At 40.4% G+C, this 219,460-nt stretch carries 232 protein-coding genes, 1 tRNA gene and 1 other annotated feature (1 of these 234 only partly in view); of the genes, 33 read left to right on the forward strand and 200 right to left on the reverse strand.

Annotated features, from left to right (window positions below; translation table 11 throughout):
- The 40 genes from hslU to AC1Q59_RS07455 all read right to left on the reverse strand — a co-directional run.
- A protein-coding gene (hslU, locus tag AC1Q59_RS07260) for an ATP-dependent protease ATPase subunit HslU (RefSeq protein WP_492365367.1) crosses the window boundary here: on the reverse strand, positions 1-131 show its beginning. It extends 1,276 nt beyond the left edge of the window; only the first 131 of its 1,407 coding nucleotides appear in the window; its start codon is at positions 129-131; its stop codon lies beyond the left edge, outside the window.
- Positions 132-149: 18 nt separating this feature from the next.
- Entirely contained in the window at positions 150-692 is a 543-nt protein-coding gene (hslV, locus tag AC1Q59_RS07265) for an ATP-dependent protease subunit HslV (RefSeq protein WP_492365127.1), read from the reverse strand.
- Between the two features lie 59 nt (positions 693-751).
- Positions 752-1,657 (reverse strand): tyrosine recombinase XerC, encoded by a 906-nt coding sequence (gene xerC, locus AC1Q59_RS07270; protein WP_492365128.1) that lies wholly within the window; start codon positions 1,655-1,657, stop codon positions 752-754.
- A gap of 57 nt (positions 1,658-1,714) precedes the next feature.
- The gene (trmFO, locus tag AC1Q59_RS07275) at positions 1,715-3,028 is read right to left on the reverse strand and encodes an FADH(2)-oxidizing methylenetetrahydrofolate--tRNA-(uracil(54)-C(5))-methyltransferase TrmFO (protein ID WP_492365129.1); all 1,314 of its coding nucleotides are present in this window, start codon (positions 3,026-3,028) and stop codon (positions 1,715-1,717) included.
- Positions 3,029-3,214: 186 nt separating this feature from the next.
- A complete protein-coding gene (topA, locus tag AC1Q59_RS07280) occupies positions 3,215-5,290 on the reverse strand; it encodes a type I DNA topoisomerase (RefSeq protein ID WP_492365130.1) in 2,076 nt (691 codons plus the stop codon).
- Between the two features lie 306 nt (positions 5,291-5,596).
- Positions 5,597-6,469: a DNA-processing protein DprA gene (gene dprA / locus AC1Q59_RS07285; RefSeq protein ID WP_492365131.1), complete on the reverse strand. Its 873-nt coding sequence runs from the start codon at positions 6,467-6,469 to the stop codon at positions 5,597-5,599.
- A gap of 80 nt (positions 6,470-6,549) precedes the next feature.
- Positions 6,550-7,452 (reverse strand): succinate--CoA ligase subunit alpha, encoded by a 903-nt coding sequence (gene sucD, locus AC1Q59_RS07290; protein ID WP_492365132.1) that lies wholly within the window; start codon positions 7,450-7,452, stop codon positions 6,550-6,552.
- A gap of 20 nt (positions 7,453-7,472) precedes the next feature.
- Positions 7,473-8,633 (reverse strand): ADP-forming succinate--CoA ligase subunit beta, encoded by a 1,161-nt coding sequence (gene sucC / locus AC1Q59_RS07295; RefSeq protein ID WP_492365133.1) that lies wholly within the window; start codon positions 8,631-8,633, stop codon positions 7,473-7,475.
- 164 nt (positions 8,634-8,797) lie between these two features.
- Complete coding sequence (locus AC1Q59_RS07300; RefSeq protein ID WP_492365134.1) at positions 8,798-9,082, reverse strand: EscU/YscU/HrcU family type III secretion system export apparatus switch protein; 285 nt, start codon at positions 9,080-9,082, stop codon at positions 8,798-8,800.
- A complete protein-coding gene (locus AC1Q59_RS07305; RefSeq protein ID WP_492365135.1) occupies positions 9,079-10,362 on the reverse strand; it encodes a TP0910 N-terminal domain-containing protein in 1,284 nt (427 codons plus the stop codon). The genes AC1Q59_RS07300 and AC1Q59_RS07305 overlap by 4 nt, the downstream gene beginning before the upstream one ends.
- Positions 10,363-10,435: 73 nt before the next feature.
- Entirely contained in the window at positions 10,436-11,206 is a 771-nt protein-coding gene (rnhB, locus tag AC1Q59_RS07310) for a ribonuclease HII (RefSeq protein WP_492365136.1), read from the reverse strand.
- A gap of 89 nt (positions 11,207-11,295) precedes the next feature.
- A complete protein-coding gene (gene ylqF / locus AC1Q59_RS07315) occupies positions 11,296-12,159 on the reverse strand; it encodes a ribosome biogenesis GTPase YlqF (protein ID WP_492365137.1) in 864 nt (287 codons plus the stop codon).
- Between the two features lie 20 nt (positions 12,160-12,179).
- Positions 12,180-12,734 (reverse strand): signal peptidase I, encoded by a 555-nt coding sequence (gene lepB, locus AC1Q59_RS07320; protein ID WP_492365138.1) that lies wholly within the window; start codon positions 12,732-12,734, stop codon positions 12,180-12,182.
- Between the two features lie 316 nt (positions 12,735-13,050).
- Entirely contained in the window at positions 13,051-13,395 is a 345-nt protein-coding gene (gene rplS, locus AC1Q59_RS07325) for a 50S ribosomal protein L19 (protein WP_492365139.1), read from the reverse strand.
- A gap of 140 nt (positions 13,396-13,535) precedes the next feature.
- Positions 13,536-14,273, reverse strand: a complete 738-nt coding sequence (gene trmD / locus AC1Q59_RS07330; RefSeq protein WP_492365368.1) for a tRNA (guanosine(37)-N1)-methyltransferase TrmD — start codon at positions 14,271-14,273, stop codon at positions 13,536-13,538.
- Positions 14,273-14,791: a ribosome maturation factor RimM gene (gene rimM / locus AC1Q59_RS07335; protein WP_492365140.1), complete on the reverse strand. Its 519-nt coding sequence runs from the start codon at positions 14,789-14,791 to the stop codon at positions 14,273-14,275. Before rimM ends, trmD begins: the two co-directional genes overlap by 1 nt.
- 14 nt (positions 14,792-14,805) lie before the next feature.
- The gene (locus tag AC1Q59_RS07340) at positions 14,806-15,192 is read right to left on the reverse strand and encodes a YlqD family protein (RefSeq protein ID WP_492365141.1); all 387 of its coding nucleotides are present in this window, start codon (positions 15,190-15,192) and stop codon (positions 14,806-14,808) included.
- A 141-nt stretch (positions 15,193-15,333) separates the two neighbouring features.
- Positions 15,334-15,564 (reverse strand): KH domain-containing protein, encoded by a 231-nt coding sequence (locus AC1Q59_RS07345; RefSeq protein WP_492365142.1) that lies wholly within the window; start codon positions 15,562-15,564, stop codon positions 15,334-15,336.
- Between the two features lie 12 nt (positions 15,565-15,576).
- Positions 15,577-15,849 (reverse strand): 30S ribosomal protein S16, encoded by a 273-nt coding sequence (rpsP, locus tag AC1Q59_RS07350; RefSeq protein WP_492365143.1) that lies wholly within the window; start codon positions 15,847-15,849, stop codon positions 15,577-15,579.
- Between the two features lie 279 nt (positions 15,850-16,128).
- The gene (ffh, locus tag AC1Q59_RS07355) at positions 16,129-17,481 is read right to left on the reverse strand and encodes a signal recognition particle protein (protein ID WP_492365144.1); all 1,353 of its coding nucleotides are present in this window, start codon (positions 17,479-17,481) and stop codon (positions 16,129-16,131) included.
- An 11-nt stretch (positions 17,482-17,492) separates the two neighbouring features.
- Positions 17,493-17,825, reverse strand: coding sequence for a putative DNA-binding protein (locus AC1Q59_RS07360; protein WP_492365145.1), 333 nt, complete (start codon positions 17,823-17,825; stop codon positions 17,493-17,495).
- Between the two features lie 184 nt (positions 17,826-18,009).
- Positions 18,010-20,790, reverse strand: a complete 2,781-nt coding sequence (locus AC1Q59_RS07365; protein WP_492365146.1) for a VWA domain-containing protein — start codon at positions 20,788-20,790, stop codon at positions 18,010-18,012.
- The gene (locus AC1Q59_RS07370; RefSeq protein ID WP_492365147.1) at positions 20,774-22,543 is read right to left on the reverse strand and encodes a vWA domain-containing protein; all 1,770 of its coding nucleotides are present in this window, start codon (positions 22,541-22,543) and stop codon (positions 20,774-20,776) included. Before AC1Q59_RS07370 ends, AC1Q59_RS07365 begins: the two co-directional genes overlap by 17 nt.
- A gap of 9 nt (positions 22,544-22,552) precedes the next feature.
- A complete protein-coding gene (locus AC1Q59_RS07375) occupies positions 22,553-23,419 on the reverse strand; it encodes a DUF58 domain-containing protein (protein WP_492365148.1) in 867 nt (288 codons plus the stop codon).
- Positions 23,416-24,423, reverse strand: coding sequence for an AAA family ATPase (locus AC1Q59_RS07380; protein ID WP_492365149.1), 1,008 nt, complete (start codon positions 24,421-24,423; stop codon positions 23,416-23,418). The genes AC1Q59_RS07375 and AC1Q59_RS07380 overlap by 4 nt, the downstream gene beginning before the upstream one ends.
- Positions 24,424-24,429: 6 nt before the next feature.
- A complete protein-coding gene (locus AC1Q59_RS07385) occupies positions 24,430-25,998 on the reverse strand; it encodes a DUF8809 domain-containing protein (protein ID WP_492365150.1) in 1,569 nt (522 codons plus the stop codon).
- Positions 25,999-26,011: 13 nt separating this feature from the next.
- Entirely contained in the window at positions 26,012-26,857 is an 846-nt protein-coding gene (locus tag AC1Q59_RS07390; protein ID WP_492365151.1) for an ABC transporter permease, read from the reverse strand.
- Positions 26,854-27,783, reverse strand: coding sequence for an ABC transporter ATP-binding protein (locus tag AC1Q59_RS07395; protein WP_492365152.1), 930 nt, complete (start codon positions 27,781-27,783; stop codon positions 26,854-26,856). Before AC1Q59_RS07395 ends, AC1Q59_RS07390 begins: the two co-directional genes overlap by 4 nt.
- Positions 27,780-30,170, reverse strand: coding sequence for a DUF8725 domain-containing protein (locus AC1Q59_RS07400; protein ID WP_492365153.1), 2,391 nt, complete (start codon positions 30,168-30,170; stop codon positions 27,780-27,782). Before AC1Q59_RS07400 ends, AC1Q59_RS07395 begins: the two co-directional genes overlap by 4 nt.
- Positions 30,171-30,270: 100 nt before the next feature.
- The gene (gene ftsY / locus AC1Q59_RS07405; protein WP_492365154.1) at positions 30,271-31,281 is read right to left on the reverse strand and encodes a signal recognition particle-docking protein FtsY; all 1,011 of its coding nucleotides are present in this window, start codon (positions 31,279-31,281) and stop codon (positions 30,271-30,273) included.
- Between the two features lie 249 nt (positions 31,282-31,530).
- Positions 31,531-35,097 carry a chromosome segregation protein SMC gene (gene smc / locus AC1Q59_RS07410; RefSeq protein ID WP_492365155.1) on the reverse strand — a complete coding sequence of 1,189 codons (3,567 nt, stop codon included), beginning with the start codon at positions 35,095-35,097 and terminating at the stop codon, positions 31,531-31,533.
- A gap of 33 nt (positions 35,098-35,130) precedes the next feature.
- Positions 35,131-35,871 (reverse strand): ribonuclease III, encoded by a 741-nt coding sequence (rnc, locus tag AC1Q59_RS07415; RefSeq protein WP_492365156.1) that lies wholly within the window; start codon positions 35,869-35,871, stop codon positions 35,131-35,133.
- 269 nt (positions 35,872-36,140) lie between these two features.
- Positions 36,141-36,374, reverse strand: coding sequence for an acyl carrier protein (locus tag AC1Q59_RS07420; protein ID WP_492365369.1), 234 nt, complete (start codon positions 36,372-36,374; stop codon positions 36,141-36,143).
- 106 nt (positions 36,375-36,480) lie between these two features.
- Positions 36,481-37,224: a 3-oxoacyl-[acyl-carrier-protein] reductase gene (gene fabG / locus AC1Q59_RS07425; protein WP_492365157.1), complete on the reverse strand. Its 744-nt coding sequence runs from the start codon at positions 37,222-37,224 to the stop codon at positions 36,481-36,483.
- Complete coding sequence (fabD, locus tag AC1Q59_RS07430; RefSeq protein WP_492365158.1) at positions 37,221-38,168, reverse strand: ACP S-malonyltransferase; 948 nt, start codon at positions 38,166-38,168, stop codon at positions 37,221-37,223. Before fabD ends, fabG begins: the two co-directional genes overlap by 4 nt.
- Positions 38,169-38,184: 16 nt before the next feature.
- Positions 38,185-39,168: a phosphate acyltransferase PlsX gene (gene plsX, locus AC1Q59_RS07435; protein ID WP_492365159.1), complete on the reverse strand. Its 984-nt coding sequence runs from the start codon at positions 39,166-39,168 to the stop codon at positions 38,185-38,187.
- Positions 39,169-39,172: 4 nt separating this feature from the next.
- Entirely contained in the window at positions 39,173-39,754 is a 582-nt protein-coding gene (gene fapR, locus AC1Q59_RS07440) for a transcription factor FapR (RefSeq protein ID WP_492365160.1), read from the reverse strand.
- 239 nt (positions 39,755-39,993) lie between these two features.
- Positions 39,994-42,048 (reverse strand): ATP-dependent DNA helicase RecG, encoded by a 2,055-nt coding sequence (recG, locus tag AC1Q59_RS07445; protein WP_492365161.1) that lies wholly within the window; start codon positions 42,046-42,048, stop codon positions 39,994-39,996.
- Positions 42,049-42,130: 82 nt separating this feature from the next.
- The gene (locus AC1Q59_RS07450; protein ID WP_492365162.1) at positions 42,131-43,813 is read right to left on the reverse strand and encodes a DAK2 domain-containing protein; all 1,683 of its coding nucleotides are present in this window, start codon (positions 43,811-43,813) and stop codon (positions 42,131-42,133) included.
- Between the two features lie 16 nt (positions 43,814-43,829).
- Positions 43,830-44,195, reverse strand: coding sequence for an Asp23/Gls24 family envelope stress response protein (locus AC1Q59_RS07455; RefSeq protein WP_492365163.1), 366 nt, complete (start codon positions 44,193-44,195; stop codon positions 43,830-43,832).
- Between the two features lie 300 nt (positions 44,196-44,495).
- On the opposite strand from AC1Q59_RS07455, the gene rpmB reads away from it, so the two are divergent.
- On the forward strand, positions 44,496-44,684 hold the full coding sequence (gene rpmB, locus AC1Q59_RS07460) for a 50S ribosomal protein L28 (RefSeq protein ID WP_053475625.1): 189 nt from the start codon (positions 44,496-44,498) through the stop codon (positions 44,682-44,684).
- Positions 44,685-44,825: 141 nt separating this feature from the next.
- On the opposite strand, the gene spoVM is transcribed toward rpmB, so the two are convergent.
- From spoVM to AC1Q59_RS07545, 17 genes are all read right to left on the reverse strand, one after another.
- Positions 44,826-44,906, reverse strand: coding sequence for a stage V sporulation protein SpoVM (spoVM, locus tag AC1Q59_RS07465; RefSeq protein ID WP_492365370.1), 81 nt, complete (start codon positions 44,904-44,906; stop codon positions 44,826-44,828).
- A gap of 96 nt (positions 44,907-45,002) precedes the next feature.
- Entirely contained in the window at positions 45,003-45,650 is a 648-nt protein-coding gene (locus AC1Q59_RS07470; RefSeq protein WP_492365164.1) for a thiamine diphosphokinase, read from the reverse strand.
- An 86-nt stretch (positions 45,651-45,736) separates the two neighbouring features.
- Positions 45,737-46,390 (reverse strand): ribulose-phosphate 3-epimerase, encoded by a 654-nt coding sequence (gene rpe / locus AC1Q59_RS07475; RefSeq protein ID WP_492365165.1) that lies wholly within the window; start codon positions 46,388-46,390, stop codon positions 45,737-45,739.
- Between the two features lie 2 nt (positions 46,391-46,392).
- Positions 46,393-47,274 carry a ribosome small subunit-dependent GTPase A gene (gene rsgA, locus AC1Q59_RS07480; protein WP_492365166.1) on the reverse strand — a complete coding sequence of 294 codons (882 nt, stop codon included), beginning with the start codon at positions 47,272-47,274 and terminating at the stop codon, positions 46,393-46,395.
- Between the two features lie 17 nt (positions 47,275-47,291).
- Entirely contained in the window at positions 47,292-49,274 is a 1,983-nt protein-coding gene (gene pknB, locus AC1Q59_RS07485; RefSeq protein WP_492365167.1) for a Stk1 family PASTA domain-containing Ser/Thr kinase, read from the reverse strand.
- The gene (locus AC1Q59_RS07490; RefSeq protein WP_492365168.1) at positions 49,271-50,029 is read right to left on the reverse strand and encodes a Stp1/IreP family PP2C-type Ser/Thr phosphatase; all 759 of its coding nucleotides are present in this window, start codon (positions 50,027-50,029) and stop codon (positions 49,271-49,273) included. Before AC1Q59_RS07490 ends, pknB begins: the two co-directional genes overlap by 4 nt.
- Before the next feature lie 4 nt (positions 50,030-50,033).
- Positions 50,034-51,119 (reverse strand): dual-specificity RNA methyltransferase RlmN, encoded by a 1,086-nt coding sequence (rlmN, locus tag AC1Q59_RS07495; RefSeq protein ID WP_492365169.1) that lies wholly within the window; start codon positions 51,117-51,119, stop codon positions 50,034-50,036.
- Positions 51,120-51,122: 3 nt separating this feature from the next.
- The gene (rsmB, locus tag AC1Q59_RS07500) at positions 51,123-52,475 is read right to left on the reverse strand and encodes a 16S rRNA (cytosine(967)-C(5))-methyltransferase RsmB (RefSeq protein WP_492365170.1); all 1,353 of its coding nucleotides are present in this window, start codon (positions 52,473-52,475) and stop codon (positions 51,123-51,125) included.
- Complete coding sequence (gene fmt / locus AC1Q59_RS07505; RefSeq protein ID WP_492365171.1) at positions 52,472-53,422, reverse strand: methionyl-tRNA formyltransferase; 951 nt, start codon at positions 53,420-53,422, stop codon at positions 52,472-52,474. Before fmt ends, rsmB begins: the two co-directional genes overlap by 4 nt.
- Complete coding sequence (def, locus tag AC1Q59_RS07510; RefSeq protein ID WP_492365172.1) at positions 53,419-53,904, reverse strand: peptide deformylase; 486 nt, start codon at positions 53,902-53,904, stop codon at positions 53,419-53,421. The genes fmt and def (AC1Q59_RS07510) overlap by 4 nt, the downstream gene beginning before the upstream one ends.
- Positions 53,905-54,288: 384 nt before the next feature.
- Positions 54,289-56,700, reverse strand: a complete 2,412-nt coding sequence (priA, locus tag AC1Q59_RS07515; RefSeq protein ID WP_492365173.1) for a primosomal protein N' — start codon at positions 56,698-56,700, stop codon at positions 54,289-54,291.
- A complete protein-coding gene (coaBC, locus tag AC1Q59_RS07520; RefSeq protein WP_492365174.1) occupies positions 56,697-57,905 on the reverse strand; it encodes a bifunctional phosphopantothenoylcysteine decarboxylase/phosphopantothenate--cysteine ligase CoaBC in 1,209 nt (402 codons plus the stop codon). Before coaBC ends, priA begins: the two co-directional genes overlap by 4 nt.
- Positions 57,906-58,025: 120 nt before the next feature.
- Positions 58,026-58,247, reverse strand: coding sequence for a DNA-directed RNA polymerase subunit omega (gene rpoZ, locus AC1Q59_RS07525; protein WP_492365175.1), 222 nt, complete (start codon positions 58,245-58,247; stop codon positions 58,026-58,028).
- Positions 58,248-58,249: 2 nt separating this feature from the next.
- Positions 58,250-58,864 (reverse strand): guanylate kinase, encoded by a 615-nt coding sequence (gmk, locus tag AC1Q59_RS07530; RefSeq protein WP_492365176.1) that lies wholly within the window; start codon positions 58,862-58,864, stop codon positions 58,250-58,252.
- A 10-nt stretch (positions 58,865-58,874) separates the two neighbouring features.
- Positions 58,875-59,138: an extracellular matrix/biofilm regulator RemA gene (gene remA, locus AC1Q59_RS07535; protein ID WP_492365177.1), complete on the reverse strand. Its 264-nt coding sequence runs from the start codon at positions 59,136-59,138 to the stop codon at positions 58,875-58,877.
- A 58-nt stretch (positions 59,139-59,196) separates the two neighbouring features.
- Positions 59,197-60,069, reverse strand: coding sequence for a YicC/YloC family endoribonuclease (locus AC1Q59_RS07540; protein WP_492365178.1), 873 nt, complete (start codon positions 60,067-60,069; stop codon positions 59,197-59,199).
- Between the two features lie 165 nt (positions 60,070-60,234).
- Positions 60,235-62,913, reverse strand: a complete 2,679-nt coding sequence (locus AC1Q59_RS07545) for a calcium-translocating P-type ATPase, SERCA-type (protein WP_492365179.1) — start codon at positions 62,911-62,913, stop codon at positions 60,235-60,237.
- A 381-nt stretch (positions 62,914-63,294) separates the two neighbouring features.
- Between AC1Q59_RS07545 and AC1Q59_RS07550 the strand changes: the two genes are divergently transcribed.
- Positions 63,295-65,007: an Rqc2 family fibronectin-binding protein gene (locus tag AC1Q59_RS07550; RefSeq protein WP_492365180.1), complete on the forward strand. Its 1,713-nt coding sequence runs from the start codon at positions 63,295-63,297 to the stop codon at positions 65,005-65,007.
- A 35-nt stretch (positions 65,008-65,042) separates the two neighbouring features.
- Here the strand turns inward: AC1Q59_RS07550 and pyrE are convergent, their stop codons facing one another.
- The 24 genes from pyrE to spoIIGA all read right to left on the reverse strand — a co-directional run bounded on the left by pyrE (position 65,043) and on the right by spoIIGA (position 89,056).
- Positions 65,043-65,675 carry an orotate phosphoribosyltransferase gene (gene pyrE, locus AC1Q59_RS07555; RefSeq protein ID WP_492365181.1) on the reverse strand — a complete coding sequence of 211 codons (633 nt, stop codon included), beginning with the start codon at positions 65,673-65,675 and terminating at the stop codon, positions 65,043-65,045.
- Complete coding sequence (gene pyrF / locus AC1Q59_RS07560) at positions 65,672-66,388, reverse strand: orotidine-5'-phosphate decarboxylase (protein WP_492365182.1); 717 nt, start codon at positions 66,386-66,388, stop codon at positions 65,672-65,674. The genes pyrE and pyrF overlap by 4 nt, the downstream gene beginning before the upstream one ends.
- Entirely contained in the window at positions 66,385-67,302 is a 918-nt protein-coding gene (locus AC1Q59_RS07565; protein ID WP_492365183.1) for a dihydroorotate dehydrogenase, read from the reverse strand. Before AC1Q59_RS07565 ends, pyrF begins: the two co-directional genes overlap by 4 nt.
- On the reverse strand, positions 67,299-68,075 hold the full coding sequence (locus AC1Q59_RS07570; RefSeq protein WP_492365371.1) for a dihydroorotate dehydrogenase electron transfer subunit: 777 nt from the start codon (positions 68,073-68,075) through the stop codon (positions 67,299-67,301). Before AC1Q59_RS07570 ends, AC1Q59_RS07565 begins: the two co-directional genes overlap by 4 nt.
- Entirely contained in the window at positions 68,075-71,287 is a 3,213-nt protein-coding gene (carB, locus tag AC1Q59_RS07575) for a carbamoyl-phosphate synthase large subunit (RefSeq protein ID WP_492365184.1), read from the reverse strand. The genes AC1Q59_RS07570 and carB overlap by 1 nt, the downstream gene beginning before the upstream one ends.
- The gene (locus AC1Q59_RS07580) at positions 71,266-72,372 is read right to left on the reverse strand and encodes a carbamoyl phosphate synthase small subunit (protein WP_492365185.1); all 1,107 of its coding nucleotides are present in this window, start codon (positions 72,370-72,372) and stop codon (positions 71,266-71,268) included. Before AC1Q59_RS07580 ends, carB begins: the two co-directional genes overlap by 22 nt.
- The gene (gene pyrC / locus AC1Q59_RS07585; RefSeq protein WP_492365186.1) at positions 72,369-73,655 is read right to left on the reverse strand and encodes a dihydroorotase; all 1,287 of its coding nucleotides are present in this window, start codon (positions 73,653-73,655) and stop codon (positions 72,369-72,371) included. The genes AC1Q59_RS07580 and pyrC overlap by 4 nt, the downstream gene beginning before the upstream one ends.
- The gene (locus AC1Q59_RS07590) at positions 73,618-74,556 is read right to left on the reverse strand and encodes an aspartate carbamoyltransferase catalytic subunit (protein ID WP_492365187.1); all 939 of its coding nucleotides are present in this window, start codon (positions 74,554-74,556) and stop codon (positions 73,618-73,620) included. Before AC1Q59_RS07590 ends, pyrC begins: the two co-directional genes overlap by 38 nt.
- Before the next feature lie 172 nt (positions 74,557-74,728).
- Positions 74,729-76,009, reverse strand: coding sequence for a uracil-xanthine permease family protein (locus AC1Q59_RS07595; protein ID WP_492365188.1), 1,281 nt, complete (start codon positions 76,007-76,009; stop codon positions 74,729-74,731).
- A 55-nt stretch (positions 76,010-76,064) separates the two neighbouring features.
- The gene (gene pyrR / locus AC1Q59_RS07600) at positions 76,065-76,607 is read right to left on the reverse strand and encodes a bifunctional pyr operon transcriptional regulator/uracil phosphoribosyltransferase PyrR (RefSeq protein WP_492365189.1); all 543 of its coding nucleotides are present in this window, start codon (positions 76,605-76,607) and stop codon (positions 76,065-76,067) included.
- Between the two features lie 186 nt (positions 76,608-76,793).
- Entirely contained in the window at positions 76,794-77,705 is a 912-nt protein-coding gene (locus tag AC1Q59_RS07605) for an RluA family pseudouridine synthase (RefSeq protein ID WP_492365190.1), read from the reverse strand.
- Complete coding sequence (lspA, locus tag AC1Q59_RS07610) at positions 77,677-78,195, reverse strand: signal peptidase II (RefSeq protein WP_492365372.1); 519 nt, start codon at positions 78,193-78,195, stop codon at positions 77,677-77,679. The genes AC1Q59_RS07605 and lspA overlap by 29 nt, the downstream gene beginning before the upstream one ends.
- Positions 78,196-78,250: 55 nt before the next feature.
- Complete coding sequence (locus tag AC1Q59_RS07615; protein WP_492365191.1) at positions 78,251-78,535, reverse strand: hypothetical protein; 285 nt, start codon at positions 78,533-78,535, stop codon at positions 78,251-78,253.
- 299 nt (positions 78,536-78,834) lie between these two features.
- On the reverse strand, positions 78,835-81,606 hold the full coding sequence (gene ileS, locus AC1Q59_RS07620) for an isoleucine--tRNA ligase (protein ID WP_492365192.1): 2,772 nt from the start codon (positions 81,604-81,606) through the stop codon (positions 78,835-78,837).
- Positions 81,607-81,694: 88 nt separating this feature from the next.
- Positions 81,695-81,935: a binding site (T-box leader), on the reverse strand.
- Between the two features lie 48 nt (positions 81,936-81,983).
- The gene (locus AC1Q59_RS07625; RefSeq protein ID WP_492365193.1) at positions 81,984-82,499 is read right to left on the reverse strand and encodes a DivIVA domain-containing protein; all 516 of its coding nucleotides are present in this window, start codon (positions 82,497-82,499) and stop codon (positions 81,984-81,986) included.
- Positions 82,500-82,660: 161 nt separating this feature from the next.
- Positions 82,661-83,434, reverse strand: coding sequence for a YlmH family RNA-binding protein (locus AC1Q59_RS07630; RefSeq protein WP_492365194.1), 774 nt, complete (start codon positions 83,432-83,434; stop codon positions 82,661-82,663).
- 70 nt (positions 83,435-83,504) lie between these two features.
- On the reverse strand, positions 83,505-83,768 hold the full coding sequence (locus AC1Q59_RS07635; protein WP_492365195.1) for a YggT family protein: 264 nt from the start codon (positions 83,766-83,768) through the stop codon (positions 83,505-83,507).
- A 6-nt stretch (positions 83,769-83,774) separates the two neighbouring features.
- The gene (locus AC1Q59_RS07640; RefSeq protein ID WP_492365196.1) at positions 83,775-84,230 is read right to left on the reverse strand and encodes a cell division protein SepF; all 456 of its coding nucleotides are present in this window, start codon (positions 84,228-84,230) and stop codon (positions 83,775-83,777) included.
- A gap of 1 nt (position 84,231) precedes the next feature.
- Positions 84,232-84,921: a YggS family pyridoxal phosphate-dependent enzyme gene (locus AC1Q59_RS07645; RefSeq protein WP_492365197.1), complete on the reverse strand. Its 690-nt coding sequence runs from the start codon at positions 84,919-84,921 to the stop codon at positions 84,232-84,234.
- 1 nt (position 84,922) lies between these two features.
- The gene (gene pgeF, locus AC1Q59_RS07650; RefSeq protein WP_492365198.1) at positions 84,923-85,750 is read right to left on the reverse strand and encodes a peptidoglycan editing factor PgeF; all 828 of its coding nucleotides are present in this window, start codon (positions 85,748-85,750) and stop codon (positions 84,923-84,925) included.
- Positions 85,751-85,850: 100 nt separating this feature from the next.
- Entirely contained in the window at positions 85,851-86,120 is a 270-nt protein-coding gene (locus AC1Q59_RS07655) for a YlmC/YmxH family sporulation protein (RefSeq protein WP_492365199.1), read from the reverse strand.
- 101 nt (positions 86,121-86,221) lie between these two features.
- Positions 86,222-87,001 (reverse strand): RNA polymerase sporulation sigma factor SigG, encoded by a 780-nt coding sequence (gene sigG / locus AC1Q59_RS07660; protein ID WP_492365200.1) that lies wholly within the window; start codon positions 86,999-87,001, stop codon positions 86,222-86,224.
- A 201-nt stretch (positions 87,002-87,202) separates the two neighbouring features.
- Positions 87,203-87,922, reverse strand: a complete 720-nt coding sequence (gene sigE, locus AC1Q59_RS07665) for an RNA polymerase sporulation sigma factor SigE (protein ID WP_492365201.1) — start codon at positions 87,920-87,922, stop codon at positions 87,203-87,205.
- Between the two features lie 189 nt (positions 87,923-88,111).
- Positions 88,112-89,056, reverse strand: a complete 945-nt coding sequence (spoIIGA, locus tag AC1Q59_RS07670) for a sigma-E processing peptidase SpoIIGA (protein WP_492365202.1) — start codon at positions 89,054-89,056, stop codon at positions 88,112-88,114.
- A gap of 329 nt (positions 89,057-89,385) precedes the next feature.
- Between spoIIGA and hmpA the strand changes: the two genes are divergently transcribed.
- Entirely contained in the window at positions 89,386-90,615 is a 1,230-nt protein-coding gene (hmpA, locus tag AC1Q59_RS07675) for an NO-inducible flavohemoprotein (protein ID WP_492365203.1), read from the forward strand.
- A 134-nt stretch (positions 90,616-90,749) separates the two neighbouring features.
- On the opposite strand, the gene ftsZ is transcribed toward hmpA, so the two are convergent.
- The 24 genes from ftsZ to AC1Q59_RS07795 form a co-directional block, all read right to left on the reverse strand.
- A complete protein-coding gene (gene ftsZ / locus AC1Q59_RS07680) occupies positions 90,750-91,904 on the reverse strand; it encodes a cell division protein FtsZ (protein WP_492365204.1) in 1,155 nt (384 codons plus the stop codon).
- Between the two features lie 11 nt (positions 91,905-91,915).
- Positions 91,916-93,208, reverse strand: a complete 1,293-nt coding sequence (ftsA, locus tag AC1Q59_RS07685; protein ID WP_492365205.1) for a cell division protein FtsA — start codon at positions 93,206-93,208, stop codon at positions 91,916-91,918.
- A 111-nt stretch (positions 93,209-93,319) separates the two neighbouring features.
- Positions 93,320-93,682 (reverse strand): small basic family protein, encoded by a 363-nt coding sequence (locus AC1Q59_RS07690; protein ID WP_492365206.1) that lies wholly within the window; start codon positions 93,680-93,682, stop codon positions 93,320-93,322.
- Positions 93,682-94,410 carry a DUF881 domain-containing protein gene (locus AC1Q59_RS07695; protein ID WP_492365207.1) on the reverse strand — a complete coding sequence of 243 codons (729 nt, stop codon included), beginning with the start codon at positions 94,408-94,410 and terminating at the stop codon, positions 93,682-93,684. The genes AC1Q59_RS07690 and AC1Q59_RS07695 overlap by 1 nt, the downstream gene beginning before the upstream one ends.
- A gap of 43 nt (positions 94,411-94,453) precedes the next feature.
- Positions 94,454-95,161, reverse strand: coding sequence for a DUF881 domain-containing protein (locus AC1Q59_RS07700; protein WP_492365208.1), 708 nt, complete (start codon positions 95,159-95,161; stop codon positions 94,454-94,456).
- A complete protein-coding gene (locus AC1Q59_RS07705) occupies positions 95,133-95,924 on the reverse strand; it encodes a cell division protein FtsQ/DivIB (RefSeq protein WP_492365209.1) in 792 nt (263 codons plus the stop codon). The genes AC1Q59_RS07700 and AC1Q59_RS07705 overlap by 29 nt, the downstream gene beginning before the upstream one ends.
- Before the next feature lie 198 nt (positions 95,925-96,122).
- Entirely contained in the window at positions 96,123-97,031 is a 909-nt protein-coding gene (murB, locus tag AC1Q59_RS07710) for a UDP-N-acetylmuramate dehydrogenase (protein WP_492365210.1), read from the reverse strand.
- A 56-nt stretch (positions 97,032-97,087) separates the two neighbouring features.
- Complete coding sequence (gene murG, locus AC1Q59_RS07715) at positions 97,088-98,191, reverse strand: undecaprenyldiphospho-muramoylpentapeptide beta-N-acetylglucosaminyltransferase (protein ID WP_492365373.1); 1,104 nt, start codon at positions 98,189-98,191, stop codon at positions 97,088-97,090.
- A gap of 311 nt (positions 98,192-98,502) precedes the next feature.
- Complete coding sequence (spoVE, locus tag AC1Q59_RS07720; protein ID WP_492365211.1) at positions 98,503-99,603, reverse strand: stage V sporulation protein E; 1,101 nt, start codon at positions 99,601-99,603, stop codon at positions 98,503-98,505.
- Positions 99,604-99,700: 97 nt separating this feature from the next.
- Complete coding sequence (gene murD, locus AC1Q59_RS07725) at positions 99,701-101,053, reverse strand: UDP-N-acetylmuramoyl-L-alanine--D-glutamate ligase (protein ID WP_492365212.1); 1,353 nt, start codon at positions 101,051-101,053, stop codon at positions 99,701-99,703.
- A 1-nt stretch (position 101,054) separates the two neighbouring features.
- Complete coding sequence (gene mraY, locus AC1Q59_RS07730) at positions 101,055-102,026, reverse strand: phospho-N-acetylmuramoyl-pentapeptide-transferase (protein WP_492365374.1); 972 nt, start codon at positions 102,024-102,026, stop codon at positions 101,055-101,057.
- Complete coding sequence (locus AC1Q59_RS07735) at positions 102,026-102,487, reverse strand: hypothetical protein (RefSeq protein ID WP_492365213.1); 462 nt, start codon at positions 102,485-102,487, stop codon at positions 102,026-102,028. Before AC1Q59_RS07735 ends, mraY begins: the two co-directional genes overlap by 1 nt.
- A 1-nt stretch (position 102,488) precedes the next feature.
- Positions 102,489-103,949: a UDP-N-acetylmuramoyl-L-alanyl-D-glutamate--2,6-diaminopimelate ligase gene (locus tag AC1Q59_RS07740; protein ID WP_492365214.1), complete on the reverse strand. Its 1,461-nt coding sequence runs from the start codon at positions 103,947-103,949 to the stop codon at positions 102,489-102,491.
- 156 nt (positions 103,950-104,105) lie between these two features.
- Positions 104,106-106,022, reverse strand: coding sequence for a stage V sporulation protein D (locus tag AC1Q59_RS07745; RefSeq protein ID WP_492365215.1), 1,917 nt, complete (start codon positions 106,020-106,022; stop codon positions 104,106-104,108).
- A gap of 126 nt (positions 106,023-106,148) precedes the next feature.
- Entirely contained in the window at positions 106,149-108,389 is a 2,241-nt protein-coding gene (locus AC1Q59_RS07750; RefSeq protein ID WP_492365216.1) for a penicillin-binding protein, read from the reverse strand.
- The gene (ftsL, locus tag AC1Q59_RS07755; RefSeq protein WP_492365217.1) at positions 108,389-108,754 is read right to left on the reverse strand and encodes a cell division protein FtsL; all 366 of its coding nucleotides are present in this window, start codon (positions 108,752-108,754) and stop codon (positions 108,389-108,391) included. Before ftsL ends, AC1Q59_RS07750 begins: the two co-directional genes overlap by 1 nt.
- 30 nt (positions 108,755-108,784) lie before the next feature.
- Positions 108,785-109,717: a 16S rRNA (cytosine(1402)-N(4))-methyltransferase RsmH gene (gene rsmH, locus AC1Q59_RS07760; protein ID WP_492365218.1), complete on the reverse strand. Its 933-nt coding sequence runs from the start codon at positions 109,715-109,717 to the stop codon at positions 108,785-108,787.
- A 51-nt stretch (positions 109,718-109,768) separates the two neighbouring features.
- Positions 109,769-110,200 carry a division/cell wall cluster transcriptional repressor MraZ gene (gene mraZ, locus AC1Q59_RS07765; protein ID WP_492365219.1) on the reverse strand — a complete coding sequence of 144 codons (432 nt, stop codon included), beginning with the start codon at positions 110,198-110,200 and terminating at the stop codon, positions 109,769-109,771.
- Between the two features lie 404 nt (positions 110,201-110,604).
- Positions 110,605-112,239 carry a bacillithiol biosynthesis cysteine-adding enzyme BshC gene (gene bshC, locus AC1Q59_RS07770; RefSeq protein WP_492365220.1) on the reverse strand — a complete coding sequence of 545 codons (1,635 nt, stop codon included), beginning with the start codon at positions 112,237-112,239 and terminating at the stop codon, positions 110,605-110,607.
- A gap of 133 nt (positions 112,240-112,372) precedes the next feature.
- Positions 112,373-112,762, reverse strand: a complete 390-nt coding sequence (locus AC1Q59_RS07775; protein WP_492365221.1) for a DUF3397 domain-containing protein — start codon at positions 112,760-112,762, stop codon at positions 112,373-112,375.
- 1 nt (position 112,763) lies between these two features.
- Complete coding sequence (locus AC1Q59_RS07780) at positions 112,764-113,666, reverse strand: 2-dehydropantoate 2-reductase (protein ID WP_492365222.1); 903 nt, start codon at positions 113,664-113,666, stop codon at positions 112,764-112,766.
- Positions 113,667-113,825: 159 nt separating this feature from the next.
- Complete coding sequence (locus AC1Q59_RS07785) at positions 113,826-115,367, reverse strand: acyl-CoA carboxylase subunit beta (RefSeq protein ID WP_492365223.1); 1,542 nt, start codon at positions 115,365-115,367, stop codon at positions 113,826-113,828.
- 34 nt (positions 115,368-115,401) lie between these two features.
- The gene (locus AC1Q59_RS07790; RefSeq protein WP_492365224.1) at positions 115,402-115,614 is read right to left on the reverse strand and encodes a biotin/lipoyl-containing protein; all 213 of its coding nucleotides are present in this window, start codon (positions 115,612-115,614) and stop codon (positions 115,402-115,404) included.
- Between the two features lie 11 nt (positions 115,615-115,625).
- The gene (locus tag AC1Q59_RS07795) at positions 115,626-116,969 is read right to left on the reverse strand and encodes an acetyl-CoA carboxylase biotin carboxylase subunit (protein WP_492365225.1); all 1,344 of its coding nucleotides are present in this window, start codon (positions 116,967-116,969) and stop codon (positions 115,626-115,628) included.
- Positions 116,970-117,287: 318 nt separating this feature from the next.
- Between AC1Q59_RS07795 and AC1Q59_RS07800 the strand changes: the two genes are divergently transcribed.
- On the forward strand, positions 117,288-117,776 hold the full coding sequence (locus AC1Q59_RS07800) for an N-acetyltransferase (RefSeq protein ID WP_492365226.1): 489 nt from the start codon (positions 117,288-117,290) through the stop codon (positions 117,774-117,776).
- 41 nt (positions 117,777-117,817) lie between these two features.
- Here AC1Q59_RS07800 and AC1Q59_RS07805 read toward each other — a convergent pair whose 3' ends face one another.
- From AC1Q59_RS07805 to AC1Q59_RS07820, 4 genes are all read right to left on the reverse strand, one after another.
- Complete coding sequence (locus AC1Q59_RS07805) at positions 117,818-118,411, reverse strand: RsfA family transcriptional regulator (RefSeq protein ID WP_492365227.1); 594 nt, start codon at positions 118,409-118,411, stop codon at positions 117,818-117,820.
- A gap of 116 nt (positions 118,412-118,527) precedes the next feature.
- Positions 118,528-119,283: an enoyl-CoA hydratase/isomerase family protein gene (locus AC1Q59_RS07810; RefSeq protein WP_492365228.1), complete on the reverse strand. Its 756-nt coding sequence runs from the start codon at positions 119,281-119,283 to the stop codon at positions 118,528-118,530.
- 83 nt (positions 119,284-119,366) lie between these two features.
- Complete coding sequence (rpmF, locus tag AC1Q59_RS07815) at positions 119,367-119,540, reverse strand: 50S ribosomal protein L32 (protein WP_492365229.1); 174 nt, start codon at positions 119,538-119,540, stop codon at positions 119,367-119,369.
- 75 nt (positions 119,541-119,615) lie between these two features.
- Positions 119,616-120,140: a YceD family protein gene (locus tag AC1Q59_RS07820; RefSeq protein WP_492365230.1), complete on the reverse strand. Its 525-nt coding sequence runs from the start codon at positions 120,138-120,140 to the stop codon at positions 119,616-119,618.
- Positions 120,141-120,405: 265 nt separating this feature from the next.
- Here AC1Q59_RS07820 and AC1Q59_RS07825 point away from each other — a divergent pair, with 265 nt between their 5' ends.
- Positions 120,406-121,635, forward strand: coding sequence for a nucleotidyltransferase (locus tag AC1Q59_RS07825; RefSeq protein WP_492365231.1), 1,230 nt, complete (start codon positions 120,406-120,408; stop codon positions 121,633-121,635).
- A gap of 19 nt (positions 121,636-121,654) precedes the next feature.
- Here the strand turns inward: AC1Q59_RS07825 and AC1Q59_RS07830 are convergent, their stop codons facing one another.
- Positions 121,655-122,671 carry a SepM family pheromone-processing serine protease gene (locus tag AC1Q59_RS07830; RefSeq protein WP_492365232.1) on the reverse strand — a complete coding sequence of 339 codons (1,017 nt, stop codon included), beginning with the start codon at positions 122,669-122,671 and terminating at the stop codon, positions 121,655-121,657.
- 4 nt (positions 122,672-122,675) lie between these two features.
- Positions 122,676-123,461 (reverse strand): patatin-like phospholipase family protein, encoded by a 786-nt coding sequence (locus AC1Q59_RS07835; RefSeq protein ID WP_492365233.1) that lies wholly within the window; start codon positions 123,459-123,461, stop codon positions 122,676-122,678.
- A gap of 264 nt (positions 123,462-123,725) precedes the next feature.
- Between AC1Q59_RS07835 and ylbJ the strand changes: the two genes are divergently transcribed.
- Entirely contained in the window at positions 123,726-124,937 is a 1,212-nt protein-coding gene (gene ylbJ, locus AC1Q59_RS07840) for a sporulation integral membrane protein YlbJ (protein WP_492365234.1), read from the forward strand.
- Between the two features lie 42 nt (positions 124,938-124,979).
- On the opposite strand, the gene coaD is transcribed toward ylbJ, so the two are convergent.
- From coaD to AC1Q59_RS07880, 8 genes are all read right to left on the reverse strand, one after another.
- Positions 124,980-125,465, reverse strand: a complete 486-nt coding sequence (gene coaD, locus AC1Q59_RS07845) for a pantetheine-phosphate adenylyltransferase (protein ID WP_492365235.1) — start codon at positions 125,463-125,465, stop codon at positions 124,980-124,982.
- Between the two features lie 33 nt (positions 125,466-125,498).
- Positions 125,499-126,059 carry a 16S rRNA (guanine(966)-N(2))-methyltransferase RsmD gene (gene rsmD / locus AC1Q59_RS07850; RefSeq protein WP_492365236.1) on the reverse strand — a complete coding sequence of 187 codons (561 nt, stop codon included), beginning with the start codon at positions 126,057-126,059 and terminating at the stop codon, positions 125,499-125,501.
- A 315-nt stretch (positions 126,060-126,374) separates the two neighbouring features.
- Entirely contained in the window at positions 126,375-127,775 is a 1,401-nt protein-coding gene (locus tag AC1Q59_RS07855; RefSeq protein ID WP_492365237.1) for a stalk domain-containing protein, read from the reverse strand.
- A gap of 84 nt (positions 127,776-127,859) precedes the next feature.
- The gene (locus tag AC1Q59_RS07860; RefSeq protein ID WP_492365238.1) at positions 127,860-128,135 is read right to left on the reverse strand and encodes a YlbG family protein; all 276 of its coding nucleotides are present in this window, start codon (positions 128,133-128,135) and stop codon (positions 127,860-127,862) included.
- Positions 128,136-128,268: 133 nt separating this feature from the next.
- Entirely contained in the window at positions 128,269-128,709 is a 441-nt protein-coding gene (locus AC1Q59_RS07865; protein WP_492365239.1) for a YlbF/YmcA family competence regulator, read from the reverse strand.
- A gap of 51 nt (positions 128,710-128,760) precedes the next feature.
- Positions 128,761-129,183, reverse strand: coding sequence for a hypothetical protein (locus AC1Q59_RS07870; RefSeq protein WP_492365240.1), 423 nt, complete (start codon positions 129,181-129,183; stop codon positions 128,761-128,763).
- A 128-nt stretch (positions 129,184-129,311) separates the two neighbouring features.
- Positions 129,312-129,554 (reverse strand): YlbE-like family protein, encoded by a 243-nt coding sequence (locus AC1Q59_RS07875; RefSeq protein WP_492365241.1) that lies wholly within the window; start codon positions 129,552-129,554, stop codon positions 129,312-129,314.
- Positions 129,555-129,565: 11 nt separating this feature from the next.
- A complete protein-coding gene (locus AC1Q59_RS07880; RefSeq protein WP_492365242.1) occupies positions 129,566-129,970 on the reverse strand; it encodes a YlbD family protein in 405 nt (134 codons plus the stop codon).
- Between the two features lie 94 nt (positions 129,971-130,064).
- On the opposite strand from AC1Q59_RS07880, the gene AC1Q59_RS07885 reads away from it, so the two are divergent.
- Positions 130,065-130,550 (forward strand): PaaI family thioesterase, encoded by a 486-nt coding sequence (locus tag AC1Q59_RS07885; RefSeq protein ID WP_492365243.1) that lies wholly within the window; start codon positions 130,065-130,067, stop codon positions 130,548-130,550.
- 30 nt (positions 130,551-130,580) lie between these two features.
- Here AC1Q59_RS07885 and AC1Q59_RS07890 read toward each other — a convergent pair whose 3' ends face one another.
- Entirely contained in the window at positions 130,581-131,666 is a 1,086-nt protein-coding gene (locus AC1Q59_RS07890) for a CAP domain-containing protein (protein WP_492365244.1), read from the reverse strand.
- A gap of 127 nt (positions 131,667-131,793) precedes the next feature.
- Positions 131,794-132,426 (reverse strand): CAP domain-containing protein, encoded by a 633-nt coding sequence (locus AC1Q59_RS07895; protein WP_492365245.1) that lies wholly within the window; start codon positions 132,424-132,426, stop codon positions 131,794-131,796.
- Between the two features lie 162 nt (positions 132,427-132,588).
- Between AC1Q59_RS07895 and AC1Q59_RS07900 the strand changes: the two genes are divergently transcribed.
- Positions 132,589-132,948, forward strand: a complete 360-nt coding sequence (locus AC1Q59_RS07900) for a YugN family protein (RefSeq protein ID WP_492365246.1) — start codon at positions 132,589-132,591, stop codon at positions 132,946-132,948.
- A 47-nt stretch (positions 132,949-132,995) separates the two neighbouring features.
- Here AC1Q59_RS07900 and AC1Q59_RS07905 read toward each other — a convergent pair whose 3' ends face one another.
- The 7 genes from AC1Q59_RS07905 to cyoE all read right to left on the reverse strand — a co-directional run bounded on the left by AC1Q59_RS07905 (position 132,996) and on the right by cyoE (position 139,761).
- Positions 132,996-133,454: a DUF420 domain-containing protein gene (locus tag AC1Q59_RS07905; RefSeq protein WP_492365247.1), complete on the reverse strand. Its 459-nt coding sequence runs from the start codon at positions 133,452-133,454 to the stop codon at positions 132,996-132,998.
- Positions 133,455-133,584: 130 nt separating this feature from the next.
- Entirely contained in the window at positions 133,585-134,484 is a 900-nt protein-coding gene (ctaG, locus tag AC1Q59_RS07910) for a cytochrome c oxidase assembly factor CtaG (protein ID WP_492365248.1), read from the reverse strand.
- Positions 134,485-134,654: 170 nt separating this feature from the next.
- Entirely contained in the window at positions 134,655-134,990 is a 336-nt protein-coding gene (gene ctaF / locus AC1Q59_RS07915; protein WP_492365249.1) for a cytochrome c oxidase subunit IVB, read from the reverse strand.
- 4 nt (positions 134,991-134,994) lie between these two features.
- Positions 134,995-135,624 carry a cytochrome (ubi)quinol oxidase subunit III gene (locus AC1Q59_RS07920; RefSeq protein WP_492365250.1) on the reverse strand — a complete coding sequence of 210 codons (630 nt, stop codon included), beginning with the start codon at positions 135,622-135,624 and terminating at the stop codon, positions 134,995-134,997.
- Positions 135,624-137,498 (reverse strand): cytochrome c oxidase subunit I, encoded by a 1,875-nt coding sequence (ctaD, locus tag AC1Q59_RS07925; protein ID WP_492365251.1) that lies wholly within the window; start codon positions 137,496-137,498, stop codon positions 135,624-135,626. The genes AC1Q59_RS07920 and ctaD overlap by 1 nt, the downstream gene beginning before the upstream one ends.
- A 25-nt stretch (positions 137,499-137,523) precedes the next feature.
- Positions 137,524-138,600, reverse strand: coding sequence for a cytochrome c oxidase subunit II (gene coxB, locus AC1Q59_RS07930; RefSeq protein WP_492365252.1), 1,077 nt, complete (start codon positions 138,598-138,600; stop codon positions 137,524-137,526).
- A gap of 222 nt (positions 138,601-138,822) precedes the next feature.
- Positions 138,823-139,761 carry a heme o synthase gene (gene cyoE, locus AC1Q59_RS07935; protein ID WP_492365253.1) on the reverse strand — a complete coding sequence of 313 codons (939 nt, stop codon included), beginning with the start codon at positions 139,759-139,761 and terminating at the stop codon, positions 138,823-138,825.
- Between the two features lie 590 nt (positions 139,762-140,351).
- On the opposite strand from cyoE, the gene AC1Q59_RS07940 reads away from it, so the two are divergent.
- Positions 140,352-141,329, forward strand: a complete 978-nt coding sequence (locus AC1Q59_RS07940; protein WP_492365254.1) for a COX15/CtaA family protein — start codon at positions 140,352-140,354, stop codon at positions 141,327-141,329.
- A gap of 119 nt (positions 141,330-141,448) precedes the next feature.
- Here AC1Q59_RS07940 and pyc read toward each other — a convergent pair whose 3' ends face one another.
- From pyc to AC1Q59_RS07955, 3 genes are all read right to left on the reverse strand, one after another.
- Positions 141,449-144,889 carry a pyruvate carboxylase gene (pyc, locus tag AC1Q59_RS07945; protein WP_492365255.1) on the reverse strand — a complete coding sequence of 1,147 codons (3,441 nt, stop codon included), beginning with the start codon at positions 144,887-144,889 and terminating at the stop codon, positions 141,449-141,451.
- A 160-nt stretch (positions 144,890-145,049) separates the two neighbouring features.
- Complete coding sequence (locus AC1Q59_RS07950) at positions 145,050-146,246, reverse strand: FtsW/RodA/SpoVE family cell cycle protein (RefSeq protein ID WP_492365256.1); 1,197 nt, start codon at positions 146,244-146,246, stop codon at positions 145,050-145,052.
- A gap of 314 nt (positions 146,247-146,560) precedes the next feature.
- Positions 146,561-146,842 carry an Fpa/YlaN family protein gene (locus tag AC1Q59_RS07955; protein WP_492365257.1) on the reverse strand — a complete coding sequence of 94 codons (282 nt, stop codon included), beginning with the start codon at positions 146,840-146,842 and terminating at the stop codon, positions 146,561-146,563.
- A gap of 204 nt (positions 146,843-147,046) precedes the next feature.
- Here AC1Q59_RS07955 and AC1Q59_RS07960 point away from each other — a divergent pair, with 204 nt between their 5' ends.
- The gene (locus tag AC1Q59_RS07960; RefSeq protein ID WP_492365258.1) at positions 147,047-147,544 is read left to right on the forward strand and encodes a peptidyl-prolyl cis-trans isomerase; all 498 of its coding nucleotides are present in this window, start codon (positions 147,047-147,049) and stop codon (positions 147,542-147,544) included.
- 45 nt (positions 147,545-147,589) lie between these two features.
- Here the strand turns inward: AC1Q59_RS07960 and AC1Q59_RS07965 are convergent, their stop codons facing one another.
- Positions 147,590-148,918: a PhoH family protein gene (locus AC1Q59_RS07965; protein ID WP_492365259.1), complete on the reverse strand. Its 1,329-nt coding sequence runs from the start codon at positions 148,916-148,918 to the stop codon at positions 147,590-147,592.
- A gap of 188 nt (positions 148,919-149,106) precedes the next feature.
- On the opposite strand from AC1Q59_RS07965, the gene AC1Q59_RS07970 reads away from it, so the two are divergent.
- Both AC1Q59_RS07970 and AC1Q59_RS07975 read left to right on the forward strand, forming a co-directional pair.
- On the forward strand, positions 149,107-149,712 hold the full coding sequence (locus AC1Q59_RS07970) for a YhcN/YlaJ family sporulation lipoprotein (protein WP_492365260.1): 606 nt from the start codon (positions 149,107-149,109) through the stop codon (positions 149,710-149,712).
- Between the two features lie 150 nt (positions 149,713-149,862).
- Complete coding sequence (locus AC1Q59_RS07975; protein WP_492365261.1) at positions 149,863-150,063, forward strand: YlaI family protein; 201 nt, start codon at positions 149,863-149,865, stop codon at positions 150,061-150,063.
- 108 nt (positions 150,064-150,171) lie between these two features.
- On the opposite strand, the gene AC1Q59_RS07980 is transcribed toward AC1Q59_RS07975, so the two are convergent.
- The 3 genes from AC1Q59_RS07980 to typA form a co-directional block, all read right to left on the reverse strand.
- Complete coding sequence (locus AC1Q59_RS07980; protein WP_492365262.1) at positions 150,172-150,459, reverse strand: hypothetical protein; 288 nt, start codon at positions 150,457-150,459, stop codon at positions 150,172-150,174.
- A gap of 41 nt (positions 150,460-150,500) precedes the next feature.
- The gene (locus AC1Q59_RS07985; protein WP_492365375.1) at positions 150,501-150,818 is read right to left on the reverse strand and encodes a YlaH-like family protein; all 318 of its coding nucleotides are present in this window, start codon (positions 150,816-150,818) and stop codon (positions 150,501-150,503) included.
- A 72-nt stretch (positions 150,819-150,890) separates the two neighbouring features.
- Positions 150,891-152,729: a translational GTPase TypA gene (gene typA, locus AC1Q59_RS07990; RefSeq protein WP_492365263.1), complete on the reverse strand. Its 1,839-nt coding sequence runs from the start codon at positions 152,727-152,729 to the stop codon at positions 150,891-150,893.
- A 164-nt stretch (positions 152,730-152,893) separates the two neighbouring features.
- Here typA and AC1Q59_RS07995 point away from each other — a divergent pair, with 164 nt between their 5' ends.
- Positions 152,894-153,079 (forward strand): YlaF family protein, encoded by a 186-nt coding sequence (locus AC1Q59_RS07995; protein WP_492365376.1) that lies wholly within the window; start codon positions 152,894-152,896, stop codon positions 153,077-153,079.
- A 99-nt stretch (positions 153,080-153,178) separates the two neighbouring features.
- Here AC1Q59_RS07995 and AC1Q59_RS08000 read toward each other — a convergent pair whose 3' ends face one another.
- Together AC1Q59_RS08000 and AC1Q59_RS08005 are read right to left on the reverse strand one after the other, a co-directional pair.
- On the reverse strand, positions 153,179-153,979 hold the full coding sequence (locus AC1Q59_RS08000; RefSeq protein WP_492365264.1) for an inositol monophosphatase family protein: 801 nt from the start codon (positions 153,977-153,979) through the stop codon (positions 153,179-153,181).
- 254 nt (positions 153,980-154,233) lie between these two features.
- A complete protein-coding gene (locus AC1Q59_RS08005) occupies positions 154,234-154,428 on the reverse strand; it encodes a YkzI domain-containing protein (protein WP_492365265.1) in 195 nt (64 codons plus the stop codon).
- A gap of 200 nt (positions 154,429-154,628) precedes the next feature.
- On the opposite strand from AC1Q59_RS08005, the gene AC1Q59_RS08010 reads away from it, so the two are divergent.
- Entirely contained in the window at positions 154,629-155,270 is a 642-nt protein-coding gene (locus tag AC1Q59_RS08010) for a YktB family protein (RefSeq protein ID WP_492365266.1), read from the forward strand.
- 17 nt (positions 155,271-155,287) lie between these two features.
- Here the strand turns inward: AC1Q59_RS08010 and AC1Q59_RS08015 are convergent, their stop codons facing one another.
- Both AC1Q59_RS08015 and AC1Q59_RS08020 read right to left on the reverse strand, forming a co-directional pair.
- On the reverse strand, positions 155,288-155,566 hold the full coding sequence (locus AC1Q59_RS08015) for a UPF0223 family protein (protein ID WP_492365267.1): 279 nt from the start codon (positions 155,564-155,566) through the stop codon (positions 155,288-155,290).
- A gap of 90 nt (positions 155,567-155,656) precedes the next feature.
- Complete coding sequence (locus AC1Q59_RS08020; RefSeq protein WP_492365268.1) at positions 155,657-156,616, reverse strand: NAD(P)H-dependent flavin oxidoreductase; 960 nt, start codon at positions 156,614-156,616, stop codon at positions 155,657-155,659.
- Positions 156,617-156,822: 206 nt separating this feature from the next.
- Here AC1Q59_RS08020 and AC1Q59_RS08025 point away from each other — a divergent pair, with 206 nt between their 5' ends.
- The gene (locus AC1Q59_RS08025) at positions 156,823-158,292 is read left to right on the forward strand and encodes an aminotransferase class I/II-fold pyridoxal phosphate-dependent enzyme (protein ID WP_492365269.1); all 1,470 of its coding nucleotides are present in this window, start codon (positions 156,823-156,825) and stop codon (positions 158,290-158,292) included.
- Positions 158,293-158,341: 49 nt separating this feature from the next.
- Here AC1Q59_RS08025 and AC1Q59_RS08030 read toward each other — a convergent pair whose 3' ends face one another.
- Both AC1Q59_RS08030 and AC1Q59_RS08035 read right to left on the reverse strand, forming a co-directional pair.
- Entirely contained in the window at positions 158,342-158,464 is a 123-nt protein-coding gene (locus AC1Q59_RS08030; protein WP_492365270.1) for a GapA-binding peptide SR1P, read from the reverse strand.
- Between the two features lie 211 nt (positions 158,465-158,675).
- Entirely contained in the window at positions 158,676-158,975 is a 300-nt protein-coding gene (locus AC1Q59_RS08035; RefSeq protein WP_492365271.1) for a DUF3055 domain-containing protein, read from the reverse strand.
- A gap of 154 nt (positions 158,976-159,129) precedes the next feature.
- Here AC1Q59_RS08035 and AC1Q59_RS08040 point away from each other — a divergent pair, with 154 nt between their 5' ends.
- The 3 genes from AC1Q59_RS08040 (at position 159,130) to AC1Q59_RS08050 (ending at position 161,622) form a co-directional block, all read left to right on the forward strand.
- Positions 159,130-159,570: a DUF1885 family protein gene (locus AC1Q59_RS08040; RefSeq protein WP_492365272.1), complete on the forward strand. Its 441-nt coding sequence runs from the start codon at positions 159,130-159,132 to the stop codon at positions 159,568-159,570.
- Positions 159,571-159,633: 63 nt separating this feature from the next.
- Positions 159,634-159,972, forward strand: coding sequence for a hypothetical protein (locus tag AC1Q59_RS08045; protein ID WP_492365273.1), 339 nt, complete (start codon positions 159,634-159,636; stop codon positions 159,970-159,972).
- A gap of 111 nt (positions 159,973-160,083) precedes the next feature.
- A complete protein-coding gene (locus AC1Q59_RS08050) occupies positions 160,084-161,622 on the forward strand; it encodes a glycine betaine uptake BCCT transporter (protein WP_492365274.1) in 1,539 nt (512 codons plus the stop codon).
- Positions 161,623-161,651: 29 nt separating this feature from the next.
- Here the strand turns inward: AC1Q59_RS08050 and AC1Q59_RS08055 are convergent, their stop codons facing one another.
- The 6 genes from AC1Q59_RS08055 to AC1Q59_RS08080 form a co-directional block, all read right to left on the reverse strand.
- A complete protein-coding gene (locus AC1Q59_RS08055; RefSeq protein ID WP_492365275.1) occupies positions 161,652-161,894 on the reverse strand; it encodes a hypothetical protein in 243 nt (80 codons plus the stop codon).
- Between the two features lie 194 nt (positions 161,895-162,088).
- Positions 162,089-163,498 (reverse strand): dihydrolipoyl dehydrogenase, encoded by a 1,410-nt coding sequence (gene lpdA / locus AC1Q59_RS08060; RefSeq protein ID WP_492365276.1) that lies wholly within the window; start codon positions 163,496-163,498, stop codon positions 162,089-162,091.
- 3 nt (positions 163,499-163,501) lie between these two features.
- Positions 163,502-164,830 carry a dihydrolipoamide acetyltransferase family protein gene (locus AC1Q59_RS08065; protein ID WP_492365277.1) on the reverse strand — a complete coding sequence of 443 codons (1,329 nt, stop codon included), beginning with the start codon at positions 164,828-164,830 and terminating at the stop codon, positions 163,502-163,504.
- An 84-nt stretch (positions 164,831-164,914) separates the two neighbouring features.
- Complete coding sequence (locus tag AC1Q59_RS08070; RefSeq protein ID WP_492365278.1) at positions 164,915-165,892, reverse strand: alpha-ketoacid dehydrogenase subunit beta; 978 nt, start codon at positions 165,890-165,892, stop codon at positions 164,915-164,917.
- Positions 165,893-165,895: 3 nt separating this feature from the next.
- Positions 165,896-167,011: a pyruvate dehydrogenase (acetyl-transferring) E1 component subunit alpha gene (gene pdhA / locus AC1Q59_RS08075; protein ID WP_492365279.1), complete on the reverse strand. Its 1,116-nt coding sequence runs from the start codon at positions 167,009-167,011 to the stop codon at positions 165,896-165,898.
- Positions 167,012-167,597: 586 nt separating this feature from the next.
- Complete coding sequence (locus AC1Q59_RS08080) at positions 167,598-168,260, reverse strand: YkyA family protein (RefSeq protein ID WP_492365280.1); 663 nt, start codon at positions 168,258-168,260, stop codon at positions 167,598-167,600.
- A gap of 230 nt (positions 168,261-168,490) precedes the next feature.
- Here AC1Q59_RS08080 and AC1Q59_RS08085 point away from each other — a divergent pair, with 230 nt between their 5' ends.
- Together AC1Q59_RS08085 and def (AC1Q59_RS08090) are read left to right on the forward strand one after the other, a co-directional pair.
- The gene (locus tag AC1Q59_RS08085; RefSeq protein WP_492365281.1) at positions 168,491-168,631 is read left to right on the forward strand and encodes a YjcZ family sporulation protein; all 141 of its coding nucleotides are present in this window, start codon (positions 168,491-168,493) and stop codon (positions 168,629-168,631) included.
- A 164-nt stretch (positions 168,632-168,795) separates the two neighbouring features.
- Complete coding sequence (gene def, locus AC1Q59_RS08090) at positions 168,796-169,350, forward strand: peptide deformylase (protein ID WP_492365282.1); 555 nt, start codon at positions 168,796-168,798, stop codon at positions 169,348-169,350.
- Positions 169,351-169,420: 70 nt separating this feature from the next.
- On the opposite strand, the gene AC1Q59_RS08095 is transcribed toward def (AC1Q59_RS08090), so the two are convergent.
- Positions 169,421-170,191 (reverse strand): Cof-type HAD-IIB family hydrolase, encoded by a 771-nt coding sequence (locus tag AC1Q59_RS08095; RefSeq protein ID WP_492365283.1) that lies wholly within the window; start codon positions 170,189-170,191, stop codon positions 169,421-169,423.
- A gap of 428 nt (positions 170,192-170,619) precedes the next feature.
- Here AC1Q59_RS08095 and AC1Q59_RS08100 point away from each other — a divergent pair, with 428 nt between their 5' ends.
- Positions 170,620-170,832 carry a DNA-dependent RNA polymerase subunit epsilon gene (locus AC1Q59_RS08100; protein WP_492365284.1) on the forward strand — a complete coding sequence of 71 codons (213 nt, stop codon included), beginning with the start codon at positions 170,620-170,622 and terminating at the stop codon, positions 170,830-170,832.
- A 3-nt stretch (positions 170,833-170,835) separates the two neighbouring features.
- Positions 170,836-172,503 (forward strand): ribonuclease J1, encoded by a 1,668-nt coding sequence (gene rnjA / locus AC1Q59_RS08105; protein ID WP_492365377.1) that lies wholly within the window; start codon positions 170,836-170,838, stop codon positions 172,501-172,503.
- A gap of 53 nt (positions 172,504-172,556) precedes the next feature.
- On the opposite strand, the gene AC1Q59_RS08110 is transcribed toward rnjA, so the two are convergent.
- From AC1Q59_RS08110 to fadH, 10 genes are all read right to left on the reverse strand, one after another.
- The gene (locus tag AC1Q59_RS08110; RefSeq protein ID WP_492365285.1) at positions 172,557-173,216 is read right to left on the reverse strand and encodes a potassium channel family protein; all 660 of its coding nucleotides are present in this window, start codon (positions 173,214-173,216) and stop codon (positions 172,557-172,559) included.
- 134 nt (positions 173,217-173,350) lie between these two features.
- Positions 173,351-173,815 (reverse strand): TlpA family protein disulfide reductase, encoded by a 465-nt coding sequence (locus tag AC1Q59_RS08115; RefSeq protein WP_492365286.1) that lies wholly within the window; start codon positions 173,813-173,815, stop codon positions 173,351-173,353.
- A gap of 264 nt (positions 173,816-174,079) precedes the next feature.
- The gene (locus tag AC1Q59_RS08120) at positions 174,080-174,628 is read right to left on the reverse strand and encodes a peroxiredoxin (protein WP_492365287.1); all 549 of its coding nucleotides are present in this window, start codon (positions 174,626-174,628) and stop codon (positions 174,080-174,082) included.
- A 404-nt stretch (positions 174,629-175,032) separates the two neighbouring features.
- The gene (gene ccpC, locus AC1Q59_RS08125) at positions 175,033-175,923 is read right to left on the reverse strand and encodes a transcriptional regulator CcpC (protein WP_492365288.1); all 891 of its coding nucleotides are present in this window, start codon (positions 175,921-175,923) and stop codon (positions 175,033-175,035) included.
- Between the two features lie 4 nt (positions 175,924-175,927).
- The gene (locus tag AC1Q59_RS08130) at positions 175,928-177,421 is read right to left on the reverse strand and encodes an MDR family MFS transporter (protein ID WP_492365378.1); all 1,494 of its coding nucleotides are present in this window, start codon (positions 177,419-177,421) and stop codon (positions 175,928-175,930) included.
- A 78-nt stretch (positions 177,422-177,499) separates the two neighbouring features.
- Positions 177,500-177,946: a cyclic-di-AMP-binding protein CbpB gene (cbpB, locus tag AC1Q59_RS08135; protein ID WP_492365289.1), complete on the reverse strand. Its 447-nt coding sequence runs from the start codon at positions 177,944-177,946 to the stop codon at positions 177,500-177,502.
- A gap of 328 nt (positions 177,947-178,274) precedes the next feature.
- Entirely contained in the window at positions 178,275-178,511 is a 237-nt protein-coding gene (locus AC1Q59_RS08140) for a YkuJ family protein (RefSeq protein ID WP_492365290.1), read from the reverse strand.
- A 178-nt stretch (positions 178,512-178,689) separates the two neighbouring features.
- On the reverse strand, positions 178,690-179,268 hold the full coding sequence (locus AC1Q59_RS08145) for a DUF3993 domain-containing protein (protein WP_492365291.1): 579 nt from the start codon (positions 179,266-179,268) through the stop codon (positions 178,690-178,692).
- A gap of 356 nt (positions 179,269-179,624) precedes the next feature.
- Positions 179,625-180,842, reverse strand: a complete 1,218-nt coding sequence (locus AC1Q59_RS08150; protein WP_492365292.1) for an EAL domain-containing protein — start codon at positions 180,840-180,842, stop codon at positions 179,625-179,627.
- A gap of 102 nt (positions 180,843-180,944) precedes the next feature.
- Positions 180,945-181,709 carry a 2,4-dienoyl-CoA reductase gene (gene fadH / locus AC1Q59_RS08155; RefSeq protein WP_492365293.1) on the reverse strand — a complete coding sequence of 255 codons (765 nt, stop codon included), beginning with the start codon at positions 181,707-181,709 and terminating at the stop codon, positions 180,945-180,947.
- 202 nt (positions 181,710-181,911) lie between these two features.
- On the opposite strand from fadH, the gene AC1Q59_RS08160 reads away from it, so the two are divergent.
- Positions 181,912-182,799, forward strand: coding sequence for a metallophosphoesterase (locus tag AC1Q59_RS08160; protein ID WP_492365294.1), 888 nt, complete (start codon positions 181,912-181,914; stop codon positions 182,797-182,799).
- Positions 182,800-182,888: 89 nt separating this feature from the next.
- The gene (locus tag AC1Q59_RS08165) at positions 182,889-183,359 is read left to right on the forward strand and encodes a YkyB family protein (protein WP_492365295.1); all 471 of its coding nucleotides are present in this window, start codon (positions 182,889-182,891) and stop codon (positions 183,357-183,359) included.
- Between the two features lie 231 nt (positions 183,360-183,590).
- On the opposite strand, the gene AC1Q59_RS08170 is transcribed toward AC1Q59_RS08165, so the two are convergent.
- Entirely contained in the window at positions 183,591-184,496 is a 906-nt protein-coding gene (locus AC1Q59_RS08170; protein WP_492365296.1) for a chemotaxis protein, read from the reverse strand.
- A gap of 231 nt (positions 184,497-184,727) precedes the next feature.
- On the opposite strand from AC1Q59_RS08170, the gene AC1Q59_RS08175 reads away from it, so the two are divergent.
- A complete protein-coding gene (locus AC1Q59_RS08175) occupies positions 184,728-184,931 on the forward strand; it encodes a hypothetical protein (RefSeq protein WP_492365297.1) in 204 nt (67 codons plus the stop codon).
- Between the two features lie 63 nt (positions 184,932-184,994).
- Here AC1Q59_RS08175 and AC1Q59_RS08180 read toward each other — a convergent pair whose 3' ends face one another.
- The 6 genes from AC1Q59_RS08180 to AC1Q59_RS08205 form a co-directional block, all read right to left on the reverse strand.
- Positions 184,995-185,177, reverse strand: a complete 183-nt coding sequence (locus AC1Q59_RS08180) for a hypothetical protein (RefSeq protein ID WP_492365298.1) — start codon at positions 185,175-185,177, stop codon at positions 184,995-184,997.
- A gap of 59 nt (positions 185,178-185,236) precedes the next feature.
- Positions 185,237-186,115: an NAD(P)-dependent oxidoreductase gene (locus AC1Q59_RS08185; RefSeq protein ID WP_492365299.1), complete on the reverse strand. Its 879-nt coding sequence runs from the start codon at positions 186,113-186,115 to the stop codon at positions 185,237-185,239.
- A 92-nt stretch (positions 186,116-186,207) separates the two neighbouring features.
- Entirely contained in the window at positions 186,208-186,669 is a 462-nt protein-coding gene (locus tag AC1Q59_RS08190; protein ID WP_492365300.1) for a hypothetical protein, read from the reverse strand.
- Positions 186,670-186,872: 203 nt separating this feature from the next.
- Positions 186,873-188,585 carry a phosphoenolpyruvate--protein phosphotransferase gene (ptsP, locus tag AC1Q59_RS08195; RefSeq protein ID WP_492365301.1) on the reverse strand — a complete coding sequence of 571 codons (1,713 nt, stop codon included), beginning with the start codon at positions 188,583-188,585 and terminating at the stop codon, positions 186,873-186,875.
- A gap of 2 nt (positions 188,586-188,587) precedes the next feature.
- Complete coding sequence (locus tag AC1Q59_RS08200) at positions 188,588-188,851, reverse strand: phosphocarrier protein HPr (protein WP_492365302.1); 264 nt, start codon at positions 188,849-188,851, stop codon at positions 188,588-188,590.
- Between the two features lie 193 nt (positions 188,852-189,044).
- Positions 189,045-189,413 carry a cytochrome-c oxidase gene (locus AC1Q59_RS08205; RefSeq protein ID WP_492365303.1) on the reverse strand — a complete coding sequence of 123 codons (369 nt, stop codon included), beginning with the start codon at positions 189,411-189,413 and terminating at the stop codon, positions 189,045-189,047.
- Between the two features lie 223 nt (positions 189,414-189,636).
- On the opposite strand from AC1Q59_RS08205, the gene AC1Q59_RS08210 reads away from it, so the two are divergent.
- A complete protein-coding gene (locus AC1Q59_RS08210) occupies positions 189,637-189,825 on the forward strand; it encodes a YkvS family protein (RefSeq protein ID WP_492365304.1) in 189 nt (62 codons plus the stop codon).
- 36 nt (positions 189,826-189,861) lie between these two features.
- Here AC1Q59_RS08210 and AC1Q59_RS08215 read toward each other — a convergent pair whose 3' ends face one another.
- On the reverse strand, positions 189,862-189,972 hold the full coding sequence (locus tag AC1Q59_RS08215) for a DUF6254 family protein (protein ID WP_492365305.1): 111 nt from the start codon (positions 189,970-189,972) through the stop codon (positions 189,862-189,864).
- A 227-nt stretch (positions 189,973-190,199) separates the two neighbouring features.
- On the opposite strand from AC1Q59_RS08215, the gene AC1Q59_RS08220 reads away from it, so the two are divergent.
- Complete coding sequence (locus AC1Q59_RS08220) at positions 190,200-190,892, forward strand: DUF8580 domain-containing lipoprotein (RefSeq protein WP_492365306.1); 693 nt, start codon at positions 190,200-190,202, stop codon at positions 190,890-190,892.
- A gap of 38 nt (positions 190,893-190,930) precedes the next feature.
- Here AC1Q59_RS08220 and AC1Q59_RS08225 read toward each other — a convergent pair whose 3' ends face one another.
- Positions 190,931-191,977, reverse strand: coding sequence for a YkvI family membrane protein (locus AC1Q59_RS08225; RefSeq protein WP_492365307.1), 1,047 nt, complete (start codon positions 191,975-191,977; stop codon positions 190,931-190,933).
- A gap of 236 nt (positions 191,978-192,213) precedes the next feature.
- Here AC1Q59_RS08225 and AC1Q59_RS08230 point away from each other — a divergent pair, with 236 nt between their 5' ends.
- Positions 192,214-194,370, forward strand: a complete 2,157-nt coding sequence (locus tag AC1Q59_RS08230; RefSeq protein WP_492365308.1) for an ATP-dependent Clp protease ATP-binding subunit — start codon at positions 192,214-192,216, stop codon at positions 194,368-194,370.
- A 43-nt stretch (positions 194,371-194,413) separates the two neighbouring features.
- Here AC1Q59_RS08230 and AC1Q59_RS08235 read toward each other — a convergent pair whose 3' ends face one another.
- Together AC1Q59_RS08235 and AC1Q59_RS08240 are read right to left on the reverse strand one after the other, a co-directional pair.
- Positions 194,414-196,108, reverse strand: a complete 1,695-nt coding sequence (locus AC1Q59_RS08235) for a M3 family oligoendopeptidase (protein WP_492365309.1) — start codon at positions 196,106-196,108, stop codon at positions 194,414-194,416.
- A 157-nt stretch (positions 196,109-196,265) separates the two neighbouring features.
- Complete coding sequence (locus AC1Q59_RS08240; RefSeq protein WP_492365310.1) at positions 196,266-196,703, reverse strand: MarR family winged helix-turn-helix transcriptional regulator; 438 nt, start codon at positions 196,701-196,703, stop codon at positions 196,266-196,268.
- A gap of 164 nt (positions 196,704-196,867) precedes the next feature.
- Here AC1Q59_RS08240 and AC1Q59_RS08245 point away from each other — a divergent pair, with 164 nt between their 5' ends.
- Together AC1Q59_RS08245 and AC1Q59_RS08250 are read left to right on the forward strand one after the other, a co-directional pair.
- Entirely contained in the window at positions 196,868-198,361 is a 1,494-nt protein-coding gene (locus AC1Q59_RS08245; protein WP_492365311.1) for an ATP-binding protein, read from the forward strand.
- Between the two features lie 92 nt (positions 198,362-198,453).
- Positions 198,454-199,686 carry an MFS transporter gene (locus tag AC1Q59_RS08250; RefSeq protein ID WP_492365312.1) on the forward strand — a complete coding sequence of 411 codons (1,233 nt, stop codon included), beginning with the start codon at positions 198,454-198,456 and terminating at the stop codon, positions 199,684-199,686.
- A gap of 85 nt (positions 199,687-199,771) precedes the next feature.
- Here the strand turns inward: AC1Q59_RS08250 and AC1Q59_RS08255 are convergent, their stop codons facing one another.
- The 3 genes from AC1Q59_RS08255 to AC1Q59_RS08265 all read right to left on the reverse strand — a co-directional run bounded on the left by AC1Q59_RS08255 (position 199,772) and on the right by AC1Q59_RS08265 (position 202,160).
- On the reverse strand, positions 199,772-200,017 hold the full coding sequence (locus AC1Q59_RS08255) for a Spo0E family sporulation regulatory protein-aspartic acid phosphatase (protein ID WP_492365313.1): 246 nt from the start codon (positions 200,015-200,017) through the stop codon (positions 199,772-199,774).
- Positions 200,018-200,178: 161 nt separating this feature from the next.
- Positions 200,179-200,688: a methylated-DNA--[protein]-cysteine S-methyltransferase gene (locus AC1Q59_RS08260; RefSeq protein ID WP_492365314.1), complete on the reverse strand. Its 510-nt coding sequence runs from the start codon at positions 200,686-200,688 to the stop codon at positions 200,179-200,181.
- Positions 200,685-202,160: a PAS domain-containing sensor histidine kinase gene (locus AC1Q59_RS08265; protein ID WP_492365315.1), complete on the reverse strand. Its 1,476-nt coding sequence runs from the start codon at positions 202,158-202,160 to the stop codon at positions 200,685-200,687. The genes AC1Q59_RS08260 and AC1Q59_RS08265 overlap by 4 nt, the downstream gene beginning before the upstream one ends.
- Before the next feature lie 285 nt (positions 202,161-202,445).
- Between AC1Q59_RS08265 and AC1Q59_RS08270 the strand changes: the two genes are divergently transcribed.
- Positions 202,446-203,453 carry an acyltransferase family protein gene (locus AC1Q59_RS08270; RefSeq protein WP_492365316.1) on the forward strand — a complete coding sequence of 336 codons (1,008 nt, stop codon included), beginning with the start codon at positions 202,446-202,448 and terminating at the stop codon, positions 203,451-203,453.
- A gap of 73 nt (positions 203,454-203,526) precedes the next feature.
- Here the strand turns inward: AC1Q59_RS08270 and AC1Q59_RS08275 are convergent, their stop codons facing one another.
- From AC1Q59_RS08275 to AC1Q59_RS08380, 22 genes are all read right to left on the reverse strand, one after another.
- Positions 203,527-204,297 carry a sulfite exporter TauE/SafE family protein gene (locus AC1Q59_RS08275; RefSeq protein WP_492365317.1) on the reverse strand — a complete coding sequence of 257 codons (771 nt, stop codon included), beginning with the start codon at positions 204,295-204,297 and terminating at the stop codon, positions 203,527-203,529.
- A gap of 525 nt (positions 204,298-204,822) precedes the next feature.
- Positions 204,823-205,170, reverse strand: coding sequence for a DUF2577 family protein (locus AC1Q59_RS08280; RefSeq protein ID WP_492365318.1), 348 nt, complete (start codon positions 205,168-205,170; stop codon positions 204,823-204,825).
- Positions 205,170-206,762 (reverse strand): hypothetical protein, encoded by a 1,593-nt coding sequence (locus AC1Q59_RS08285; RefSeq protein ID WP_492365319.1) that lies wholly within the window; start codon positions 206,760-206,762, stop codon positions 205,170-205,172. The genes AC1Q59_RS08280 and AC1Q59_RS08285 overlap by 1 nt, the downstream gene beginning before the upstream one ends.
- Positions 206,752-207,072 (reverse strand): hypothetical protein, encoded by a 321-nt coding sequence (locus AC1Q59_RS08290; protein ID WP_492365320.1) that lies wholly within the window; start codon positions 207,070-207,072, stop codon positions 206,752-206,754. Before AC1Q59_RS08290 ends, AC1Q59_RS08285 begins: the two co-directional genes overlap by 11 nt.
- Complete coding sequence (locus AC1Q59_RS08295) at positions 207,069-207,467, reverse strand: phBC6A51 family helix-turn-helix protein (RefSeq protein ID WP_492365321.1); 399 nt, start codon at positions 207,465-207,467, stop codon at positions 207,069-207,071. The genes AC1Q59_RS08290 and AC1Q59_RS08295 overlap by 4 nt, the downstream gene beginning before the upstream one ends.
- A gap of 137 nt (positions 207,468-207,604) precedes the next feature.
- Positions 207,605-207,775 carry a hypothetical protein gene (locus AC1Q59_RS08300; RefSeq protein ID WP_492365322.1) on the reverse strand — a complete coding sequence of 57 codons (171 nt, stop codon included), beginning with the start codon at positions 207,773-207,775 and terminating at the stop codon, positions 207,605-207,607.
- Entirely contained in the window at positions 207,776-208,468 is a 693-nt protein-coding gene (locus tag AC1Q59_RS08305; protein WP_492365323.1) for a hypothetical protein, read from the reverse strand.
- Positions 208,468-208,719: a hypothetical protein gene (locus AC1Q59_RS08310; protein WP_492365324.1), complete on the reverse strand. Its 252-nt coding sequence runs from the start codon at positions 208,717-208,719 to the stop codon at positions 208,468-208,470. Before AC1Q59_RS08310 ends, AC1Q59_RS08305 begins: the two co-directional genes overlap by 1 nt.
- Positions 208,720-208,731: 12 nt before the next feature.
- On the reverse strand, positions 208,732-208,884 hold the full coding sequence (locus tag AC1Q59_RS08315; protein WP_492365325.1) for a hypothetical protein: 153 nt from the start codon (positions 208,882-208,884) through the stop codon (positions 208,732-208,734).
- A 12-nt stretch (positions 208,885-208,896) separates the two neighbouring features.
- On the reverse strand, positions 208,897-209,307 hold the full coding sequence (locus AC1Q59_RS08320) for a hypothetical protein (protein ID WP_492365326.1): 411 nt from the start codon (positions 209,305-209,307) through the stop codon (positions 208,897-208,899).
- Positions 209,307-209,690, reverse strand: a complete 384-nt coding sequence (locus tag AC1Q59_RS08325; RefSeq protein WP_492365327.1) for a hypothetical protein — start codon at positions 209,688-209,690, stop codon at positions 209,307-209,309. The genes AC1Q59_RS08320 and AC1Q59_RS08325 overlap by 1 nt, the downstream gene beginning before the upstream one ends.
- Positions 209,691-209,885, reverse strand: a complete 195-nt coding sequence (locus AC1Q59_RS08330) for a hypothetical protein (RefSeq protein ID WP_492365328.1) — start codon at positions 209,883-209,885, stop codon at positions 209,691-209,693.
- A gap of 113 nt (positions 209,886-209,998) precedes the next feature.
- Positions 209,999-210,226, reverse strand: a complete 228-nt coding sequence (locus tag AC1Q59_RS08335) for a hypothetical protein (protein WP_492365329.1) — start codon at positions 210,224-210,226, stop codon at positions 209,999-210,001.
- Positions 210,223-210,819, reverse strand: coding sequence for an HNH endonuclease (locus tag AC1Q59_RS08340; protein WP_492365330.1), 597 nt, complete (start codon positions 210,817-210,819; stop codon positions 210,223-210,225). Before AC1Q59_RS08340 ends, AC1Q59_RS08335 begins: the two co-directional genes overlap by 4 nt.
- A complete protein-coding gene (locus AC1Q59_RS08345; RefSeq protein ID WP_492365331.1) occupies positions 210,809-210,961 on the reverse strand; it encodes a hypothetical protein in 153 nt (50 codons plus the stop codon). Before AC1Q59_RS08345 ends, AC1Q59_RS08340 begins: the two co-directional genes overlap by 11 nt.
- Positions 210,962-211,014: 53 nt before the next feature.
- Complete coding sequence (locus tag AC1Q59_RS08350) at positions 211,015-211,230, reverse strand: helix-turn-helix domain-containing protein (RefSeq protein ID WP_492365332.1); 216 nt, start codon at positions 211,228-211,230, stop codon at positions 211,015-211,017.
- Positions 211,231-211,315: 85 nt separating this feature from the next.
- A complete protein-coding gene (locus AC1Q59_RS08355) occupies positions 211,316-211,996 on the reverse strand; it encodes a hypothetical protein (RefSeq protein WP_492365333.1) in 681 nt (226 codons plus the stop codon).
- A gap of 225 nt (positions 211,997-212,221) precedes the next feature.
- Positions 212,222-212,668 carry a hypothetical protein gene (locus AC1Q59_RS08360; RefSeq protein ID WP_492365334.1) on the reverse strand — a complete coding sequence of 149 codons (447 nt, stop codon included), beginning with the start codon at positions 212,666-212,668 and terminating at the stop codon, positions 212,222-212,224.
- A 57-nt stretch (positions 212,669-212,725) separates the two neighbouring features.
- A complete protein-coding gene (locus tag AC1Q59_RS08365) occupies positions 212,726-213,199 on the reverse strand; it encodes a hypothetical protein (protein WP_492365335.1) in 474 nt (157 codons plus the stop codon).
- A 318-nt stretch (positions 213,200-213,517) separates the two neighbouring features.
- Positions 213,518-213,769, reverse strand: a complete 252-nt coding sequence (locus AC1Q59_RS08370) for a hypothetical protein (protein ID WP_492365336.1) — start codon at positions 213,767-213,769, stop codon at positions 213,518-213,520.
- A gap of 1 nt (position 213,770) precedes the next feature.
- Positions 213,771-214,037, reverse strand: a complete 267-nt coding sequence (locus tag AC1Q59_RS08375; protein WP_492365337.1) for a hypothetical protein — start codon at positions 214,035-214,037, stop codon at positions 213,771-213,773.
- Complete coding sequence (locus AC1Q59_RS08380) at positions 214,034-214,192, reverse strand: hypothetical protein (protein WP_492365338.1); 159 nt, start codon at positions 214,190-214,192, stop codon at positions 214,034-214,036. The genes AC1Q59_RS08375 and AC1Q59_RS08380 overlap by 4 nt, the downstream gene beginning before the upstream one ends.
- A gap of 206 nt (positions 214,193-214,398) precedes the next feature.
- On the opposite strand from AC1Q59_RS08380, the gene AC1Q59_RS08385 reads away from it, so the two are divergent.
- The gene (locus AC1Q59_RS08385; RefSeq protein ID WP_492365339.1) at positions 214,399-214,692 is read left to right on the forward strand and encodes a helix-turn-helix domain-containing protein; all 294 of its coding nucleotides are present in this window, start codon (positions 214,399-214,401) and stop codon (positions 214,690-214,692) included.
- 13 nt (positions 214,693-214,705) lie between these two features.
- Here the strand turns inward: AC1Q59_RS08385 and AC1Q59_RS08390 are convergent, their stop codons facing one another.
- From AC1Q59_RS08390 to AC1Q59_RS08405, 4 genes are all read right to left on the reverse strand, one after another.
- Positions 214,706-215,350, reverse strand: a complete 645-nt coding sequence (locus tag AC1Q59_RS08390; RefSeq protein WP_492365340.1) for a replication-relaxation family protein — start codon at positions 215,348-215,350, stop codon at positions 214,706-214,708.
- Positions 215,337-216,476, reverse strand: a complete 1,140-nt coding sequence (locus AC1Q59_RS08395; protein WP_492365341.1) for an FtsK/SpoIIIE domain-containing protein — start codon at positions 216,474-216,476, stop codon at positions 215,337-215,339. Before AC1Q59_RS08395 ends, AC1Q59_RS08390 begins: the two co-directional genes overlap by 14 nt.
- Positions 216,473-216,661 (reverse strand): hypothetical protein, encoded by a 189-nt coding sequence (locus AC1Q59_RS08400; RefSeq protein WP_492365342.1) that lies wholly within the window; start codon positions 216,659-216,661, stop codon positions 216,473-216,475. The genes AC1Q59_RS08395 and AC1Q59_RS08400 overlap by 4 nt, the downstream gene beginning before the upstream one ends.
- Positions 216,662-216,882: 221 nt before the next feature.
- Positions 216,883-217,095 carry a helix-turn-helix transcriptional regulator gene (locus tag AC1Q59_RS08405; RefSeq protein ID WP_492365343.1) on the reverse strand — a complete coding sequence of 71 codons (213 nt, stop codon included), beginning with the start codon at positions 217,093-217,095 and terminating at the stop codon, positions 216,883-216,885.
- Positions 217,096-217,143: 48 nt separating this feature from the next.
- Here AC1Q59_RS08405 and AC1Q59_RS08410 point away from each other — a divergent pair, with 48 nt between their 5' ends.
- Positions 217,144-217,554 carry an endonuclease domain-containing protein gene (locus AC1Q59_RS08410; protein ID WP_492365344.1) on the forward strand — a complete coding sequence of 137 codons (411 nt, stop codon included), beginning with the start codon at positions 217,144-217,146 and terminating at the stop codon, positions 217,552-217,554.
- A gap of 546 nt (positions 217,555-218,100) precedes the next feature.
- On the opposite strand, the gene AC1Q59_RS08415 is transcribed toward AC1Q59_RS08410, so the two are convergent.
- Together AC1Q59_RS08415 and AC1Q59_RS08420 are read right to left on the reverse strand one after the other, a co-directional pair.
- A complete protein-coding gene (locus tag AC1Q59_RS08415) occupies positions 218,101-219,138 on the reverse strand; it encodes a tyrosine-type recombinase/integrase (protein WP_492365345.1) in 1,038 nt (345 codons plus the stop codon).
- Between the two features lie 152 nt (positions 219,139-219,290).
- A tRNA-Arg gene (locus AC1Q59_RS08420) sits at positions 219,291-219,364 on the reverse strand.
- Positions 219,365-219,460: the final 96 nt, after the last annotated feature.

Below are 219,460 nucleotides of genomic sequence, written 5' to 3' on the forward strand. Positions count from 1 at the left end.
TTAAGCAGCCCGCGGCGATAACGGTTTCGCAAAGCAACAGCTACCGCTTTTTTGGCATCTTTCTGCCCAATAATAAATTGATCCAGCTTTTCTACAATTTGCCTGGGAGTTAAGTTTGTTCCTTTAGCCATCATATCGCTCACCTTCCCTTAAAGTTCTTCCACGATAATATTGTGATTAGTATACACACAAATTTCAGCTGCCATTTCAAGGGAGGCTTTTGCAATTTCTTTGGCAGATAGATGCTCCCCTGCGTACCTTTTAAGGGATCTTCCTGCAGCTAAAGCATAGTTTCCTCCTGAGCCTATAGCCAAAATCCCATCATCAGGTTCGATAACCTCACCAGTTCCTGATATCAAAAGCAGACCTTCTTCATTCATAACAATTAGCATTGCTTCAAGTTTTCTAAGAATCTTGTCGCTTCGCCATTGTTTTGCAAGCTCCACAGCAGCACGCTGCAAATTCCCATTATACTCTTCCAGCTTCCCTTCAAACATTTCAAATAGCGTAAATGCATCAGCAACAGAACCGGCAAATCCAGCTATTACCTTTCCATTAAACAGTTTCCGGACCTTCTTGGCTGTGTGCTTCATCACTACTGCATTCCCAAAGGTTACCTGTCCGTCACCGGCCATTGCGGATTTACCATTATGCTGGATAGCAAAAATAGTTGTTGCATGGAATTGAGACATGTTTAATCCTCCTTATACTGTTGCAGGGATACCTGCACGTAAACCGTCATTTTTGTCAATTATGCCCTTGGGTGAGCTGACATATATGTTTTTCGCAAATATTCATTTGTTACGTGTGTATATACTTGGGTCGAGGACAAAAAAGCATGCCCCAAAAGCTCCTGAACTGTTCTCATATCTGCCCCATTCGCTAACAGATGCGTTGCAAATGAATGTCTAAGCATATGGGGGTGGATCTTCCCCGATAGCGCAGACTGGTCAATGATTTTATTAAGGATTAGTCTAATTCCCCTTGAAGTCAGCCCTCCGCCCCTGGCATTTAAAAATAAAATGTCATTTGATGCAGAGTTTTTTTCAAGCAGCCAATTCCTGCCATTTTGTATGTAATACTGTAATGCATCACTGGCAAAACTTCCAAATGGAATATAGCGTTCTTTATTTCCTTTGCCGTGAACCAGAACAGTTCCAAGGTGAAAATCAAGATCCTTCAGCCTGATTTGACTGCACTCGCCAACCCGCATTCCAGTGGCATACAGAAGCTCTAATATTGCTTTATTTCTTTGGCCTAGAGCCGTCTCGGACTCACAGGCTGCAAAAAGCTGCTGCATTTCCTCTTCATAAAAGAACTCCGGAAGCTTTTTTTCTGTTTTTGGAATCGATGCTAGTGCAAAAGGATTTTCTTTTACGATATTTTCTCTGACCAAAAATTTAAAAAAGCTGCGCAGGCAAGAGATTTTTCGTGCTACTGATTTTCTTGCAAGTTTATTGTTAAATAGCTTGGTTAAGTAAATTCGGACATCGGAATATTGGACGTCATTGATTCCATTAATGGATTGTTCAGTCATGAACATGAAGAACTCCTCAATATCGTGCTCATAATGCCCAATTGTATATTGTGAATAATGTTTCTCTATTTGTAAATATTCAATAAACAATTTTAACGAATTGTTCACAATTTCACTCATTATTTTTTCACCTCACAAGGGCTTCTAAAGCTTAACATATTTTAGAAGCCCTTGCAATTAAATTGCCTTACTTTTCATAAAGTTCTGAATTGTTTCCAATGCTCGGTTTGCATGCTGCTCATTTCGTTCTTTTTTGCCTCTAATCTTTTCAGGAAGGTCAGGAAGAAGGCCGAAATTCGCATTCATCGGCTGGAAGTTTTTTTGATTTGCTGAAGTAATATATCTTGCCATGCTTCCGATTACAGTTTCATGCGGGAATTCAAGCAATTCTTCCCCCTTAACCAGACGTGCGGCGTTAATTCCGGCAATCAGTCCGCTCGCAGCTGATTCAACATAGCCTTCTACACCAGTCATTTGGCCGGCGAAGAATAAATCTTTTCTCTGTTTAAATTGGTAGGTTGGGAGCAATACAACCGGCGAATTAATAAAGGTATTCCTGTGCATAACTCCGTAGCGGACTATTTCCGCGTTCTCTAAGCCCGGAATTAATTGGATGACTTCTTTTTGCGGCCCCCATTTTAGATGAGTCTGGAACCCAACAATATTATATAAAGTTCCGGCAGCATCATCCTGACGAAGCTGGACAACCGCAAATGGCCTTTTCCCTGTTTTCGGATCCTCTAAACCTACAGGCTTTAATGGACCGAAAAGCATAGTTTTTTTTCCTCTGCTTGCCATTACTTCTATTGGCATACATCCTTCGAAATAAACTTCTTTTTCGAATTCTTTTAGCGGAGCTGTTTCTGCACTGACCAGGGCATCATAAAACCGATTAAATTCCTCTTCAGTCATTGGGCAGTTCAAATAGGCAGCTTCCCCTTTATCATAGCGGGATTTCAAGTAAACTTTATCCATATCAATAGATTCTTTTTCAAGGATTGGTGCAGCAGCATCATAGAAGTATAAATAATCTTCTCCTGACAGCTCCTTCAGTTTTGCTGAAAGCGACTCGCTTGTCAGAGGACCTGTGGCAATGATCGTCGGTCCTTCAGGAATTTCTGTAACTTCTTCATTAATGACGGTAACATTTGGGTGGTGTTTCACCATTTCCGTTACTCTTCCGGCAAAATCATGACGATCAACAGCAAGCGCTCCTCCAGCGGGTACTGCACTGCGATCAGCAGAATCAATAATAATAGAATTCAGTTTTCTCATTTCTTCTTTCAGAACACCTACTGCGTTTGTCAGGGTGTTAGCCCGCAAAGAGTTGCTGCAGACAAGCTCTGCAAATTTATCTGTATGATGGGCAGGCGTTTGCTTGACCGGCCTCATCTCATAAAGCCGAACATGGATGCCTCTTGTCGCTAGCTGCCAGGCCGCTTCACTTCCCGCCAGACCGGCACCGATAACATTTACGGCTGATTCATTCATTTTTCGTTACCTCCAACTATGTAAAACTGATTTAGTAGCATTGTTAACAAATAAAAGGGAGTTTATAAAGCGTCATTATTAATTTGCCCTAATATAAACAACCATATTGCATTGTACAATACGAAACAGAATAAGAAAAGTTTCAAGCTCCCATAAAAAAGAAGGGGAGCTTTTCGCCCACCCTTACTAGCTTTGCTTTTCTTCCTTATAATCACACTCAATACACTGAACCTGTACACCTTTTTTAAGCTTTTTCTCGACCAAAAGGTTTTCACATTTTGGACAGCTTCTTGCCAAAGGCTTATCCCAGGAAATAAAATCACATTCCGGATAACGGTCGCAGCCATAGAAAATTCGGCGCTTCTTACTTTTTCTCTCTATTATATTTCCTTCTTTACACTTAGGACATTTAACCCCGATGTCTTTGACGATCGGCTTTGTATTCCGGCAATCCGGGAAATTGCTGCATGCCATGAACTTGCCATACCGGCCCATTTTAAATACCATTGGGCTTCCGCACTGTTCACAGTCAACACCTGCAGGCTCATCTTTGATTTCAACTTCCTGCATTTCCTCTTCAGCCTTTTCGAGCTGCTTTTCAAATCCTTGATAAAACTCATCGATGACCTGAACCCACTTTATCTTACCTTCTTCTACATAGTCAAGTCCTTTTTCCATTTTGGCGGTGAATTCAACATCAAGAATTTCAGGGAAAAATTCTAGCATTAGCTCAGTAATAATTTCTCCTAGCTCTGTTGGGATAAATCTTTTATTGTCTAAAGCAACATATCCACGTTTCTGAATGGTATCTAATGTTGGAGCAAATGTTGATGGACGGCCGATTCCCAGCTCTTCAAGCGTCTTCACCAGCCGTGCTTCTGTATATCTTGGCGGCGGCTGAGTGAAATGCTGTTTTGGATCAATATCCTTTTTAAAACATTCGTCTCCTTCCTTCAAGTCAGGAAGCATTTTTTCATTATCCTCAACAAGATCATCGGTTCCTTCGACATAAACCTTCATGAAGCCGGGGAATTTCACCTTTGACCCAGAAGCTTTAAAGATGACCTCACCATTGACTAAGTCAACACTCATGGTATCCATGACAGCCGGGGACATTTGGCTGGCAGTAAACCGCTCCCATATAAGCCTGTAAAGCCGCAGCTGGTCTCTCGATAGATATTCCTTAAGGCTTGCTGGTTCCTTCGAAATACTTGTCGGACGGATGGCCTCGTGGGCATCCTGAGTATTTGCTTTCTTTTTTTCTTTTTTCTTTTCAGAAGAAAGATATTCTTTCCCATATGTTTTTTCAATATATTCTGCTGCCTCAGCCTGTGCAACTTCAGAGATCCGGGTGGAATCCGTTCTCATGTAAGTAATTAGACCCACGGTTCCTTCTTTTCCAAGATCAATCCCCTCATACAACTGCTGGGCAAGCATCATCGTCTTTTTCGCACGGAAATTTAATTTCCTTGCTGCCTCCTGCTGCAGTGAAGAGGTTGTAAATGGAGCGGCTGGATTTCTCTTACGTTCTTTTTTTGTCACAGAAGATACTTGGAAAGTATTTCCCTTTAATTGACTTAACACCTGTTTAACGTCATTTTCAGATGTCAGCTCCATCTTTTTCGAGCCGATTCCGTAGAAGGATGCGGAGAAAGCATCCTTTCCCTTTAAAAACTCCCCATCAATAGACCAGTATTCTTCAGGCTGAAAATCCTTGATTTCCTTTTCTCTATCGATAATCAGGCGAACCGCAACAGATTGTACCCGTCCTGCACTTAGTCCCTTTTTGACTTTCTTCCATAATAACGGGCTAATATTGTAACCAACTAACCTGTCCAAAAATCTTCTTGCCTGCTGTGCGTCAACAAGATCCATGTTAATTGGTCTTGGATGTTTAAATGATTCCTTGATGGCATCCTTTGTAATTTCATTAAATACAACCCTGCAGTCTGAATGAATATCCATATTCAGGCTGTGTGCGAGGTGCCAGGCAATTGCCTCCCCTTCACGATCGGGGTCAGCCGCGAGATATATTTTTTTTGCTTTCTTTGCCGCTGTTTTTAATTCTTTTAATACAGGACCTTTGCCGCGAATGGTTATATACTTTGGTTCGTAATTATTTTCTACGTCAATACCCATTTGGCTTTTTGGCAAGTCGCGGATATGGCCCATAGAGGCTTTAACTTTATATTTTTTCCCTAAATACCGCTCAATCGTCTTTGCTTTTGCAGGCGACTCAACGATGACTAAAAACTCTGACATATAATAATCCTCCTTAAGAGGTTAATTTATAGTAACAATTAAAATTTTTATGATTGAAATATCCCCTATTATTGTATATCCTTTTAAACTTTGTCAAATTTATTTTTTCTGCGCGCTGTAATAAAGCGCTTTCAAAGGGTATATTTTTAGTTCTTAATTCGAAACGTCTGTTGGACAATGTATAACAGATTGCATGGAATTTCAACCTTTTTGATAAAAATAATATAAAAATATAGTTTTCCCCTGTAAAGCAGTGAAGAAATTATAGTTTCTAAAATTATACAGTAAATCATAGAAAAAAGTACATTAATAAATAAATTCCTCCAAAATATCCTCCGGTGTGCTTACAAGCTTGGCCCCCTGCTGGATTAATTCATTTGTCCCTGAAGAATACGGACTGAAAATATTTCCAGGAAGTGCAAAGACTTCCCTTCCTTCTTGAACAGCAAAATTTGCTGTTATAAGGGAACCGCTTTTCTTTTTCGCCTGAACAATCAGAGTTCCCTTGCTTATTCCGCTTATAATGCGGTTTCTCATGGGAAATTGCCACCTTGTTGGTTTTGTATCAGGAGGATATTCAGAGAGCAGCAAATGACTTTTCATCATCTCGCAGGCGAGATTTTTGTTTGTATGAGGATATATATGATAAAATCCCCCCGCTATTACTCCAATTGTTTTTCCGCCGCACTTTATCGCTGCATGATGTGCAGCCGTATCAATACCTGCTGCAAGTCCGCTGACAATCACGATTCCCTTTTCAATGAGTGGGGGAAATAGATAATTTATCGCATTTTCGCCATAATCACTGTGCTGTCTTGAGCCTACAACAGCAAGCAGCTCCTTGTTTTGCAGCAAAGATAAATCACCTTTTGCATAAATGACCCACGGCGGCTGATAGGTTTCTTTTAATAAAGCTGGGTATTCCTTATCAAAAATAGTTATGGTTTTAATTCCGTTGAGGGAGTATTGGCGAATTTGCTCATATATGGATTCTGGATGAAGAGTATCTTTGAGGTTGACTGCCTGCGGGGATTTTACGAATGGAGAACTTAGTTCTTTCAGAGTGCTGCAGTTTACGTTTTTAAGATTAGGATCCTCATTTAGCATCTTGCAGATGGTTTTCCAGCCTATACCCGAAATGGATGTTAACTGTATAAGTTTTAATTTAAATTCATCCATAATAGCCTCCTAATTGATTTTTTAGTAAATGCGAAATAGTCCCCCTTGCACAGGGGGACCAGACATTTTTAAATGTTTAATTAGTGTGTTTTACACTTTTCATAAAGTCCTTTTTCTTTAAGAACTTTAATTAATGTTTCACCCATGACAGAAGGAGTATCAGCAACCTCAATGCCGCACTCATTCATCACGCGGATCTTTTCATCTGCTGTACCCTTGCCGCCTGAAATAATGGCGCCAGCATGGCCCATACGCTTTCCAGGAGGTGCTGTGCGTCCGCCAATGAAGCCGACAACAGGCTTAGTCATATTTGCCTTCACCCATTCAGCCGCTTCTTCTTCAGCTGTTCCGCCAATTTCACCAATCATGATGACTGCGTATGTGTCAGGATCTTCATTGAATGCTTTTAATACATCAACGAAGTTTGTTCCGTTCACCGGGTCTCCGCCGATACCGACAGCTGTTGTCTGACCGATTCCAGCCTGTGTTAATTGATGTACAGCTTCGTACGTAAGTGTTCCAGAACGAGATACTACACCAACGTGGCCTTTTGTATGAATATAGCCTGGCATGATGCCGATCTTACATTCATCTGCTGTGATGACACCTGGGCAGTTTGGTCCAACAAGACGAGTCTTCTTGCCTTCCATGTAGCGCTTCACTTTAACCATATCTAATACAGGAATGTGCTCTGTAATACAGATGGCTAGATCTAATTCAGCGTCAACAGCTTCTAAAATAGCATCTGCTGCAAATGGAGCAGGTACATAGATAACAGAAGCATTAGCGCCTGTTGCATCAACAGCTTCTTTCACTGTATTAAAAACAGGAACGCCTTCAACTTCAGTGCCGCCTTTTCCAGGTGTGACACCGCCGACAATTTTTGTACCATATTCAAGCATTTGTTTTGTATGGAAAAGGGCTGTAGAACCTGTTATGCCCTGTACAATAACTTTTGTATCTTTATTTACAAATACACTCACGATTATTTCTCCTTTCTTTGTTACCCAACTAATGAAACGATTTTTTGTGCACCATCAGCCATAGAATCAGCTGCAATAATTTCAACATCAGACTCTGCAAGAATTTTCTTGCCTAAGTCAACATTTGTACCTTCCAGACGAACTACTAAAGGCACACTTAAGCCAACTTGCTTTGCAGCCTCAACTACACCAGTTGCAATAACATCACATTTCATTATTCCGCCAAAGATATTAACGAAAATACCTTTTACGTTTTTGTCAGAAAGGATGATTTTAAATGCTTCTGTTACTTTCTCTGCAGTGGCACCGCCCCCAACATCAAGGAAGTTAGCCGGATCTCCGCCATAGTGCTTAATGATGTCCATTGTAGACATGGCAAGACCTGCACCGTTAACCATACAGCCAATATTTCCGTCTAAAGCAACATAGCTTAAATCATATTTAGAGGCTTCGATTTCTTTTGGATCCTCTTCTTCTAAATCGCGGAACTCTAAAATATCTTTACGACGGTATAGTGCATTAGAGTCAAAGTTTAATTTTGCGTCCAAAGCCATAACATTGCCGTCGCCAGTAACTACTAGAGGGTTGATTTCAGCGATGGAGCAATCTTTTTCGATATAAGCATTATATAAGCCCATCATGAATTTAACAGCTTTGTTAACAAGCTCTTTTGGAATATTGATGTTAAAGGCAATTCTGCGTGCTTGGAAACCTGTTAATCCAACAACAGGATCGATTTCTTCTTTGAAAATCTTTTCAGGTGTATTTGCAGCTACTTCTTCAATTTCTGTGCCGCCTTCTTCAGAAGCCATTAGCACAACACGGGAAGTCGCACGGTCTAATACTAGACCAACATAGTATTCTTTCTTGATATCGCAGCCTTCTTCAATTAGCAGGCGCTTAACTTCTTTTCCTTCGGGACCTGTTTGGTGTGTTACAAGAGTTTTCCCGAGGATTTCCTCTGCATATGTACGAACTTCGTCTAGGTTTTTCGCTACCTTAACACCGCCGGCTTTACCGCGGCCACCAGCATGAATTTGTGCTTTTACCACACAAACTTGTGTACCTAATTCTTTTGCAGCTTCTACTGCTTCTTCAACCGTAAAAGCAACTTTTCCGTTAGGAACGGCTACCCCATATTGTCTGAGGACCTCTTTGCCTTGGTACTCATGTATATTCATTTCCATCCTCCTATCAAACTCTTTACAAAAATACACTGCGTTTTCATTTTATTAAATGAAAGATACCTTGTCCACCTTAAAAAGCAAATATTGACTCTCTTTTAGCATTTTTCTTAAATTAAAAGAAATATAATCTAGTATTTATAAGTCTTCCTCCTATTTATTTACATTCTCCTTTCCAGCTCTTTTTCAGCCTTATAAATAAAAGCAAAAACTTCAGCAACCGCCTGATATAGGTCTTCAGGTATTTGCTCATTAATGTTTAGTTTCCCTAGAAGCTCAACTAAAGATGCATCTTCTTGAATAGGTATTCCATTTTCCTTTGCTTTTTCAAGAATATGATCGGCAACCAGTCCCTTTCCCTTTGCAGCAACACGCGGGGCATCTAAATGGGCTTGGTCATAGGATAAGGCAACCGCCTCTTTTTTTGGTCTAAGATCCTTATTCATACACGAACATCCACCTTATTGTACTGGTTTGGGATGATAGAGGGCATGCTTTTTTGACTAGATTTTTCAAAAGGTTTGGTAAACTTCACTGATAGAAGAGTGAAATTTATTTTCTCAAGCCCTGACTTCAATTCATCCATAAACGGAGCAGCCAGCCTAGACAATGGGAGCGCTTCTCCTTCTAAGTCATTTGCAATATGAATGGTCACCATCCTATTCTGTACACGAAAATCGACAATAACCTCTTTTAGGAAATCCAGACTTAAATAAAAAAGCACTCGGCAGTAGTCCGAATCAATGCTGCCGTCCGCTTTGCTTCTCCCGCTCCATTGCATCGTGACATTTGTTTTACGGTCAAAAAGAGTGAAGGGGAGCTGGCAGACAAATTGCTGGATCGGACCATCCTCTTTTGAAATCACTTGCTGGCCAGTAATTTTGTTTAGCACCTTTTCGGCTGCCTCTTTAACGGCTTCAGGCGGGTTCTCATGAAGAAGACGGATCACCTGCTCCTTAAGGGTCTTCTCGGGGTTTAGAGTCTCATCACGGCCTAGAAGAGCATGAATAACTTCATTTTCATAGGAATAGCCGATTATTTTTACAAGATTCTTTAATTGGTCTGCCATATATTGAGCCGGCTGCTGGCTAGCGGGTTTTTCAGCTGAATGAATGTCGTTGAGCATGCTGGTTACCTTTGACGCTGCAGGTCCATTTTCTTTTCCCGAGAGCAAGGCTTGCAATCTTTCCATCAGGACTGGCAGCGGCTCATCTTTGTAGAGTGAGCTTACCCCATCATAGACAGTTTGTGTGAATGGAAGACCCTTCGATAGGATCACTTTGATTGCCTGCAGCCCATCTTTTAGTGAGGGGCGATCTGTAAGCCATTGCGAAGCTTTTGTCAGTGTTTCCTTTGTGATGGGCAGCTGTTCATTAATAAAAAATTTTAATAGCTGGATATTCTTTTTTGAGACAGGCAGGGAAAACTGCTTTAATAGACTTTCCTCCGAAGCTTTCGGTTCGATTTTATCTGCACCCTGCAAAACCTTTAAATGGATTTTCCCTTCACCCGGCTGAACCTGAAACCAATAACGGTTATTGGCTGATATTGGTGTTTCTAATTGAGCAATCACTCTTTGACCGCCAAGCTTTACCTCTGCAAATTGATTCGGAAAAAGCTTTAACACTTCCCCGCTGATGATTTGCCCCGGACGAAAGGAAACAGGCTTCTCAGCTGTCTGCAAATTTTGCAAAAGGAGCGATTGGACAATATTAATGGGATTCATCTACTCACCCGCCTTATAAAAAAGTACACTAGCCTCTTATGCCATACTAATTCTTGAATTAAGTAGTTCACACCTAGCCCAATGCTTCCTTAATCGGTCCAAAGCTCTTTCTGTGGTATGATGTGATGCCGTATTCTTCAATAGCCTTCATGTGTTCTTTCGTTCCATATCCCATATGCCGGGAAAATCCATATTGCGGATATTCTTCACCGATTTGCTTCATGATCCGGTCTCTGGTTACTTTGGCAATAATGGATGCTGCGGCGATGGAAATGCTTTTGCTGTCCCCTTTTATGATTGATTCCTGCGGGTATGGAGCATTTAGTTTTAATGCATCGATCAGCAAAAAGTCAGGTTTGATCGTTAACCCCACCAGCGCAGTCAACATCGCTTTTTTAGCTGCTTCAAATATATTGATTGTGTCAATTTCCTCAGCCTGAATAATGCCAACACCAACATCTAGTGCCTCAGTCTGAATTGCCGCAAAATATTGCTCTCTCTTGTTTTCGGTAAGCTTTTTTGAATCATCAAGCCCTGGGAGATAAAAGTCAGGGGGCAAAATGACAGCAGCAGCAACAACAGGACCCGCCAGCGGGCCGCGGCCTGCTTCATCTATCCCGGCAATATGCTGGTACCCCTGTGTCCAATATTTTTTTTCATAATTGGACATTTCGATAAATTTTTCGTATGTATTCTTTTCGGCTATTTTCTGATTATGCCATTTTTTTAAAAGCTGCTGAACACCTTTGCGTTCATCATTTTTTAATAAATCAATGAAGCTTGTGTCTGTTTGGCTATCATTGAACAGCATTTCCTCGATCTCACGAATCTTAAGCTTTTCCATGCAGTTTTTCCCCTTTTGTGCTTGCTAAAATAAATAAATGCCTTCTTTGGAAGAAGGCACTGTGTTAATAGTCAAACGCAGATGCGTTATCATTGTTCAGATAATAGTATAGCAGGGCTGTCCAATGTAATAGGTCCAAACTTTTCGGAGCGAAGATCTCTTATGACAAGATCTGTTACTTTATCATAATCAATTTCTCCGCCGCCCATTAAACATCCGCGCAATTTTCCAATCGCATCAAATAAATCAACAATGTCTTCTGGAATCTCTTCTAAATTATAACGCTCTTTTAGTCTTCCTGGGTATTCTTTTTCAAGAAATTTTAATGCGTAGACCGCGACATCCTGGAGATTTAAGATGGTATCCTTAATCGCACCTGTCAAGGCAAGCTTTAAGCCGACCTCCTGATCCTCAAACTTCGGCCAGAGGATTCCAGGTGTATCAAGAAGCTCCAGCTCCTTACCTACCTTTATCCACTGCTGGGCTTTTGTAACCCCAGGGGTATTTCCCGTTTTGGCAATATTCTTTTTCGCCAGTCTATTGATAAGGGTTGATTTACCCGCGTTTGGGATGCCAACGATCATAGCACGGATAGCTCTAGGCTTTACCCCTTTAGCTCTCATACGATCAAACTTTTCTCTTAGTACATCCTGAGAAGCAGAGACAATATTCTTCATTCCTTCTCCTGCCTGCGAGTTAATGGAAATAGCTCTAATCCCCTGATCTTGAAAATAGCTGATCCATTGTTTTGTCATCTCTCTATCTGCCATGTCAGCTTTATTTAATAAAAGCAGCCTTGGCTTATGCTGGATAATCTCATCAATCATCGGATTTCTGGAAGAGAAGGGAATTCTTGCATCCACAAGCTCATATACGATATCAACTAGTTTTAGTTTCTCTGTTACCTGTCTGCGGGCTTTAGCCATATGGCCCGGAAACCACTGGATCGTCAATGGTGCACCTCCTAGCTTGCTTACTTAACGATTCGCATATCTTCAATCGGCCAGTAAATGACACCCGTGTTGCCCAAAACTTTTTCCATTGGCACTGTTCCGATATGCCTGCTGTCTTTGCTGTAGCGGCGATTATCGCCCATAACAAAAAGATGGCCTTCAGGAACCGTATCACGGCCGATTTTTTCTTTGAGTGTAAATGGTTCTGTTAATGGTCCATCAATCACTCTTTGTTTGTATTCATCCAGGTATGGCTCTTCATAGGCTTTGCCGTTCACATATAAGACATCATCCTTATATTCGATTGTATCTCCCGGCAAGCCGATCACTCTTTTTATGTAATCTTTATTTTCTGGGGCGTGAAAAACAATGATATCAAAGCGGTCTGGTTTACCAAGCTTGTAGCTTAATTTATTTACAATCATCCGATCCTGGTCATGAAGGGTCGGCATCATGGATAAACCATCTACCACAATGGGAGCAAAAAGGAAATATCTGATAACTGCAGCTAATAAAACGGCTATAATGAGTGCCTTTGTCCATTCAAATAGTTCATTTTTCTTCTTTTTCGCCATATACTTCCCCCCAATACTTCTATATCCTTGTTATATTATAAGGTATTTCTAAAAATATTATTTAACCTTTTGACATTGGCCGTTGATTTTGCGTTCCAGGCACTTCGCTTTGGGGGGGGCATTTTGTGAGCCTCCTCGTCTCTTCATTCCTGCTCACGTCTCACTTCAACGCTGATCCCCCAGGAGTCTACGTGCCTTCCACTCCAATCAACTAATATGTAAAATCAACTAGTTTTGTTCCAAATAATCTTATTTAATTGCTAAGAAAAAGGAGCTTGATAACCAAGCTCCTTTTTTGCTTACTCTTTTTTCTTTATTAACGAAGTTCTTTAATACGAGCTTTTTTACCGCGAAGGTTACGCAAGTAGTAAAGCTTCGCACGGCGTACTTTACCGCGGCGAATAACTTCAAGCTTCGCAATCTTTGGTGTGTGTACAGGGAATGTACGCTCTACGCCTACACCATAAGAAATCTTACGAACTGTGAAAGTTTCGCTGATTCCACCACCACGACGCTTAATCACAACTCCTTCATACACCTGGATACGCTCACGAGTACCCTCGACAATACTTACGTGTACACGGACAGTATCACCAGGACGGAACGCAGGAAGGTCAGCACGAAGCTGTTCTTTTGTGATTTCTTCGATTAATTTATGCATCGTTTTCAACTCCTTCCAGCAGATGCTCTTGCATAAACATTTCTTATCATTGCAGCGGAACATCTTTATCAGACATCAAACTAAGTTCTTAGTTCAAGTCACAAAATGTATTTTAACATAATTAAATTATTACTTCAATGCTATTTTAGCTCTTTTTTTAGTTCGTCCAGCCATTTTTTCTGGGAATCCGTCAACTCCATAGAGTCAAGCAGATCCGGCCTTCTTACTAGCGTGCGCCTTAATGATTCCTTTTCACGCCATTCATCAATCAAGCGGTGATTGCCTGACATTAGAACATCAGGCACCCTCATTCCCCTAAAATCAGCAGGACGGGTATAATGCGGATGTTCTAAAAGGCCTGTACTAAATGAATCTTTGCGGTGAGACTCTTCATTTCCAAGAACGTCAGGGAGCAGTCTGACAACACTATCAATAATCACCATGGCCCCTAGCTCCCCGCCCGTTAAAACAAAGTCGCCAATGGATATTTCATCTGTAACAACATGCTCGCGTATCCGTTCATCATAGCCTTCATAATGTCCGCAAATAAAAATTAAGTGATCTTCATTCGCCAGTTCTTCCGCTTTTTTTTGCGTATACGTCTCCCCCTGTGGACAAAGAAGGATCACCCGCGGAGTTGATTCCGCCTTTTCCTTTAGGTCAGCGACTGCATCAAAGATCGGCTGCGGCTTTAGCACCATTCCTGCCCCGCCGCCATATGGGTAATCATCAACGGTCTGATGCTTGTTATCCGAGTAATCCCTGAAATTAACAACATTGTAGACTGCCGCATTTGCATCAGCAGCTTTTTTTAATATCGAATGTCCGAAAACACCGGAAAACATTTCAGGAAAGAGGGTAAGCACATCAATCTTCATCATGAAAGCAGCCCTTCCATCGGATCGATGAGAACTAGCTTTTCTTTTACGTTTACTTCTTTCACAACATCCTCAATATAAGGAATAAGAATTTCTTTTCCCTTTTCCCCTTTGATCACCCACACATCATTTGCTCCTGGAGAAAGAATTTCTTTAATTTTCCCTACTTCTTCTCCATTAAGCGTCTTTACCGTACAGCCGATGATTTCATGATAGTAAAATTCATCCTCTTCCAGCTGACCAAGCTGATCCTCTGTAATTTTCAAAAGACCGCCTTTCATCTTCTCTACGGTGTTTATGTTTTCGTATCCTTCAAAGGTTAATAAATCAAACGATTTATGTGTGCGATGGGATTTCACGGTAAGTTCCTGGGATTCATTTGAATCAGGGTAAAACAACGTCAGCTTATTGCCCTTTTTATAGCGTTCGTCTGGAAAGTCCGTCTTTGATACTACTCTTACCTCACCTTTAATCCCGTGAGTGTTTACGATTTTTCCTACATTAAACCATTTTTCCATCTGGATGTTCACCTCTAGCGAATTTCATCGACAATTCCGTCTTTAATAATAATGGTTTTCTCGCTTTGAATATCTTCCCACCGGTCGCCTTCGTTTATTTCAATAATGGCTTTAATTTCTTTTTCTTTTAGTTCGCTTCCTAGCGGGAGCATATGTAATTGTTCCATTTGGAAATCCAGAAGCTTGATTTTTTCTTTTCTTGCCTGGATTTCTTTTTCAAAATGTTTTTTTAAACTGAGAGAAGGGATCTTTTTCGTTTTTTCTAGCTTTTTCATTTCAAATTTGAGCTGATCACTTTCTTTTTGAAGCTGCAGCTTTTTTGCTTCATAATTCCCAAGGAGTTCATTTTTGCTTTTTTCAGTCAATACTTGCTTTACAATTACATTCTGCAATATTTTCATCCGCATCCTCCTAGCCGTCGGTTTCCACTCCAACTAAATAATAAAGTCAACAAGGCTCATTAACAAAGAGAATTTGAAAAAAGGAGGGGAACTCTTCCCCTCCTTTTTGTATGACTAAGATGAATGTGTACTTATTTTACATCACTCACAAATTTCTAAGAAGATTTTCTTATGCTGTGATGATCCTGCTGCGTATACTACAGTCCGTATGGCCTTCGCAACGCGCCCTTGTTTGCCGATGACCTTGCCCATGTCATTTTTGTTGACAGAAAGCTGATAGGTCACTCGGTTTTCCTCTTCCTGGACAGTTACCTGAACCTCTTCAGGAAAATCTACAAGGGGCTTAACAATCGTTTCGATAAGCTCTTTCATCTTATTATAAGATTACTTGCCGTTTTTTACATTATGGAATTTTTCCATGATGCCTTGTTTAGAGAAAATGTTACGAACTGTATCAGATGGTTTTGCACCATCAGAAAGCCATTTAAGAGCTAGCTCTTCGTTAATGTCAACGATAGCTGGTTCTGCAACTGGGTTGTAAGTTCCAACTGTTTCAATGAAACGTCCATCACGAGGAGAACGTGAGTCAGCTACTACAATACGATAGAAAGGAGATTTCTTAGCTCCCATACGCTTTAAACGAATTTTTACTGCCATAATTAAAAGCACCTCCGAATAGTTTCACACAAGATAGAATAATAACAGATTGATAAATAGTTTGTAAAGTGTTTTTTCTTTACAGGTGAATTTTTTAAAGATTAAGCCGTTGATCTCCGCTCCAGGCACTTCGCTTTCCGGGGGGCGTTTTGTGAGCCTCCTCGTCGCTTGCGCTCCTGCTCACGTCTCACTTCAACGCTGATCCCCCAGGAGTCTACGTGCCTTCCGCTACAATCAACTGGATTGTAAAGCTAATTGGCTTTATACAAAGCCAACCTTTTAGAAAGGATTAAACGGAAATTTGAATCCGCCTTTTTTCTTTCCCTTTTGCTGCATGCCTGACATTTGCTTCATCATTTTTTTCATTTCTTCAAATTGCTTCAGCAAGCGATTGACTTCTGGAACGGTTGTGCCGCTTCCTTTGGCAATCCGCTTGCGGCGGCTTGAATTGATGATTTCAGGGTTTGCTTTTTCCGTTTTGGTCATCGAACGGATAATGGCTTCCACTTGGTTAATCTGTTTATCATCAATTTGAAGATTGTTCAGGCCCTTTATTTTGTTTGCACCTGGAAGCATTTTCAGAAGCTCATCAAGCGGTCCCATATTTCGGACCTGCCCCAGCTGATCCAGGAAGTCATCAAAGGTCAGGGAAGCTGTCCGCATTTTCTGCTGGATTTCCTTCGCCTTTTCCTCATCTACATTAGCCTGGGCTTTTTCAATGAGAGTAAGAACGTCACCCATTCCCAAAATCCTTGAAGCCATGCGCTCTGGATGGAATGCCTCAAGTGCATCAAGCTTTTCGCCAAGACCGACAAACTTGATTGGCGTATCTGTTACAGAGCGGATAGATAATGCCGCACCGCCACGGGTATCACCATCAAGCTTGGTTAAAACGACACCTGTCAAGCCCAGCAAATCATTAAAGCTCTGTGCCACATTTACAGCGTCCTGACCAGTCATCGCATCAACGACAAGAAAAATCTCATCCGGTTTGGTGATTTCTTTGATTTGCTTCAGCTCGTCCATTAATGCTTCATCGACATGCAAGCGGCCGGCTGTATCAATAAGAACATAGTCATTATGATCTTCTTTAGCCTTTGCAATCGCCTGTCTGGCAATTTCCACAGGGCTTACCTGATCTCCAAGGGAAAATACAGGCATACTCAGCTGCTTGCCTAATGTTTCAAGCTGCTTTATGGCAGCCGGGCGGTAAATATCCGCCGCTACAAGCATGGGGCTTCGGTTATATTTTTTCCGAAGCAGATTAGCAAGCTTACCAGTGGTTGTTGTTTTACCGGCCCCCTGCAAGCCTACCATCATAATCACGGTCGGCGGACGATTAGAGACAGCAATTTTGCTTTGCTCCCCGCCCATCAGCTCGGTCAATTCTTCTTTAACAACCTTAATAACCTGCTGTCCTGGAGTTAAGCTTTTTAAGACTTCTTGGCCGACAGCTCGTTCACTTACTTTTTTAACAAACTCTTTGACGACCTTAAAGTTAACGTCCGCTTCTAATAGTGCTAGACGAACCTCACGCATCATTTCTTTGACATCCGCTTCGTTGATTTTCCCCTTGCCGCGGATCTTCTGGATCGTATTCTGCAGTCGGTCGGCTAATCCTTCAAACGCCATCTTGCCGCCTCCTAATCTAATTTCTCAAGCTCATTTATCGCCTTAATAATAGCCTGGTTTTGCCCGGCATTCTCATTAAGAAGGTTTTTAATTTCTGCTATCAGTTTGCTTCGCTCTTGAAATTTTTGAAATAATAACAGCTTTTCCTCATATTCCTCAAGCATTGCCTCAGTGCGCTTAATATTGTCATATACCGCTTGGCGGCTGACTTCATACTCCTCGGCAATCTCCCCTAGAGAATAATCATCCAGGTAATAGAGGGACATATAGCTGCTCTGTTTCGGAGTCAGCAGTGATTGGTAGAAATCATAGAGAAAATTCATTCTCGTCGTCTTTTCTAGCATCTCTACTCCCCCTTGTTAAGTGAAAACCCTTTACAAAACATAGTTTACCTAGAACTATAAGACATGTCAAGAAAACATCTTGACAATATTCTGAATAGCCCCGATGAAGGACATTTTACACGAAAAATCGTATCATTTTGTCCTTCATGGGCCCAACCAGGTCTTTGCTCCACCAGTTTAATGACTAGTTCTTTCGCTTCTTTGCATCAAGCAGCCGCTTCATTCTTTCCGCACGTTCTTCTGCAGTGATAGGGGTATCCTTTGGCTTGTATGTTTTTTTTCGCTTTTTATCTTTGTTTTCTTCCGTTTGCTTCACCGTCTCTGTCTGATCCTGAGTGACTTCTTTCTTTGGAACAGCAGCTTTCGGCTTGGAGGAGTTTGCTTTTTCAATTGTCCTCGTTTCCGTCTTTTCTTTGGACTTTTTCCGGAGCTTCGGTCCCATTTTTGAACGGAACATCGATAGAAGATTAAAGCGCCTAATCGCTATTTCGGCAAAGAAGAGCAAGAATGCTGCCATGAGAAGCCACTGGCTGATAGGCTGTTTTGTATAGGCTCTGCTGCTTAATGGCCGAAAAGCGTCTTTTTCATCGGACAGCTGACCCTTTCCTCCGGTCATTTTCGAAAGCTCTTTAAGCAGTTCTTCATTTTGTCCGCTTAATAAATACTCATCGGAATATGGAATGGTAAAGCCCGACTGATAAGTCCGGACGCTCCCATCCCCGCCGGTTTGCTTGACACTTAGGAAAAACATCCCCGAGCGGTTTGGCAGGCTTATCTCATATTTTCCAGGTGCAGTAAGCCTTGTGTTTGTGCTGATCTCTTCGCCATTTTCGGAAACAAGAACGGCTTCCATTGGAAGTGATTTATTGGCAATCGATTCCAAAGTTAATACGGGATTGCCCTTTTCCTTACGTAAAGACATTCGATATGGTTCACTTTCATACTGAGGAAGCGTCTTTGTAATAAGCTGATTAATAAAATTTGGCCATTGATTCCAGCGGGCCCAATCGCCTGACCATTTCCCTGAAAGATCAGATGTGAAAGCAATCGTATGCCCCATTCCATATTGCCACTCTGCTAGAACGGGATCATCTTTTTCGCTTAAAATCGGCACATTTGCCCGTGTCTTTGGCGTTACAGCAATATAGGCATTCATTTGCGGAACCCCCTTAGAAAAAAACGAAGACCAATCAGGATCATTGGCAATTCGCGGATAAAACGGGGAATCCTCAATATATGTTCTTGTAGCCATGACCGTTTCACGTGAAAGGATACTTGGAATGACGGATGAATCTGTCACATCATAAAAACGGCCTGTTCCCATTGCCGCGAGGTCCTCTAAAAGCGCACGGTCCGCGTCACTGCCGAGTGCAACCGTTGATAAAGTAATATTTTTTTCCTTTCCGGATTCAATAAGCCCTTCATAATCACCGCCAGGGGCCTGCCCATCGGTGAGCAGAATAATATGCTTTCTCTGCAGCTTCAAATCCTCCAGCTCTTGATAAGCTAGCTCCAGCGATGAGTAGATTTCCGTCCCTCCGCCAGGGGCAACAGAGCGGATATTATCGGCAGCTTCTTTTTTATCTTTTAATGGAGCTGTTTCAACAATGACCCAAGGCCTGTCATCAAATGCGATAAACCCAAGTGTATCTTCTTCCCGCAATAATTCTACAGACCTTGCCGCAGCTTCTTTTGCCAGCTCAAGCTTGCTGCCTGCCATACTGCCCGAGCGGTCCATTACAATCACAAGGCCAAGCGATGGCAGTTCCTTTTTCCCTTTAATATCCATATCAACAGGTAGCAATTTTTCTATTGGCGTTTTGAAATAGCCTCCAAGTCCGAAGCTTTCATCTCCACCTGTCATAACAAATCCTGTACCAAATTCCTTCACCGCTTTTTCAATCATATTCATTTGGTTTTCTGACACAACGGTAGCTGGTACATTATTAAAAACGATGGACTGATATTGGATAAAACTCGATAGAGCGGTTGGCAGCTTATCAGGGGAAATCGTTTCTATTTCAACTCCTGTATCTTCTATTATCGAAGAAAGATTTCCTCCATCCGCTCCTTGAACAATCAAGACTTTCGGAGTGCCCAATACATTCACAATCGAGTGCAAAATATTGTTTTCTATAAAGGCATCATTTTCCGCGGCTATCTCAGCCTTGTAGACAGAGAGGCCAGATTCACGCGCTTGATGTGCAAAGGTATAAACATTTTTTCCTTCTTTCACATGGACCGTTTCTTTCAGGATCTCAAGGTTATTAACAGATAGTCTAACAACGGCCTGTTTCTCTGAATTACTGGCAATCGTAATCGTTACAGGTGCCTCTTCTCCCTCATAAAGCGTTGAGGGCACTTTTAATTCTTCGATCGACAGATCCTCTCGCCGATCGTTTTTTAATAAAACATAATCAAGATCAATTTTCCTATTTTTTAATAGACCAGCTGCAGCACGCGCCTCGCCAAGCGTTTCATTTCCGTCAGACATAAGAACGATTCGGCCGCTTGAATGATTCGGGATTAACGAAGAGGCAAATTGAATGCCGCCTTCAAGGCTTGTCTCTGAATTGCTTATATTAGAGATAAATTGGGTAATCGGATTTTTTCCATTTGTGATAGGCTGCTCTAATGCAGCGTTTTCTCCAAAAGCAGCAATAGCATATTGATCATCTGCGCCTTTGCCCGAAACACTATTCTCAATCCATTCTAATGCTGCATCATCGAGATTTTCTACGCTGGCTGAACGGTCAACAAGAAAGACCACGGTTTCACCGTTGACAGGCAGCAGCATTTGCGGAATCATTAAGGCAAAAATGATGAGTGCAAAAATGGCCATCCTTATTCCAGCCAGCCACCAGGAATCCTGGATTTTTTTTGCCTGCTTTAAAAATAGATAGATCAAAAATAGCGCCGGAATAAATAATAATGCGAGAATGGGATACTTAAATTCTATGCCCACGACGAAAAACCTCCCATTCCATGGCAATAATTGCTAAAGCAATAAGCGCTAAGATAAACCAGAGCTTATCATTTGGCGTTTGAATGCGGCCGCTTTCTCCAGATTGCCCGCTGTTTATTTTAAAAGCCTGCTGAACATTCGCCTGTTTCTCACGATCATCCAATTGGACCGAAAAATAGACGATTTCGTTCTCAGAAACTGCTTGATAAATGCCAGGCTTTAACGGTGCCCTAAAGCTTTCCTTTGTTAAATCAAGAGTATACAAATTTTGATCATTTCGATTGAAAATTTCCCATCTGCCATTACCCTGGCCAATATTCAGCCACTTCTCTTCTCCAGGCGCAAAATAGCCCAGGAAATCAGCGGATTGAGACAGCCATTGAAAAGAATTATAGAGGAATATAGGAAATCCCGGCTGAAGCGGCCAATCTGAATCTGCTAAAGAAAAGTTTAGAATAATGATAGGTTTTCCATTCCACGTTCCCTTTTGGATGAGAGGAATATTCCCGCTTGAGAGCAGCGTGTCCCAATCCCCTTCTATTTCCTTAGATGCCGATTGGATAAAAACCTTCTCAAAATTAACATACTGCAGCAATGGATCGTCCTTAGCCTGCAGCTTTTCTGTCAGCTGAATCTTTTCTTCTGAATGATTAAATACAAGCAGCGCAGTTTTTGGCAATTCAGTTAAAGGGATATTTTCAGCGACAACAACCCCATCCAAGTCCTGTACGGATGCCCCTGCTTCTGTCTGCAGCATTTCAACCCCAGCATTTTGTAATCCGCGTACAGCAAAAGTATTTATATTTCCAAGTGAGTACACGGGCGGGTTGGCATTTGTAAAAATCGAACTTAATGTATTGTCTGCTTTATACCCATCCTCGACTGCAATTTCCGCTTCATAATAGGGTTTTTCCGGCAGTGAAGGAATTTGCAGGACATACTGCTCCCCACTTGCGATAGAGATTGTCTTCTTAAACAGAATTTCATTTTCACTGCTAATTCTAATCTCTGCATCTTGTTTTGTTTTTCCTTGATTTTCAACGACTGCAATACCTGCTATACTCCCATCCACAGGTGCAGTTCCAAATGTAAGAAGAGAAAGATTTTCGAGTTCCTCTCCAATATTATGAACCTCCACATACTGTTCCTTAAAATTTTCTTTTACCTGCTTTTCGGTTACAGTATCAGAAAAAATATAAACAGCCGCTTCCTTGCCTGCAGAAAGAGAGGATGCCAAATTCAGCGCATCGTTCATTTCTTCATGTTTATACGATAAAGAAACCTCTTCAAGTGCACGTTTGATTGTTTGTGGATCGCTTTCCCGGCTGGAGAGAATTTCTGGTTTTTCTCCTGTCTTGATCAAAGTAACCTCCTGGCCGCCAAGTTTATCCGCAAGCTCGAGTGCTTCCTTCTTTGCCTCAGCAAACCGGGTTGAATTCTCATATGCGGCCGACATCGTGGCGGAAGAATCGATAATCATAATAATGTGCTCTCCCTTAAGAACATCCTCAACCCAAAATGGGCGTACAAGGGCCAGCATTAACAGCAGGAGCGCAATCAGCTGCAGCCAAAACAGAAGATTTTGCTGAAGCTTCTTTAAGCAAGGGGATGCCTGCCATTCATTTAAGGCTTGTTCCCATAAAAAATTGGCAGAGACAATTTTCTCCTCATATTGCTTTCGGAAAAAGTAGAATAAGATAAAAACAGCGATAAAAATGCTTAACAGAAAATAAAATGGATGTAAAAACTGCATTGCCTCACCTCAATTGGTTAACCGGTGCTTTGGAAAATCATGAAAAATAATTGACTGCACATCACGGGCATCACTGACGAGCAAATATTGCCCGCCGACTTTTCGGCATATGTCCTTAAGCTTCCGGTTATGTTCTGTTAAACGAAATTTGTAGTCTGCAATAAGCTTTGGATTCATGCTGACATTAACAGCCGTGTCTGTTTCACTGTCAACAAGCTTCACATCACCAGAATAAGAGGGGGAAAGTTCGTCCTCGCTCAGAACCTGAATCAGCCAGATCTCCCGGCGAAAGGCAGCTATCTTTTTAAACAGACTCTCTATTTCTTCTAATCTTTCTAATCCATCGGTTACAATAATCGAAAGCTGGGCACCTTTACGAATGACGCCGCTTAGGCTTTTCATGAATTCACCTGTTTTTGCTTCCTGATTAAGATTGATAATCTCCATAAATGTCCTTTTTCCATATACGGATCCTTTTCTTTTGACAGGATAAACCCCTGATGAGGAAACAGAAAAGAAATGCAGCCGATCCTCATTATTCAGGACAATATAGCTTAAGGAGGCAGCAATGAGCTTAGCAAGCTCCCATTTTGCCGGACTCTTTCGCATAGATGAACTGCCATCAAGATAGATCGAAATGGACAGCTCCCGCTCATCCAAGAATCGTTTAATATAATGCTTTTGTGTCCTTCCATAAACATTCCAATCGATTTGCCTGATATCATCACCGGGCTGATAGATTCGATAATCGGAAAATTCCAGGGATGAGCCAATACGCTTCGATTGCCGTGACCCTTTCTGCATCCCAGTATTTCTTGCCTTCACTAGTAATTTCTTTTTCTGCAATTTGCTTAAGAGTGCTTGGTGGCTGCTCATTCGTTCCGAACTCCTGCCCCTGTGCCGTTCAACAGCCCATCAATAATTGAATCGGCTGTCATTCCGTTTGCCTCAGCTTCAAAGTTTAAAATCAGGCGATGTCTTAAAACGGGCTTTGCCACTCGTTTAAGATCGCCTATTGATATATGATATCTTCCCAGGCTCAGGGCCCTTGCTTTTGCCAAGCTGATTAAGCTTTGCAGTCCGCGCGGACCGCTTCCATATTGGACATAATTCTTCACAATCTCTGGTGCATCCTCAGATTCAGGGTGTGTAGAAGCAATTAAATTAATGGCAAAATCAAGCATGTCTTCTGAGACAAGAATTTCCTTAGCAAGTTTTTGATAAGCAAGCACTTGGGCAAGTTCAGCTGATTTTTGCAATTCGATTGTTTTTGCGCCTGTTGTTCTAAGGACAATTTCTTTTAATTCTTCTTTAGATGGATATTCAACAAGAACTTTGCAAACAAAGCGGTCTGTCTGCGCTTCCGGAAGCGGATAGGTCCCTTCCATATCAATGGGGTTTTGTGTGGCAAGCACAAAGAAAGGCTTTGCCATTTCTTTTGTTTCTCCCATTATTGTTACGGTTTTTTCCCCCATCGCTTCGAGCAGGGCACTTTGTGTCTTTGGTGTTGCCCGGTTAATCTCATCTGCCAGCACAATATTGGCAAACAGAGGTCCTTTATGAAAAACAAACTTCTGTCTTCCCGATTCATCCGGCTGCAGAAGCATCGTTCCTGTTATATCGGAGGGCATTAAATCCGGAGTAAATTGAATTCTTGAGAACTCTAGATCCAGACATTCAGATATCGTTTTAATAAGCATCGTTTTTCCCAAGCCTGGCAAACCTTCCAGCAGGACATGCCCTCCGGCTAAAATACTCCAGAGCACTTGGTCAATCACTTCATCCTGGCCGACAATAAAGGTTTGGATTTCTCTTTTTATCCTTTCTATTGCTTCTGCTGCTTCTTGGAATTCGCGTTCCTTTTCTGCAGTTGCTGACATCTGTCTTCACTCCTCATTGGGATCAATATTTGTAAAGTAATTTTTAACGATTTCCTCAAGATCAGCCGGCAGCTGATAACGTTCCGTCCCCTGCCTATAAGCCTTTTCATATTCTTGATACACTTCGCTGTACGGTCTAATGTTTCCTCTTAAAATGGGGCCATTTCCATCCGACTGCTGAATCGATCCGCCTTCACCAAGGCTTCCGTTATCATTTTCAATATTCTCCTGCCCCTGCATATGCTCTGGTATGGTCAATAGTTCTCTTGATCCTTGGCCAGTTCCCGCTCCTAAACCGCCAGTTCCAGATCCTGAACCTGATCCAGAACCCATTCCGCTGCCTGAGCCGGAGCCGCTGCCTGAGCCAGAACCGCTGCCCGAACCATTTCCTGAACCAGATCCATTCCCGGGCTTGCCCTGGCCATTTTGGCTGCCAGTATTATTGCCCGATGATGGAGACCCATTCCCCTGCTGTCCATTACTATTTGAACCGGAAGAAGGCGATTGTCCTGGCGGTGCAAATGCAATCTGTCCCGGTGGCATCCCATTAGATGCCATTTGATTTTGCATGGCTAATCCAGCATTTTGCAAGGCTTGCTGTGCCGCTGCCAGCTGCTGCAGAAACTCCTCTGACTTTAATGCCTCTTCAATTTTTGCAAGAAGCTGTTCCATCTCTTCTTCTGAAAGCTGGCTATCGTTTTCTGAGAATTGAGCTAACGCTTTCTTTTGCTCCTCGCTTAATTCATTCCATTGATTATTTAACTTTTCGAGCTCCTCCTGTATTGCTGCTAAATCTTTTTTATCCAATAATTGTTCAAGAGCATTCAAGCCGCTCTTGTTTAACCCTGATTGCCAACTCTTCAGTGCTGTTTGCTTTTCTTTTTCCTTTAATGCTTTTAATTCAAGTTCCTTCTTTTGCTTAGCCAGTTCCTTTAAAGCTTCTTCAGCAGATTTTCTATCAGCCATTTTTTCCTTTGCTTCTTCTAACGCCTTTTTCGCTTCAGGTTCCTTTTCTTTCTTGATTTGCTTCTCGATTTCTTTCTCGGTATCTTTAACGATTTTTATCTCCTTTTCACGCTGCTTAGCCTGTTCCATTGTTTCATTAGGCACGTTAAATAAGACAGCAAGCGCAGCTGCACAAGCGATGAAGGACAGCAAATATTTAGGATAAACCAATCGCTTTTTCCTCTTATACACTTTGTCCCTTACTTGTTTCATATGCGTTAACGCATCGGCCAGCTGCAGGGCGCTAAGCGGCTCCTTGGAATCTAAAAAACGGTAAGCTGTTGTCACCCGGTCATCCGGAACATATGAATTGTAGACAGAAACCGCCTCAAGCATCTTCGGACGTTTCATCCCTATGCGATAAACAAAAAATAGGGCGATTAGCACAAATTGGCTGACTATATAATTGGTTAGAAACGGAATCACAATAAAACGGGCTGTCAGCGTGAAAAGAAAGGCTGCAGCTCCTGCTACAACAAGCAGAAGCTGGAGCTCACTTATCATATGCTGAATAAAAAGCTGCCTTTGTACAGGCTTTAGCAATTTCACAAATTGTTGTCGATCGTTCATGCCATTCATTCCCTTACCCTTTTTTCATATTTGGGCGAAGCTTTTTAATACTTAAGAGAATAGCTCCAATAAAGATGACAGAATAGGAAATAAGGTAGGAAGCCCATAGCGGAAATTCAATGCCTGTTCTATTTGTTATTTCATTTGTCGCCTCAGGTTCAAACATGCTTAATAGTATGATTACCGGATTCAGCATCGCCGTAAAATAGGGAAACGGACTTGTCGGCGGATTTGGCGTTTGATGAAATTGATAGGACAGCTGCAGCAAAATCAACGTTAAAAAGGCTGTTCCTCCTGCTAAGAATAGTGTGACCCCATAGGTTGTTACCATCGAAACGATCGTCTTCCTGATCAATGCTGAAAAAAGCACCCCAAGACTCCCAAAAACGATCATCGTAAAAATATAAAATCCCATTGTCGTCAGAACCTGTCCCGGCGAGATTCCCCCGAATAAAAATACAAAGCTGTACAGCGGCAGGCTGGCAATGATTAATAAGAGCAAATAGGAAAGAGATGAAATTAATTTGCTCAAGATGATGCTTGCTGAGCTTTGTGTCGTTGTCAGCATCATATTTAATGTCTGCCTTTCACGCTCGCTGCTGATGACCCCCGCTGTCAGTCCAGGGGTTATAAATAGAATTAAAGCCAGCTGCAGGAAGGAAAGAACAATAAACACCTGTCTGCTTTGATCCGGCTTAAAAAATCCCTGCATATTGGACAAGGATTCAATAAATATGAACCCTACGATTATTAAGCCAACAGCAAGCAAATAAAAGAGAAGGCCGAGGAAGCTTTTAAAAGAACGGAAGCGAAGTTTAAATTCCTTATTTAAAACCGGATTTATGATAAAATTCTTCATTGCAGCTCCACTCCTTTCGTAATTTCCATAAAGACATCCTCAAGATCGCTTTCTTCTTCAGCAAAGCTTTTAATCGGCAAGCCCTTTAATATAGCCTTTTTCAATAATTCCATTTGTTCCTGGTCAGTGCCTTTATAGATAAATGTCAGCGAGTCTTTTGCAATGGTTAATTTAGAAACATTATGATCATCCTCGAAAAAGGCTGCTGCCGCTGCTGCTTCATCATTTGTTTTGACAATGATAAGCCTTTCACCGCGCAATTGTGCCTGGATATCTGAAACAGACCCCTGGGCAACAAGTTTTCCCTGATCGATAATGCCGATAATATCGCACATTTCCGCAAGCTCTGGCAGGATATGTGAAGAGATCAGAATGGTTTTGCCCATTTCCTTAAGTTCCTTTAAAATTTCTCGCATCTCCACCCTTGCTCTTGGATCAAGCCCTGACGCAGGTTCGTCAAGGATCAAGACTTCAGGGTCATGAATGAGACATCTTGCTAAGCACAGACGCTGCTTCATTCCCCTTGAAAGCAGATCAACATAGGAATCTTTCTTGTGTGATAAGTTAACAAGATCGAGCAATTGGGGAATCAGCTGCTCCCTTTCATGGAAAGGAATCCCATAGCTCGCTCCGTAAAAATGAAGATATTCACTTGTTTTGAGCTGGTCATATACACCAAAAAAGTCTGGCATATAGCCAAGCTGTTTTCTGACCATTTTCGGCTCTTTCTGGATATTATAGCCATTTATATATGCCGTTCCGGAAGTTGGAGCCAATAGTGTAGCCAGGATGGAAAATGTCGTTGACTTTCCTGCGCCATTTTGCCCGACAAATCCAAAAACGGTACCCTTATCAATTTGCAGACTAAGGGAATCAAGAGCTGTGAAATGTCCGTAGCGTTTTGTTAAATCTATGATTTCAATCATGGTGACACCTCTCCTTTGATCGTGATTGCCGGCAGCTGAACCTGCGGATTTCCTTGCGCATTTTTCACCAGTTTGATAAGAAGCTCTCCTTCTTTTGATATAAATGGTTTAATAGAATCACTGCTGGTCAGCCCATAGCTCTTTTGATCAATGGACTCCCACTGTTTTGTCTCATAATTAAACAAGGAATACTGAATAAATGACTGGCTATTTGTCCGTATAGAAAGCTCATTGAGTGTATAATCCCGGGAAGCCAGCTGTTTTGGCAATTTGACGCTATACTCATACTCCCCATCATCAAGTGCCATTTCACGAACAGATCCATTTATCCCCTTTTCATAAATATTTCCCGTAATGACTTTCACATCCGAATCAAGCATCTCATTTTTCAGCGTGAAGGAACCTGATAATTCATGTTTGGCAGTAAAAGGTGCAAGGATGAGATTTGTGTTATGCTGTTTAGCTTCTTGCTCTGCCATTTTCACGTCAATGACCGAATCCTTGGTGAACCCAGCAATGAGCGGCCCGCGATCTATTCCATTACCATTCAATAAATACATGGATGAGGCATAGACAAGCCGGTCCTTGCGCATCTCTTCTAAATCTGCGTTTTGCCCATTAGGCATATATCCAAAGCCTGATTGAACGGGACTGGTAAGAAAAATCTGTTTCATTGTTTTATCCACATTAATTTTTTCGCCTTTATTCAATGGTCCTATTTTCACTTTTTCATTGCCTGACCAAATAAAGATTTCCTCAAAATCATAGTTGAAATTATTTATAATGGTCCCTGACAGCTGATTATTCTTTAGAGTCAAGTCTGCTGCAAAGCCGCCCTCAGTCATCTTACCCGCTTTCCCATAGATGGTCTTTGATGCCCAGTAGCCAACATCAGGAAAGACGATTTCGGCTGATTTTCTTTTATCTGTATAAACTGATCCCCTTTGCGGATCAGTTGCTGGACGATTCTGTGAGCTTGTCACTGCAGTAAATTGGTCATTTGGCACTGACAGCGTATACTCGCCGCTTTTATTTGACAACAGAGTTGTCGCATGCAGTCCTGTTAATTGGTTCTGATTTAGCGTATAGACACCCATTTGGTTCAGCTGCGGATTAGAAATTCTGTCCTTAGCACCAATGCCAAACACAATGGCTGCCATGATAATGGAAAGGGATGGGATGATCCACCAGGAATGTTCCCTTTTATCCAGTTTCCTTAGTACCAGATAGAGCACAGGAACGATAATAATGATGTAGCCTGCTAATAGCCCAATTAATCCGCCAACAGAAAAATTGCTGGCTGGAAAATATTCATTGGTTTCAACGAATTCCCAATACATGGAGCCATAGAAATCTGGCCCATAATTTCCTGTATCCATTACTAAAGGCTTTGCTTGATCAATGAATCTTGAAAACCAATAGCTGTAACCATTCCATGATGACAGCGGTTCATCGCCAAGGGAAAAGCCTGTTTGCAGGATAACGCCATTCCCGTAATTTTTCATGACCGCTGCAGATGTATCTCCGCTCTTTTCTAGAACTTTGCTGCCTTTTTCGATGTCACCAGTAAATAATTGAATGTTTTTGAAATCTGGCTTTGCTTGATTGATGCCAAGCAAAAAGTCTGATGTCCCCAGTGACTCTTGATCCATTTTCATCGGCAGCAAAGAGTAGAGTGAGTCATATCCCTGAGATCCATTAGGCGATCCTCCCGCAATAAGCACCCCGCCATTTTTTATCCAGGCTATTAACGCCTGCTGCTGGTCTTCGTCTAATTGAGAAACCCCATACTCATCAATAATGATATAATCGAGCATTTCCAGCCCAAGTGATTGTTTTGGCATTTCTTCCTTTTTCAATTCAATCATTTGTGCAGGCATGGATGGGAGTACTCTCAGCTCGCGGAGGCGGTCATATTTTTCACTGAGGACGCCAATAATCTTTTCATTGAAATCAATAAATTTCGGTTTCAGCCGGTTTTCACCAGAAAACTCTACACTCTTATTGTCCCGCCAATCTCCTTTATAAAGAAAAATCGATGGTTCATTTTGATAGGCTGAAGGATTATCGTCAGTTAGCCCAGGCATAGCAATCTGATATGTTTTCGTGCTGCCTGCAGGCAATTCAATATTTATCGCCAAAGTTCCGCCCGAATTCCATGATGGATTAAAATTGACCAGCAAGCTCCCGCTGAAATCTTCGCCATTATTTTTCATCTTTACAAATAACGGGAACCCTTTCCCCATCTTTATTTTTCCATTGAAACCTTCTTCGATTGTTACGTCTATCTGTTTTTCCTGAGCCTGAACCGTCTTAAACCCTGTGAATGCCATAAAAAGCAAACAGACGAGAATGGCCAGGTAAAACTTTCTATTTCTTCTATGCATGTGTCTCTCCCCCAATAATTGGTTCTTACTAATAAGACGAAAAATATCGAAAAAAGGTTCTGTCATAAAAAAAACAGCTGGAGAAAATCTCCAGCTGTTTTTATTGCTCATCATTCTCTTCTTCTGCTGCTTCCATCTCTACAATATCAGCGAATAGCCCATAGACATATTGTTCAGCATTGAATGCCTGCAGATCATCCATTTTTTCGCCAAGGCCAACAAATTTGACCGGAATATCCAATTCCTTTTTGATGGCCAGAACAATTCCGCCTTTTGCGGTCCCGTCCAGTTTTGTCAGAACGATTCCGCTTACGTCTGTAGCCTCTTTGAATGTCTTAGCCTGGATCATGGCATTTTGTCCAGTTGTGGCATCAAGCACTAATAATACCTCATGCGGCGCACCCGGAACCTCACGTTCGATAACCCTTTTAACCTTTTCTAATTCCTTCATAAGATTCACTTTATTCTGCAGACGGCCTGCAGTATCACAGATAAGAATTTCTGTTTTTCTGGATTTTGCTGCCTGAATAGCATCATACATAACAGCAGCAGGATCGGAGCCTGCTCCCTGTTTAATTACTTCGACGCCGACTCGTTCTCCCCACACTTCAAGCTGTTCAATGGCTCCAGCACGGAACGTATCCCCCGCAGCCAGCAGAACCTGTTTTCCTTCACTCTTAAACTTATGGGCAAGCTTGCCGATTGTTGTTGTTTTTCCAACGCCATTAACACCAACAAAAAGAATCACAGTTAATGAGTCTGGCTGAATGTTCAGCTCAGCAGATGAATCTTCGCCTTGCTGATAAATTTCTACAAGCTTTTCAGAGATTACGCTTTGGACATCACGCGGGTCCTGAATATTCTTGCGCTTGACTTCCATTCTTAATTCTTCTACAAGCTCCATTACTGTATCAAACCCGACGTCTGCCTGAATTAAAATTTCCTCGAGCTCTTCAAAAAACTCCTCGTCCACTTTGCGGTATCTTGCAACAAGATCGTTCACTTTGCTTGAAAAGTTATCGCGGGTTTTTGAGAGGCCTGTTTTAAATTTTTCAGTAACGGTGTCGGTTTGCTTTGTTATTTTTTCCTTTAACTTTTTAAAAAAGCTCATGATTTCACTTCCTTGCTAATAGGTCATATGTATATAGCCCAGGCCAAACATGGCCCAAGCGATTTTACTGTGCAGTTACGCGGCCAGTTGATTTCCACTCCAGGCACTTCGCGCACCTAGGGCATTTTGTGAGCCTCCTCGTCGCATTCGCTCCTGCGGGGTCTGACTTCAACGCTGATCCCCCAGGAGTCTACGTGCCTGCAGCGAAGATCAACTTATAGTTAAGTTTACTTTAACTTTTAACGCAGCCTATTGTGTAATTAATTCCTTTGTTTCTTCGAGACGGACGGAAACGAGTTTGGATACGCCTGATTCTTGCATGGTTACTCCATATAGCACATCGGCTTCTTCCATTGTGCCTTTTCGGTGTGTGATGACAATAAATTGTGTTTCAGCGCTGAATCTCTTTAAGTATTGGCTGAAGCGTGATACATTCGCTTCGTCAAGTGCTGCTTCAACCTCATCTAAAATACAGAATGGAACCGGACGGACTTTTAATATGGAAAATAAGAGGGCTATCGCTGTTAATGCCCGCTCCCCGCCTGATAACAAACCGAGGTTCTGCAGTTTTTTGCCCGGCGGCTGTGCAACAATCTCGACTCCTGTATTTAATAAATCTTCCGGATTCGTTAGCTTTAGATCTGCTTTTCCCCCGCCAAATAGAGAGCGGAAAACAGCTTCAAAATGAAAGCGAATACCTTCAAAAGTTTCTTCGAATCTCCGCTTCATTTCTGTATCCATTTCATCAATGACCTGGAATAACGTATCCTTGGCTTCCAATAAATCGTTTTTTTGTTCAAGAAGGAACTCATATCGTTCAGATACCCGTTCATATTCATCAATAGCTCCAAGATTGACCGTGCCCAGCTCATCAATAGATAGCTTGATAAGTTTGACCTTCCTCCTCGCTTCCTCTGGAGGAATGGTTAATGGGTATGCTTCTTTAGCTGCTTCGAACGAAAGGAGATATTCCTCCCTTAGGCGGTTTAAGCGATTTTCCAGCTCAACATCCAGCCGGTTAATCTTCACCTCTAAGTCCTTTAAACCCTCTGTCATCCCTTTATGAAGCCGTTTCATCTCTTTGGCTTCAAGCTCTAAATCCTCTAGAGCTGTCTGCAGCTTCATACGCTCATCTCTTCTTGAAGAAATAAGGCTGACTGTTTCCTGTTTATCTTCAAGCTTTCTGCGGGCAGCTTCCTCTAACTGCATTTCGCCTGAATCGCTGCTGACCATTTCTGAAGAAAGCAGAGAAAGGTCTTCTTCAATCAGTTCCAGCTTTTCTTTGTTTGCCTGCAAGTCCTCCAGAGTTGTTTCAAGCTTATCATTGGCATGATTATATTGTTCACTTTTTGAAGCATAGCGGACTTTCAGCTCATTTATCTCTGAAAAAAGTGCGTCCTTAGATGTTTGATTAAGATTTTTTCTTTCGGTCATTTGTGAGATCTCAAGATCAAGGCTGGCAATTTTCTCTTTAAAGTTTTCGAGCATCGATTGAAGCTCCAGATTTTTTGCATTTAATCTTTCGCGGTCTTCAGAGAATTGCTCTTTCTCAGCATCATACAAAGACAGTCTGTCATTTAAGCCCTTCTCCTCAAATTCAACCTCACGAAGGTCCCCCTTGATCGATTGCTCTTTAAGGCGAAGTTCCTCACCTGTTTTTCTAAGGTTTTCAAGGTTCTTTTCCATGGACTGGATATCAGCTTTTAGTGATCTCACCTGGGCTTCCATGGCATATGTCTTTTTGTCCATATCAGAAATTCTTGTCTTCAATTCTTCCAGCTCGCTTTTTCGGCTTAAGATTGAAGACATTTTTTGCTTGACTGTGCCACCAGTCATTGAACCGCCTGGATTGACAATATCCCCTTCAAGGGTCACAAGCTTGACGCGATATTGCAAAACCTTGGCCATTTCGTTTGCCCCTTTTAAATCGCGGGCAATAATAACCGTACCAAGCAGATTGCTCATTGTCGCATGGTACTTATTATGAAATTGAATGATATTCACTGCCGCATCAATAAAAGATGGGTGACCCTTAATAGCTTGCAGCTGGCTTGAACTTAGACTTTTTCCTTTTATAACAGACAGCGGCAAAAACGTCGCGCGTCCAAAAGAGTTTTTCTTTAAATAGCTTATAGCGTTTCTTCCATCCTCTTCTGTCTGCACAATGATATGCTGCATGGCACCGCCAAGGGCTGTTTCAATCGCTGTTTCATACTCTTTCGGAACATTAATTAGTTCTGCAACTGCCCCTTCAATCCCCTGCAGTTTTGCTCCGCGTGCTTTTAAGACTTCTTTAACCCCCTGGAAAAAGCCAGAGTAATCGTCTTCCAGTTCCTCAAGCATTTCCTGGCGCGACTTTGCCTTTTGCACGTATTGGTAGGCTTGATAAAGTGTTGTTTCCTGTTTTTGATAATTTTCTTTTGTGCTTTCCAGACGTCTCTGCTCTTCTCTGTATGTGTGAATATGCTTGTCTAATTCCACCTGTACAGCCTGAAGGAGACCAGCAATGGATTGCTTCTTCTCCTCAATTGCTTTTCTTTCATTGAGATAACTGACATTTTCCTGTTCAATTTTAGCACTTCTATATTCCAGGGTTTTTAGCTGCTGCTCAATATTTTGCCACTCATTTTTAGCTGCTGCCTGCTGGTTAAGAATTTCAATATATTCACTTTTCAAAGATTCAAGCTTTTCTTCGCTGTTTTCATTTAACAGCGTTAATTGCTTTTGTTTTTCTGCAAGCTGTTTTTTTAGATCATTTGCTTCATTTTCCAATTTATCTTTTAACGCTTGCTGTTCTTCTTTTGCAGAATGAAGGGTCTCATTTCTTATTGCATGTTCCTCAAGGCTTTTTTGCAGCTGTTCCTTATTTTTGGAAGCATGCTTTTTTCTTTCTTTTAGAACTTCTTTTCTGCCTTCAAGCTTCTCAAGCTCCTCGCTGGCGCGCAGCAAGACATCCTGTAAATCGCTGATAGATTCATCAAGTGCTGCTGCATGGTCTCTCATTTGCTCGATTTTAGCTTCTTTGTTCTGCAGTTGTGCAGAATGTTTGATTTCATTTTCTTTTTGTTTTTCCAGGTCTTTGGACAGCTGCTCCCAGTGCGCGTGTAAATCCTCTATTTCATACACTGTTAATGCTACTTCGATTTTTTCAAGCTCTTCTTTCTGTGCTAAATAATCCTTGGCAATTGATGCCTGAATTTTCAAAGGCTCAACCTGACTTTCAAGCTCATGAACGATATCACTGACCCGATTCAGATTTTCCTGGGTTTCAAACAGCTTTCCCTCTGCCTTTTTTTTCCTCGTTTTATATTTTAATACACCTGCAGCTTCTTCAAAAATCGTTCTGCGCTCTTCAGCCTTGCTATTAAGGATTTCCTCTACCCTTCCCTGGCTTATAATGGAGAATGCCTCTCTGCCCAGGCCAGAGTCCATAAACAAATCAATAATATCTTTCAATCGGCAGGCCTGCTTATTTATTAAAAAGTCACTTTCTCCAGATCGAAAAACCCTTCTTGTCACACTGATTTCATTATATTCAATTGGCAGTCTCTGGTCCTCATTATCTAAAGTCAACGTGACTTCAGCAAAGTTCAGCGGCTTTCTGGATTCGCTTCCAGAAAAGATGATATCTTCCATTTTTGCTCCTCGCAAAGACTTGGCTGACTGTTCTCCCAATACCCAGCGGATGGCATCGGTTATATTGCTTTTTCCGCTTCCATTCGGACCTACTACAGCAGTAACGCCTTGAACAAAATCAACGGTGATTCGCTCAGCAAACGATTTAAATCCAACAACATCCAACCGTTTTAAATACACTGCTGGTCCCCCTCTTCATGCTTTTCATGCTGTTTACATTTGCCCCTTTAAATATTCTAGAGCCATTTGGGCGGCATGCTGTTCTGCTTCTTTCTTCGATCGTCCAGTTCCTGTGCCTAACTCCCGGCCATTCATGGAAACCCTGGAAACAAATTCCCGATTATGGGCAGGGCCTTTTTCCAGTAATATTTTATATTCAATCAGCCCAGATCCATCACGCTGAACCAATTCCTGCAGCTGGCTTTTAAAATCCATCAGATGTGAAAAAGCTCCTGCATCTATTTTTGGAAACACCACTTTTTCGAGGAACCTTATTACCGTTTCAAGTCCCTGGTCTAAGTATAAGGCGCCAATGAATGCCTCAAACACATCTGCAAGAAGAGCTGGTCTTTCTCTTCCCCCAGTCATTTCTTCTCCCTTTCCAAGGAGGACTATCCCTCCAAAGGACAACTCATTGGCAAACGAAACGAGTGATGGTTCACAAACAATGGCTGCTCTTAATTTTGTCAGTTCCCCCTCACTCATCATAGGGTATTTTAAGTAGAGAAATTTAGATACGGTTAATTCAAGAACTGCATCACCGAGAAACTCAAGCCTTTCATTATCTTCGCTTGGCTTTCTCCGATGTTCGTTTACATACGAGGAATGAGTAAATGCTTGTTTAAGCAGCTTTTCATTGCTGAATTCGATTCCAATCTTCTTTTGAAATTCTTTAAAGTTTTTATCAATCAGACGATTTGTTTTCCGGTCCTTTTCTTTTCCACTCATGTACATGCTTGTCTCACCTTTATTGTATAGATCTTTTAGATACTAAGATTTTAAATTCTTTATTAAAGTTCCCTAAAGCATGAAGATTTAGCGATTTGTTTACATTCGTCCTCACACAAGAAAGCCCCGTTTTAAAACGGAGCTTTTTGGTGTTGTACTTTCTGTCCGTAACCACCTGACAAATATGTCAGGTAATAACGGACAAAAAATACCTTGGAGATTCAAATACAGTGAGGGTAAAAACCCCCACTGAAAAAGATTATGGTTCTCTTTAATTATTGCTTCGCCTTTATGTAATTTACAGCATCACCAACAGTAGCGATTTTTTCAGCATCATCATCAGAGATTTCCAAATCAAACTCATCTTCTAATTCCATTACTAATTCTACTACATCAAGGGAATCAGCGCCAAGATCATCTTTAAATGAAGCCTCTAAAGTTACTTCAGATTCTTCAACACCTAAACGGTCAACGATAATCTTTGTTACGCGTTCTAATACTTCTGCCAATCTTTTCACCTCCCCTCAAGACATTATAGAGTATTTATAGCAAATAATAAATGCTCTTTTTAACTAAATTGGCAAATCCTTTTAAAGATTTCCGAATCTAGTTTCTTTACATAACCATGCCGCCATCAACATGAAGGGTCTGGCCGGTCATATAGCGGCTTTCCTCAGATGCTAGGAATACAACTACCTTTGCAATATCTGAAGGCTCGCCGAAGTGTGCTAATGGAATTTGTTTCAGCATTAGGTCCTTCGTTTCTTCATTTAGTTTATCTGTCATATCTGTTGTGATAAACCCTGGAGCAATCGCATTGACTGTAATTCCTCGGGAAGCAAGCTCTTTGGCTGCTGTTTTAGTTAATCCGATAACACCAGATTTAGCTGCTACATAATTTGCCTGTCCCGCGTTGCCGCTGACTCCAACGATTGAAGCAATATTAATGATTCTTCCGCTTCTTTGCTTCATCATTTGTCTGGTTACTGCTTTTGTGCACAGGAATACACCTTTTAGGTTGATATTAATTACATCATCCCATTCATTTTCTTTCATTCTCATTAATAGATTATCTTTTGTAATTCCCGCATTATTCACAAGAATATCGAGCTTGCCAAGTGCTTCAGTCGTTTCTTTTACCATATTGGCAACTGAATCACTATTGGACACGTCGCATTGAATAGCAATGGCGTTTCTTCCCATTTCCTTTATTTCAGCCACAACGCTGTTGGCTCTTTCTTCACTGCCGGAATAGTTTACAGCAATATCTGCTCCCTGTCTGGCTAACTCAAGGGCGATTTCTCTTCCAATGCCGCGGGACGCTCCTGTTACAAGGGCTGCCTTACCAACAAGTCTCATTGAATTTCCTCCTTTAAGGATTCCATCACTTCCAAACAAGTCTCCTTGTCTGAAACCGAATAGGTCTTTACTTTTCTATCGATTTTTTTCACTAAGCCTGAAAGCACTTTTCCAGGTCCGATTTCAACAAATATGTCCACGCCAAGTTCAATCATTCTGCGGACAGAATCCTCCCATAAAACAGGGGAATAAAGCTGTTCAATTAACTTTTGTTTAATTTCTTCAGCAGAGGAAATTTCACTGGCTGATACATTGGCAATGACTGGGACTCCTGAATCCTTTACTTCAATATCGTTAAGAACAGCGCTAAATTTATCAGCAGCAGGCTTCATAAGCTCTGAATGGAATGGACCGCTGACAACTAATGGCAATACACGCTTTGCTCCTGCTTCCTTTGCTCTTTCCGAAGCCAATTCCACGCCTTTTACAGTTCCAGAGATAACAATTTGTCCAGGGCAATTTAAATTGGCTAACTGGACAGAATGCCCTTCAGCTGTTACTTCATCTGTAACACTGCGAAGTTTGTCGCGGTCAAGACCTAAAACAGCGGCCATCGTCCCTTCGCCATTTGGCACGGCAGCCTCCATATACTCGCCTCTTTTTCTTACTGCGTAAACCCCATCTTCAAATGAAAAGGCGCCTGCAGCAACTAGAGCGGTATATTCGCCAAGACTATGTCCTGCAACGTAATCAGGATTTATCCCTGATTGCTTAAAAAACTCTAGAATCGCCAGGCTAGTCGTCAGCAAAGCAGGCTGGGCGTTATAGGTTTGGGTCAATTCCTCCTGCGGTCCTTCAAAAATAATGTTAGAAAGAGATAAGCCTAATCTTTCATCCGCCCTATTAAATAAAGCCATTACTGATTCTTCCGCATCTGCAAGTGATTTGCCCATGCCAACAGTCTGCGACCCTTGTCCAGGAAAGATAAATGCGATTTTCCCCATATCAAATCCCCCTTCGCTAATTTTTCTCAATGGTTTCCTTTATTGTTTGTGAAACTTGATGTTCTACCATGTTCCTCGTTTGTTTAACCGCACTGAAAATGGCATTCGCATCAGAAGATCCGTGCGCTTTAATGACTGGTGCCTTCAATCCAAATAATCCAGCACCGCCATATTCGGAATAATCCATTTTATTTTTAAGCTCCATTAATTTTGGCTTAAGCACAGCGGCTGCGAGCTTGCTTTTCAAATCGCTCATTAATGCAGATTTCAGCATTTTCATGACAGACATAGCAGTACCTTCGACTGTTTTCAAGACCATATTTCCAGTAAAACCATCTGTTACAACAACGTCAGCTGCCCCATCAAGCAAATCACGCGCTTCAACATTACCAACGAAATTCAAGTTAGCTTTGCTCAGCAATTCAAATGAATGCTTAGTCAGTTCATTTCCCTTTTTTTCTTCTGTGCCAATATTAAGAAGGCCCACACTCGGATTTGCAATGCCGCGAACCTTTTCGGCATAAATGGCCCCCATGATGGCGTACTGCAGAATATGTTCTGGCTTTGCATCGGCATTTGCACCAACGTCAAGCAGCACAAAGCCCTTGCCGTCAATAGTTGGCAAAGTTGGAGATAGAGCTGGACGTTCAATCCCCTCTATCCGTCCAACAACAAAAAGACCTGAAGCCATTAAAGCACCTGTGTTGCCTGCTGAAATACAGGCATCTGCCTTCTGGTCTGCCACACTTTGTGCAGCTAGAACCATAGAGGAATTCTTTTTCCTCCTGACTGCTCTTACTGGCTCATCTGTTGGCAGAATGACTTCATCTGTATGTAAAATATCAATGCGATCATGCGGTGTTAAATATTCCTTTATTTTTGCCTCATCACCTACAAGGGTTATATGAATATCGCTAAACGCTTCAGCCGATTTCATTGCGCCAAGAACAATTTCCTTCGGAGCATTGTCGCCCCCCATGGCATCTATAGCTATTTTCATGCACTTATACATCCTTCTTTGCAATATTTTGTGAACGGTACATGTCAAATTCGCCTTTGAAGACAAGTTCATTATTGACAAAACTATTCACTTCAACGATGGTTCTACCTTTTTCTGATTCAAATCTGGCAACTCTTGCCTTGGCAATGACTCTTTCATTTTGCCTGACTGAGCGGGTAAACTGAATATTTGCTTTTGCGGTTAATGCCAGCTCATCATTAATTAAAGCAACGGCTAGTGAATTTGCCTGGGCAAACAGATGGTGGCCTCTGGCGATTTGATTTCTCTTAAACACATGCTCTTCTTTAATATCAAGAATAGAAATGGCTGTTTTATCTAATTCTATATCAATAATTTCTCCAATAATTTCATCAATAGGTAGAGCCCTGACCTCATCCTCGAATCTCTTTTCTGCGACATTTTTGATTCGTTCACGCAGTTCTGGAATGGATAGTTCCAGCCTGTCGAGGCGGATGGTTTGGACGCTGACTGAAAATTTCTCGGCAAGTTCTTCATCTGTGATAAACGGATTTTCTTTGATGGTGGCTGTTAGAAGTTCCTGCCGTTCTTTTTTGCTTCTTCTCAATTTAAATCACACCGTTCGAGATATTAAGACTAGGTACTAATAGTAGTATATAATTTAGAAAACGAGATTGCAAGCTGAATACTTGCACTTGGTACCAGTTGATTTCCGTTCCAGAGGGCTTCGCTTTCCGGGGGGCGTTTTACGGCCTCCTCAGAGCACACGCTCCTGCGGGGTCTCGCTTCAACGCTGATCCCCCAGGAGTCTACGCCCCCCTCCACTCCAATCAACTTTCTGTGCAATCAGTCAAGTTTTTCTCCTTCTAACACCCCAGATTGCTGTAAATAATATCTCATATGGCGGTATTCATCCGCTTCCCAGAATTCCCGTGATTGGATGAGGCTGGCTGCGTCGCTTCTGGCTGTTTCGAGGGTGCGGTAGTCGTGGACCATGTCCGCGATTTTAAATTCCGGAAGGCCGCTTTGCTTTTTGCCAAAGAAGTCTCCTGGCCCCCTGAGTTCAAGGTCTTTTTCGCTTAGGACAAAGCCGTCATTCGTGTCTGTCATTATCTTCATCCGCTCTTTGCCGACGTCTGATTTTGGATCGGCTAACAAGATACAAAATGACTGGGCACTTCCCCGTCCGACCCGGCCTCTAAGCTGATGAAGCTGGGCAAGGCCAAATCTTTCCGCATCATATATGACCATCATAGTTGCGTTAGGAACATTGACACCTACTTCTACGACTGTCGTCGAAACTAGGACCTGGTTTTTATTCTCGCTAAAGGCTTTCATGACCGTATCCTTTTCCTCGGATGACAGCCTTCCATGCATGAGGCCGACATGATAGCGCCCATTAAAATAATGGGTTAGCTGGGCATGAACATCAATGGCATTCTGTACATCCAGCTTGTCGGATTCTTCAATCAGCGGACAAATAACATAAGCCTGATGTCCTTTAACTAATTCCTTTTCCATAAAACCCAGGACCCGGTCAAGCATATTCGGTTTCGCCCAGTAGGTTTCAATGGCTTTTCTCCCAGCTGGCATTTCATCAATAATAGACATGTCCATTTCCCCAAAAACCGTGATGGAAAGCGTGCGCGGAATCGGCGTTGCCGTCATGAAAAGAACATCAGGGCTTTCCCCTTTTTCCCTAAGGACCCTGCGCTGTTCAACCCCAAATCTGTGCTGCTCATCTGTGATGACCAGGCCTAGCTGCTTAAATTCGACTTCGTCCTGTATCAGCGCATGTGTTCCTATCAGCACATGGATATCTCCCTCTTTTAAAGCTAGTAAAAGCTCCCTGCGGCGTTTACCCTTGACAGAGCTTGTTAATAGTTCACAGCGGATCCCAAAGGGTTCAAGCAGTTCTTTCAGTGATTCAGCATGCTGTTCAGCAAGAATTTCGGTTGGGACCATCAATGCACCCTGGAAGCCTGCGGTAAAACTAGCGAAAAGGGCAATGGCAGCAACAGCCGTTTTTCCGGAGCCGACATCCCCTTGCAGAAGCCGATTCATTCTAAAGGGTGATTTCATATCAGATAAAATCTCATTGACCACACGTTTTTGCGCATTTGTTAATGGAAATGGCAATGAAGCTATAAATCTTTTTACCTCTGTATTGTTATAGGCCTGAGAGCCCCCTTGTGACTGCTCTCTGACAATCTTTCTTAATGCCTGCATCTTTAGCTGAAAATATAAGAATTCTTCATAAACAAGTCTTCTTCGTGCTTGTTTAAGCATTTGCTGATTTTCGGGAAAATGCATATTTCTTATAGCCTCTTTACGGCTTAAGAGTTTGTACGAGGCAATGTATCTCTGAGGAAGTGTTTCATCAACGAATTCACCAAATTGGTTAAAGGCAAGCTGTATAAATCTTCTTATGCCTTTAACGGTTATTTTCCCTTTCACACCATATACGGGCTCGAAGTCTTTTTCTTTCGTACAGGAGCCTGCACGGATTTCACTTGCCGTGATGGTTTGCCTGTGCTGGTCCCATTTTCCTGTAACACATACTGTATCATTGATGGATATTTTATTTTTTATATAGGGCTGATTAAATGCAACCACTTGAACGAGATATCGATCAACTAAAACCCTGATTGTCAGTCTTGACCGTTTTCGGCCATAGTAGGCAAGCTGTGGCTCGCTATGGACCTTTCCCTCTACTGTTACCCTCTCCTCATGCTGTACTTCAGCTAAGTCCTTCATCCGATAATCTTCATACCGAAAAGGGAAATGCTCAAGCAGGTCGCAAACCGTATGAATATTCATTTCAACGAGCGCTTCGGCTGTTTCTTCGCCAATCCCTTTTAGCACGGTGACTGGCTGTTGTATGTCTTGTCTTACTTTCATGGTTCATTAACTCCCAAAAGTTGGATTTAATTAGCCAAAAAAGAAGGGGCTCTTGCTCCCTTCTTTTTTAATGCTGTACATTTTATTCTACTGCAAATATGAAGGCATACAGCGGCTGTTTTCCATCATGAACTTCAACTTCAACATCTGCAAATTGGTTTTGTGCATATTCTATTAAAGCTTCTGTCTCTTCATCTGTGGCATCCTCACCCTTTAAAATGGTCAGGATTTCAGAATCCTCATCGAGCATATTAGATAACAGGTCTTTTGCCAGCTGTACCTTATCTTTATTTTTTACAACGATTTTTCCGTCAGCAATCCCCATAAAATCGCCTTTTTCAATTTCAAGGCCATCGATGCTTGTATCCCTTACCGCATAGGTTACCTGGCCAGTTTTAACAGAGCTTAGGGCTTCTGTCATCGATGTTTCATTTTGAGCCAAATCGGCACCAGGATTAAAGGCAAGCAAGGCAGACATGCCTTGCGGAACCGTTTTAGACGGAATGACCGCCACTTCTAGTTCCGACACTTCAGCAGCCTGGTTAGCAGCCATAATAATATTCTTGTTATTCGGCAGAATCAAAACTTTCTTCGCATTGACTTCCTGAATCGCTTTAACAATATCCTCCGTGCTTGGATTCATTGTCTGTCCGCCTTCAATCACTGCATGAGCACCAATGCTGCGGAATAATTCAGCAATCCCGCTTCCCATTGAAACAGTAACAATGCCATATTCCTTTAATTCTTGAGCAGGGGGCTGTTTTTCAGAAACTAAAGGGGTATCGATGTCACCGACAAGTTTTGAATGCTGCTGACGCATATTCTCGATTTTCATATTGATCAGACTGCCATATCGCTGCCCATAGGTTAAACAATCGCCAGGCTGTTCTGAATGAATATGTACTTTGACAAGCTCTTCATCTGAAATAACCAGCAAGGAATCGCCAAACCTGCTCAAATCGTTCCGGAAGCGATCTTCAGTGAACGGATTTTTTGCCAGTTTATCCTTTTCAAATTTAACCATAAACTCTGTGCAATAGCCGTACTGAATATCTTCTGTATTCATAAAGCTGTGAACATTTTTATGATGCTCAGCACTTACAAGCTCATCCATTTTCGGCATTGCAGCAGGTGTATCAGGAAGCTTTTCTCCCTTTAGGACAGCAAGGAAGCCTTCATAGACAAAAACAAGCCCTTGTCCGCCGCTGTCCACGACACCTACTTCTTTTAAGACAGGCAGAAGATCTGGCGTACGTGCTAAAGAAGCCTTTGCTTCTGCTAAAACTTCCTCCATAATTTTTACGATATCATCTTCCGCTGCTGCAGCCTGGACTCCCTTTTTAGCTGAATCCTTTGCCACAGTTAGGATTGTACCCTCAACAGGTTTCATTACCGCCTTGTAAGCGGTTTCCATCCCGCTGTTAAATGCGGCGGCAAATTCCTTTGCCGTAATATCTTCTTTATTTTCAATCGCCTTTGAAAACCCGCGGAATAGCTGGGACAGGATAACCCCTGAATTTCCCCGCGCACCCATCAATAATCCCTTGGAAAGCGCCATTGATACGTTTCCAATATGGCTTTGCACATTATTTTTAACTTCTTTTGCACCCGAAGTCATAGATAAATTCATATTCGTACCTGTATCACCATCAGGTACTGGGAAAACGTTCAGTGAGTCTACGTATTTTGCATTTGCAGATAGGTGATTCGCACCTTGAATAACCATTTCTGCAAAACGTTTTCCATCTAAAACTTTAATCGACACAAGACTTCCTCCTCATTTACAGGTTCGTAACACGAACTCCCTGGACGTAAATATTAACCGAATCAACGGCAAGTCCGACGGTTTGATCCAGTGTGTATTTCACCTTTGATTGCACATTATGGGCAACCTCAGAAATTTTTGTTCCGTAACTTACAATTATATACATATCAATATGTAGTTCTTCTTCATTTTCTTGACGGACAATAACACCACGAGTAAAGTTTTCTTTTCGCAAAATTTCAGTCAGACCATCTCTGATTTGATTTTTTGAAGCCATTCCGACAATCCCGTAGCAATCAACAGCAGCACCGCCAGCAATAGTAGCAATAACTTCATTTGAAATATCAATCTGGCCGAATTTCGTTTTTAATTCGATGGACATTAAATCTTCCCCCTCTTTGGAAATACTTTCTCCTTGGCTAAAAACATTTTACTATATAGAATTAAATATTAAAAGTCATACTTCTCCATGTATATTATCTGTATTCCTCCAGATAGTATGTCAAGGAAAAATTCTTGAAACACATCTTGCAATAAAAAGGGTTGTATGATAAATTATTAAAGTATCTTTTAATGTCTATAAAAGGGTTATTCAGTGATAATCTCATACAGAATAACTGTCTAATGGCAAATGAAAAGCGTAATAAGCTAGTTAGCTTTTGGCCGTAAGGAGGGAAATGGAATGCCACGTAAATGTGTTGTCACAGGTAGAAAAACAACTACAGGTAATGCACGTTCTCATGCGATGAACGCTAACAAGCGTACATGGGGTGCTAACCTTCAAAAAGTACGTATTCTTGTTGACGGAAAGCCGAAGCGTGTTTGGGTTTCTGCAAGAGCGCTTAGATCAGGCAAGGTAGAACGCGTATAATAAAAGAATCAAAAAGGACATCCTTTGCAGGATGTCCTTTTTATCTATCGGTTATGTTAAACGGGCAAGATTGAAACAACGGCTAAGTATAAAGAGTAAAAAATTAAGCACCTAAAAATCAGGTGCTCAAGTACCAGGATTTCAATCCTTTTTAAAGGTTCCTAACATTGCGCGTACAATGCCTCCAAGAAACTTAGGCAGTTTGATTGTATAAAATCTCATTATACGTGTCCCTCCTCACGATCATGCACTTCCATCTAACATTTTGTCATTATCATCTTATTCAAATAAAAAAGATAAGTACTAATATCAACTAACTTAATCATTGCTTCTTACAACCATTAATATGCCTTTAGAAAATGAAAAATTCCCATTATCGTTAATAAGTTCATTACTAATGCATTGGGTCGATCCTGCTTGTAAATAGAAGTTTTCAAGCGGATACTTAAATCCTTTTAGCGAAAGGCCGTGTATTTCCATTGATACTGGAATAAATGAGATATATTTATATGCTTCATGCTTTGAGATTGGATGATGCCCAGGACGCTTTAAAAAGATGAGATTATTTTTATCCATTATCTCTATTGGTGTGTCATGTTCACTTAAGAGTGAATGAATAAGCAGCTGAATATTTCCAAAAAAATGGTCAAGACGCCCGCCTGTAGCCCCGAATATTCGGATTCTCTCCGGGGTTTGCTTAAGCGCCCATTGTATGGCCAATTCCATATCTGTTTCATCTTTTTCTGCGGAGTACTTCATTATTTCTTTACTGCGCTTTTCAATTAGCTCTGCTTCCTTTGTTGTCACAGAATCAAAGTCCCCCAGAGCCAGATTTGGCGTGATGCCTTCCGAAATAAGGGTTAAAGCCCCTCTATCTACACCAGCCCATACATCCTCTTTCGTTTGATATTCGCTTAAATCAGGCAAATGGTCTTTTGGACCGCCAGCAAGGATATTAATAATCAACGCGTTCACCCTTTCATCTGAAATGCGTCAAACATCTTATACTTTGTTTTAAAAAGGGGCCTGACATTTGTCAGACCCCCATCATATTAATTGGAATTCCCTTTGATTGCAGCTATTGCCCCAGCACGGTCTTCTTTATTAAATACAGCAGAACCCGCTACTAAAACGTTGGCCCCAGCTTCCATGCAAAGCTTCGCCGTTTCCTCATTCACGCCGCCATCTACTTCAATTTCAATGGAAAGCCCCTTGGCTTCAGCCATTTCCTTGACAGCAGCAATTTTCGGGAGCACAGAATGAATAAACTTCTGCCCGCCAAAGCCTGGATTAACAGTCATAAGCAGAACCATATCAACATCTTCAATAATATGTTCTATCGCACTTACAGGAGTGGCAGGGTTAAGGACCACCCCTGCTTTGACTCCAAAGGATTTAATATAATGGATCGTCCTGTGCAGATGCCTGTCAGCTTCTACATGTACCGTGATATAATCGGCTCCTGCTTTTGCAAATGCTTCCACATAATTTTGCGGGTTTTCAATCATCAGATGGACATCTAATGGCAGCTTTGTCACAGGACGGATGGCCTCGACAATTAAAGGTCCAATGGTAATATTCGGAACAAAATGCCCATCCATAACATCTACATGGATATAATCAGCCCCGCCTTTTTCAACATCCAATATTTCTTCCCCAAGTCTGGCAAAATCTGCAGATAATATTGATGGGGCAATTTTAACCATAATTAGTACCTCGGCTTTCTATCCTTAATTTCCTGTAAAAACATTTTATAGTTCTCATATCTGTAATCTGGAATTTCACCAGCTTCTGCAGCCGTTTTAACGGCACATTTCGGCTCTGACACATGCAGACAGCCGCGGAATTTACAATTCTCGCTTTTTTCCTGAATTTCTGGAAAACAATAATTGAGATCCTCCGCTTCAATATCAATAAATTCCAGAGAGCTAAATCCTGGCGTGTCCGCTACTAGCCCCTCTCCGACCGAAATTAACTCAACATGTCTAGTTGTATGCTTGCCCCTGCCAAGATGGGACGATATATCGTTTGTTTTCAAATCAAGATCAGGATTCAAGGCATTGAGCAGCGAAGATTTTCCGACGCCTGATTGGCCGGCAAATACAGAAATTTCTCCTTTTAAAAAAGGAAATAAATCCTTAATTCCTTCATCTGTTCTAGAGGATGTCAAAAGAACATCATAGCCCGCCTTCCGGTAATCATTGGCATAGGTTTGAATTTTCTTATATTCATCCTCATTCGTCAGATCCATTTTTGTCAGACAAATTATCGGTTTAATTTGGTTAAACTCAACCAATACAAGAAACCTATCGAGAAGACTTGAGCTGAAATCAGGCTCAATAGCTGAGAAAACAAGAATGGCTTGATCAACATTTGCGATTGGCGGACGCACAAGCTCATTCTTCCGATCCTTTACCTCTAAAATATAGCCTTCATTTTCATTCTCAATTTGAAATACAACTTCATCTCCCACAAGAGGAGTCACTTTATTTTTACGAAAAACGCCTCTTCCCCGGCATTGGTAGGTTTCATCACCGCTAAATACATAATAAAACCCGCTTAAAGCCTTTATAATCTTGCCCTCAGGCATAGCAACACTCCTAGCATCTAGTTTTCCGGAAATGGTACAACCTTGTCATGAATAGAAGATCCGTCTCTCAAAATTTTATAATACGCCTTTTGACCAGGCGGAATGGTAAGTTCAATGCGAATCTTCTGATTTTCAGTAATATAAATGGTATCATATGGGTCATCTAACTTATTATACATATCTTCAACAAAAATCTGAACCTCTTGAGGCTGTCCATTCATTTGAGGATCATATGGAATAAGCACCTCTTCAACAACCGTCTTAGGAGGAATATCCTCTTTTCCTTTTGATAAAACGACTGTCACCTTGCTGCCCCTGGTCAATTCCGTACCGGCAGCCGGTTTTTGCGAGATCACTTGCCCAACTGGCACCTCATCTGAATATTCTTCTTTTTCAACCTCAATAACTAAGCCTGTCGATCCCTCGTATTCCTGGAGCCCCTTCATATTATAATCTTTAAGATTTTTTAATGTGATAGGAGCAGGCCCCTTACTTACAGTAAACTCTAATTCTATTTCCTCAGGGACAACGAGTTCACCTTCTGAAAAATTCTGGTCGATGATTGTTCCAGGTGAGACACTGTCATCGTTGACTTCATTCTTCTTAATATCTTTAAAGTTTTCACCTTCCAAAATTCGGTATACTTCATCAAAGGAGCGGCCGACATAATCGGAAAGTTCAAACTTTTCCTTCCCCTTGCTTTCATAAATATTAATGGATGCCCCTTCTTTGACGATCTTTCCCGCTTTCGGATCGGTTTTGATGACCAAACCTTCTTCAAAGTTATCATCGTGAACTTCGATTGTCTTGCCATACACTAGACCGGATGCCTCCAGCTCAGCAATGGCAGATTCAATTTCTTTTCCAGAAACATCAGGGACCGTAATATCCTTTGGCGAAAAAAACTCGGGAAGCACGGTAATGGCAAGCACTCCAAGAAGGATTAATCCAAAAAATACTGACACAAGTACAATTGGCCATTTCTTCTTCTTTTTCTTTGTGTTTTTCTTATCAGTGGCTTTCTTAGGTTCAGGGGCTTTAGCTTCCTCCCCTTTTTCCTCTTTGCCAAGGACAACCGTTTCCTCCGTGATTGGAAAACTATGTTCATCTGTTATAATCGGGATTGCAATGGTTGCATCATCATCAACAGGAACAATAAATCTTTCCTCATTCATACGTTCTGGATCCAATGCTGTCCTTAGATCATCCTCCATTTCTTCGACACTATCATAACGGTGAAATGGATCTTTCGCTGTTGCCTTAAAAACGATATTTTCCACACTTTGCGGAATAGAAGGGTTCCATCTCCTTAGCGAAGGCGTCTCTGATTGGAGATGCTTGAGTGCAATAGAGACAGCGGATTCCCCAGAAAATGGAAGTCTCCCCGTCAGAAGTTCAAACATAACAATCCCCAGTGAATAGATATCTGACTTCCGGTTCGCCATCCCGCCACGTGCCTGTTCAGGAGAAAGATAGTGTACCGATCCAAGTACAGAGTTGGTTTGTGTGATGCTTGTTGCGCTCATAGCCATAGCTATGCCGAAATCTGTGATTTTTACGTTGCCTTGTCTGTCTATTAAAATATTATGTGGCTTAATATCCCGATGAATAATATGATTCTGATGGGCATGTGCGATAGCAGAAGTCAGCTGCTTCATAATATCTATGACTTCCTCTACCTTTAGCGGACTGTTTTGCTGTATGTATTGTTTTAATGTCTGTCCTTCCACATATTCCATCACAATATAATAAATCGTATCTTCTTCCCCAACATCATAGATGCTTACAATATTCGGATGGGCCAAGCTTGTCGCTGATTGTGCTTCACGGTGAAAGCGGCGAATAAATTCGTCATCATTGGCAAAATCCAGCCTTAGAATTTTCACTGCCACATCGCGGTCAAGAATCATATCGTGTGCTAAATATACATTTGCCATGCCGCCGCCGCCGATTATCTCAAGAACCTTATAACGGCCGCTGATTCTTTTTCCGATCATCATGTACTCTCACCTTGTGGAAAATCGGATAGGTATTGAACAATAACGATGGTTATATTGTCTTCTCCTCCATTATTGTTGGCAAGTTCCACTAGGGCCTCAGCTTTTTCCTCTAATTCCCGATTACTTTTCAAAATAGTTGTCATCTCTTTTTCGGATACTTTATTTGATAAACCGTCAGAGCATAAGAGCAGCATATCCTCTTCCTCAAAGATAATCGTTTTAATATCCATATTTACCTTTTCTTCAGTTCCTAAAGCCCTTAGAACTACATTTTTCATTGGATGATGCTCAGCATCTTCTTTTGAAATTTGCCCAGTTCGGACTAGCTCATTTACAAGGGAATGGTCGTCTGTTAATTGCTGGAATCCGCTCTCATTTAAAATATAGCAGCGGCTGTCCCCAATATTTGCAATGGTTATAAATTGATCAGTTATAATCGCTGCGACAACAGTGGTTCCCATTCCCTCACATTCAGAGACATTTAAGGAATGCTCATATATAGCCTTGTTGCCCTTTTCGATGTTGGTTTTCAGCCATTCCTCGGCCTCATCAGCAGACTTTATTTCTTTTGTTTCATTCCATAATACCTGCAAATTGGTTAAGGCCATTTCACTCGCCACATCACCGGCACGGTGGCCGCCCATGCCATCGGCTACAATGGCAAGGCGCTGGCCGCTCAAGTTCAAAAACACTCCGCCGTTATCTTCATTATGCTGACGAATTCTGCCGCGATCTGTCTTAAAAACAGCTTTCATCTTGTCACCTCGTCTCCTCTTTTCTCTCCTTTGCACGAAGTTGTCCACATGCTGCATCAATATCATGGCCTTGTTCTCTGCGGATCGTTACATTGACTCCACGCTCTTTCAAGGCTTTTTCAAACTTGAAGATTTGTTCTCTCGGTGTCCTTACATAGTCCCTTTCCGGAACATAGTTGACAGGAATTAAATTAATATGACATTTCAGGCCTTTAACTAGATCTGCTAATTCTTCTGCGTGCTCGACCTGATCATTCACACCGCCGAATAACCCATATTCAAAGCTGACTCTTCTTCCTGTTTTATCTACGTAATAGCGGACCGCTTCCATTAAGTCAGGCAATTTATATGCGCGGTTAATCGGCATGAGCCGGCTTCTGAGCTCTGAATTTGGAGCGTGGAGAGAAACAGCGAAATTGATCTGCATATTCTCATCAGCAAACTTATAGATTTTCGGGATAATTCCGCTCGTTGACACTGTAATATGCCTAGCCCCAATATTTAGCCCCTTGTCATGATTAACGATTTTTAGAAACGACAGCATTTGATCATAATTATCAAATGGCTCGCCAATTCCCATAATGACGATGGAGCTGACACGCTCATCTGTTTCGTCTAATGCCTGCTGTACTTTGACTACCTGAGCAACGATTTCCCCTGCTTCCAGATGTCTTTTTAAACCGCCTAAAGTGGAAGCACAAAAAGTACAGCCGATTCGGCAGCCAACCTGTGTCGTTACACAGACTGAATTGCCATATTCATGCCTCATAAGCACTGTTTCAATGGAATACCCATCATGGAGCTCAAATAAAAATTTAATCGTTCCGTCCGATGATTGCTGCTGGATCAGTGTATTCAAGGTAGTTAATGTAAAATTCTCTGCTAATATTTCTCTTAATCCTTTAGATAGGTTTGACATATCTTCAAAGGAAGTCACCCTTTTTTGATAAAGCCAATCAAAAATTTGCTCTGCGCGAAATGCCTTTTCATTATTTTCCTTAAGCCAATCCTTTAACTCATTTAGCTGTAAAGAATAAATGGACGGTTTTTGATCTGTGACGGTTTGGTTTTTTCTTGCTGTCTGTTCCATTCATTACACCTTCTTTCTTAAACAGGCTATATAAAAGCCATCAGAACCAATATCCTGCGGAAATAGCTGGAGGCTAAACCCATTCATTAATGGGCGAATGGCCTCTGGCATCCGATCTCTAACAGAAAGATCGCCTTGGAAATTAGTATTTTCATTCAAAAATGCTGTTGTAATTTTTTCATTTTCTTCTTTATCGACTGTACAAGTACTATAAACTAGAATGCCGTCCTTTTTCAATAAAGGGGCAACGGCCTCAAGCAATTTTTTTTGAATCGCAGAAAGCTGACTGATGTCTTCTTCATTTTTTGTATATTTCATATCAGGTTTTCTTCGCATGACACCCAAACCTGAACAAGGTGCGTCAAGCAAAATTCGATCGAAGGATTCCTTTTCAAAATGCTCCTGCACGTTTCTGCTGTCCAAGGTTTTCGTCTCAATATTTGCCAGATTCAGCCTTTGGGCATTTTCATTAATCAGCTTGACCTTATGCTCATGAAGGTCCAATGAAACCACTTTTCCAGTATTATTGAGCTTTTCTGCAATATGTGTCGTTTTCCCGCCAGGAGCTGCACAGGCATCAAGAATTCTTTCGTCCTCAGTAACACCAAGTGCGTACGCAGCAAGCATGGAGCTTTCATCCTGAATGGTCAACAGGCCATTTTTAAATGCCTTCGAATTTGCTAAATTCCCCTGGAGGCATTTAATAGCTTCCGGAATAACCGGGCTTGGTTCAGCTTGAAACCCTTCTTCAGCCAGCAAATTCAAACATTCTTGCCTAGTTGTTTTTGTCAGATTAACTCTGGCTGTCTGCATTGGCGCAATAAGGTTTAATTCGCACATTTCCGCAGTTTTTTCCAAGCCAAACTGCTCAGTCCACCTTTTTACAAGCCAAACAGGATGGCTTGATCTTATTGCTAATCTTTCAATAGGATCGGTAATTTCCTCCATTGAGGGCAGACCTTGTCTCTGGATATTTCTGAGCACTCCGTTAACCATACCGGATATTCCTTTATGGCCGCGCTTTTTTGCTATTTCAACCGCTTCAAAAATCGCTGCCCGGTCTGGGATCTTATCTAAATAGACCATCTGATAAAGCGTTAGCCGCAGAAGCTGTTTCACCCATGGTTCAATTTTTTTATTTGCCTTTAAAAATGGCTGCAAATAGAAATCCAGACTCATTTTTCTTTGCAGTGTTCCATAAGTTAATTCTGTTAACAAGCCGATATCCTTTGCATTAATACTATTATTCCGGATCGCATTATTAAGCAAAAGATTGCTGTAGGATTGGTTTTTCTCAATCGTTTCTAATAGCTGCAATGCGGTCTCGCGTACGTTTTTCTTTTTGCCTTTGTTCATGGCGTCTCTCCAAAATGATCTCCAGCAGCAAGCTTAGACCCAGCCCCCCGCAAATATTCCTCTGCTGCCATTCTTTTTTTGCCCGAAGGCTGCAGCTCGAGGATTTTAATAGCCGTTTCATTGCCCGTTGCGATCACAAGCTCATGGTCCTTTGTACTGATCACTGTCCCTGGAGATTCATTTTTTGTTTGGTTCACTTTTTCCGCTTTCCATACCTTCACAACAGCCCCATCTAAGGTTGTATAGGCAACCGGCCATGGATTTAGCCCGCGGATCTGGTTAAAGATAGCTTCACCAGGCATGGTCCAATCAATTTTTTCCTGCTCTCTTTTGATATTAGGCGCATAGGTTGCTTTTTCTTCATCCTGCACGATTGGCGTCAGCTCATTGTTTAATAGCTTTGGCAATGTTTCCGATAATAGCTTTGCACCAGCATCACTCAGCTTATCATGCAGCGTGCCGACCGTATCATCTTCTGTGATTTGCACCTCTACTTGTGTCAATATATCTCCCGCATCCAACTTTTCTGCCATATACATGATGGTAATCCCTGTCTTGTCTTTTCCTTGAAGAATTGAATAATGGATGGGAGCCCCGCCCCTGAGCTCTGGAAGAAGAGAGGCATGAACATTGATGCAGCCATACTCAGGTGCGTCAAGCAGCTGTTTTGGAAGAATTTGTCCAAAAGCTGCTGTAACAATCAAATCCGGATTAAGGGCAAGTATTTTTTCAAGCTCCTGCGGCTCACGGATCTTTTCCGGCTGATACACTGGAATGCCCTGTTTTTCGGCTTCCACCTTTACCGGCGGCGGGGTTAATACCCTTTTTCTTCCTACCGGCCGGTCTGGCTGTGTCACAACACCAATCACCTCATAGCCGTCTTTAATGATTTGCTGCAAAACAGGGACTGAAAAATCTGGTGTCCCCATAAAAACGATTCTGGTCATTCCTCTTCCAACCCTTCCAACTCTTCATCTGTTAAATATCTTGTTACTTTTGACGTAAACAGCACTCCATGCAGATGATCAATCTCATGTAAAATAGCGCGGGCTAAAAACCCTTTTGCTTCGAAAAAGTAAAACTTTCCTTTCCGGTCCTGTGCTTTAATTTTTACATAATCTGGCCTATTTACCTCGCCATAAAGGTCGGGAAAGCTCAGACACCCCTCAGGGCCAAGCTGTTCTCCCTTTGTTTCGAGGATTTCGGGATTCACCATTTCAATTGTTCCATTTTCATCGTCAATATCCACAATCGCAGCCTGCATATCGAGGCCGATCTGTGGGGCTGCAAGTCCGACGCCATCAAATTCTATCATGGTGTCGTACATATCATTTAAAATTTTGGTGAGTTTTTTATCGAATACTGTAACTGGCTTGCATTCTGTTTCTAATATTTCTGCGGGATAGGTGATAATTTTTCTGACTGACAATCTAGTTCCTCCCATAAATGTTCTTTATTTAAAGGCTCTGAATACTAGGCCGTTGATTTCCCCCCAGGAGTCTACGTGCCTTCCGCTACAATCATCTGAGATATAAATAAAACTGTAGAATTAATAGGCTTTTTGCGCTTTTTTATATTCTCAACCAATCGTGCTTGGTTTTATAACTATTATTCATAGATTCTTTTATTGGCATTTTCAACGTAGCCGTTGATTTCCACTCCAGACGCTTCGCGCACCTTAGGGCGGTTCGGGAGCCTCCTCGTCGCTCCGCTCCTGCGGGGTCTCCCCTGAACACGCTCTCCCGCAGGAGTCTACGCGCCTTCCGTTCCAATCAACTAAGTAAATGAATCTGCATTAACGTCTAACAAAGCCTTACATTAAAATAAACGGATTGACATCGATAGAAATTTGCAGGCCTTTGGATGCTATTTCCTGCTGATATTGGTCCATGACAAATTTCAGGGTTTTGTTAAGTCCTGGTTCCCGTTTGTATTTTATCAGACATTGATATCTATATCTATTATTGATTCTGGGTATTGGCGATGCGACTGGGCCTAAGCATATGGCCTCGCTTGATAGCCTGGATCTGATAAAAGCAGTAATCTTCTCTGTCACTGAAACAGTTTTCATGACATTCTCATGGCTGACAGTGACAAGGGTGATGTAATAAAAAGGAGGGTACCTGTGAAGTTTTCGTACCATCATTTCTCTCTCATAAAATTTGTCATAATCCTGCTGGCCGGCCAATTCCACACTATAGTGCTCAGGGCTGTACGTCTGAATGATGACCTCGCCGGCGAGCTCATGCCTGCCCGCCCGGCCGCTGACCTGTGTTAATAATTGGAACGTCTTTTCAGAAGATCGGAAATCCGGCAGGTTTAACATCGTATCTGCCGATAAAACGCCGACCAAAGTAATATTCGGAAAATCCAGACCCTTGGCAATCATTTGCGTGCCGAGAAGAATATCAGCATGGCCATCCTGAAATTGATCCAATAGCCTTTCATGCGACCCTTTTCTGCTAGTTGTATCTACATCCATTCGGATTACCTTTGCTTCCGGAATTACTTTAGCGAGTTCTTCTTCTACCTTTTGTGTACCCGTGCCAAAATAGCGGATATGGCCGCTTCCACATTCAGGACAGGTATTGGGCACTTGCGTTTCGTATCCGCAATAATGGCATTTCATATGCTGATCAAACCGGTGATACGTTAGAGAAATATCACAATTAGGACAGTTCACGACATAACCGCAATCCCTGCACATGACAAAAGAAGAATGGCCGCGTTTATTCAAAAATAGAACGATTTGTTCCTTCTTCTCCAGCCGGTCTTTGATTTTTTCAAGTAGGGCCTGTGAGAACATGGAACGGTTTCCATTGCGAAGTTCTTCTCTCATATCAACAATCTCAACTGACGGCAGTGCCTGGTTATTCATTCTGTTGGGCAATGACAGCAGCTTGTATACCCCTTTTTGTGCGCGGGCGAATGATTCTAGTGACGGTGTGGCGCTGCCAAGAATCACCGGACATTGATGGTAACGGGCTCTTTCAATTGCCACATCCCGTGCATGATAGCGGGGATTATCCTCTTGTTTGTAGCTTGTCTCGTGTTCCTCGTCAATGATAATGATCCCAAGATTCTCAAAAGGGGCAAAGATGGCTGATCGTGCGCCTACAACCACCTTCACTTCCTTTCTTAGGATCTTTCTCCATTCATCGTATTTCTCCCCTGCTGAAAGACCGCTATGCATGACAGCGACCTGTTCGCCAAATCGGCCCTTAAATCTCTTCACCATTTGCGGAGTCAGGGAGATCTCTGGAACTAGCACGATGGCTTCCTTGCCTTCTTGGAGCACACGCTGGATGGACTGCAAATACACTTCTGTTTTTCCGCTTCCCGTTACCCCATACAGCAAAAAATCTTCATGACGCTTTTCCTCAATCGCCGCCAGAATAGGTGCGATTGCTTTTTCTTGATCAGCCGATAATGGAAGCGGCTCTGTTTTTTTAAAGGATCTATTTTCATATGGATCCCGATAGACCTCAATATCCTTTTGCTTAATAATTCCCTTCTTTACTAACCCGCTGATCACAGACGCTGTTACCCCAAGGGCAGATTGGAGCTCCCTCTGTTCAATGGCGCCTGCTTTATCTTGAAGAAAATAATCAATTACCATCAGCTGCCTTACCGCGTTGGCCGGTGTGTCTGCTTTTGCAGCCAGCAACTCTTCCTTGCTTAATTCACAGTAAATATGTTTGACCTTTTTCTTTTTGACCCGCTCTTTTACCTCATAAACAATCTCTATGCCCGCATGGCCCGCTTCCTTTTGCAGAGCGGAAAAACAGCTTAATGACAGAGCTTCATCCCAATCGATAGAATCTCTGTTAGCAAACACCTTTTGAATATCCTCCGGCAGCTGCTCCAGTGGCTTTAACCGTTTTAGCTTTTTCCCGTATTTTGCTTTCAGAGCTGCAGGAAGCATGACCTGGCAGGCTGATATTTTATAGCAAAGCGTATGTTCTGCCAGCCAATCTGATAGCTTGAGCAATTCTTCATTTAAAGCTGGGGATAGATCCATCGGTTCAGCCAGTTCTTTTAGCTGGCTAAACTCTGATTCGTCTTTCACATCCATGACGAATGCCTGCACCTTCCGCGGACCAAATGGTACCACGACGCGCATCCCAGGCTTAATAATCTCCTGCAGCCGGTCGGGAATTAAATAATCGAACGGTCTGTCAGTTTGTTTTGCAGGTACATCAACAATACAGCTGGCAATTCTCATTTGTGACCGACCTTCATTAATGTCCCTGCATGTTCAAGAATTTTTTTGGCCACTTCCCTTTTTGACATGAGAGGCAGCTCCTCAAGCGTCCCGTCATGTTTTACAAACGTAACAATATTGGTTTCTGAACCAAAGCCAGCACCTTGCTGCTTCACGTTATTGGCAACAATCATGTCAGCATTTTTCTTTTCAAGCTTGCCCTTTGCATATTCAACGACACGATCGGTTTCTGCTGCAAAGCCAATTAATATTTGATTTTTCTTTCGCTTGCCCAGTTCAAATAAAATATCCTTTGTTCTCTCTAATTCCAGTACTTCGTCGCCGGGCTTTTTCTTCATTTTATGATCATGAGCATGCTTTGGCCGGTAATCCGCCACGGCTGCTGTCTTAATCACAACATCAGCCGTATCATATTCCTTCAAAACAGCCTGGTACATCTCTTCAGCACTTTCCACTCGAATGACTCGGACCCCTTTTGGCGGATCAATGGACACAGGTCCGGAAACTAACACGGTTTCAGCACCAGTCTTTGCCGCTTCTTCAGCGATGGCATAGCCCATTTTTCCTGTGGAATGATTTGTAATATAACGGACAGGGTCAATTTTTTCCCTGGTCGGCCCAGCTGTAATGACAATTTTCTTCTCTGAAAAATCTAGCTGGCTTGATTGAAAATACTTTATGATGTTTTCCGTTATTTTTTCAGGTTCTTCCAGTCTTCCTTTACCTACATACCCGCACGCTAGATAGCCTTCGCCAGGCTTTATAAACCTGTATCCGAAACGATAAAGGGTTTCAATATTCTTCTGTACAGCCGGATGCTCATACATATGAACATTCATAGCAGGTGCAACCCAAACAGGAGACGCAGCCGCTAAAAGTGTGGTCGTGATCATATTATCGGCAATTCCGTTTGCGAGCTTCCCGATGACATTAGCAGTTGCAGGCGCAACCAGAATTAAGTCAGCCCAATCTGCTAGATTTATATGGGCGATGACTTTTGAGTCTTTCTCATCAAATGTATCTGTATAGACATCATTTCGCGATAACGCTTGAAAGGTTAGTGGTGTGACAAATTGACAGGCAGATTCGCTTAAGATCACTCTGACGTCCGCTCCTGCCTGGGTCAGCTTGCTTGTCAAAGCAGCAGCTTTATAAACAGCAATTCCTCCAGTCACACATAATAAAATCTTTTTTCCGTGCAGCATAGTTTGCCCTCCAGTCAAAACGACATATTACTCTTATTATGCTAGAAGTTGCTTAATCTGTGTAGTATAAATGGCTTCAAACAAAAATAACAACCATAGGCGGTTGTTATTTTCAATCAATTATTCGTATGCTTCGTCCTTTTGCTTAGGTGCAATGCGGTAATGAAGAAGATCAGCATTGATTTCCTCTAACGCCTTGCCGACATTTTTATGGGAAACATATTTATCAAGCATTGGCTTTGCGTTTTCTTGCATCTTTCTTGCGCGTTTGGCAGCTACTGAAACAAGCGAGTATTTAGAGTCAATTTTTGTCATTAATACATCAATAGATGGATAAAGCATATTTATTCTACCTCCAGCATTTTAATATACCGCGGCTGAACACGCTCTCTTCGGCAATGTTCCGCTACTACTATTGCTTTAATACGATCACAGGCCAACTGAATATGATCATTTTCTACCACATAATCATATAAATGCATCATTTCTATTTCTTCTTTTGCTACAGTCATCCGGTTGTTTATAATTTCTTCGGATTCCGTCCCTCTTGTTACAATTCTGTTTTTTAATTCTGACAAGCTTGGAGGAACAAGAAAAATAAATAACCCGTCCGGAAACTTTTCTCTAACTTGACGTGCACCCTGAACCTCAATTTCAAGGAACACATCCTTTCCCTTTTCAAGCGTTTCTCTTACATAATCAACAGGGGTTCCGTAATAGTTCCCTACGAACTCAGCATATTCGAGAAGCTTTCCTTGTTCAATTAATTCTTCAAATTCCTCGCGGGATTTAAAGAAATAATCAACTCCATCGACTTCTCCTTCCCGGGGAGCCCTTGTTGTCATGGAAATGGAATATTCAAATTTAGTATCAGGCTGGGAGAAAATTTCCTTCCTGACTGTCCCCTTGCCAACGCCGGAGGGACCGGATAAAACAATTAATAAGCCTTTTTCAGTCATTATATCCATCCTACCCTTCATCAATTATTTCGTCACGGTCATCTAAACGATGGGCAACTGTTTCCGGCTGAACAGCAGAAAGAATAACATGGTCACTATCCATGACAATGACTGCTCTTGTACGTCTGCCATATGTGGCATCAATTAATGAACCGCGGTCCCGGGCGTCCTGAATGATTCTTTTTATCGGTGCAGATTCCGGGCTGACTATTGAGATGATTCTGTTGGCAGAGACAATATTGCCAAAGCCGATATTTATTAATTTGATTGACATCTGCGTCCTCCAAACATCAGTAGTATATTTTGGACCCGAGAGCTTCTATTTAAACAAGCTATTCAATGTTCTGAACTTGTTCTTTCATCTTCTCCAATAAACTTTTCATATCCACCACAGCTGCGGCAATCAATGAATCATTTGCTTTAGAGCCGATGGTATTAACTTCCCGATTCATTTCCTGAAGCAAAAAGTCTAGCTTTCTTCCAATTGGCCCATATGTATGTAAAAATTTCCTGAATTGACTAATGTGGCTGTCAAGCCGAATAAGTTCTTCATTAATATCAGCTTTGTCAGCAAATATCGCTGCCTCTGTTAAAATTCTAGTCTCATCGGCTTTCCCATTAAGCCATTCTGTCATACGCTGGGCCAGCCGCTCATGATAGAACTGCGCTACCTTTGGGGCATATTCCTTTAAAGAGGATACTCGCTCATTTAAGTGACTTAGCTGATTAAGCAAATCTTTCTCCAGCACAAGTCCTTCATTTTCGCGCATTTCCTGCAGCTGATTACACGCCTCTTCAACAGCAGCAAGAACGATTTTTTCAATTTCTTCATTTCCCGCTTCCTTTTCGACGATGGAAATGATTTCATCATTAATTAAATCCTTAACAGATAAGCCGCTTTCTAATCCATAGCGTTCCTTCATTTGTATTAGAGACTGATAGTACTGATCCAGTAATGTCCAATCAACCTGAACCTTTCGCTCAATGGTTCCTTCGCCATCAAGCAAAATAAATACCTCGGCCCGGCCTCGGCGGATATAATCCCCCATTTTCTTCTTAATTTTTTCTTCCAAATGAAGAAGCTGCCTTGGCATCCTAATCTGAAACTCAGAAAAGCGATGATTCACGGTCTTGACTTCAACGGTTACTGAAAAGGATTTCTCAGTTGTTTGGCTTCTTCCATAGCCCGTCATGCTAACAGCCATAATATACACATCCTAATCCTGATGGAAGCTTTTTGCACGAATGATTTTATAGGTATTCTATCATAAAAATACGAATTCGTATAACCAGATACAGAAAAAAGGCAATAGGGTCCCCTGCCGCTTATTCCGGGAGGGCCCCTACTACCTTCTGGATTATATCATACTTTATTTTCTTTTTCTTGCCAAAAATGATCCGGCAAGCAAAAATGTTGGTACTGACGCCAAACCTATTACCATCGGCCAATCATGCCCATCAACCGGGACAGTATGGAATATTGGCTGAAGCGGCGGATAATAGATAACCACAAACAGCAGCAGCAGTGATGAAATAACTGCCCAAACCAGATACATGTTGCCAAAAGGATTTCTTGCAAATATGGATCTTTCACTTCGGCAATCAAACACATGAATAAGCTGGGCAAGGACTAAAGTTGCAAAAGCAATTGTCTGTGCGTATTCAAGCTGATCGGGGTGGCTTCTGTATGCAATGATGAAAGCGATCAGCGTCACGGCACCAATTAAAAATCCCCTTGACACCACTTTCCATCCTAAACCGCGGGCAAATACCCCTTCCCGAGGATTTCTTGGGTTTCGTTTCATCACATCGCCCTCAGGCTGATCCAAGCCAAGTGCCATAGCTGGAAGCCCGTCCGTTACAAGGTTCACCCAAAGAATCTGAATCGGAACGAGAGGGAGCGGATATCCTAGCAGCATAGCAAATAACATGACAAGAATTTCACCGACATTGGATGCGAGCAGGTATCGGATGAACTTTCTTATATTCTCGTAGATGTTTCTGCCCTCTTTAATAGCCGCTTTAATGGTTGCAAAGTTATCGTCAAGGAGCACAAGTGCCGACGCTTCTTTGGCAACATCTGTTCCTGTAATGCCCATGGCAACGCCAATATCAGCGGCTTTAATCGCTGGAGCATCATTGACTCCATCCCCGGTCATTGCAACAATATGTCCTTTATTTTGAAAGGCCTTAACAATTTTTAATTTGTGCTCCGGTGATACACGGGCAAATACCGATACATCCTCAACAACATCCTCAAGCTCATCGACTGACATTTTCGAAAGTGCTTGGCCATCTAATACTTTCGATTTATTTGATAAAATGCCAAGCTGAGTGGCGATGGCTTTGGCTGTTATGACATGGTCTCCAGTAATCATAACTGTTTTAATGCCGGCATCCTTACACTCCTTAACAGCCTGTTTTACCTCTGGACGCGGAGGATCAATCATTCCTTGAAGCCCAATAAAAACAAGATCCTTTTCTGCTTCTCTTTCATGCATAATAATGGTTCTTTCTGAAATTTCCTTATATCCAATCGCAATCGTTCTTAATGCCTGAGAAGCTAAACCTTCGATCGCATGCTGAATTTTCCCAGCACCTTCACCTGACATAATTTGTCTTCTTCCATCCCAAAGAATGCTGGAACAATTGCCTAATAAAACATCAGGAGCCCCTTTTGTAACAATAAATTGTTTACCCTGATGATCTTTTACAACAACACTCATCATCTTTCTTGCAGAGTCAAATGGGAATTCCTTAACAATCTGATACTGGTTTAATAGCTGGCTTCGGTTAAACCCTGCTTTCATGGAAGCCACTAATAATGCGCCCTCTGTCGGGTCCCCATCTATGACATATTCATCATCTTTTTGCTTTACTTCCGCATGGTTACAGAGCATGCCAAACATTAATAATTGCTGAAGGGCCTTTTCGTTTGCCGGTACAATTTGCTGATCCCCTTTATAAAAACTTCCCATCGGCTCATAGCCAGTGCCATCAACACGCCACTGGGAACCACCGCTCCATAAGTGGGTCACGGTCATTTTATTTTGCGTCATCGTTCCTGTCTTGTCGGAACAAATAACAGAAGCACATCCAAGCGTCTCGACAGCTGGGAGCTTTCTTACGATGGCCTTCTGCTTAATCATCCGCTGCACGCCAAGAGACAGAGCAACCGTCACAATGGCAGGCAAGCCCTCAGGAATTGCCGCAACGGCTAAAGAAACACCGGCTAAAAACATTGTATATATATCATGGCCTCGAGCAACACCCGCGATTACGACCAAAACAGTTAATAATAGCGCAACGGTGATCAGGATTTTTCCTAACTGTTCAAGTCTTCGCTGCAGCGGAGTTGTCATGGATTCTGCTTTTTGCAGCAGGTCTGCAATTTGTCCCATTGCAGTCTTCATGCCTATGGCAACCACAATTCCAATACCGCTGCCGCGGGTTACTAGCGTACCCATAAATGCCATATTTTCCATATCGCCAATGCCCACGTCTTCTCCCCGAATTTCACCAGTGGATTTTGACACAGGGAGCGATTCGCCAGTTAATGCTGACTCCTCAATTTCCAAACTATTAGACTCTATTATTCTTATATCTGCACCAATTCGGTCCCCGCTGGAAAATCTAATAATATCTCCAACAACAACCTCCTTTGAGGCAATTTTCACCCATTCGCCATTTCTTAATACACTGACTTGGGGTGCTGATAGCTCCTTTAAAGCTGCAAGGGACTTTTCTGCCTTCCGTTCCTGAAAGAAGCCAAGCAGTCCATTGATGATGACAATGGCAATGATGGCAATGGCATCCATGTATTCTCCAAGCAATCCGGAAATAAGGGTTGCCCCTAGCAGAACTAGAACCATAAAATCTTTAAACTGGCTGAAAAATAAGAGTAATGCCGATTGTTTTTCTCCTTCATCCAGTTCATTAAAGCCAAATTGCTTTCTACGCTGTTTTACTTCATCCTCTGTTAATCCTGTCTCAATATTTGTATTGAGCACACTTTCGACTCTTGCTTCATTCATTTCATGGAATTTCATCCAGACATCACGCTTCCTCCTTTGGCTAGTTAACGCGCTTGCTCGTACACATTTTGAGTTGCGCAGCAGCATACTAGGCATTACATCTAAAAACAGCTTATTCAGCCTCGTCCAAAAAAATGCTATTATTATTAAGAAAGCTTTGTTTAAGCTTAAGGTTGATTAATGACTAAGTTGATCTTCGCTGCAGGCGCGAAGACTCCTGGGGGATCAGCGTTGAAGCGAGACCCCACAGGAACGGATCGTTCCGAGGAGGCTCGCAAAACGCCCCCCGGAAAGCGCAGCGCCTAAGAGCGGAAATCAACTTCTACTCTTAACCTAGCGCTGACATACTGAAAAACCTATTTGCCTACATAAATATAATGTAAAGGGAGTGTCGCCATGTCATTCGATGGATTATTTACTAGAGCGATGACCGAAGAGCTTTCGAAAAAATTAAAGGGCGGCCGAATTAATAAAATTCATCAGCCATATAAAAATGAAATCATCATGATTATCAGGGCAAATGGTAAAAATCATAAGCTCCTGCTATCTGCACATCCAAGCTATTCAAGGGTGCAGCTGACAAATGAAAGCCATGATAATCCTTCTGAGCCTCCAATGTTTTGCATGCTTCTTAGAAAACACCTGGAAGGATTCCTTCTTGAGGATATTCATCAGATTGAAATGGACCGAATCATTATTTTTGAAATAAAGGGCAGGAATGAAATCGGGGATATCTCTAATAAGCAATTGATTGTAGAAATTATGGGAAGGCACAGCAATATCACCTTGGTGGATAAAACGAAAAATATGATTCTTGACAGCATTAAACATATTTCGTTTGCAGTCAATAGCCATCGTGCCATATTGCCTGGCCATGAATATATTCTGCCGCCTGCGCAGAACAAATTTAATCCGTTTGAAGCTGACGAAACAGAGATATTAAAGCGGATCGATTTTAATAGCGGCAAGCTTGATAAACAAATTGTTGCCGCCTTTTCTGGAATTTCCCCGCTGTTTGCCAGGGAAATTCTTCATCACGCCGGGCTTGCCAATCGTACAACACTGCCAAAAGCGTTTTTACAGATGATTGATGCCCTAAGAGATCACAGAATTCAGCCAGCCATCACTGGCAGCGGCACAAAGGAAAACTATTATCTCCTGCCATTGGAACATTTAAACGGGGACTATAGACATTTCGATACATTAAGCGAAATGCTTGACCGCTTCTATTTTGGAAAGGCCCAAAGGGATCGTGTTCACCAGCAGGCTAATGATTTAGAACATTTTATTATTAATGAAAAAGAGAAAAATGAGAAGAAAATCGATAAGCTGCTAGCCACCTTAAAGGAAGCGGAAAATGCGGATATTCATAAGCTTTTTGGCGAGCTGATCACAGCAAATATGTATACTATCCAAAAAGGAATGAAGGAAGTTGAAGTCATCAATTATTACTCTGAGGACGGCTCATTAGTCAAGATTCCTTTGGACGTGCAAAAAACACCATCAGAAAATGCACAGAAGTATTTCTCAAGATACCAAAAGGCAAAAAATGCCGTAAACATCGTAAAGGAACAGATTGAAAAAGCAAAGGACGAACTAACCTATTTTGACTCATTGCTTCAGCAGGTTGAGACAGCTTCACCAAAGGACATTGAAGAAATACGCGAGGAACTCGTTGAGGGCAGATATCTTAAGGAAAAACAGAAACGGCATAAGAAAAAGAATCTGAACTCAAAGCCTGTCCTTGATCGTTATACAGCAACGGATGGGACAGAAATATTAGTTGGAAAAAATAATAAACAAAATGATTATTTAACCAACAAACTGGCGGCAAGAGATGAAATTTGGCTCCATACCAAGGATATTCCCGGCTCGCATGTAGTAATCCGAAGCAAAGAGCCATCAGAGAAAACGATTTTGGAAGCCGCATCACTTGCTGCGTATTTTAGCAAAGCCAGAGCATCAAGTGCAGTGCCTGTTGATTTTACCCGGGTCCGTCATGTAAAAAAACCTAGCGGAGCAAAGCCAGGCTTTGTCATTTATGACAATCAGCAAACAGTATATGTAACCCCAGATGAAGAAATGGTTCTCTCCTTGAGGCAAGAATAAAGACAGGCGATATTCGCCTGCCTTTTTTCTATCTTTTAGTGTGAGCTGCCCCATTCTACAGGGTCTTTTCTCCATTCAGCCAGCTTTTGCATATCTTCTGCCTGGATATATCCCTTTTCCTTTGCAACCTCTGATAGTGTTCCAAAGTCTGTCAGCGTGTAAGCTGTAATTCCGGCATCTGCTAATAATTGTTTGCCCTTTTCTAGCTGATAGGTGAAAATTGCAACAACCCCTAATACTTCACAGCCTGCATTTCTTAAAGCTTCAACAGCTGTAATGACACTGCCGCCAGTTGAGATTAAATCTTCAACAACAACAACCTTTTGTCCCTGTTCAGCTTTGCCTTCAATCTGATTGCCCTGTCCATGGCCTTTTGGCTTTGAACGGACATAGCACATCGGAAGATCCATTAATTCACTTACCCATGCCGCATGAGGAATTCCTGCGGTAGCTGTTCCTGCAATTAGATCAGCACCTGGAAACTTCTCATTGATTAATTCCTGTAAGCCTGCAGCAATTTCCCTGCGGACTGCCGGGTAGGATAATGTGAGGCGATTATCGCAGTAGATCGGTGCACGTAAACCAGAAGACCATGTAAATGGTTCATTAGGCTTTAATGTTACAGCATTTATGTCAAGTAATTTCTCCGCTATCAATTTTTGTTTCATTCCAAGATGCCCTCCCAAGCTTTTTTCACCAATAAATATTTTTCAAACGGATTTTCTGCCCTTGTGATGGACCGGCCTACGACAATGGCTGATACCCCCTGGGATTTAGCAAATTCAGGAGTGGCCACACGTTTTTGATCCTGTACAGCATCCGTTTTTAAACGGATCCCCGGGGCAACCGTTAAAAATCCATCGCCAAGTTTTTCATGAATAGACTTGGATTCATAGGTTGAACAAACAACGCCATCCAAGCCCGCACTATTCGCTAATCCGGCATAATGAAGGACGGATTCCTCCAGGGAAGCAGTTATAAGCTGATCCTGCTGCATTTGCTGTTCGGAGGTGCTTGTTAATTGAGTAACAGCAATACAAGCTGGACGTGTTTTTCCCGCAATACTTCCTGCCTCTAATCCCTCAAGTGCCGCCTCCATCATTTCCTTTCCTCCGGCAGCATGCACATTGACAAGGTCTGTGCCTAATTTAGCAAGTCCTTTCATGGCACTTTTAACCGTGTTTGGAATATCATGCAGCTTTAAATCAAGAAATAAATCATGGCCCTTTTCCTTCAATTCATATATGATGCTGGGACCTTCCTGATAAAAAAGCTCCATACCAACTTTAAGAAATAATTTTTCCTTGCCAAAGCCCTCTAAAAATTGCAAAACTTCTTGTTTTCCGGCAAAATCAAGAGCGATTATAAGTGAGTTGTTCATTTCTGCTTCCAGCTCCTCCCGGTACATTCCGATATATGTTCAAAGCCGAGTTCATTTAACAGTACTGGCAGCTCCTCGATGATAGATGGACAGACGAAAGGATCAACAAAATTAGCTGTTCCAACCGCTACTGCACTGGCACCTGCATAAAAGAATTCAATCACATCTTCTGCGGATTGGATGCCGCCCATGCCAATAATAGGGAGAGAGACATTTTGGCTGACTTCATAAATCATGCGAATCGCAACTGGCTTGACAGCTGGGCCCGATAGCCCGCCTGTTTTATTAGCTAATACCGGTTTGCCAGTCTTCAAGTCCAGTCTCATGCCAACTAAGGTATTAATCATGGTAAGCCCGTCAGCACCGCCGTCCTCAGCTGCTTTTGCCATTTCAACAATATTTGTCACATTGGGCGATAGCTTGACATAGACAGGTACCTCTGAAACCTCTTTCACCTTTTTTGTCAGATCTTTTGCTACTTCAGGAATTGTACCAAAAGCAATTCCGCCTGTTTTTACATTTGGGCAGGAAATATTTAATTCCAACGCATGAACATTCGGTGCTTTTGAGATTTCCCTGGCAACCGCCACATAGTCTTCTTCCTGTGAACCAGCCACATTTGCAATGATCGGCACATCGAACTGTTCAAGCCATTTTAGTTCTTCATTGATTACTTTTTCCAATCCGGGATTTTGTAATCCAATGGCATTAAGCATTCCTCCAGGAGTTTCTGCTACACGCGGTGTCGGGTTGCCAAATCGTACTTCTTGTGTAGTCGCTTTAATCATAATGGCACCGAGCCCGCTTAAATCATAAAGCTTGCTGAATTCTCTACCAAAGCCAAAACAGCCGGAAGCTGGCATGACAGGATTTTTTAAATCTAAACCGGGTAATTTGATTTGTAATGAACTCATAATACGACCTCCCCAGCTTTAAACACAGGCCCATCTGAACAAACCTTTTTATAGGAAGTTCCCTCTGGGTCGTCTCCCGTATGGCAGACACAGGCAAAACAAGCGCCAATGCCGCAGCCCATTCTTTCCTCAAGCGATAAGTAGGCTCTTTTGTCTTTATGTCCCTGTTCAAGTGCTTTCAGCATAGGTGTTGGCCCGCATGAGTACAGAATATCAAATTGAAGGTTTTCATCACTTATGACATCTGTAACAAATCCCTTCGCGCCAAAGCTGCCGTCAGCTGTTGCCACATAAGTCTCACCAAGCTCTGCAAACGCCTTGTCATAAAAGACAGCATTTGCTGACTGGAACCCGAGCACGTGGATAACTTTAACCCCATTACTTACAAGCTGCTTTGATAGTTCATATAAAGGGGGAACACCGATTCCGCCGCCGACCAGCAGGGCTGTTTCTCCCGTATTGGCTTCATCAACAGGAAATCCATGTCCTAAAGGGCCTAAAACATCAAGAAATTCTCCCGGCTGTTTCTTGGAAAGCAGGTTTGTTCCCTTTCCGCCAGCACGATAAATCATTTTAAATTGATTTTCATTTTTATTTATTTCAGCAATGCTGATGGGTCTTCTTAAAAGCGGATCCAATTGGTCAGATACTTTGATATGAACAAATTGTCCAGGTTCATTCATTTCGCGAACAAGCTCACCTTGAAGGGTGAGCTCATAGATATGTTCGGCTATTTCTGCTTGTGCAACAATCTTGCATAATTCCTTTTTTATCATATTAAAACTGCCTCCTGGGCTGCAGCCTGTACTTCCATCGCATCGACTGAGAAGTTCATTGATTCGATAACCTGCAGAATGGCCCCCGCAGTATCGAGTGATGTCAGACATGGAACTCCATTTTCTACCGCTTCACGGCGAATGCGGAATCCGTCTCTTTCCGGCTGCTTTCCTTTTGTCAGGGTATTAATGATGATTTGTGCTTTTCCGTTCTTAATCACATCGAGTAAATTTGGTCCTTCTGAGCCGATCTTGCCGACAGTCGTCACATGGATGCCATTCTCTTTTAGGAAATTAGCTGTGCCGCATGTCGCCATTAATCGATAACCGATGGCAGCAAAACGCTTAGCAAGTGCTAAGGCTTCCTCTTTATCCTTATCAGCAATCGTCATAAGGACTGAGCCAAAAGCATGGATATTCATACCTGAAGCTACTAACCCTTTATATAGCGCTTTTTCTAATGTGACATCTTTACCCATTACCTCGCCGGTTGATTTCATTTCCGGCCCTAATGTTGTATCTACACGTCTTAATTTGGCAAAGGAGAATACCGGAACTTTCACGTACACTCCTTTTTTCTCTGGTACAAGTCCTGTCTCAAAGCCTAATTCCTTCAGGGAATGGCCAAGAATGACCTTTGTTGCAATTTTAGCCATTGGCACGTTTGTTATTTTGCTCAAGAAAGGCACTGTACGGCTAGATCGCGGATTTACTTCAATGACAAATACTTCTTCGTCTGCAACAATGTATTGAATATTCAGCAGACCGATAATGCCCAGGCCTTTTGCAAGTTTCTCAGTGTATTCCACCAGCTGCGTTTTTACGGCCTCTGATATGTTTTGCGGCGGATATACCGCGATTGAATCCCCGGAGTGTACACCAGAACGTTCAATATGCTCCATGATTCCAGGAATCAGTACGCTTTCACCATCGCAAATCGCATCCACTTCAATTTCTTTACCTGTTAAGTAACGGTCAATAAGCACTGGATGTTCAGGATTGATTTTCACTGCATTTTTCATGTAATGGAGAAGCTCTTCTTCCTTATAGACAATTTCCATTGCCCTCCCGCCAAGGACATAGGATGGGCGTACAAGAACTGGATAGCCAATGTCGCTTGCAATCGCCATGGCCTCTTCAACAGATAAGGCTGTTTTTCCTTTTGGCATTGGGATGTTTAGTTCTGAAAGTGCTTGTTCAAATTTATCTCTGTCTTCTGAACGGTCAAGATTTTCAAGTGATGTGCCAAGAATTTTCACGCCTCTTTCCACAAGGCCAGCTGCTAGGTTAATGGCTGTCTGGCCGCCGAATTGCACGACAACGCCTTCTGGTTTTTCAAGGTCGATAATATGCATGACGTCTTCTAAAGTAAGCGGCTCAAAATAAAGCTTGTCTGAAATACTGAAATCTGTTGAAACTGTTTCTGGGTTGTTGTTAATGATGATTGCCTCATAGCCGGCTTCTTTAATTGCCCATACGGAATGGACAGTTGCGTAGTCAAATTCAACTCCCTGGCCAATTCTGATTGGTCCTGAACCTAGTACAACGACACTTTTTCTGTCAGTTACGATGGATTCATTTTCTTCTTCATATGTTCCGTAATAGTAAGGTGTTTCTGATTCAAACTCTGCTGCACAAGTATCAACAGTTTTATAGACAGGAATGATGCCTTCTTTTCCACGCCATTGATACACTTCTAATTCTGTCGTATTCCACAGCTTGGCGATGGTCATATCAGCAAATCCCATTTCTTTCGCTTTTTTTGCTATTTCAAGATCAAATGGATTTGCGGCAACTTTATCTTCAAAAGCAACGATTTTTTGCATTTTGTTCAGGAAGAATAAATCAATTTTACTCCATTCATGGATGGTTTCGATGGTGACCCCTCTTCTTAGGGCTTCGCCAATATAGAAGAGACGCTCATCTCCCGCTTTGCGGATCCGTTTTTCTATTAGACTATCATCGATATCTGACGTGTCATTTAAAGCCAAATGATAGACATTAGCTTCCAGTGAGCGTACTGCCTTTAGTAAGGATTCTTCAAATGTCCGGCCGATTGCCATTACTTCTCCGGTCGCCTTCATTTGTGTTCCTAAAGAGCGGTTGGCCAACTCGAATTTATCAAATGGCCAGCGAGGGATTTTACTGACGATATAGTCTAGCGCAGGTTCAAAGCAAGCATATGTTTTCCCTGTTACAGGATTAATCATTTCGTCCAAAGTAAGGCCGACAGCGATTTTAGCTGCTAGCTTCGCAATCGGGTAACCTGTTGCCTTTGAAGCTAGTGCTGAAGAACGGCTTACCCTTGGGTTTACCTCGATAATGAAGTAATTGAAGCTGTTCGGGTCAAGTGCTAGCTGAACGTTACAGCCCCCTTCAATTTCTAGGGCGCGTATAATTTTTAATGAAGCATTTCTTAAAAGCTGGTATTCACGGTCGCTAAGTGTCTGGCTAGGTGCAACAACAATGGAGTCACCTGTATGAACGCCCACAGGATCGAAATTCTCCATGTTACAAACCACAATAGCATTGTCGTTAGCGTCTCTCATCACTTCATACTCGATTTCTTTAAATCCAGCGATGCTTTTTTCTAGCAGACATTGGTGAACAGGACTGTTCTTTAAACCGCTCGATACGATTTCGATCAATTCTTCCTCGTCAGAGCAGATACCGCCGCCAGTTCCGCCCAGTGTAAATGCCGGACGAACAATGATTGGGTAGCCGATTTCTTCTACAAACGCATAGGCTTCCTCTAATGAATGGATAATAGCACTTTCCGGCACTGGTTCGCCAAGCTCGTTCATTAGCGTTCTAAACAGGTCACGGTCTTCTGCTTTTTCGATCGCTGAAAGTCTTGTGCCTAGGATTTCAACTCCGCATTCTTCTAATACTCCAGATTTGGCAAGCTCTACAGCCATATTTAGACCTGTCTGGCCGCCAAGTGTTGGCACTAATGCATCTGGACGCTCTTTTCTAATAATTCTGCTGACAAACTCCAGCGTAAGCGGTTCGATATAAACGGCATCCGCAATTTCTGTATCTGTCATAATGGTGGCAGGGTTTGAGTTGATAAGGATGACTCGATACCCTTCTTCTTTAAGGGCGATACAAGCCTGTGTTCCTGCGTAGTCAAATTCAGCTGCTTGACCGATGACAATAGGTCCTGATCCGATAACTAAAATACTGTTTATATCTGTACGCTTTGGCATGTGTTTGCACCTTCCTGTTTTTCAGATTCGATCATTTGCAAGAATTGTTCAAATAAACCGTTGGCATCCTCAGGTCCAGGCGAAGCTTCCGGATGGTATTGCACTGTAAAGGCAGAAACATCTTTATGCTTTAAGCCTTCAACCGTTCCGTCATTTAACGCAACATGCGTGACTTCAAGCCGTGTTCCGGCAATGGAATCCTGATTGACTGTATATCCGTGATTTTGTGATGTAAGTGCTACCTTTCCAGTGTTCAGATCTTTTACTGGATGATTGGAGCCGCGATGGCCAAATTTCATCTTTTCCGTATTTGCTCCGCACGCAAGGGCAAATAGCTGATGCCCTAGGCAAATGCCAAACACAGGAACCTTTCCTAACAATCCCTTGATCATTTCGATGGCTTCTGGAACGTCTTTTGGGTCTCCAGGTCCGTTTGAAAGCATGACCCCATCAGGGCTTAAATTTAAAATTTCCTGAGCAGATGTATTGTAAGGAACAACAATCACATCACAATCGCGTTTATTTAATTCTCTTAAAATCCCGTGCTTCATCCCGAAGTCAACAAGAACCACACGTCTGCCCCTGCCAGGGCTTGGATATGGTGTTTTTGTGGAAACCTGCTTCACCTGATCATTTCGGAGTTTTACCGCCCGCAATTTTTCAATGACAGATTCCGCATTTTCCTCCATGCTGCAAATGGCACCCTTTAAAGTTCCATACTTTCTGATAATTCTTGTCAGTTTTCTCGTATCAATTCCTGCGATACCTGGAATATTTTTAATTTGGAAGAATTCATTCAATGATTTTTCGCTGCGCCAATTTGATGGAAACTCTGCGGCTTCTTTTACGATAAATCCATGGATGGCAGGGTTGATAGATTCGAAGTCATCCCGGTTAATTCCATAGTTTCCGATCAGCGGATAAGTCAAAGTGACAATTTGACCGCAATAGGATGGATCAGAGAGAACTTCCTGGTATCCTGTCATACCTGTGTTAAAGACAACCTCACCGATTGTGCCTGTTTCACTGCCAAAGCCTTCCCCGATAAAAACTGTGCCATCTTCTAGAATGAGCTGTCTTTTCATGCTGTTACACTCCCTTTATTCCATGCAATTTTCCCATTAACCATTGTCAAAACAGGCCAGCCTTTACATTCCCAGCCGGCAAAAGGCGTATTTTTGCCTTTGGATAAAAAGTTTTCCGGATTAATTTCTTCGGCCCGGTTTAAATCAATTAATACGATATCTGCCGCTGCCCCTTCTTCTAGCTTTCCAGAAGAGAGCTTAAAGCTTTGAGCAGGCTTGATTGTCAAGAAATCGATAAGCTGCTTTAGCGTCAAGATTCCTTTTTCAACAAAGTATGTGTATAGAAGAGGAAATGCGGTTTCGAGTCCAACAATTCCAAATGGTGCAAGCTTCATGCCTTCAGCCTTTTCCTCAGCCGTATGCGGTGCATGGTCTGTTGCAATGAAATCGATTGTTCCATCTAAAAGACCTTCGATTAAAGCTTTCTTGTCCTCTGCACTGCGTAATGGCGGATTCATTTTGTAATTAGCGTCAAGACCAGGAATGTCATCTTCACACAACAAAAGATGATGCGGTGTTACCTCAGCTGTTACCTTGATTCCTGCTCTTTTTGCATCACGGACGGTTCTGACAGATTCCTTTGTGCTTATATGACAAACATGGTAATGACAATCTGCCGCTTCGGCTAAAAGTACGTCCCTTGCGATATGTACTGATTCGCAAACAGAGGGAATGCCATTGATTCCGTGCTCTTTAGAGAATTTGCCTTCATGAACGGAACCCTTATTTATTAGGGTGTCTTCCTCACAGTGTGCAACAATTGGCATATCGATTGCTGCAGCTCGCTTCATTGCTTCAAGCATCATCGCTGCTGATTGAATGCCAACCCCATCATCTGTGAAGGCAAATGCTCCAGCATCTTTAAGTGCTTGGAAATCTGTCAGTTCTTCACCAAGTTCGCGGATTGTAATAGAAGCGTAGGGAAGAACGCGGACAGATGCCTTTTCTTCAATTCTTTTATTTAGATTTTCTAATTGTTCCTTTGAATCTGGTACAGGTCTGGTATTCGGCATGGCAGCAACTGTTGTGAATCCGCCTCTTGCAGCTGCCATTGTTCCGGTCTCAATCGTTTCCTTCTTTTCGCCGCCGGGCTCTCGCAAATGGATGTGAACATCAATAAACCCAGGAGCAATAAGAAGTCCGCCAGCATCAATAGTTTCAAGTGCTTCTTTAGTTATTTCCGAACCTATTTCCTTAATAATTCCCTCTTGGATGTAGATATCTGCTTTAACTAGCTCACCTTCATTAGTTAGCAACTGGCCATTTTTTATCAGTGTTGACATGTTTACCGCTCCTCTCAGATTGTTCAATGGATCTTTTCAAAACTGCCATTCTTATATAAACACCATTTTGCATTTGCTTAAAGATTCTAGAACGCTCACATTCTACTAAACTATCAGCGATTTCAACATCCCGATTAACTGGAGCAGGATGCATGATAATACTTCCCGGCTTCATTTTTCTTTCTCTTTCTTCCGTTAAGCCATAATCGCGATGATATTCTTCAGCTGTTCTATTTTCTTTTTCTTTATGGCGTTCGTGCTGAATTCTTAGAAGCATAACAACATCAGACGTTTCAACCGCCGTGTCAATGTCCTCATAATGGCCATTTTTAATCATTTCCTCATCAAACCATTCTTTCGGTCCAGAGAAAACAACTTTTGCCCCTAGACGGACTAAGGTATCTGCATTTGATCTTGCCACCCTGCTATGGCTGATATCTCCTATTATTGCAACCTTGAGCCCTTTAAAAGTGCCAAATTCCTGCTGTATCGTTAACAGATCAAGAAGTGACTGTGTTGGATGGTGTCCGCATCCATCGCCTGCATTAATGATAGAAACTTTATTTGTACCCATTAATTCGTCAAAATACCTGTCTTGATTATGCCGGATTACTACAGCATTCACCCCGATGGCTTCAAGGGTTTTCACTGTGTCATACAGTGTTTCGCCTTTAGATACGCTTGAGGTGCTTACCTCAAAGGGGATGATATCTAACCCAAGCCGTCTCTCTGCAACCTCAAAGCTGCATTTTGTCCGTGTACTATTTTCAAAAAAGAGATTTGCCACAAACACTTTTTCTTTTGGCCTCCAAGTATGGCCGTCTATAAAGCTCTGAGCATCAGAAAGAATACTGTGAATTTCGTCAATCTTCAGATCCGTTGTCGTTAGCAAATGTTTCATTTGCGGTCGCCTCCCTTAGTTTTAAGTGTACATCCTGGGCGAAAAAAAACACCCTGACATCGTGACAGGGTGTTGAACATTTGAAAAAGTTTGACAACTGGCCTGCTTAGACCTGTCATTTACTTTTTCAACACCCTTCCAAGTCTCACTGGACTTTATTAAAAGGTATTACTTATGAAGTTGCTTCTTCGTCATCCACAACAACTTCTCTTCCTGGCAGAATGAGGTTTAAAATGACCCCCACGATGGCTGCCAGTGCCATTCCTTCAATGGCAAAGCTTTCTGTAAACCTTAATGCAGCTCCGCCAATGCCTACTACTAATATAACTGAAGAGATTACAAGGTTTCGATTATTGCCGAAATCTATATTATTTTCAACAAGCATCCTTAAACCGCTTGATGCGATGATACCGAACAGCAGAATAGATATTCCGCCTAGAACAGCAACTGGAATGGTTTGTATTAACGCCATCGCTTTACCTAAAAACGAGAACAGGATGGCTATGACTGCAGCTCCAAAGATAACATAGACTGAATAGACTCGTGTAATTGCTAGTACACCAATATTTTCGCCGTAAGTAGTTTTTGGCGGTCCGCCGATAAACGAACTGACAAATGTACCTAAGCCATCTGCAAGGATGGAACGGTGTAACCCTGGATCTTTAATATAGTTGCGGTTGACTACCTTTCCAAGCACTAACTGATGCCCGATATGCTCAGATATTGTAACTAATACAATAGGTACCATAGCCAGTAAAATTGACGACGTTATATTAAATTCATAGTGGATGCCTGGTACTAAGAAGTCAGGCATGGCAAACCACTTTGCTTCTTTCACCGCCGTGTAATCAATAATTCCAATGAGTGCTGAATAAACATACCCTATGATTAAGCCAAGCAAAATCGGCATGGCACTTAAAATGTTTTTGAAGTATACATTAAAAACAATGGCTGAAAACAAGGTAACAAGTGCCGCTGTAAAGTGTAAGAAACTATATTCCCCATTGACATTCATCGCCATGTCTACCGCTGTTCCTGATAAACCGAGCCCGATAACCATGATGACTGGAGCAACGACGATCGGCGGCAGAAGACGCATTAACCACTTATAACCCGATTTCCAGATAATTAGTGAAACAATGCCATAGGTGATTCCAACAGCCATTGCCCCCATCATCGCATTTCCAGGATTCTCACCATTATTGCTCGCAATCATGATAGGAGCGATAAAAGCGAATGAGGAGCCTAAGTAGGCGGGAACTTTAAATTGGGTAATGAATAAAAAGATAATGGTCGCAATCCCGCTCGTTAAGAGCGCAATTGCCGGACTTAGTCCAACTAATTTCGGAACTAGTATCGTTGCCCCAAACATGGCAAACATATGCTGAAAACTTAATGTTACAAGCTGCGTTTTACTTGGAAAATCATTTATATCTAGTACTGGCTTATTCACTGATAATTTCTCCTATTCCTTTTTAGCCTCTCGGGACTATTATTTAAAGGGTTTCCTAATTCTCATAAATACTTACATGTTCATGTTCATCGACTTCTTTTAATTCGACGACAATTTTTTCTGAGCTTGATGTAGGTATGTTCTTCCCAACATAATCCGCTCTAATCGGCAGTTCACGATGACCTCGATCTACTAAGACAGCCAGCTGTACAGAGGATGGTCTGCCAATGTCAACGAGTGCATCCAGTGCTGCCCGGACCGTTCTGCCTGTATAAAGAACGTCGTCAATTAATATGACTTTTTGATTTGTTATATCGATGGGAATTTCCGAACCTTTTACTAAAGGCTCTTCATTGACTGTTATCTTGCTTAGGTCATCGCGATAAAGCGTGATGTCCAGCTCTCCAACGGGAATGCTTGCTCCCTCAATCTGCTGAATTCGTTCAGCTAATCGCTTTGCCAAATAAATTCCTCTTGTTTTAATCCCAACAAGGACACAGCCTTCGATCCCTTTATTTCTTTCGATAATTTCATGGGCAATCCTTGTTAAGGCTCTGCGGATTGCTTGTTCATCCAGAACAATGGCTTTTTGTGACATATGATCACCTCGAAGATTGTTTTAAAATAATACAAAACCCTCTCACCGGTTGGCGAGAGGGTAAACGTGTACATTCAAATAGGGTATACCTATCCCTATTATTTATCCGTTTCCTTCTCAGCCTCACGGGGCTGATTTAAAGGACTTATTTAACTGTTTTTAGTTTAGATCTAAATTCCGCAGTTGTCAATAATTTATTTTCAATTGCTCCAGCAGCTGCTGGTAATATTCAGGCAGCGGGGCCTCAAACTCCAGATATTCTTTTGAACGAGGATGAATAAACCCTAATACCCCTGCATGCAGGGCTTGTCCGCCAATATCTAATGTTTTCCTCGGCCCATACTTCGGGTCGCCTGCCAACGGGTAGCCAATGTACTTCATATGCACCCGAATCTGATGAGTTCTACCAGTTTCTAATTGGCACTCAATAAATGTGTAATCATTAAAGCGGTCAAGCACCTTAAAGTGTGTGACTGCTTTTTTTCCATTGTCGATGACCGCCATACTCTGCCTTTCTTTTGGATCTCGGGCAATTGGCGCATCAATTGTTCCATGGTCATGCGGGATTACACCATGAACAATTGCTTTATATTTTCTTGTAACCGTTTTTTCCACAAGCTGATTGACTAAGCTTTCATGGGCAAGGTCATTTTTTGCCACCATTAATAAGCCTGAGGTGTCCTTATCAATGCGGTGAACAATTCCTGGCCGCATGACACCATTAATCCCTGATAAGTCCTTGCAATGGGCCATTAAACCATTTACAAGCGTTCCTGTCAGATGCCCTGGTGCAGGATGCACCACCATTCCTTTTGGCTTATTTACAACGAGCACATCCTGATCTTCAAAGTAAATATCCAAAGGCATTTCTTCAGGAATAACATCCAATTCCTCTGGTTCTGGTATTTCAATGACGATTTCGTCGTCTTGTGTGCATTTATAGTTTGTTTTTATCTTTTGGCCATTAACAAGGACATGTCCCTCTTTGATCCATTGCTGAACCTGAGTTCTTGACCACTCTTCATTTAGGCCTGCAAGAATTTTGTCTATTCTTTCTCCTGATTGTTCCTCAGGAATGATGTGTTCCATTTTCTCCATGAGACTCGGACTCCTTCTCCTTTTTTACCGCTCTTTCTTCCATCAGCATATGCAGCATAAGCAGCCCAACCCCAACGACAAGGCTTGAGTCCGCAACATTAAAGATTGGGAAATCATATCCGAATATATAGGTATTGACGAAATCAACGACTTCTTTTCTGAACAGCCGGTCTAGAAAGTTACCTATGGCTCCGCCTAGCATTAAGCCCAATGAGATGCCCAAAAGCACTTTTCCTTTTGCCTGTTTTTGGATATAATACACGATTCCGATAATGACAGCGATCGTGATCAGGTAAAAAAACCACATTTGTCCCTGCAGAATCCCCCATGCTGCACCTTTATTCCGGTGGGAAGTAATGTACAGAAAGTTGCTGATCACTTCTATGCTTTCACCGATTTCCATATTTTTTACAATCATCCATTTAGTTAACTGGTCTAGCGCAATAATAATTAGGGCGAGTATGTAAAAAAACACAAAGGCAACCTCCATAATTTTCATATGTTCCCTTTGCATTTTAGCACATTCTTAAGCGAAATACACAGTATTAATAAATAGCCTTCCGATAAAAGCGGTCCATTTTATTACAATCCTCCATTGTTTTGATTGTGGGTATCATAGATAATAGTTCTTCTGGGATAAATTCACCTGAGATTTCACATTTGCCAAACATGCCTAGTTCCATTTTATTTAAGGTGTCTTCAATGTCTGCAAGTTCTTCTTGAATAAATGGCCGTACAAGAGGGGAACCGTTCTTATCATTTAATTTATCAATTAATTCTTGTCTGGTTTTACGGAGTTCCGAATAAAGGGTTTCTACTTTTGAATCCATTTACGCTCCTCCGTTCTTTATTGGTTTCTTTGTATTATTCCCGCTCATTTTAAGAAAAGACGGTGCAAGATTTTACAATTCGTACAGCTTTTGACGGTAGTGCGCACTGATTTCCGCTCCGGGCGCTTCGCTTTTCAGGGGGGCATTTTGTGAGCCTCCTCGTCGCTCGTGCTCCTGCGCACGTTTCACTTCAACGCTGATCCCCCAGGAGTCTACGTACCTTCCACTCCAATCAATAAGTTTTCACTCAACAAAAAAGACCTGTCTCAATATTTCGAGACAGGTCTTTTTTTAAAATCTTATACTAAATGGCTGTAATTATCTTTGACAACTTCTGCACAGCGAGGGCAAAGGGTTTCGAATTCTTCAACCTTTCCAACCTCAGGTGTTACTACCCAGCAGCGTTCACATGTTTCGCCTTCTGCTTTGGTAACGACGATAGCAGTGTTTTCGAATTTGACGGCATTTTCCGGTGCATCCTCTAATCTGCCGGCAACTTCAAATGCTGACACGATGAATAGCTGTTTTAGATCCTCATCAATAGAATCTAATAATGCTTTCGCTTTATCGTTTACGTACATTGTTACTTTTGCTGTTAGTGATTTACCGATTACCTTTTCATTTCGGGCTTCTTCCAATGCTTTAAGAACATCGTCGCGAAGCTTCATGAAGGAATTCCACTTGCTTTCAATTTCCTTAGCGTTTGGAAGTTCTTTATACTCTGGCATATCTGTCAGCTGTACGCTTTCTTCTTCGACATGAGGAATGTAAGTCCAAACCTCGTCTGCGGTATGAGCTAAAATTGGAGAAACCAATTTCGTTAAAGATAAAAGACTTTCATAAAGCACTGTTTGGATAGCACGGCGATCTGGGTGATCGCTGCCTTCGATATAAAGGATATCTTTTGCAAAATCAAGATAAAAGGCACTAAGATCTAATGTGCAGAAATTATTTACTGCGTGATAAATATCTGAGTAAGCATACTTATCATATGCTTCTAGCACCTGTTTAGTTAAATTGTTTAATTTAACTAAGATAAATTGATCAACCTCACGCAGATTCTCATAAGCCACCGCATCCGTTTTCGGATTAAAATCAGCAAGATTGCCTAGCAAGAAGCGGAATGTATTGCGGATCTTGCGGTAAACCTCTGAGACCTGCTTTAAAATAGCATCTGATACACGCACATCCGCCTGATAGTCAACTGATGAAACCCACAGTCTTAAAATGTCGGCACCAAGCTGATTCATAACCTTTGCAGGGACTACAACATTCCCTAGTGATTTACTCATCTTTCTTCCTTCGCCGTCCAATGCAAAGCCATGGCTTAAAATGCCCTTGTATGGTGCTTTGCCAGTTACTGCGACTGCTGTTGACAAGGAAGAGTTAAACCATCCGCGATATTGGTCAGATCCCTCAAGGTAAAGATCTGCAGGTCTTTGCAAGTCGTCACGCTCAAGCAGGACAGCCTGGTGTGAAGAACCAGAATCAAACCATACATCCATAATATCGTTTTCTTTTGTAAATTTTCCATTCGGGCTTCCCGGATGTGTAAAGCCTTCTGGAAGAAGCTCCTTCGCTTCTCTTTCAAACCACACATTTGAGCCATTTTCACGGAATAAATTAGAGATATGATCAATAGTTTCATCTGTGATAATCGGCTCGCCATTTTCAGCATAGAAAACTGGAATTGGAACACCCCATGCACGCTGGCGGGAAATACACCAGTCGCCGCGGTCGCGCACCATATTATACAGGCGGGTCTCACCCCAGGCTGGAGTAAATTTCGTTTCATTGATTGCCGTTAACAAGTCTTGGCGGAATGCGTCAATTGATGCAAACCACTGAGCGGTTGCCCGGAAAATAACCGGCTTCTTTGTTCTCCAGTCATGCGGGTAGGAGTGAGTAATAAATGTAAGCTTAAGCAGAGCACCTGCTTCTTGAAGTTTTTCAGTGATTGGCTTATTGGCCGCATCATAGAACAAGCCTTCAAAGCCTGGTGCTTCATTTGTCATATGACCGCGGTCATCAACAGGGCTTAAAACATCCAGCTTATATTTTTGACCGACAATGAAGTCATCTTCCCCGTGTCCAGGAGCTGTATGAACACAGCCAGTACCCGCATCTGTTGTTACGTGCTCGCCCAGCATGACCAAAGAATCTCTTCCATATAATGGGTGTTCAGCGATAATATACTCAAGCTCGCTTCCCTTAACGGTTTTAACCACTTCAGGATTTTCCCATTCAACCTCTTGGGTTACAGATTCAAGCAAATCTTTAGCCACAACATATTTTTGGCCCTTTTCTTCCACAACAGCATAAGTAAGCTCTGGATGGACGGAGATTCCAAGGTTTGCCGGAATGGTCCAAGGCGTCGTTGTCCAAATGACAATTTTTGTATCATGATCAAGAACACCTTTGCCATCTTTTACTTTAAAAGCAACATAAATAGATGGAGATTTCTTGTCTTTATATTCGATTTCAGCTTCAGCTAATGCAGACTCTGATGACGGAGACCAATAGACTGGCTTTAAGCCTTTGTAAATATAGCCTTTTTTCGCCATTTCTCCGAAAACCTTAATTTGTTGTGCTTCATATGCAGGTTTGAGTGTAATGTAAGGGTTTTTCCAATCTCCTCTTACACCGAGACGCTTGAATTGGCTGCGCTGACTGTCAATTTGCTCATATGCATATTCTTCACAAAGCTTGCGGAATTCTGCAACTGTCATTTCTTTGCGGTTAACACCTTTATTTGTTAATGCCTGTTCAATCGGCAATCCATGTGTATCCCATCCAGGAACATATGGTGCATTGAATCCGCTCATAGACTTATGGCGAACAATGATATCTTTTAAAATCTTATTTAAAGCATGACCAATATGGATGTCTCCGTTGGCATATGGAGGGCCATCATGAAGAACGAACATTGGCCGTCCTTTTGTATGCTCCTGTACTTTTTTGTAGATATCGTTTTCGTCCCATTTTTCCTGAATTTCTGGTTCGCGCTTTGGAAGATTTCCGCGCATTGGAAATTCTGTTTTTGGCATTAATAAAGTATCTTTGAAATCCATTTCTATTCCTCCTATTTTGCTCCTAGCATCATGATTGCCACTAAAAGAATTAACATTCGAGAAAATACAAAAAAACCTTCTCATCCCAAAAAGGGACGAGAAGGTTTATTCCCGCGGTACCACCCTTGTAGACAGAAAACATGCGTTTTCTATCCGCTCAAAACATTCTTAACGTGAATGAAACGCCTTAATCTAATAATCCAAAAGGATGTTCAATCAGGAACTCGAGGGTGATCTTCCAAATTCAGCTTAGTATTCGGGCTCCCACCATCCCCGATTCGCTATACCTAAACAATGTAAATTTGTACTGTCCCTCTCATAGTTCATTTTTCATAATATACTTTGTTTTAAAATTATATTCATAAAAAAGGGTTTCGTCAAGCTAAGGAATCCTCTTCTTGAACAGATTTTAGTTCAGTCGCATCCAGCTGATATTCCAGCAGATGATCCCAGTCATCATTATTCAGCAAGTCAAGCTGAGCCTCAATCAGCATTTTAAATCGGGTTCTGAAAACCTTGGATTGCTTTTTAAGCTCTTCGATTTCTAAAGCTATTTTTCTCGCCTTTGATAAAGATTCATTGACAATGCGGTCAGCATTCTTTTCCGCCTCTTTGATAATAAGCTTTGCTTCCTTTTGCGCATGTCTTCTCACTTCTTCAGCAGCTTCCTGGGCAACAACGATTGATTTGTTTAATGTTTCTTCAATATTTGTAAAATGACCAATCCGATCACTTTGCTCGTTTAATTTTTCTTCTAATTCCTTTTTTTCGCGAAGAAGGATTTCATAATCCTTGATCACTTGATCAAGAAACTCGTTTACTTCGTCTTCATCATAGCCGCGAAATCCTTTGCTGAATTCCTTGTTATGAATATCTAACGGTGTTAATGGCATGCTGCCACCTCCCAATGATCGTGTTCAATAAGATTATATAATATAAGTTCTAACAGATAATTCGACAGCGTGCATCAAAATCCTGCAAATTTTATAAATTATTTTTTTCTGCAGCTTATTTCTGCTTTTGGATCTTCGCTCAAATCCTAGTAATAATGCAGTTATTTTTGTTTCCCAGCAATAATCTTATATTTATCTTTCTTTGTTTTCCCCTCGATTTCGATTATCTTTGATCTCCCATAGCCTCGAACAGAAATAACATCTTTTTCACCGCATTCGAATGCAGGGTTGTCCACAGACGTCCAATTTACCTTCACAAGGCCTTGATGGATAAGATCCTGGGACTTTTGCCTGGAAATATTATTAAGAGAAGACACTACTGTATCTAGCCGCATAGAAGAAACAATAGCAATGGTTTCGTGCCAATGCTCGTTTGTACGCATAGCCTGATTAAGATCCTGTTTTTTTAGGGTAATCGACGCCCGGCCAATTGCTGTTAGATTTAGCTCAACATAGCTTTCGACATCAGCAGCCACGAAAAACTGAATCCTGTCGTCTTGAAAGATGATATCACCAAATTTCCCTCTCTTTAAACCAAGCGACATGATGCTTCCAAGGACTTGCCTGTGCTCAAGGGTGATGAACTTTTTTGGATAGTCAATTTCAAATAAAGTAATTTTGAAATCTTCATCCTGAACCTGATAATATTCCGGATAGATAATGGCCCGTTGCCTTTCAGTGTCCGGGGAGCCGCCAAAAAGCTTTACCTTGGCATCCTGATTGCTGCCGATGATTTTATTTAAGATATCCTGTTCCCGGGGATCAAGAAAATCAGTCAGTCTTGGAGCATATGTATCCTCGACAGAACGCCGCCAATTTAGCACCTGATCGATAAATTCCTTTTCTTCTGGGCGAAAATGCTGGTAGATTGTCATAAGTACCCCTATTCTCCTTACCAAATGTAACTCTTGTAATGTAAAAAAGGGCTAAATATTTAGCCCATTTTTACATCATCCAAATAAACAGCTGCCGCAAGCCGTCCGTTGCAAAGCGAAGGACTAGAATGGCAACAATTGGTGAAATATCAATCATCCCAAGCGGAGGAATGATTTTACGGAATGGCTCTAAATACGGTTCACATATGCGGGCTAAAAATTGGCCAATTCCGGATTCTCTGGCATTTGGAAACCATGATAAAAGAATATAGATGATTAACGCCCAGGAATAAATATTAATAAGCGACGCAATGATACTAAAGAGAGTTACCATTAAATTTTACCACCTCGAATTTTCAAAATCGTTTTCGCTCATAATTTGCGAGATATTGCCCGAGACTTCAATGTTATCTGGCGTACATAAGAAAATATCCGCACCAATTTTTTGAATATCTCCGCCAATGGCATAGACCGTGCCGCTTAAAAAGTCGACAATTCTTTTTGCCTGATCCCTTTCAATCCTCTGCAAATTGACTACAACTGCCCGGCGATTTTTTAAATGATCAGCAATATCCTGCGCCTCTGCATAGACACGCGGCTCAACAAGAATAACTTTGGATGATTTTTGCACACTTTGCAAGCTTACAATATTGTTCTTTTGGGCATGCTGCTGCTTTGCTGCATGTGACGTCGATTGTTTAACAGGCTCTGTTTCCTCCTGTTCCATCTCTTCCTCATCATAAGCATATTCATCATCTAGAAAGAAAAATGTTTTGAACTTGGATTTAAGACTCATCTTATTTATCCCCCTGCTCCTCATTTCCAACTAATGCTGTACCAATCCGGACCATTGTAGCTCCTTCCTGTACAGCAATTTCATAATCATTCGACATTCCCATTGACAATTCATTGCATGGAGCATAATCAAGATTCATATTTTGAATCTCCATGCCCAAGGATTTTAAATTTCTAAAACAGGAGCGCAGCACGTTCTTATCTGAAGTAAATGGAGCCATTGTCATCAGCCCAGCAACTTGAATGGCAGGGAAACCTCTGAGTTCTATAATAAAATCGCGGACTTCTTCCGGATTTAAACCCTGCTTAGACTCTTCACCCGAAACATTCACCTGAACTAGACATTTAATCTGCTTTTCGGCACGCTTATTAATTTCTTTTGCAAGTGATATTCTGTCCAACGAATGGATATAGTCAACCTTATCAATAATATTTTTCACTTTTCTGGTTTGCAGAGAGCCAATAAAATGCCATGCGGGCTTGTCCTTGATGACCTCCCATTTTGCAAGCAGGCCTTCATCCCGGTTTTCTCCAAGATTAGTTATTCCAGCATCAATAGCTTCTAAGGCACGCTCCGTTGAGACATATTTTGTTACTGCAATTATTTTAACCTCTTCAGGATTTCGGCCTGATTTCTCACAGGCCTCGTGAATTTTTTGCTTAATTTGAACTAAGTTATCTGAAACCTTCATGTTATTTCTTTAAATCCTCCTTCCAGCCGATAAAACTCATCATTCTTCCAGTTTTCCCGTTATCTCTGCGATGGGAGAAAAAATATTGAGAGTCACAGCTGGTACACCATTTCGTTACCTGGATGTTTTCCTCTAAAACTCCTGCTTTTATAAGAATATCTTTATTTAGCTGTTTTAAATCAAGTAAATATTGATGATCTTCAATTTGTCTATAAGGCTTGTCATTTTCATCCTTTGTCCAACCTTTAACAAATTCAATCACTCGGTCATCAACTTGATAACAGTTGCCGCAAATAGCAGGACCAATGACTGTCTTGATGTCTTTTTCAGGTATGCCCTCTTTTTGAAACAAACTAACCATTCCCCTTGCTATCCCATGAACCGTTCCTTTCCAGCCTGCATGGGCAATTCCAATTGAACCTGTCTCTTTATGAAGAAAAAATAAAGGGACACAATCCGCATAACATAAAGTCAGTAAAAGACCCTGATCTCTTGTAAAGAATCCATCCGTACCTTTAAAAGATTCTTCATAGTCAAGGGAGCCGCGTCCAGCGCTGGCAAACGTGACTTTTTCTATATGGGTATGGTGTGTTTGTTCTGCACCTACCCATTTCTTTGCAGGAAACTGCAAAATGTCAGCAATTTTGTTTCTGTTGGCTCTGACAGAATCAGTGGAATCATTGACATGCAGTCCTGCATTCAGTGATGAAAAGGGTTCCTTGCTGCAGCCTCCATTTTTGCTTGTAAACCCTGCAATCAATTCAGGGCATTCGTCCATCCATTCTTTAATGACAAAAATTTCATTTTTCTCTAAAAGAAATGGTTCCATTTATATACCTCATCTTTTGTTTTCCATCTTAGATATCAAATAGTAAACTTTTCTATAGTTTACCATATAGTCTTAGCTTTTTCCCACCTAAAAAGAACAATTACTCCTTTTCATCGACATCATTCTGCACAATTGTTTCCTTCATTCGAACTAAAATGACATCTTCGCCAATTTTTAATATATTGGTCCATGGAATGATAATTTCTTCATCACGTCCAAAAAAGCCGAGTACCTTCCCATTCCCTACAATAATAATGGCATTTATTTTTCCATTTTGAACATTAATATCTATATCTCCAATATTGCCAAGTTTCTTGCCGTTTGCTACATTAATGACATCTTTTTGCTGGAATTCAGATATTTTTATCACATCTCTCACCCCTATAGAATCATCCCATACTGATATATATGAATGGTTCTACTAAATTATCTTCTAAAAATAAAAAACAAAAGCTGCCTTTTTGGCAGCTTTTAGCTTTGGATATTTTTATTCATTTGTTTGATGGCTGCTTTTTCAAGCCGGGATACCTGCGCCTGAGATATGCCAATTTCCTCAGCTACCTCCATTTGCGTTTTTCCCTGAAAAAACCTCTTTCTCAAAATGAGCTTTTCTCGCTCGTTTAACCTTCTCATTCCTTCTTTTAGCGCAATTTCCTCAATCCATTGAATATCCTTATTTTTCTCATCACTTAATTGATCCATTACATAGATTGGGTCCCCGCCATCATTATAAATCGGTTCAAATAATGAAACCGGATCCTGAATGGCATCTAAGGCAAAAACAATCTCTTCATGCGGAACATCAAGTTCCTTCGCAATTTCTGCGGCTGTAGGCTCCTTGGACGTTTTGCTCATCAATCGCTCCCTAACCTGTAAAGCCTTATAGGCAATGTCCCTTAAGGAACGAGACACACGTATCGGATTATTATCCCGCAAATACCTTCTAATTTCGCCTATTATCATAGGAACAGCATAGGTGGAAAATTTAACGTTCTGACCTAAATCAAAATTATCAATAGATTTCATTAAACCGATACAGCCGACCTGGAATAGGTCATCAACAAATTCACCCCTGTTATTAAATCGCTGAATCACACTCAACACAAGACGCAAATTCCCGTTGACGAGTTTTTCCCGTGCGGTTATATCCCCCTTATGCATTTGCTTGAAGAGTTCTCTCATTTCCTCGTTTTTTAACACTGGAAGCTTTGATGTGTCAACACCGCAAATTTCTACCTTATTACGTGTCAATTCTTTTCCCTCCTCACAGGAGCTGCTGTACAAAAAACAGTATCTCCTGGAGCAGGAAAAATATGCACATAACGATTGACAGCGAAACTGCCAAAATTGGTAAAAACACAATTATTGTAAGGATTTGACAGCCATTTTATTTTAAAAAAATAATTTTATTTTTACTTTTGTACAATAATAAATCATGTGTTAAAAATTAGGTTAAACCATTTTATTAAACTCTTTTTTAAGGCGTTTAATAATTCTTTTCTCCAGCCTGGAAATATAGGATTGGGAAATCCCAAGCATGTCTGCCACATCTTTCTGTGTCTTTTCCTCGCCCGTTCCAAGGCCAAAGCGAAGTTCCATGATCTGTTTTTCCCGATCAGATAACTGGTGCAATGCTTTGGAAAGAAGCTTTTTATCTACATTAGCTTCAAGGTCTTTTGTAATGATATCTTCATCCGTCCCCAAGACATCCGATAACAGAAGCTCATTGCCATCCCAGTCAATGTTTAATGGTTCGTCAAATGATACCTCTGAACGAATTTTATTATTGCGTCTTAAATACATGAGAATTTCATTTTCAATACAGCGTGAGGCATATGTAGCCAATTTAATTTTTTTCTCGGGATTAAAGGTATTCACAGCCTTAATTAAACCAATCGTTCCGATACTTATTAAATCTTCTATATTTATTCCGGTATTTTCAAATTTTCTTGCTATATAGACGACTAATCTCAGGTTTCTCTCGATGAGGATGGATCGTGCTGCCTTGTCGCCGTTTGGCAGTTTTTCGAGTAATACTTCCTCTTCTTCCTTGCTAAGGGGAGGAGGCAGTGCTTCGCTTCCACCGATATAGTATACTTCATCCGATTTTAAGCCTAGTTTCATTAATAATTTATACCAATAATATGTTAAGCGAAGTTTGATTTTTTTCATGAATGTCCTCCTCCTTGAAAAGTTTCTCCTTTATAACTTGGCCGTTGATTTCCGCTCCGGGGGCTTCGCTTTCCGGGAGGCATTTTGTGAGCCTCCTCGCAGCGACCGCTCCTGCGGGGTCTCACTTCAATGCTGATCCCCCAGGAGTCTTCGTGCCTTCCACTCCAACCAACTGAGCATTGGAAACGATTATGCATGTTTTACATGAATTTCCTGTGAGGTTTTTCTCCCGGAAGTCAACATTTTTGGATGGACAATGCATTCGAAAGCGTTGTCGGCTGATAGCTGCTGCATGGAAAATGAGATTAGGCCCTTGTTGAAAAGATAACATTCATCTTCTTTTTCGATTAGTATCTGATCAGGCTTGACTGCGGCGATCAGCTGAAATTCTTGTCCAACAACTTTGCATGGCATAATCCTAATACGATTCTCCCATTCAGCGGGGATGGGTTCTTCGCCCATAATCATGGCTTCCGGGTTTTGTGCGATTTTTACAATAGTTTCGGGAAAACTGTCCAATCTGTTTTTTATTGAGACAAACATGACTGGCATTTTGGAAATGGGATCCTGAAGCTGATTTCCGCTATCAACTAATCCTTTAAACGAATAAGAAATTCCATTTAATGTAATCACTACCTTAACAATGGACTCATATTGAATTTTAGTCATTTCAATGTTTTCAATATTCTTTCTGGAAAAATGCCAGGCAACTGGAAAACCGATAAGGACAAATAACCAGCTGATTGGGTCTCCAAACCCTTTTACGCTTGCCAGCATGACATTTGACGTCAGCTGGAAATCGAATGAGATAAAGTAGTGTACCCCGATCAATCCGCCTCCAATTAAAAAGGTTAATAAATAAAATGTCATTAGCCCTTTTAAAAAAAAACGGAATCGTTTGAATCCAAATACGGTTAAAACCATCAATATAGAAAAAAGCATTTTTGTAAATGGATGGCCAATAAAAGCATGTAAAGATGTGATTGATAATAAAATTATTACTGAACCGATCAGGCCTCCTGTTAAGATTCTCCATAATTTTACTTCTCTTTTTAATATAATGGCTGTTAAATAAAGGAGGAGGCTATCAAATAAAAAATTTAATGCCCAAATAATATCTAAATAAACCTCCAAGTAAGCTTCCTCCCCAAAATTAATTTACGAGAGTCATTTCTATTTAGAGCCTATTAATCTAATAAAAAAAGTATAGCGTACTTCCATCGCTGAAGTGTGTCACATTCTGTAGCTGAAATAGCAGAAATTTCCTCTATTCCCTTCGGATTTTGTCATCTTTTCGCAAATTCACATATCTTTCACATTTCCCCTAAAAAGGTGTGATATAAATCACATTCACTGATTCGCATACTCAATATAATGAGTTTGTGAATGTGATTCATATCACTAATTCAGAATAAAAAAAACCTATAGCCACGGTAAAAATACTCACAAAGGGGTTTTACACCATGTTAGATCAAAAAACCATTGATATTGTAAAAAGCACTGTTCCAGTCTTAGAAGAACATGGAGAAAACATTACAAAAAGGTTCTATCAATTAATGTTTGGAAATCATCCAGAGTTATTAAATATTTTTAATCATGCAAACCAAAAACAAGGACGTCAGCAAAGAGCACTAGCCAGTGCTGTATATGCTGCAGCAAAATATATTGACAATCTAGAAGCCATTCTTCCAGTTGTTTCTCAAATTGCTCAAAAACACCGTTCACTTGGAATCAAACCAGAACATTATCCAATCGTAGGCAAACATTTATTACTTGCCATTAAAGATGTATTAGGCGATGCAGCAACAGATGACATTATGACTGCTTGGGAAAAAGCGTATGGGGTTATTGCAGATGCCTTTATTAACCTTGAAAAAGGCCTGTATGATAAAGCTGGAACTCAAGATGGCGGATGGGAAGACTTCAGGGAATTTAAAGTGGATAAAATTGTTCAGGAAAGTGATGTAATTAAATCATTCTACTTTGTTCCAGCCGATGGAGGTAAAATAGCAAGCTTTATTCCGGGGCAATATATCAGCATTAGACTAAAGGACATCCCAGGAGAACAGTATAGCCATATTCGCCAATATAGCTTATCCCAGTGTAAAGATGATAGCTACTATCGTATCTCCGTTAAAAGAGAGGATTCTATTAACGATCGTCCAGCTGGAAAAGTTTCAAGCTTCTTGCATACTCATGTAAAAGAAGGCGACATTGTTGAGCTTAGTGCACCTGCTGGTGAATTTATTTTAGAAGATCAATCTGAAAAACCAACTGTTTTATTAAGCGGTGGTGTCGGCATAACTCCAATGTTCTGCATGCTGCAAAAATTAGCTGATCAAGAGCAAAAAACAACCTTCATTCAGGCAGCAATCAATGGAAATATCCATGCTTTCCGCGATGCAGTGAAAGAAATTGAAGAAAATAATGAATCTATTGATGCCTATTTCTGTTATGAAAAACCAACCGAACTAGATAGAAGCGAAAAACACTTTGATAAAGAAGGCTATATTACAGCCGATTGGCTAAATCAGTTAATTTCCGATAAAGAAGCTATTGTTTATATGTGCGGACCTGTACCATTTATGCAGGCAATGTACGAAGCTTTATTGGAAATTGGAATCAAAAAGGATCATATCCGATATGAGTTCTTTGGACCATCAATGCAACTAAAAGAACCTCAAACAGTTTAATCAAAAAATAGCATGCCTTTTACCAGGCATGCTTCCTTTTTGTTCTAACTTGTCATTGATTTCTTCTCCAAGCGCTAGGCAGCTGATTCCAATCATATATAAAAAGCTCAAGCCAAAGTGGCTTGAGCTTTTTTTTATCGTCTGCGGTTACGGTTTCGCAGGAATGTTGGAATATCTAATGTTTCTTCTGGCTGCTGAATATGGTTTGTTCTAACAGGCTCATGGACTGGTTCTTCTCTTTTTGATTCCCGCTTCACAGGAGATACTGCAGGCTTCGCTTGCTGTCCATAGGCTGGTCTTCCCGCCTGAGGCTGTGGCTTAGGAGAGTGTGCAGCTTCTTCATTAAAGCCTGTTGCAATAACTGTTACAACGATTTCATCATTAAGATTCTCATTAATGACAGAACCAAAAATCATATTTACCTCTTGGTCAGATGCAGACGCAACGATGTCAGCTGCTTCCTGTACTTCATAAAGGCTTAAATTTGTACCGCCTGTAATATTCATCAGCACCCCTTGAGCCCCATCAATGGACGTTTCAAGCAATGGTGAGGAAATGGCTTTTTTTGCAGCTTCTGCTGCACGGTTTTCCCCTGAAGCAACCCCGATTCCCATTAGGGCTGATCCTTTGCTGGACATGATTGTTTTCACATCAGCAAAGTCCAGATTGATTAAACCAGGGACAGCAATTAAATCTGAAATGCCCTGAACACCTTGGCGCAGAACATTATCAGCTTCACGGAATGCTTCAAGCATTGGTGTACTCTTGTCCACTATTTCTAAAAGACGGTCGTTAGGGATAACGATAAGCGTATCAACGGACTCTTTCATTGCCGAAATTCCGCCTGCCGCCTGTGTTGCACGTTTACGTCCTTCAAATGTAAATGGACGTGTAACAACACCAACTGTTAATGCACCTAGATTACGGGCAATCTGAGCAATAACCGGGGCAGCTCCTGTTCCTGTTCCGCCACCCATACCCGCGGTTACGAACACCATGTCTGCTCCTCTTAAAGCTTCTTCAATCTGCTCTTTGCTTTCTTCAGCAGCCTTTTTTCCTACCTCAGGATTGGCACCAGCTCCTAGACCGCGAGTCAGCTTGCTGCCAATTTGCATTTTAACTTCGGCTTTTGAAAGATTTAGTGCTTGCGCGTCAGTGTTAACCGCGATAAATTCAACACCCTGTACACCGTGTTCAATCATTCGGTTAACCGCGTTATTACCGCCGCCGCCAACGCCGATGACTTTTATCGTTGCTAATGAATCTATATTTGTTTCAAATTCCAACATGACTAATCCTCCTATTCAAAAAAGTATCCGAGGAACTTTTTCACTCTTGATGTAATTTTTTCCTCCGGTTGTTTTTCCGGCTTTGTTTTTGGTTGCGGTTGTTTTGAAACGCGCTTTTCCTTTGTTTCTTGATTCGCTGCAGGAACTCCAATTCCTGTCATTTTTCTTCCCTGAACTTTAGCATTTTTGTAGGCGAATTTGATTAACCCAACAGCTGTCGTAAACTGCGGTTCCCGAACACCAATATAATCCGGTATCGCTATACGAACCCTGTTTTGGAAAATATCCTGTGCTAATTCAAGAATCCCTTGTGTATTAGCAACACCGCCTGAAATGACTACTCCCCCCGGAAGATCATGGGCCCCTAACCTTCTTACCTCAGTTTGAATGAGTTCAAAGATTTCCTCCATCCGGGCTTCAATAATGTCAGATATCTCAAGCTGATTAAACTGCTGGTGCTGATCACTTCCGATAATTGGAACACTAAAGACTTCATCTTCAGAAGCATGATCATAAAAAGCATAGCCATATTTTATTTTAATCTTTTCAGCGTCCTCAGTTGAAGTCCGAAGACCTATCGAAATATCCTTTGTTATATGGTCTCCGCCAACTGGAAGAACACTAGTCGCTTTTAAAACTCCCTGTTCAAATAGTGCTATTGTTGTGGAGCCGCCGCCAATATCGACAAGTGCAACCCCTAGGTTCTTCTCATCCTTTGATAAAGCAAATGCTCCTGCAGCTAATGGCTGCAAAGTAATATCGAGAATTTCCAAACCTGCTCTTTCCACACAGCGCAAAGTGTTATGTAAGATGGTCTTCGAACCGGTAATGATGGTGCCCTCTAGTTCTAGGCGAACGCCAATCATGCCGCGGGGGTCATTAATTTCATCTAATCCGTCCACAATAAATTGTTTAGGTATTACATCAATGATTTCCCTTTCAGGCGGAATGGAAACTACCTGTGCCGCATCTATTACTCTTGCAACATCCTCATCGGAAATTTCTCTATTCTCGCTGGAAACGGCAACTACACCGTGGCACGGCTGAAGCATAACATGGTTACCCGTGATCCCCACGATAACTTTATTAATTTCCATTCCTATCATTCTTTCAGCCTGTTCAATTGCCTTCCTAATTGAATGAACGGTTTCATCTATATCAACAATGGAGCCTTTGCGCAAACCTTCAGACTTCACACTGCCAACACCAATTATATTCAAAGAGTCATTGACCATTTCACCAATGATTACTTTTACACTGGATGTACCGATGTCAAGACTTACGTATATATCACTGTTGTTCATTCTTTGGCACCTCCTTTTACTCATCATTATATAGAACAACAAATAAATTAAATATTAACTTTATTAATATGATAATTATTCGTCACAACTAATCGTTTCCCTTTTAAAAAATCAATTTTTTTCAGTTTTTTCCACGTTTTTTGTCCATCTTGTCAATAAAATTCTTCTAATAACCGCAATATTTTGAAACAGTCTAACACCAAATGCGAACACCGCGGCTAAATATAAGTCTACACCAAGATGTACACCGAGAAAAGCCAAACTTGCCGCAAGCATAATATTAAAAAAGAATCCGGATACAAAAACTTTTTCGTCATAAATATTTTGCAGCTGTGCCCGGATTCCACCAAAAAGTGTATCAAGCGCTGCCAAAACTGCGATCGATAAATAATTGGAATACTCTTCAGGCACTTTTATTTCTGTTAATAAGCCAAGAACAACCCCGACAATTAATCCCAGTACAGGAAGCCACATTATGAACTTCCTCCTTTTTCAGGCTTCACAGGCTCCATATTTCTAATTCTGATTGGATCATCATACGCTAATATGGTAATCATATTCTCTGGCATTTTCACCTTTACCCTCAAGTTATCGATAAAGAAATCATCGGCAGACTGCGAAACCTGCATCCGGTTATAAAGCTTTTCGGCAACTTTTTTATTTTCTGCGATGACTTTCACTTCAATCGGCAGCGTTTTAAGAGGGTGCCCGTCAATTTTCGTTTCACCATTAATATCCCTAATAACGGTTGTATTAATCACCCTGTGGCCATCAATGGATATATGCATGGCTTCGTACATATTTAACTCGTTAATAAGGCGTTTTAAGAGATCCGGAGAAACAGTCTCTGCTTTCTTGCCTAAAAGAAGTTCCTCAAAGGCTGGTTCAATTGACAAAACAATTCCATACCCCTTAACATCAGTCAGGCCTGCTTCTTGTTTAAGTTCGTCCAGTGTCTCTCTTAGAACTTGCTCCTTGCTCTGTTTACGCTGTGTTTCATATTTGGCGATTTTCTCCTCGTTTGACCGAACTTCACGCATTAATTTTAATTGCAGTTCATTTTGCCTCAGCAAATCTTCCCTTAGCTCCCATGTATCCCGTGTATCACGGACAATGGGCTCTTTGAGTGTTTGGAATTGGATAGCAATCATAAATCCAATGACTGCCGTAATTACGGTAAAGCTTAATTTTTTTTTGTCCACGTTTTCCACCTAACCTTTATCAAAAGTGGACGCATTTAACTTGTTAGCTCCCTAATAAGGGATCCATGATCACTTCATTTTTCTGTTCAATCGATACGGTAATATTTTCGTTTACGAGGGAATCTTTTACTCCACCCGTTAAATTCAGCGCAGAAGCCAGCACTTCAGAATCCCCAATTGCTGTAATGACAAATGGTGCAGGATGCTGATATCCATCAATTTCAATGACGGGACCATTGCATAAAATATACGAATTATGTGACAGTCTTTGCCCATTGATCGCGATACTGGACGCGCCTGATATATATAATTCATTAATGACCTTAAATACATGGTGTTCATGAACAATATAATTATTAATATTTTCTTCATTTGGATTATAGTCACCATCGGAAAGGACGACCTCAACTCCAGGTCCTTTAACCTTCACCTTTCCTAGATACATCCGATATTTTTCAGCGTCTTCAGCTAGATTGAAGTAGATTTGTGCTTCTTGAGACATATCTTTTTCAATCTCACGGACTCTTTCCTGTTTTTCATTTAACTCATTTTGCAAAGCAAGATTTTTTTCTTCCAGCTCTACTAATTGCTTGCGCAGCGCCATGTCTCTTTCCCATTGCTTGTCTGTGATTTCTGCTTGTCTATTTTCTTGTTGTGTCAAATGATAAGAAAATGCCATGATATAACCCAAAACAAGAAATACTAGTGAAAGGATGACATGATTACCCTTCACTTTCAGCTTCTTCTTCATTTTCATCAGCTCCTTTTTGCTCAAATGCTTTAAAATAAGAGCCGACTTCGAAATCAATGACGCCTTTCTTGTCTGGATCCAGCTGGCTGACAATAGAAGGATAATGCTGCATTTTTTCCGAGAAACCTTGTGTTGTTGCGCTAACCTCAAAACCATCATTCATAAAAAGGGTAATATGAAAGGAATCAGTCTTTTTTGGGGTATGGTGAATTTCCGAAATGGAATTTACAACTTCGGCAGGAAGTTTTTCAAGTTCTTCAATCATACCATTCAGTTCTTTTCCTTCTGAAAAACCGAAAAGGATCGGAGCATTAGCGGGAATTCTTTCCGTTTTGTTCTCTTTAATAATTTCCCCATTTTCAAGCACAGGAAGGTAACTTTTTTCCTTCATAATATAAGCGATTCGTTTAAACTCATCGACCGTAATTATTACCCGATTAGGCATATTTACTTTAACCTTGACAGATTTAATTTCAGGTAAGCCGGCAAGTTTTTCCTCGATGGCTTTTTCATTAACCCTCCAAATATTTGTATCGGCTGTGAGTTTCGTCAATGGGATAATCTCTTCATCACTATAGACATAATTTCCTTCTATTTCAATTGTTTTTACATGACTTAATGGCGATTGGAAATATATAACAAGCACTATGAGAGTAAAGAACAAAAGCAGCAGTAATATTAATTTCTTATTTGCTTTTTTCCTTCGCTGCTGTTTAAGCTTTGGTATGCGATCCTCAATCGAGACAACCTTACTCGTTTCCATTTCCGTTCACCTCATTCAACCGCGTTCATCGTCCAATTTTGGCCTTTCTTAAATCCTTTGGCCTGTCCCATCTCCCGGTTCAAATCCGTAATAACGGATTTGATTTATTGAAACAACGGCAAAGAATGCCGTTATTATAGTCTTCTCTAGGGTATAATTATATCACAATAAATGGAATAAGTAAGAGATTATTTCCCGTTATTTTCTGCCGATTATTTCTACCTCAGTTTCCATTTTAATATGATAAATTTCATAGATTTTCCCCTTAATATATTCAATTAAATCCATCACATCGGAGGATTTTGCTGATCCGGTATTGACAATGAAATTCCCATGCATTTCCGAAATTTGTGCACCGCCAATACAATGTCCCTTCAGACCGGCTTCCTCAATGAGCTTTCCTGCATAGTTTGGGAGAGGGTTTCTGAAAATACTTCCTGCACAAGGCATATGATAAGGCTGAGTAACCTTTCGATAATCCTTATTTTTTTGCATTTGCCCAAAGATGGCATCTCGGTCGCCCTCTTTTGTCTCAAAAACAGCTTCAAGAACAATGCCAGGACGATTTTTCTGCAGGACAGAGGTCCGATAGGAAAACTCCATCTGCTCGTTTGTCAGCCATTCCATTTGTCCATTTTCAAATAAAATATGGGCTTTTTTTAGCACTTTAGAAATATCTGATCCGTGCGCCCCTGCATTCATATAGACGGCGCCGCCTACCGACCCGGGAATACCGCTTGCAAATTCCAGACCAGATAACCCTTTTCGGCTAATTTGCGTTGAAAGGCTGACAAGGGAATAGCCACCGCCGGCTCGAATCTCGGTCCCGTTTAATTCCATATCTGAAATGCCTTTCCCCAGTTTGATTACGGCACCAGCAATTCCGTCATCAGAAATCAGGAGATTAGAACCTCTGCCAATGGCCGTCCATTCAATATTATTTTCCATAAGCAAATCCATTACTTTTTTAAGGCTTTCAATCGAAGAAGGTTCTATAAACAAATCGGCAGGTCCGCCAACTTTCATGGTTGTATGTTTAGCCAAAGGTTCATGTTCCTTTACCTGGCCAATGTCCAGCCTTTTTAATTTTTCAATAAGCTCGTTCATTTAAACCTCCCTTTCTTTAAGCAGTCTTAATATCTTATGCAAGCTTCAAATAAGGGCTACTGCCCTCTTTCCTTTATCAGATTCTGCATTAATTTGAAAAGCCGTCCGGCTGCGTCTGGAATGCCTAATTTCTTTGCTGCCTGTTTCATTTCTTTCAGCTTTTTATCATCTATTAATATTTGATCCATCGAATCAATCAGCTTTTGGCTTGTTAAATCTTTTTCCAGTAAAATCTGCGCTGCGCCATGATCGCTTAATGCCCTTGCGTTTTTTTCCTGATGGTTATTGGTCACATAAGGACTTGGAATAAGAATACTTGGGATCCCAAGTGAGGTTAATTCAGCCAATGTTGTTGCGCCTGCTCGTGCAATCGTTAAATCTGTCCCCGCAAGTACCTCGGGCATGTTATGAATAAATGGTTTAATGACAACATTCTCAGGATTTCCGACCAATTCAACTTCCTTTTTTACATCCTCATAATGGGCATCCCCCGTTACATACAGAACTTGGTATGGCTTTTCGCGAAGCTGGGCAAAAGATTTTACCACTGCTTCATTGATTGGCCTGGCTCCTCTGCTGCCTCCAAAAATTAAAACTAACGGATCATTTATTTTCAGGCCTGCGGAAAGCCTGCCCTTGATTCCATCTTTTCCGAGCACTTCTGATGCACGCGGATTTCCGGTGAGCACAACCTTTTCCTGTGGGAAATAGTTTTTTGCCTCTTCAAAACAAACGGCAACCTTATCAACATATTTACTTAAGAATTTATTAGTCAGACCAGGCACGCTATTTTGCTCATGAATAATGGTTGGAATTCCAAGCTTTGCCGCAGCATAAACAACAGGTCCGCATACATATCCGCCTGTTCCGATAACGATATCTGCTTTAAATTCCTTAAGTATTTTTTTGCTGTCGCTGACGCCTTTTAAAAAGCGAAAAATGGTTTTTATGTTTTCAAAAGAAAGTTTTCTTTTAAAACCTGTTATATGTATGGATTTAAATGGGATATCTTCTCTAGGAACAAGATTGCTTTCAAGGCCTTTTTTTGTACCGATATATAAGAACTCAGCATCTTTTGTTTTCTTTTGTATTTCCCGGATTAGGGCAAGAGCTGGGTAGATATGCCCCCCTGTCCCGCCGCCGCTTACAACAATTCTCATCATTTCACCTCATAAAAGAGTGGTTTTCATCAAAATATCACACTTTACCCTATTCTACTATATAAAAACAAATGAATAAAAACAGTAATCAGATTGAAATATAATTTTAATAAAGCATGGATCTGGCAATTCTAAAGTTGATCTTCGCTGCAGGCACGTAGACTCCTGGGGGATCAGCGTTGAAGTGAGACCCCGCAGGAGCGAATGCGACGAGGAGGCTCACAAAACGCCCCCCGGAAAGCGAAGTACCTCTCGCTGCAATCAACTCTTTTACCTAGACAAAAACAAAAAAGAACCCTGTTAGAACAGGGTTAATACCTAGAATATCTGCTGACATTTAGCAATACACCGATGGCCATAAGCATGAGGGTCAGCGAGGATCCTCCGTAGCTTAAGAATGGCAGTGTAATACCGGTTACAGGCATAAGTCCCGTAACAACTCCGATATTGATCATGACCTGAATGGCGATCATAGCCACAATCCCTACAGCAAGGAAGCTCCCGTACAAATCAGGGGCACCTAGTGCAATCCGAATCCCTCTCCATAATAAAAGAGCGAATAACAGGATGACAAAAGACCCTCCAATGAATCCAAGCTCCTCAGAAAGAATCGCAAAAATAAAATCTGTCTGCGGTTCTGGAAGGTAAAAGAATTTCTGCCTGCTCTGCCCGAGTCCTAAACCAAATAACCCGCCCGGCCCAATGGCATATAGAGACTGGATAATTTGAAACCCGCTCCCAAGAGGATCTTCCCATGGATCTAAAAACGAGGTAATCCGTTTGATTCGATAGGGAGCTGATAGAACAAGGGCAACAAAGCCTGCTACTCCTAAAAGTCCAAGGAAAACAAAATGGCGAATTCTTGCGCCTGAAATAAAAATCATGACAACACAAGTCCCGACCATGACGGTTCCTGTCCCTAAATCCGGCTGAAGCATTATTAAACCAAAGGCTAAAAAAACTAATCCCAAAGAAGGTACAAGACCTTTTGTAAAAGATGTGATTAATTTTTGCCGTTCAGATAAATACTTGGCAAGAAAAGCAATCATAGCAAGCTTCATAAATTCGGAAGGCTGTACAGAAAAAGCACCGACACCAATCCAGCTTCTCGATCCATTTCTAACGTTTCCAACGCCTGGGATAAGCACTAAAAGCAATAACACAAAGCATATGATGATAATCACCTTTGCCCATGTCCGCCATGTCCAATAATCAACATTCATAATAAAAAACATGGCCGCAATCCCAACACCCGCAAAGAGCATTTGCCGCTTAGCGAAAAAAAAGGAATCATCGAATTTATACTCTGCCCAAATGGCACTGGCACTGTAAACCATTGTCAGCCCCACTGCCAGCAAAGATAATGTGACAATAATTAATATTAGGTCGGGAGTCGTTCTTTTTGTTGGCAAAGTAAAACACCTCGAATGCAAGTTTTAGGGCTTTACCAAGATAGCGATTTCAGATGACTCCCATAGATGCAAACTCTTTTCCCTCGCGTACAAGCCCTCACTTAAGCATATGCACCGCTTCTATAAAAATGTCTCCCCTTACCTCAAAAGTTTTATATTGATCCCAGCTTGCACAAGCAGGTGATAACAATATAACATCGCCTGGGTCAGACATTTGATAGGCAGCAGGCACGGCTTTGCCCACATTATCGACATGCTTGATTGATTTTATTCCAGCACTAATAGCGGCTTTTTCAATTTTTCCAGCTGTTTGACCAAAGAGGATGACCCCTTTGACGTTAGTCAGATAAGGAATTAGCTCATCAAATTCATTCCCGCGGTCTAATCCGCCGGCAAGCAGAATAATCGGTTCATTAAAAGCTTTAAGCGCAGTCTGTGTAGCCAAAATATTCGTCGCCTTTGAATCATTATAGAATTTTCTGCCCTTGAACTCACTGACAAACTGCAATCTGTGCTTCACTCCTGTAAAGGTGTTCAGCACCTGGAAAATCGATTGGTTGTCTACACCAGATAGCTTCGCTGCGGCAACAGCACAGAGAATATTTTCAAGATTATGTGTACCAGGAAGGACAATATCCTTTATCTCAATAATTTTTTCAGAATGAAAGTATACGGCTCCATCTTTAATGCAAGCACCTTTTTCAAGCTCTATCTTTGTTGAAAAAGGAATGATCTCCGCTTTTGACTGAGCAGCAATTTCCATCGCGTCTTCCTGATCAGCGTTGACAATGAAAAAATCGTCCTTTGTCTGGTTTTTTGTAATATTTGCTTTTGCTTTAACGTATTCTTTTCTTGTCCCATGATAATCAAGATGAGCTTCATAAAGATTAGTTAACACAGCAATTTTCGGGTTAAACTCGTTAATCCCCATTAATTGAAATGAGGATAATTCAGTCACAATGGTATTGTTTTCTGTAGCTTTCTGCGCTACATCAGATGCAACTGTTCCGATGTTTCCAGCAATAAGAGGCAGTTTATTGCCTTTATTTAAAATTTCGTAAATAAGCGTTGTAGTCGTTGTTTTGCCATTCGTCCCAGTAATAGCAATAAAAGGGGCTTCAGAAATCTGATAAGCAAGTTCAACTTCAGTAATAACAGGAATTCCCTTTTCAAAGGCTTTTACAACCATCGGATTAGAATAGGGAATTCCAGGGTTTTTAACAATTAATTCAAATCCTTCCTCTAGAAGATCAATAGGATGTTCCCCGCAAATAACGGTAATTCCCTGCTCAAGAAGACCCTGTGCCTCAAGATTTTCCGATAAAGGTTTATAATCGTTGACTGTGACAAAAGCACCCAATTTATGTAAGAGAGCAGCCGCACTTACTCCGCTTTTTGCCAAACCTAATACTAATATTTTCTTATGAAGATAGCGATTAATCTGTTTCAACTTACATCCACACCTCTATATAAATTCCAAGAATGGCAAATAACAAGCCAACCGTCCAAAAAGTGACAACAACTCTCCATTCACTCCAGCCCAGTAATTCATAATGATGGTGCAGCGGGCTCATGCGGAAAATCCTTTTCCCAGTTGTTTTGAACGAAATCACTTGTAAAATAACTGACAGTGTCTCTATAACAAACACACCGCCAATAATAATTAAAATAATTTCAAGTTTTGTTAGTATGGCAATACCTGCGATGGCTCCGCCCAATGCAAGAGAACCTGTATCCCCCATAAACACCTTTGCTGGATGGGCATTAAAAACAAGAAATCCAAGTACAGCTCCAGCCACAGCAACCGAGAAAATAGAAATTTCAAATTGAGATAAGTTCCATGCCAGTACGGCGAACGCGCCAAAAGCAATGGCTGCTGTACCGGAAACAAGCCCATCAAGGCCATCTGTTAGGTTTACAGCATTTGAAAATCCAACGAGCCAAAAAATAATAAAAAGTGCATATGTCCAGCCCAAATCTATTGAATAATCAATAAAGGGGATGGAAATTTCCGTAGAGAAATTATTCTGTACTAATACAAAGTAAAAAACAATAGAGATAATAATCTGGCCTAAAAGCTTTTGCAGGGACGTTAGCCCTAAATTTCGCTTTAAAACGACTTTGATGAAATCATCCAAAAAGCCCAAAAGCCCAAAGCCAAGGGTTACAAGTAACAGCATATAAGTTTTTACTGTGGGTTCGCCAAACTTGCTGGTCATTACTAAAGTGGTAATCGTAATGGAGAGAAGAATCATAACTCCGCCCATTGTTGGAGTTCCAGACTTCTTTTGATGTGACTGGGGCCCTTCTTCCCGGATACTCTGACCAAATTTGAGTCTTCTTAAAAAGGGAATAAAAATGGGAGAAAGCAATACAGTAATAAGAAAACCAGCTAGGATCGTAAATAGAACTACTTTTTCCATCACTTTTTATCCCCCTCCCTTTCGTTGCTTTTTCTTTGAATGTTATTGAGTTTATGAGCCTTTATTGCAATATCATATGATATATCATGATCATTCAGACGTAATTCATCTGAAAAGAGGAATTTGGTCACTCCCCCGCCAGTTGTATGATCCTGATTTCTTTTTTCCAAATATAGTTCCATTATGTCCTCTATGCCTTTCAATAAATCTTCTGTCAAAAAAATAGGAAAGTGATTTGGTGTATATCCAGGGATATCTTTATCTTTTTCCCACAGGGCTGCAATGGCCCCATTGCTGATCGCATCCTTAAGTTCCCCTGTTGACTTTTCAAATGGTATGTAAAGCCCGCGAAACATAGGAACATCAGAAAGGGATGAAACCGTGTGAAAGTTCATCTCAGTGATCTTGATACCCTTCCTATCAGGAAACAGATAGGCCATATCACTAAACGTTAAAAACATTCTATCGCTCCTCTATCGCCTCTTTTGCAATTAGCCGGTCATCAAAATCATAAATTTGATCACCGATAATCTGATATGTTTCATGACCTTTGCCAGCAATCAGTATAACATCTCCCTCATCCGCTTCATTTACAGCAGCACGTATCGCTGTTTTCCGGTCGGGAATAGTGATAAATGTTTGTCCTTTAACTCCGTTTTCCATGTCTTTCAATATTTGCAGCGGATCCTCGCTCCTCGGATTATCGGAAGTAAAGATTGGGTTTGTGCTGAACTCGCAGGCAATTTTGGCCATGATGGGACGTTTTGAACGGTCCCTGTCACCCCCGCATCCAACAATGACAAATATTCGTTTTTGTGCAAATTGCCTAACCGTTTTCAGCGCATTCTCCAAGCTGTCTGGCGTATGGGCGTAATCAACAATAACAGAAAAGTTCTGACCAGCATCAACCGTTTCAAACCGCCCAGGAACCCCCTGCACGCTTTCAACAGAGGCAATGATTGAGTCTATGTCCTGGCCTAAAGCGATTCCCGCTCCTATCGCAGCAAGGACATTATAGATGCTGAATTTGCCGACAAGTCTAAGTGAGACCTTATGCCGGCCAAGGGGACTTTCCATTTCAAAGGATGTGCCTGCAGCAGTCATTTGGATATTTTGTGCATTTAGATCTGCCTTCTGATCGATCCCATACGTTAAAATATGAGCGGCCGTGGCCTTTATGTATGCGTTAGTGGCAGCATCATCTGCATTTAGAATCGCGTATTTAGGCGGATTATGGCGAAAGGCACTCCCGAGCTGTGCAAATAATAACCCTTTGGCCCTTTTATACTCATCCATTGTTTTGTGATAGTCCAAGTGGTCCTGGGTTAAGTTAGTGAAGACAGCAATATCAAAATCACAGCCATGAGTTCTGCCTTCATCCAGCGCATGGGAGGAAACCTCCATCACCGCTGATTTCACCCCATAGTCAGCCATTTTTTTAAATAACCGCTGGAGTGTAAGGCTGTCCGGGGTGGTATTTTTCACCTCGAATTTTTCATCACCTATCTTTGAATACATCGTTCCTATTAATCCTGTTTTAAGCCCCGAATCAGCAAGAATCTTTTCAATTAAATGACTGGTTGTTGTTTTTCCATTTGTACCCGTTATACCGATCAATTGAAACCTTTTGCTTGGCTGCTTATAAAAGGCATCTGCTAAAATGGCCATAGCCCTTTTTGTGTTTTGAACAACAATCACCGGGACAGAGAGGTTTAATTCCTTTTCTGAAATGACCGCTGCGGCCCCATTTTTCTCGGCTGCTTGGGCATAGTCGTGCCCGTCTACGGTAAAGCCCTTAATGCAGATAAAAAGGCTGCCCTTTTGGACGCTCCGGCTATCTTGCTCAATGGAAGTGATTCTTGGGTTAGCTCCCGAATATGCAATGTATGGCTGCAGAAAATTCAAAAGCGTATGTAGCTTCATAATCGTCCATCCCCTTTATGGGAAAACAAATCAAAGTTGTTTTCCGTATACTAAAAAAATGGATAATAGCCAAAAATCATCGCGATTTACATTTTACATGAAAACGTGATATTTAGCTATTTCTTTATTGAAAAATAAAGGGCGCAATATCGCCCTTTATTCTTCACCAAAGTAAAGCCTAATGGTAGAACCCTCTTTTAATTTTATTCCCGGTTCAGGAGTTTGTTTGATCACTTTATTGCCGCTTCCGCTTGCATCGATCCTTAAGTTGACAAACATTTCTCCTAGCTCTGTTTTGGTGATGCCAACTAAGTCTGGCACTTCAATCATCGGGGAATCCGGCCAGTTGATCTCTTTTTCAATTTGATCCTTTCTTGGCTTTACGCCCATTGCCCGTAAGCTGTCTTCCATTATATTTCCTACGATTGGAGCTGCGACCACACCTCCAAACTGCACAGTTCCTTTAGGATTATCAACAGCAACATAGACAACAAGCTCAGGATCATCCGCTGGGGCAAAACCAATAAAAGAAACGATATGGTTGTTTTCAAGATATCTTCCGCCCTGCGCCTTTTGTGCGGTACCCGTTTTTCCTCCTACTCTGTATCCTTCAATGAAGGCTTTGCCGCCCGTTCCTTGGGCAACTACACTTTCCAGTGCATATCTAATCTGATCTGATGTTTCCTTTGATATGACTTCTCTTTTCGCAACGGGAGTTTTTCTCATTACTACTTCGCCTGTCCTTGGATCGATTAGTTCCTTTGCTACATATGGGGTATAAAGCGTGCCTCCATTGACTGCTGCAGATAGAGCAGTTACCTGCTGAATCGGCGTTACTGAGACGCCCTGTCCAAAAGCAGTAGTTGCCAGTTCTACAGGGCCAACTCTATCAAGATTAAAAAGAATCCCTTTACCCTCACCTTGGAGATCAATGCCTGTCTTTTCTCCAAATCCGAAATCCCGGATATATTTAAACAATGTTTCTTTTCCCAGGCGCTCTCCTAATTCAACAAAGCCTGGGTTACAAGAATTTTGCACCACTTCCAGATAGGTCTGGCTTCCATGTCCGCCCTTTTTCCAGCATCTAAGCCTTGCTCCCCCAACTTTTACAAATCCCGGATCATGGAAATGCTCCTTTTCTAAATCAACCTTGCCTTCTTCTAAGGCCGCAGCAAGCGTAATAATCTTAAAGGTTGATCCAGGTTCATAGGTGCTCCAGATTGGAAGATTTCGATTATAGACTTCTGGCGATACGTCTTGAAATTTGGCAGGATCAAAAGTTGGGCGGCTCGACATTCCAAGAATTTCACCATTATTAGGATTCATTGCTATTGCAATTATTCCATCAGGGTTATAGGCCGTCTGAGCAATATCGAGCTCCCGTTCGATAATCGTCTGGACCTTTGAGTCGATTGTAAGCTTCAAATCCAAACCATCCTCAGGCGGGTCATAATCATCCGCCATATCGTTCATTCGTTCTCCCTTTGCATTGGCATAGAACTTAACGGAACCCCTTTTCCCTTTCAGCTCTTTATCATAGGTTAACTCAAGACCCATCAGCCCCTGGTTATCAATGCCTGTAAAGCCCAGAACATGGGATAAATAGCTGCCGAATGGATAGTGGCGCTTTGAATCCTCGCCAATATAGACACCATCTAACCCAAGGGCCCTTACTTCTTTTGCCTTTTCATGGCTGATTTTTCTGCCGCTTTTTAATCTGACATCCTTTTCCTTGGATGTAATTTCTTTAAGGATTTCTTCTTTTGATGCCTTTAATACGCTAGCCAGTTTTTCAGCTGTCCCTTCAGGCTCTTTCACCTGCCGGGGCACCACATAGACAGTGGGGGCACTGACATTTGTCGCCAGAGCAACACCATTACGGTCAACAATTTCACCGCGTTCTGGTTCAAAGGGGATATCCCTGCTCCATAATTCCTTAGCCCCATCCGTTAACATATTGCCTAAGAAAAATTGGACATAGCCCAGCCGCAAATCAATAATAAAGAAAATTAGAATACCAACAATTAAAGCAACCGTTAGCCGCTTCCTGACAGTGACATTTGAAACACGCATGCAAGCACGAACCTCCTTAGATTTTGGCTCGTTTCAATATATGCTTGTACCCATTCGAATAGCACTAAAAGCGTGTCCATTGCCATTGAAAAAAAGAAGCACCTAAGCGGTGCTTCCCTTGCAGCATCAATCCTGGACTTCCAATACTTCTTCTTGTTCTTCACTGGCTTCATCTGTTTCTTCCTCAGGTGCTTTGAACTGTTCAATCGGGGGCTCCAGTTCAACAATCAAAAACTCACCTTCTTTAAAGACACCACCAGGCTTCAGATTCTGCTTGCTTACATACCCTTTGCCTACAGTATTCAGCTTTAAATCCGCTATCTTAGCAACTTTCATGACATCTCTAAGCGACCAGCCCGTCAGATCGGGGCTTGTTAAATCACCATCTGTCTTAATAATGACTTTTTCCCCTATCAGCTGCTTTGAGTCCTCAATCGGCAGCTGAGCAGTTATCTTAGTGCCATTTCCGACAACAACAGGTTCAAAGCCTTTTTCATTAAGTACCTCCATCGCCTGTTCAGTTGACATCTCAGAAACCTTTGGAACTACATCAGATAATTTTTCCTTTTTTTCAACAGGATCAATGTTTAAATATTGCAGACTGCTTTTCATAACCGGATTGAAAATTTCAGCCACGGGTTCAGATCCGCTTGTATGAATATCTATTTTCGGCTGCTGAACAGCTACATAAACAATTAGTTCCGGATCATCCGCAGGTGCCATCCCTAAAATTGAAAAGACATAGTTTTGCCTTCCGGTTAAATAACCGCCTTTTGGGTCCGGAATTTGCGCTGTTCCTGTTTTCCCGGCTACGTTATATCCTTCAATATTATAATAATTAAACCCAGTTCCTTTTGGATTTGATATTACGGTCTCTAATATAGAGAGCACTTTTTGTGCTGTATCTGCGGAAATCGGATTCCCGGCCGTTTCTGGCTTTCTTTCCTGAACCACCTCATGGTTATTTGGGTCTTCAATTTTACTGATGACATGCGGTTTCATCATCTGCCCTTTATTAGCAATGGCTGTTACAGCCTGAATTTGCTGAATCGGTGTAATGGCTGTCCCTTGTCCAAAACCCGTTGTTATTTTTTCAAGTGGCCATTGATATGCAAGCTTTCCGCCTGTTTCCTTTGGAAGTTCAATGCCTGTTTTTTGATCAAGACCAAATCTAGTAATATATTCTCTAAATTTATCAAATCCAAGTGCTTGTACAATATTTACGAAGGCAACGTTTGAAGAGCGCTGAACCCCCTCAAGGTAAGAAATCGTTCCCCAGCCTTGTCCATTGTTCCAATCCCGAACTCTCGCCCCTGATTTAAACGTGTACTGACCTGAATGAAAAGTGTTGTTCGGATTGAAGACACCTTCTTCCACAGCTGCAGCCAGTGTGAAAATTTTCATTGTTGAGCCTGGCTCAAATGAATTTTCGATGGCTTCATTATGCCAGCTTTCTGTTATGCCCTCTTTTGTTTTTGGATGGAAAGAGGGCCTTTGTCCCATGGCGAGGATGTCCCCTGTCTTTGGGTCTGCCACAATAGCAATAATCTTTTCCGGATCATAGGTTTCTTGTACTTTATTCATTGAATCCTCAAGGAAGGTTTGTATCTTCTTATCAATCGTTAAATAAATATCCTTGCCATTAACAGCAGGTGTTACCTTTTCCTCGCTGCCCGGAAGGAGATACCCCCATATATCACTCTCATAAGTGATTTTCCCATTTTTTCCAGTAAGAATATCATTATAGCTTTCCTCAATTCCCATCATTCCAACAGTGGCCGTTTTATCTTCTGTTTCTTTTTTCTCGGTATAGCCAATTAAATGGGAGGCAAAAACACCATTGGGATAAAACCTCTTTGTATCTTTACTAAAGGTAATTCCAGGCAGCTTCAGCTTTTCGATTTCCGCCTTCTGCTGATTGGTTAAATCACGTCCAGCTTTGCCAAACTCCACCTGAAAGGGCTTTTCATTTGTTTTTGGGTTTACTTTAGTTAGGATTCTGTAAATCTCTGATTCTTTCATGTCGATAACCTTTGCCAGTTCTCTTGCCGTCTTTTGCGGATCCTTTACATGGCGCGGCTTCTCGTCATTTGTTGTCATTTTTTCATCCAAAATGGCAATCAGTTTATAAGAATTAGTATCTGTTGCAATCACTTCGCCATTGCGGTCATAGATGGTACCCCTTCTGGCCTCTATCACTCTTTCCTTATCATACTTTTGCTGGGCTTTAGCTGCCAATGCATGACCGGCTGCTTCACCAGAGGCCTGAACGGATATAAAACGGAATAACAATACAAAAAAGAGCAGGGAAAATATTACAAATAATATCGCTGCTCCAAAATTAATATTCGGCTGTTTTTTTATCATTAATCCTGCACAACCTTAACATTGTTTTCATTTAATTTTAGGCCTAGCTCTTTTGCTTTTTCCCATATGCGCTCATATGTACTAAGCTCGCCTATTTGCATTTCAAGGTCCCCATTAACTTTAGTCTGTTCCTGGATTGCAACTTTTGTGTCCTGAATCTCCTTATTCATTTCATAAATGGCTGCTTGGTTAGAAACAATATGAACAGCACCAAAACAAATAATACCTGTAAAAGCTAAACCTAGCAGCTTCTCACCAGGTGTAAGCCACTTTTTTCTTATCTTTTTTGGTTTGGGTGCTTGAACCATCCCTTTCTGCTGTTCACCATGCTGTTCCTGCTGAAGCTTCCGTGCTAAGTTCCCCATATTGTCCCTCCTGTTTTACTCATTTTTAGTCTATAGTTTTTCGGCAATTCTTAGCTTCGCTGATCTAGCCCGATTGTTTGATTCTAGCTCCTCTTCAGAAGGAATGATTGGTTTTCTTGTAATGATTTTAATTTCCGGTTTATATTCATCAGGTATCACAGGCAAGCCTGGAGGCAGATTAGGTGTCTCTCCTGCCTTCTTAAAAGCAGCCTTGCATATCCTGTCTTCAAGCGAATGAAAGGTAATTACACTGATTCGCCCGCCGGGATTTAATAAATCAATAGCTTGCTGAAGAGAACGCTCAAAAACGCCCAATTCATCATTCACAGCTATTCTTATGGCCTGAAAGACTCTTTTTGCCGGATGTCCGCCCTTTCTTCTTGCCGGTGCGGGAATAGCATCTTTGATGAGCTCAACAAGCTCACCAGTTGTTTTAATCGGGGAACTCTCTCTAGCAGCTTCTATCTTTCTTGCTATTTGCTTTGAGAATTTTTCTTCACCATATTTAAAAAATATTTTAACAAGATCACTGTAGCTCCAATGATTGACAACATCGTAGGCCGAGAAACTCGAAGATGTATCCATTCTCATATCCAGGGGAGCGTCATTGTGGTAGCTAAATCCCCGTTCAGGGGTATCAAGCTGGGGGGAGGAAACGCCTAAATCATATAAAACTCCATCCACTTTTTGTATACCAATATTATTTAGTTCATTTTGCAAGAATTCAAAATTGCTCTTTATGATTGTAATTCGGTCACCATAGTTTTCAAGCTTTTTTTTTGCATGCATAATCGCTGTCTCATCCTGGTCAAAAGCATAAAGTTTTCCTTCATCAGAAAGCTTTGAAAGAATGAGCTCACTATGTCCGGCGCCGCCGAGAGTACAATCTACATAAATCCCGTCTGGTTTAATATTTAAACCGTCGACAGTTTCCTTGAGCAGCACAGTTGTATGATCAAACATCGTTGTTAACCCCCATCTGGTAAGCGCTAGATTCGATAATTCTGTGTTAAATTAAATATCGAATCCAATCATATTCTCTGCAATTTCTGCAAAAGAATCCTCGGAATCAGAGAAATACTCTTCCCAAATGCTTTTGCACCAAATTTCAATTCGATTCGAAACGCCTAATACCACACACTCTTTTTCTAATTTTGCATAGGACTGAAGAGGTGAGGCAATATTTATTCTTCCTTGTTTATCAATTTCACATTCTGTTGCACCTGAAAAGAAAAAACGGGTAAAGGCCCGTGCGTCCTTTTTTGTAAGAGGCAAGCCTTTTAGTTTTTCTTCAATTAATGTCCATTCGCTGAGCGGGTAGCCAAATAAACATTGATCAAGTCCTCGAGTCAGTATAAAGGTTTCCCCCAGATCATCGCGGAACTTAGCTGGCACGGTTAACCGGCCTTTATTATCAATGTTATGATGGTACTCACCCATGAACATGTCCCGCTACCCCACTTTCTTACTCAAATGTACCACAATCCCCCACTTTCCTCCACATATTTTTTTATATTCTAGTTTTTGATTTAAAATCCTCCCTTTCCGCTTTTGATGCGGAATTTTTTCGTTCGTTCTTTCTCAACAAATGACCGCATAATGTATGGCTCATCTCTTTTGTTCAACAAAAAAGAGACTCAATCCTTAATGGATTAAGTCTCTTTTTGTAGATATGTGAATGAAAAATATTTCCCTATGAAATTTCAGATATCCGTTCCAAGCACTTCGCTTTCCTAGGGGCGTTTTGTGAGCCTCCTCGTCGTTTACGCTTCTGCGGGGTCTCACTTCAACGCTGATCCCTAAGGAGTCTACGTGCCTTCCGCTCCAATCAATTAACACTATTTTTAAATCTAAATCTTAATGACCTTATGCGTTCCATCAAAGTTAAAGGTTTCGTCGAGAAGATCTTTGAAGAAATCTTTTCCGTAATGATTGGCATAGTATAGGCCATTAAGCATTCTTTCCTGCGGGGACCCTGCTGGCCAGAGGGCGTTTTCCACTCTCTCAAATTTATTAATAACCACTTCATGTTTCAGCTGGGCTGCTTTGTCTAATTTTTGCTCCATGAACATTAATTGTTTGATGAGGATATCCTCGTTCTTTTTAATCAATGGCAGTAAGCCTATGTCAGTCTGCTCAAGGTATTCTTTAATCTCACCGTAATTTTTTAGGAGATCCCTTTTTGCGCCATCAAAAAGGTTTTCAAGCTTTTCATCCTTTAACGATTTAATGAATTCCCTTTTTCGCTTTTCCGTCCCCACTGTTAAGGTTTCATATAAATCAAGTCCAAGCTCATTTAAATCTGTTTCAACAGAACGCTCCAATAATGTGATATTGAGACGAGGCATAATAGGCGGCATTTTAAGCCCGAATAATTCAAAGGCGGCTTTAAGCTCTGCCCAATAGGCAATCTCACCTGGTCCAGCAATGAATGCTAATGTCGGGAAAAGCCATTCTTGCATCATAGGTCTTGTAACAACATTGTTGCTCAGCTTTTCAGGATATTCGCTTGCAATCTCAATCATTTCTTCGACAGTAAATTCGAGGCTGCCATCTTTACCGATAAACACGTTCTTTTCTTTATCAAATTCGAGAAGTATTCTTTCAAAGTTCTCTTTATCATAGTAAAAAAGATTTGCAGCCTGACTGCTTATCTCAATGGCATTCATAAAGCCTTTGTTCTTCAAATCAGCCTGCTGGCCAATAACAAGTTTGGTTATTTCCTGGGCGTGCTGTATTTGCTTAATAAAAAATTCTTTTTCCAGTTTACGTACCTTTTCATCACCTGAATCAATCAGTAAAAGACCGGTGTCTTCGAAAAAATACATGATTAAATGGGCAAAAAAATCAACAAAGCTTGCGGATTTGCCGATGATCTCTTCCATTTTTCCCAGCAGTTCATTGGTGAATGCTGTTTCTCCGAAGGTTTCGATGACGTCATTGGCCCATTTTAGGCATATTTCTTTATTTATCCCTATATCAGAAACCATTCTTTTATCATGTACTTTTTCCGGATAAGTCATTTTTTCAATAGTATTGCCTCTTTGTGCATACACATGATTGACTTCCTGATAATCATGGTCTTCCCCAGCGATCCAGAAAACAGGGACCACTGGTGAATTCAATTCTTTTTCCTTTTCCTTGGCAAGGGCAATAATTGAAATCACCTTATGTATGGAATATAACGGACCCGTCAGCAAACCTGCCTGCTGACCTCCGATAACGACTGTACTATTACTGAGTCTTAGCTTTTCAATGGATGCCTTCACTGCTTCTGATTTTGTAAATGGCTCCATATAATGCTCAATATGGTTCGCCAATTCATTTCTCAAAAACGTGCGGTTCATCAATTCCTTCAATCTTTCCTTATATTCATCAATACCGTTATAACGGTAATGAAAGGATGACAGTATATCAGATGATTGTTTCAGATATTCTGTTGCAAACCGGTTTGTTGCCGGCAAGGAGAGATTAACAATCTCCATTTAAGTACTTCCTTTCTTTTTAAGCATTTTTTCTTTTCACTTTGTCATTGGTTTATAGAATATAAATAATCCATTCCACCATATGAGTATAGCATTGTCTTGAATGAAAAGAAAAAAACTTGCTCTTGTCTGATCATGCAATGAACTGATTGACGCTTTGAATTAACCCAATAATGGTTAGAACAAGATAGGCAGTAAAAAACAATAAAAAGTTAAACCGCCAGTAGCCGCGGAATACACGTGAAATATTGATTTCATGCTTTACTTTCCAGTGGATAAGAATAAAAATCATCGCTAGAATCAGCATAGATAAAATGATAATCCATAGGAAGGATTGGTCCCATATCGTCAAAATTAAATAATGAACAGATATGACACATAGTAATGTTGTTACATCTAAAGCCAAATGGACAGACTTTTTGTGCTGCTTAGTAATCTGCTTACTGACAATAAAGACTAGCAGATACCCTAGAATAGGTATGGTTACAAATGTTGCAATGATAAAAGATATGATGGAACTCAACTTATTCTTCTCCCCCCTTATACTCCTTTCCCTTTATCAGCTGATAAAAACCCGCAGTCAATGGAGCATCTTTCTTGTTTTCCTTTGCCTTTTCAAGGACAAATCCCAAAATAGCATCTATTTCGGTTTGCCTGTTCTCTTCTATATCCTTAAGCATGGATGAACGGTTTTCCGCTGTTTTTTTGCACACTTCTTCAACATTAGCAAAGGATTTTTCCTTATTTCTCAAATCCAAACACGCACTGATCTCAGAAAAATAGTCCTTCATAAACGAATGATAAAATGGATTCGCCAGGAGTTCGCCATTAGGAATTCTCAATATGGCTGTTAAGGGGTTAACAACCGAATTAACTACAAGCTTATTCAGTAGCATTTCATAATAATCATCTTCGAAGGAAAAAGGGAAATGAGTCAGAGGTTTAGCCATTTCCATTGCAGCAGATAAGCTGCTTCCTTTAAATAAAGCTAGCTTTGTTTTTCCCAATCCAGTTTGTCTAACAATATTGGCATCCGTCCTATAGGCTCCATGTTCGACAGAGCCCACATAAACATTATCAGCTTTTAGCTGATTTAGCCATTGCAAATGACCCATGCCATTTTGCAAAAATATGAATGAGCCTGAATACTCAGGAGCGTTATTTTTAAGTATGTTTATTACTGCAGGCATATGATACTGTTTAACAGCCACAATAGATAAATCTTCATCCCCGCTCCACTCAGGAAGGATATAGGCCTTTGCCTGAATAACTTCCATCTCTTTTCCTTTTTGCAAAAAAAGGCCGGAATTCATGATTTTTTCTGCTTGTTCGTGTGTGCGGACATAGAAATTCACATTGTGAAATTCACTTAAATAATAGCCGAATAGTAGACCAATAGATCCTCCGCCAATCATTGCAATATTCATATTTACCTCTTTTATCCAGCTTTAGCGCCACCCCAAGGCGCTTACGCTTTTATTTTTTAGTCATATTTTAACAGAAAAATGAGAATAATTGTTAAGAAAGTCTCATTTAAGGAAAAAACTCCCTTCCTCATATTCGAAGAAGGGAGTCTGCTGATGCTTTTATACAGGATAAACTGGGTGTTTACGGACGCTAAAGGTCATTTCCTTTGTTTCATAGAGATCATACCTTTGAATGAGAGCATCTCTTAAATCATTTGGTGAAACAATATCGTCTACAATCATCTCTGATGCAAGTTTATAAATATCGATATGTTCGCTGTATTCTTTTTGTTTCTCCTGTACAAAAGCGATTCTTTCCTTTGGATCATCTATTTCATTAATTTTATTAGAATACACAGCATTAACAGCCGCTTCCGGGCCCATTACAGCAATTTGTGCTGTTGGCAGAGCAATGCAGCAATCCGGTTCAAACGCCGGGCCAGCCATAGCATAAAGCCCAGCTCCATATGCTTTTCTGACAACCACTGAGATTTTCGGAACGGTGGCAGAGCTCATGGCTGCTATTAATTTTGCACCATGCCTAATAATTCCTGCTCTTTCAACTTTCGTTCCTATCATAAAGCCTGGTACATCGGCAAGAAATAATAAAGGAATGTGGAAGGCATCGCAAAGCTGAATGAACTTTGCCCCCTTGTCGGCCGAATCTACAAATAAAACGCCGCCTTTTACTCTCGGCTGATTGGCAATAATTCCGATGGTTCTTCCACCAATTCGGGCAAGTCCGGTAATTAATTCCCCGGCAAATAACTTCTTAATCTCAAAGAAGCTTCCCTCATCAATGATGGAGTCGATACATTCATACATATCAAACGGTGCATTCTGATTCTTAGGAATAATTTCTTCCAAAGCACGGCCTGCTTTAGGAGCAATCTGTTCATATTTTTTCGGTAATTCCTTAAAGCTTTGCGGAAAATATGTAAGATATTGTTTAGCCGACTCTATGGCTTCCTCTTCGCTAAAAGCAAGAATATCTCCGCAGCCGCTAATCGTGCAGTGCATCCGTGCTCCGCCCATTTCTTCAAGCGTTACCTTTTCACCAATTACTTTTTCAGCCATTCGCGGTGAGCCTAGATACATAGAAGCGTTTTTGTCAACCATGATAACGATATCGCAAAACGCAGGAATATAGGCACCTCCGGCAGCAGATGGACCGAACAGCAGGCAGATTTGCGGAATCATCCCTGATAGCTTCACCTGGTTATAAAAAATCCTCCCAGCTCCGCGTCTGTTTGGAAACATCTCCAGCTGATCTGTAATTCTGGCTCCTGCAGAATCAACTAAATATAATAGAGGAACTTTTAGCTTTTCAGCGGTTTCCTGAATGCGGATGATTTTCTCAACTGTTCTGGCTCCCCATGAACCCGCTTTAACCGTTGAATCATTGGCCATCACACATACAGTCTGGCCATTTACCTTTCCAATCGCAGTGACAACTCCATCTGCAGGAAGATCCTTTTGAGCACAATTGGCAAATTTTCCGTCTTCTTCATAGACTCCCTGATCAAACAGAAGTTCAAGCCGTTTTCTGACGAATAGTTTATTTTGGCTTTCTAGCTTCTCATGGTATTTCGGGTGCCCGCCAGCTTCAATTTCAAGGTGTTTTTCCTTCAATTTTTCAACTAAGGTATGAACAGTTGTCATTCTTCTCCCCCTAACAAATAGTTAGTCCCTTGGCCTATTCCAGAACGATCAGCACATCTCCCTCATTGACGAAATCCCCAATACTTACTTTTATTTCAGCAGCTTTTCCTTCATGCGGGCTTTCAACAGGAATTTCCATTTTCATTGATTCCAATATGCAGACTTCTTGTCCTGCAGTGATTTCATCACCAGAAGCAACCAAAACATTTAAAACTGTCCCAGCCATTGTTGATGTAATTTCCTTCATCGAAATTCCTCCTAATTTAGCGTAAACGTCTTTTTATTTAGAAAATTGGTTGAATAATCGCCTCTATGAAAATCTTCATCCTTTAGTATTTCTTGAAATAGAGGGGCATTTGTTTTAATGCCGCCAAGCTTAAGTTCATTAAAGAATACACCGGCCCTCGTTAAGGCTTCTTCTCTTGTTTGTCCATGGATAATGCACTTTGCAATCATCGGATCATAGTAAGGGGTGACATTTGTATTTGATTCATATCCTGAGTCAACCCGAACCCCTTGAAAGCTATTCCATGTAAATTCTTCAATTTTACCCGGTGAAGGCAAAAAGCTCTTTGGATCTTCAGCATATAAACGAAATTCAATCGCATGTCCAGAGCGCAAAATACTATTCTGCAGCAGCGGAAGTTTCTCGCCTCGGGCAACATGGATTTGCCATTTAACAAGATCGAGACCGGTAATCTGTTCAGTAACCGGATGCTCAACCTGAAGTCTTGTGTTCATTTCAAGGAAATAAAAATTTTCTTGTTCATCAACAATGAATTCAATGGTGCCGGCATTCTTGTAATTGACGGCACAGGCTGCCTTAATAGCAGTTTCAAACATTTTATCCTTTGCTTCTTCAGATAAAAATGGTGAAGGAGACTCTTCCACTACTTTTTGGTGTCTGCGCTGAATGGAACAGTCACGTTCGAATAAGTGGACAATGTTTCCATGATGATCGCCAAACACCTGCACTTCTATATGTCTTGCATTTTCAATAAATTTTTCAACAAATACTTCCTCTGAACCAAAGTAGGCTTTGGCACGGGCTTTGGTTGAAGCAAATGATTTGGCGAGCGCTTGCTCATCTTCGCATCGAACCATTCCAATTCCCCCGCCGCCTCCGCTTGCTTTTAGCATAACGGGATAGCCCATGGCCTTTGCCATGCGGCTTGCTTCCTCAAGTGTTGAAGTCCCCGCTTCACTTCCGGGCACAACAGGTACACCTGCATTAATCATGGTTTTTCTGGAGACAATTTTATCGCCCATTAATTCAATCGTATCTGGGTCAGGGCCAATGAAGGTAATGCCTGCATCCTTTACAGCCCTTGCAAAATTTGCATTTTCTGAAAGAAAACCATAGCCAGGATGAATGCCATCAACATCTTCTCTCTTTGCTATTTCAATGATTACTTCGATATTTAAATAGGATTTATTGACAGGAGCCTCTCCGATATTAAAGGCGTATGTTGCTTTTTTAACAAAAGGCATATCTTTATCTGCATCAGAGTAAACTGCAACGGTTTCTATACCCATTTCGTGGCACGACCTTATAATTCTTAATGCAATTTCTCCCCTATTTGCAATTAATATTTTTCGCACTCCCAAACCTCCCTATAGACTCGCTGAGCAAGCAAAGAGCCATCTGGATTTCAATCCAACAGCTCCCTTTAGCATATATATTTCTACAATCTTCTGTTTATTTCCTTTAAAAAAATTAACCGCTTTCAACTTTTTATTTTGCATTGATCTTTCGCTTGATGATCGCAAAACAATCTTGGATCCTTCAGTAATAATGTTTTTCTTTTTAATCCACAATTTTTTGTTTTTTTATTATATAATTAAGGATAAATATAGTCTCAAAAAGTTTTGTAATAAATATAATTCAAATTATTCTAAGCAATGAAAAGGAGGATTACCATGTCTTATAAAGTTGAAAAACTAGTAATAAACTATAAAACTTTAGAGGAATTCAAAAAGTTTAAAGAGTATGGATTACAAGAATTATCTATGCTTGAAGACTTAGAAGCAAATATCATTGAAAACGATATTAAATCTCCGTTCTACGGAATTTATTTTGGAGACAAGCTAGTAGCTAGAATGAGTCTATACCGTGTAGAAAAGAAATTCGACAGATATTTTCAGCCGCCACAGGATTATTTAGAACTTTGGAAGCTTGAGGTTATCCCTGAATATCAAAATAAAGGGTATGGATCCGCTCTTGTAAACTACGCAAAGACATATGGACTTCCTATTAAAACAAACCCTAGAGTGAAGTCACAGGATTTTTGGATTAAAATGGGCTTTACCCCTGTTCAATATGACATGGAAAGGGATTTAGGAACCAATCCTTTAGTTTGGACTCCAGGATCTCCTGAAGAACAAACTATCGAAGAACCATCTGCTTAAATAAGATTCATACATGATAAATACTAACGAAAAGCGGACAATTATTGTCCGCTTTTCACCTTTTGATCACCTTCGCTGTCTTTTAATCCCACCATTTTCCTTGCTCTTTCCATGATTTCTATCAGTGATTTATAATCCTTTTCTATTGCATTTAATTCATTCACTAATTTTTCATTTTCCGCAGCCAGATAGTACAGCTGCTTTTCAAGGGTTTGGATTTTTTCTTCATAAGTTTTTATATCTTCACTTTGCACGCCAGACTTTTCTGCTTTATCATAAAGGGTTTTTAAAATCTGGACCATTTCATCAAATTCTATTTCTTGCCTTTCCTGTACCGCTTCTGCGGAAGGACTTTCACTTGCATGAAGCTCTTCATTTGGCAAATCCTCATCCTGCTGCTGGCCAAGCTTTCTATTTTTCCGCTGTTTTTTTGCAAGCTCAATGCCTTGCTTATATTGTTTTCTTACATAGGAATTCCAGCGAAAACCGCAAGCAGCTGCTGTCCTTGATAGCTGCTTTCCTACTATTTCGAATGCCTGCAGCTGTGTGCCTCCTTCTCTAATTTGGCGAAGCACAATTTCTGCAAGAAGCAAATCTTCCTCATGAGTCCAAGCATCCTGTCGGGTAGAAGACATCAGACTATCCCTCCTAGTGTTTTTATTTATACATATGCGTCTGCTAGAAAAGATAGACTGATATCCTCATTATTTACTTAATATTGGCAATAAACTTTATCAAAGAAAGATTGAATTTATTTTTTTAAGAACTTTTCCACTTGTTTGTGATGAGCTTCATCCTCCCATAATACAGCACAGCGCCGGATTTCCTCTTCTGCTCTCTTTTCGAGGCCTGAATGAACCCACTTTTGGATCAGAATCTTTTTATACGCCTTTAGAACATTTGCCTCAATATTCAGTGCATGTCTTAAAAATTCCTGGCACCCCTGAAGAGGACTCCCATCAAAAATAGCATCAATAAATCCGAGTTCTTTTAATTGATCAGCATTAAACAGTGATGCTTCCATTAGCATTTTCATTGCAGCTGAGGGTAATATTTTTTCCGAGATCAATGTTCCTCCGCCCCAGCCAGTCGTTATGGCCAATGTACCCTGTATAAACCCGGCCCTTGCATGAGGGGCTGCAATTCTATAATCACAGGCTGATGCAAGCTCGCATCCTCCTCCAACCGCAGCACCGTTCAAGACCGCTATCGTCGGAATCGGAAGGAAATTCAATTTCATTAATAATTTATACATCCTTTGCAGCATCTGTAAGGCTTCTTCTTCTGTCTTTAAGCCATGGAAGGCTGTTAAATCCCCACCAGAACAAAATGCTTTATCTCCAGTTCCAGTAATAGCCAAAACCTTTATATGCTCTTGCAAGGCTAATTCCAATGCCTTCTCTAAGCCCTCCATGACCTCATAATTAACAGCATTTCTTTTATCCTCTCTGTTAATCCTAAAAAGCAATACTCCATTTTCATGTTCTTCCATTATGTAAGGTTTCATTATTTCCTCCGGTAAACTATCCATTTCTTTATATACGACAAAAGCACAAGAACATTGTTCTTGTGCTTTAATCGTGTAAGTAATTAGTTATTTACAACTTCTTTCCCTTTGTATGTTCCGCAAGCCTTACATACGCGGTGTGCAAGTTTCATTTCACCACAATTTGGGCATTCTACCATACCAGGAACCTGTAATTTATAATGGGTACGACGCTTTCTTTTCGCAGTTTTAGAAGTTCTTCTAAAAGGTACAGCCATGTCAAACACCTCCTTAAAAAGAATGAAGAAAGAGAAGGCCTAAAAAATAGGATACTTCCACTTGTTTCCTCTGAGTTATGAATCGGAAGATGACTGATCTTGATCAAAGAAGCGGGCAAGTCCAGCAAGACGAGGATCAATCCTTTCCTTGCGGTCTTCTTCTTGAATAACCTCCCAATCCTTTCCAGATTGAGGAGCACCTTCTTCATCGCTGTCTTCACAAAATACCTGCATTGGAATCTCCAGGAGCAGAATTTCATTAATGACTGGCATAAGATCAATGACATCACCAATTACTTGATGAACTTCCTCATCGGTTTCATAATCTAACCCTTTTATGAGGAAAGTTTCTGTTGTTTCAACATCAATTGGGTATTTTACGTCAACTAAAGTTCGAGAACAAGGAAGAATTAAATAGCCCTGAATTTTAAGATGAAAGGTTACCTGAGTAGAGTTGATATCAGCATATCCGGTTATCTTCATTGGAGAGACATCCCTGATAGTCTGATCAATCTGTTTTATTTCATCAGGCTGAACAATTTCATCGATCAGCAATTCCTTGCTTCGATTTTTTTGCAACTGACTTAACGTCCATTTCATACGAATCACCCCAAGGCAACAAAGGTAATTATAGCTTTCCTATAATTATTTGTCAATAAAATTTCTTTACAGTATAATGTTGTCATTATAACACTTATTTCGTATATTCAAGCAATATTTTCACTCCATCTTAGTCTTCACACCTATGCCCTCTTTTAAACTTTTCTCAGGTTTAAGGTTGATTTCCTTTGCAAGTACTTCGCTGCAACTAGTCATATATCATTTAATCGACCTATTACTTAAATCTTACAAGGAGTTATCACATATGAATTCTGTTGGAGTAGTTGTTGAATACAATCCTTTTCACAACGGACATGCGTTTCATTTGGCTTCGGCTAAGGAGGTTGCAGGTGCTGATGTTGCTATTGCCGTTATGAGCGGTAATTTCCTTCAGCGCGGAGAACCAGCCCTAGTATCAAAGTGGACACGTACAGAAATGGCTTTGAAGGCTGGTGTGGACATTGTTTTTGAACTTCCTTATGCCTTTGCTGTTCAGCAGGCTGATACCTTTGCCCGAGGTGCCGTTTCCATCCTTGATGCTGCTGGATGCACGAGTCTTTGTTTCGGCAGCGAATCTGGAAATATTGATGATTTTCTTCATACCCTTGTCTTTTTGCAAGAACATAAGCCTCGATATCAAGAAAGGCTAAAGCTGCATCTAACTAACGGAAATAGTTATCCGAAGGCTTCTTCTTTAGCGTTTCTCGATCTCTCCCCTAATAGAGAATTAGTGGATTTATCGATGCCAAACAATATTTTAGGATATCAGTATGTAAAAGCAGCCAAAGAGCTAAAGTCCAAGATGGAGCTTTATACAATAACAAGAAAAAACGCCGGCTATCATGACAAATATTTTACATCTGAATCAATCGCAAGCGCAACTAGTATCAGAAAAGCTTTATTTTCAGATAATGGAAGTGTCAATTCAATTAAAGATTATATGCCCCAAACAACCTTTGATGGTTTGCTTAAATATAAGGATACATACGGAAACTTTCACAGATGGGAAAACTACTGGCCATTTTTAAAGTTTCGCTTGCTTCAAACGGCTCCAGACGAATTGAAAATGATTTACGAAATGGAGGAAGGCCTCGAAAACCGTTTCCTGTCAGCTGCCAATCAATCTGACAGCTTTGAAGAGTTTATGAATAGAGTGAAAACTAAGCGCTATACATGGACAAGACTTCAACGGGCATGCGCACATATTTTAACTAATACAACAAAAGATGAGATGTATACTAATCAGGAAGAAGCTTCCTACCTGCGGCTATTAGGAATGACGGAAAAAGGAAGGGAATATTTAAGTCAAAATAAAAACTGCCTTGGGCTCCCTTTGCTGTCAAGGACGGCTGGAAACAGCTTTCCGCAGCTCTTGCAAGATATTAGAGCATCAAGGATCTATGCGTTGGGATTAAAAGATAAAGGTCAAAAAGATCTTCTTAAAATGGAATTCACCCAGCCTCCAATTATGTTAAAAACTTCAGAGCTTAAATAAAAAATAGCGGATTGGTCCGCTATTTTTTTTCTAAGCTGTGTAAGTATTTGATTGCATCATCAAAGGTATTAACAGGAACAATTTTCATTTTAGATTTAATATCTTTAGCTGTCTTAACGGCGTCCTGATAATTGGAATCTGCCGCCCCGCCTTCATTTGGTGCAAAAAAGATTTCTGCACCTGCTTTGTCTGCCGCAACAATTTTCTGTTCAATCCCGCCAATTCGTCCGACAATGCCATTTGAATCAATTGTGCCAGTACCTGCAATTTCGTACCCCTTGGTTAAGTCTTCCTCGACCAATTGATTGTAAATTTCAAGTGAAAACATTAAACCTGCTGAAGGTCCGCCAATTTCCTGGCTGTCAATAGAAACAGCTGGCTGAACCTCAATTTCCTTATCATCAACAAGCCCAATGCCGATTCCAGGTTTTCCTGTCTCAGGCAAAATTTCTATCGGAATTTCAACATCGCTAATCTTGTTCTCTCTTTCAATGGTAAAGGTAATTTTGCTTCCCGCTTTTTTTCCTGACACATATTGAATAAATTGTTCCGATGACTCAAATTCATTCTGGTCTGCCTTAAAGATTCGGTCTCCAGGCAGAAGCTTTCCATCTGCAGGCATTTCAGGCAAAACATTTAGCACAAATACACCATTGTATCGGTAATGGATCGGGATATTTGCTTTTTTATAGGCTGTTTCGATCGCATTAAGCTTTGATCCTGCCATTAAATGAAGCTGACGGACATTATATTCCTCATCTGTTTCATTCTCTCTGCGAATCGCTTCAATTGGATGAATTTCTTGATATTTGCTCATCTTTGCTAATGCATAGGTATAAATATTTGCCCTTCCCATCCTAATCGTTGTCAGCATAAAAGATCCCTTTTCATCATAGCCGTCTTCCACTTGGATAATTGGCTCCAGCTCTTTAGCTAGACCAGGCTTTGAGACGTAAAAAGGTAAAAGATAGAACGAACTTATAATAAAAAAAATAACTGCAATAACAAAGGAGCGAAGAAAATATTTTCTTTTCATTATACTAAAAAGGCTCCTTCCACTGTTCCAATGCACTTTTAATTTTTGGTATATGCTTTTTTGTTTCTTCTTCACCAATGCGGATAATTTCTTCATTATTAGTAAAAGCTTTTGAACTAAACATTTCCACACTTGGTTTAATCATAAAATCAGAGGCAATTTCACGATAGGCAACCAGCTCCATCTGCATGATATCTAAACTTTGAATAATAACATCATAAATCGATGTTACTTCATTGCTTGTTTTGACCTGCGAGACATCAACAGCAATAACTATATCTGCACCCATCTCTTTTACAACAGATACTGGGACTCGGTCTACTACTCCACCATCCACTAACAGCCGGCCATTAACCTTTTCGGGTACAAAGATGCCAGGGATTGAAATACTTGCCCGTACTGCATCTGAAATGGGGCCATTTTTAAACACAACTTTTTCCCCTGTCATAAGATCGGTAGCGACAACACCAACTGGAATATTCAGCTGTTCTAAATTCTTGCCATGTGTAAAAATTTTAATCATTTGTTTAATACGATTTCCAGCAATAAACCCCATTTTCGGTACGGTAAAATCTAAATAATACTTCCTTTTAAATACCCTAGAAATTTTGTAAAGATAATTGATATCAAGGCCAGCCGCATAAAAACAGCCAATCAATGCACCCATGCTGCTGCCGGCAATCAAATCAATCGGGATCCCTTCCTCTTTCAGCACCTTAATAGCGCCCAAATGAGCAAAGCCCCTTGCTCCGCCTGAACCTAGTGCTAACCCAACTGTCGGCCGATGCAAATACATTTCCCCTTTCCATTAGAAACGCGCTAGCGCTGGACAATTTTTCAAAGTCGAACAATGATTCCTTATTGCTGAAATAAAGGGAGCTGCAAAAGATCAGGTGCTTATGCATCCTATGTTCAATCTTATGGTCTATTTTTTCGTTCTATACGTATATTGATTTAGAGAGGACAAGTCAGTTAGCTTCTTTTTCCATTTTATCACTTTCATTCCTATTAATCATCTTGGAGATAGTCTAAGCTTTTGGGGGAGGCTTTGCCCGTGTTTCGTTCAAAATTAAAAACAGTTGTTCTTGCAATATCCGTAACGATGATGGCTGCAGCATTAATTTCATTTCCGCAGGAATCGGTAGATGCCTCAATTAGAGGACTGAATATGTGGTGGGAAATTGTCTTCCCGTCCTTGCTGCCCTTTTTTATTGTTGCAGAAATGCTCATTGGATTTGGAGTTGTTAAATTTATCGGAGTCCTTCTTGAGCCTTTGATGAGGCCTTTATTTAGAGTTCCAGGTGTCGGCGGTTTTGTTTGGGCAATGGGGATGGCATCTGGTTTCCCTGCAGGCGCAAAATTCACGGCAAGACTCAGAGAGGAAGGGCAAATCACAAAAACCGAAGCTGAAAGACTTGTTACCTTTACGAATTGCTCAAATCCTTTATTTATATTTGGTGCCGTCTCTGTAGGATTTTTCAATAATGCAAAGCTGGGCATCATCCTTGCACTTGCCCATTATCTTGGAAATATTACTGTTGGCCTTATGATGAGATTTTATGGTGTAAAAGAAGAGAAATCTCAAAAGAAGGGTAAGAGAAAACCTTCATTACGGCTGGCATTTTCCACCCTACACCAAACACGGATCAATGATAATCGGCCGTTAGGCAAGCTGCTGGGAGACGCAGTTATGTCCTCAATACGCACGCTTTTAATGATTGGCGGATTTATCATTCTTTTTTCAGTTGTTAATAAACTCCTCTTCCACCTAGGGATCACGGCCGTACTGGCAAAAGCTGTAGCTTTCATCCTGACCTTATTTGGCCTGCCCGGGGAACTGAGCATCCCATTTATCGCTGGAATGTTTGAATTGACGCTGGGAAGCCAGATGACAAGCCAAGTACAAGAAGCCACGATTATGCAGCAGGCTATCATTACCAGCTTCATATTAGGTTTTAGCGGGCTTAGTGTACAAGCACAGGTGGCAAGCATTCTTGCCCAGACCGATATTAACTTTAAACCTTTTTTCATCGCAAGAATCTTTCACGGCTTTTTTGCTGCCTTATATGCTGGCATCCTTTGGAATACTGTGTATGAAAAATTCTATAACACTGAAGAACCTTCCAATGCAATTCCAGTTTCTTTCTTCGGAGAAGGTTCATGGATCCATGATTGGTATATAACCATGACGCAAATTGGGCCATTGATAACGATATTTGCTCTGGCTCTCTATACCCTTATACTGGCACGAAGAATAGCTAAATAAAAAGAGCAAAGGGACATTAAGATCCCTTTGCTTCTTCGTTATTTATTGATTACGGAATTTATCCTTTAAGGCCGCTTCAACAAGAGGCGGAACAAGCTCGGAAACATTTCCATCGTATTTAGCCACGTCCTTGACAATACTGGAGCTTAAAAAGGAATATTGGTTTTTTGTCATGACAAAAAAGGTTTCAATCTTATCATCCAGCACTCTATTCATGGATGTCATTTGCATTTCATATTCAAAATCAGAAACGGCTCGAAGACCGCGAATAATAGCACTTGCCTTCACACTTTCAGCATAATTAACAAGAAGCCCTTGGAATGAATCCACCTTTACATTCGGGATGTCCTTTGTTACATCGCGAATTAATTGTATTCTTTCTTCAACTGAAAAAAGAGGTTTCTTTGACGAATTGTTTAATACTGCAACGTATACCTGATTAAAAACCTTTGCACCCCTTGTAATAATATCAAGATGCCCATAAGTAATCGGATCAAAGCTTCCAGGGCAAACCGCAATTCCTCCCATTTTCATCCCCCTTTTGCAAAATTTTATGTATTGTTAATGTTTATCTGCTGTCTCATAGATAGTTATGCCTATAATACCGTATTTCTCATATTTGCGTATCACCAGATTTCCAATTTCATCGGGAAGCTCAAGCTCTGAGCCATGTTCACAAACAATGGTCCCGCTGGATGTAAGCAAATGATGCTCATCAATAAACGCCAGCAACTTAACAAGCTGCTGTTTTTTGTAAGGAGGATCTAAAAAAATAAAGTGAAAAGAAAGCTCTCTTTTTAATACAGCCTTTAAAGCCTTTTCAGCATCATTTCGATAAATCTCGGACCGATCTTCGAGATCACATATTTTCACATTATCCCGAATAGTCTGAATCGCCTTTGCATCCTTGTCCACAAAAATAACTTTCTCAAGTCCCCTGCTTAAAGCTTCGATACCAAGACCTCCGCTTCCAGCGAATAAATCCAGTCCTAGACCGCCGTCAAAATAAGGACCTACTATATTAAAAATGGCTTCCTTTACCTTATCCGTTGTCGGTCTTGTTGAATTTCCGGGTACTGCCTTTAAAAATTTTCCTTTTTTCTTTCCTGAAACAACTCGCATGTAATCACCACTGTTTTTTTTACGGTATTATCATTTTTCCCTCCTATCCTATCATAATTCATTACATGTCGCCACCCAAATGTTGGTATACCTGCCCCTTAGAAAAAATAATCCGATTTGGTGTATAACCATTAATAATATGGAAATAATGTAAGTAACAGCATCTATTCGAGGATGTTGTTGCCAACCGCGGAGAAGACTTACGTTTCCCCATAAGTTCTTCCTCCGGTTTCTCCTCTCCCTTTGCCTTCTATCCTAATATTAGGATATAGAAGGACCCTGCAGGAAACTGCAGGGTTTTTTCTTTTTTAAGGATTAGATCGAAAGCGTCACTGTTTTTTCACCTTCATCAACAGAAAGATGAAAGAGTGATTTAATCCATTTTTCCTCCATATAGATTTTTCCGTTAAACAAGACTAATGGCCTTTCTATTAGACCATAATCCTCTTCATTATAGATAAAGATATTTCGATCCAAGAAGAACCGGTAGCTGCTTTTCCCTTTTTTTACGAGAAGCGACTCCTGATCCGAAAGCTTTTCAATACTATATCCTAGACCCTTCATGGTCTCTATAAACGGATAAAGCCTTTTCCCATTTTCTATCATGAGCTCAATTTGATCATGTTCCTTTCCATCAAGCACTAATTTGCGGTGGTCAAAGAAATATAGTGGAACATGGTCAGCGTTTTCACTATTTAAGGAAAAAAACCTGGTCAAAAAGCCGGCAGTTTCGCTTAAGGAGTTGTCCAGCTTGCCTGCAGTAATATTTTCCATCGTTTTTACACGCTCGGTTAGAGCAGCAATTTGATCTTCTGTTAATCTGCTTTTTAAATCCTGAACCATCGCTATTGCTTTCTCGCTTTGGGCTGGAAGATTCATTATCAGTGAGGTAAACACCTCAGCGAAAATTTTTTTCCCTTCATGAAGGCTTTTAAACTTGTTCATAAAGAAACTTCTCACTACTTTTTGCTTATATTCTATGTCTGTAAGACCATTAGGGACTATAAGAATTCCTTCCCCCTCAGCCTCTTTATGCAAATCAGTCATTATCAATGCAGCAAATGGAAGCTCCTGATTGTCTAATTCTTCGGGAAGTGAAACCTTTGTTTCCTTATTTGAATAGACCATTACGCCATTATAGATTGAACTAGACAACGGGGATGACTGCCAATAAAGCGAAGGTGTGCCCCCTGTTGCTGTAAAGTAATAATAATCAATGATATTCATTTCTTCAAAACCATCCAAAGCCGCTCCAGCTGCCCATATCCCCTCTCTCCTTGCTTCATCAATAATTTCAATAGAAGATGAGGAAAACCTTATGTCAGGAAGTGTAACGGTCCAATCATTTAGCAAGAAAGAATCTTCATCACCAGACACGGGTATCTTATATACAAAGATCAGCTCATTATTTTCAGGACTGAAGGTATTGGGATGACTTTTATCAGCAGCACACAGGCTGCCATCAGCTTTGACGCATGACCAATCAGCTATATTCTTAGGGGCAACTGGGCTATATTCTTTGTTTTCTTCCAGGCCGCTGACTTTTTGTGTAACCGTTAGTCCAGCTGAATCAGAATATACAGAGATTTCCTGTTTTGCAGCTTGATCTAAATTATGTATAGGATCTTGTTTGGAAAAGGCTTTCCACTGCCAAAACAGCATGCCGCCAATGCATGTTAGCAAGGAAAAAAATATGAGTAAAGCTGTTCTCCACATTGATATGCTCCTTAACCATAAAAATTAATCCGTTTACGGAGAAAAGAAAAAGTGGTGAGGAGCATCCTCACCATTAAAAAAAATTCAAATCCCCATCTTATAGTCATATTCTTTAGCCTTGTCCGGCTTTGAATTTTCGAACTGCTCCTTAAGAAATGGTTTATAGGAAGGCTCAACCTTTTTAACAAATGAGAAGGATTTAATTTTCGTCATTAATTCTTCTGCTTCTTCAAGATCACAATATAAAACAACATATTTTAATTTTTTTGACACATAATGCACATTGCCGAATCGTCTTAGCATTTTTGCGTGTTTCAATGAATAAAGCCAGACAATAATCCCTTGTCTTTGACCTAACATGTAATTTCCCCTTCAAAGTACTTTTAAATAAGTCTAGCACATAAAATAATCTGATTTCAATAAGAAAAGCACATAGAAAAATGGTCAATCCCAGATGCTATTACATAAAAAAACGGCATGAAAATCATGCCGTTTACGAACATCCGCAGCTTCCGCCAGTACCGCATCCACCCGAATGGCTGGAACTGTCAAAAAAGGGATTTCCTGTAGGAACCTTGATTTGATCAGAAACAGATCTTCCAATTAACAGGCTTACCTCATCCAAAATACTTTGAAGACTTGTTTCTGCCCTTCTAAATTCAGCGACACGTTCATCCAGATCCATTTCTCTTTTCAGTTCACGGATTGATTTCATTACCGCTTTATAATCTGGATGATATTTACCGAAACGCTGAACCTCTTCATATTGCTCCTTCATACGGACAAAGCTGCTTATTTTTCGCTGCGTTTCCTTATTAGTCTTTACTCTATTTAAACAATGACGATAGTATTCCGCCTCTTTTGAATGTATAATCATCTTCGCTATTTCCTCGGCTGTGTCGAGGATTTCCATTCTTTCGATTGTAGCGATCATCTGGAGCCCACCTCCACTTCAATTTTACCATGAAAAACGGAAAATCAAAAGTTATGGGATTGTTACGTAAAATTCTTTTGTCATTTGAAGCTGTGAGTCATCCGCTTGAACCACCTCTAATTTTAATTGATGGGTGCCGGATGGCAGACCTCTTACAATGAAAGCTGCTGAGGATATTTCTTCTTTTTTGACACCATCAACATACAAAAGAATTTTTCCTTTATTAGCCCCATTATCGCGGAATGTTACTCCTTGGACAATACACTCAATGAAGACTTCTTTCCCGTTAACCTTATGCTTTACAAAAAAGGGATCATGCTTTTCTTCGTTTTTAGCTGTAACAGGAACATCTTCCATTGGGCTCAAGTCAATAACAGGCAGAATATCTAGTTGAGCTGAATTTTCCATATTGTTTTGAAAACCCATTAAAAACAAACTTGTACAGAAAACAGATATATAAATAAGACCTTTCAATGGTGATTCCTCCTCTTAAGAAGACTTCTTATGTACGTATTGTTTGCAAAGGTGTATGTTTTTACTCTGTTAAAAATAATAAAGCTTTCCCGCTATCTTTGGGAAAGCTTTATTCCGCATTATTTCTATTATGATTGTGCATTATTCATCGCCTGAAACATGCTCATCATCATGGATGCCATTTGTACCCCAGATGAAAATTTTTCTACTCTATGCGGAATGGTTTTTTGAAAATAATTTAGTGCGGCAATTTCAAATGCCTCTAATTCATGCGGATTTCTCGAGAGCCTTCTGTACCATTGAGGCTGTTCTCTAATAAATCTCCCCAGCTCCCTATTTTGCCTAATATAGCTGATTATATCTTTTCTCATATCCATTCCCCCTAATCTTTTCTAAAAGAAAATGGATTGGATGGTTTTTGGCTGCTTTGGCTAGTGGAACCCGTCCCGCCTGTACCGCTCTGAAATTGTGAAACGACACCTTGAACAGCCCCGAGAGCCGTGCTTAAATTCTGCATAACGCCCTGCAATTGATTTACATCCATTTTTTTGACAGTCCCTAACAAATTGGTCATCCAATCTTGTTTCGTTGCTTCAGCTGCTGATTGGTTCCCTTCTGTTTCTTTATAAGGATCCCACTTAGAGTCTTCCGCGCCAAGCAGATACCATTCCTCATATAATTCCTGCAGTGTACTTCTTCCCGAGCGTACCTCCTGAAGAATTTTTGGATTTTCCTTTACAAATTGTTTAAACTGTTCAACAGATGGATGAAGTTTTTTCTGTGCCATAGCATATCTCACCCCAGTCCAATAAAGTGCCTAGATTATTTTATGATTGATATTAAAAAAGGTGATTTAATATTAGTTAATAAGGAGGATTCCAATGAACAAAGAATTAAGAGACTTATTTCATGATTATATAAATGATGCATCACAGGAAGATTTAGATGTATTAAAAGGGATATTACAGGGTATGCAAAAAAAGCAGAATCATGAAAACAATTCCTATCTGGGGGGAATATTTCAGATGGAGCAGACAGTTACAGAAGGTTTGTGCGAAATGACGATTCCATTAAGCCCGCTTTTGGACAATCCATTAGGAATTCTGCACGGGGGAATCACAGCGACATTAATTGATTCAGCTATGGGAACACTGGCTAACATGATGCTTCCTAAAGACCAAAGTGCTGTGACAACACAATTAAATATCCATTACCTTTCTGTCGGAAAAGGAGACTATATTAAATGTGCTGCCAGAATTGATCATAAAGGTGCTAAAACCATGGTTCTTTCAGCAGATGTTATTAGGTCTGATGGAAAAAAGATTGCCCAAGCTACCGGAAGCTTCTTTATCGTTTCGAAAAAATAAAAGAGCTTGTACCTCATACAAGCTCCCTTTTTATTCCTTCGACTTTTCAATGAAACTTTGCGTATAATGCTTTTTGTATACTCCAACCCCTAAGTGGGTAAATTCATCGCTTAACAGACTCTCCCGGTGTCCCTTGCTATTGAGCCATCCCTCTACAACAGCGGGGGCATCAGTATAATTGGCTGCAATATTCTCGCCTGCAGCCTCATAAACAACCTCTGCTGCGTCTAGCCGATCGGCTAATTCTCCAAATTCCTTAGAAGTATGAGAAAAATCCCCGCTTTCATACATATCCTTGCTGTGAGCAAAAGCAGCATCTGAGGCTTTTTCATCCCATTCTAATGGCTGTAAGTCATTATTAACCCGAAAAACATTTGTTATTTCAAATATTTGTTTCTCAATGCTTCTTTCAACTTGCTCCTCAAAGATAGGTTCAACGGCAGCTTCTGCAGGCTCTTCACCTCGATAAACCATTTCATATGGATGCTGATTAATCAATGTCTCCGTATCTAATAGGCGAATGCCTGATAATGTACCATTAAATTTGTCGAAATACAGCTGAGCAAAAAAGTCACCGATACGGACAAGCGGCCGAGTATTTAAATCATCCTCTGAAAGTTCAAACTGATAGGAGCTATCTTGATAATTAATGCTTATTGCAGGCTCGAAGATCGTTAATGAATATAGATCTGATATGGATTGGCCTATTTGAAAAGGAGGAATCTGCACATCACTCCCAGTTGCATAGATGGTAACAACTTTATTTCCTTTTATCCCTATCTGGGTATAATTATAATAATTTATTGGATAAATCCACCAATCGAATCCATATAAAGAAGGGTCTTTCCTTTCAGGCTCACCAAAAAGCTTGATGATTTCATTTTTACTTTTGCCAATTAAGCTAATAAGCCCTTCTTTCGGGGGCTTAATGTATGGCATGTCGAAAGACTCGGATTCATCAAAGGTATGTTCATTTGTGGATTCAATGTTCGTCTCATTAACTAATATGTCATCATTTTTTTTTGGGCCAATATTAAAATAAAACCCTACAGCAAGTAAAATGGATATGATGATTAATATTCGAATAATACTGCGCAGAAGTCTGCCTCCTTTCATATTTTCTGTATATTTTATAATAATAGTATAACATCAATAACATTCATTATCATACAAGAACTGAAAATTCTAATTTTACTTTACAACATATTTACATTTAAACAAATAAAAACACCCTGGGGTGTTTTTATCGTTGGATAATAATAATCGTCCAATAGTGGCCATGCAGACCACCTTTGGCATGGCCGATTCCTATGTGTGTGGCTTTTCTGTCTAAGATGTTGGCTAAATTAGCAGAAGAGTTTTTCCAGGAAGCAAATATTTCTTCTGCTGTTATGTGTCCGGCTCCAATATTTTCTTTAACATGGATAAAGGTAATGTTTTGAGCTTTCAGCATACTTTCTGGATTCCCATAAGAAGGTGAATAGTGTGAGATGTATTCTCTTTTCATCATATCCGTTGATTTTAAAAATGCTGCTTTCGACAGCAAGTGATCAGATTTTAATGGCGGCAAGCCGGAATCCCTTCTTAATGAATTGGTTAGGGTAAGCAATTTATTCTCTTCATTAGATAAGGATTTTTCGTCATTACTGCCTTTTGTGCCATTTGGAAGATAAATTTTTTGTCCTGGGAAGATCATATTCGGGTTTTTAAGCTGTGGATTTCTTTTAATAACCATCTTTATATTTATATGATTTTCAAGTGCAATTTCCCACAGAGTGTCACCTTCCTTAACTATGTATACTGTATCGGCAAACACACCTTTGGCAAAGGAAAAGAAAAGTGTTAGGCAAATTATATTTAAACACAACTTTTTCATATAAGAGCAGCCCCTCCATCTCATAGATAGGTTTAGAATTATGACTGTTTTTTATGTATCCGTTGCATATTAAACGTTTTTCATCTATTATAGATTTGGAGTCAGTTTGTGATATCATTATTGCTGTGTTCGCAGTGATTGACTGTAATAGGAGGGACAGAAATGCAATTTAAAAATACGGGGATCGAACAAAAGAAAGTTGCCATTGTTCAATTAGATGAAGTAATGGAATCACATGGTTTAATTCGTGCAGGACAATGGGATTATGAAAGAGTTACATACGACAAAAAAATTGTAATAAAAGAAGGTACTTATTATTTACGTGTCTTCGGCCAATCTGTTGCAGGCGATGTAGATACTATGAAAGCTGTCATTCAGCTTATGACACCTGCTCTTGGCAAGTATTATTATCCGCATGGTGTAGAATTTGGCGAAGACGAGGTCTTCCCTAAATCTCTAGTTAGCCAATGTGAAAAAATCTTAAATGACATTAATAGTGAATTAGAGAAATTTGCTAAATAATGTTTATACACAAAAAGGACGCAATTATATGCGTCCTTTTTATCATTTTAAAAACCTAAAATAGCCTTTATAAGCGAAGTTGTCTCCCCGCCATGAAAAAAAACATATAAAAGAAGATAGACAACTAAACCGGTAAGAGCTGAGAAAAACCAGATAATGCTAGTAATTGGGCCGAGTTTCTTATGTATCTTTAGATTGTTTTTAAAACCTGTAGTCAGACTGACAACACCAAAAACAGCGCCGATTGTAGCAAGAGTAATATGGAAGACTAAGAAAACCGTATAATAAATCTTATATTCATCTGGTCCCCCAAATGCGGTATTTCCTAAAAACACCGTCCTGCTCGCATAAATAACAAAGAAAACAAGGGCGAACACACCCGCAAGCATCATTGTCTTTTTATGGGATTCAATTTTCCTCTGAGAAATTTGCCGCCATCCGATGGCAACGGTTATGGCACTTAAAACAATAAAGGTTGTGCTTATAGTCGGTAAAATTGGTAACATACTATCTCCCTCTACAGATATCTTTTTATATAATCCCCATTATATATGTACATAAAATATCCAAAACAAAAATAAAGACTTTCCCATAAAAAATTAAATGAATCATTCTTATGAGAAAGCCAGTTATTTCTTACTCGATTGGCTGTGGATTTAGCCTTTCATTCATATCTGGTTCTAATTCCTGCTCTTTTCTATACCATTCGAAGAATGCCTTGGCAAGCACAATCGCATACACGATCTCTTGAATGATCTTCATGACAATACCGCCAAATTGCTGGTCAGCAGCTAATGTGAATGGACTGAACATTTCCGGACCGCTTAGGGTTAATCCTGCTAATGTCGATTGAGGTACACAGAGCTCCAATGATTTTGCCCATAATTCCGGATCTGAATAGGTAGCGTAAACAGGTCTGTCTGTAAAAATGAGCAAACCGCAGGCTGGCAATAACAAAGCACTTCCTGCAAAAATATAGGCTATTTTCTTCAAGCCATTTAACCCTTTTTCATCTTTTAAAGGATTCAATAATGGCCACCAGAAGAAAATTGCTAGAATAAATAATACACTTGTATATATTGCATGCGACCAAATATTGGTTTTAACTAAATCAAATATGATGGGAAGATGATAGACGGAAAAAACACCATTAAATAAAAGCAATGCAACAATTGGATTCGTAAAAAGATTGAACACAGCTTTAATGGATGATTTCTTTAAAAGAGCTCTCCAAATCCATTGTGGTATTCCCACTATAATAAATTGAGGAATAACCAGGCAAAGGAAAGCCATCTGGATCATATGTGCATAAAACATAAGATGACCCATCAAATCAATCGGAGATCCTTTTATAATGTATAAGAGGAGAATACCAAACGTAAAATTAAATCCCTGCAATTTGGTTAATGGTTCGCTTTGCGGAAACTTTTTTCTGTATTTTACGGTAATAAGAAAATAAGCAATCAAGACTAAGGCTGTAAAGACAAGGAAATATGGGCTCCATAATGCACGAAAACCAAATATTTTTAATGCCACTGCATAATCACCCCTTATTAATTGACGAAAATGAATGTACAAAGTCAAATAGAATAATGATAAAACCTACATTTATCTTAACACAAAGTGTTTCGTGCAGAAAACTTCAAGAATATTATCATTATTCCGACTACATAAAAAGAAACCGGCTAAAAGCCGATTTCCTCTTATTACCACCAAACAATTGTCATATAAGTTAACACAGTAAGAAAAGCAACTAACATCCCAGAGAACATAAACATTTTTGGTGCTTCATGTCCCTCGTTTGCCATGTGCATGAAATAATAAAGCTGAAAGATTACTTGAACACAAGCAAGAATTAAAATAAACGGGACTACAAACCAGCCAGAGAAACCCTCATAACCTACGGCCACAAAAGCAATAAGCGTTAGGAAAATCATTAGGGCAAATGAGATAATCTGATGTCTCATTTCCTCGGCATTTTTCTTTCTGCGATATTCAATGTCTGCTTTAGGGTTACCTGAGTTTAATTGTTCATTTGTCATCAGTTTATCCCACCATTCCCACTAAATATACAACCGTAAAGATAAATACCCATACAACGTCAATAAAGTGCCAGTAAAGACTTGCAGTATAATATTTTGGTGCGTTGTAAAGGTTTAATCCGCGTTTGCTGTTGCGGATAATTAGTGCAATAATCCAGCCTAATCCGAAAGCAACGTGCCCTCCATGGAATCCTACTAATGTATAGAAAGCTGAACCAAATGCACTGCTTGTAAATGTATGCTCAAATTCATGTACATAATGGTTGAATTCATAAATCTCTAAACCTAAGAAGGCTAAACCTAGAATTACTGTAATTCCAAGCCAAAGCTGCATTTTCTTAAATTCAAAGTTCTTCATATGGTACATTGCATACACACTTGTTAATGAACTTGTTAAAAGGATCATAGTCATTGCAAAAGCAAGAGGAATTTCAAATAAATCCTTCGCTAATGCCATATCGCTCTTTGGAACAGAGTCCTTAAGTGCAATATAAGTTGCAAAGAGAGAGGCGAAAAGAACTGTCTCTCCCCCTAAGAATAGCCAGAACCCAACAAATTTATTTTTAGCCTCAAGGGTTTGTCTTTCAGGCGAAGCAGGCCATTTTTCTAATGTCATTTTTTCTTCAGCGTGCATTATGCCCTAACCCCCTTGTCTTCATCATCAATCAATTCTTCTTTATGAATATGGTATCCATGATCATCTTTAAGTGATCGTGTTAGCATTGAACCAAATGTGATAACAAGACCTGCAATCAGTACAGGTAAACCCCAAGTATTGCCTTGGTCTCCATGATGCATCGCACCAAATGCTGCGATGAAAAGACCTAAAGAAATCATGAATGGAATAAAGGAATTGTTTGGCATGTGGATATCTCCAAGCGGTTCAGCCGGAACCAATTCTTTTCTTCCTTCCATTTTTTCAATCCAGTAAGTGTCAATACCGCGAACAAGCGGAAGCTGTTTAAAGTTATAGAATGGCGGCGGTGATGGAATACCCCACTCGATTGTACGTCCGTCGCCCCATGGGTCATTTCCAACTTTTTCATTCTTAACAGCTGTAATAACAACGTTAAGTAAGAAAACAATTGTTCCTGCACCCATTAAGAAAGCACCAATTGAACTGATGAAGTTACCAGTTTCTAATCCTTGACCAGGCAAGAATGTAAAAATACGGCGCGGCATTCCCCATAAGCCTAGAAAATGCTGAATGAAGAATGTCATATGGAAACCAACAAAGAACAGAACAAAAGTAATTTTACCAAGAGTCTCATTTAGCATTTGGCCAAACATTTTTGGCCACCATAGATGTGCACCAGCAAATAGTGCAAATACAACACCGCCGACGATAACATAGTGGAAGTGTGCAATTACGAAATAAGTATCATGATACTGGAAGTCCTGGGAAGCAGATCCAAGCATAACTCCTGTAACCCCACCCATAATAAATGATGGAATGAAGGCAATCGCCCAAAGCATTGGAGTTGTTAACTTAATACTTCCGCCCCACATCGTAAATAGCCAGTTAAATATTTTTATACCAGTTGGTACGGCAATTGCCATGGTTGAAACTGAGAAAATAGCGTTCGCAACTGGACCAAGACCCGTTGTAAACATATGGTGAGCCCATACCATGAATCCTAAAAATGCGATAAGTACAGTAGCAAATACCATGGATGAGTATCCAAATAGACGCTTTCTTGAGAAAATAGCAAAGATTTCTGAGAAAATACCGAATGCCGGCAAGATTAAAATATAAACTTCCGGGTGTCCGAAGATCCAGAAGAAGTGTTCCCAAATAATTGTGTTTCCACCCATTGCTGCATCAAAGAAGTTTGCACCGAACATACGGTCAAAAGTCATTAAGAAAAGTGCCACAGTTAACGGAGGGAATGCGAATAAGATCATCGCAGACGCTACAAATGTTGTCCAGCTGAACAATGGCATACGCATATAGGTCATACCAGGAGCACGCATGTTAATGATCGTAACAAGGAAGTTTATCCCCCCCATTAGCGTACCAAAACCGGATATCTGAAGGCCTAGCGCATAGAAATCAATTCCGTGTCCTTCCTGTGCAATAGACAATGAAGCATAAGAAGTCCACCCTGCGTTTGGAGCTCCTCCCATAAACCATGAAAGGTTAAGGAATACTCCGCCGAAAAAGAACAGCCAAAAACCTAAACTGTTAAGGAATGGGAACGCAACGTCACGCGCTCCGATTTGCAGCGGCATAACCGCATTCATAAATCCTAATAGCAGCGGCATCGCGGCTAAGAATATCATTGTTGTACCGTGCATCGTAATTACTTCATTAAATAATCCTGCACTGACAAAATCATTATTTGGTTTAAGAAGCTGGATACGGATAATTAGGGCTTCGATACCACCCACGATAAAGAAGAAACCGCCAGCTATTAAATAAAGGTGTGCAATTTTCTTATGGTCAACTGTTGTTAGATATTCCCATAAGACTGCACCAAACCCTTTTTTCTGAGCCATGGTACTCACAATTTAACCTCCTTATGAATATATCTTATTCACCCTGAACTTTTAAGCCCATTAAATATGCTGTTAAAGCATCTAACTGTTCCGGAGTTAATTCACCATATGTTCCAGACATTTTATTTCCAGGCTTAATTGTTTCAGGATCAGCTAGCCATTTCTTTACGTTTTCTTCTGTATGATCAAGAATACCTGCAACTTTCTCACGTTCTCCAAAAGTTGTTAAGTTTGGAGCTAAACGTGCTGCCTCAGGAGTAGTGTTTGCTGGTGTTACAGCATGACATCCGATACAGCTTTGATTAAAGATTTCTTGACCTTGCTGTGCTAATGGCTCAGTTGCCTGTACAGGTTCTTTTACAGCCTGCATATTGCCTACCCACTGATCAAATTCAGCACGCGGAATAGCCTTTACCTTAAAATCCATTAGGGCGTGGGATGGTCCGCAAAGCTCAGCACATTTACCATAGAAGATATTGTTTACATCATCAGCTTTTTCACTATCAAATTTAAGCCACATTCTATTCGTATTTTCAGTGTTTGTATCCATCTTTCCTCCAACAGCTGGAATCCAGAATGAATGCTTAACATCTGATGCAATTAGATTAAAATATACCTTTTCGTCTGTTGGAACCACAAGGTCCTGGCTCGTGAGGATACCTTCATTTGGATATTCAAACTCCCACCAATAAAGATTCGCACGAACATTAACTACAAGTGCATCCGTTTTTCCTTCTTCATTCTTTTTATCCATTGCTTTAACATCAGCTAGATCAAAAAGCTGAATAACAGTTGGAATTGCAAAAACTAGTACAAGAAGAATCGGAATAACTGTCCAGATAATTTCCAAAGTGTGACTTCCCTCAACTTGCTTAGGGATTTTATCATCTTTGCGGCGAAACTTCACCAAAACAATAACAAAGATTATTCCTACAACTGCCATTACCCCAAACATAATCCAAGTCGTAAAGACCATAAGATCATATTGCTTCTGTGCAACCTCACCCGCAGGCTGTAGTGTAGACAAGTAAGGATGTCCGCTGCAAGCTGAAAGAATGAGCGCCGCAAATGCCAGCAATGAGGCAAGACGCCATTTCGCAAACCTTTTCATTACTTCATCAAACCCCTCTTTCGTAAATTTCTTGTAAATGGTAACGAAAAAATTATGAATAAATTCTTTCATAAAAACTTAGGAAAGAATTTCCTAACAATATATAATTAATCACTGCTCATGAAGAAACCGGTTATCTCTAGTGCAGATTCCAGTATGTATATTGCACGGGTAATAAGTGAATAGCTTTTCTAATATAAATTAGCCCATTTCTTCATTTTTTTATATAAGTGTGATAATTACCATAGCTACAAACATGATAGTCAGATATTGTAATGAGTATACAAACATTAAAGTAGCCCATTTTATATCATTGTTAAATTTTTTTGCATATATTCCCATACCTACCCATCCAATATTTAACAGTGAAGCAAGAATCAGAAATGGAAGCCCTAATTCAGGAAGCAGGAATGGCAAAGGAAACAATGCCGCTATCCAAAGGTTGATGGATAATTTCGTTCTCTTAAATCCTTTAACTACCGGAAGCATCGGCACATTTGCCGCACGGTACTCTTCTGCCCTTCTCATTGCGAGAGCATAGAAATGAGGGGGCTGCCAGGCAAACATGATCAAAAAAAGGCCCCATGCCATTATATCTAAATTGGGGTCAATAGCCGACCAGCCAATCAGAGGAGGAACAGCTCCGGAAACACTTCCAATAATTGTATTTGAGACAAGCTTTCGCTTGGACCAAATCGTATAAAGAACAATATAGCTGAACACGCCAATAATCCCGATGATTACAGCTGTTACACTTGTAAGCATTAACAGCAGCGAACCGCCAGCAATAAATATAAAGCTCAGCAGTGCGACTCTTGCGGGAGTAAATTTACCTGTTACAGTAGGTCTGTTTTTTGTTCTTTCCATTAAAGGATCTATGTCCCTGTCAATGTAGTTATTGAGCGCACAGGAACCTGCGATGATTAAGGAAGATCCAATTAATGTATAAAAAACAAGATCAAGATTCCCTAGAAAGCTTTTGCCAGTAAAATGCAATGCAAGCCAAAGCCCTGTAAAAGTTGTTATTAAATTGGAATTAACTATTCCTATCTTAATTAACGCCAGAAATTCTTTCCAAACCGATGTTCTAGTCACATGATTTTGCAGGCTTTGTTCACTGTTATCTATTGCAGGGTCGACAAAAGCCCTCGAGTCAGACATCTCTTATCCTCCTTTATCTCTTATTACAAATATATGCCATGATATTACCATTAATATAAATCATTCTGGTTCACATTACCATATTTGTAATAAAAAACGAAGGGTACAATGGTTTTCTACTATTGTTATTGTAAAAATAATATTAACTGCGTATGTAGAAAATCAACCTTCCCTCTGTATATTAAATCACACTTTTATGTTTTTTTGTGACCAATTTTAGAATAAAATATGAATAATTTGTGTCAAAATTTATTTTTTGTTAAATATCACTTGTTTTTCTGCAATAATATGTTTAAGACCAAATAAACTCGGAAAAATTCTTTGTCTTATTCCAAAATGATCATTCATATATCATTTCTATTTATAGCATTTTATGAGGAAACTGCCAAACCCTTTTTTACTATTAAAAGAGTAAAAATGATACATTCTATGTAAAATGTCTTTTTATAGCAGGATGAAAAGCTGCTGCTAAATTTTATATCTGTTCATTTCCGAGTTTTTTCGCTATGATGGTACTTGAGTCTTTTCGTCACAAAATCAACTGAGCATTACATAAAAAATTTGAACACTACTAAAGAAGGTGAAATATCTTGCAGCGATCGTTAAAATGGTTAGCCGTATTAACTACAATCGGCATGCTGTTCGTTTTGCTGGGAGGAGCACTCGTAACAAAAACGGACTCTGGAATGGGCTGTGGAAGATCTTGGCCGCTTTGCAATGGTGAATTGCTTCCATCCGATATTACCCCTGAGCTTATTATTGAGCTTGCCCACCGGGTCGTGTCCGGTGCTGTTGGTTTTATGGTTCTAATTCTTTCTATTTGGACATGGCGCGCAATTGGGCATATCCGTGAAACTAAATTCCTTGCTGTTACCTCTTTTTTATTTCTTTTACTGCAGGGTTTAATTGGAGCTGCCGCTGTTATGTGGGGGCAATCTGATTTTGTGCTTGCCTTGCATTTTGGAATATCCCTAATTTCATTCGCAACCGTCCTTCTCCTTACTTTACTGATTTTTGAGGTGGACAAGAAATTTGATACTGAAAATATCATTTTAGATAAGCGAATGAAAAAACACATCATTGGGGTTTCCATCTACAGCTACATTGTCGTCTATACAGGCGCACTTGTTCGTCATGCAAATGCTAGCCTTGTTTGCCGGGACTGGCCAATGTGCACTAATGGAGTATTTGTTTTGCCAGAGAATATGTATGAATGGGTGCAGATGGGACATAGAGCTGCTGCCGGCCTGATTTTTATCTGGATTGCCTACATTACTGTTCTTGCGATTAAGCATTATAAAGAACAAAAGGTGATCTACTGGGGATGGATTATTTCTTTGATCCTTGTATGCCTGCAGGTCACTGCAGGTGCACTTGTAGTCGTTTCAAGGCTTAACATCTACATTGCTCTTGCCCATGCATTTTTTATTTCTTGCTTGTTTGGGGTTCTTAGCTACTTTATATTAATGGTAACCAGAAGCAGGGTCAACGAGCGTGCTTTACTGGCACAAAAACAGGAAAGTACTGAAAAAAAGTCAGTTTCAACACCGCCGGTCACCGTTCAATAAAAAAAGCTGCAGCAAATGCTGCAGCTTTTTTATTTATTTACTTTGTTAAATTTAGCCGTTGATTTCCGCTCCAATCAACTAAGCGGTTAAAATCAACATTAAGCTTTAATATAGCCTATTTATTTGCTGATTTCAATTAGCAGATCTCCTGTTTGGATCGCCTCTCCATTAACAGCATAGATATCTTTTACAATTCCAGAGAAAGGAGCCTGAACCGTTGTTTCCATCTTCATGGCTTCGGTAATCATTAAATGATCCCCTTTTTCAACCTTTTCCCCTTTTTCAACTAGTACCTTAATAACGGTTCCAGGCATTGATGCGCCAATATGCGATTCATTATGCGGATCTGCCTTCACACGTGATACTACTTTTGATTTAATGCTTTCATCCTTGATGATAATTTCACGCTGCTGTCCATTGAGCTCGAAATAGACGATTCTTGTTCCATCAGGATGAGGCTGACCAATCGAAACAAGCTTCACAATTAGTGTCTTTCCTGTTTCAATTTCTATTTCAATTTCTTCCCCAAGTCTCATGCCAAATAGAAACGTCGGTGTATCAAGTACAGAAACATCACCAAATTGGTCAACTGTTTTTCTGTAATCGATAAAAACTTTTGGATAGAGGGCATAGGCTAATTTATCAAAGCTGGTTGCTTTAATGCCAAGTTCAGCGGAAAGCTTCTTGCCTATTTCCTCAAAATTAACATCCTGCAGTAATTCCCCAGGTCTTACAGTAATCGGCTGTCTATCTTTCAGAATGACCTTTTGAAGCTCCTTAGGGAAACCTCCATAAGGCTGTCCCAGATACCCTTCAAATAATTCTACGACAGAGTCTGGGAAATCAAGCGAATCGCCTTTTGCCAATACATCCTCTTCGGTAAGCTGGTTTTGAACCATATAAAGAGCCATATCACCAACGACTTTAGATGATGGAGTTACTTTAACAATATCTCCAAACATTTGATTGACACGGGAATACATTTCCTTCACTTCATCCCATTTGTCACCAAGGCCGACTCCCTTTGCCTGCTGCTGCAGATTGCTGTACTGGCCGCCAGGCATTTCATGCTGATAAATTTCTGAATGAGGAGCAATCATGCCGCTTTCAAAGTCTGCATAATATTTACGGACATCTTCCCAATAATGACTTAACTGTTCCAAAGCATCGATATTCAAATTCGGCTTACGCTCTGTGCCTTCTAAGGCATAGTAAAGGGAATTCGCACTTGGCTGTGATGTTAAACCAGCCATAGAGCTTAAGGCTACATCGACAATATCAACACCAGCTTCAATAGCTTTTGCATAGGTGAAGATACCGTTTCCGCTCGTATCATGTGTATGAAGATGAATCGGAATATTAACAGATTCCTTAAGCTCCGAAATTAGACGATAAGCAGATTGCGGCTTAAGCAGCCCAGCCATATCCTTTATGCCTAAAATGTGTGCACCCTGATTTTCTAGTTCTTTCGCCAGATTCTTATAGTAGTTGATATCATATTTTGTTTTCAGCGGATTGGATATATCCCCAGTATAACAAATAGCAGCTTCAGCAATTTTTCCAGTATTTCTTACTGCGTCAATGGCCACTTCCATTCCCTTTACCCAGTTCAGGCTATCGAAGATTCTAAATACATCGATTCCAGCATGTGCAGATTTATCTACAAACTCACGAATGACATTATCTGGATAGTTCTTGTAGCCAACGGCATTTGATGCTCTTAAAAGCATTTGGAAAAGAACGTTGGGCATTTTTTCTCTTAATGTCAGCAGTCTTTGCCATGGATCCTCTTTCAAGAAGCGGTATGCAACATCAAAAGTTGCGCCTCCCCACATTTCAAATGAGAACATTTCCGGCAATAACTTGGCAGTAGGTTCAGCAATCTGCTTGATATCATGTGTTCTGATTCTGGTAGCCAGCAATGACTGGTGAGCATCACGGAAAGTCGTATCCGTTAAAAGAACTTCATTTTGCTCTTTAATCCATTTGATTAAACCTTCAGGGCCGTTTTTATCCAAAATTTGCTTTGTTCCATCCTTATATTCACTAGTTAGCTTGTTTTTTGGAATTCTAGGCTTATCGAACACTGGTCTCTTTTTCTTTTCAATACCAGGGAATCCATTAACCGTTACATTTCCAATATAGTTAAGCATTTTGGTTCCGCGATCTTTAGGTACTGGGAAAACAAATAATTCTGGTGTCTGGTCGATAAATGACGTATCATATTCACCTTTAATGAACTTTTCATGCCTTACTACATTTTCAAGGAATGGAATATTTGTTTTAATCCCGCGAATCCGGAACTCCTGAAGATTCCGCACCATTTTAGCTGCAGCCTGCTCGAATGTCATTGCATGGGTTGATAATTTAACAAGCAATGAATCATAATATGGCGTAATAACCGCTCCCTGGAACCCGTTTCCGGCATCAAGACGGACGCCAAAGCCGCCGCCTGAACGGTATGCCATTATTTTCCCTGTGTCAGGCATAAAATTATTAAGCGGATCTTCTGTTGTTACACGTGATTGGATAGCAAATCCGTATACACGAATTTGATCCTGAGGAGGAACACCTATTACATCACTGTGAAGGGCATGTCCCTCTGCTACAAGAATTTGTGTTTGAACAATATCTACACCTGTGACCATTTCAGTAATTGTATGTTCAACCTGAACCCTTGGGTTAACTTCAATGAAATAGAATTTATCCCCGGATACTAGGAATTCAACCGTACCTGCATTCAAATAATCAACATTTTTCATCAATCTGACTGCGGCTTCACAAATATCCTGCCGGAGCTGTTTAGATAGTGAAACACCTGGCGCCACTTCAACAACCTTTTGGTGTCTTCTTTGCACGGAACAGTCACGCTCATACAGGTGTACAATATTTCCGTGCTTGTCCCCAATAATTTGGACCTCAATATGCTTTGGTTTTTCGATGAATTTTTCAACATATACTTCATCACTGCCAAAAGCAGCTTTTGCTTCTGATTTAGCTCTTTCATATGCCTCTTTTATCTCTTCAAGGCTATTGACAATTCTCATGCCGCGGCCGCCGCCGCCAAGCGATGCTTTAATAATAATCGGGAAACCAACGTTTTTACCAAAGGAAACGACATCCTCTAATCCTTTAACAGGACCGTCACTTCCAGGAATAACAGGGATTTCAGCAAGCTGTGCCTGCGTTCTGGCTTTCACCTTATCACCAAACATATCAAGATGCCTGGATTCTGGACCTATAAAAATGATCCCTTCTTCTTCACAGCGTCTGGCAAAATGAATATTTTCTGAAAGGAAGCCATAACCTGGATGGATGGCATCCACTTCACTATTTTTGGCAATTTCTATAATACCTTCAATGTCTAAATAGGCATCAATCGGCTTTTTTCCTTCTCCAACCAGATATGCTTCGTCTGCCTTATATCTGTGGTAAGAACCTAAATCTTCTTTCGAGTAAATCGCAACAGTACGAATATTCAATTCCGTACATGCCCGGAATACCCGAATAGCAATTTCGCCTCTGTTTGCTACTAATACCTTGTTGATTCTACGGCTCAAGTGTAACACCCCATCTTTTCACTTTTATGATTTTTCTGCAAATTGATGATATGCTGCGGCCTTTTTAAGGTCCGCAAATAGATATTTTATTAAGGCCATTCAAATACTGAAAATACTGGCTTTAAAAGATTATAACAAATACAAAGAATTTTCTCTGCATTTATTGCCGAAAATTAATATTTCCTGATTGTTTTTGTACATTCTCGAGGCCTTCTTCCTTCTTCCCCTTATATTTCTGTTCGTAATTAACAAACATGGAAACATTAACAAGGATTCCCATTGAAAGGGCCAGCTGAAGCAGCGAAGACCCTCCATAGCTGATAAATGGAAGCGGAACGCCCGTAAGCGGGATCACACCGGATATACCGCCAAGATTAATAAAGGTTTGTATACCAATCATGCTTGAAATGCCAATAGCCAAAAGACTTCCAAAAGGGTCTTTGCATTTTAAACCAATATAAATGCCCCTCAGAACAATGTAGCCAAGTAAAAGAAGCACAAAACAAACCCCAAACAAGCCAAGCTCCTCAGCAATTACTGCCATAATGAAATCGGTATGGGCTTCAGGCAGATACCCAAGCTTCTGCACACTTTTTCCCAAACCAAGACCAGTGATTCCCCCTGAACCCAATGCAAGGTAGGAATTGACAAGCTGATAGCCAAATTCTGACCCAAAAGGATCCTGAAAGGCTTCAAATCTTCCCATTCTTATCGGAGAAAATATTTCCTTTCTTAAGAGAAGAATTACAGGAAGTGCCAATGCTCCGCCAATTAATCCAAGCCTTAAAATATGCTTATAGCTCATTCCTGAAGCAAAGATAATAGTTGAGGCAATGGCAAAAATGATTGCAGCTGTACCATAGTCCGGCTGAATGGCAATAAAAATGCAGGCAAGAGCTAAATAAGCAAGAGGCGGAACAACCCCTCTATTAAACTCATTTATGTACGACTGTTTTTTCGCGTAAACAGCAGATAGATAGATGATAACTGTGAGTTTAACAAATTCAGAGGGCTGCAGACTTCTGCTTCCAAGCTTAAACCAGCTCTGAGCATTGCCGGCAACATGTCCAAAGATAAACAGCGCAAAAAGCCCGGCAAGAGAAAAAATAACCATTGGCACAAGAATCTTATTGCTCAACATGGCTTTATAAGGAAATAGCGCCATGAATGCAAAGGCAATGGCCGCCATAATTAGGTGCAGCTTCTGTTTGTTATAGAAAAAATCACTTTCTACTTGGTTGATTTGCACAGCGGTTACCATACTGGCACTGTACACCATGATCAGTCCAAAGATAGACAATAGGAGAACTGCTAGCACTAAAGTGTAATCATATGATTTTAAAATTTTTTTAAACATCAGGCCCTCTTCCCTTATCTTCTGCTGTATTTGTTTTTCGACTAAAGCGTTAAAATATCCTACATGGAAGAAAAGAAAGATTATTATTAATGTATCATACTATTAATAATAAATCTATAATTATGTCATACTATATATAAAAAATATAACCTATTTCATATGTCTTTTTTCATGCTGGATAAAAGTAATTTCTTCGGCTAGGCATTTCTAAAATTAGCGTTCCGGGCGATGCGTTTTCCGTTCCAACCAACTCAGTGTCTTTTAGCTAAAAAAACTCAAACAATCTGATTAGAATGTTTGAGTTTTTCATTAGCTTATTTTCTTACAGAAGCCTCATGCAGAATGGAAAGCTCTCTTTCCAATTCATCCATTATGGCCTTTCCGTCTTTTTCATCTATTAGGTTAAGCCGAACAGCAAAGTCTATTTCACGAGACAAACCAAACATCTGGGTATCCAGTACCTCTTCATAAAGAGGACATTGAGGCATTGTGAGATTGTCCATCTGCACCTTAATCAGTTTCAATATTTTTTCAGCATCCGCCTTTAACAGGGCATTTGCTCTTTCTTTATGATCAACAATCATTTCTGAAGCCAACTTTCAATCCCTCCATTTCCGAGCGATTATCCTATCTATAAATTTTATACTCTTAAAGAGAAAATTGCAAGGGTATAAGGACCTTAGGGCAGCAGTATTTTTATTATGGCAAAAGCGATTGCCGCAAACATAATATGACATTTTCTTCAGAAATCTGTATACTGGAATAGTACTTAGTAATTGGCTTTGTTAGGAGGATAATAAATGAATACAATTATTCCTGTTTCCGGTAAAGTAAAATTTAAAATTACTCTTGATCCCGGTGTCTGGATCTTCGATGACCGCCGGATTGATTTAGATACCTATTTTGAAAAGGATCATGTAAAGGTGGATGAAACAGAGGCATACACAAAAGCAGTTTCAAAGCATTGGGATAGAGAGATTATGGAAGGTGCTGTGTTTCCCCCAACCTTAAAGACTGAAAAGAAATTCGAAAAGGTTAAAGTTTTGACAGGGTCTTTTGGCATCTCGCTTAAGCCTTTTCTTAATAATGCTGAACCAGAGGAAGATGCCAAGACTTTTGTGATTGTCAGTGAAGATGGCGAATTCCGCATGCCCCTTGAAAAAGCAGAGGAACTGATTCTAGGATTTTCTATAAAAGGCAAGCCTTTATTTGAAGACGGTCCAGTTTACATTTACTATGGCGACGGAAGCAATAAAGAGAATCCAATTAAAAGAGTTAAACAATTTATTTTGGAATAAACGAAACGAAAAAAAGGGCGATAAACTATCGCCCTTTTTTTGTTTTTAGAGTAAATCAGCTGCTAATTGAGCAAGTCCTGATCTTTCGCCTTTGATTAGTTTTATATGTCCTGAGACCGTTTGATCCTTAAATCTTTCCACCACATAGGTTAACCCATTATTATAGGCATCCAAATACGGATGATCTATTTGTTCCGGATCTCCCATTAAAACAATCTTACTCCTTTCCCCTACTCGGGTTAAAATCGTTTTCACTTCGTGTTTAGTTAAATTCTGAGCTTCATCAATAATAATATACTGATCTGGTATACTTCTTCCTCTTATATATGTGAGTGCTTCAACCTCGATTGAACCCATACCGGCAAGGATGGCGTCCAATTCTCCAGGCTTTTTGACATTAAACAAGTACTCTAAATTATCAAATATCGGCTGCATCCATGGTCTTAACTTTTCCTCTTTTTCCCCTGGCAGAAAGCCTAAATCCTTTCCCACAGGAACTATCGGGCGAGCAACCAGCAGTTTTTTATAATCCCCCTTGTCCTCTGTTTGCATTAACCCAGATGCCAATGCAATAAGTGTTTTCCCTGTTCCGGCTTTACCGGTTAATGTGACTAAGGGCAAGTCCCTTCTTAATAACAGCTCCATTGCAATGGTCTGCTGTACATTCCTAGGTTTGATTCCCCAGATATGTTCATGATCAAATATCAATTTTTTAATAATGGATCTTGTTTTGTCAATCACACCTAATGCCGATGATGATGAACCCAGTAAATCCTTCATTAATATAAATTGATTAGGATAGACCGGCAACGAGGTTACTGATCGAACAGGAAGTTCTCCTTTTTCATAAAATTGGTCCAGTCTTTCTCTGGGAACATATACCTCTAAAAATCCAGTGTAGAGATGGTCATTTTCAATGACCCTATCACTTAGGAAGTCTTCACTTATTAATCCAATGGCATCCGCTTTTACTCTTACTAATGCATCCTTGCTGACTAGGATGACCGTTCTTCCATCTTCTTTCTCTGTTTCTTCCAGGGAAAGATTTTTGGCTACTGCTAAGATACGATTATCGTTCGTTTTTTCAATAAAAATATCCTGCAGCTGCTGAAATGATCGGTGATTAAGCTCAATTCTTAAGCTTCCGCCATTTTCAAGCGGAATCTTTTCATGTAATTTTCCTGTTTGTCTTAGGCCGTCAATCAGCCTTGATACTTGTCTTGCATTCCGGCCAATCTCATCCATATACCTCTTCTTTGAATCCACTTCTTCAAGTACTACGGCTGGAATAACCACCTCGTTTTCTTCGAAAGAGAAAATCGAATTTGGGTCCTGCAACAAGACGTTTGTATCTAACACATAAATTTTACTCAATCCGATGCCTCCTGCTCTCTATGATCTCTATACAGTGGAACGAATAGACTTTGCTTAAATATATGTTTTTTTGAATAAAGATAGACGAACTTTTGCACAATAATCCATAAAGAACCTATAAAAAACCCATTTATGAAAATACATAAAAGATAGGATAGCTACTCATTTAGCTTAAGGAGGCGGCAGCATTGAACAAATGGATTATGTTTATCATCTCAATAGCTTTTCTGACCAGCTGCGGAGTTAATAACAACAGCAATCAGGGAGGCGAAAACCAGAATAATCATTTAGTCAATGTAAAAAACAGCACAATTCAGGAAGTTGACCGTACAACCGGGCAAAAGATTTCCAGACACCTTGTAGAACTTGCTTCAAGCATCCCAAATGTGAATGATGCAACAGCCGTTGTTTTGGGCAAGTACGCGATTGTTGGCATTGATGTAAATAAAAATTTGGAAAGATCTGAGGTTGGGGCAATTAAATACTCCGTTGCAGAGAGCCTAAAAAAAGACCCTTATGGAGCCTATGCCATTGTCATTGCAGATCCAGATGTAAAAGCACGCATTGCAGAAATATCCGAGGATATTAATAATAACCAGCCTATTCAAGGCATTTTGAATGAGCTTGCGGATATCACTGGCAGACTGATACCAGAAATCCCTGCAGACATTATCAATCCAACCCCAAAGGATACAACTGAGAAACCTAATAATAAATTAAACCAAAAAGAACAAAACACGCTTGATCAAAAGCAAAATAATCAATCCAACCAGCAAAAGAATAAAATTGAATAGTAAAAAAAAAAATGCTTAGTCTATTGGACTAAGCATTTTTTAATGTCCATGTTTACTGATATAATAAAAAATAAATGGTATAAAAAATTTCTTATAAAAAAAGATAAACAGGAATCATAAAAAGCTATAAATTCTGGTGGTGTAAATAATATGAGAGTTAAATGTGTACTTTGCGATAAAATTGAATCAATTGAAAATGACTGTCTGCAGGCAAAAAGACTAAGAAACCGTCCAATTCATACGTATATGTGCAAACCATGCGAAGAAAGAATAACATCTAAAACGATAAAAAGAATAGAAACTGGCAACTTTAAGCTTTACCGGACTAAATTAAAAGAGGATGAATGGTAAAAAGTATACATCTGCCCCTGTTCATTCATAATTGTGTAATGGAAATTAAAAAAGGAAGCCTTATAAGGGGGATGCTGACAACTCAGCACCCCACGTAAGGCTTCCTTTTTATTCAGGGTAATTTATATATTTTTCAGGTTCAGCTTTAATCTGATCGAGCATAACTTCAATTAGTTCTCTTGGAAACCGCGACTTTTTTCTTTCCCCATTTTGATCATAATAGACATAATACATGATTTCATCTTTATCTACTTCTATATTAGATATTTGATGATCACCAATTAAAATATCCATAAACATCTGTTCTGTTTCAACAGCAGCTGTGTCATCAGGTCTATCATCGATTACAATTTTAATTGATAACCAGTTATATAAAGCATCCTGCAAAGTCTTCATTATTTCCTCCCCATTAGAAAACATCTCTCGAAGTTACAAAACTAAACTTGTTTGCCTTCTTGTTTTTTTGAATAGTTCAGACGGCGAACCTTATAAATGATCAGGATGAGTGCTGCAACAACCAATCCTTCTGTAATTGGAAGGAAAACAGCAAAAAATGTCAGGATTGTACAGCCAAAAATCAAAAACAAATAAACGACTAATGATTTAAGAATGGGAAGTTTTTTAGCGAAACCAAGTTTAAAAACAATGATGCACAGGACAACAATCGTCAAATATAGCATCCACATGCCAAGATCTGAATTTTCCTGTACCCTGAACAAAGCAGCGAAAAAAGACAGACGTTCATTTATATCCACCACTTTTCCACTCCCCTCCTTTCTGGAGAGTGTTCAGAGTCAGGCAGATCCCCTTCCTCTGAACACCATGATTTAGCTCATTTCAGCAACTTTTTTCTTTTTAGCCATTCTTTCACGCTCGCTCTTGTCAAGAATCTTTTTGCGGAGACGGACAGATTGCGGTGTAACCTCACAATACTCATCATCGTTCAAATATTCTAATGACTCTTCAAGCGTCATAATCCGCGGCTTTTTCATTGTTGCTGTTTGATCTTTTGTCGCTGAACGGACATTTGTCGCATGTTTTGTTTTTGTGATATTAACAGTAATATCATTTTCGCGATTATGCTCGCCTACAATCATACCCTCATAAATTTCAGTTCCAGCATCAACAAAAATAACTCCGCGATCCTCTACTTGCATAATACCATATGTTGAAGCTTTTCCGCTCTCCATTGAAACAAGTACGCCTTGGCGTCTGCCGCCGACTTGTCCCTGTACCATTGGCTTGTAGCTGTCAAATGTATGGTTAATGATACCATAACCTCTTGTTAATGTAAGGAATTCTGTTGTATATCCGATTAATCCGCGTGCAGGCACATTGAAAGTCAAGCGAACCTGACCATTTCCGTTATTAACCATATCAAGGAGTTCACCTTTACGGGCACCAAGAGATTCCATAATGGATCCTGTATGTTCCTCAGGTACATCAATTTGAACCCTCTCCACTGGTTCACAGCGAACACCGTCAATTTCTTTAACGATAACCTCTGGTTTTGAAACTTGAAGCTCATAGCCTTCCCTGCGCATGTTTTCAATTAATATAGATAAGTGAAGCTCTCCACGTCCTGAAACAATCCAAGCATCCGGAGAATCCGTATTATCAACCCTTAAGCTTACATCTGTCTGAAGCTGTGCACGGAGTCTTTCTTCAATTTTTCTAGATGTTAAATATTTGCCTTCTCTTCCGGCAAAAGGACTATTGTTCACTAGGAAAGTCATTTGTAATGTTGGCTCATCAATATGAAGGATTGGCAATGCATCCTGATGTTCGAACGGACAAACGGTTTCCCCAACATTGATATCTTCCATTCCAGATAAGGCAATAAGGTCCCCAGCGTAAGCTTCCTGAACTTCCTCGCGCTTAAGGCCGAAGAATCCAAAGATTTTAGTTACGCGAAATTGCTTAACAGTGCCATCTAGCTTCATTAGTGCAACTTGCTGTCCTACATGGATAGTTCCGCGAAATACGCGGCCAATTCCAATTCGGCCGACATAGTCATTATAATCAAGCAGGGCAACCTGGAATTGCAGCGGTTCTTCGCGATTATCAACTGGTGCAGGAATGTGATCAAGAATAGCTTCATATAGACATTCCATATTTTCATCCTGTTTTGAAGGGTCTGTGCTTGCAGTACCATTAATTCCTGAAGCATAAATGACTGGGAACTCAAGCTGGTCTTCATTTGCTCCAAGCTCAATAAACAAATCTAATACTTCGTCTACAACCTCTTCCGGACGGGCAAAGTCACGGTCAATTTTGTTTACAACGACGATTGGGGTTAATTTCTGTTCTAATGCCTTTTTAAGTACAAATCGTGTCTGAGGCATACAGCCTTCATAAGCATCTACAATAAGAAGAACACCATCAACCATTTTCATAATCCGCTCAACTTCACCGCCGAAGTCTGCGTGTCCTGGTGTATCTAAAATATTGATTCTTTTATCTTTATATTGAACAGCAGTATTTTTTGCCAAAATTGTAATACCGCGCTCTCTTTCAATATCATTGGAATCCATTGCACGCTCTTCGACATGTTCGTTTGAACGGAATGTACCAGCCTGTTTTAGAAGCTGATCGACTAGTGTTGTTTTTCCATGGTCAACGTGGGCAATGATTGCAATATTACGAATATCTTCTCTTAATTTCAAGGAAGTTCCTCCTACCTTTATTAAAAAGCCTAAATTTTTCTCTTCATTCTGTAACTGAAATATTATAACATAATGGAAGTGGAAACCTAAAAATTTTTTATGGTAAAATTAAAAAAGCGTCTGTACACTAGAATCATAAACCCTGATTAAAGGAGGTTTTTATGTTGAAACAAATAAAATGGCCATTATTAGCTTCTGCCATCGCTGCAACCCTATGCATGATGGGAATTGGCATAGCCATTGCTGAACAAAGTGTAGTTGGCATATTCGCCTGTATTATAGCTTTAGTATTTGTTATGGGATATGGTTTTAAGACAAAAAAGAAAATGCGCGAAAATGGAATTTTATAATTATAAAGCGAAAAAGCGCCTTGGCTTATCTATGGCCAGGCGCTTTTTAAATGGGAGGAAATACGGCAGCCGAGGGTTCTGGTCCCTTTTTTGTAAAAATTACCATCTGCCATTTTTTAAATAGGATTCCATGATCTCCTGATGGAGACCCGGTTTTGAAACAAATACTGAATTTTTTTCTAAAAGATTTAATGGTTCTCCCTTTAAATTGGTTGCCACACCGCCAAGCTCCTCGATTAAGATTTTTCCTGCTGCAAAGTCCCATGGTGCCAAACGCAGCGTAATATAGGCATCTAGCCGGCCAGATGCAATATAGGCCATTTCGATCGCTGCAGACCCATATGATCTTGTTCCGCGTGCATGTTTGACAAGCGGAGCTAAAAGGGCAGGATCAATTCTTTTATTCTCTGTTACCCAAGTAGCATTAATGCCAATTATGGCTTCCGAGACGTTTACATTATCAAGAGGAGGCAATTTTAAATCATTCATATAAACACCATGATCTTTCATTGCGCGGTATAATTCGTCATGAACCACATCATAGATCAGCCCAATTTGGCCAACCCCTTCCTCATAAATACCGATGGAGATCGCGAAATTCCGCTGCTGGTGAATAAAATTCATGGTCCCATCTATTGGGTCAATAATCCAGACAATTCCGCTAAGATTATTGACTTCATCCCCGAACCCCTCTTCTCCAAGGATCTTATGATCAGGGTATACCTCCTTTATTTTCCCAATAAAAAATTGTTCCGTATTCTTATCAATATTTGTTACCAAGTCATTAGCATTTGATTTTGTTTCAATGGTCAATTTTTTGCTGAAAGATTGTTTGATTCTTTCTCCAGCATCCTTAATCCATTCAATAGCATGTTCATTTATTTCATTCCAATTTGTCATATTGTCCTCCGCTAATCCATTAGGTATAAACTATAAACACTAAATGTTTGTGGGATAAGTTTCCATATACTGATTATTATCATATGCTGAAAATGGATTTGGCTTCAAGTGTTAGCCTTTCCCTCTGAAAAAAATAATAAACGAACCCCTCAAAGATTTAAATGGGAGTCCGTTTACTATTGGCTAAGTCTAATTTTCATTGGCATTTTTCTTTATTTTTCTCCTTTAACGTTGATCATCCTAATAATGTCAAATTAAAGCGCTTTTAACTTAAGAAGCTCCTGTCTAATTCTTTCCAAATTTTGCTTGCTTTTCTTTTTCACATCTTCATTTTCATTTTTGATCGCTTCGAATAATGTTGCAAGTTCATAATCCATTTCCAAACGCAAAACAGCCGTTCTTTCCTTGTCTCCCTTTTTACCAGCACCAGAATTCACAAGTTGTTTCATGAAAAAGCCACACCCCTTTTCAAATAGTCTATTTTCGAATTTACTGACTATTATTAATAGTATATTATGAGGGATCTTGTTTAGTTGCAACAAATTTGTGCTAATACCCATTTTCATTTATTCGTCACGAAAAAGCATGAGAATTATCGAATTTTTTGGAGTGTGGTAAAATATATGTAAAAGATGCTGGAGGTTTGTCAATGTCATTTACAGGTTTTACAAAGACAGATTTTGCTGTTTTTCATATAGACGGATTGGAAGAACGGATGGAGTCCCTAATTGCCAATATAAGACCGAAACTCGAAGCTTTAGGCAATCATTTTGCCCCAATGCTCTCCGTTGAAACAGGAGAGGAAATGTTTGCACATGTGGCAAAGCATGCAAGGCGGACGAAAAATCCTCCAAACGATACATGGGTAGCTTTTGCAAGTAATTCAAGAGGATATAAAATGATGCCTCACTTCCAGATAGGCTTATGGGAATCACATGTGTTTATCTGGTTTGCTATCATATATGAGGCTCAGAATAAGAGTAATTTCGGGCATGTACTCGAGTCGAAGGCAGATGCGATCTATGAAGCCATTCCAGACCATTTTGTCTGGTCTGCTGATCATATGAAACCAAAAGCAACGTTGCATGGAGATTTATCGAAGGACGAGTTAAAAGAGATGTTCATTCGCCTGCAAAATGTCAAAAAAGCTGAAATCCTATGCGGATTGAATATAGCAAAAGAAAAAGCTATCCAAATGTCGCCTGATGAATTTCTCAATATGGCGGAATCTGTATTTAAAACTGTCATGCCCCTATACAAATTAGCTGTATATGAAAGTGCAGAAAAATAAAACCTCCTATGGAGGTTTTATTTTTTCTGCATTTTTATTTTTCCGCCTGACGGAATTTCTTTAGCGGTCTTAACGGTATGATAAGATGAATAGCCGCTTATTTCTTCAAATTCATTACAAATATTGCGTTCCTGAGCCTTACCTGGCACTATTTCCTTAAATCTTTTATAAGCATCAAAAAATTTTTCACGATTGATCCCTTTTTCATAGGCTGCTTCAAGCTGCTGAAAATAATGAATCACATCAACGATTTCCTTCGTAGACCAATCCTGATCAATTGGATATTGATATTCCACTGAGCCTTTTCACTCCTAGTTGTCATTTCTAACTTATGAGAATTATCCAGCTTCAGCGCCCTAGAGGCGCTAAAACAGGGCGCTTACGGTTTATTTTGCCCATTTGTTTCGAATGCTTTCAGCTTCGCCAATCATTCGGGTAAATAGTTCCTCAACGGATGGAACATCTTTAATCAAACCCATGACTTGACCTGCCCAGCCAAATCCTTCCTCTTCCTTGCCATCATGAATATACTTTTTATTGGTGTTTCCGCTTATGTAATCCCTCAGACTTTCATAACCGCCATTTTGCTTTTCAATTTCCAAAATTTTATCTGTCCATGCATTCGCTATTGCCCTAGCTGGAGCACCGATTGATTTTTTAATAACAACCGTATCCGTTTCGCTCCCTTCCATAAGCTTCCTTTTATAAAGTTCAGAAGCATGCACACATTCTTTTACGGCAATAAATCTTGTTCCCATTTCAATGCCTTGGGCACCTAGGCTTAGTGCGGCCATTAAGCCCCTGCCATCACCAATGCCTCCTGAGGCAATAACTGGAATGGAAACAGCATCTACAACTTGAGGGATCAAGACAAAAGTACCTACATCATCTCTCCCCAAGTGGCCCCCGCCTTCCTGGCCAACGACCATTACTGCGTCAGCTCCAAGCTCCTGGGCTTTAACAGCCTGTCTTTTCGATGCAACAAGCACCAGTTTTTTAATATTTGTGCCTTTTAATTGTTCAAATAGCGGTGTTGGATTTCCTCCTGTCATAGTGATAACAGGAACTTCCTCTTCAATAGCAACATCAAGGTATTCTTTATATGGCCTGCGCTGCTGTCCAATGGAGAAGTTTACGCCAAACGGCTTATCTGTAAGCTCTCTAACCCTGTGAATCTCTTTTCTTAAATCATCAGGGCTCGGAAGTGACATAGCCGTCACCTGTCCTAATCCGCCGGCATTTGAAACAGCAGCTGCCAGATCAGAATAAGCCAAATGAGCTAAACCTCCCTGGATAATTGGATATTTAATATTTAAAATCTCAGTTACTCTTGTATCCCATTTCATTATACTTTCCTCCCTCATATTATACTACTTCATAATTACTTCGATTTATTTGTTATAAATTCCTGTTAACATCTAAAACTAAAATAATCAGCATTAATGACCAAGCAGCAAAACCGCACCCTTTGCCTACTATGCAAGGGAATCGAATAATGCTATAATTCAAATGTTTTTGCAATAATTTAAATTGAAGAGGTGTGAGAATTACATTGTCACAATATGAAACACCGTTATTTAGCGGTTTATTGGCACATGCCAAAAAGAATCCGATCCAGTTTCATATCCCCGGGCATAAAAAGGGAGTCGGGGCTGATCCAGAATTCAGGGAGTTTATTGGTGAAAATGCTTTATCTATTGATTTAATTAATATTGCTCCACTAGATGACCTTCACCAGCCTAAAGGGATCATTAAACAGGCACAGGACCTTGCCGCTGAAGCCTTTGGAGCAGATAGAACATTTTTTTCCGTTCAGGGAACAAGCGGAGCAATTATGACAATGGTGATGGCTGTCTGCGGCCCTGGGGACAAAATTATCGTTCCGAGAAACGTTCATAAGTCTGTCATGTCAGCTATAATTTTTTCCGGTGCAACACCTATTTTTATCCATCCGGAAATCGATACAAACCTTGGTATTTCTCATGGAATGACAACAGAATCAGTAGCTAAAGCCCTCAAGGCGCATCCAGATGCAAAAGGTGTGCTTGTGATTAATCCAACCTATTTCGGCATTTCTGCTGATTTAAAGGCGATTGTAGAGGTTGCTCATTCCTATAACGTTCCTGTTCTCGTGGACGAAGCACATGGTGTTCATATACATTTTCATGATGAACTTCCCCTTTCTGCCATGCAGGCTGGCGCAGATTTAGCAGCAACAAGTGTTCATAAGCTTGGCGGATCGATGACACAAAGCTCGATCTTAAATATGAAGGGAAACCTTGTTTCACCAAAAAGAGTGCAAACCATATTGAGCATGCTGACCACCACCTCCACTTCATACTTGCTGCTGGCATCATTGGATGTTGCAAGGAGGCGTCTGGCAACAGAGGGTAAGTCCTTAGTTGAAAAATCTATTATCCTCGCACAGTCTATTAGAAAACGCATTAATGAAATCGAACATTTATACTGTGTTGGTGAAGAAATATTGGAATCAGATGCGGCACATGGGTATGATCCAACAAAATTGATCATTTCCGTAAAAGATCTAGGAATAAGCGGGTCAGATGTAGAAGTGTGGCTAAGGGAAAAATATAATATCGAAGTCGAAATGTCCGACCTGTACAATATCCTTTGTATCATTACGCCAGGAGATACAGAATATGAAGGTGATATGCTTGTCAAAGCATTAACTGAGCTGTCGGCAGAAAGACATGGAAAAACGGAGAAACGAAAGGCACAGGTCATGCTGCCTGAGATTCCGCTTTTAGCCCTTTCACCGCGTGATGCCTTTTACGCAGAAACAGAGCTGGTCCCATTTGATGAATCAGAAGGTAGAATTATTGCAGAGTTTATTATGGTCTACCCTCCTGGAATTCCGATTTTTATTCCGGGCGAAATTATTACAAAAGAAAACCTGCTTTATATAAAAACCAACATGGAAGCAGGGCTTCCTGTTCAGGGTCCTGAAGATTATGATTTCAAATATCTTCGCGTGATTAAGGAATTTAGAGCTATAAAATAAAGCCTTCCGCTATGCGGAAGGCTTTATCCTTTATTTATATGTGTTATACTTATTCTTCGTTATGTTCTCCATCACAGCAATGAGTTTTGCACTTTGAGTACAAAACAGTAACTTTTTCATCTTCAAAATAATCAATAGTTGAATTGCAGTCTTGGCAAACGATTGTACCCATTTTACATTCCCCTTTGTTTTTTTAAATTATTATGAAAGCGGTTTAATAACTTTAATTACATAATAATATAACACAATTACTTTTTCAAGAGGAAATTGTATAACATTATTAAAAAAATAACGGGGTTTTATGTATGTAATATTGAAATGTTGTGCTATATAAATTTTGATAAAACAGGCTAGTTGCAGCCTGTTCTATAAAAACCTTCGAATTATTCGTATTGGGTTAGATAGGTAGATCCAGGAAGGGTTGTTAAAAAGAATTCGCATAAATCTTCCGCCTGCTGCCGATTATCCATCTTAAACGCTTTTTGTAAATAATCTGTATCTTCGAGGTCTTTAGGATCGAGGAGTGTTGAGCGGCCAGTTTGCATACAAACAACTAGAGGCTTTCCAAAAAATAAATTAGTAAAAACAATTCCGAAATCATAGCGGGTATGTTCGGTGGTAAAACCTACAAATCGGACCTTAGCATTTTCCTGTTCATCATACAATTTTTCAAATAGGTTCATTGAACTCCTCCTTTTGATTTTAAAAATATTTAGAATTTTATTATAATTCATTTCTAGATATTTTTCAAGATTTTTTTTATTCCCTCATTTATGTTGTCACTCACTTTTACTCAATGCTAGAATAAGGATGACAAACAAAAGTTTGGGGGGATGGATGTTGGCAAATGCCTATATTAAGCTCGTGCCTTCATCAGCACAAGAAACGATTTCAACAGAAGAAGTTAAAGAGTTGTTTTCTTATTTCAAAGATATCACTGGCAAAACTGGACAACAGCTTGATTGGGAATTTGACGAGGCTGCTTTTCCATACGAAATAAAAGAAAAGCCTGAAGGAAAGGGTAAATGGTTCTATTTAGAATCAACTAATGACCGCTATCATTTAATTTTAATCGGTGTAGACGAAGAGACTGTTCAGGATGATGATGGAACCGAAAGAAAACAAACATACATACAAATAACTCTGCCAGAAACCGCAACATTTGGGGATAAAGGAAAGGCTAATGAATACTGCAGATTCATAGCGAAAAAACTACAAGGTGAGCTGCATCTTTTTAATGGAAGAATAATGTATTTTTATCCAAGAAAATTACAGTAAACTAAGGAGAACAGCTTTGCAGGCTGTTCTTTCAAATTTATCAAACACTCGAGGTAAGCTAATATGTTAAATAGAATTATTTTTATCGGGATTATCAGTCTTGGGGTTACCATTTTCTCCCCCTTTATTTTTTATTCCTATTATGAGACCCAGCCTAAATTACTTGAACAGAAGGTTCTTTTTGGCGGGCCCCTTCCATTTGCCGAACAGCAAATAACATTGCCTGCAGATGACAATAAATATCCGTTAGAGGTGAAATTCACGTCCCCTTTTGAAAAACAAACAACATTTAAAGCAATTCCGCTTCTGATTTCCTTTGTCTGCTATTTTCTTTTTCTTTTTGCCCTTTACAGCATTATCGCAAGATTTTTTCATCGATTACCCGCCAAGGAGCCCAAATAGGGCTCTTTTTTTATTTTTCCAAGAACTTCACATTTACAATAAGGGGCATTTTGCATATTTTCTCTTCCGTGTTAAATACTCAACATATGGAAGTTAATATGGGGGGATCGTATGAAAAAGCTGACGCCAGTTTTCAAGGTTTCAGTCCTTGTTACTGTTCTATTTATTTTATGGGGTCTTATCCCAAAAAGGATTTTGCCAAATGGAAACCTGGACTCTGTAACCCTAAGTGTTCAAAGCTTTATATTAGAGAAATTTGGCTGGTTTTATTTAATGGCAGCATCGATATTTTTAATTTTTGCTGTTGTATTAATCTTTACGAAGTACGGAAATATTCGTCTTGGAAAAGATACGGACCGCCCCGAATTTAATATGATTACCTGGTTTGCCATGCTGTTCAGCGCCGGAATGGGGATTGGGCTTGTCTTTTGGGGAGTAGCTGAACCTTTATTTCATTACCATGATCCTCCTTTTATCGAAGGAGGCACGCCAGATGCGGCAAGAGGTGCCATTCGTTACTCTTTTTTCCATTGGGGCCTGCATCCTTGGGCGATTTATGCAGTCATCGGACTGGCATTAGCTTACTTTCAGTTTAGAAAAGAGCAGCCAGGTGTAATCAGCTCTATTTTGCGCCCTGTATTCGGGGATCGAGTGGATGGAAACATAGGAACACTAATCGACTTTATTGCTGTATTTGCTACCGTTTTTGGTGTTGCAACATCACTGGGATTAGGAGCAATTCAAATATCTGGCGGCCTTTCCTATCAGTTTAATGGGATCTCTAATAACTTTACTACACAAATGATCATTATTATTGTTGTGACTATTTTATTTATGACATCAGCCCAGACTGGTTTAGATAAAGGAATCAAATATTTAAGCAATTTAAATATTCTCTTAGCTTTTCTTCTGCTTCTTTTCTTACTTTTCGTTGGACCTTCCAATTTTATTATGGATCTATTTACAACAACCATTGGTTCCTATTTGCAGAACCTGCCTTCCATGAGCTTTCGATTAAGCCCTTTTGATCAGGATATTACTTGGTTTCAGGATTGGACAATCTTTTATTGGGCTTGGTGGATTGCATGGGCGCCGTTTGTTGGCACCTTCATCGCAAGGATATCACGGGGAAGAACCATAAGAGAATTTGTTATAGGAGTTCTTGTGGTACCTACAGTATTTGGAGGTCTATGGTTTTCTGTTTTTGGCGGGACAGGCATATATCTTGAATTTTTCGAGGGGAAGAATATCATGAGCATCATTGAACAGCAAGGAATGGAGGTTGCCTTATTTGCTGTTTTTGAAAATTTCCCATTGTCAACAGTGCTATCCCTGTTAGCCATTTTACTAATCAGCACCTTTTTTATCACTTCTGCTGACTCTGCTACCTTTGTTCTCGGCATGCAGACAACGAATGGCCATCTAAACCCTCCGAATCGGATAAAATTTATATGGGGTATTATTCAGTCAGCCTCTGCGGCCATTCTTTTATGGACCGGAGGACTTGAGGCTCTACAGAGAGCTTCCATCATTGCTGCTCTTCCCTTTACAATTATCATGCTGCTCATTGTGGTAGCATTAATAAAGTCCTTGAAAAAAGAAATAGTCCCTGCGGTAAAAATAAAGCCAACACAGCCGCAGCAGGAATAAAAAAAAAGCGCGAAAGAATCGCGCTTTTTTTAACCTGTAACTACAGCCATTGTAAAGTGAAAGAGCCCATAGACCGATAGGCTCAATGAAGTTACAAATGCAGTAATTTTCATTGATTTAACAACATAATTTCCGATCAGAACCGCTAAATAAAGAAAGACAAAAAACATTAAAACTTTATAAAAAAGCAAATCATATTTTGACAGCCACTCGATAAATGTATATCCGCTCCAAATAATTAACTGCAGAAGCATTGCCGTATAAACTTTCATTCCCTCATCACCGATAACACCCTTTTCTCACAAAAGATCTGTGTATTGGTAATATATGAATAAAATTCGATACTTATTTTCATTTTTGGTAGACAAGCAGAATTTCTTTTAACAAAATTATAGGGATCCTGCAGCTGCTTTTCAACATGAAAAAGTCCCTTTTCGCGTAATTGGAAAAGGGACTTTTTTAATACTTACTTAATAATATGAATTGGAGTGCCTAATGCGACTTCAGCAGCCTCCATAGTGATTTCTCCAAGCGTTGGGTGTGCATGAATAGTCATAGCTAAATCTTCAGCAGTCATTCCTGCCTCAATAGCCAAGCCTAGTTCTGCAATCATGTCAGATGCATTAGCTCCGGCGATTTGAGCGCCAATTACTAAACCGTCTTCTTTACGAGTAATAAGCTTAACAAAGCCATCTGTAGAATCTAATGCAAGAGCACGTCCGTTTGCAGCAAATGGGAATTTAGCTGCAGTTATTTCAATACCTTCATCCTTTGCCTGCTTTTCTGAATATCCTACTGAAGCTAGCTCTGGATCAGAGAATACTACCGCAGGAATACCAAGATAATCAATTTCAGAAGGATGGCCAGAAATAGCTTCAGCAGCAATTTTGCCTTCATATGATGCTTTATGTGCAAGAGGTGGTCCTGCAATAACGTCACCAATAGCAAAGATGTTGCTTACATTTGTACGGCATTGCTTATCTGTCTTGATTATGCCGCGTTCTGTTAATTCAATGCCTACCTGCTCTAAGCCTAATTCATCCGTATTTGGACGGCGTCCGACCATAACAAATACGTAATCAGCATCAACTGATTTTACTTCGCCTTTTACTTCATATTCTACAGTAACGCCAGTTTCAGTTTCATTGACACTCTTAGCAAGAGCTTTCGTGATAATTTCGGCACCTTTTTTCTTAAGATTGCGCTTAACAAGTGCAGACATTTGTTTTTCAAAGCCGCCAAGAATTTCATCTGTTCCCTCAAGGATAGTTACTTGGGTGCCAAAGTTAGCATAAGCTCCGCCTAATTCTGTACCAATATATCCTCCGCCAATAACAACGATCTTTTCAGGAATTTCTTTAAGGTTAAGGGCGCCAGTTGAATCTAGTACACGCTTAGAATACTTGAATGCTGGAATTTCAATTGGTCTTGAACCAGTTGCAATGATGGCATTTTTAAAAGTGTATGTTTGGGCAGAATTCTCATTCATTACCCGTAAAGTGTTTGCATCAACAAAGTAAGCTTCGCCATTAACGATATCTACTTTGTTTCCTTTTAATAATCCTTCAACGCCGCCTGTTAATTTTTTAACAATCCCGCTCTTCCACTCTTGAACCTTCGAGAAGTCAACAGTCACGTTCTCAGCTTGAATACCGATTCCATCAGAATGTTTTGCTGTCTCATATCGATGGCCAGCTGCGATTAAGGCCTTTGATGGAATACAGCCAACATTTAAACATACGCCGCCTAGTGTTGCCTTTTCTACGATGGTTACTTTTTGGCCAAGCTGGGCCGCTCTAATAGCTGCCACATATCCTCCAGGGCCTGAACCTATAATCAGAGTGTCTGTTTCAATTGGGAAATCTCCTACTACCATTTTTTAAGCCTCCATTAAAAGTAATTCCGGATCGTTTAACAAACGCTTAATGTGATTAAGCGCGTTTTGAGCTGTCGCTCCATCTATCATGCGATGGTCAAAGCTTAAGGACAATGCAAGAACTGGTGCTGCAACGATTTCGCCATCTCTGACAATCGCCTTTTCTGCAATTCGGCCAATTCCGAGTATCGCCACTTCCGGATGGTTAATAACTGGTGTAAACCATTGGCCTCCGGCAGAACCGATATTTGTTATTGTACAGGATGCTCCCTTCATTTCATCAGGGGCAAGTTTTCCATCACGAGCTTTTCCAGCTAACTCGTTTATTTCATTAGAAATAGCAAAAATAGATTTACGATCCGCATCCTTGACAACAGGAACGAGAAGACCTTTCTCAGTATCCGCTGCTATTCCTATATTATAATAATGTTTTTGAATAATTTCATCATTTTCGTCATCAAAAGATGTATTTATTACAGGGAATTCTCTTAATGCGCTTGTCAAAGCCTTCACAACATATGGAAGGAAGGTTAGTTTAATGCCTTTTTCAGCGGCAATGTCTTTGAACTTTTTCCTGTGTGCAACAAGATTCGTCACATCTACATCATCCATTAAAGTAACATGCGGTGCAGTATGCTTCGAATGAACCATAGCTTTGGCAATTGCTTTACGGATACCGCTGATTTTTTCACGTGTTTCTGGATATTGGCCCTGAACGGCAACCTGTGCAGTCTTAGCTGATACAGTTGTATCCTGAGCTTTTGCATTGGCTGCTTGATCATTTTTACTCTCTTCTGCCTGTGCACCGCCATTGGTAAATGAATCAATGTCAGCCTTCAGTACACGGCCATTATCGCCGCTTCCAGCAACTTGACGAATATCTACGCCTTTTTCCCTCGCATACTTACGTACGGATGGCATAGCTATCACTCTGCGATTTGGATCTGCTTGGGTTTTTGGTGCTTCGCCTTGAACAGAAGCAGCTGGAGCAGATTCTTGTTTTTCTTCTTTCTTAGGCTCTTCCTTAGCTGCTTCAGGTTTCGCTTCTGCAGTTTCTTCGTGCTCATCACCTTTAAATTTAAGGTTTTCATAGCCAGGCGCATCAAATGTAATTAGGACTTGGCCTACTGTTGCAACAGTTCCTTCACCAACTAAAATTTCTTCAACCGTACCTTTTACTGGAGATGGAATTTCAACAACAGCCTTATCATTTTGGACCTCGCATAATACATCATCTTCCTGAACTTGATCCCCAGGCTTTACAAACCATTTAACAATTTCGCCTTCGTGGATACCTTCACCAATATCCGGCAATTTAAATTCAAAAGACATATGGAACCTCCTCCTAGGCTGTATTTAATCAAAAATGGAAACAGGGACACCACGCCCCCGTCTATATCTAAATCATTAAAGGTTTTAGAATGTTAAAACCTTTTTACCTGTTTCAATAATATCCTTATAATTTGGAAGCCATACAGCTTCTGCTTGCGGGAATGCAAAAACAGTATCAGGTGCTGTTACACGAAGCACAGGTGCTTCAAGACTTAAAATAGCTCTGTCATTAATTTCTGCAACGACATTTGCCGCAATTCCTGATTGCTTTTGAGCTTCCTGCACGACAATAGCACGTCCTGTTTTTTCCACTGAAGCAATGATGGTTTCGATATCAATTGGAGAAACCGTTCTTAAATCAATTACTTCTGCAGAGTATCCTTCTTTTTCCAACTCATCGGCTGCCTTTAATGATTCGTGCACCATTGCTCCATAAGTGATGATGGACAAGTCTTTTCCTTCACGCTTCACTTCAGCTTTGCCAAGCGGAATTGTGTATTCACCCTCCGGCACTTCTTGGCGGAATGAACGATAAAGTTTCATATGCTCAAGGAAAATGACAGGGTCATTATCACGGATGGATGAAATAAGAAGACCTTTTGCATCATATGGTGTTGATGGAATGACTACCTTTAGACCAGGTGTTTGCGCCATTAATCCTTCTAAGCTGTCAGCGTGCATTTCAGGAGTATGCACGCCTCCGCCGAATGGTGAACGGATTGTAACAGGTGAATTGTAGCGGCCGCCTGTACGATAGCGCATGCGGGCTAATTGTCCAGCAACTGAATCCATTACTTCATATAGAAATCCAAAGAACTGAATTTCCGGCACCGGACGAAAACCTTGTAAGCTAAGGCCGACCGCCAAACCGCCAATACCTGATTCCGCAAGAGGAGTATCAAACACGCGGTCTTCGCCGAATTCATTCTGAAGGCCTTCAGTTGCACGGAATACCCCGCCGTTTACGCCTACATCCTCTCCGAATACTAATACATTCGGATCATTTCGCAATTCTGTGCGTAAGGCATCAGTAATTGCCTGAATCATTGTCATTTGCGCCATAGCTTACTTCGTCTCCTTTGCTTTATATATTTCATATTGCTCTTTTAGGTTATATGGAAGCTCTTCATTCATAATTGATATTAAATCTGTTACTTTTTGTTTTGGTGTGTCATCTGCCTGTTTAATGGCCACTTTAATATCTTCTTTTGCTTTTTCAATGGTCTCGTTTTCCATTTCCTCATTCCAAAGTTCTTTTTCTTCCAAGAACTTGCGGAAACGTACAAGCGGGTCTTTCTTTTCCCACTCATTATCAAGCTCAGCCGTACGATAGCGGGTTGGATCGTCTCCAGCCATCGTATGCGGGCCATATCGATACGTAAGTGTTTCGATTAGTGTTGGACCTTCTCCATTAATGGCACGCTCACGTGCTTCACGCACCGCAGCATAGACAGCTAGAGGATCCATTCCGTCAACCTGAATGCTAGGAATACCTGCTGCAACACCCTTCTGTGCAAGCGTTTTAGCTGCGGACTGCTTAGCAACAGGAGTAGAAATAGCAAATCTATTATTTTGAACAATGAAAATCGCTGGTGCATTAAATGCCCCTGCAAAGTTTATTCCTTCGTAGAAATCACCTTGTGACGTACCTCCATCACCTGTATATGTGATTGCAACTGCTTTTTCCCCGCGCTTTTTCATGCCAAGAGCAACACCGGCAGCCTGAACATACTGAGCTCCGATAATAATTTGCGGAGGAAACACATTTACACCTTCTGGAATGTTTCCGCCTGCAAAATGGCCTCTTGACCATAGAAATGCTTGGTACAGCGGTAAGCCATGCCATACAATTTGAGGAACATCACGATATCCAGGAAGAATGAAGTCTTCTTTTTCCAAAGCAAATTGAGAGGCAATCTGTGATGCTTCCTGTCCGGCAGTTGGTGCGTAGAAACCAAGTCTTCCCTGTCTGTTCAATGAAATAGAGCGCTGATCAAGAATTCTTGTATAGACCATACGACGCATTAATTCCTGAAGCTGTTCATCTGTCAGATCAGGCATAGCTGATTCATTAACGACTTTTCCTTCCTCATTTATGATTTGTAGTGTCTGGAACTGTTCCTCAATCTTTTCGAGCTGAAGTTTTGAGTCAAGTACTGCCTTCTTTGTTTTAGAAGCCATTTCATTCACCCTTTCCTTTCTTTAAAAGACGTTTTCTTATAAATTTTCATTTTAATTTTAGCAAAGCGAACCTGCTTTAGAGGTTTTATAACTAGCCTGCGGCCGCTGTATTACTTCTTTTTCACATCATTAGAATGCCCAATACCTTAAGAATTTAGAAAGCATTCCTATTAATTAAATGATTTAGATAAGCGCTGAAGGGAAAGCTAGATAAGAAAACATTAATGTATATTTTCCTAACATACTCATTTAAAAACGTCTCAAATTGTTTATCCATATCCATCATATTCTGTATTAATGATTTTTGCAACTACGATGATACACATTCTTTAAATTTTTTCACAAACACCACCATTGAATCACTGGTGTAATCCTTATTCCTTCGGTATTTACAGCTATCTGTTCTAATATAGCTAATTTTCTTTCCTGCTACTGTATTAATACAATCAAAAATTCTGTTATATAAACAATCGTAATCTGGAGCAGATGTGTTATAACACATTTCAAAAACATCGTTATATTACTATAAGTAATGTTTTATATAAATTTGTAAATAAAAAAGAACAGTAATATTAATATACTGCTCTTATTCTTCCTCTATTTTTATGTCAAGTCCTGATTCCCTATACAGGGATAATTTCTTCTCATTATATTCTTTTGTTTTATCATTAAACTTTTTATTTACCTCTAAAACTAGTTCATATGCCTTATTAATTTTGCCAATTTGTTCTTCTAGCTGTTCGAATTGGACGTTTTCTTCCTTTAGCATGGAATAAAGCTCTTTATCTAATTGAAGAGCTTCGTTATACCTTTTTGATATATCATCGTGAATATCATATCTTTCCATCATAATTTGATAAAGTTCCTGAGCTATTTCCTTAATCTTTGGATCTTTTACTTCCTTAATTAACGATGGAAGTGATTGGAACTCTTCTTCCGAGGCTAAAAGGCTTTTTGTTTCTAAATCCATATGATTTTTTCTCTGATCTGCCATTTCAGCAGCTTTATCAGCAAGTATGGCTACCTGTTCCTTATCTTTCATACCAATTGCAGTAATTCTCTCATAAATTTGCTTTTCTTCTTTTTCTAATAAAACGATCGGTTCCTGCTGGGCCGCAAATGTCTGTTCAGCAGCTACTGCCTTTTCCAGTACTTTGTATATATTTTCAAAGGGATTTTGCTGTTGACATCCGCTCAAAACAACAGCAAATATAAAAAACAGGCTCATCTGATAAATTTTTTTGAACACGCTTGTCCCCCCTTAATCTACATGTCTTACTATAGATTAATTATTCATTGGTTGACAATACCATGATGAGTTATCCTGCTCTGATTACCTTAACAAATTATTCTTGCTTCTTTTCATTTATTTTTTAGGCACAGGCCTACACCAACGTTTTCCCAGTTACATAGGCTATATTAATCGTCCAATACGAATTTATTGCGTTTTGGCGATAATCTTGTATAGGAGGTTTTTCTATGTTTGGATATGGCGGATATGGTTATGGTTGTGGATATCCTGGTTATGTCGGCGGTGTCGGATACGGCAGAGGCTTCGCTTTAATTGTCGTATTGTTCATCCTTCTAATCATTGTTGGATGTGCTTGCTGGAAATATTAATAAAAATGGTTTTCCTTTAAAAGAAGGTGTTATGGCACCTTCTTTTTGCTTTTTATTAACTTTTTTCCTTTACTCTGTTAGACTATTTATGGGAACAGTAAAGCATTGTTTTTAATTTATTGGAGCAAATACATTAACAAATAGTCAATCAGGAGTGAGTCATTATGATAACAATGGAGGATATAGTCCGCGATGGTCATCCTGCTTTAAGAGAGGTTGCTAAAGAGGTTACTCTTCCGCCAACAGATGAGGATAAACAAACATTGCAAAGCTTGCTTGATTATGTTAAAAACAGCCAAGATCCTGAATTGGCAAAAAAATATGGCCTTAGACCCGGAATTGGACTTGCCGCACCACAAATTAATGTCAGCAAGAGAATGATTGCGGTTCATGTGCAGGATGAAAAAGGTGAGCTTCACAGCTATGCACTCTTCAATCCAAAAATTAAGAGCCATTCTGTCGAACGGTCTTATTTAACTGCTGGAGAAGGCTGCCTGTCTGTTGATGAAGCGATACCAGGATATGTTCCGAGGTATGCTCGTATTACTGTAGCTGGAACAACTCTTGAAGGAAAAGAAATTAAATTAAGGCTCAAAGGCATGCTCGCCATAGTCTTCCAGCATGAAATAGACCACCTGAACGGGATCATGTTCTACGACCATATCGATAAAACAAACCCATTCAAGCCTTTAGAAAATGCTATACCAATTGAAAGATAAAAAATCGGGGACAGTCCCCTTTAGTGCATTCATGCACTGGGGGACTGTCCCCCGCTGCTTTAAAGCGCCGCTATATTAAACCCTGCTCTTTTAGTCCGTTCCATATTCCATTTTCATGCACGCCGGTGGTTACAAAGTCTGCCGCTTCTTTCACTTCATCTTTGCCATTTCCCATAGCCACGCCAGTACCGACTGTTTTAAGCATTTCAATATCATTTAAGCCATCGCCAAAAGCATAAACATTTTTCAAATCAAACCCTAATTTTTCTATCATGAGTTTTATTCCCTCTGCCTTTGAACCCTTAGCAGGCAAGACGTCGGTTGAATATTTATGCCAGCGGATGAATCGGAATTCTGGAAAAGAACTTTTATACAGTTCATCATCTTTTTCCTCGCTGAATACTAATGCCTGATAGATATCTCGATTTTTATAATAATGTATATCCATTTCTGGATGCGGGAATTTTAAACTTCTGAGACTGATGTCTACTTTATCATCATTTGTCACTGTTGCTCTCATGGCCTTTTCATCTAAATAAACAATAGAATGGCCTGCTTCATTCGAAAATTCAAGCAGCCTCTCAATGGACTTTTCCGGTAAAGGATTTTTATAAATTGGCTCATTCTCAAATACCACAAACTGTCCGTTCATGCTAATAAAAGAATCTATATCAAGCTCTTTTCGCAAGTTTTCAAACATGAATGGTGCACGGCCAGTCGAAATGGCTACAAAAACCCCGTTTTTCTTTAATTGATCAATTGCCTGCTTTGTCATATCTGGCAGCTGTTTGTTATGATCAAGCAATGTCCCGTCAATATCAAAGAATACAATCTTTTTCATTCCTGCCTCTTCCTTTTTTCATTTTCGCTTAACACTATACGGATTAAGGAAAAAAGTCAATGAACGTGAACCTATTTTCCAATCCTCCAAAATTACCCATGAGAGATATCGGCTCTTCCTTCATATAATAAAAATAAAAAGTCTCGTTTAAAACAGTCCGCGGTTACTTTCACATTGGACAAGGATAGTATAAAATAGGTATTATAAGGAGATGACCCACAATGTTAAAGAAGCTAAAGAAGAAGCTTTTAAAACAGTGGAGAGATATGCTTCGAAAAAAAACAATTGCGTAGAATATTGAGCCCTTCATCAGCGAAGGGCTCCTTCCTTATTAAATGTCCGGAAGAAGAAAAAACATGAAAAACATGAAAATCATGTTAAATTTATATATAATAGAAAAAGTTATTCGGAAGAAGGAGAGATTTACTATGATCTATAAAGTTTTCTATCAAGAATCAAAAACAGAAGTACCTGTTCGTGAACATACTAAGACGCTTTTTATTGAAGCAGAATCCGAAAGAGATGTTCGGTCAAAATTAAAAGATAAACCATATAATATTGAATTTGTTACAGCCGTAGACAGTAAATACTTAGAATTTGAAAAACAAAATGAAGACTTTAAAGTATTGGAGATCGAATAAATGATGAAATTTGTAAAAAATGATCAAACTGCCGTTTTCGCATTGGGCGGATTAGGCGAAATCGGCAAAAACACCTATGGAGTTCAATTTCAGGACGAAATTATTCTGATAGATGCTGGAATAAAATTCCCGGAAGACGAGCTGCTCGGTATAGACTATGTTATTCCGGATTATACCTATTTAATCCGAAATGTAGATAAAATAAAAGGACTTTTTATCACTCACGGACATGAGGACCATATTGGCGGGATTCCATATCTATTAAGAGAAGTCAATATACCTGTCTATGGAGGCAAACTTGCCCTTGGTCTGTTAAGAAACAAATTGGAGGAGCACGGATTGCTCCGTCAATCAAAATTAATCGAAATTAAAGAAGACGATATCATAAAGTTCAGAAAAACATCTGTTACATTTTTCCGGACAACTCATAGTATCCCAGATTCTTACGGGATTGTTGTTAAGACCCCGCCAGGGCAAATCGTTCATACAGGAGATTTTAAATTTGACTTTACACCAGTAGGCGAGCCAGCCAATCTGACTAAAATGGCTGAAATCGGAAAAGAAGGCGTACTATGTCTCCTTTCTGACAGCACAAACAGTGAAATACCTGATTTCACCATGTCAGAGAGCCGGGTTGGAGAAAATATTCATGACATTTTCAGAAAAGTTGAAGGACGCGTAATCTTTGCTACTTTCGCATCTAATATACATAGATTGCAGCAAGTAACTGAAGCCGCCGTTCTCAACAACAGAAAAATTGCAGTCTTCGGACGGAGCATGGAAGCAGCAATAAATATTGGTCAGGAACTTGGCTATATTCAAGCCCCTAAGGATACATTTATTGAAGCACAGCAAATCAATCGTCTTCCTGCAAACAAAGTAACGATTTTATGCACTGGGAGCCAGGGTGAACCGATGGCCGCGCTTTCGAGAATTGCAAATGGGACGCATAGGCAAATTCAAATTATCCCTGGAGATACTGTTGTATTTTCATCATCGCCAATCCCAGGCAACACAATCAGTGTCAGCAGAACAATCGATATGCTTACACGCGCAGGCGCAGATGTCATCCATGGAAAACTTAACGACATACACACTTCCGGCCATGGAGGACAGCAAGAACAAAAACTGATGCTTCGCCTCATAAAGCCAAAATTCTTTATGCCGATTCACGGTGAGTATAGAATGTTAAAAATGCATACAAAGTTAGCCAATGAGTGCGGGGTTCCAGAAGAAAACTGCTTTATCATGGATAATGGGGAAGTACTTGCCCTAAGTGATGATACAGCACAGGTCGCTGGAAAAATCCCATCTGGGTCTGTATATATTGATGGAAGCGGTATTGGAGACATCGGCAATATTGTTTTAAGAGACCGACGTATCTTATCTGAGGAAGGTTTAGTTGTCGTTGTCGTTAGCATAAATATGAAGGATTTCAAGATTGCAGCAGGGCCTGACCTCATTTCACGCGGATTTGTATACATGAGAGAATCCGGTGATTTAATCAATGATGCACAAAGCTTAATAACCAAGCATCTAAATAAGGTTATGGAACGAAAGACAACACAGTGGTCTGAAATTAAGAATGAAATTACCGATACGCTGGCACCTTTCTTATATGAAAAGACAAAGCGCAGACCAATGATTTTACCGATCATCATGGAAGTTTAAATAATATAAAAAGGCTGTTCTTCAAATTAAAATGAAGATACAGCCTTTTTTTATTACCCCATAACTTTCTTCTCAAAGCGGTTGATGTCCACATCCGCCCCAATGACAATCAATATATCGTTAACTTGTATTTCTTCGTCAGCTTTTGGCGATACAATAATTTCATTTTTCCTTTTGATTGCGACAATGTTAATTCCGTACTTTGCACGAATATCTAAATCAATAATGGTATGTCCGCTTAGACGATTATTCGCAACAATTTCAACAATGCTATGCTCATCAGATAGTTCTAAATAGTCCAGTACATTATTTGAAACCATGCTATGCGCAATTCTTCTTCCCATATCCCGCTCTGGATGGACAACATGATCGGCGCCGATCTTTTTTAGGACTTTTTCATGATAATCATTTTGGGCCTTAACCGTTATCTTATTTACCCCTAATTCTTTTAGAATTAAAGTAGTTAGGATACTTGATTGTATGTCATCACCAATGGCCACAATGACATGGTCAAAATTTCTGATTCCCAGGCTTTTAACGACCGACTCATCTGTTGTATCTCCTACCACTGCATGGGAGGCAATCATAGAGAATTCATTCACACGATCCTCATCCATATCAATTGCGAGAACTTCCATACCTTCCTCTGCCAGGGCCCTGCAAATACTTCCGCCAAAACGCCCAAGACCGATTACAACGAATTCTTTTTTCACTAATATTCCTCCAGCTAATTATAAAATCATACACTAATAGTAGCACATAAGGAATTGGGCAGAAAGTAAAGATACCAGATTTAAATTACTAAATTAGTGCAAAAAGATCGGGACCCCCTTTGGCCCCGATCTTATTATTGTTCTGCTTTTTCTTTCTCCATTTCATCAAGAACACGGTTAACACGCTTTTCAAGCATCTTCATGCCGCCGCCACCCGCCTGAAAGTGACGAAGCGTGCCTGTTTTATCAAAAACGTAATAAGCAGGTACATATTGATTTTCGTAAGCATCTGTAAGCTTGTGCTCGCTGTCGACAAAAATAGGCTGTGTAATACCATGTTCAGCAGCTACCTTTTTGATCTCATCGATATTAAGATCATCTTCAGAACGAGGCATATGAACCGCTACTACATTTAATTTATCCTGGTAGTCATCTCTGAATTTGTTAACATTCGGCATGGCCTCTTTACAAAGATGGCAGCTGATTGACCAAAAATGAATTAATGTTGGCTTTTCGCCGACAAGCTGATCCTTCGTTACTTCACCATTTAGCCATTCCGTTGCACCGTTTAATTCCGGCATTGGTTCACGCAATTTCATAAATGGACCCCCTTTTTTAAAATTTAGCCGTTGATTTCCGTTCCAGGCGCTTCGCTTTCCAGGGGGGCGTTTTGCGAGCCTCCTCGGAGCTATCGCTCCTGCGCACGTCTCACTTCAACGCCGATCCCCCAGGAGTCTTCGCGCCTTCCACTCCAATCAACTAAGTTATTAAATCTACCTTGTTCTAAAACAAGACCAATATTAAATATCCTTTTAAGAAAAGGCCTAACTATCGTTAGGCCTTTTTAGCATCTTCATCAAGAATTAAACATTAAGTGTAGCTTGTCCTGGCTTCCAGTTTGCTGGGCAAAGTCCGCCAGTTTGAAGAGCTTGAAGAACACGTAATGTTTCATCAACATCACGGCCGATGTTGTTATGGTTAACAACTGAATACATTAGTTCGCCTTCAGGGCTGATGATGAATAAACCGCGAAGTGCTACCCCTTCTTCTTCAATAAGTACACCATAGTCTCTAGCAACTACATGATTTGTATCAGCTGCTAAAGCATATTTTAAATCTCCAAGACCATTGTTTTTACGATCTGTATTAATCCAAGCTAAGTGAGTATGAATCGTATCTGTAGAAACTCCAATTACTTCTGCATCTAGATCATCAAACTCATCAAAGCGATCAGACATAGCAGTAATTTCTGTTGGACAAACGAAAGTGAAATCCATTGGATAGAAGAATAGCACTGTCCATTTGTCGTTTTTCATATTTTCTTCAAGGCTTACTTTTCCAAACTCTTTGTTTGGCATTACTGCATCCATTTCAAAGCGTGGTGCTTGTTTTGCTACCATACGTTCTGGCATATGTAATCCCTCCATTTAATTATGTATTGAGAATATTATTAGGATATTCTCAATTGAGTTCTCATTCACAATAATAATTATAGACTTCAATTAAAATTAAGTCAACTCTAATTATAATTAATTTAAAGAAATATCAATTATAATTAAATAGAGCGAGAAACTCCATTACATGTTTTGCCCTTTTTTCAATATATTTAGTCAAAAAAGGTTTGCATCGGTGAATTTGATTATATTTCCATATGTAGTTTATCAAATTATTGATTGAGAATAAAATGATATGCTCTTGAGGCCCGTTGATTTCCTCTCCAGGCACTTCGCTGATCCCCCAGGAGTCTACGTGCCTGCAGCGAGGATCAACTAAGTAGTGCTAATTAAAATTGCTATTTAAAATTTATTTCTAAGAATTAATTAACCTCATGATCCTCTTCAATAAATTCCTTAATTAGCTCTACAAAGGCTGAGACTTGTTTTAGCTCGAATGCTGATTCGTAGCCGAGCAGCCAGGTATCTCGCCTGATTGGCTTGTTATTTTCATCGTTCAACGGGACCTTGAATATGTTTGGTTCAGAGCCGTTAAGGGTGATGGCCGGCAGGATGGCATAGCCTATGCCATTGAAGGTCATTTGTTTGCAGGTTTCAATTTGATCAACAACAATGGTTCGTTTTGGTGATGTTTTAAATTGTCTTAGCCACCAATCCTGAATTTCCTGATAGTAGCTGGAATCACTTTTAAATTGAATAAAGGGGCGGTCAGTCTCCAGGATCTGTTCAGGAGTTGAGATTTCCGTATCAACCAGGAACAAAGGATCCTCGAATAAATGAATCTTTACCCCTTTCCAATCAGGCGTGCCACGAATAATTCCGATATGTACCTGATCATCATACAAAGCTTTCAATATTTCACTGCTCCACCCTGTGATCAAAGAAATTTTCGCCTGCGGATAGCGCATTACATATTTTTTTAGTACTTGAGGCAGCCAATTTTGGCCAACAATCGAGGCAACTGCAATTTTCAAAGTCCCGTGAACTTCAGCGTTTAATGCATGAATGGATTCTCTGACCTTTTCCTCCTTTCCGATCACATCATTGATAAAATTAATAACAATTTCTCCTGCAGGCGTCAGTGTTAACCCCTTCTGGGAACGGACAAACAGCTTTTCCCCCCATTCCTTTTCGATGGATTGAAGGCGCTGTGATAAGGCAGGCTGTGTGACAAATAATCGCTCTGCCGCCTTTCTCATATTCATTTCCTGTGCAAGCACAGAAAGAAAATGAAATTCAGAAAGTGAAGACATGATATTACCTCTCTTTCGGCAAGATAACCGTTAGGAAAAAGCTAATTACGGCAAATAGAAGCACAGCATAATATACCCAATGCAGTGATGATGCAAGACCCCCCTGTAGGATCTCTCTTACTCCTTCTGAAAGCTGATTTCGCTCGCTTTCATTTAAAAGCGAATTGGTTGAATCGATTGTCAAATTTTCAGATACCTCACCAGCATTTTCGCGGAAATAATGCAGCAGACGGCTATTTAATATTCCGCCAAGCAAAGCTGCACCGACCGTATTTCCTAAATTTCTCATAAACATATTAGCAGCTGTGGCAATTCCCCTTTGCTCCCAGCTGACAGTGCTTTGAATCGAAACAATAAATGATGTTGATGTCAATCCCATCCCAACCCCTACTAAAAACGAGGCACAAGCGGCCCAGACGGGTCCAGCTTCTGGTGAAAGTGAAGCAAACATAATACTGCCCAAAATAAGGAAAATCCCGCCAATTATAGACGTATTTTTAAAACCAATCTTTAATAATAGATAACCTGCTGCAGATGATGCAATAGGCCAGCCTATAGACATCGTGGTTAATGTAAAGCCTGCAACAATCGGGCTGCTTTCCATGACACCCTGAACAAATGCAGGCAAGAAACTTGATATCCCGATAAGCATAATCCCTGTAGTTAATGAAGCCAGGTTAGCAATCAAAATGGATCGTTTTTTCCAAATACTAAATGGCATCATCGGATCGGAAGCCTTTTTTTCCTGAAAAACAAAAAGAAAAAAAGCAGCGAGGGCTGCAGCAAAAATCCCTATGCTTTCAGGCGACGTCCATTTCCAGCGCGTCCCTCCTTCAACAAGAACAAACATCAAGGAAGAGATGGAAATAGTTAATAAGATGGCACCTTTATAATCAATATCAGGCTTTTTCTTTTCAATGTTTTCATGGAGAAATTTAGATATTCCGATTATTGAAAAAATCCCAAGCGGAATATTAATCCAAAAAACATAATGCCATGACACGTATTCGACTAGGAGACCTCCAATGGCCGGCCCCATTATTGCGGATATCCCCCAAACACTGGAGAGGTATCCTTGAATTTTCGCCCGTTCTTCCTTTGTATAGATATCCCCGACAATGGTTGTTGCAATGGGCATGACAGCACCTGCACCAAACCCTTGGATCAGTCTGAAAACAATCAGCATTGTCATTGATTGGGCAAATCCGCATAAGATAGAGCCAATTAAAAAGATGGTTATGCCAAAAATGAGGATAGGCTTTCGTCCAAATAAATCTGAAAGCTTCCCGTATATTAAAACCGTCACAGCATTCATTAAAAGATAAGCCGAAAAAACCCAGCTGTACAATGAAAAGCCGCCCAGGTCAGCAGCAATGGCCGGCATGGCCGTCGACACAATGGTAGCCTCAATCGCCCCCATAAACATTGCGAGCATAACAGAAATCAATACAAGCGGCCTATTCGTTTGTTTAAGTTCCTTCGACTTTGTTTCATCCATGGCTTGTCCCAATGTTCTTTCCCTCCAAACAAAAATACAGCAGAAAAAAATCAAGCCCCCTTATTTGGGAGCGTAATGTTATTTCTTATTTACCATTCGGATATAATTATTAATTTCAATCAGTACACTTCTTCGGGTAAAAATCCCTTCAAAATAACCATCTCCATTGACAACGCACAAAAATGGATTATCAATAAGCAGCGGTATAGCTTCTTTTACAGATGAAGAAATATTTACCCTTTGGATTTTCTTATTCATTATTTCCTCGACACGTATTTCTTCAAGTTTTTCAAATTCAATTCGTTCAAGTCCGAGAATAGAGTCCATTATAATCGGGGTACTGATTAATCCATGAAGTTTGTAAAAAGGATCTAAAACAGGTATAGCAGTATATCCGCTTTTGGTTAATACTAAAAGTGCATGCTCCAAACTATTCCCGACTTGCACATGCGCAACTCGTTCTGATGGAATCATTAGATCACGTATATTTTTTTCTAGATTTTCCCCGCTTTGAAGACTTATCATCACCGAAACTCCTCAACAATTTTTTATCCTTCTGTCCTTAGTGTATCACAGTTTGAGGTTCGACGCTCCTATAAAGTGAAACTTCAGCCAGCGGGGAACTATTGCCCAATGATGCGAAACAAACCGGAATTAACCCTTGTTTGTGTGAATATTCCTTACTTCGTATTGGCAATTTGGGCATTTATATATAACATTTTGATTAGATTGAGCAGTAAGGACAGAAACAATTTCTTCTGTCGTGTGACATTTTGGACATTTAACAGCTGGCAGCATTGCTTCTCACCTCTGTTGGCGAAAAAGGAACCAAAACTGGTTCCTTTTCATTTCATTATTGTATAAGATCAAAGATCTCAATCGTTATCATATCAATATTGTCAAATTGATATCTCTTCGGCTTTTCTTTTTCGTTGTACACTTCCAATTCATACATTTCACTTTTTGGCTGATAAGTGACCTGGCATTTCCTTTCGCCATTCACCTCGAAAAATCTTTGTGCTGGTTCGCCACTTGCAGATTGTTCCTGTAAGTTTTTTAATCGTGTTAAAATACCCTGAAGCTGTGACATGCTCCCTCTCCTTTCACAAAACCCCTATAAGAACATCTTCGTGTCTTTTATTAGGTTTCTCTTTTGGCATGTTTCTATCCTAATTTATTTAATTTCGAATATTCACTCTGACGAGAGCTTTTCATACCAATATTAACAGAATAAAATAAGGGAACACACATATACAAGTAAAAACTTCTTACAGGAAAAACTTTTTCATATAAAAAAGGTTTGTCAGAAAAATGGAAACAGGTGAAAAAGATCCATTTGGCTGCTGTGAACGCTGAATAATCTCTTCGGGAATATTGTCATATAAATACTCATCAACCTTGTAAATGCCATCTATATCTTTCATGATTACACCTTCATAATGATCGTCAAAGGAAACAGGACCCTCGCCAGAATCCTTAAAGTATTCAAATACGTAAATGTATCCTTTTTTTCTGACGATCTTGGTTTCATCCGTATAGGTAAAGAAGGGAATATAGTAGATTGGAAAGTCAGTTCCATATGTAATGTATTTCCCATCCTCCATAAAAAGGTTTTCAGACGTGAAAACCTTCATTGCCTCTTTGGAAAAATACGGGGATAATATTTCGTATATTTCCTCCATTGTTCTTGGCTTTTCACTTAATTGAACCTGAGCTTGGAATGCTTCCTGTAAGTATTGGAAAACTTCTTCGTTATTGCTCAAGCTTTCTTGGGCAGTTGTTTTGGCTGGATTAATGAAGGATATAAGCAAAATAAATGGCAGTGAGCACAGTAAAAACTTTTTCATGACATCCTCCCCTTTTTATTGATAATTCTCATTTTATCAACAAAACATTCTGTATACGGATGTAATCGTTCGTAAAATAACTTCAAGTTTTGACGAAAAAAAGCCTCTATCGCCCAATAACTGCCCCATTTGACAAATCTTGCAAGTAAATTGCTGATTTCCGCTCCGGGCGCTTCGCTTTCCGCGGGCGGCCCGGGGAGCCTCCTCAGCGCTTAACAGCGCCTGCGGGGTCTCCCTAGCCCCGTTCATCCCGCAGGAGTCTTCGCGCCCTCCGCTCCAATCAGCAAATAGATATCAGAAAGTCTTTTTCAATTACTTTTAAGAAAAACAACAAAAAAGGCCTCTTTACGAGACCTTTACAGTAAACCTTCATGTTCATATAGGTATTCATAGGTTAAATCAATGAATATATATTCCTTTGCATTTAGCGGATAGGAGAAGGTCCGGATGGTTTCTCCTGTTTCCACATCACAGTATAAATCTGATAGAATGCCTCTTTTATCTCTTCTCATTTTCATGATATTTTCTAAAAAGTAAGGACGCCAGCTCCAGTTTTTACGTAAGTATTCAGGCTGAATAAACCAGCCGTCGCTTCCTTTAAAAATATTGGGCGATGTTTGAAAACCATCCTCATTGCAAATATATATACGAAAAGCTACATCATTTAAGGGAGCTGATAAAGCCTTCAGCAGCTCCTCATAATCAAGCAGCCTGCGGTTTTTCGTCTGAAGAAACTGCAGCAGGCTATCGTTAAATTGTTCTGTAACTGCAGAGAAATCCTCTAGCTTTTTCTTTTCATAGGAAATAAACTCCAGGCTCTTTTCTTTTAACATTTGTTTTTGGATATCTCTATCAACAAAGCTTTCCCCTGGTTCCTTCAAGTAATAGCCCTGATAATATCTGCCGCCATTTCTCCAGGCGAATTGAAGCTGGTAAACCATTTCAATATTCTTAAAAAGCAGGGTTGAACCAATTTTCCGTGCAAGCATTGATATGGAATATAACACATCATGCAGGGCTTTTGCTGTTCCCTGAGAGCGCAGCTCATTCAAATCGATCTTAAGAATATTTGGAGCAAATTGGCCAATGCGGTCAACATGGCTTCTTTCGTTCCCCATATTATCTATCGCTATTTTAATTCCATATGTACGCAAATAATTTAATAGATGATCTAAATGCTCTAGATCGCCGCGATATATTCGCTCTGTCGATTCTAATATAATACGGTCAAGCTTGATGCCTTTTTCCTGATATTCCATTAGAAGCTCTAATAGGGACTCGGCATTATCAAATAATAAAAGGTCCGCATCCTTGTTAATAAATAGCATGATGTCAGGTTCAAGGGCTAAGGCTTTATCAAGTGCTTTTCTTAATACAGCATTGTCAACTTCAAGGCGGTACTCCTCAGGAATACTTTCATCTAGGAAAAAAGGCCCCAAGCTGATAATGCCGTTTTCACTTCTATATCTTCCAAAAACTTCATATCCAACTACCCGATGCTCATCAGCACTGAATATCGGCTGAAAATACGGAAAGACGTTATCTAAATCTGTAAGGATCTCCAGTGCATCCATACTAAAAGACCTCCGATACAATGATGTATCATTATACCATAATCTTCTATGCCAGGACAGAGAACTGTCCTCTGCCCTCTCCTCTAAAAAGAAATCACTTCATTAAAATGGATGCTGATTCAGCCACTGCCCACCATCCATGGTGATCACTTCGCCATTAATATATGCTGCATGATCAGAGAAAAGAAAATACGCGAGCTCGGCAATCTCTTCTGGTGTTCCAAGTCTGCCTAGCGGAACACTATGAAGTGTACGATCAGCTGCTTCTTTCGATTCCCATAAACGATCTGCTCCGCCTGTCCGTTCTATTGGACCAGGTGCAATGGCATTTACTCGTATTCCATATTTTCTTCCCCATTCAACAGCGAGTGTTCTTGTCATTGACAATACACCAGCTTTAGCTGCGGCAGAGTGTATCACGCCTGCACCAGCCCCCCATGCATAGGTAGCAACCATATTAATAATGCTGCCCTTTATTCCGTTTTCAATCCAATACTTGCCAGCCTCGCTCGAACAGTAAAATGTCCCATTTAATACGATATTAATAACAGAATTCCAGCCATTTGGACTAAGCTTTTCAGCAGGACAAATAAAGTTTCCAGCCGCATTATTAACTAAAAAGTCTATTTTTCCAAAGGTTTTAACAGATTCATCAATCATATGCTTTACGTGCTCTACTTCCCGAACATCCATTTGTATGGTTAATACCTGTCCTGGATTGACCTCTATTTCCTTTTTTGCTTCTTCCAGACGTTCCTTTGATCTTCCTGTAATAACAACATTCGCGGAAGCTTCGGCAAATCGTTTGGCCATATGTTTCCCCATCCCGCTAGAACCGCCGGTTACAATAACTGTTTTACCCATCATTTTTTAACACCTCTTGTAAACTGAATAGTCATTCATTTACATTTTAACACTAAATTAAAGAATTTTCTAACAAATATATAAATAGAATAATAACGAAAAGCTCCTATCGTTTCTAGAAACATCCATGGTGTTTCCCCTTCTTTTTATAAACAGAGTTTGATAGTATTAGAAAAGATTCATTAATAGATAGGTTGGTTATAATATGGCGAAAAAAATTTCAAGAAGGACGTTTATAAAAAAAACGCTTAGCTCTTTCCTTGCCCTCATTGGTGCTGGAGCAGGCGGATTTTTTTATGCCCGGGATATAGAGCCAAGACTATTAGAAATAAGCCATCATCAAATAAAAAATTCATTCATCCCAAAGGGTTTTCACCAGTTCAAAATCATTCAATTCAGTGATACCCATCTTGGTTTTCATTATGATTTAGAGCAATTTAAAAAACTGCTGAAGAAAATTATGGACGAAAAGCCAGATATTATTTTTTTTACTGGTGATTTAATGGATGAACCAAATAAATATTACCAAGCCAGTTCCATCATTCCATTACTGCAGCAGCTTGAAGCTCCTTTTGGGAAATTTGCCATCTATGGAAATCACGATCATGGGGGATACGGGACAGATATCTATAAAGGTATTATGGAAAATGCCGGATTTCAGCTTCTGAATAATGAAAACAAAGAAATTAAGCTCCTCGATGGAAGCAGCCTCCATATAATCGGCATAGATGATGCGATGCTTGGGAATCCTGATATTGGACAAGCTGTGTCAGGAATCCCAGCGGAATCTTATAAAATTCTATTATCCCATGCACCTGACTTAGCGGATGAAGCTGCAAATTATCAAATACATCTTCAATTAAGCGGTCATAGCCATGGCGGACAAATAAAAATTCCATTTATTGGCGCTTTAGTCAAAGTTCCATTTGCCGTTAAGTATCAGGAGGGATTTTACGAATTAAGCGGGAATTCTCCTTTAACCTTATATGTCAACAGAGGAATTGGAACAACTCGCCTTCCTTTTCGTTTTCTAACGAAGCCGGAGCTTTCAGTCTTCACCCTAGTCACCGAGGAAGAATCTTCAAGTAAATAATTGGATAATTTCCTAATACGGATTTCAAATTTTCGAAAAAAGGGGTATAATAGCCTTATACCCCTTATTAATAGAAAGGAGCCATACTATTGAAATCGGAAAAGAGTGATTCTCCTCATGAACTGCACCCAACGGTTGAAAACCTCTCACAAGCAATCTTCACCGTTAATCGCCATGCAAAAACGGCGCCAAACCCAAAGTTTTTATACAAATTAAAGCAAGAGGCTTTATTGAAGCTGATTAAAGAAGGAAAGGCAAAAAAAGCCGGTCTTCATTTTTCAAGCAATCCTAAATATAGCCAGCAGCAGTCGGATGTATTGGTGGTATGCGGAAAATACACATTTCATATCCCTCCATCAAAAGAAGACTTCACTAAGTTACAGCATTTAGGAAAATTAAATACACATGTCAGAAATCCAAAAGCTTCTCTATCTCTTAATCAGGCAAAGAGAATATTAATTGCTTATACTGGAATGAAAGAACAAAACCAAGATCCAATGAATAAAAAGCGACGCTATCAAAAACCTGTATTTAAGAAACTCGGAGAAAGTTATTTTTAAAATAGTGTTAACGCTTAATGTTGATTAATTACTAGTTGATTGGAGTGGAAGGCGCGAAGACTCCTGGGGGATCAGCGTTGAAGCGAGACCCCACAGGAGCGAAGCTCTGAGGAGGCTCGCAAAACGCCCCCCGGAAAGCGAAGCGCCTGGAGAGGAAATCAACTAATTTGCTTCCCAAGCCAATAGAAAAAGCCAGATTCGCATAAAAACGCGGAATCTGGCTTTTACAATTTAAAGCGCCATTTTGTCAATATGCAGCACAAGCTCAGCAATTTCAGGCTTGCTCACCTGGGCGTCTGCTCCAACCATTTGACCTTTATGTTTTAAATCCTCTGTAATTAAAGAAGAGAAAATAATGACGGGAATTTTAGAAAGCTTTGAATTGGTTTTAATCCGCTTTGTTAAATGATGCCCATCCATTTGCGGCATCTCAATATCCGTAACAATTAGCTGTACCTCATCCTCCATGTTCTTTCCAGAATCAATGAGGTTTTCAAGATATTCAATTGTCTCACGGCCATTTTCGAAAAACTCGACATTCTCATAGCCAGCTTCTTTTAAGGTATCGCTAAGCAATTTCCGCAATAACGGTGAGTCCTCTGCGACAACCAATCTTTTGCTGGACCGTTCCCTTCGCCCAAGCTTCTGTACCTGCCCGACATGTATCCCTGTCTCTGGATTGATTTCCATAACCATTTTTTCAAAATCAAGCAATAAAATCATTTGTCCATTTAATTTAATAACTCCAATAATTAAACTTTCAGTTCCCTGATACAGCTCTGATGGCTTTTCAATTTGCTGCCAGGAGATCCGGTGTATTTGCGTGACACTCTGAACATGAAAAACAATCTTTTGTTTATTAAATTCTGCAACAATGAACTTATCAAGCTCAGGATTTGCAGATGCCCCAAATCCTAATGAGGCAGCAACATCCACTACAGGCAATACTTCACCGCGCAGTTCAATAATGCCCTCAATATTTTTATGTGCATGCGGGATTTGGATAACAGGTACGGGATTGATAATTTCTTTTACCTTAATGACATTAATGCCGTATTTATTTTTCCCAATGCCAAATTCTACGATTTCGAGCTCATTTGTACCGCTTTCAAGTAATATTCCTTTATGCTGTTCCACCGTTATAGTCGTCCTTCCAAAAATATAAATAGTCAAATCTACCTAATACTATACCATGAAAGGAGTTTTTTTCTTTGAAATTTTTAAGAGAAATTGTGAAAATTTTTCAAAATCACTAGAATTTGATGTTTTTGTGAACGTTTTCACATAATGTGGATTTTCTATCCAAAAGGAGATACAATCAAGGAGAAATAAGGAAAACAAAAAAATTTAAAAGAGGTGCTATGAATCATGAAAGGCACGGCTATCCTATTTCAGGAGAACCAAAAAGTAACTATGATCGAAGAGATTGAGCATTGTGTTTATGAAGAACTGAAAGCGCAGAGCGGTGACGAGCACTGCAAATGCAAATTAAACAACAAGATCGTTGACTTTGGGCCTGTGTCACCTGTTTTCTGGCATGAAAATGAAGTAGATTGGGATTATGGATATTAATCGTTTATATAGACAGTAAAATCCTCGAAAAACAAAAGGTGAGCTTTATGCTCACCTTTTTCCTTAGGCTTGTCCTTTATACTTCCCGTTATTTTTACTCGCCTTTTCCTTTTTGGCTTTATCCTTATGGATTTTATTTGTATCAGCGCTTCCAAATTCGTGAGAGAATTCAGAATCAATGACAGCAGAATCAAATCCTTTTTTGTTCTTTTGCTGCGGATCATTTTTTTTCGTTTTCTTCGCCATAAAAAAACCCCCCTTTTTATCCTTCTTATTATTGATTAAAAAGGGGAGTTTTTATTCATTTACTGTTTCCAATACTTGTAAAGCGCTTGTGTACCACTGTTTTCCTCGCCGGCTTCAGCAAGCTCCTGATACATTTTCCTTGCCAGAGCGAGTCCAGGGGTCTGCATTCCCATGGCTTCCGCTTCCTTTAAAGCAATATTCATATCCTTAATAAAGTGTTTGATATAAAACCCTGGTTCAAAATCTCCATTTAGCATTCTCGGCGCTAAATTAGATAGTGAGAAGCTGCCGGCTGCACCAGTTGAAATGCTTTTTAGCACTGTATTAGGGTCTAGACCTGCTTTCTCTGCATATATAACTGCTTCACAAACCCCAATCATGTTGGAAGCAATCGCAATTTGGTTACACATTTTTGTATGCTGTCCAGCACCAGGTGCCCCTTGATAAACAATGTTGGTTCCAAGCTTCTCTAAAATTGGCTGAACGGCTTCAAAAGCTGTCTGATCGCCGCCTGCCATGATAGAAAGTCTGGCTTCCTTAGCACCGATGTCTCCGCCTGATACAGGAGCATCCAAGGCATAAATCCCTTTCTTTGCTGCCTCATCATAAATCCTTTTAGCAAGGGTTGGTGTTGACGTAGTCATGTCAATGACATATGTATTTTCTCTTCCATTTGTAACAATGCCATCTTGGCCTAAATAAACTTCTTCAACATCATTTGGATAGCCGACAATCGTAATGATGACATTTGCCTTTTCAGCAACCTCCTTTGGTGTATCTGCCCAGCCGGCCCCCTTTGCAAGCAGCTCCTCTGCTTTTGCCTTTGTCCGGGAATAGACAACAAGCGGAAATCCTGCCTTTAGCAAATGTCCAGCCATACTTTTTCCCATGACTCCAGTTCCAATAAAACCAATTACGGTGTTTTCAGGTGTTAGCACGAAAGATTCTCCTCTCTCCCCTATTTATTCAGAATATTATCTCTATATTATCATTCAAATCAAAAGAAATGGAGATTTAAGTATAAATAAAATTAGAACTGTGAAGAAAAGTTTGTCAAGAACGCTTTTCCGATAACCTCTTCATCATTGTATACTTCAACAGAAACTGCGTCCTCGTTGACGATCATCTCCTCTATTTCAAACACATGTAAATCTAAAAGCAAAGGAATTGGATTCATAGAGATGAAATGGTCCTTTTTATTTTTCACCTCAATATATTCTCCTGCATGGTTATAGTTCGACCCATAGATAATTTCATCCTTACCTAGCGCTTTAGCTAACTTCTCATTATGTATCGATACTTTTACTTTATATACATCTTCACCGCTTAGAATTTCTTCATTGATTTTAAACCGAAACTGCAGCTCATTATTTTTGGTCAAAAATGCCTCTGCATGGCTGTTTATAATAGTTTCCTGTGTTTTAGGCAAACATCCGGACAATACGGCGGCCAAAAGAATGACGAAAATCAGCTTTACATTTTTATATACCATATTTCATTTCCCTCCTCTTTTTACCATTTCCTTTACTCGCTGGGGGTAAACCCCATTTATGGAAAAGGGCAAAAAAAATCCGGCCGTTTTGGCCGGAAAATAAAGGGAGAAATAGGATGAGCAACTTAGGATAGTAAGTGCTGTTTTATTTGTACCCTGCTAAAAGAACCTATAAACCTTTTTTAGAAAAAAATTTTAAAAAACTATTTTATGGTGCTTTTTACAAGCTCTTTAACTTCTTGAGCTGTTTTCATTTGCAGTGCCTTTTTTGCCAGCTCTTCCATATCAGTTTTGTTTAACTTCCGCATTTGTGAACGCACCTTTAATACAGAAGCAGCACTCATTGAAAATTCATCGAGACCTAGCCCCAATAACAGTGGAACGGCCGTTTCGTCACCTGCCATTTCACCGCACATGCCTGCCCATTTCCCTTCAGCATGGGCCGCCTCAATCACCATATGAATAAGGCGCAAAATAGCAGGATTATAAGGCTGATAAAGGTATGAGACCTGCTCATTCATACGGTCAGCTGCCATAGTATACTGAATGAGATCATTTGTGCCGATACTGAAGAAATCAGCCTCTTTAGCAAACTGATCAGCCATTACTGCAGCAGATGGTATTTCAATCATAATGCCAACCTCAATATCTTTTGAAACTTGGTGCCCTGCTTTTTGCAGCTTTTCTTTCTCCTCTTTCAGTACAGATTTTGCCTGCCGAAATTCATCGATAGAAGCAATCATCGGAAACATAATTTTTAGGTTTCCATAGGCACTTGCCCGCAGCAAGGCTCTAAGCTGTGGTCTAAATAATTCCTGTTCCTCAAGACATAATCGGATAGCACGGAAGCCTAAGAATGGGTTCATTTCATTTGGCAAACTAAGGTAAGGAAGCTTTTTATCCCCGCCTATATCAAGGGTTCGCACAACAACAGATTTGCCCTCCATCCCTTCCAGGACTTCTTTATAGGCTTCAAATTGCTCTTCCTCTGATGGAAGCTTCTCTTTATCCATATACAAAAATTCAGTACGATAAAGTCCGATTCCTTCCGCACCGTTATTAATTACACCCTCAAGATCCACGGGTCTTCCGATGTTTGCGGCTAATTCGACATGATGCCCGTCTGCAGTAACTGTTTTTTCATTTTTTAATTTTGCCCATTCCTGTTTCTCTATTTCCAGCTTCTTTTGTATTGCTTCGTATTCATCAGTCGCTTCTTGAGTAGGGTTAATATGTACAAGTCCGTTAAGGCCATCAACAATAATCATGTCCCCATTCTCGATTTTCTTCGTTGCTTCCTTGGTGCCAACAACTGCTGGAATCTCCAATGAACGCGCCATGATCGCTGAATGCGATGTTCGTCCTCCAATATCGGTCGCAAATCCCTTAACAAGCTCTTTATTTAATTGTGCCGTGTCTGAAGGTGTTAAATCTTCTGCAATAATAATTACTTCTTCGGCAATCATGCTTGGTGAGGATAACCTAACGCCAAGCAGGTGGGATAAGACTCTTTTTTCTACATCACGAATGTCTGCTGCTCTTTCTCTCATATATTCATTATCCATCTGTTCAAACATAGTAATAAACATCCCGGCAGTCTCTTGAAGAGCATGTTCGGCATTTACTTTATCTTTTGTAATTTTCTCTTCTATGGGAGTGAGCAGCTCTGGATCACTAAGAACTAATAAATGGGCATCAAAAATGGCTGCTTTATCTTCACCCAGACTTTCACTTGCATGGCTCCGGATTCCTTCCAGCTCGGCCTTAGAAGCTGCAATGGCTGATCGGAAACGCTCAATTTCCTTATCTGGATTATCGATTTGTTTTTCATCGAAGGATAGGTCAGGTTCATTGAGGATATAGGCTTTTCCAATAGCAATTCCGCCTGAAGCCGCTATTCCGCTTATAAAGCTCATTGTTATGCCAGTCCCTCTTTTTTCAATAATTCCTCTAAGCTATTAAGTGCTTCCTCAGCATCACTGCCCTCAGCACTAATAATAATTTCCGCACCCTTGCCAATGCCCAATGACATAACACCCATAATAGACTTTAAATTTACCCTTTTTCCTTTATATTCTAATTGAATGTCAGAATCAAACTTGCTTGCTGTCTGTACTAAGAGAGTTGCAGGACGTGCATGAATCCCTGATTCCGAAATCACTGTATAATGTTTTTCCGCCATATTGGATCAATCTCCTTTTACATGATCTTTAAAAAATCCCAAAGAACTTTATTAAGGGTAAAACGAAAAATTCTCTGTTTATTTTTGCCTAAATTCATCTTTTCATGTACGTTTAAAAATCATTAGAAAAGGCATTTCCAATGGAAATGCCCTTTATTAAGCTTTATTTATATTCAATTAATTTTGCCTAAATTTAAGCTTTTAAATTTTTTAGGATATTCCAGACAAAAAGAAGAATTCCAAGGGCCGTTAGTGTTGCGCCAATTGCTGTCCCAGGTACAAAAGCAGCATTTTGTACTGCCACAATCATAGCCAAAGAAATCATCATGATCGGCAACCCGATATTATGCAGCCAAAAGTGCCATTTGCTTAATTTTGAAGCAGTTAAAGATGGAAATAGGTGGTACAAAATACCTGCCAATGTAAGTGATGTCCATCCAAGAAGATTAATATGAACATGGACAGGCGTGAGTTCATAGGAATGAGATACTGACATATAATAGCCCAACAGAATGCCAATTGCAAAGTATACAGAGGAAATTTTTATCAGCTTAAGTCCCATTTATGCTCCTCCTCTCTAACAAAAGTCATAATAATGTTAAAGAATATGAGCATCATTTTTACTTTAGAATATGGGACTAAGGCAGCCCCAACAAAAATTTATGATTATTTTATTTTAGTTTTAGAATTTTCTATAAATTTAACCAAATTCCTTTACGAAATAAAAATTTTAGTGCAAACTGTTAGTAATATAAATAAAAACGTTTTCAAAGGAGAGTGAGCGAATGAAAAGAGCAGAGATTGGGAATGTCATTGAATTTCGCGATGGTTTACAAGGGGTAGTAGAGAAAGTAAACGAAAACTCAGTCATTGTGGATTTATCGATTATGAGCAATTTCCGTGATCTAGATTTGGAACAAAGAACGGTAGTTAACCATAAAAACTACAAGGTTATTAAGGAGACGTTGGTATAATAAAAGCAGCTTCCTCGCTGCTTTTTATTTTGCCTCTTATTTTTCTTCCTTGCTAAGTTCTTTAAACGACTTTACTTTCCCATGCGGATTTTGGTCCTGCTTTCTGACAGTCCAAGCCCGTTCTTTTTCGCGTTTTGATCTTGTCATATTGGCAGCCCTCCCTTCTTTTATTAGCATTTACCTAAATGGATATTTTATTTCCTTCTAGCCACCTTTTATTTATAGGCTTTTTTGAGTGCTTTTCCCGCAATTAGTTGTTTGATGGGTGGAGAAATGGTAATCTATGAAACGAAAGGAAAGATAATGTAACCATACAAAAAGTTTTTCGTCTAAAATTATGAAAAGGTATTTACACCTGCGGGAGGAATGACAAAATGAAAAAAATTGCAAATTGGATTATGATTGCAGGCTTGCTTGGAATAATAACAACTGGATGCGGGACAAGCCAAAACGCCGAAGAACCGCAAAACGGTTCAGCTCCATCCCAGAATGAAGAACAAGCAGACCAAAATAATCAAAATACAGAGAACCCAGCAGACGAAACAGCAGATGATGCATCAGAAAACAATGACCAAAACGCTGAAGAAGCCAAAGATAATGAAACTAGAGGTTCTGAACAAAGTATTCAATATCAATTAAATGGGGAAACAAAAGAAGCCACAGCTACATTACAGACCAGTGATAATCTTCATTATTCTATGTATGTGCTCCCTGAATTCGAGCTCACAGCTGAGGAGCCCAACCAAGATGTTGTATACTTGACAGAAGATGGCAATACATTTATGCGCATCCAATACCTGTCACCTGATACTGATTGGAAGATGGCCGAGGAAACAATGAAAACACAGCTTGCGTCATTAAACGAAGAAGTAGAAACAATTCAGGTGCCTGACGATGAATTCTTCAAAGACTGTACAGCCATGAAAGCTTCAAAAAATGGAGAAATTATGACCGGATATTTAATAAAAAATGCAAAACAGCCTATGCAGCTGACTATTTTTACAAATGAGGAAGCAGACTATTCAGATGCATTCGTGCAAATGGGCAAAACAATTATTGCTGATTAATATCCAGATGGGGCCATCATATTGGCCCCAATTTTTTTTTACTTTTGACTTGCATGAAATGGCTTCATCCATAATAGGACAATAAAAATGATACTGATATAGCCAAATATCGGGTAAAGATAGGAAAGCAGCGTGCCGTAATTAATCAGACTGATAAAGAAACATATGACAAAGATAACACTGACCGTCAGGATACTTGGAACCTTGATGTATTGCCGTACCTGGCGCTCAATGCCAAAAACATTCCCAATAACAGATGTAAAAATTTCACCATAAATAATAAAAACATAAATCCAAAAAAATGAAGAAGCAATCGTCTTCATGATTACAGCCATTGGGATATCATAGCTTTCAAGATTTGGGAGCATCACTAGGGTAATATGGCTCGAAATCAAAATAACAGTTAAGGCAATTCCCCCCAATATTCCACCCCATTTGACCGTCCGATCGTCTTTCACCTCTGATGCAATCGGAACTAAGACTGCCTGGGCAAGGCTCAGATTCATGGCTGCATAGGAAAATGGAGCGACTACCGACTTCCAGCCATCTTCAGCAAACGGGATAAATAGCATCTGCTCCGGAAAAGCCGGCAGCTGCATCGAAAGGAACATCAATAGAAAACTAAATGCAATCATCATAGGTACAACAAATGTATTAACAGCAAAAATCCCTTTTGTTCCTAAGATCATGACAAGAATGGACAGGGCCATAGTCAAAAATATCCCCGTATATCTAGATAATCCAAGCTGCTCTTCAAATACAGCCCCTGCACCAGATAACATGACTGCACATACACCCAGGAGCATGATAAGCATTAAAACATTTATAGCTGAACCGAAAAATTTTCCGAATAAGTACAGATTTAGTTCCTGATACGATTTTGCCTGAATAAGAGCCGCTATCCTCATCAGCTTCGCACCAATAAAGATTAATATATAGCCGCTCATTAAAATAGAGATAAAACCGATAAACCCAAAACGGGAGAAAAACTCAACAATTTCCCGCCCCGTGGCAAATCCAGCCCCAACCACTGTCCCTACATAAACGGCAGCGATTTGAAAGGCTGCACTCCAATTCGTCTTCACGAAATCTCCTCCTTCCATACCAATATATGACCGGCAGGACAAACAAAGACGAGCTTTATTAGAAAAAGGCAGGCATAATTTGAGGCAATTTTGAACAACACATTTCAATTACTTTTGTCAAAAAGTCTTATTTTTTTACAAAAAACACTTGAAAGTCAAAAAAGGTCAAAGTATAATAAAGTCATAAGGTCAAAGTTAGTCAAAGTCAAACAATGATAAATAGGAGGTATGACCATATGCTTTGTCAAAAATGTCATCAAAATGAAGCTAACGTTCAATTTCGGGTAAATGTCAATGGAAATGAAAAAACGCTAATCCTTTGCCAAGCCTGCTATCAAGACGAAAAAGCAAAAATTGGCTCCTCCTTTGGTCCATCTATGGGAGGTTTTTCAGGATTTAATCAGATCCCCTTTGGCGAGCTATTTAAAAATATCGATCCATCATCCTATCAGCCAATGCAAAAGCAAAATGCTGCCCCTCATACCCAGCAGCATAATGGCCGCGGAGGATTTATTGATCAATTTGGAAGAAATATAACTCGGGCTGCCAATGCTGGATTAATTGACCCTGTTATTGGCCGTGATGAAGAAGTTAACCGTGTCATTGAAATTTTAAATAGACGAAATAAAAACAACCCTGTTTTAATTGGTGAACCTGGTGTTGGTAAAACAGCGATTGCGGAAGGCCTTGCAACAATGATTGCTCAAGGAAATGTTCCGAAAAAGCTGCAGAACAAAGAGGTCTACTTGCTTGATGTTGCCTCCCTTGTTGCCAATACAGGCATTAGAGGCCAATTTGAAGAAAGAATGAAGCAATTGATTACAGAGCTTCAGGAAAGAAAAAATATTATTCTCTTTATTGATGAGATTCACCTTCTAGTCGGCGCAGGATCTGCCGAAGGCTCCATGGATGCCGGCAATATTCTTAAGCCAGCACTTGCCAGAGGCGAGCTTCAGCTTGTTGGCGCAACTACCTTGAAGGAATACCGTCAAATTGAAAAAGACCCTGCTCTAGAACGAAGATTCCAGCCAGTATATGTCCAGGAGCCAACAATGGATGAGGCACTGGAAATTCTTAAAGGGTTAAAAGCTAAATATGAAGATTACCATGAGGTCACTTTCACAGATGACGCATTAAAGGCTTGTGTACAGTTATCAAGCCGCTATATTCAGGACCGCTTCCTTCCAGATAAAGCCATTGATTTAATGGATGAAGCTGGTTCAAAAATCAACTTAAAATCTGATTATTCCTCTACAGAGGAAATTGAAAACCGATTAAAAGAAATCAGCAAGCAAAAGGAACAGGTGTTAAAAGAAGAAAAATACGAAGCCGCAGCAAAATTGCGCGATGAAGAAGTGAAACTTGAAAAAGCATTAAATGAAAATGGAAATTCCGAACGTCCTGTTGTCGAAGTCTCCCACATTCAAGAAATTATTGAGCAGAAGACAGGAATCCCTGTAGGTAAGTTGATGGAAGATGAACAGGCAAAAATGAAAAACCTTGAAGCTAGCCTTGCGAAAAAGGTTATTGGGCAAGATGAGGCTGTTGAAAAGGTTGCGAAAGCGATTCGCAGAAGCCGTGCCGGATTAAAGGCCAAAAATCGTCCAATTGGTTCCTTCCTCTTTGTCGGTCCTACTGGTGTAGGTAAAACAGAGCTTACAAAAACACTTGCAGAAGAACTGTTCGGTTCAAAAGACGCGATGATCAGGCTTGATATGAGTGAGTACATGGAAAAACACAGCGTCTCAAAAATCATTGGTTCACCTCCTGGCTATGTTGGCCACGAGGAAGCAGGGCAATTAACTGAAAAAGTCAGAAGAAATCCTTACAGCATCATCTTGCTGGATGAAATTGAGAAAGCACATCCAGATGTCCAGCATATGTTCCTGCAAATTCTTGAAGATGGGCGTCTAACAGACAGTCAGGGCCGCACTGTAAGCTTTAAGGATAGTGTTATTATTATGACAAGCAACGCAGGTGTTGGCCATAAGGAAATTCATGTTGGCTTCGGCACTTCAAGTGAAGCAGTGAAAGAAGCCAGCATTCTAGATTCACTTGGAAGCTTTTTTAAGCCGGAATTCTTAAATCGCTTTGACAATATTATTGAATTTAAGACACTTGATAAAGAGCATCTCCTAAAAATTGTTGATATCATGCTTAATGAGTTAAAAGAAACTCTAATGGAACAAAAAGTTCAGCTTACTGTTTCAAATGAAGTAAAGGAAAAACTGGCTGACCTCGGCTACCATCCAGCCTTTGGCGCCCGTCCGCTAAGAAGGGTTATCCAAGATCAGCTTGAAGATAGGCTGGCTGACTTTATTATCGACCACAATGGTGAAGAAGATCTTCAAGCCGTACTGGAAAATGAGCAAATTGTTATTAAAACAAAATAATGCAAAAGAGACAGATTCCCTAAAGGAGTCTGTCTCTTTTTGATTACAAGCTCTTATCGTCTACAGAGTTTAGCCATTGTTCGATTTCACCTACAACGGATTGCACACAGCCATCTTCAAATGGAGAAATCAAATTTGCCTCTTTCACAAGCTGTGTAAAGGATTTGCTGCCTCCTAAGCGGCAGAGATGTACATAATCCTTCCAGGCCTCCTCGTGATTTTCCCTTGAACGTTTCCAAAACTGGAATGCACAAATTTGTGCCAAAGTATAGTCAATATAATAAAATGGTGAATTATAGATATGGCCCTGTCTCTGCCAGAAGCCGCCATTTTCCAGATATTCGTTCCCATCATAATTTTTATGGGGCTGATACTTTTTCTCAATTTCCCGCCAAGCCTGCTTCCTTTCCTGCGGTGTCGCTTCAGGATTTTCATACACCCAGTGCTGAAATTCATCTACAGAAACACCATACGGCAAGAAAAGCAGTGCCGCGCTTAAATGAGCAAATTTATATTTTTCTGTATCCTCTTTAAAGAAATTTTCCATCCATGGCCAAGTAAAGAACTCCATGCTCATGGAATGAATTTCGCATGCTTCCATTGTCGGCCAATTGTATTCAGGAATTTCAAAACTGCGGCTTGAGTACACTTGAAAAGCATGGCCTGCTTCATGTGTCAGTACATCGATATCACCGGATGTTCCATTGAAATTAGAGAAGATAAATGGCGCCTTATAGTTTTCAATGTATGTACAATAGCCGCCGCCAGCTTTCCCCTTCTTAGCAACGAGATCCATTAAGCCATTTTCTCTCATGTACCTGAAAAATTCCCCTGTTTCCTTGGAAAGCTCATTATACATCTTCTGGCCATTGTCAATAATCCATTCGGGGCTTCCCTTTGGCGTGGCATTTCCTGTGCTGAAGTTGAATGCTTCATCATAATACCTGAGCTCATCGACACCAATTCGCTCTCTTTGCCGTTCCTTAAGCTCTGTAGCTATTGGCACGATATATTCTTTTACCTGATCCCGGAATTTTGCTGCCATCTCCGCATTATAATCCGTTCTTTGCATACGCATATAAGCAAGCTCAACAAAATTTTTGTATCCAAGCTTTTCTGCTATTTCGGTTCTAATTTTTACTAATTCATCATAAATGCGGTCAAGTTCGTTTTCATTTTCAGCTAAAAAGTCAAACCTTGCTTCACTCGCTTTTCTTCTGACTTCACGGTCTGTAGATTGCGTAAATGGCTCCATTTGCGCAAGGGTCCGTTCTTCCCCCTCAAATTGAATTTTCGCTGAAGCAATCAGTTTGGTATATTCTGATGAGAGTTTATTCTCCTTTTGCAGAAGAGGAACTATTTCTGGAGAAAACGTTTTCAGCTGGGAATCGGCCAGGGCAAAAACTTGCGATCCCCATTTCTCTTCAAGGTCTTTGCGAAACTTGGAGTTCACAAGCGATTGATAGTACTTTGTTAATAGACCATCCATTTCCGGCTCAATTTCGTCCATATAATCCTGTTCTTCCTTATAAAACTCGTCATTTGTATCGACAGAATGGCGAATATAGCAGAGATTGGCCATTGTGCCAAAGTCATTGCGAATATCGTTAATTGCATTCATAGCATTACTTTGTTCCTCAACTGTTTTCGCTTCATTAAACTTAAGCAATGCGGCATCAAATTTCTTTTTTATTTCATCAATATTCGGACGAGTATATGTATAATCTGCAAATCCCATTTTTAATTGCCTCCTTAAGCCTTTATATGTTATAAAGACTTTCATTTTTTACGTATTCGCTGTACTCTGTTTAATATCCTCCTAAATTCAGTCAGTAATCAGAGGAAAAGAAAAAGCGGCAACATCGCCGCTCTAGCATTAACATGAATGGTAATTCCTATCTTTTGCTTGCGGATAAACCAAGCTTTTTCAACAGGGTGATTGCTGTATCTTTTTCTTCTTCTGATAGAACGGATATTAAAGAGTCAATGTATTGGGCATGATCCGGGAAAATCTTTTCAATAAATTCTTTTCCCTTTTCAGTAATTTGTGCATAGGTTACCCGTCTATCTTTCGGACAAGCGACTCTGGTTAAATAGCCTTTTTGTTCTAATTTATCAACAACATAAGTAATACTGCCGCTTGCCAGCAGAATTTTTCCGCCAATTTGCTGCATTGGCTGGTCACCCTTATGATAAAGGAGCTCTAAAACCGCAAATTCAGTAGGATTCAGTCCATATGTTTGAATTAACTTATTCACATTCTCGTTAACAGCCCGATAGGCTCTTGATAAAACAATAAATAATTTTAAAGATTGGTCTGTCTGTTCCATCATATCTTCAATCCTTTTTAATATCTTGAATTCAAATAAATTATATGAAACTTTCCGTTTACATGTCAATTTTACCAGAATGAAATTCAACGCTATAATTTTCATCGTATGAACCATTAAAATGTTATACTAGCATTTGGAGTAAATATATTCAATGGAGAAAGCATATGAACATTCGATATAAAAATTTCCTATTATATTTAATTATTGTTATCCTGCCAACTGTTTGCGGCGTCCTTCTTTACTATAAAGAGGCTGTCGAAAACGATAAGGCTCAGCGCACAAATGATGCCCTGTGGGTGGCATCTATTCATCAAAAAAGCTGGGATCAATTGATCGGAGAGACGGTTACGTCCTTAGATATGATTGCATTAATGGCAGAAACAGTGATTGATTCGCCAACTAAGATTTTGCCGCTGCTGCAAAGCACCCATATGAAGGATCCCCGCTATGGCGGAATCTACCTATTAGGTCAAGATGGAAAAGTGATAACAGGCTCAAACGCAAATCTTATCGGCGCTGATTTTTCCAGTAATGAATATATTAAAGAAATAATTAAATCACAAGATATTATCATTTCCAACCATCTTGAAAAATTTGAAAATGGCCATAAAGTCATTGGAATTGGCGAGCCGGTCATTGATAACAACGGTAAATTAGCCTTTATTCTTGTCGCACATTTACGGGTTGATTATATCCAAAATATTATGAGACTTCTGACTCCTGATGCAAAACTATCCATCGTTAATCCTGATGGAACGATGATGATGGATATTAATATGGATGGCTCAGCAAAAATGGATGAAACCAACTCTATTTCCCTGCCGATTGATAGACTTCCGTGGAGCATCAAGGTTGAGGTTCCTAAAAGGAGCTTGGCAGAAATCAATAAAAATATCCTTTACTTTGCTGTTCTAATGCTTTTTGTTTGCCATATCCTCTTTCTATTTATTAAATATTTGATGCTTAGAAGAAAGGCAAAAAGGGTGATCAAAGAAAATGAACTGCAAAAATTGGAGCTTGTCGGCACATTAGCCGCAAGTACTGCGCATGAAATTCGAAATCCTTTAACTGGAATTAAAGGACTTGTCCAGCTATTAAGCGAAAAATATACGAATACACAAGATCAATATTATTTTTCCGTCATCAATGATGAGGTGAATCGAATCAATGAGATCGTCAGTGAATTCTTAATCCTTGGCAAACCGACTGCACAAAAAACAGAGTGCATTGACATACGGAGTGTATTCACCGAACTGGAACCTCTCATACAATCGGAAGCAAACCTAAATAATGTTGACTATGACACCAAATTGCCTGCAGGGCCTATTTATGTGGATTGCACGAAAGACCAATTAAAGCAGGTTCTTTTGAATTTGACAAAGAATGCGTTAGAAGCTATGCAGGGCGGCGGACAGCTATCTGTAACGCTGAAAAGATCCGCAAACAAATGCCAGATTGAAATCATCGACACTGGCATTGGAATTCCTGAAGAAAAGATTCATAAGATTTTTGAGCCTTTCTATACATCAAAGGATTTAGGAACGGGTCTTGGGCTTGTTGTCTGTAAACGTATCATTGAATCTTTCGGCGGAGAAATCAAGATTGAAAGCGAAGTCAACAAAGGTACGAATGTGAATATTTTCCTCCCGATATGTTAATTAAAAATATTTAGAAATTAAAGGAAATCTTGTATTATATATAATTAGTACCGCTAAATTTTTATTTTATCTAAAAAAGGAGTCCTGTCGAAATGAGCAATGCAACAGCGGCAGTTCAACCGCTTCCAAAAGGGAGCGGCACTGCCTACCGGATTTTAATTATTATCGGTCTTTGTCATTTATTTAATGACTCATTACAGGCTATTATTCCGGCTATGTTCCCTATTTTGGAGAAATCAATGGGACTCTCCTTTACACAGCTTGGAATTATCGCCTTTGCCTTAAATATGGTCTCATCTGTTTTACAGCCGGTTGTCGGTATGTTTACAGATAAGAAGCCAATGCCATTTGCTTTGCCGATCGGCCTAGCCTCAAGTATGTTTGGCGTACTTGGCATAGCGTTTGCACCTAACTTCGAACTCGTTGTTGTCTCAGTACTATTCATTGGGCTTGGTTCAGCTGTTTTTCACCCTGAAGGATCACGGGTCGCTTTTATGGCAGCCGGCACGCGGCGCGGACTTGCCCAATCCATTTATCAGGTTGGCGGAAACAGCGGACAGGCGATGGCCCCTCTAATCACCGCGCTGGTCCTTGTCCCGTTAGGCCAAAGAGGTGCTGCATGGTTTAGTGTCGTTGCTGCAGCAGCCGTTTGCTTTCTTACCTATATTGCCTTTTGGTATACAAGAAAATTGAGAGTGGACAGAAGCTCGGTCAACCAAAAGAAGAAAGCTTCTGCAGCCAGTCAAAAAGGCATTTCCAAATCAGTATGGTTTGCACTAATCCTTATCCTATTTTTGATATTTGCACGTTCCTGGTACGTTTCAGGGATGACAAACTATTATACGTTCTTTACTATTGAAACCTATTCATTTACAATCAAGCAATCTCAAATATTCTTATTTGCTTTTTTAATTGCTGGAGCGATTGGCACCTTCTTTGGCGGACCACTAGCAGACCGGTTTGGCAAAAAAACAGTCATTTTTCTATCGATGGCGGCTTCTGCGCCATTAACCATCTTAATCCCGTTCGTACCGCCAGCAGCTGCTTTTTGCCTTCTTGCCCTATCAGGTATTATACTGATGTCAAGCTTTTCAGTTGCGGTTGTGTATGCTCAGGAGCTCGTTCCTGGGAAAATTGGAACTATGGCTGGCCTGACGGTTGGTCTTGCATTTGGCATGGGTGCAATCGGTTCAATCGTGATTGGGTATTTAGCCGACTTAATTGGTATTTCCAATACTATGATATTCACTGGCCTTTTGCCGCTGCTTGGAATCTTAACCTTGCTTTTGCCTTCAGACAAAAAACTTGAAGAATGGAATTCATAAGTATAAATAGGAGGATCTGACTTTTTGTCAGATCCTTTTTATAAACAAAAACCCTATAAACGAATAATCGAATACAGGGGGGCAATTAGTTAATTTGGTATTTCATTTCTTCATAGTTTTCTGGCCATACGACCATTATGTAGGGGAAATCGCCTTCCCCGCTGTCCTTTACTTCTTGAATTTTACACTGATAGTCATAAATTAGCTGGTCCAGCTCCTGGCTGCAGCGGATTGTATATTCATCGGTAAATCCAAACTTTTTTGCAGAATCTATCATCTTTTCCCTTTTCTCTTGTATTTGCAGCAAAATATCTACGCAAAGACGTCCCAACCCTGTTCCTCCATCCTATCCCTCTGGACTAAATCTTTCTCTCTTTTTATTTTAACTTGTCATACAAGCGGCTGTATGACAGGTACTTGTAGATTATTACAATAATTTCTATAAAAGTAAATAGATTCGCAAAATTAGACATTATTCTTATTGAAAAATTTTTATTTCGACAAAATGCCGGTTGCCCCTTCAAGGGAAAGAAGGATTTCCTTTATATCTATTCTTGTACCTGCATAGCCTGTAAGACTGTGATTTTTTCCAATGACACGGTGACATGGAATAACAATTGGAAGTTTATTTGCCTTATTAGCCTGTCCTATAGCTCTTACCGCTTTTGGATTTCCAATACTGACAGCAATATCCTGATAGCTTCGAGTCTCTCCATAAGGGATGCAGCAAAGCTCCTTCCAAACTGAGGTTTGAAAATTTGTACCGTTGTATTCAATCGGCAGATCAAATTCTGTCCTTTTTCCAGCAAAATACTCTTTTAATTGATTTTTTGCAGTGTTTAAAATGGCATCTTCCTCATCTAAAAACAAATCTTCCTGATTTTCTTCAGCAAGGAAATCCTCCTTCCCCAGATATATGGCCGAGATTCTGTTTTTCTTTTGTACAATATAGATATCCCCTATGGGTGAAGTGCATTTTATATATTTGCTGTGATTGTTCATTTCTTATCCCTCCCGCTTCTGATTGGCAGATAAATGTGAAAAGCCGTACCTTTATCCATTTCACTTTCAACCTTAATTTTCCCCTTATGCTCCTCAATAATTTTATAAGTCACCATTAGTCCGAGCCCTGTTCCTCTTTCCTTTGTTGTGTAAAAAGGCTCACCAAGCTTTTCAACAATTTCTTCAGGAATGCCGGTTCCTTCATCTTTAATCGAGATATGCAGCTGATCTTCGGATATTGCTTCAATGGAAATTGTCACAAAACCGCCTTTAGGCATAACCTCAATGGCATTTTTAATAAGGTTGATGAAAACCTTCTTCATTTGGTTAGGTTCACAGTATAAAAGAGGTAAATTCTCCTCATAGAAGGTGATAAATTGAACGTTATGCAACACAGCCTGAGCATTTAAAAATTCGACCGTTTCCTTCATAATTTTCGTAATATCTTTTTCAACATATTTCACTGCCTGCGGTTTTGCTAAAATAAGAAACTCATTAATAATTGAATCAATTCTATGAAGCTCGGAAGAGATGATATTAAAGTACATAGAATGATCTTCTTTAATACTGTCCTCCAATAGTTGTATAAACCCTTTTAGCGCTGTCATTGGATTGCGTATTTCATGAGCAATACCTGCTGCAAGTTCTCCAATCACATGAAGGGTATCCGATTTTCGAAGCTGTTCTTCCATTTCTTGTTTTTCCGTAATATCCTTAAAAACAACAAGATTTAACCCAGCAGCAATTTTTTGCTTTGTAGAAAATTCAATATATTTTTCTCCGTTGTTTTCTTGTAAAAATCTAACTGTACCTGTCGTTTGGCCATTATTCAAAAAGTCAGTAAAATACTGTTCAAGGTCATATTTGGAAATGCCACTGTCTACGAGTACATTAATTAAAGATTGTCCGATTAGCATTTGCTTTGGAATTTTAAAGATTGATTCCCCTGCAGGATTTATATCAACTACTTGAAAATCTTCATTATACAGCAAAATCCCTTCAAGAGCGCCCTCAAAAACCTTTCGGAATTTCCGCTCGCTTTCCCTTAGCTCCCTTTCCATCCGCCGGCTTTCGCTGACATTTCGGAAGATCGTCATATGATGTCCTTCAACAACATGGAGCTTACATGTAAATTCAAGTGATTTCTTTTGCCCGTTCGCCATGAGGAAAATCAATTCATCTCTAATGGCACCTTCTCTAAAAAGCTGTCTGACAATACGAGTGAATTTTTCATCCTTTGTATACACAAAATCATCTATTTTTTTCTTAGTCAGCTCCTCATGACAGCATTCAAAAATACGGCATGCAGCTCCATTGGCCATTTCTATTTGACCATTGCCGGACCAAAAAATGATTCCATCCAAAGCTTCCGAGAATAAATCTTTATATAATTGCTCCTGGCCAACCATATTTGTTAACGATTGCTTACGCCTATCGATAGCAATCATTTCGATTTCTTTTTGAGTGGGCATATCTTTTGCCTCCTAAAACATAAGCAGTTTTATACTTTCATTCTACAAAATTAGCTGAAAATCCTTTGAAAGATTGGAAATTCGACAAACAATACAAATAATATTCATTATAAAATAAAATACCTGCAACGGGGCAGGTATTATTCTATTTTACATAGATTGTTTCATAAGGAAGGACTTCCAGCATATGGCGAACCTTCCACCAATTGAACCTAAAGGCGGGGTTTAATCATTTTTCGGCAGGGTATATAATTTCACATGGGGGTCTCTAAAAGAGGAGGAATTATGAGAGAACGTGTTTTTTATTTTGATAATGCCAAGTTTATTTTGATTTTCCTTGTAGTATTTGGGCATTTTCTCCGCTCTTTTACAGACGAAAATGATATGATTTATACTATTTACAAGGTCATTTACACTTTTCACATGCCAGCATTTATTCTTGTATCAGGCTACTTTGCTAAGGGCTATTATAAAAAGGGGTATATCAAGAAAATAGCAATGAAATTAATCATTCCTTATTTAATTTTCCAGCTGATTTATTCTGTGTTCTATTATTTTTTACTGAATAAATCAACCTTTGAGGTAGATCCGCTGACACCGCATTGGTCCTTATGGTTTTTGATCAGTGTGTTTTTCTGGAATATTATGCTTTGGCAATTTGCCAAATTTAAAGCCGTATATGCTATATCGGCTGCTCTGATCCTTGGGCTCTGCATTGGCTATTTTGACTGGGCCAATAACTTTTTGAGTATTTCAAGGACTTTTGTCTTCTTTCCATTATTTCTAATTGGCTATTTTTTGAAAAAGGACCATTTCAGGCAATTATTTAAAAAGCAAGTCAGGGTTCTTTCCATGCTGATCTTTGTCCTAGTCTTTGTCTGGTTTTGGCTATATCCAGATATTAATTATGAATGGCTTCTTGGTTCCAAACCGTATGCCCAAATGGGAGCAGAATCATACCTTGCCGTGTTAACCAGATTGGGATTTTATATATTAAGCATTATCATGTGTTTTAGTTTCCTTTCGCTGGTACCAAAGAGAAAACTATTCTTTACTAGATTAGGAAAAAATACTTTGTATGTTTATTTATTGCATGGATTTTTTATCCGATTTTTCCGAGAAAGCGATATACAGAACTATTTCAGCAACACTGAAAGTATGCTTATCATTGCTATTGCTTCCTTGCTGCTCACACTATTGCTTTCAAGTAAACTAGTTACCTCGTTTGCACAGCCGATTATTGAATTAAGTACATCCAGGCTTAGGAACTTAAAACTAAGAATAGAGAAATAAAGAAATCGCAAGGCTATCCGGCCTTGCGATTTCTTTATTAGCGTTAAGCGGTTTACTTCTATCTGCCTAACATTTATTCTAGTATCTTTATTATATCTGTTACCACCGTCATTATAATTGAAAGTAAAATAGCAACCATTCCATAACGCAATATTCGATCAGGGAAGAATTTACTTAAACTTGGTCCAATGTATCCCCCAACCAGCCCGCCGATAGCAACGACCAAGGCGATTTCCCAGTACATCAAACCTGCGACAGATTTTCCAATAATCCCAAAAAGAGCAATCATCGCTCCAGAAAAAGTGGTCGTTCCAATAGCTTTTCGAATTGAAAAATGCAATACATAGACCATGTACGGCATAAACAAAACCATACCGCCAATTCCAATAATACCTGTAGTTAAACCTAAGAAAAATATAATAATAATACCTATTATAAAAAGGCTTGGTTTAGGTTCCTGGATTTTACTTTCTTTAATTGGAATTAAATTGAAGACAAACGACAAAACAGCAATAGAGCCAAATAGGATTAAAACAAATAAATAGTTCACATGCTGCGAAATGTAACTCCCAGAGATAAATGACCCTGCCGACCCGCTGAATGCCAGTATAAGAGCATAACGGTATGGTATGAGCTTTTGATGATGATATCGTATAGATGCAGCTGCTGTGGAGAAAAAGGTAAGTGCAAGTGTTGCTGATGTAATCGTTGGAATAGTAAACTGTGTCCCTGATATTAGAGGAAATATATATAATAACAGAGGAGTCATCATCATGGAACTGCCTGCCCCAACTATACTAGCAATCATACCGCATATGAACCCAAAAACAACTAAAATAATCATAAGTTCCCACCTCACTTCACCAAGTTATAAATCATATTCATTCCATATCTGGTACAGAACAAATGGAAAAATGTTAGGCTGTTAAGCACTAAAATATTATCAAACCGGTTCATGGGTGTTATAGTCCTAGAGGCGATATTTGCAAGTTGTTAGGAGCATCTATTCGTGGAGTTATTGGCTATGAAGAAAGAATGCAATAAAAAGTAAATTTAGCCGTATTTTCGATTTTTAGAAAATCAAAATATACGGCTATTGTGTTGAGCACCAATGAGGTGCAATGACGTCCCAGGCGAGATTCGAACTCACGACCTACAGCTTAGGAGGCACTTCGTTATGTCAACGGTATGTCATCGCCTTGTCATGACGGTGATTGTTGCGTATGTATGTCCGACAGTGTCATAGTATGTCCTACGGTGCAAAATATTTATTCTTACATACGCTATTTTGTCGAATTATATGCGAAATGTCAAGGCGATAGAACAAAAAAAGCGGAGCCAGCGAAAATACTCGCCAGCTCCGCCGTTTTTAAAACGAAATTAATTTACATATTACATAAAAATACTGACCTTCATCCGCGTTATTAGCGACTAGCACCATATCGCCCGCTTTTAGCTGCATCGGATACTCGATCGTGTGCGAGACTCCGTCAATCTTAACCGTTTCGCTGTACGGCAATAAATCCTCGTTTATTGCGAAATTTTCTTCATCGAGGACTAGATTGTCGGAGTGAAGCTGTATTTTTAACGGATTAGTTTGTAAAACGGTCCCAGGTTCGAAAACCATGCCAGGGTTGTAGCCGTGTATTCGCATTAATTGCGTTAGCCTACTTGCCCCATCGCCTTCTAATCTGCCAAACTTTACTGGTCTACTCATTATGCCATCCTCACTGATTCGGATTCGATTAACTTCGCTAATTCATACGCTACCTTTTGAATATCGGATTCTTGACGGACTTCCATTTTCGCAACATTAACGGTTACACCGCCACCGCCTCGATTTCCATCACGGTACGCCTGTGCCTCGCCACGAGGAAGAATCATTTCCCCACGGTGTAGAGATGCTGTATAACCGTCATAAGGTACGCGGTTTAGCCCGCCGTTCTTTTTAGGCGTTGGACCATCTGAACTCGGGTTAAATCGTTCGCGTAACTCCATGCCTAAGTCATTCATCCATACAAATGGCTTCATTCCAGGCAACTTAAATAATGCTGACTCGTTCATCATTTTGTTTTGCCATGTCGCAAACGAATCACTGGCGCTCCTGATTAACGCAGACCCAACGGCTTTACCGATAATTACGGCAGTATCAACAATAATCTGCTGTGATGCGATCAGTCCGGCGGCCATTACTTCTAGCAAGTCTTTCGTTATCCTATTAATCTGAACTTGCCCGCCACCGTCAAGCCAATTCTTAAACCTCGCCCAAACATCGTCAAAGACAAAGGTAATCTTCGATTGGAGCGTCGTTTGCTTTTGGAACTCTGCGCTATTATATAGCGAATCAAACCAGCGCCCGATTCTCGTCGCAGAATTGGTCAGCCCCGTAATTACATTGTCGATTATCCTAGCGCCAGCCTGTTTAAACTGATCGAGTTTGCCCGACTGTAATTGGTCGTTAATCGAGTTTAAAAAGTTTCGGACCTTTTCAAGCGCAGGAGCTCCCATGTCACGGAGAACTACGTTTGTAGCTTCCTTGATCTGCGCCCAGACTCCTAAGGTCGTGTTACCCATTTCGTCAATTAATTTTTCCGTCATTCCGATACTATTAAAATACTTATCTAATTCGCGGAGCTGGTCGGGCAGGTCCATCTTTTTAATTTCGTTCATTACCGTTTTTGGCATTTCAAAACGCCGAACCATCGAAATGGCATCGCCGGAAAAAAGTTCACGCAATGCGAACACGGCGCCCTCTAGGCCTTGATAAGGGTCTATCGCTGCCATACGTTCGGCCAAGCTCCACATTTGCTCAAGCTGTTTCATATCTTTAGATGCGGTTAAGAAAGACTTCGAGTTTCCGAGCATTCCTTGCGAATCTAGTATTGGTGAGTCGACAGCAATTCGTTCGACTAGTTTCATATAATCGTCGCCGAGCTTTTTATCATTAAGCATCGCCCCGATCATAACGGTGCTCTGCTCGTACTTTGCGGCTTCCAAAACAGTACTATCGAATATCTTTTTGGCACTTTCTACCGCGGCGTAAGCTCCGGCTAATCCGAATACTGCGGTAGTCATGCTTCCGATGCCTCTCAACGGAGAAGAAAGCGACCGACTGAATCGGCTCATTGAGTTCGTTGAACGGTCGGCTTGACGCGCAAATTGCCCGAGCTCATTTCGAAGGCGCCCTTGACTATCACGCCATGTTCGGGTGGCACGGTTTGCTTGCTGGGTCATTCGTTCGACCCGTTGCATCTCGCGAATATACTGGTTTCCGTTAAGGGAAAGGCGCGCTGATAAATTAAACGCCATCGCTGTTACCTCCCTTCTCTAGCGTCTTATTAACAATGTCCCATTTTGCAACCGCTTGTACCATATATCCGTCTGCGAGCGACCTTTTACCGCTGTTTAGTGAGTCGGCATATGATAATAGGTCGTTTAGCATCGCAAGGTAAATCTGTCCGCAATCGCGTAAAACTGTGTCGTCTTTCATCTCTTTGCGCAAATCAACTAGCTCCGCTACAACCGATTTTGGTACACCGTAACGAAAAAACGTCAACTTATTCGCAAGAGTACCTAGTCGAACAACTAATGACTTGCTGCGTTCTCCTGCCTCACTCATTCTTCGTCACCGCCTCCGCGAATACGTGCTAGGCGTGCCCTTAATGCGTCGCGGTCAATGTTGCCAGCTCCGTCGTTATGCTGCGTGTTAACCTCGATCTTATCGCTCAACATATCATGTGTTTGCAAGAACGTCTTTAGCATAGCTGCGTTGCGATCTTGCATAATCATATCCGGCACTGCCTCCAATACGTCCGGCAGTTTGTTAAGCGTATTGCGGACAATGTGACGCTTGAGCTCTCGCTCGAATAACGGGTCATTCTTCCAATTAAAAATTGTCGAGCGATGAACCCCGCACATTTCGGCAATTTCGTCGATTGTTTTACGCTGGGTGCTCGGTTTCGCTAATTCTTCAATAGCGATATAGTGCGATGCGTGTAGCTGTTTAATAGCCAAATTAATCATTCCTTCCGTAAAATTTTTTAAGGCGAGCCGTTAGAGCCCGCCCAACATGGCATTAACTTTTACCTTGTAGTGGCTCCGGCCTGTTTGGAGGTTTCGCCGTACAAACGCCACATAAAAAGCCAGCGAAATTACTCGCCAGCTTCGTCATTTTCGTTAAGTTGTCGAAAACCTTCCGCCAATAACAAGTGCGGATTTTTAAGCGTTACTTCGTCCAAGCCCTTGCGTAATTTCGGCCGTTTGGTTAAAACTTCGTATTTTGCGTGAATATCTGCGTATGCTTGCCGTAAATCATCGTTCATTTACTTTTGTGCCTCCGTTAATTTTTGCCGAATAACATTCGGATTCGATTCGACGGTGCCCGTTAGCTGATAAAGCAACGTAGCTGGGTCAATGCTTCCGTTTAAGGCTTGCTTTTGGTCATTTTCGCGGATACCTAACTTAATTCCGGCATCGTCGTAGAATAGGACCGGCATAGGAATAGCGTCGTCGCCACGGTTCCAGTGATTAAGGCTATATTGTTCGGGGTCAACCATTTTCGCATGCTGTACGAAGTCCTGGCGTAACTGATTCGCTTTGTCACGTGTCAGACCGACCTTTTGAAGCGCAAGCAAATACTCGTGCATCAACTTTCTAGCATCCTCAAATTGCGCTGCTGCTTCGCGTTTTAGTTTGTCTATTTCGCGGTCGTGGCCTTTTCTGATTGCCGGCAAGTCCGACGCCAGTGCCTCCGCGCGCTTTTGCTCGATCATTTCGATACGATTGTCAAGCTCGACGATTTCAACGTCGCATTGCTCCATAGTTTTGCGGAGCTTTTCGAGTTGCTTTTCGTTTGCTTCTTGACCAAGCACCGCCTCACTAACGAGCATTGCCTCGCGTTCTTGGCCGGCTTGCGCTCGTTTGGCTAGTTGCTCCGCCTTCTTTTCTTCCAGCTTTGCGATAGATTCGTTAATTCTTGCTACCTTCTTTTTGAATGCGTCCAGTTCTTTATACATTAATTAATCGACTCCTTATATTGTTTTAGTGCCTCTAATTCCTCGTTAAATAAGATTAAAAAGGTTCTTTCCTGCTCCACACTTTTACGCAGGCTTGTTGCTCTGCGATAATCGTATTGGCTATCTTGTAAAACGGCTTTTACAAGCTTTTTAGCAATCTTTTCGCCTTTTTCTTTAATACTTTCCGTAAGTTTCTGTGTTTCCGCTTCTAACCGCTCAATTCGTTGGTCAATTTTTTCTAAGTCCGTCATATCGCTTCTCCCCTATTTCACTGATTTACGTAGCTTGTCCGCCACTTCATCGCCAAGAACTGCGTCCATCGTAAAGCCGTAAGTTTCTTTATTTCGCCTGTTTTTCTTGCGTTCGGTGTCGCGCTGCTTTTGTGCTTCCTTCCGTTGTTGTTTCTTGTTCTCCATCAAGTTCGCCCCTTACAATTCTTCGATTATTGTATCGCCACGCTTTACCGCATCCCTCGCCAACGACATAACGGAAGAAGGTTTTCTTCGTAAATGTCTAATTACCTTATCCCTGCCGTTTGCGTAAATACCAGCTTTGTCTTGTAGCTGAAAATTTTTATCCTTAAAATAGGGCGATGACGAACAAAATACGATTAGCTTGTCCTCGTCTGGCACATACCTAAATGTCCTGCTAAACAAGTGGAAAAGTAACTGGCGCTTTGAAGGAAATTCACCGGCCGGATAAAACAGACTCATGATTGTAAACACCTCGTATCGTCCGTCAACCCTGCGAGACAATTCCACCCCGACACCGTAGCCCGACTCGTCATAGCTAACTATTTCGATAAATACGTAGGTTGTTTCATTTGTTTGAAACTCCATTAACGTAAACACCTGCCAACACGAGTTTTTGAAAGTTTGATACCATTTGCTTGGCTGATTATGTCGAGAGTTGATTGTGGAATGAACGCCTCGAGCTCTTTGATAGGCGTATCTTTAAAAGTGAACGCTATTCCTTTAATTGCGAATTGTGCAACGCCCTGTTGCTGTAATTTATTCGTATCGTTAAAAGTAACCGCAAGCACAGCCGCGAAGTCATAAACCGCGTTATCTGGAATTGTGTAAGTGCTATATCGCTTTCTTAACGTTTTGTCGGCTACGTTTAATAGCCGTTCTTTTTTGTTGTCGTCTGCATCGACCCAATCCTCGACGTCAATTACGTTTGTGGTGATATAGGCAGTTGCCGCAATAATATTAAACGCCATTTAAACCGCCTTCCTTTTTCTTTGCGAATCCATAACCATTTTTGGTAGCGTTTCAATAATTCTTTTTTGACTAACGTGATGGCCGAAATAAAAATCCTTTGTCTTTCCGTCATCAAAGTAGACTCGCGCAATCTGCGGTCTACGCATATCCATATCGCGAATTATTTCGTATTGAAAAGCTGGTGTACGTGACATTGGTTTCGCCTCCGAAAAATGTGTGTATTTGACAGATTTTTAAACTTTTTAACGCGAAATAGCCCTCGAAAAATCTTCCGAAGGTATTTGTTAGGGTAGTATATTAAGCACGCTTAAATCGCTTTATTTTCTTGAATTTCTACAACGCAAAACATTCGTTCAGCCGAGCGCCTTTGCTCGATTGGAATTTTAAATTGAACGCCAATAAGCCGATCATTGCGAAAGTAGTCCGCCATAATCAGCCAATCCCTTTTATAACGTTTGATTCTGCGAATAAGGTCACGATCTTCGGTATATCCGCAAAGCCAGCCAGTTTCATATTTCCATAGCGAATTTGTCAACCGTTACCGACCGCCTTTAGTTCCGCATTCCTGCGCAAATCTTCGGCTTCATCGGCAAAATTACGTTTCAGCTGCTCTACATCAATGTCGGTTAACTTTCGTTTAAGTAATCGCTCGCCATACTCCCGAACAAATTGCGTCCATAATTTATCGGAAAATTTTTCAGAACGGTAATAAAAATCGTATACATGGTCGTTATTTTTTGAACTGTTACAACTGCGACATGCCGGCACGATGTTTTCAACTATATTCGCGCCACCATATTCTTGACTAAGTGTATAAATATGGTCGACTGTTGCCGCTGTTGGCTCATTGGAACTGTCTGTTAAGGTACAGCCACAATAAGAACAAGTGCGCTTTCGTAGTAATGATTCCAATTCCTTGACAGAAATAAAAATAAGATCATCGCCTTTCCGGTAAGAATATTTCCTTAATCGCTCCCGACTATATTCTCCGTTTTCCGCGCGTTGCTTTCGTCGACATTCTTTACAGCGATGCTGTACTCCGTACTTTTTAGTTGCGTCACGTTGCATTTCTTCGATAGTCTTTTCTTGCTTACAAAACCTACATGTAAATAATTGTTCAGTTGTCATTCTCGCTCGCTCCCTCGTTTAATAATCTCTCGATTTCCGATATTGTTCTACGGATTTCATCGTATACCTTGACGCCTTCCTTGCTTGTGTTGCATAACGCTTGCAAATAGGCGATAAGTAATTCGACTCTCTGTTCACTCACTCGCTCACCCCTTGACAACTCACTCATTTCCCAAGTAAGATATTATTGGATACTTACGCGCTCTGTTTGAAACGTTCATAAAAAATATAAAAGTCATCAGGCAGTCCGACCTCAATTCGCAGTAACTTTCCGCGAATCATATCAGAAATATCACGCTGTTTGTTTTCAATCGCGCAAATTGTTGACGCTGCAACACCGACACGCTTCGCAAATTTCTCCATTGACTCGCCTAAGTAACTTCGGATAGCCTTCGCTTTAATTGCATCCACCGTATAAACCTCCTTTTTATTCCGTTTAAGTCCTAAAAAATAACAGGCTTATCGCCCATTTCCCCTTATACTTTACTGTCGCCACTTAAAACTTACGCCATGTAGTCGCCCTAAATCGTTCCAACTGTAAATGCCTGGCCGAATACTTGCCAGAAAAGTAGTTTGCTATTTCCTCGGAACTCATATGCGAAACAATAACCTCACTCGGCTTAGAATCCTCGTTTTTTGGATACTTGACGAATACTTTCGGCTGATCTGCTTCGTCACCGTTATAAGGTACAACTCGTTTAGGCTTTCGTTTTCCTCCGATTATTTCATCTCGCTGTTTCGCTGCTGATATTTGACTTATCTTAGCTGGCGAATACGGTGCCTCGTGCTTCCACGAATGTTTTAACATTTCATATTCGTTAATCCAAAACGGGTACTCAAGCCACCATACGTAAAATATTTCTCTTTTTGTTTCCTTTTTCGGCCTCGGGTTAAGTAATGCTTTATCGGCACGCTGTTGCCTTCTTTGCATCGTTTTAATTCCTCGTTTGCATTCGTCGCAACAGGTACGCTTAGTATTCCGCAGACTGTCATCACGCCACCAATACCCGCAATAATTACATCGTTTGATGCGCTTATCGGCTTGGTCGTGAACCTCGCCATTTAGCAATCCTTTTATAACCTTGCTTGCTTCATCCCACGATAGACCCTCGACAAATGAACGGGCAAATTCTATTGCTGGAAAGCCAGGTTCGCGATAGATAACTTTTATGCACAACTATTTCCCCTCCTATTCTGTTACACGTAAAATTAGGTGAACGCTTATTTCTTTGTTCTTGTCTTAAAGAACTTATTTGCGAAAAGACATAAGCGCAGCGGCAAATAAGCACGTTAGTGCGTTTTGACGCAATCTTTTTAAGTCTCGTTATTAGGTCTCGTTGTTATATCTAGTTAACACCTAATTGAGCCGTTTGTTACCCGTGTTAATTAGGTGAACATACACCTAAAAATCCGTGTAACCTCTTTCCCGTCTCCATTTCTTCATTCGCTCGGCCGCCCCTTCTCTCCGCTTATCGCTCCGTTTTATTGCTTCCCTATACTTTCGCAAGGCCTCAGGAAACTCTTTAAAAAATTCCTGTTCATCCAACGGAACCAATGGAACATAGTAGCCCTTTTCGGGAAAGTCGATAAGCCCGACTGCCTTCAAGTCGTCAAGATGCCCGCTTGTCGTGTCCGGCACCTTGCCGTATTTGATCGACAGCGTTTCAATTGTCGGAAACGCGCAACCCTCCTGCGGATTGTAATAGTCGATGATTAGCGAGTATAAAAACAACTTGTCCGCACTCATTCGCGGATGATGGACGTAGTGCCTTGCGTCGCTTGGCAGCGGTATGAAAAACTTGTCGCCTTTGGTTGGCGTGGTTTTATCGAATATTTTTCGCTCGCTCATTCCGATTCCCCTCCGTTAAAATTTTCGAAAAAAAGCCCGCGAGTGGCGGGCTGATAATTAATGAACCATTGTGCCTACTTTTCCTAATTCTTGATTTATAGCTTCAATATGTTCTAGGAATGAAATTCTTGTCGTATCTGATATTTGTCCAAACGTGACGGCTAATTCTCTACTCTGTTCAGTGTCATACTCTTCTAAAGCAGTTAAAGCATCCATTAAAAGATCCCTCGATACCTTTGATCTCTCGTTTGGCGATTTTGCATGGATATGTTCTATTGCTTGTAAAGCATCATAAACATCCGTTTTAGCAAAATCTAAATCACCTTCTATTGTGTAAACACCCAATCCCCTAGACGCTTTTGCCATGTAATAAAAGTAAGTTGCCATTTCAACTGATTGTGCATACAGAAATAAAAGCCAATCGTTCCCAGCATGCAACTCCTGCGCATCCAAAAATAATGATATTTGATTTTCAAGAACCTTTTCTGCATTACCAACGGTATTTGTTAACTCGCTTCTTAAATTTCCCATTCCAATCTCTCCCTTAAATTTAATAGTTTTTATGTGATCGCAGTCGCCTGCGGAATTCCCTCTACTTAAATTGACGCACGACTTTTGATTTCGCACACTTTTGACGGAAATTTTTTATCCTTCACTGTGTTTATCACCGCCGATCACTGTTTCGCACACCTTCCAGCAAACTTTTTCGCCTTCACTTAGGATATTCGCTCGACTTGGCCGGAATTGGTTCAACTTCGCAAAAAAACTTTTTAAAAAAATTTCCGGACGAAAGTCCGCCAAAACTTCCGCCCATATGCTACCGGTCGCCAACCCGATAGCCATGTCTTGTTAAACCGCCGCTAACTCCCGTACACATTCATTTCTCGCTATAATCACGCGCCCATCTTCCGAATAGAAGAAACCCGTCGGCCAGCCGTCTTTATCGACATATCCCTTGAACACTCCGCGAATCACTTGCGGAATCACGAGCGGACCCTTGCCTTGGCCTAACCGGTGCCAGTCCGCAATTAAGCCGTCAATCATTTCCTGTATTTCCGCTACACCTAAAACGATCACATCTTCGAATAAATATGCTTCCATTTTAATAGCCCCCTTCAATGTGTAAATATTTCGCAAATTCAGCGACCGACATTGCCGCCAGTTCTTCGAGTGCGAGCGCCTGCCCCGCCTTGTTGAGCTGTAATTCAATGCCGCGAATGTTATTTTGACCGCTGACCACTTCGCCCCTGATTGGCTCTTTTGACCGGCGAATATCGAAAAATTGATCGTCTTTTTTAATGAACGTATGCTCGTCGACTAATATTGCTGGAATTTTAACTGCGTCTATTACGTAGAAAATACGTTTCACTGCTGCGCCTCCCTTAATCGCTTGTTTAGCGCCAATTTGTAAGCTTTCAAGCGCTGGCTGCGGTTCGTATGCCTTGCCGTGCGTTTGGATGGATGAACCGCCCCAAGTTCCGCGACTTTGCGTGTGTACCAAGCGATACGTGCTACGTTTTTCATTTCACCACCACCTTAACGATCATAGTTGCGATGATGCCCGCGAGAATGAAATAAGCGTAGAAAAATAAGTAACCCATTTGAACGCCTCCTGTCGATTAACTTAATCACATAATAACGCATATCCGTAATTACGTCAACATATAAATTAAATAAATTTCGCATTTACGTAAAATCGTGTATAATGTATTTAAGGAGAGGTGGTTTTTATGGAACGGCTAGTTGTAGAATTACGCCTTGATGCGGTATTGAAGGAAAGGGGCATGACGCAAAAGGAACTTGCGGAAATGACCGGAATTAGACCGGCAGCCATTTCGCAAATTTGTAGGGGATTTGTTGACCGGTTGAACCTCGATCATATTGGAAGGATTGCGACAGCTCTAAAAATCGAGAACATTAGCGAATTAATGACGTTGCAACTCGAAAGCGAAGTATGGAACATGAGTACACGACCTCAACAAGTCGAATATTTGAAGGAAAAAGAAGGAGACTCCGAGCAATAAGCCGGAGCCTTTTTTAATGCACTACGATTTTTATTCCTCCACCTTCCGAACGAATCGGAGGCATCGACGCCGGCGTCGGCTTTAGCGACAGCATAAACTCCGCAAATGACTGCGCCTGGAACACTCGGAAAGGGGTTTCGAATAGTCCGTAACGCTGTTCCGAAAGTATCAGAACGTGCGGAAATGGTTTCGGAATGACTTCGGAATCATACAGCGATACATAGCGTTCAAGCTTCGCATTCATTTGTTTCTCGCTATAAATTGAGCGTTGAACCTCTATAAAAAACGGAGTGTTTCGAAATACCGTGAAAATGTCCGGCTCGACCGTTCCCTTTCCGCCGAATTTTGGCTCAACTTGAAACGTTTCCACGTGGCCGCGCTTTCGAATCTCTTTATAGACGTCTAATATTGCGAGAAAATGGCCTATCTTAGCACTATTTTGCTTCATATTAACGTCGGGGCCGAAATAACAATACGGCTGGTAGCTCGTTGATCGCTGGATTCTGCCCTCACGAAGTAAACGGAGCAGTACCGCATTGGCAGCATTAACCGGATTTTTCAAGCCTGCGAAATATAAATTAGCAATAGAATCACGGTCCATCACTCGGAATCTATTTAAATCGCGAATAATCGCCTTGTCGCGCTTAGTTAGCATCATGAAACACGTCCTTTTCTGTTAATTGCGGGGCCGGCTCGGGTGGTTCCGAAGGTTTCGGAGCATGTTTCGCAACCATGAACGGGTTAAGCAGTCGCCTAGCTTCGTCAAGTTCGAGAAAAGGCGCTTGCAACTCGTAAATTTTATCGCTGTTCATGATAAAAACTCCGCTTTTCTCGACGGCTTCCGCGTTTGGAGTATTGACGATACGAGCCTCTAATTTATCCCGCAACTTAAATCCCATACTTACGGTCAAGTTAGCGCGTATTGTTGTGTCTAATACTTTCGCGTTAGGCCGTTGCATCGAAAGAATAGCGAAAACTCCAAGGGTTCGGCCAATCGCAACCAGCTCCGTTAATACCTCCATAATAAACTCGTCTTTCCGCAACATTATGAACTCGTCAATTGCGACAACAATATAAGGGCGCCTGTGTTCCGCTGGCAGTTCGTCAACATGACTAACCTCGAATACCTCTGTCAGGTCGCTTCGTTCGTCTAATTCCTTTTTTATATGCGTCAACATTTTACGAATATCTGCCGCGCTGCTTAAAACGCATTGGACATGCTCAACCTTGCGAAAAATATGAAACTCCGACTTTTTACAATCGCCTAAATAGAGTTCAAGCTCGGAAGGTCGTTTTGTTTTAATTAGCGTTGTAAGAATGGAACGGAGCTGCGTCGATTTACCGCTGCCAGTTTCGCCGGCAATTAATATGTGAGGTTGTTTCAGTAAGTCGAACGCAACATACTGCCCGTTGCGATCTTTACCGCAAATTATGCCGAGCTTATAAGGCGCTACAACTGGCGAAATGTCATCGAAATTATAAGGCAATGTTTTCGGCATGGGGGCGCTAAATACTTTCAAGGTGAACCGTTTTATTTCGCCTTTCAGCTCGATTTGTTTGCCGAAGTATTGCTGAAATACATAGGAATTTTTGGCGACTAGTTTCGGGTCAAGTCCATTGGGTAGCGTGAAGGTTATCGTAGTGGAATTATGGGAAAGAATAACGGAGTGTATTTTCGGATAGATTGGCCGTTCTTTATCACCGCGGTAAAGCTCCGCTGATCGGAACACATCAACTAATTTCTTGCGGACCTTTAATTTCGCCCATGACTTGCGCCAGTTCATTTTAGCCACCCGATTAAGGCGTTAGTCTCGATAAAGTAGACGCCTGCCGCAAACGCTGCGATTGGTAACAGTATCTTTATGACGGCACCTAGCGCATGGAATCCGTACCCATCTAGCGTCTTGTCTAACGCAGCCAAGGCGATTGTTGCCGCGCCAGCTAATAGTATCGTCGGTGTAAATAACATTTCGCATTCCTCCCGTCGAAGTCACTCGCTCCGCTCTGCTTCGCTCGTTCCTTCTTAACAAGTTTTGTTTTTCGCTTTCTTTTAACGTTTAAGGCGTTAAAACTGCGGTAAACCTATTGAAGTAGCTACTTAGTTATAACCTATGCCGCGAATGATTAAATATTGCCTGTTCGGATAATTTTTTACCTAATTGGCAAAGGACAAGCCGAGAAGTAGACGCCTCACTCTGGCGCCTTATTAATGCGGTAAAATATCTCGTTAACTGATCGACCTAACTTCTCGCTAATTTGTAGCGCAACTTCAAGCGTTGGCTGCCGTGTTCCGTTCTCATAGCGGTTATATGAATGAACGCTAAGCCCTAAGAACTCGGCAAATTCCGTTTGGTTCATACGCTTGTCGTGGCGTAATTCCTTTAATCTATTCGCAACTGGCATCGGTGTCACCTCGCATATTAATTCGACAAAACGGAGGTTATTTCCTTTATGATCGAGTATATCGTATTTTTCGGCTTGCTATTGGCGGGCCTGTTAGCGTTCTTATTTCGCAAGCAAGAAGAACCCGCCTTTGACTTCGCAACCGTTCAGCGCTTTAAATGCGAAAGTCCGATTGAACGGCGATTATATGATGCATTAGTTTCGCATGGTTACGTCGTTCGGACGCAAGTGCCCTGCGGGCGTTATTCGATTGACTTAGCGATTCCCTCGCTTAAATTAGCGATAGAGTGCGACGGTAAGGCTTATCATAGCTCACCGGCTCAAAAGGCGCATGACAGGCGAAAAGACGCTTTTTTAAGGCGAAATGGGTGGCGGGTAATGCGGTTTACTGGCAGGCAAATTAACAGGGAACTAGCGAAGGTAATTCAGCGAATAGATCGCGAGGTTAGACAGGCGTAAAAAAATCCGGAATTTAATTTTATAGCGCGGATTGAAGAAACGCTTAATTCCGCCCCAAAAAGGGGTAGTCCCCCGAGGTACCCCCCTTAGCGAATAAAGATTCATTACCGTTAATACCCGTTTGCATAACGATGAATTGTATATTCAATTCTTGTTAACATAATGCGACTTATCGGTAATACATACGGTGTATAAACCGCGTCATACCAACGTTTGTTGACTGCGCGTTTTTATCGATTATGCAGCATTTTATACATTCGCTATGCCGTGCGGTTTGGGGCGCCTTCCCTTCCGCTATTTCCCAGCGATCTTTGCATATAGTTTCCGTAACGACTTGAATAAAATAGGCGGTCTTTATGCACGTTTTAAAAATTTCCGGAAGGCCTCGCATTCCTGGCGTGCAGCCCTTGTAAATGCGATTTCTAACCGTAGCTAATTTCGCTAGCAGTCGAATATAGTCGAACGTATGTTTCGTGTTTCTTCTATTATATGTCCGCAAAATTGACCGTTCGACACCACGTAAAAAACGCCACCGTTAAGGTGACGTCATAATCGTATGCCATTTCGTTTAACAATCCCACGCAATGGCGAAAACTTATTATGCTGCTTGCGAATATGTTCGCTATCCATCTGCACATATTTCCGCGTTGTAGTGATTTCCGCGTGGTCAAGAATACGTTGCAGCGTAAATAGATCGCCGCCATTAAGAATGTAATTCCTTGCGAAAGTATGCCGGAACATATGCGGGTGCAAGCGAGGTATATTTAACTTACGCTTGATTCGGTTTAGCCTGCGACGAAAAGCATCGGCGGTAAAGTCATCACCGTATGCATTCATAAATAACTGGCTACCTTCCCCGAAGTATTGCTGCGTTTCATCAAGTAACTGCCGCAGCCTTTTCGCTACTTCACGGCTAATCGGTATTTCTCTATGCTTTCTATTTTTCGCAATTTGTGACGGAACGTAAACCGTCAACTGGCGAAAGTCTATTTGTTCATCCGTAAGTGTTAACGCTTCATTTATGCGCATGCCGGTATCTAATAAGAGTAATACCAGCGTTTTATCACGCCACTGTGCGAAATGCCTGTCGTCGTATGCGCCTAGTATTTTATCAATTTCCTCGTCAGTTAGGCCCGGGACTTCTTCGCGTTCATCGTCGCGTACCTGCGTTATATTTTCCATCGGATTAACTTCGATAAGCCCCTCGGCATAGAGAAAGCGAAACATAGTGCGCAGTGTTCGAATGCGAATATTAATCGTATTCACCGATAATTTTTTATCGTTACGCTGCCGTTGCTCGTCGCCTTCATATAGCGTCCTATCCTTACGCAAATAATTGATATAGCCGCGAATAGTGTCGGCAGTTATATCGTTAATATACTGCGTTTCCTCGCCCAGCCAGTCGCGCAAGTAACGAACCACGTCATAATAGTTTTTAACCGTGCCGGCTCGTACACCTTCCGCCTCTTTTGCCCTTGCGAAAATACTTAGCGCCTCGTCGATCGTTGTATGTCGGTCAACTTTAGGCTGTCGGACTTGTGCGGGCATTTTCGCCCCTCGTTCCGCGATATACTTACGTTTCATGATGTCCTATAACCTCCGAAATGTCACCATAATTGTCCTACGTTCACCAAATCGGCGTCCTACATACAACGAAAAAACGCTATGTCACCGACATTGTCACCGAATGATTGAACGGTCACAAATCGCGATACATAGCGTTTTTATAGCGTTAGCGTCCCAGGCGAGATTCGAACTCACGACCTACAGCTTAGGAGGCTGTCGCTCTATCCTGCTGAGCTACTGGGACAAGATAGTAGTATTAAATTTTTTTGCTTACACTTCAAGTTTGCGGATCCTGTTCCTTCCTCTGCAAGCTTATTCAATGAAGCTTCATGCGTCGGAA

Source organism: Cytobacillus sp. MT66, assembly GCF_058792595.1.

Excerpts from the sequence above, each read along its gene's own strand:
- murG (WP_492365373.1), bottom strand. The coding sequence starts at position 98,191 with ATGAGAATTGTTGTAAGCGGCGGCGGGACAGGGGGGCATATCTACCCA.
- murB (WP_492365210.1), bottom strand. The coding sequence starts at position 97,031 with ATGAACGAGCTTATTGAAAAATTAAAAAGGCTGGACATTGGCCAGGTA.
- coxB (WP_492365252.1), bottom strand. The coding sequence starts at position 138,600 with ATGAAAAGGTTTGCGAAATGGCGTCTTGCCTCATTGCTGGCATTTGCG.
- sucC (WP_492365133.1), bottom strand. The coding sequence starts at position 8,633 with ATGAATATACATGAGTACCAAGGCAAAGAGGTCCTCAGACAATATGGG.
- rpmB (WP_053475625.1), top strand. The coding sequence starts at position 44,496 with ATGCCACGTAAATGTGTTGTCACAGGTAGAAAAACAACTACAGGTAAT.
- AC1Q59_RS07380 (WP_492365149.1), bottom strand. The coding sequence starts at position 24,423 with ATGTCAGCAACTGCAGAAAAGGAACGCGAATTCCAAGAAGCAGCAGAA.
- AC1Q59_RS07605 (WP_492365190.1), bottom strand. The coding sequence starts at position 77,705 with ATGGAGAAAATGGAACACATCATTCCTGAGGAACAATCAGGAGAAAGA.
- topA (WP_492365130.1), bottom strand. The coding sequence starts at position 5,290 with ATGTCAGAGTTTTTAGTCATCGTTGAGTCGCCTGCAAAAGCAAAGACG.
- def (WP_492365282.1), top strand. The coding sequence starts at position 168,796 with ATGATAACAATGGAGGATATAGTCCGCGATGGTCATCCTGCTTTAAGA.
- AC1Q59_RS08100 (WP_492365284.1), top strand. The coding sequence starts at position 170,620 with ATGATCTATAAAGTTTTCTATCAAGAATCAAAAACAGAAGTACCTGTT.
- AC1Q59_RS07630 (WP_492365194.1), bottom strand. The coding sequence starts at position 83,434 with ATGACAATCTACCAGCATTTTCGCCCAGAAGAAAAGGAATTTATCGAT.
- AC1Q59_RS07865 (WP_492365239.1), bottom strand. The coding sequence starts at position 128,709 with ATGATCGCTACAATCGAAAGAATGGAAATCCTCGACACAGCCGAGGAA.
- AC1Q59_RS07305 (WP_492365135.1), bottom strand. The coding sequence starts at position 10,362 with ATGAATCCCATTAATATTGTCCAATCGCTCCTTTTGCAAAATTTGCAG.
- ftsZ (WP_492365204.1), bottom strand. The coding sequence starts at position 91,904 with ATGTTGGAATTTGAAACAAATATAGATTCATTAGCAACGATAAAAGTC.
- AC1Q59_RS07920 (WP_492365250.1), bottom strand. The coding sequence starts at position 135,624 with ATGCACGCTGAAGAAAAAATGACATTAGAAAAATGGCCTGCTTCGCCT.
- dprA (WP_492365131.1), bottom strand. The coding sequence starts at position 6,469 with ATGGATGAATTTAAATTAAAACTTATACAGTTAACATCCATTTCGGGT.
- pgeF (WP_492365198.1), bottom strand. The coding sequence starts at position 85,750 with ATGGAACCATTTCTTTTAGAGAAAAATGAAATTTTTGTCATTAAAGAA.
- AC1Q59_RS08365 (WP_492365335.1), bottom strand. The coding sequence starts at position 213,199 with ATGGGAAATTTAAGAAGCGAGTTAACAAATACCGTTGGTAATGCAGAA.
- AC1Q59_RS08070 (WP_492365278.1), bottom strand. The coding sequence starts at position 165,892 with ATGGCGCAAATGACAATGATTCAGGCAATTACTGATGCCTTACGCACA.
- AC1Q59_RS08010 (WP_492365266.1), top strand. The coding sequence starts at position 154,629 with ATGTCATTTACAGGTTTTACAAAGACAGATTTTGCTGTTTTTCATATA.
- AC1Q59_RS07645 (WP_492365197.1), bottom strand. The coding sequence starts at position 84,921 with ATGAAGGTTTCAGATAACTTAGTTCAAATTAAGCAAAAAATTCACGAG.
- rsmB (WP_492365170.1), bottom strand. The coding sequence starts at position 52,475 with ATGAACAAAGGCAAAAAGAAAAACGTACGCGAGACCGCATTGCAGCTA.
- spoVM (WP_492365370.1), bottom strand. The coding sequence starts at position 44,906 with ATGAGATTTTATACAATCAAACTGCCTAAGTTTCTTGGAGGCATTGTA.
- AC1Q59_RS07385 (WP_492365150.1), bottom strand. The coding sequence starts at position 25,998 with ATGAACGATCGACAACAATTTGTGAAATTGCTAAAGCCTGTACAAAGG.
- AC1Q59_RS08065 (WP_492365277.1), bottom strand. The coding sequence starts at position 164,830 with ATGTCTTTTGAATTTAAATTGCCGGATATTGGTGAAGGTATCCACGAA.
- mraY (WP_492365374.1), bottom strand. The coding sequence starts at position 102,026 with ATGGAAAAAGTAGTTCTATTTACGATCCTAGCTGGTTTTCTTATTACT.
- coaBC (WP_492365174.1), bottom strand. The coding sequence starts at position 57,905 with ATGCTGCACGGAAAAAAGATTTTATTATGTGTGACTGGAGGAATTGCT.
- AC1Q59_RS07740 (WP_492365214.1), bottom strand. The coding sequence starts at position 103,949 with ATGAAGCTACATACGCTTTTGAATTTTCTGCAGCCATACATTGCATAT.
- ffh (WP_492365144.1), bottom strand. The coding sequence starts at position 17,481 with ATGGCGTTTGAAGGATTAGCCGACCGACTGCAGAATACGATCCAGAAG.
- AC1Q59_RS07340 (WP_492365141.1), bottom strand. The coding sequence starts at position 15,192 with ATGAAAATATTGCAGAATGTAATTGTAAAGCAAGTATTGACTGAAAAA.
- rpsP (WP_492365143.1), bottom strand. The coding sequence starts at position 15,849 with ATGGCAGTAAAAATTCGTTTAAAGCGTATGGGAGCTAAGAAATCTCCT.
- AC1Q59_RS08220 (WP_492365306.1), top strand. The coding sequence starts at position 190,200 with ATGAAAAAAATTGCAAATTGGATTATGATTGCAGGCTTGCTTGGAATA.
- AC1Q59_RS07375 (WP_492365148.1), bottom strand. The coding sequence starts at position 23,419 with ATGAGCAGCCACCAAGCACTCTTAAGCAAATTGCAGAAAAAGAAATTA.
- AC1Q59_RS08045 (WP_492365273.1), top strand. The coding sequence starts at position 159,634 with ATGTTAAATAGAATTATTTTTATCGGGATTATCAGTCTTGGGGTTACC.
- coaD (WP_492365235.1), bottom strand. The coding sequence starts at position 125,465 with ATGGGAGGAATTGCGGTTTGCCCTGGAAGCTTTGATCCGATTACTTAT.
- AC1Q59_RS07395 (WP_492365152.1), bottom strand. The coding sequence starts at position 27,783 with ATGATTGAAATCATAGATTTAACAAAACGCTACGGACATTTCACAGCT.
- AC1Q59_RS07905 (WP_492365247.1), bottom strand. The coding sequence starts at position 133,454 with ATGTTACCAATTTTACCGACTATAAGCACAACCTTTATTGTTTTAAGT.
- lspA (WP_492365372.1), bottom strand. The coding sequence starts at position 78,195 with ATGGAGGTTGCCTTTGTGTTTTTTTACATACTCGCCCTAATTATTATT.
- AC1Q59_RS07370 (WP_492365147.1), bottom strand. The coding sequence starts at position 22,543 with ATGCAGTTTTTACATCCATTTTATTTTCTGTTAAGCATTTTTATCGCT.
- ftsL (WP_492365217.1), bottom strand. The coding sequence starts at position 108,754 with ATGGGGAACTTAGCACGGAAGCTTCAGCAGGAACAGCATGGTGAACAG.
- remA (WP_492365177.1), bottom strand. The coding sequence starts at position 59,138 with ATGTCAATCAAATTAATAAATATCGGCTTTGGCAATATTGTCTCTGCC.
- AC1Q59_RS07820 (WP_492365230.1), bottom strand. The coding sequence starts at position 120,140 with ATGAAATGGACGTTAAGTCAGTTGCAAAAAAATCGAAGCAAGGAATTG.
- AC1Q59_RS08190 (WP_492365300.1), bottom strand. The coding sequence starts at position 186,669 with ATGGTATATAAAAATGTAAAGCTGATTTTCGTCATTCTTTTGGCCGCC.
- AC1Q59_RS08200 (WP_492365302.1), bottom strand. The coding sequence starts at position 188,851 with ATGGCGGAAAAACATTATACAGTGATTTCGGAATCAGGGATTCATGCA.
- AC1Q59_RS07785 (WP_492365223.1), bottom strand. The coding sequence starts at position 115,367 with ATGACAACTGTTCATACCTTAGTTGAAAAATTGAAGGAAAAACACCTT.
- pyrF (WP_492365182.1), bottom strand. The coding sequence starts at position 66,388 with ATGAACAACTCACTTATAATCGCTCTTGATTTTGCCGGAAAACAAGAA.
- AC1Q59_RS08400 (WP_492365342.1), bottom strand. The coding sequence starts at position 216,661 with ATGTTATTTACACCGACGATACTATTAGCTGGCGCGGCAACAATCGCC.
- ctaF (WP_492365249.1), bottom strand. The coding sequence starts at position 134,990 with ATGACAAATGAACAATTAAACTCAGGTAACCCTAAAGCAGACATTGAA.
- AC1Q59_RS08055 (WP_492365275.1), bottom strand. The coding sequence starts at position 161,894 with ATGAAAGTTTATACGGCAATGCTTCTGCAGTTAATTATTTGGAGCGGA.
- AC1Q59_RS08380 (WP_492365338.1), bottom strand. The coding sequence starts at position 214,192 with ATGAAAAACGTAGCACGTATCGCTTGGTACACACGCAAAGTCGCGGAA.
- priA (WP_492365173.1), bottom strand. The coding sequence starts at position 56,700 with ATGAGAATTGCCAGCTGTATTGTTGATGTACCTGCAAAACAAACTGAC.
- AC1Q59_RS07300 (WP_492365134.1), bottom strand. The coding sequence starts at position 9,082 with ATGAATAAGGATCTTAGACCAAAAAAAGAGGCGGTTGCCTTATCCTAT.
- rsgA (WP_492365166.1), bottom strand. The coding sequence starts at position 47,274 with ATGCCTGAGGGCAAGATTATAAAGGCTTTAAGCGGGTTTTATTATGTA.
- rpoZ (WP_492365175.1), bottom strand. The coding sequence starts at position 58,247 with ATGCTTTATCCATCTATTGATGTATTAATGACAAAAATTGACTCTAAA.
- AC1Q59_RS08370 (WP_492365336.1), bottom strand. The coding sequence starts at position 213,769 with ATGGAAGCATATTTATTCGAAGATGTGATCGTTTTAGGTGTAGCGGAA.
- pdhA (WP_492365279.1), bottom strand. The coding sequence starts at position 167,011 with ATGGCTTCTAAAACAAAGAAGGCAGTACTTGACTCAAAACTTCAGCTC.
- AC1Q59_RS08250 (WP_492365312.1), top strand. The coding sequence starts at position 198,454 with ATGAGCAATGCAACAGCGGCAGTTCAACCGCTTCCAAAAGGGAGCGGC.
- AC1Q59_RS07810 (WP_492365228.1), bottom strand. The coding sequence starts at position 119,283 with ATGAAACCTTACATAATGGAAGAACATGAAAATGGAGTATTGCTTTTT.
- AC1Q59_RS07750 (WP_492365216.1), bottom strand. The coding sequence starts at position 108,389 with ATGATAAAAAAACAGCCGAATATTAATTTTGGAGCAGCGATATTATTT.
- ccpC (WP_492365288.1), bottom strand. The coding sequence starts at position 175,923 with ATGTCTTCACTTTCTGAATTTCATTTTCTTTCTGTGCTTGCACAGGAA.
- pyrC (WP_492365186.1), bottom strand. The coding sequence starts at position 73,655 with ATGTCAACACTGATAAAAAATGGCCAGTTGCTAACTAATGAAGGTGAG.
- AC1Q59_RS07490 (WP_492365168.1), bottom strand. The coding sequence starts at position 50,029 with ATGAAAGCTGTTTTTAAGACAGATCGCGGCAGAATTCGTCAGCATAAT.
- AC1Q59_RS07455 (WP_492365163.1), bottom strand. The coding sequence starts at position 44,195 with ATGTCCATCGAATTAAAAACGAAATTCGGCCAGATTGATATTTCAAAT.
- carB (WP_492365184.1), bottom strand. The coding sequence starts at position 71,287 with ATGCCAAAGCGTACAGATATAAACAGTATTTTAGTTATCGGATCAGGA.
- AC1Q59_RS07690 (WP_492365206.1), bottom strand. The coding sequence starts at position 93,682 with ATGTGGCTTCCTGTACTGGGATTAATTGTCGGGGTTGTTCTTGGCTTA.
- AC1Q59_RS08315 (WP_492365325.1), bottom strand. The coding sequence starts at position 208,884 with ATGGAGAACAAGAAACAACAACGGAAGGAAGCACAAAAGCAGCGCGAC.
- AC1Q59_RS07640 (WP_492365196.1), bottom strand. The coding sequence starts at position 84,230 with ATGAGTCTTAAATCCAAGTTCAAAACATTTTTCTTTCTAGATGATGAA.
- AC1Q59_RS07790 (WP_492365224.1), bottom strand. The coding sequence starts at position 115,614 with ATGAAGGAAATTACATCAACAATGGCTGGGACAGTTTTAAATGTTTTG.
- AC1Q59_RS08210 (WP_492365304.1), top strand. The coding sequence starts at position 189,637 with ATGAAAAGAGCAGAGATTGGGAATGTCATTGAATTTCGCGATGGTTTA.
- pyrR (WP_492365189.1), bottom strand. The coding sequence starts at position 76,607 with ATGTCACAAAAAGCCATTGTTCTGGATGAACAAGCAATCCGCAGAGCC.
- rnjA (WP_492365377.1), top strand. The coding sequence starts at position 170,836 with ATGAAATTTGTAAAAAATGATCAAACTGCCGTTTTCGCATTGGGCGGA.
- AC1Q59_RS08310 (WP_492365324.1), bottom strand. The coding sequence starts at position 208,719 with ATGACGGACTTAGAAAAAATTGACCAACGAATTGAGCGGTTAGAAGCG.
- rnc (WP_492365156.1), bottom strand. The coding sequence starts at position 35,871 with ATGTACATGAGTGGAAAAGAAAAGGACCGGAAAACAAATCGTCTGATT.
- AC1Q59_RS08340 (WP_492365330.1), bottom strand. The coding sequence starts at position 210,819 with ATGACAACTGAACAATTATTTACATGTAGGTTTTGTAAGCAAGAAAAG.
- cbpB (WP_492365289.1), bottom strand. The coding sequence starts at position 177,946 with ATGATAAGTCTTCAAAGCGGGGAAAATCTAGAAAAAAATATACGTGAT.
- AC1Q59_RS07360 (WP_492365145.1), bottom strand. The coding sequence starts at position 17,825 with ATGCTAGAAAAGACGACGAGAATGAATTTTCTCTATGATTTCTACCAA.
- AC1Q59_RS08130 (WP_492365378.1), bottom strand. The coding sequence starts at position 177,421 with ATGGATGAAACAAAGTCGAAGGAACTTAAACAAACGAATAGGCCGCTT.
- AC1Q59_RS07980 (WP_492365262.1), bottom strand. The coding sequence starts at position 150,459 with ATGAAGACTTTGCAGGATGCTTTATATAACTGGTTATCAATTAAAATT.
- AC1Q59_RS08150 (WP_492365292.1), bottom strand. The coding sequence starts at position 180,842 with ATGGATGCACTGGAGATCCTTACAGATTTAGATAACGTCTTTCCGTAT.
- AC1Q59_RS08260 (WP_492365314.1), bottom strand. The coding sequence starts at position 200,688 with ATGAACAATCACAGCAAATATATAAAATGCACTTCACCCATAGGGGAT.
- AC1Q59_RS08035 (WP_492365271.1), bottom strand. The coding sequence starts at position 158,975 with ATGAACCTATTTGAAAAATTGTATGATGAACAGGAAAATGCTAAGGTC.
- rpe (WP_492365165.1), bottom strand. The coding sequence starts at position 46,390 with ATGGTTAAAATTGCCCCATCAATATTATCTGCAGATTTTGCCAGACTT.
- AC1Q59_RS08285 (WP_492365319.1), bottom strand. The coding sequence starts at position 206,762 with ATGGCGTTTAATTTATCAGCGCGCCTTTCCCTTAACGGAAACCAGTAT.
- rpmF (WP_492365229.1), bottom strand. The coding sequence starts at position 119,540 with ATGGCTGTACCTTTTAGAAGAACTTCTAAAACTGCGAAAAGAAAGCGT.
- AC1Q59_RS07580 (WP_492365185.1), bottom strand. The coding sequence starts at position 72,372 with ATGAAAAGACAGCTCATTCTAGAAGATGGCACAGTTTTTATCGGGGAA.
- AC1Q59_RS08115 (WP_492365286.1), bottom strand. The coding sequence starts at position 173,815 with ATGAAATTGCGTGAACCAATGCCGGAATTAAACGGTGCAACGGAATGG.
- rlmN (WP_492365169.1), bottom strand. The coding sequence starts at position 51,119 with ATGGAACAGACAGCAAGAAAAAACCAAACCGTCACAGATCAAAAACCG.
- fabG (WP_492365157.1), bottom strand. The coding sequence starts at position 37,224 with ATGAGACTTGTTGGTAAGGCAGCCCTTGTAACAGGAGCGTCCCGCGGC.
- AC1Q59_RS07975 (WP_492365261.1), top strand. The coding sequence starts at position 149,863 with ATGAGAGTTAAATGTGTACTTTGCGATAAAATTGAATCAATTGAAAAT.
- hslV (WP_492365127.1), bottom strand. The coding sequence starts at position 692 with ATGTCTCAATTCCATGCAACAACTATTTTTGCTATCCAGCATAATGGT.
- AC1Q59_RS07565 (WP_492365183.1), bottom strand. The coding sequence starts at position 67,302 with ATGAGTTCATTACAAATCAAATTACCCGGTTTAGATTTAAAAAATCCT.
- AC1Q59_RS08145 (WP_492365291.1), bottom strand. The coding sequence starts at position 179,268 with ATGAAAAAGTTTTTACTGTGCTCACTGCCATTTATTTTGCTTATATCC.
- AC1Q59_RS08405 (WP_492365343.1), bottom strand. The coding sequence starts at position 217,095 with ATGCCAGTTGCGAATAGATTAAAGGAATTACGCCACGACAAGCGTATG.
- AC1Q59_RS08180 (WP_492365298.1), bottom strand. The coding sequence starts at position 185,177 with ATGGCGAAGAAAACGAAAAAAAATGATCCGCAGCAAAAGAACAAAAAA.
- AC1Q59_RS07390 (WP_492365151.1), bottom strand. The coding sequence starts at position 26,857 with ATGAAGAATTTTATCATAAATCCGGTTTTAAATAAGGAATTTAAACTT.
- AC1Q59_RS07745 (WP_492365215.1), bottom strand. The coding sequence starts at position 106,022 with ATGCGTGTTTCAAATGTCACTGTCAGGAAGCGGCTAACGGTTGCTTTA.
- plsX (WP_492365159.1), bottom strand. The coding sequence starts at position 39,168 with ATGAAAATAGCTATAGATGCCATGGGGGGCGACAATGCTCCGAAGGAA.
- AC1Q59_RS08040 (WP_492365272.1), top strand. The coding sequence starts at position 159,130 with ATGTTGGCAAATGCCTATATTAAGCTCGTGCCTTCATCAGCACAAGAA.
- AC1Q59_RS08020 (WP_492365268.1), bottom strand. The coding sequence starts at position 156,616 with ATGAAATGGGATACAAGAGTAACTGAGATTTTAAATATTAAATATCCA.
- cyoE (WP_492365253.1), bottom strand. The coding sequence starts at position 139,761 with ATGTCTGACTCGAGGGCTTTTGTCGACCCTGCAATAGATAACAGTGAA.
- AC1Q59_RS08000 (WP_492365264.1), bottom strand. The coding sequence starts at position 153,979 with ATGACAAATTGGAATGAAATAAATGAACATGCTATTGAATGGATTAAG.
- AC1Q59_RS08275 (WP_492365317.1), bottom strand. The coding sequence starts at position 204,297 with ATGATTATTTTAGTTGTTTTTGGGTTCATATGCGGTATGATTGCTAGT.
- fmt (WP_492365171.1), bottom strand. The coding sequence starts at position 53,422 with ATGACCAGAATCGTTTTTATGGGGACACCAGATTTTTCAGTCCCTGTT.
- AC1Q59_RS08205 (WP_492365303.1), bottom strand. The coding sequence starts at position 189,413 with ATGGGACTTAAGCTGATAAAAATTTCCTCTGTATACTTTGCAATTGGC.
- AC1Q59_RS07890 (WP_492365244.1), bottom strand. The coding sequence starts at position 131,666 with ATGAAAGGAGGCAGACTTCTGCGCAGTATTATTCGAATATTAATCATC.
- rsmH (WP_492365218.1), bottom strand. The coding sequence starts at position 109,717 with ATGTTTGATCATACAACTGTGCTGCTCAAGGAAACTGTCGACGGTTTA.
- fadH (WP_492365293.1), bottom strand. The coding sequence starts at position 181,709 with ATGATGGGTAAAACAGTTATTGTAACCGGCGGTTCTAGCGGGATGGGG.
- AC1Q59_RS08235 (WP_492365309.1), bottom strand. The coding sequence starts at position 196,108 with ATGGGATTTGCAGATTATACATATACTCGTCCGAATATTGATGAAATA.
- AC1Q59_RS07400 (WP_492365153.1), bottom strand. The coding sequence starts at position 30,170 with ATGCATAGAAGAAATAGAAAGTTTTACCTGGCCATTCTCGTCTGTTTG.
- trmFO (WP_492365129.1), bottom strand. The coding sequence starts at position 3,028 with ATGAATGAATCAGCCGTAAATGTTATCGGTGCCGGTCTGGCGGGAAGT.
- AC1Q59_RS08085 (WP_492365281.1), top strand. The coding sequence starts at position 168,491 with ATGTTTGGATATGGCGGATATGGTTATGGTTGTGGATATCCTGGTTAT.
- lepB (WP_492365138.1), bottom strand. The coding sequence starts at position 12,734 with ATGGCGAAAAAGAAGAAAAATGAACTATTTGAATGGACAAAGGCACTC.
- bshC (WP_492365220.1), bottom strand. The coding sequence starts at position 112,239 with ATGGAGATTGTTAATCTCTCCTTGCCGGCAACAAACCGGTTTGCAACA.
- hmpA (WP_492365203.1), top strand. The coding sequence starts at position 89,386 with ATGTTAGATCAAAAAACCATTGATATTGTAAAAAGCACTGTTCCAGTC.
- mraZ (WP_492365219.1), bottom strand. The coding sequence starts at position 110,200 with ATGTTCATGGGTGAGTACCATCATAACATTGATAATAAAGGCCGGTTA.
- rnhB (WP_492365136.1), bottom strand. The coding sequence starts at position 11,206 with ATGGAAAAGCTTAAGATTCGTGAGATCGAGGAAATGCTGTTCAATGAT.
- AC1Q59_RS08120 (WP_492365287.1), bottom strand. The coding sequence starts at position 174,628 with ATGCCAGAACGTATGGTAGCAAAACAAGCACCACGCTTTGAAATGGAT.
- AC1Q59_RS07885 (WP_492365243.1), top strand. The coding sequence starts at position 130,065 with ATGAACAAAGAATTAAGAGACTTATTTCATGATTATATAAATGATGCA.
- trmD (WP_492365368.1), bottom strand. The coding sequence starts at position 14,273 with ATGAAGATTGATGTGCTTACCCTCTTTCCTGAAATGTTTTCCGGTGTT.
- AC1Q59_RS08330 (WP_492365328.1), bottom strand. The coding sequence starts at position 209,885 with ATGTCACGTACACCAGCTTTTCAATACGAAATAATTCGCGATATGGAT.
- rsmD (WP_492365236.1), bottom strand. The coding sequence starts at position 126,059 with ATGCGAGTTGTTTCAGGAAAGAAAAAAGGAAAATTTTTAAAGGCAGTA.
- xerC (WP_492365128.1), bottom strand. The coding sequence starts at position 1,657 with ATGAGTGAAATTGTGAACAATTCGTTAAAATTGTTTATTGAATATTTA.
- AC1Q59_RS08240 (WP_492365310.1), bottom strand. The coding sequence starts at position 196,703 with ATGATGGAACAGACAGACCAATCTTTAAAATTATTTATTGTTTTATCA.
- AC1Q59_RS08140 (WP_492365290.1), bottom strand. The coding sequence starts at position 178,511 with ATGTCACAGCTTCAGGGTATTTTAACACGATTAAAAAACTTACAGGAA.
- AC1Q59_RS07875 (WP_492365241.1), bottom strand. The coding sequence starts at position 129,554 with ATGAGAAAAGATATAATCAGCTATATTAGGCAAAATAGGGAGCTGGGG.
- AC1Q59_RS07615 (WP_492365191.1), bottom strand. The coding sequence starts at position 78,535 with ATGGATTCAAAAGTAGAAACCCTTTATTCGGAACTCCGTAAAACCAGA.
- AC1Q59_RS08215 (WP_492365305.1), bottom strand. The coding sequence starts at position 189,972 with ATGACAAGATCAAAACGCGAAAAAGAACGGGCTTGGACTGTCAGAAAG.
- AC1Q59_RS07880 (WP_492365242.1), bottom strand. The coding sequence starts at position 129,970 with ATGGCACAGAAAAAACTTCATCCATCTGTTGAACAGTTTAAACAATTT.
- AC1Q59_RS07825 (WP_492365231.1), top strand. The coding sequence starts at position 120,406 with ATGAATTCTGTTGGAGTAGTTGTTGAATACAATCCTTTTCACAACGGA.
- AC1Q59_RS08245 (WP_492365311.1), top strand. The coding sequence starts at position 196,868 with ATGAACATTCGATATAAAAATTTCCTATTATATTTAATTATTGTTATC.
- gmk (WP_492365176.1), bottom strand. The coding sequence starts at position 58,864 with ATGACTGAAAAAGGCTTATTAATTGTTTTATCCGGTCCCTCCGGCGTT.
- AC1Q59_RS07700 (WP_492365208.1), bottom strand. The coding sequence starts at position 95,161 with ATGAAGAAGAAGCTGAAAGTGAAGGGTAATCATGTCATCCTTTCACTA.
- rimM (WP_492365140.1), bottom strand. The coding sequence starts at position 14,791 with ATGGAAAAATGGTTTAATGTAGGAAAAATCGTAAACACTCACGGGATT.
- AC1Q59_RS07735 (WP_492365213.1), bottom strand. The coding sequence starts at position 102,487 with ATGTTTTTAACGTTTAGTGATATGGCCTATCTGTTTCCTGATAGGAAG.
- AC1Q59_RS07590 (WP_492365187.1), bottom strand. The coding sequence starts at position 74,556 with ATGAAACATTTGCTAACGACAACGGATCTGAAGATTGACGAAATTCAC.
- AC1Q59_RS07950 (WP_492365256.1), bottom strand. The coding sequence starts at position 146,246 with ATGTTTAAAAAAATTTTAAAATCATATGATTACACTTTAGTGCTAGCA.
- AC1Q59_RS07550 (WP_492365180.1), top strand. The coding sequence starts at position 63,295 with ATGTCATTCGATGGATTATTTACTAGAGCGATGACCGAAGAGCTTTCG.
- AC1Q59_RS08395 (WP_492365341.1), bottom strand. The coding sequence starts at position 216,476 with ATGAACTGGCGCAAGTCATGGGCGAAATTAAAGGTCCGCAAGAAATTA.
- AC1Q59_RS07800 (WP_492365226.1), top strand. The coding sequence starts at position 117,288 with ATGTCTTATAAAGTTGAAAAACTAGTAATAAACTATAAAACTTTAGAG.
- AC1Q59_RS08095 (WP_492365283.1), bottom strand. The coding sequence starts at position 170,191 with ATGAAAAAGATTGTATTCTTTGATATTGACGGGACATTGCTTGATCAT.
- AC1Q59_RS07635 (WP_492365195.1), bottom strand. The coding sequence starts at position 83,768 with ATGGTAACTCTCTTTAGTATCATTGCGTCGCTTATTAATATTTATTCC.
- rplS (WP_492365139.1), bottom strand. The coding sequence starts at position 13,395 with ATGCATAAATTAATCGAAGAAATCACAAAAGAACAGCTTCGTGCTGAC.
- ftsY (WP_492365154.1), bottom strand. The coding sequence starts at position 31,281 with ATGAGCTTTTTTAAAAAGTTAAAGGAAAAAATAACAAAGCAAACCGAC.
- ptsP (WP_492365301.1), bottom strand. The coding sequence starts at position 188,585 with ATGAGCTTTATAAGCGGAATAGCGGCTTCAGGCGGAATTGCTATTGGA.
- ftsA (WP_492365205.1), bottom strand. The coding sequence starts at position 93,208 with ATGAACAACAGTGATATATACGTAAGTCTTGACATCGGTACATCCAGT.
- ileS (WP_492365192.1), bottom strand. The coding sequence starts at position 81,606 with ATGGATTTCAAAGATACTTTATTAATGCCAAAAACAGAATTTCCAATG.
- AC1Q59_RS07860 (WP_492365238.1), bottom strand. The coding sequence starts at position 128,135 with ATGTTAGGTCAAAGACAAGGGATTATTGTCTGGCTTTATTCATTGAAA.
- AC1Q59_RS07855 (WP_492365237.1), bottom strand. The coding sequence starts at position 127,775 with ATGTGGAGAACAGCTTTACTCATATTTTTTTCCTTGCTAACATGCATT.
- AC1Q59_RS08030 (WP_492365270.1), bottom strand. The coding sequence starts at position 158,464 with ATGGGTACAATCGTTTGCCAAGACTGCAATTCAACTATTGATTATTTT.
- AC1Q59_RS07540 (WP_492365178.1), bottom strand. The coding sequence starts at position 60,069 with ATGGCTGTTAGCATGACGGGCTATGGAAGAAGCCAAACAACTGAGAAA.
- pyrE (WP_492365181.1), bottom strand. The coding sequence starts at position 65,675 with ATGAAACAAAAATTGATAGCGGAGAAATTACTTGACATAAATGCTGTA.
- AC1Q59_RS07780 (WP_492365222.1), bottom strand. The coding sequence starts at position 113,666 with ATGAATATTGCAATGATTGGCGGAGGATCTATTGGTCTACTATTCGGC.
- AC1Q59_RS07705 (WP_492365209.1), bottom strand. The coding sequence starts at position 95,924 with ATGGAAACGAGTAAGGTTGTCTCGATTGAGGATCGCATACCAAAGCTT.
- AC1Q59_RS08415 (WP_492365345.1), bottom strand. The coding sequence starts at position 219,138 with ATGAAACGTAAGTATATCGCGGAACGAGGGGCGAAAATGCCCGCACAA.
- AC1Q59_RS07830 (WP_492365232.1), bottom strand. The coding sequence starts at position 122,671 with ATGAAAAGAAAATATTTTCTTCGCTCCTTTGTTATTGCAGTTATTTTT.
- AC1Q59_RS07545 (WP_492365179.1), bottom strand. The coding sequence starts at position 62,913 with ATGAAATTCCATGAAATGAATGAAGCAAGAGTCGAAAGTGTGCTCAAT.
- pknB (WP_492365167.1), bottom strand. The coding sequence starts at position 49,274 with ATGATGATCGGAAAAAGAATCAGCGGCCGTTATAAGGTTCTTGAGATA.
- AC1Q59_RS07805 (WP_492365227.1), bottom strand. The coding sequence starts at position 118,411 with ATGTCTTCTACCCGACAGGATGCTTGGACTCATGAGGAAGATTTGCTT.
- AC1Q59_RS07625 (WP_492365193.1), bottom strand. The coding sequence starts at position 82,499 with ATGCCATTAACACCGTTAGATATTCATAACAAGGAATTCAGCAAAGGA.
- AC1Q59_RS08005 (WP_492365265.1), bottom strand. The coding sequence starts at position 154,428 with ATGAAACAACTTGTGAATTCTGGTGCTGGTAAAAAGGGAGACAAGGAA.
- AC1Q59_RS08175 (WP_492365297.1), top strand. The coding sequence starts at position 184,728 with ATGAAAGGCACGGCTATCCTATTTCAGGAGAACCAAAAAGTAACTATG.
- AC1Q59_RS08290 (WP_492365320.1), bottom strand. The coding sequence starts at position 207,072 with ATGAGTGAGGCAGGAGAACGCAGCAAGTCATTAGTTGTTCGACTAGGT.
- AC1Q59_RS08385 (WP_492365339.1), top strand. The coding sequence starts at position 214,399 with ATGGAACGGCTAGTTGTAGAATTACGCCTTGATGCGGTATTGAAGGAA.
- AC1Q59_RS07895 (WP_492365245.1), bottom strand. The coding sequence starts at position 132,426 with ATGAAAAAGTTGTGTTTAAATATAATTTGCCTAACACTTTTCTTTTCC.
- AC1Q59_RS08305 (WP_492365323.1), bottom strand. The coding sequence starts at position 208,468 with ATGTATAAAGAACTGGACGCATTCAAAAAGAAGGTAGCAAGAATTAAC.
- AC1Q59_RS07900 (WP_492365246.1), top strand. The coding sequence starts at position 132,589 with ATGCAATTTAAAAATACGGGGATCGAACAAAAGAAAGTTGCCATTGTT.
- AC1Q59_RS08325 (WP_492365327.1), bottom strand. The coding sequence starts at position 209,690 with ATGGCGTTTAATATTATTGCGGCAACTGCCTATATCACCACAAACGTA.
- sigE (WP_492365201.1), bottom strand. The coding sequence starts at position 87,922 with ATGAAAAAAATCAAACTTCGCTTAACATATTATTGGTATAAATTATTA.
- AC1Q59_RS08230 (WP_492365308.1), top strand. The coding sequence starts at position 192,214 with ATGCTTTGTCAAAAATGTCATCAAAATGAAGCTAACGTTCAATTTCGG.
- AC1Q59_RS08265 (WP_492365315.1), bottom strand. The coding sequence starts at position 202,160 with ATGCCCACTCAAAAAGAAATCGAAATGATTGCTATCGATAGGCGTAAG.
- recG (WP_492365161.1), bottom strand. The coding sequence starts at position 42,048 with ATGAAAGTAAGACAAGACATACAACAGCCAGTCACCGTGCTAAAAGGG.
- AC1Q59_RS08160 (WP_492365294.1), top strand. The coding sequence starts at position 181,912 with ATGGCGAAAAAAATTTCAAGAAGGACGTTTATAAAAAAAACGCTTAGC.
- AC1Q59_RS08410 (WP_492365344.1), top strand. The coding sequence starts at position 217,144 with ATGATCGAGTATATCGTATTTTTCGGCTTGCTATTGGCGGGCCTGTTA.
- AC1Q59_RS08270 (WP_492365316.1), top strand. The coding sequence starts at position 202,446 with ATGAGAGAACGTGTTTTTTATTTTGATAATGCCAAGTTTATTTTGATT.
- AC1Q59_RS08050 (WP_492365274.1), top strand. The coding sequence starts at position 160,084 with ATGAAAAAGCTGACGCCAGTTTTCAAGGTTTCAGTCCTTGTTACTGTT.
- lpdA (WP_492365276.1), bottom strand. The coding sequence starts at position 163,498 with ATGGTAGTAGGAGATTTCCCAATTGAAACAGACACTCTGATTATAGGT.
- AC1Q59_RS07345 (WP_492365142.1), bottom strand. The coding sequence starts at position 15,564 with ATGAAAGAGCTTATCGAAACGATTGTTAAGCCCCTTGTAGATTTTCCT.
- AC1Q59_RS08360 (WP_492365334.1), bottom strand. The coding sequence starts at position 212,668 with ATGAGCGAGCGAAAAATATTCGATAAAACCACGCCAACCAAAGGCGAC.
- fabD (WP_492365158.1), bottom strand. The coding sequence starts at position 38,168 with ATGGGGAAAATCGCATTTATCTTTCCTGGACAAGGGTCGCAGACTGTT.
- AC1Q59_RS08280 (WP_492365318.1), bottom strand. The coding sequence starts at position 205,170 with ATGAGTAGACCAGTAAAGTTTGGCAGATTAGAAGGCGATGGGGCAAGT.
- AC1Q59_RS08300 (WP_492365322.1), bottom strand. The coding sequence starts at position 207,775 with ATGAACGATGATTTACGGCAAGCATACGCAGATATTCACGCAAAATAC.
- AC1Q59_RS07960 (WP_492365258.1), top strand. The coding sequence starts at position 147,047 with ATGAATACAATTATTCCTGTTTCCGGTAAAGTAAAATTTAAAATTACT.
- AC1Q59_RS08390 (WP_492365340.1), bottom strand. The coding sequence starts at position 215,350 with ATGATGCTAACTAAGCGCGACAAGGCGATTATTCGCGATTTAAATAGA.
- AC1Q59_RS08320 (WP_492365326.1), bottom strand. The coding sequence starts at position 209,307 with ATGGAGTTTCAAACAAATGAAACAACCTACGTATTTATCGAAATAGTT.